This window comes from Spongiibacter thalassae (genome assembly GCF_012272835.1).
Classification (GTDB): Bacteria; Pseudomonadota; Gammaproteobacteria; order Pseudomonadales; family Spongiibacteraceae; genus Spongiibacter; species Spongiibacter thalassae.
Map to the genome: position 1 here is coordinate 1 of NZ_JAAWWK010000003.1, position 230,686 is coordinate 230,686.

Genomic DNA, 230,686 nt, shown 5'->3' on the forward strand with positions numbered 1-230,686 from the left:
CTTCGCCTTCCTTCAAAATGGTGACGATCTGCTCGTCGGTAAACCGCTTCTTCATGTCCGCATTCTCCATCGTTTGCGGACTTTACTAAGTTCAGGCTGGTACGGCTAGCGGGGAGCAGGTCAGGGTTAACAAGTTAATACCGAGCCAGCACGGTTTCTCAGTTCAGAGGTCATTCCTCTTACTTATTGCTTTTAAAATATACTCTCAAAGCGCCTCCTGAAAAAGCGAGACGGCTCGGTTTCTGGCACAGCGAGTCCCCTTATCAGCGCGCCACATCTTACTAACCTATTGATATTCACTTGATTCGTTGGTCTTATCACCTGCAATCTGTGCTGTCGTTGTCGGCAAACCGAGCCACAACTGCGGCACGGTAATGCTCACTCAGCAGCTGTTTGCCGAGCTCGTGAGAGCGCTGCAATCGGTCCTCCATGCTTTGTAAGTGCGAGAGCGGCAACTCGCCGATTGCGCTCGGCACCGTCCCCGAGAAAGACCCTGCTTGACATTGCCGCGTGCCTCATTACCACGAAAATGATAGTCGTCGGATCGCGTTCAGCGGTCAATCTCGCGCCCCGTGCCAAATGCCTCTAAAACCCTTGGGGGTATGTAATCCTATATATCTTTACAACAAATAAATTTTGTGGCTCAATTAATGAGACAAATAAATAAATCGTCTTATTTCGTTAGCTGAGGCCCACAATGAATACTTCCACTCTCAAGGTCGGTGACGTCGATCTGGCTGATACCAAGGTTTTTGAGCAAGCCGTTCCCCATGACTATTTTGCGCTGCTGCGCCGCGAAGCGCCGATAACCTGGCAGCCCCAGCCAGAAGAGGAGAACGGTGGTTTCTGGAATATCACCCGTTACGCCGATATTGAAGAAATCGAGAAAAATGTTGAGGTGTTTACCAGCCGCTGTGATATCAGCCCCATGCCGGTGCCCCAGTCCACTCTGGAAAACACCATTGATCACTCGATTATTATGAGTGATCCGCCGCGTCACGGTTTTTTGCGTCGGTCCATTATGAAGGCCTTTACTCCCAAGGCGATCAAGCAGCTGGAGCAGACAATTCAGACCTGCGCGGTAGATGCGGTTAACGCGATTATCGACAAGGGCGAGTGCGACTTGCACGATATGGCTGCGTACACGCCGATAGAAGTCGTGGCTGAAATTCTCGGTGTGCCCGCCCACGATCGTCAGAAGTTGTTTGATTGGGCCAATGCGATGTTTGGCAGCAGCGATCCCGAACTGTCGGACCCCCAGCGCAATATGATGGGCGCGTTTCAGATGTTTTCCTATGCCCGCCGTCTGGGCCTGGCGCGCCGGGAGAAGCCCGGTGAAGACGTATTCAGTATGCTGTCTGCCGCCGAGGAAGATGGCGAGCAGCTGAGCGATATCGATCTTGGCGCCACCTTTATTGTGCTGGCCACGGCGGGTAACGAAACCACTCGAACCCAGTTCCTACAGGGTGCACTGTTGCTGATGGAACACCCTGAGGTGGCTGCCCAGCTGCGGGAAGATCCCTCGTTGATCGACAATGCCGTTGAGGAAATGCTGCGCCTGACCACGCCGGCCATGTGTTTCGCCCGCCGGGCAACCCGCGACTACGAGATTAACGGTCAGTTGATTAAAAAGGGCCAGAAGGTTCTGATGTGGTATGTGTCCGGTAATCGGGACGAAAGCGTGTTTGAAAATCCGAATGTATTCGATATCCACCGCGCCAACGCGAACAAGCATTTGTCCTTTGGTTCCAGCGGTGCGGTGCATCGCTGTCTGGGGGCGAACCTGGCGAGAACGGAATTAAAGGCGATGTTGTTGCAACTGGTCACTCGCCTGCCAGACATCAAGCTCGCGGGCAAAGTGGATCGTTTGCGCAGCAACTTTACCAACGGTATTAAGCGTATGCCGGTAGCGTTCAGTAAAAGCGAGCCAACCGGTGACGCCTCCCATGTCACCATGTATGCCTCGGGCTATGAGGCGGCGCTGAAGCAGGCCGCAGAGCACAGTGAACCCGAGGTGATACTGGAAGCCAGCGCCAGTGGCCACGATATTCAGTTGGTGCATTTGGCCAGAGTGGAGTTGCAGCTCGGTGTGCCACAGATTATTGCTGAAGGCCCACGGGGTACCCGGCTGATGGTTGATATTACCAAGGCCTCCTGGGAAGGGCCGCGCTTGAAGGCGGTTCAGGCACCGTGTCCTTCTGGTGACTGGGCAACGGTGAGCCCTGATGGGGCGTTGATGATTGATGTTCGTGCTACGATTGAAACCCACGACGGGGCGACGATATTCGTCACCTACGAGGGGCGCTCTGACTATTCCAAGGGCGGCACCGCGCCGATTATTGTTACGCCGAAGTTTGAAACCGCTGATCCGCGTTATAGCTGGTTAAACAAGGTGCAGGCAGTAGGTCGGGGGCGCTCGGAAGGAATGAGCAAGCTGATTTATGAAGTGTACGAAGTGCGCTGACAGGGGGTGGGTATGATGGTGGACGCTGCTGCGCCGGCGCGACAGGAGAGTGTTTCCGGGGAGGTTTTGGCCGCTGCCGCACGGGTGGTAGCCCGCCTGGGAGTGCACAAGGTGTCGATGGAAGATATCGCCGCCGAGGCGAAAATGTCCCGGGCCACCCTGTATCGCCGTTTTGGCAACCGCGACATCATTATTGGTGCGCTGATTTCCCAACAGGCGCGCCCCTTTGTTGAAGATGCTATCCGCCTGTCCAGTGGTGCAAAGAGTTTTGCTGAGCAGATAGAGATCAACACCGTTCAGGCGGTGTTGAATATCGGCCAGTACAAGGCACTGGCGGCGATTTTCTCCCAGGGTAATGATCCGCGTAATCTGGTGTTGATTCGCCCGGTGTATCGCGAGGTGGTACTGGTCAACCTGATTCCCTCGCTGGAAGCGGCCAGGGAGTCCGGGGAGTTGCGCGATGGCCTCGACAACGAAGAAGTTGCCGAGTGGCTGATGCGGGAATTTTTAATGCTGGTGTCCGAGGGGCCGTGGACGGCAGAGCGGCTGCGTCGCCGAGTGCGCCAATTCCTGTTGCCGGTGTTGTTGAAGGACATGCCGGGGCAGGCGCAAGTTACCGAAAGCCCCAAGCCGACAGAGGCCCAGCGGCTCGATAATATGGAAAAGCGCCTGAGTGAAATTCAGCAGGCGGTCGCGCTGATCAGTCACAGTTTGCTGCACAAACCCTGAGGTTTTAATCCTGGGTAACGCGCCTTCCGGCGCGTATCACCTGCCACGTTTTTTTGTGTCCAGCCTGTTGGCACCGTAGAATCTCCCTCGTATTCACTCAGCAAACAGGCAGCACCGCTTATGGATCACTCCGTTGGCAACGATCCCAAACGCGCACACGCCCTCGCCAAGCAAATGATCCAGGATATTGTGGCGGGCAGCCTCGGTGCCGACGCTTTTCTCGGCCGTGAGCCGGTGTTGCTGGAGCGCTATGGTGTCAGCCGCGATACCTTTCGCGAGGCCCTGCGCCAGTTGGAGTGGCTGGGAATTGTGCGCACCCAGCGTGGCGCCAGAGGCGGAGTGTATGTGCAGCCCCCGAATCAGTCGGCAGTGGTGAATGTGCTGCGCGACTACATCGATTTTTCACAACCCGGCTTTGGCGATTTACTGGCGGTGAGACGGGTGCTTGAGCAGGAATTGCTGCACGCGGCAATTGCTCGCCTTGAAGACCGCGATATCGTCCGTCTGCGTATTTTGCAGGGGCAGTTCCAGCGGGATATGAGTCGCGAACATTTCGTGATGCTGTTGTTTCGTTTTTATCGGCAGTTGATGGATATCGCCGACAACGAAGTGATTACCCTCAGCTTGATGCCGCTGCTGTTTGTGACCGTCGATCTGGCCAATTTTGAAACCCTCAGCGACAGCGCCTTCGCCGACAACAGTGAGCGAGCCTGGCACACCCTCAGTGCGCTACTCGATGAATTGATTGGCGGCAATGTGGTGGCCGCTAGCGGCCTGTTGTTGAGATTCCTCGATTTTACCGGGGCCTCGGTGCCGGACCAGATCGCCGCGCTGCACAATGCAGAGAGTTATCCCGACTGGTTTGATGCCCGGCGAAATAAACTGGCCAGGGGGCTGATTTACCGGATTCATCAGGACATTCGCCGCAGTGGCTGCCAGCAGGGCGACCACCTGGGCACCGAAGCGGAACTGATGGCCCGCTATGATGTGAGTCGCAACACCTTTCGCGAGGCCTGCCGTGTGTTGGAGGTGGTGGGTCTGGTGGCGGTGCAAAAGGGTCGCGACGGCGGTTTGAAGGTGGCACAACCCCGCCCGGATAATGCGATATCGGCGGTGGTGTACTACCTGAACGCCGTCAAGGTGTCTTATCTGAGTCTGACCCGGGTGCGCAATGCGGTGGAGCTTGCTGCGGTGCCTGCTGCGGTGTCGTCACTGAGCGACCAAGCGGCTGAGCACTTGACCGAGCTGCTTGCTGTGCAGAAAGCGGTGGTGGGTGATAAGCGCTTTGCGGCGGCGGCCATAGCCACACAGAAAGCGATGATTCGTTACTGCGGTAATCCGATCATGATTTTCTACTATGACGCCCTGCTGGACAGTATCTATTACCGCGATCAGGGAGCGGTGGCGCTGACCAGGCTGATGGAGCACGCCGAGCCAATAACGGCCAGCCAGTCGGTGATTATCGACGCGATGCTGCACCGCGACCGGGCGCTGGCGCGCCGCCGGGTGCTGCAGCACCATGCTGCCATCGAAAAATACGTTGGCAGCATGTAGGGCGGTTATAGCATTTTATCGACGAAGCGCTGTTTCTTTTCGGTAGACGGCGGCGCCAGATATTTCCCCAGACTGAGCAGCCCCTGTTTATACACCGCCTTTTGGTGGCTGAACTGGAGGAAGCCATGGTGGCCGTGGTAGGCACCCATGCCGCTGTTGCCGACGCCGGCCAGAGGCAGGTCGGGGCAGGTAATATGTTGGGCAACATCGTTGAGGGTGACGCCCCCTGAGCAGGTTGTGGTGAGTACCTTGTCAATGTGCGGGCGGTTATGGCTGAAGCAATACAATGCCAGCGGTCGCGGTTTTTGATTGACGTAGGCAATGGCTTCGTCAAAGCGCTTGTAGGTCTTTACGCACAGAATCGGGCCGAACAATTCCTCGTTGATTATTTTCAGGCTGTCGTTGGGGTTGACCACAAAACGGAACGGCATTTTGCGCGGAGCCTGAGTGAAATCCTCGTTGGCGGGGTTCAGTGTGTCGATGCGACAACCCGCCTGTTCCGCCTCCTCGATATAACTGTTCAGTCGTTGCAGATGGCGGTCGTTAATGATGGAGGTGAAGTCGTCGTTGTCGGCGAAGCGCGGGAAGAAGCCGGTCATGACCCGCTTGGCGTGGTCGAGGAAGGCCTCTAGTTTGTCTTCAGGCAGCAGCACATAATCCGGCGACAGGCACAGCTGGCCGGAGTTCATCGCCTTCATGGTCATGGTGCGCTCGGCGGCCACCGCGATGTCGGCGTCGCTGTCGATCAGCACCGGGCATTTGCCCCCCAGCTCAAGGGTGACCGGCACCAGGTTGCGGGCGGCGGCGGCCATGACCGATTTGGCAATTTCCGGCCCTCCGGTATAAACAAGGTGGTCGAAGGGCAGCTGCGAGAAGGCGATGGCCGTATCCACGCCACCGGTGACCACCGCCATTTCGGTGGGGTCGAAGGCGTCGGCCACCATCGTGTGGATTACCTCCGAGGTTGCCGGGGTCAGGTCCGAGGGCTTCAGCATCACCCGGTTACCGGCGGCAATTGCACCAATGGCCGGTGAGAAAGCGAGGTAGGCGGGAAAATTCCACGGTGACATATTGCCGACCACACCCAGCGGTTGATAGTGAATGTGTGCTTTAGCCCCCAGCAGGTTCATCGGCGCGGGGACTTTGCGCTTTTGCGGGCGCATCCAGCGTTTGATCTCCTTTTGGGTTTCCTTGGCCTCGCGGGTAGCAGACAGCACATCGGTCACCGTGGACTGAAAGCGGCTGCGGTGGCCGAAGTCTGCCGACAGGGCCTCAATGAGCGCGTCTTTGTAGCGCAGGTGAATATCGGCAATGCGCTTGAGCCGGTCTATGCGAATATCGGCGCTGGGAAAGCCCTCTTGCATAAAGCTTTCGCGCTGCTTGGCCAGTAGTTGTTGCAACTTGTCGTTGTCCGATAGAGGTGTAGTCATAGTGTGATACCTGTCGAGTCAACCGAAATTAGAGATAGCGCAATTTGTCGAGAATCGCGTCGAGTTTGTGATGTACCGTGTCGTCCTGGGTGCTGTCGTCTTGTAACGGCCGCAGGGCATCGACGATAAATAGCTGAAGGTAGCGGCCCAGCGCGCCTGCGTCGGGCTTCGGGGTCAGGGGAATACTGACCAGCACCCACATCTGGCGGAGAATCCAGTCGGCAACCTCCTCGGCGGGAATATCCTGGCGCACCCCGCCATCCCGTTGGCAGGTGGCAATAAATGGCTGAGTAATATCGGTGAAAGCTGCCGGTGCGCGGCTGTCTTCCCGATATAACAGGTGAATGGCTTGCCCGATGCTGGCCTCATCGCGGGGAAGGTAATCCCGTGACTGAGCGGTGCTGGCCAGCTGTTTGGCAAAGTGGAACAGCCTTTTGCGCGGACAAGTGGCTTGTTCTGACTCGCTGATAATGGCGCGCAGGCGCTCTGTCCACAGCTGGGTGACCACACAGGTAAAAAGGTCGTCGAGGTTCTTGAATTCCCGATAGAAGGAGGTGCGTGATACCTCAGCGAGTTGGCACAGCTCGTTGATCTGTGCCTCGGCCAGTGTGTGCTCGCGCAGGTAGTCAGTCGCGGTGTCGAGGATTTTTTGGCGAATAGAACTCATGGATTCTCACTGATGTTGATTATGTACGGACCGCCAGTCGCAGCTGGCAGCGTCCGTTAACAGGGGTATCAATATGCGCCTTGCCATCGATGTCAGCGGTGGTGGCGGCAATCACGTTGTCGTGCTCGTCGAGCAACACATAGGGGGTTTCCCCTTGCAGTCGCGAGAAATGCAAGACGTGGGATTCCCCGGTATCGGCACTGCTGCAGAGCGTCATGCTCAGGGTGCTACCGTCGTTGTCGGCGGCGGCTACCATAACATCGGGGTAGGGTACTGACTCCAGACGCGGCCCCCGGCGAATGGACGCCGGCACCTCACCGTGGGCCATACGATACCAGCAACCGGGGGTGGCAAAGCGCGCAATATGGGAAAAGCACTGGGCCATTACCGAGCCTAGGTGGTGCAGAGCGCCGTCTTTCCAGTCGGTGCCCATTTCCTCGTACCGCTGGCGGGCAAATTCATAGATCGCCAGATCGCCCATTTCCTTGGCACTTTGCATCAGGGTTATCCAAAAGAAAACGCCGTTCTTGGTGTAGTTGCCTGCGTCCAGCATGCCGGGGCCACTGGGTGTCCACGCCGCCATATCGTCGCCGAATTCCTCGTTGAGCATGTATTTTGCGAGTGCCCAATACACCTGGGCGAGCCGCGGCGAGGTCATGTTCAACAACCAGATATTGCCCAGATACGCAAAGGGTCCGCCACCGGCAAGGATGATGCCGCTGCGGCTGGACATTATGGTCGCCGTGCGTCCCTCGGCCATAGTGAACTCGGTTTCGATAATATGGTTGAACTTCTCCAGGCGGTCGAGTCCGTGGCGGGTGCCGTGTACCTTGTCGAACACCAGCGCGCCGGTCATGCCGAACAGATTGCAAATCGCAAATACCCAATTGGGTTCGCAGGGAAACAGGCTCAAGCGACTGCGGTCAAATTGCTGGCTGACCACCTCAACAATGCGGGGGAAGTCGTAGCGAAAATAGCGTTTGGGACCTTCTTTCAGGGTCAGTGCATCGGGAGTTGAGTAGCGCAGATCGTCGGTGGCGCGTTCATAGGCGCCCAATGCCAGGGCCCACCAGCCCGAGTACATAATGTTGTCCTTTTTGACCGGGTCGGCGTTAAAGCGGAAATTGCCCAAGGCGTTCTCCACCCGCCAGTAGTGCCACACCCGTCGATCTTTCATCTTTTCAATCGCCCGGCGCTGAGCCTTGTGGAGGTAACCCGAAAATGCCGGGGTGCGGGAGATTTGCAGGGCGGCAAGGGCGTAGTTGATTGCTACCAGTTGGTAGCGCCAGGCGGCCTCACGGAACTGGTCTATTTTGACAAATCCGTTGAACTGGTCGATGGGCTGCATTGCCAGATTGAGTATATAGCGCAGCGAACCGAGTTCCTTGTCGTCGAGCTCCTCTCCCAGTTCATGGGATTTTTCGGGGGTAATAAAGGGCACTTCGCTCAGGTATTTATTCAGTGCCTGTGCGCGGACCTGCTTGGCTTTGCGTTGGTGGCGGCCGTGGTACAGATAGCCCGCGAGCATCGCCAGGCTGATGACCGGCACACTGATGCTGGCGGCCAGTGAAGGTGGGTTGTCGATACTCCATGCCGCGAGCAGGGCTGGCAGTAGCCAGGCCAGTACCGGAAAGATAAAGCCCCCGACCAGCAGCCACAGTACCAGCGAGAGGGCGAACAGCCCCATGCAGAGAACAAACCAACCCGGAGCACCTGCGGCGAGAAAACCGCCGCCCGGCAGCCATAGTCCCAGCCCGAAGGCCTGATAGCCTGAAGTGAAATCGAGCAGTGTGGGCAGCAGGCCTATTGCGGCGAGCACCGCCCAGATTGTCAGTGCCCGCTGGCGAATGCTGCGGAGTATGGGGCCACCGCCTACAGGGCTGTTTGCAAAGAGTGTGTCGGGTGCCATGGTGCTCACTTTTTTTACATTATGGTGTGTGAATGTTGATCGGCTTGGAGCTTAATAAAGATCATGTGTTAAATAGTGTTACATAAATGTGTTCAAATCAATAAATATGTTACAAATTCGCTGTCGGTTTACTTGGGTTGCGATACTTTTGTTTTAATAAAAAGTAATAAAAACAATAACATATAAAAATCATACATATCAATTATAGGATTTCTTTACAGGCGCCTAAAAAAAGCGATATATTGTGCCGAAGTTGTTTAGCGCCATTTTGATTTGTGGTTATGGCTAATTATTTAGAGCCGTTACGATAATGTTGCCCTGTTAAGACGGCCTGTGGCGCCTCATTCAAAAATAAATTTTAAAGCGTCTACTAATAATAGTGTGACGTGATAAGTGACATTAGCTGGAGCGACGATGAGCAGTAAAACGGTATTGGTGACAGGGGGCGGCAGCGGTATTGGTCGCCAGTTCGTGAGATTGTTCGCTGCGGACGGCTACCGACTGGTGGTGTTCAGTCTTGTACAGAGTGAGCTGGATGACCTGGCCGTAGAGCTGCAACGGGACTTTCCCACTGCTGAGTCAGTGCTGGTGCAGCAGGATGTTGCCGCCGAAGGCGCAGCCGAAGAAATGCTCGCCTACTGCCAGCAGCACCAACTCGTTATTGATGTGCTGGTAAACAATGCCGGTTTTTGCGTGTTTGGTGACCATGTGGCGGTAGACGGTCCGCGGGTTGAAAGCATGCTCAAACTTAACGTGATCGCGCTGACCCAGATGTGTCGGGTATTCGGTGACGATATGAAGCGTCGGGGCGAAGGCAAGATTCTCAATGTCGGCTCTATGGCGGGTTATATTCCTACAGTAGGTATGGCGGCTTACTGCGCCTCCAAAGCATATGTAAATAACTTCAGTGCGGGTATTGCCGCAGAGCTGGCGGATTACGGTGTGCAGGTGAGTGTGCTGTGCCCCCCTGCGACCCAGAGCAAGTTCATGGCCACTGCCAAGGGCAACGATGACACCGGCCAGGCCGTGGAAAAATTTGTTTCCGGCAAAATGTTTAGCGCTGAGGAAGTGGCCACGGCGGGCTACCGGGGGTTGTTGGCCGGGAAGCGTCGAATATCAGTCACACCCATGTTGCGTTTTTCCATGTTTATGATGCAGCTGTTGTCGCCGGATACTCTGGCCAATATCACGCTGAAGCAGGTGAAAAAACTCAAGTCGGCGTAAGGGCCGAGCTGTCCGCCGGCGGCTTTGTTTACCGGTGTCGGCGGAGCTTTCCAACGAGGTAGTGTGTATAACAATGTTTAAATCCAAAAATAAAGAACCGCGCATTCCCAGCCATGTTCCGGCGGCAATGGTCTATGACTTTGATATTTTTACAGACTCGGCCCGAGGCGGCGATGTTCACGCAAGCCATAAATCCCTGCACGAAGCCGCGCCGGACGTGTTCTATACCCCTCATAATGGCGGCCATTGGATAGCAACGCGCATGGAAGACGTGCGTTACATCATGCAAACCCCGGAGTTGTTCTCCAGCCGCAATGCACCGTTTTCCCCCGATGTCGGCAAGCTGGGTTTGTCGCTGCCGCCCCAGGATATGGATCGCCCGGATCACGCACTGTATCGCCAGTTGTTGATGAAATTCCTATCGCCGCAAAAGGTGGTAAAGCTGGAGGCCCAGATTCGTGAACTGGCCATCGGCCTTATCGAAGACGTTAAACCCGAGGGCGGTTGCGAATTTATGTCGTCGGTGTCGGTGCCTATTCCGGTCAAAACCTTTATGGGGCTGATGCATATGGATCAGTCTCGCTACGAGGAGTTTGTGCGCTGGGCGAACGGTATTCTGGCCTCTGACACCATGCTCAAACGCCTGCCGCCCTTTGTGCGTATGCACTTTTATTTAAAGTCGTTGATTCGTCAGCGCGTAAAGTCGCCCTCTGACGACCCCATTAGCATGTTGCTGGCTGCCGAGGTCAACGGTGAAAAACTGACCCACAAGCGCGTATTGGAAATGTGCAACTTACTGTTCCTCGCGGGGCTGGATACGGTGACCAACGCCATGACCTTTTCCATTAAACACCTGGCAGAAAATCCGAAATTTCAGCAACAGCTGCGGGACCATCCCGAAAAGATACCCGCCGCGGTGGAAGAGCTTTTACGTCGCTACGCTTTTCCGAATATTCCCCGGCGTGTCACTCAGGACACCGAACTTGGCGGCGCGAAAATGCGCGCGGGCGACCGCATTATCTGCAGCCTGGCGGCGGCGAACAACGACGACCGAGTGTTGGACAACCCCGGCGAGGTCGATCTGGAGCGCCCCAAATTCCGTCATATGGCCTTTAACGGTGGCCCCCATAACTGTGCCGGTGCAACCCTGGCGCGGCTGGAATTGCGAGTATTTCTTGAAGAGTGGCTGGCGCGGATGCCGCCATTCCAGCTCGAACCCGGCTTTAAACCTGAAATGCGCGGTGGCGCCGTAATGGCAATGGAAAGCCTAAAACTGCGCTGGTAAATCTCAGTGCGGTCTGTGCCGAAAGCCAATAATACGATTAATGACAGGCTGATACCGAGGGTCGTCAGCCTCACCCTGAACCAGGAGAAACATAATGAGTTTTGATAATAAAGTAGCCATTGTTACCGGTGCGGCCCAAGGTATGGGTGCCGCCTATGTTCGTTTGCTGAGTCAACGGGGTGTGGCGGTCGCTGTGGCCGATATCAATCTGGAATTGGCAGAAACGGTTGCGGCGGGGATTACCGCCGAAGGTGGCAAGGCGCTGGCGGTGAAGGTTGATGTTGGTTCGCCCGAGTCGTGCAAGGCCTGTGTCGAGGCTACCGTCGCGGCCTTTGGTAAATTGAATTATCTGGTCAACAACGCCGGTTTGCTCAGCGCGGCGACATTGCCGCCCTTGCAGGATATCAATATCGACGACTACCAGCGGGTGATGTCGGTGAATATGCACAGCGTGCTGTATATGACCCAGGCAGCGGCCCCGGAAATGAAAAAGCAGGGCGGCGGTGCCATTGTTAATACGTCTTCTATCGGTAGCTGGCAGGCGACTGGCATTTATTCGGTGTCGAAGGCGGGTGTGAATACCCTGTCGGTGAACCTTGCCCACTCACTGGCTGCGGACAATATTCGTGTTAATGCGATTGCCCCCGGCACTGTAGATACCGAAGGCATGAAGCCCATTATGTCGGTGGAGCAAATGGCCCAGTGGGCGAAAATGTCCGGTCAGGCTACCGGTGAAGTGGCAGGGCCAGAGAAAATTGCTGCGGTAGGGGTCTTCCTGTTAAGTGACGAAGCGGCCTTTGTGAATGGTCAGGTGTTCCCCGTAGACGGCGGCACAGTTATCCGCATTTGATGCCCCTAACCATAACGAGATAATCACGATGACTAACGAATTCGATTCAAGCTGCCCAGCGGGCTGTCTGCTCATTGGCGACGAAGTAATAGAACAGGCGTCCGGCGGCGTATATACCCATATCAACCCCGCCACAGGCAAAGCCCAGGCGGAGATTCCTCTGGCCGGTGTTGCCGAAACTGAAAAGGCCGTAGCAACGGCGAAAACCGCCTTTGAGATCTGGCGTGGCATGCCCGGTCGCGAACGCGCCGCACTGCTGAACCGCTTAGCTGATCTGATTAAACAAAACGCCAGTGAATTTCAGCGCCTCGCGGTGATGGAGGGTGGCACGCCCTTTAGTATGGCTGCCGGTGGTGCCGGATTGGCTGAGGAGTGGACTCGCTACTACGCCGGCTGGGCCGACAAGCTGGACGGCCAGGTGGTTAGCAGCTACCCCAGCGATGAGTTTATTTACACCCTGCCTGAACCCTATGGCGTGGTGGGTATTATTGTCACCTGGAACGGCCCGTTGATTAGCCTGGGTATGAAGGTGATTCCCGCATTGGCAGCCGGCAATACCGTGGTGGTCAAGCCTGCAGAGCAAACCCCCTTTGTGGCGGCAATGTTCGGAAAATTGGCACTGGAAGCCGGAATTCCCGCTGGTGTCATTAATATCTTGCCCGGTGCAGTAGAATCCGCCCAGGCATTGATCGGCCACCCCGACGTACAAAAAATCAGTTTCACTGGCGGACCTGTTACCGCCCGCAAAATCCTCCACCAATGCGCCGAGCTGCTTAAGCCCTCGGTAATGGAGCTGGGTGGCAAGTCAGCCAATATCGTATTTGAAGACGCCGACCTCGACAGCGCCGCGCAACACGCCGCCACCATGAGTGTAGGGTTGTTAAGCGGCCAGGGTTGCGAACTGCCTACGCGACTGCTCGTGCAGGAAAGCGTGTACGACGAAATGGTCGAGCGCGTGGTTGCCATTGCCAAGGCGCTGCCCATTGGCGACCCCCGAGATGTGAACACCTTTATTGGGCCAGTCATCAACGAAGAAGCCTGTGAGCGTATTCTGGGAATGGTTGAGCGCGCCAAGGAAAGCGGTGCCGGTCGACTGGTGCTTGGCGGCGAGCGTCTGGGTGGTGAGCTGGCCGACGGGTTCTTCCTGTCGCCCACCATTTTTGCGGATGTCGACCCCCACAGCGAAATCGCCCAGCAGGAAGTGTTTGGCCCGGTGCTGGTGATACAGAAATTCAGCACCGAAGAAGAAGTGATCGACATCGCCAACAGCACCCAATACGGATTGGGTGGCTATATCCAAACCAACGACCTCAAACAGGCGCACCGGGTTGCCGCTGCACTGCGCACCGGCTTTGTTCATATCAATGGCAGCCGTAACATTCCCGCCCACGCCCCCTTCGGTGGCCTTGGCCTTTCCGGCTTCGGCAAAGAGGGCGGTCGTCCGGGTCTGGATGAATTTGTGCGACTGAAAACTGTAAGCCTGGCGCAGTAAGTTGAAATGACCTTCTGCGGGTTGGCGAGCGCATCGTTTGGTGCGTGAGCCAGCCAGGCGAATTCGATTTGGCTTGTGGGTTCTATAGTCCTGGCTGTGCGTTGCTTTACCCCGTCGAGTACCGCGTTCGTAACTATACGTTGTGTATTAAAACGCCCCTCTATCTTTTTGCTTTAAATAAAGCAACGCTCAATTCTGCATGCTGAACTACCCAGTAGATTTTACCCTTGCCAAGGTTTATCCTCGGACTTTGATGCGTGCCTTCGCGCTTTGCGCGTAAAACAAAATATCGTCAGTACACACTTCAAGCACATAGGATGGTGGCGAGTGAGATACGGAGCACCTACCTTCCTTCAGACCCTGCGGGTTCGGTTTTTTCAGCAGCGTTTTGGCCGTTAATCGATCTACTTCCATGTAGAAACAAAGATTCGTGCGCTGTTGTGGGTAAAATGAGTGGGCGTGATTTATGGGTGCTAGCCTTAAATATGGAGATACACTTTGAAAAATATCGTAATAGTATTATCAATATTTTTTTCGCTTTCTGCTACGGCAGAGCCAATCAAAGATGTCGGGGGTACAAAGCAACTCTGCCAGCAAGCAGCTGATGCGTTTGGATCCGGAGATCCAAAGAAATCTATGGAAATTCTTAAGCCTCATTGGCCTTTACCCGTTGAAGAAATCAACAATCTTGCGTATCAAGCTGAGAGCCAGTTGAAAATGGTGTCATCCCGATTTGGCTCAATTTTAGGTGCTGATTTTGTAGGAACAAAAGTTGCTGGAAAAAGTTTTATTCAGCACACGTATATTGGAAAGTTTGAAAAGCATGCGGTTCGTTATATTTGCGTCTTCTACAAACCAAAGGAAAAATGGGTTGTTAATGCAGTATATTGGGACGATCAAACTCCAGCGTTATTTCAATAGACATAACATGTATAGAAAAGCGCATTTTACGTACGGCCTGCAGCTCTACAAAAATTAATTGCGTGTGGCGGCGTCGGTAATCAGGGTATGCACATGGAAGACAGTAACAACCCATTCAGAAAGGCGGGTTTTGGCCTCCTTGTAATTGGCATTATTGATCTCGGAATTATAGCCTATGCTATTGCCAACAAAATAAGTTACTCGTCGAGTTTTAATATATTCGCAGTTATCGCAGGGATACTTCTTATAAAAGGTGGGGTAAAAACAGCGAGGGCTGTGCGTTGGTTCAGTGCGTTTCTATTCGTGGCATTTATCGGGCTTCTAGCGGTTATGCCTATTATCACTCCAGTTGGCCTGCTCATAACTCAGATAAAACTTAACGCTTTATCCGTAGTGGGTTCTTTTGCCTATGGGTTAGTTTTTGTTGGGGTGCTTATTTGGGTTCACATACAGCTGTCAACTCCAGAATCCTTGCGTGTTTTGGAGAAAGCAGGATATAAAACTGCCAAGCCTAAATCAGCTTATATTGCCGGTGCTGGATTGTTGGCTCTTGCCGTTGGCCTGTCTACGGCCTTTCTAAACGGGGAGTCCGCACAAAAGGCTAAAGCCTTAGCTAAGGAACAGCTTGGGCCTGAATTTAACTATCACGTTACCAGTATGACGACCTTCGGTCGCTCTGGTCATGCTTCAGTAGCTGCATACACAGATAAGGAAATACACCGTGTTCAAGTGCAGTGGTAACTCACAACTACAAAGTTGCGGGAGCAGGTCAGTGAGAGTTACACGATCTAGCGCCGATAGGACGTGGTCTCGTTTGCGATAGGTCGCTGTGGTGAAGCTGTGTCGTCAATGACGGGGGCCGGCGAATATAGTCCGTTACGTCGCCGCCCGAGCGTTTAACTAACCAACGGAATTCAGCCGTGGACAATGACCCAAACCAACCCGCCGGTTTACGCCGAGAGCCCAAACAGGAACGCTCTCGACGTATGGTGGCGGCGATAGAACAGGCTGCCCGCAGGATTATGCTGGAGTCCGGTGGCGAGGCCCTGTCTACCACCTCGCTGGAGTTGGTGTCCGGTGTGCCGAAGGCGTCTATCTATCAGTATTTTCCCAGTCTTGAAGCGGTAAAGGCCGAGGTCTTTCGCCGGGAGATTCGTCAGCATTTTGAGGAGTGGTCCGAGCGACTTGCCACCCGCTGGGACACTATGGCTTTGGCGGAGGGATTGGCAATGATTGTGGATTCGTCCATTGAGCTACAGTCGTCGTTGATTGATCTCGACTCGGAGTTTTACCAGTCTCACAGTGGTTATTTTGGTATCTGGACGGCCTACGACAGCTATGCGGATCAGCGCGATGCGGGCGCGGAGCTGTTGAAGGAGTTTTTTGCCCGCCACTATCCCACGATGGATAGTGAGGCGCTGGATTTGCGAGCCCGGGCGATGGGCCGGGCTGTGGAGCAGTCGTCGTACCATATTCTGCGGGATAACCCGTCCTATCGACATCAGCCGCTGTTACGGGAGCTGTTGCTGTCTATGGCGTTGAGCTTTTTTGCGCCGTCGTTAATCTAGGTCTGTAATCACTAATTGGATTATCGCCTGCTGGAGGTGATCCTTGACTGCAACAGCAGCGAGCAATGAGTGTTAACAGGCCCTGGTTTTCGGGGCTTACTCGTCGTCGTAATGCCAGTTTACCCGAATGCCGTAGCTTTCCGGTTTGGCCAGTTTTCCAACGATGCCAAAGTCGGTTTGGAACTGGTAAATGTAATACCGAGACCCTTCCAGATTGCCACCGAATAGCGAGATGTCTACGTTGCTGTCGTCGTGGGTGTAGGTCAGTCTGGCGTTCAGTACGGTATAGGCATCCTGTTCAAGCTGGTTGGCCGCGTCGAAGTAGTAGCCGTCGTTGTAGTAATAGTCGAGGCCAATATTAAGTTCGCCGCCAGGTACGGCTTTAAACCAGTTGGCGCCAAAAGTAGCGGTTAGCTCGGGGTTGCGCACAATGGTGTTGCCACTGTAGTTTTCGTCGTCGCTGTAGCTACCGGAAAAGCCACCTTCCGCTTCGGTGTAGCCCACGGCGTCGTCAAAGCGTTCGTAGCGGCCGCGCAGATAGCTGGCTCCCAATGTGAATTTCCATGCGGGGCTGGCGGCCCATTGAATATCGAAATCGGCACCCTCTACAGTGGCCAGTTCGGCGTTCTGGAACTGCACAACACCTCCCGACATCAGCGATACGAACTGCGATTGCAGGTCGTCGATTTCAGTGCGGAACATGGCCGCGTTGATTTGTAGCCGCCGTTCAAACAGCGATGACTTCACCCCCAGCTCTGTCGTGGCGACGGTTTCCGGTCGAATAAAGGTGGGTGATTGGGTGAGGTTGACGATGTTGTAGCTGCCACTTTTGAAGGCCTGCTGGTAGGAGGCGTAAACAAGCTGGCCTTCTGCCGGGCTGGCCGATAGGGTGAGTTTGGGAGAAAAGTTGCTCTCTTCAAATTCTTCGTCGGGGTACTGGTTGGCATTGGTTTGCGGCTGTTGGCCTGCAACCTGGGTATTAATATAAAGATTGGCGTTGAATACCCGACGCTTTTCCCGCTGATAGCGGCCTCCGAGGGTGATATCCAGCCAGTGCAGGGGTGTCCAGGTTATCTGGCTAAAGGCCGAAGCGGCAACGGTGTCCAGCGAGCCGGTAACGGTTACCTTTGCCTGCACCAGCTCATCCAATGGCGACAAGGCGCCTCCGAAGGCATCTAGAATAGGTGAAAATGCGCTGAAATCCGCAGGCAGCGGTGGGCTTCCACCCAGCGCGCCGGAGAGGCCGTTGTTCAAACCGCCCAGGGCAAAGCCTACCGGGTCGTAGCCGACGGTGCTGTCGGTGTAGTACAGGCCAACAATCCATTCCAGTTGCTCGTTCCAGCGGGAGTCAGTGTTGGAGATCATCTGTAATTCCTGGCTGAATATTTCGCCAAATAGCTGCGGGAAGTTTTCCTTTTGAGTGCCGTCACCACCAAACTCGACCAGGTTGGCATTTGAACCGTCAAAGTCCACCAGCGATTGGCCATTGGTGTCCTGGTAGGCGGTAATCGACTTGATGTCGAATGGGCCGGGGTAAAACTGCAGGGTGAGGGCACCGGCCTTGAGCAGACTGAATGCGGTGTTATTGATATTGGTATTGGCTTTGTAGTCCGGCGCACAGGAGATGCCCAGCGATGCGCCCAATTGCGAGGGCTGCAAGCAGGCCAGTAATGACGTTCCCACACCCTGCGAGTCAAAGTAGTAGGCGCTCAACTGCGCTTCGGCCCATTCGGTAGGAATCCACCGGGCACTGAGATTCACCCCGCGTTCACGGTAAGGTTGAAGCTGGTCATAGCTCACCTCATCAACGGGGGTGTAGTAGTCTTCTCGGGTGTTGTAAATCAGTGCGCCGCTTACCGCGAGGCGCTCGGAGAGCGGGCCACTCATGTAAACACGATTGTTATTTTCCTCGAAGCGTTCGTAGCTGCTTGCCGCCTTAAGGGTATGGGTTTCGCTGGGCTGGCGGGTGGTAATACTGATCGCGCCGCCGGTGGAATTTCGACCGAACAGTGTGCCCTGGGGGCCTTTTAATACTTCAACCCGTTCAACTTCACCGAGGGAACGGGCCAGGCCAAATGAAATTGGGAAATACACGCCGTCTATATAGGGGGCAACACTGAGGTCCGCCGAGGGTATAAACGCGTCGGTGCCCACGCCACGAATAAAAATTACCGCATAGTTCACCAGGGTGTCGTAGACCAAGCCGGGGGTTTTCATGGCAAGGTCGGCCATGGATTTGACCCCGGCTTTTTCCAGACCGTCACCGCTGAAGGCGTTAATCGCGATGGGGACATCATTGACGTTTTCCGCCCGTTTCTCGGCGGTAACCACTATTTCCTCCAGGGCGTAACTGGAGTTCGCTGCCGCTTGCGCCATCACCACTGACGAGTTGGAGGTGAGAAGCGCAAGTGCGGCGGCCAGGGTGCTGAGGCGTCGTGGGTATGGAACCCGGGTTGTTGATGTGTCTGTCATGTCGCAAGTCCAGTAAGGTTCAACCTTGGTTGTTTATTGTTGTTAGAAAAGGAGCGCACAGGCTGGGTCACGGCAGGTATAAACTGTCCCATCCAGTTAAAAGCCGTAACCCAAGTAGCGGCACAATCAGGCACAGAATAAAGGTAGCATTAAATACAATAATCCAGCTTGCCAGGCGCAGAACGGGCGAAAGCCAGGCGTTGCGAGCGGTAAGGGTGCCATTGCTATTGGTATCGATGGTGAAACGTGTAAGCGGGAGCAGCGATTCCAGGCGATTGGGGCCGCGCTCGTCGGGCGCGCCCACCAGCCACGAAATCAGATTGGGCCAGATAAACATGGTTAGCATCGGCCACATCAGCGGGAAATTACCCCTGCCCATATCGAGGTAGGGGCCAATGGGTGGGTCATAGGTCCACCAACCCATATAGGCAGCGGTGCCCTCTACCACAATATTCCAGATGAAGGTAAGCGGCACGGTGAAAACGATAATAGCCTTGCCCAAGCTCGTGCCAGGGTGTCTGGATTGGTAGTAACGGGCCAGCTCGATAATCGCCCAGGTGTGCAGCACCCAGTACACCGCATACATAAATGGCATCCACGCCGGGTTGTGTGGGGCGGTGTAGGGCAGGTCGAGGCTGTAGTGCAGAAAGTCAGGGCTGTACAGCAGGTGTTGGCCCCAGTCGCCAAAGGTTTCCAGCCAAAACGTCGAGGCGCTGGCGAGGCACATTAATACCCACCAGGTCAGCTCGCCCTTGCGCAGACTGTCGCGAATCAGCACCACTAACACAAGTATCGCCAGGGCCGGGATAAGATAATTCAACACCCAGGGCATGGGTGGGTCGATAATCCCGCTGGGCAGGCATCTGCCATCCAGCCAGAACGTTCCTTCACCCGCCGCGCAGGCTTCCCCGGGGGGGCCGATTTGCGCCGCGCCGTTGTCGATCAGTGATTGGTGGGCATTGTTGTTCGACCAGTGAAACGTCGGCATAGCGGCCTCCTATATTTATTTTTCTTGACGGAAATTATCGCGTGGATGATCGGTAGAACGAAGGAAAGTCGGGTCGGATTTAAACGACGTTGATATATTTAGTAACTATTTGATATTTAAAATAATTGTGAGGTTATAAGGGGAGGGCTGATCGCGTGGGTTTATATTTTGGGGCGAAGGTGGGGTCTGTCCCCTGATAAGCGGGGACAGACCCCGAATGGCCACGAGCAACAGTTGTCTTTGGTTGATCTCGAAGCGAGTGTTATCACTGCGTTGCTGCCAGGGGTGTTTAATTGAATTGAGCGAGGCTGTTAGCTGAAGCAGTAGCGCTTCCGGCAGGGAGGCGAGAAGCTTTCCAGGCACCCTGCGAACGATTTCATTGGCTAGGAGTAGGCCCCTTCGCTGTATATCAACTCGTAGCTGTGGCTGTAAATTTCCAGAATGTTGCCAAATGGGTCTTCCATATAAATCATGCGGTAGGGCTTTTCGCCGGGAAAATAGTAACGCGGTTCTTCCATGCGCTTTTTACCCCCAGCAGCAACAATGCGCTCTGCAAGTTCCTCGACGTTTGGATCTTGCACGCAGAAGTGGAACACGCCGGTTTTCCAGTATTCAAAATTGTTATCCGGATTGGTCTGGTTGTTAAACTGAAAGAGTTCTACGCCAATTCGATCGCCCGTCGATAAATGGGCGATTCGAAAACTTCCCCAGCCCGCGCCAAATACATCGGTGCACATTTCGCCGATAGCGCTGCCGTCTTCTTCAATCTCAGTCGGTGCCATAATTAAATACCAACCCATGACTTCGGTGTAGAACGTTACAGCTTGCTCGAGGTCGGGCACAGATATGCCGATGTGTGAAAAATTTCTTGGGTAAACGTTGCTCATGGTGCGTCCTCTTTTAATGAATCTGAGAACAGATTACGCGGCACATATAATTACGTATAATTATTGTTATTAATTAAAATGATTATAATATGTAATGATAAACACACTGTGGTTACGTACTTTTTGCACCTTGGTCGAAGTGGGGCATTTCACGCGCACGGCTGAGCGCCTTCACATGACGCAATCGGGGGTTAGCCAGCACGTGCGAAAGCTGGAGGATCAGCTCGGTGCGGAGTTGCTGGTTCGCCAGGGAAAACACTTCTCGCTCTCAGGCGCTGGTGAGAGGCTCTACAACGAGGCGCAGGATATCCTGCGGGCGTTGTCGAATCTTTCACGGCAAGTCGGAGAAGACCCTCCGTATGAGGGGGAGGTGCGGATAATGTCACCGGGAAGTGTTGGGTTGAAGCTCTACCCACATTTGTTGGCCTTGCAGCGTGCACACCCGATGCTGGCAATCGATTATCGGTTTGCGCCAAATTCGGATGTTGAGAGTGGTATAGCGGATTCCAGGGTAGATATTGGATTTATGACGTCGAAATCAGCCCTGGCCGACGTTATTTGTAAGCCTGTCGCTCAAGAGTCGCTGTTGTTGGTCACGCCCGCTGTGGTCGAGGACCCGGACTGGGGTGCTCTGATGAAGTTGGGGTTTATCGACCACCCCGATGGAAGTCACCACGCAAATCTACTGCTTGGCGCGAATTACCCTGAGTTTCAGCACAGCAATTTGTTTCCCAAAAAGGGGTTTTCAAACCAGATTGGTCTGATTCTGGAGCCGATCAGTATGGGTCTGGGTTTTACCGTTTTACCTCAATATGCCGTCGAAGCCTATGGAAAGCAGAAGCAGATCAAAACGTATCGTCTGGAAAACCCGGTAAGCGAAACACTCTACCTTTGCGTGCAACGTGAAAGGCGGCTTCAAGCGAGAGTGGAAACCGTGATCGCGGAGGTGATGCGTTGGCTGTAAATGGAGTCAGTGGTCTTCTGTCGGGGCAGGCCATTCTGTGCGGGTAATAGAAGTTGCGAGGTGCGATATGCGCGTAAAATTTACACGGCCATTTGTAAAAATGGCCGTAAAGTTACTGTTTTTCAAACATTTCCGTCGGCTGAAAAATCCTTAACATACTGAAAAACATGGAAAATATGATTTTGGCAAGAAGGTTGCTGTCTACCCTTCAAAGGCTGGTAAAAGCCTGGTAGTAATTTTTCAACGCATTTTTTGGATGCGACATAACTACAGTACGGGAGTGATGTATGAAGCCAGTGACGCGTAAATCTGTAATGCCGCTTATTGCCGCAGGTAGCTTAACCTTTGCCAGTACGTTGGTGCTGGCCGCTCCGGGAGCAACTGTTGGCGCGGGTTCCTCGAGTTCCAGTACATCGCCAATAGGTGGCCACAATTCAAATAGCGGGATGATGGGGAGTACGTCGAACTCCGGGCTGAGTGCTAACGGAGAAATGGAGGCGGCGCTGGAGACCGACATGCTGCGAGAAGAGGAAGAGGCTCAGGTCTCTGCATCGCAGACATCTCAGGAGTCGGCCAATGCCAAGGTACTGCCCGGCCTCGAAGAGCCGAACACGAATACTGAGACCGATAGTCAGCCTGCTGGTGAAACAGCGGATAGACTCCCCAATAGTAGAGGGGACTCGGTGGCGGAAAGCAATTCATCTCCGACACCCTCAACCGGCGATACCGGAGAGGCTGACAATGCTGCCCCTTCGGCACCTTCTACTGATGATGCAGACCGGTCTCCCGGGTTTTTTGAGCGCCTCTTTGGTGGTGGAGAGTCTCGCCCTGACTCGGCTGAAGAAACCACAGATACCGCACAGAATAGTGTAGCCGGTGCGGATGCGCCGAATGCTCCCGACAGTGATAGAGAGATGCCATCCGGCTCGTCGGCGCCTGAAAGTGATCGTGCTGAAAAGGCCCGTGAGTCAGCGGAGGATCGAGTATCCAGTGCAGAGACTCCGGACAAGCCATCAGCGCCGTCCAGTGACGAGGTCGATCGCTCCCCTGGTATATTGGAGCGCTTGTTTGGAGGGGCGGAGTCAACAGCCGACTCGGCTGACGAAGCCAAAGATACCGCACAGAATCGTGTAGCCGGTGCAGATGCGCCGAATGCTCCGGACAGTGATCGAGAGATGCCATCCGGCTCGTCGGCGCCTGAAAGTGATCGTGCTGAAAAGGCCCGTGAGTCAGCGGAGGATCGAGTATCCAGTGCAGAGACTCCGGACAAGCCATCAGCGCCGTCCAGTGACGAGGTCGATCGCTCCCCTGGTATATTGGAGCGCTTGTTTGGAGGGGCGGAGTCAACAGCCGACTCGGCTGACGAAGCCAAAGATACCGCACAGAATCGTGTAGCCGGTGCAGATGCGCCGAATGCTCCGGACAGTGATCGAGAGATGCCATCCGGCTCGTCGGCGCCTGAAAGTGATCGTGCTGAAAAGGCCCGTGAGTCAGCGGAGGATCGAGTATCCAGTGCAGAGACTCCGGACAAGCCATCAGCTCAGTCGACCCCTTCCACTGCTGAGGTCGATCGCTCCCCCAGCTTGTTTGAGCGTCTGTTCGGCGGAGTGGATTCCAACAAAGATGCTGAACCGGTCCGTGAGGCTTTTGGTCGGCTCGATGTTGATGATGATGAGTTGATCTCTCGTCAGGAAGCTGACGGCAGCCGCCAAGTGAATGCCAATTTTGATGCTCTGGACGCTGACGGCAGCGGGCACCTCAATAGGGAGGAGTTCAGCAAGATCCAGAGTCTTGCCAGTAAGTAAGACAGCTTGATCGAAAAAACAGGGCGGCGAAAGCCGCCCTTTGTTGTGCGGGGTAGTGCACTGAATGAGCTGCTGCGTGGTAAGGACGGCTCGATTCTATGGCGAAAGAAAGTAGGCGGTTCGATTAGCGTGATTGCGCTGCCGAATTTTTTTACAGCCGAAATGCCATCGACGTATGCAGTCAAAGGGCGTAATGGAATCCCCCGGCCTATGTCAAAGATCTTTGCGATTACACGGTGGTGAAGGATGAAGTTGGACGAAGTGCCAAAACTATTGGCAGCGCACATTCGCGATCGCAGGAATAAACCCTTGGGGATCATTCGGGAGCTGCTGGTCAATACAGCAACCGGGCGAATCGAAGGCGTGGTGGTGCAGGCGCATAACCAGCATGTCACTATTCCCTGGTCAAACCTTGAATTCGACGAGGGCGAACAGGTTCTCAGGGTGGTGACACCTCAAGAGGACTTGATACCGAGGTTTCATTAATTTGTTTTACGCATTGGGCGTATCGTAATCGTTCAGGCGATTGTAAAGCGTTTTTAGGCTAATCCCCAACGCGGCGGCAGTCGCTTTTTTGTTGCCTTCGTTGGCTTCAAGAGTTGCGAAGATCAGCTTTTTTTCTGAGTCCTCAAGACTCTCACCCACGGATATGCGGAGGTATTCGCTGGACCCCTCGTTGCTGAGCACTTCTTCGGTAATAAGGTCGGCGGTTATATTGCCATTGGCGAGTAAGTAAGCTCTCTGTACAGCACTGCGCAGCTCACGTACATTGCCGGCCCACGACATTTGATCAATTTTGTCTAGCGCTTCTTCGGTAAAGGCGGCGCAATTGCCATCCTGCTCATTGAGTTGCGTTAAAAAATATTGTGCCAGTGCCGTTTTGTCGCCGGCGCGGTCTCGCAAGGGGGGCAGCCAAACCGGAACCTGGGCGATTCGGTAGTAGAGATCTTCCCTCAGCTTGCCGTCGGCGATCGCTTCCTCGGGCTGACGATTGGTTGCCGCAATAATGCGTACGTCTAAGTCGATGTCATTTTCTGAGCCCAAGCGCCTGATTACACCTAATTCCAGAGCCCGCAGCAGTTTTACCTGCAGCTCTATTGGCATTTCTGTAATTTCGTCGAGAAACAGGGTACCGCCATGGGCAGTTTCAAAGAAGCCTCTGTGAGTGCTGGTAGCACCGCTGAAACTGCCCTTTTCATGACCGAAGAGCTGGCTCTCGATCAGGCTGGGGCTGATGGCTCCGCAGTTCACTCCGACGAATGGCTGGTCACAGCGCGTTGAGCGCTGATGAATGGTTTGTGCGGCGAGTTCTTTTCCGGTACCACTTTCTCCAATCAGCAAGACACTGACGTCACCGGTCGCGACCTTGCGCAATGTGCGATACAGCCGAAACATTAACGGGCTGCTTCCCCTCAGCAGGCCGAACTGTCCCGGCGGAGGAGGGGGCGGCGGCACGTTTTCGCTCACCGGGGCTCGCTCCGCAATAACATCGGCGATCAGGTCGCTGACAAAGGTATCGGAGTCGTTTTTGGTAAAAAAGTAGCTGGCGCCGGCTCGAATAGCTCGATGGACGGTTTCCGGGCAGTCTTCATTGCCCATGATGAGTGTTTCACAATCTTCCAGTTGCGGTTGATGCAGTACGGAAAAATCCTGTTCAAGAATTCTTAAATCGATAAACGCGAGATGCGGTGCTGTCTCGCCCAGCGCAGCGTGGCACTCCTCGGCAGTATGGACAACAGTGACGTCGAAACGGTGATTGCTGAGGCCTTCCTGCAAGGCGACAGGGTATTCTCCGTCCGGATCGGCGATCAGACAGCGCAATGTACCGCTACCCATACAATTTAACCCCCCGCATATTCACGTAACAGCCATTAATTTTGGTTTTATATACCGGAAGCACTATGACACATTTTTGGGCTTGTTGCGCAGCTGAGGCTGGTGGTTTGGAACGCGTGGAGCCCAATCGAAGGGGTGGGGTCTGTCCCCAATTAAAAACGGGGACAGACCCCGAATGGGGAAATAGAAGGAATGTCCTGATTTACTTTATTCCAGACGAAAAAAAAGGCCTGCATTGCTGCAGGCCTTTTAAATATGGCGCGCTCGGGAGGATTCGAACCTCCGACCGCCTGGTTCGTAGCCAGGTACTCTATCCAGCTGAGCTACGAGCGCGTCGAGGTGGCGTATAGTATGCAAGCCCCCTCTTGCTGTCAACGATCTTTACCAAAAAAATTCAAAAAACTGTATATTGGGTAAAATTTGAGCAAATATAAGGGCTTACGGGCATTTTTTGATCAGTCAGCAAGCTGGCCCGGGGTTAGTAAATAGTGTCCGACAAACCATTCCTGTCCGCCACGGTAGGCGAAAAGCTCGGCACAGGCGAGTAGGAACATTCGCCAGCGGTTTAATTGAATTTTGGGGTTGGGAGCGTCTTTCAGCACCGATAGCGCCATGTCCCGATTCATATCCAGTTTTTCCAGCCAGGCTTCCAGGGTTTTGGCGTAGTGTTCGCCATTGACCCGCCAGCTATCGACGATTCGCATATGTTCCGAGAAGTGCATCAGGGTGTCGAAGGCGGGCATTTGGCCGCCGCTGAAAAAATTGTCTGTCATCCAGCCGCCATCAAAGGGGTAGTGAAGGTAGGCGTGACAAAAGATATGCACGAACATCAGGCCGTCTGGGTCGAGCCAGTTTGAGGTGTTCTTTAGCAATTCACGATAGTTGCGTACGTGTTCAAGCATTTCCACGGTAACAATGCGGTCGAAGCGCTGGTCGAGGCTAAGTTCCGCGACGTCGCAGGTGATAACGGTAAGATTGCGAAGGCCCCGATTGGCGGCGCATTCCTCGATGAATTCCCGTTGCCCGTGGGAGTTGGATACGGCGGTAATCGTGGAGTTTGGGTAGTGCTCCGCCGCCCATAGGCAAAAGCTGCCCCAGCCGCAGCCCAGTTCCAATATACGCTGACCATCTTCCAGCTGGGCGCGCTCGGCGTATATGCGCAGCATGCGTTCCTCTGCCTCGTCCAGGTCCTGGCAGTCTGCGTCCCACCAGCAGCTGCTGTATTTCAGTCGCTGCCCTAGCATCAACTCGAACAGCGCGGGTGGCACCTCGTAATGCTGCTCGTTGGCGTCCCGGGTGTTAATGGTGATGGCCGACTCTTTCAGTTGCTGGCGAAAGGCGCGTCTACGGTTCTCGTTTTGCTGAAGATTGTGACTGGCTTCCTCTGACAGGCGTTCAGAAAGCTGTTTACGAATGCCCCGGCGAACCAGGCTGTCGGGGATCAGGCCTTTTTCGGCCAGGGTAATGGGGTCTAGCATATGACGCTCCGTATCGGGTGTGTGGCTCGACATGGTTGCAGGGCCGAGCAGGCTTATTCGCTGTTACTACTTTGTTGTTACTATTTTTCTGTTAATACGCGGTGGCGCAAAACTCGGATTTTGGCGGCGGCGCGTTTCGGGGAGCACGGGAAAAGGTGTATGCTGTTGTAATCAGCGAATTTTTTGGCCTTCGGCAATGCTTGAAGGCCAGGTTTTTCCCTCAGCTGAATTTTCAGCGAATGTAAAAGGAGTGGCAGATGGCATCGGAGCTTATTGGACCGAGTTCCCATATCTATATTTCGCAGCGGTTGCGGATGCACTACGTTGACTGGGGCAACGCCGGAGCACCGCCGCTGGTGTTGATACACGGTGGTCAGGATCACTGCCGCAACTGGGACTGGATTGCCAACGAGTTGCGTCACGACTGGCATATTATCGCGCCGGACTTACGTGGCCACGGTGACAGTGCATGGTCGCCGGACGGGCACTATTCAATAGAGGCCTATGTGTGTGATATCGCCCAGCTTATCAATCAGAAAAACCTGGCTCCGGCGACGATAATCGGCCATTCCATGGGTGGTGCTATCTCCAGCCGTTACGCGTCAATTTTCCCTGAAAACGTGAAAAAGCTGGTCAGTATTGAGGGCATTATGCCGAATATCGACGATATCGCCGATATAGATCAAAGTTCATATCGACAAAAGATGCGCGAGTGGGTGGATGCTCGTCATGCGATGTCATCGCGGGTGCCACGCCGTTACGCCAAGCTGGAGGATGCCTTTCAGAGAATGCGCGATGAGAACCCCCATCTGACCATCGAGCAGGCCCGCCATTTAACCTGCCACGGTGCGAGTCAAAATGAAGATGGCACCTACAGCTGGAAGTTCGATAACTACACGCGCAAGCACAACCGCATTGAAATCAGCGAAAACGAGCTGCGGGAGGTGTTGTCGAATATCGAGTGTCCAACGATGCTGGCATGGGGCACAGAAACCTTTGTGGAAGACCCGGAAAAAAGTGGTCGCCTGGCCTATTTTCAGAATGCCATTCTCAAGCGCTATCCAGGAGCCAGTCACTGGTTGCATCACGACCAGTTGGATAATTTCCTCGCCGATGTGAAGGCGTTTATTAACGACTAGCGGTTGCTCGTGGCAAGGCAATTGCGATGGCTGCCTTGCCTGCTGTGTGAGATCTGATGTCCGAATCCCTGCCTATTTTTGCCCAGCTTCCCGCACTGCGGGAAGCCTTGCGGGCCCATCACTGTGTCGTGCTTGAGGCGCCTCCCGGCGCTGGTAAAACCACCCAGGTGCCCCTGGCGATGCTCGACGAGCCGTGGTTGGCTGGGCGCAAAATTCTGATGCTGGAGCCGAGGCGCCTCGCGGCCCGTGGCGCGGCAGAGCGCATGGCGAGTCAGCTTGGCGAGCGCGCCGGCGACACAGTGGGTTATCGTGTGCGTATGGAAAGTCGGGTGTCCTCCGCCACGCGCATAGAAGTTATCACCGAGGGTATTCTGGCGCGAATGCTCAATGATGATCCGGCCCTTTCTGAGGTCGGTTTGCTGATATTTGATGAATTTCACGAGCGTAATCTCGATGCTGACCTCGGTCTGGCCTTGACGCTCGAGGGGCAGCGTCTGTTCGGCGAATTACGCGAGGCACCGCTGAAGGTAGTGTTGATGTCGGCGACCCTCAATGGTGGGCAATTGTCGGCTTATTTAGGCGATGCTCCGCTGCTACGCAGTGAGGGGCGGCAATTCCCTGTGACCAAACACTATGTTCCGCCGCCCCGGGGCCGGGTAACGGGCCAGTCCGGCAGTCGTAGCCGCGAGGTGTTGTCGGCTATGCCCGCGCAGATCAGACGGGCGCTGGCGGATCACGAGGGTAATATTCTGGTGTTTTTACCTGGCCAGCGCGAAATCCAGCATATAGCTCGGGCCCTTCAAAGTGAGACGGCCTCGCAAAACATTGTAATAGCGCCGCTTTACGGCAGCCTTGGGCTGGACGCGCAGCGCAGGGCGATTGCTGCGCCGGAGCCGGGCTGGCGAAAAGTCGTGTTGGCAACTGATATCGCCGAGAGCAGTTTGACCATTGATGGTATCACTGTGGTAATCGACTCAGGCTTGCGCAGGCAGGCGCTGTTCGACCCCCGCAGCGGTATTGTCAGGTTGGCTGACACGGGTATTTCCACAGCTTCGGCGGAGCAGCGAGCTGGGCGGGCAGGGCGGGTCGCGCCGGGTGTGTGTTATCGCATGTGGCCCGAGGAGCAGTCGTTGGCGGATTTCGCCGAGCCGGAAATCCTCACCAGCGAGTTGTCGACAATGGTGTTGCAATGTCTTCGCTGGGGTATTGATCCTCGGGAATTGCCCTGGATAGATCCGCCACCCGCGGCCCATCTTGACCAGGCCAGGGATCTGCTGGTGTCGCTGGGGGCCCTCGTGGCCCCCGGCGATGACGGGCGCTCAGCGCCTGAATCGGGAACTGTCACCCTGACACCTCTGGGTGAAGCGATGAGTGATTTGCCGGTGGCCCCGCGACTGGCACGTTTGCTGCTCTCGGCAAAGGCCGTCGGCTGCGCCGGGCCGGCCTGTGATATTGCTGCATTGCTGTCGGAGCGGGATATTGCGTCATCTCAGACTGGGGTAGATGTGTCGGCTCGCTTACAGTTGCTGCGTGCTGGCAGTGAGCAGGACGGTCGCATCAGGCAGATACGCCGGCAGAGCCAGCAGTATGCTCGGCTATTGGATGTTGAGCGCGACGCCAAAGACAGTCGTCTGGCTATGGCGGCCGCGGCCGATCCGGCCCGGTTGGCGGTGTTGATCGCAGAGGCTTTTCCCGACCGTATTGCCCGTTGTCGGCAGACGAATGGTGTGGAATACCAGCTCAGTAATGGCCGTGCGGCGACGATAGGTGAAAATGATCCGCTGCGGGGCAATGAATTTTTGGCGGTGCTTGAATTAAGCGGTCGTGAGGGTGATAGCCGGGATGTTATACGGCTCGCCGCACCACTTGCACAGGAGGCTTTTGAGGGGCGTTTGGCACCCTTGGTGCGCCGGGAACTGAGTGCAGATTGGGACGACAGCAAAGGGCGCTTTGTCGCCCAGCAGCTGGAAAAAGTCGGCAAACTGTTGCTGAACAGCACGGCGGTGAAAAATATCGCCCCCGAGCAGCGTCAACAGGCCGTGTTCAGTCTTCTGCGCCGCCGTGGTTTGGGGGTGCTAAGCTGGCGGAATGACGACCGCCAGCTGCGCGCCCGTATTGCTCTGTTAGCGAGCTGCGCCTGTCGGCCCGGTGGTTGGCCTGATGTCGCTGACGAAGGCCTGCTAAGGGCCTGTGAGGCGCGGTTAAGCAGTTTTTTCGATGGTGTGGGTTCACTGCGTGACCTGCAAAAAGTTGAGGTGAAGCAATTGCTGCTGGGGCTGCTGAGCTGGGAGCAGCAACAGGCATTGGCCAGGGAGGCGCCGGAGGCGATTGCGGTGCCCTCGGGATCGAGAATTCGTGTTGATTACACTCAATCACCGCCGGTACTAGCGGTGAAACTCCAGGAAATGTTTGGCTGTGAAACTACGCCCTGTGTTGCCGAGGGACGCCAGCCGCTGCTGATACATCTGTTGTCGCCCGCCCGTCGCCCCTTGCAGGTGACCAGTGATCTGGCGGGGTTTTGGCGCAGTAGCTATCACGACGTTAAGAAAGATATGAAGGGGCGGTATCCCAGGCATCCCTGGCCCGATGATCCACTAGTGGCCAAGGCTACGGCCTACACTAAGCGGCGGGCGGCTGATACCTGAGCAACACAGTCTTTTTAGAGTATCCATGGACGCACTGCTACACTGATATATCAGATTTCATCTCAGGGGCGGCTGTGGTGGAGGTATGTCATAGGCTGTGCTAGTAAAAAGCAATACGTTGAGTCCTATGCAAGTAAAGTCGTGGCAGAAGGTGTTATTGTTATCATGTTTTCGCGCCGAGCAAGAATATATATTGCGTTATTTGCTGCCGCAATGACGGGGTTTGCTGCATTATTTTCATTAATTGGCTGGTATCTTTGGCATCAGTCGGTTGTTGCCGAAGAGGAGCGCTTGCAGCGTATGGCGGAGCGGCTCGGGCAGCAAGCGGAACATACCATTATTGATGCACGCGCCCTGCTTAATCAGCTAAATGAACTTTCGATCGAAGCGTGTTCGCAGCAGCATCTTGATGTCATGCAGGAGGTGGCAGTCGCGCGACCCTATGTTCGCGGGATCGGGTACTGGAGGGCCGCCGACCGGCAGTGTGGTATCGGGTTTGCTCAGAACTTTACGCCGGCTAAAGCGAGTCGTATTTACGCGTCCGGGATAGTAGCGTGGTGGCCGGGTAAAGATACCGAAATTAGTGGCGTGCCCTTGTTTTTAATGCGTTACGGCCGCCATGACGTGGTGATTGACCCGCGCCTGCTAATGGATCGCAGTTTACTGGAGAATCGCGAGGCAGGCCTTTGGGTCGAGCACTTGTTGATGGTGACTACCCCTCGCGATGCTGTGTTACCAGCCCCCTCAGGGTTGAAATCCGGTCTTACCATCGATAGTGCCGAGCAGCGAGTTATTGCAAGATTTTCCTTAGGCACGATTTTCCCCATAGATGTTGTGGTCGTTCAGCCGATGCGAGATTTTTGGCAAAACTATCTGCCGTCGATACTCACCGCGGGTGTGTTCGGTTTGTTGGTTATCGGTCTGTGTATGTTTGGCCTAATGCAGTTTTCCCGCCGTAAGCTCAGCCTCGCTTCTGAGTTGAAAGAGGCGATAGTGGGCGGTGAAATCAAAGCGAGTTATCAACCTATAGTGGATCTTCACACCGGTCGATGTGTGGGAGCTGAGTCGCTGGCTCGTTGGACGAGATACAATGGCGAGGTGGTTGGTCCCGACGTTTTCGTGCCGCTTGCGGAAGAGTCTGGTTTGCTTACGGGCTTGACCACGGCAATGTTGACGGAAATTGTCAGCGAGCTGGGCGGGCTGCTTCGTGAAAATCCTGACTTGAGTATTAACCTGAATATATCTGCCCAGGACATCGAGAGCGAAGAGTTTTCTGACGTCTTGTCTAAAACTCTACTGGACTCAGGTGTTCACCCAAAGTCGATTAAACTGGAAATTACGGAGCGAGCGCTGGTAGACAGTGATGAAGCACGGGGCCGTATAAGCCGATTTCGTCAAAGGGGGCATGCAATTGCGATAGACGATTTTGGTACCGGATATTCCAGCTTGTCTTATTTGGAAAGTTTTGAAATTGACGCATTAAAAATTGATAAGGTCTTTGTAGACGCAATTGAGACCCACGCTGTCACGAGTAACGTTATCCCACACGTGATAGATATGGCCAAATCGCTGGAACTCGACATTATTGCAGAAGGCATTGAATCACGGCACCAGGCTGATTGGTTGAGCGCTCAGGGGGTCAATTTGGGACAGGGCTACTTATTTGCAAAACCGCTGTATGCCGATGAATTTATTAAATTTTATCTTGTAGATGGGAAGCGGAAGGGGGGTTGATTGGACAAGGGGGGAGGAGTGCGTCGTATTTTCAGAAGGTCGCTGGTTGTGCGTGCGGGCACGCTGCTGGGGGTTGTCGCCATTGGCGGGTGTTCCGTGTTCGGTGGGAATGGCGATGAGGGTCGACTACTCGAGCCACAGTTAAAGGAGGTAGCTTCACAACCAGCAAGTGAACGCGCCATGGTGCCGTCTATTGCGGTGGTGTCCAATGAGGAACAGAGAGGTCGTTATTTAAGACAGTTGGCGCGGGGTTACGCAGCCCCATTGAATCGCGAAAATGTCGGATATTATATGGATGTGCAGTTCGCGATGCTTCAGCAGAAGCTGAGTGGACAGGATGTGCACATTAGTCGAGGCGCAAATGAAATACACATTGTTTTGCCTGGCACACCCACTTTTAGCACAGGTAGTGACCGTATAGATCCGCAGGCGATGTCAGTGTTGTCGGTTATCTCAGAAGTGCTCGCTGAATACAATAAAACGCTGGTGACTGTGCTCGGGCATACCGACGCCAGTGGTGATGAGTTATATAACAAGGTACTTGCCCATCGTCGAGCTGGCGCGGTAGGGCGCTATTTGACTGAGCATAATGTCGGGATTGAGCGGTTGTTGCTGATGAGTCTTGGTTCTGCACAGCCGATAGCAAGCAACGACAGTGCCGAGGGTCGGGCGAAAAATCGTCGGGTAGAGCTTGTTTTGCACCCTATTCTAGCCGACTCGGAGACAGTTAGTCGTGAGTAATCCAGTTGGCCCTTCTATGTGTCGCCGACGGTATTGCCGATCAAGGTGAATTTGATGTGGATTGGCGTTCCGTTGGAAACATCCAGAGAACCCTTAACGAAAAAAGCCCCGGCAGCTTGCGCTGGCGGGGCTTGATTAACACCGGGCCAATTACTTGGCGGCGGCTTTCTTTTCTTTCTCTTTGGCGATGACTGCCTCGGCAACGTTGGCAGGGCACGGTGCGTAGTGGGAGAACTCCATGGAGAACTGGCCACGACCAGAGGTCATTGTACGCAGGGTGCTGATGTAGCCGAACATTTCTGACAGCGGAACGTCTGCCTTGACGCGAACGCCGGTCGCATTGGGTTCCTGACCGGAGATCATGCCACGGCGGCGGTTCAGGTCGCCGATAACATCACCCACGTGATCTTCGGGGCTGTACACGTCTACCTTCATCATTGGCTCAAGCAGCTGTGGGCCAGCTTTCGGCATAGACTGACGGAATGCACCTTTGGCGGCGATTTCGAAGGCTACGGCCGAGGAGTCAACGGCGTGGAAGCCACCGTCGAACAGGTTGATAACAACGTCCAGTACCGGGAATCCAGCCAGCGGGCCAGTACCCATCATTGAGCGGAAGCCCTTCTCGATAGCCGGGAAGAATTCCTTGGGAACGTTACCGCCGACAACCGTTGAGGTGAAGGTGAAGCCTGAGTTAGGCTCGCCGGGCTCAATGGTGTAGTCGATCTTACCGAACTGACCGGAACCACCAGACTGCTTCTTGTGGGTGTAGCTGTCTTCGATTTTCTTGGTGATGGTTTCGCGATAGGCCACCTGAGGCTGGCCGACCACCAGGTCAACACCGTAGGTACGACGCAGAATGTCGACTTTGATGTCGAGGTGGAGTTCGCCCATGCCCTTGAGGATGGTTTCACCGGAATCTTCGTCGGTTTCGACGCGGAAGGTCGGGTCTTCGGCAACCATTTTGCCAATAGCGATACCCATTTTCTCGGTTGAACCCTTGTCTTTAGGGGTAACAGAGATAGAGATAACTGGCTCGGGGAAGACCATGGCTTCCAGCGTACAGGGGTGGTTCGGGTCACACAGGGTGTGGCCGGTCTGTACGTTCTTCATACCAACGATGGCGATAATGTCGCCGGCGTGGGCATTGCTCAGCTCGTTGCGCTCGTCAGCCTGCATTTCCACCATTCGGCCGACACGCTCTGTCTTGCCAGTGAAGGAGTTGTAAATCGTGTCGCCTTTCTTGATTTTGCCCGAGTAAACTCGAACGAAGGTCAGGGCGCCGAAACGGTCGTCCATGATTTTGAAGGCCAGTGCGCGGAAGGGCTCATCGGGAGAAACGATCGCGTATTCGCCGTTGGGGTTGCCCTCTTCGTCGGTCAGTGGTTGCGGGTTAACTTCGGTGGGCGACGGCAGATAGTCGACAACGGCGTCCAGCAACAACTGCATGCCTTTGTTTTTAAAGGCAGAACCACAGTAAGTCGGGAAGAAGGCCAGCTCCAGAGTACCTTTGCGGATGCAGCGTTTGATGTCGTCGATAGAGGGCTCTTCGCCTTCCATGTAGGCCATCATCAGGTCGTCGTCCATTTCTACCGCGGTTTCAATCAACTGCTCGCGGTACATGGCAACTTCGTCCGCCATGTCGGCGGGCACGTCGGTTACGCTGTAGTTTTCAGGTTGTCCGGTTTCATCCCAGATGTAAGCCTGATTGCTCAGCAGGTCGACAACGCCCTTGAACTCGTCTTCGCGGCCGATGGGCAGCGTCATGATGAGGGGGTTGGCGCCCAGTACTTTCTTGACCTGCTCGGTAACGCGCAGGAAGTCTGCGCCGACGCGGTCAAGTTTGTTAACAAAGATCAGACGAGATACTTTGGATTCGTTCGCGTAGCGCCAGTTGGTCTCTGACTGGGGCTCAACACCACCGGAGCCACAGAATACGCCGATACCGCCGTCAAGAACTTTCAATGAGCGGTAAACTTCTACTGTAAAGTCAACGTGTCCAGGGGTGTCGATAACGTTAAGGCGGTGACCTTTCCATTCACAGGTAACAGCAGCGGACTGGATGGTAATACCACGCTCAGCTTCCTGTTCCATGAAGTCTGTGGTTGATTCACCTTCGTGAACCTCACCAAGCTTGTGGATTTTACCCGTAAGCTTGAGTACGCGCTCAGTGGTGGTGGTTTTTCCGGCATCAACGTGGGCGAAAATACCGATGTTTCGGTAGAAGGATAGATCAGTCATAGCGCTCTCTAATAAACTGGGTAAAAAATAGGCCGCTACTATAAAGGAAGACGAGCAAATTTTCTCGTAGAAAAAGAAGTATCGGACAATTCTTGTTGGTTTTTTTCAGCAATTTGCCGAAAACCGGCCCATTCTATTTATCTTCGGTCGCTTATGCGACCCTCTGGACGGCCTTTATGCACAAAAAAGGGCCGCAATGGCGGCCCCGGGTGCTACAGAGGTTTGGGTTAGAAGCGCAATGAGGCGCCGATCAGTACCCCTTCCGTTTCTAAAACCGCGTCCTGGTCAAAGTAGGCCGCTACCAGTTGCAGATTGGGTTGCGGGAAGTAGCTGAGGTCGAGGGTGACGGTGTCCGAGTCGATATCGCCAACTTCTTCAAGCTCCGCTGACAGGCCGATACCAAATGCGGGGTTGAAATAGTAGGTGCCGCCCACGCCGATAGCGTGACCGTTGTCGCTGTCGCCGTCGATATAGGCCAGAGACAGGTCGTAGGCAAAGCTGGCGCCCTGCATCAGTGAATTGACCCCGTGGAAGTCTACGCCCAGACGATCTTCGTCAACACTGTCGTCATCGCTGGTTTGGTAGGACACAACCACATCGGCATTGGGGGTGAGATAAGTACCGGCGCCAATTCGCACGCTATCGGACTCTTCGTCGCCGTATTCCGTTGTGGAGTAGCCGGCTTCCAGAATGACGTTTTGCGCGGTGACAGCGCGGCCGCCAAAGCTGAAGGTGTCGAGGTCGTCGGCGTTGTCAAAATCCGGTTCAATGCTGGTAAAGCCAAAATTGATTGAGCTGCTGCGACTGAGGAAGGCTGCCTCGGCGAGTGGACCTTTGCTGGTATCCACCGGAGCGAAGTGAAGTGCGCCGAGTACTCCGAACGTGTCGAAATCAACCTCGTTATTACCCTGGCTGATATCCCCCTGACCGACAAAAGCGCCTGCCTCGAACTGGTAGTCAGCGTGAGCGAAGGCCGCGCCGAATAGAGCAATGGCAAGTACGGATTTTTTCATGGTATTCCCCAAAGAGTATTTACAGAACTGGGTTTATGGTGACGATGCGTCGTTACGCGATTGCGCTCTGTATTGGTGCGCTTTGTGTGCTGAAACGGTGCATCGAGTAGAGCGTAGCACTGGAGTATGACTACGCAGGTGGGGGTAAAAGTATTTTTTGGCGGAATGTGAGGTGGTTAAAGTCTTTGGCCATAGCCACGGAACTTTTCGAAAACCGCCATCATCTGTTCTCGATCCAGGAGTTCCGGTTCTCCGCCTTGCCGGGCCAGCAGGTACATTCGGGCGAGGGATTCGACTTCTGCCGCCAGTGCCAATGCGCGCTGTGGGGTGTCGCCCACACTGATCTGGCCGTGATTTGCCATTAGACAAGCCGTGCGATCAGTCAGCGCAAGCGCGACCTGTTCGGCGAGCTGTTCAGTGCCAAACAGCGCGTAGTCGCAGCAGGGGATGGAGTCGCCGCCGGCAATGCTCACCATATAATGAAAGGCGGGTATTGGTAGATGTTTGCAGGCCAGTGCCGTTGCAAAGGGAGAGTGGCAGTGGACAATGGCCTGGGTGGCGGGGCGGCACTGGTACAGCCGCAGGTGCATCAGCCATTCGCTGGACGGGCGCAAAGAGCCGGTATATAGAGGGGCGTCTGTGCTGTCGCCCTCGACAAAAACAAAGTCGTCGGCTGTGGCCGAGGCGGCCTTGAGGCCGCTGGCGCTGACTAGCATGCCATCGCACCAGCGCGCGGAGATGTTGCCGCTGGCGCCTGGGCTCAGGTCGCCAGCGGCCATTTCACGCAGACACTGCGCCAAGCTCTGGCGCAGTGGGCCCTCGTCGTTCATGCGCCTTTGCGCAGGGCCTGAATGCGATCTTCCAACGGCGGGTGGGAGCTGAATAGCGCGCCGAAGTCCCGTTTGCTGCCGGTGCGAATGCCGAAGGCGGTGAGCTCATCGGGCATGTCGGCAGGCAGCCCCTGCTGGCGTTGCAGGGCGCGCAGGGCCGAGATCATATCCTCGCGGTTGGCCAGGGTGGCGCCGGCCTCGTCGGCACGGAATTCCCGCCAGCGTGAGAACTTCATCACGATCATCGAGGCGAGCAGGCCCAGTACCATTTCGGCGACAAAGGTGACGATATAGAAGCCGATGCCGTGGCCGCGCTCGGTTTTGAATACGACCCGATCAACGGTGTGGCCAATAATCCGCGCAAAGAACATGACGAAGGTGTTCACTACGCCCTGAATCAAGCTGAGGGTAATCATATCGCCGTTAGCGACATGGCCGATCTCGTGGGCGAGAACTGCGCGGACTTCTTTTGGGTTCATCTGTTGCAGCAGCCCCTCCGACACAGCCACCAGTGCCGCGTTACGGTTCCAGCCGGTAGCGAAGGCGTTGGCGGCAGGCGAGGGGAAAATACCCACTTCCGGCATACTGATGCCGGCTTTCTGGGCTAGCTCCGCCACGGTTTCCATTAACCAACGTTCCTGCTGGTTGCGGGGTTGGGTGATGATCTCGGTGCGGGTGGAGCGTTTGGCCATCCATTTGGAGATAAACAGCGACACCAGCGAGCCGCTCATGCCAAATACGGCGCAGAAAATAAGCAGGGACCTCAGGTCGAGATCGACGCCATTGGCAGACATATAACTGCTTACGCCAAGCAGGCTGAGGGTGATACTGGCCACCGCGATTACAGCCAGGTTGGTGGCAAGAAACAGCAGAATGCGCATCATGGGTACAGGTTTCCTATTGGGTTGTAATAACGATTAAGTAATGGGGGCGTCGGCGGCGGTTTCAAGTGGGCTGCTGCACGCTCAGGCGCTTGGTTCATTCGTCTGTGGTTGGCTCTGTCAGGGTTTGCTCTGGCCCCTCGTGCTCTGCTGGCGTGGCGACCGCGTCGTTGTGGCGGCAGATTTCTACCTGTGGCTGATTCTGCTCATCGGTTTCGCAGGGGGTCGCCACGGCGCGGAGCATAATATCCTTGCTGCTTTGCTCAAAGATGACATTTACCGCTTCGTCGTAGTGGGCGGTGCGATACAGGGCGCGCCGGTCGCTGCCGTCTGTCCACTCGAACTGTTTGCTCAGATATTGTCCGTGTTGGTTTTGTACTACAAATACGTTTGGCATGGTTCTGTTGTGTAATGTTGTTGAAGTGAATGTTTCGATGGACGCGGTGGCCCGCCTAGCCGACCGACTTTAGCAGCAGCTCCTTTGCTGCATTGATCTGGCTGGCGAGATAGTCGTTCCCGCCTCGGTCGGGGTGAAGTTTTTGCATGAGAGAGCGGTGGGCCTGAATGATGTCGCTTTCGCTGGCATCGGCACTGACACCCAGTATGGAGCGGGCCTGGGCGAGATCCATGTCCATTGATGGCGGCGGGCGCTTGCCTTGCCCGGTGCTGCCGCTTTCCGAACGCTCGCCGGGGCTGAGCTTGTTGTAGATATGGTGCATGACAAATTGGCGAACAAAGGGCATGGCGCCACCGATGATGCCCGCCAGCCAGTGGACGCGGCCGGTGATGGAAAGCAGCACCAATGCCGCCGCTGCACTACTGATCACCAGGGTCAGGTAATAGGAGCGGCGCTGTTCCGGGGGCTGGGAGCGAACATATTTGATAAATCGGAACAGGGCATAAATAACGGCTCCGGCAATGGCCAGCTTAATAATCATCCGGTTTTCCAGTTTGTTGGCAAAGTATCAATGCTTCGAAGCGAGCCGCGAACCGGCTCTCAGCCCGAAGCATTTAAGCTGTGCTAGAGTATAGGGCATTGTCGGCTCTGGCCACACCGTTTGCTGTAGCCGAAGCAACCTCCACCTTCCGCTTGCGGCCACCTATACCCGTTTGGCGTGCAGATAGCCAGTTTGGATCGTTATGTCCCCCCTTAGTACAGTTCTTCCTTCTGATTCGCCGCATTCGGCCACGACGCCCGAGCAGCGCTTTGTGTTGTTTCAGTCGTTGTATGAAGCCAGTCAGTCTGACGATAACAATTGGCAGCAGTTGGTTGCCCTGTTAAGCAAAGGGGCGCAGGCCGCCCAGCGGGCTCAGTTGGAGGACGTGGCCGAGCAGTTCAGCAGCGGCCAGCAAATTGTGCTCGATGAGCTGCGTGACGGTGGTGTTTTTCGCGAATGGGAGCTGGGGTTTTTACAGCTGGGGCTGGCGGTGGGTAATCTGGCGAATGTGTATCAGCGGCTGGCCGAGCACTACCGTATGTTTGCGGAATTTCGTCGTCGCCTGCGCGACAATGCGGTATTTCCTTTTGCATTACTGCTGCTGTTTGCCCTGGGCACACCGCTGGCCTTGTGGGCGCTGGGTGAAATCAGTGTGTTGCAGGCAATGGCTGCAGCGGGGCTGGGCTTGCTGCCGTTGGGTGTGGCGGCGGCAGTGGCGTGTATATTGCCAAGAGCGCCGGGGCTGGCGCGACGTATCAGCCGGAGCTTGTACCGCCTGCCTGGTATCGGTGCGGCATTGGCGCAATACCAGAGTTATCATTTTGTGAATAATCTGGCGGCGTGTCTGGGGGCGGGTTTTCAGTTGCCGCAGGCATTGAAGCAGTCGGCGCGCCGGATGCCGGATACCCCGGTAAAGGGGCAGTTTAGCGGCCTGGCCAGGCAGGTCGAGCAAGGGCAGCGTTTTTCACAGGCCTTGTTGGACAGTGGTATTCTCAAGGGAGTGGAGTTGCCAATGATGGCGGCGGGAGCTGACGCCCGTCAGGTGCCAGGGCAGTTAAGTCTGGCGATCCATCGGGCGTGCGAACAGCAGCTTCAATTTTGGGCGGCATCGCTGCCGTACCTGCTGCTAGGGCTGTTGCCCTATGTGTTGGTGGTTAATGCCTGGTTTCTTTTACGGTGAGGCCTTCCAGCTCTTCGAGGTAGTGGCGGCGTCCCGATAGTTCCTGTTCGATGGCAAAACGTTGTGAGGAGTTCTGCCATTCGGCGTTTTTCAGGATTTCCCAAAGTTTACGGCTACACAGGTTTTTTACGTTTATTTCGGTCGTTTGTTTATTCATTTCTAACTCCTTGCGCTTTCTGCGCCTTACATCCTTTGTACATCTCTTAGTGGTCGGACTATCCTTGCCGACGATTATTGGCCAACGTTGATTGCAGGCTGATGACAGTGAGGCAAATTGTTGTGGTTTGCGCTAGACTGCCCGCTTTTTTGGCCTTGGCTCAAATGAGGCGACCAATTTATGCACCAGACACTGCTTACTGCTGACGCGTGGCAGCGAATATTGGCTTTTTCTGCCAATAAGCCCACGCCTTGTCTTATTCTGGACCTGGACTTACTGCGTGAAAAATACCGCGAGCTAACTACTGCCTTCCCATACGCTAGCGTGTATTACGCAGTAAAAGCAAATCCAGATGTCGCTGTTCTCCAATGCTTGAACCAACTTGGTGCCAATTTTGACATCGCGTCGGTGTTCGAATTGGACAAACTATTGGCGCTGAATATCCCCGCAGAGCGCATGAGCTATGGCAATACCATTAAAAAAGCCCGAGATATAGCCTACGCCTATGAACAGGGTATTCGCCTGTTTGCCAGCGACTGTGAATCAGACATAAGAAAATTAGCAAAGTTCGCGCCAGGTAGCCGGGTTTACGTGCGGGTGCTCACCGAAGGTTCTGATACCGCCGATTGGCCCTTGTCGCGGAAGTTCGGTTGCCAGCGGGACATGGCCATTGAGTTGATACTGCTGGCTCGGGATCTGGGTCTGAAGCCCTGGGGGATTTCCTTCCACGTGGGTTCACAGCAGCGCGACATCAGCAGCTGGGATGCGGCGTTGGCCAAGGTGCGATTTATCTTCGATCAGCTGGCGGGCGAAGGCGTGCAGCTGGAAATGGTCAACATGGGCGGTGGCATGCCGGCCACCTACAAAAGTCGTCGCCACGACATCGATGAGTATGGCGCTGCCATCAGCCGCTTTATCGAGGAGGATTTTGGCGGCTCTCCCCCGCACATCATTATTGAACCCGGTCGTTCGCTGGTGGCTGAGGCGGGGGTGCTGGTGTCTGAGGTGGTGCAGATTTCGACAAAATCACAGGATTCCCACGATCGCTGGGTTTATCTGGACGTCGGCCTGTTTGGCGGATTGATTGAAGCTGTGGGAGAGGCGATTCAATATCCCCTTGCGTGGGAGGGCTGTGGTGAAACCCTCGACGAGGTGATTCTGGCCGGGCCAACCTGCGACAGCATGGATATTCTCTATGAAGACCATCGCTACAGTTTGCCGGTAGACCTGGAGGAGGGCGATCGTCTGTACTGGCTCTCGACCGGAGCCTACACCACGAGTTACAGCTCGGTGGAATTTAACGGTATTCCCCCGCTGAAAAGCTATATTCTGGAGTAATCCCGGGCGCCGGGCTCGGGCGCCGGCCTGAGCGCCAGGGTTAAGGTCTGTACACGCCGTGAATCATTCCTTTTGCCACCAGCCACCGGATTGCCGCTGTACAGCGGCATTCGACGGCGCTGGCAGTCACTGGCGGTCAGTCACTAGAAGGTCAGGCGGACTCGCCAGTAAAATTTAACTTCAAGGTTTTCCAGTTGCTGGGGATCGGCAACATCGTCGTATACCGGTAGCGCCGTGGCGATTTCACTGAGGAAGTTTTTGCCGTGGGTGACGCTCAGTTTCAGTCCGGCGTCGGCCACGCTTTGGGCATCGCCGAGGTCGGAGCGGGTGTTATTGAACCAGGCACTGCCGTATTCCAAAAATGCCGTTGGGCTGAAGCGCAGACCTGCGCCGTCGAAGCCGGTTTCAATGCTCAAGGTCGCCAGGTAGCCCAGGTCGCCCAGTAGTGCGCCGGGGAGGTAGGCGCTGAGCCCATCCATGCCGCCGAGTACAAACTGTTGTTGCTGGGGAAGTTGCTCGTCGGCGAACTGGCCGCGCACCTTGGCGGTCGCCGTGAATTCCGGCGTGATGCGCTGTTGATAGGTTACGCTGGGTAACAGGGCAAAAAATTCCGCATTGCGGGCCTGGGCAACCACATCGGGGGCCAGGGCCGGGTCACTGAACTGGCTCAGATAATTGTCGTAGTCGTCGAGGGTGCCGCCATCGCCAAAGCCCGCTCGCAGTTTCAGCTCGGCGGTCAGGCGCGCCGCGTCGCGCTCCTCAGACTGATACCAGGTCTGGATATATTTGCCGCCGAGTTCACCCACATAGTAATTCTCGTCAAGAATGACTTCGCCGGTATCGTTGCGCTCCAGGGTAGAGTCAACGTATTCGATACGCTCATTGAGGGTGATGCGCTTCCACGGGCTGCTGTACAGCACTTGCTCACCACGGAGGCTGGCCTGAAGGATCTCGGCTTCCAGCTCTACGGTTTGTGAGGTGGTTTGTGCCGGGGTGCACAACGGGGGTAGTGGCAGGGGGAGCGGAAGGTCGATACAGGTAGCGGGTGTGGAGCTGTCTACCCGAGGTTCGCGCTGGTAATCCGTGTAAGTAATGTCAAAACCATACAGGCCGCTGGTAAAAGGGTGGTCGATGTTGAAGGTGTATTGGTTCAGCTCTGTGCCATCCCGGGACTCGCCCAGTTCAGTGAAGGCCGTTTGATAGGCAAGTTGTGCCTGGGTGCCGTTGTCGAACTGGTGCTTGACGCCCGCCAGACCGAAATAGCGGCCGAGAAAACGACTGCCCTTGTTGTTGGCCTCGAGAATCAGGTCTGTACCGTCGTGATCGGTGGCGTCACTGCGAGTGAAGATCATATTCACGGCGTCAGCGCCCTGATCTTCATAACTGATGGAGTAGGTGTCGCCTGCGCGCTCGGCACGTAGATCAGCGAGTACATGTGCGGTGTGGAATTCGTCGATTTTCAGGTCGCTGTCGTTTTCGATGCCGCTGAAGTAGGGGGTGATGTCCGGATCGCCGGCGACCTGCTTGAGGGTTTTCTGGCTGACCAGAATCGCAACGGCGTCGACCATGCGCGCGTAGTTCACCTGTACCAACAGGTGGCCGTCGGTGTAATAGCGTTTGGCGAGGTTGACCACCGCCTCTGCGGGTGTTTTCGAGGCGGTAAGTACCTCGCGCAATTCAGCGTCGCTGAGGTATTGATTGCCATAGACTTTAACGGCAACACCGTTAATTTGCGTTTCAATGGCGCGACTGGCGCGAATGGATTGGATCTCTGCGGCGCTGGCACTCTTTGGTGGCATTACCGGTGGCAGATCAATTGCCATATTTTTCCCCTGCTAATGTATAAAAATTTCTATGATCGATGTCTGTCGTTATTGGACAATATGAAGCTCTACACGCCGATTCATGGCACGACCTGCATCGGTGTCATTGGTGTCCACGGGCTGGCTTTCTCCGTAACCTCTGGCCCGCAAACGCTCCTCAGCAATGCCTCGAGTGATGAAATACCCTCGAACAGCTTCGGCACGGCGCTGTGATAGATTCATATTGTAATCGTCGGTGCCCATGCTATCGGTATGGCCGGCGATTTCAATAAGTTTGGCATAGGATTGCTGTAAAACCACCACTGCGGCGTCGAGGGTGTGGATCGACTCAGGGGTTAACGTTGCCTTGTCGAATTCAAACAAGACGCCGTCGAGGCGCAATGGGCTAATGTCGTCCAGGTGGCAGCCATTGTTCAAGACTGCCTTACCCTCGGGAGTGTTCGGGCACCGGTCATGGCGGTCGCACACGCCGTCGCCATCAGTGTCGGGGCACTGGTCGTCGCGTAAACCCTCATGGTCGAGAAGGGCGAGCAGGCCACTGTGATTACTGTCGTTGTCACTGTCGCCGCCGTCTCCATTATCGCCCCCCAATCCTCCCAGGGTGTCATTGACGATGCCGTTGCCGTCGGCGGTGTTGTCGTCAATGTTGGTCAGTGCATCTTCAATGCTGCCGCCGGTAATTTCGGCGAGCAGGCCGTCAACAGGGTCGGTGACCGGTTCTACTGCTGCGAGCAAGGGGGTTGTTACCGGGCTGATGGCGTCGAGAAGGGGTTCTCCGAGTTCGGCGTCGATAGCGTCGGTCAGCGGGTCGAGGGCGGTGTCGGCCATATCCACCAGCGGCGTCAGTGACTGGCCGGCGGGTTGGCTGACCACCGGCACCGGTGAAGCTTCACCGGCTTCGGTGCCGGCGCCGGGGGTGTTATTGCCACCCAGCAAGTCATTGACCAGGCCGTCGCCATCCGCGGTGTTGTCGTCGATATTGGTTAAGGCATCTTCCAGACTGCCACCGGTCAGCTCGCGGGTAATGCCATCAACGGGGTCGGTCACCGGCTCAATCGCGTCGAGCAGGGGCTCGCTTAACGGTGCGGCGGTATCCAGCACCGGCGCGACGAGTTGGTCGTCGATGGGGTCGGTAATGGGGTCGAGGGCAGCGTCGAGGGCCTCTGTCAGCGGTGCCAGTGAGGTGCCCAGCGGGGCGGTGATGGCGGACGCTGGTGACAGTTCGTGGGTCTCGCCGCCGCCACTGCTGAGTGAGTCAATGACCGGGCCGACAATGGCAGTGAGTGTTGTTGTCTGCGTTTGCGCCATACCGGCGCTGGCGACCGCCGTGATCGCAACAACTTGAATTAATTTGCCTATATTTGGGACGGAGAGTGACATGTCCATTGCCTCGAAAACAGATGAAAGCAGGTCGTAATACTCGACGAATTTCGGGGGCAGCGACGATAACAGGCTTACTGCACTTTCGACATGCGCTGAGATCTTGCTTCCCACGATGCCGTTATAATGAATTTGGATTTGATTTGTTATCGCATATTCTGCTTTTGCGGAGTCCGGTCACATAAAACCGTGACATAGTGAGATGACCTGGAGGGGCTACAAACAGTAAATACGTGTTTATACCTATGCGGTTTTAGCGGGAGGGAGGCCGGGCTGTCGCCGTATTCGCGACAGCCCGGTCAAGGGCGCTAGTCATCGATAACCGCGTCGACGAAATACTCGTCTACACCGTTGCTCTTCTCTCTGACCAGACCGTGGCAGTCGGTTTCAAAACCGGGGAAGCGCGAGTTAAAGTCCCGTACAAATTGCAGATAGCGCACGATGGTGCCATTGAATTTTTCCCCTGGGATCAATAGTGGAATACCGGGGGGGTAGGGGGTAACCAGCATCGCTGTGGTGCGCCCTTCAAGCTCGTCAATGGGCACCCTTTCGATCTTGCGATGGGCCATTTTTGACCAGGCATCGGCGGGGATCATCGCGGCTTCAATGTCAGACAGGTACATGGTCGTCGTGATACGCGCGAGATCGTATTCCTTGTATACGCTGTGAATATCATTACACAGGTCGCGCAGGCCGACTTTGTCGTATTTGGGGTGTTTTTTGGCGAACTCGGGCATCACCCGCCACAGGGGCAGATTGTTGTCGTAGTCGTCCTTGAACTGTTGCAGCTCGGTCACCATGGAGTTCCAGCGGCCCTTGGTGATACCGATGGTAAACATGATAAAGAACGAATAAAGGCCGGTTTTCTCAATAATGATGCCGTGTTCTGCCAGGTATTTGCTGACGATAGACGCGGGAATACCGAACTCGTCGAAATTGCCGTCGACATCCAGCCCCGGGGTGATGATGGTCGCTTTGATCGGGTCGAGCATGTTAAAGCCCGACTCGATCTTGCCAAAGCCGTGCCAGCTGTCTTCGGAGTGAATAACCCAGTCATCCCGGTCGCCCATGCCTTCTTCTGCGAGGGTTTCGGGGCCCCAGACCTTGAACCACCAGTCATCGCCGTGGTCGGCGTCGACCTTGCGCATGGCGCGGCGAAAGTCGATCGCTTCGGCCAGTGACTCTTCGACCAGCGCTTTGCCGCCGGGGGGCTCCATCATCGCTGCGGCGACGTCACAGGAGGCGATAATCGCATACTGGGGGCTGGTGGAGGAGTGCATCAGATAGGATTCGTTAAAGCGGTGGGTGTCCAGCTTGCGGTTTTTGCTGTCCTGCACCAGGATCTGTGACGCCTGAGACAGGCCGGCCAGCAGTTTGTGGGTAGATTGGGTGGCAAATACCAGGGTGTCGTCTGCCCGGGGCCGGTCGGCGCTGATGGCGTGCATATTCTCGTAGAACGGGTGAAAGGCGGCGTGGGGAAGCCAGGCTTCGTCGAAATGCAGGGTGTCAATGGTGGAGTTCAGAATCGATTTGATTTCTTCCACGTTGTACACAATGCCGTCGTAGGTGCTTTGGGTAATCGTCAGGATGCGGGGCTTCTTGTCTTCCGCATGACGGGCAAAGGGGTGATCCTCGATTTTCTTGCGAATCGCCTCAGGGGAAAACTCGCTTTTGGGAATCGGGCCGATGATGCCGTAGTGGTTGCGGGTTGGTGTCAGGAACACCGGAATCGCACCGGTCATGATAATGCTGTGCAGAATCGATTTGTGGCAGTTACGGTCTACCACCACGATGTCGCCGGGGGCGACGACCGAGTGCCAAACAACCTTGTTGGAGGTTGAGGTGCCGTTGGTGACGAAAAACAGGTGGTCGCAGCCAAAAATCCGCGCGGCATTGTGCTCGCTGGCGCTGACCGGTCCGGTGTGATCCAGCAGCTGACCCAGTTCTTCCACGGCGTTACACACATCCGCGCGCAGCAGGTTTTCACCAAAAAACTGATGGAACATCTGGCCTACGGGGTTTTTCAGAAAGGCTACACCGCCACTGTGACCGGGACAGTGCCAGCTGTAGGAGCTGTCGCTGGCGTAATTCATCAGCGCCTTGAAGAAGGGCGGAGCCAGTGAGTCGAGGTATTTGTTGGCCTCGCGAATAATGTGCCGGGCGACAAATTCAGGGGTGTCCTCAAACATGTGAATAAACCCGTGCAGCTCCCGCAGAATCTCATTGGGGATGTGGCGCGAAGTGCGGGTTTCACCGTACAGGAACACCGGAATATCGGTGTTGCGGTGGCGTACGGCCTCAAGGAATTCGCCGATGGACTCCAGTGCCTGATTGACCGCGTCGTCGCTGCCGTCGCCGAATTCTTCGTCGTCAATGGATAATATAAAGCAGGATGCACGGCTGGCTTGTTGCGCGAAGGCGGTCAGGTCGCCGTAGCTGGTAAAGCCGACGACCTCCATGCCTTCCTTGCCGATGGCGTCGGCGAGGTCGCGGATGCCTGAGCCGGAAATATTTTCCGAGCGGAAGTCTTCGTCAATGACGACAACGGGAAAACGAAATTTCATAGTAAGCCACTCGTGGTCTGTTCGCAGATGGTGAAATGTATTGTTCCTCTATTCCGTGACAACTTGCCGGGACGAGAGGGTGAATACGAAACGTGTCGTGCCTTATGCGACATTATTTATCGCCCATTGTGCCGCAATGGCCGTGTGAGCGATAGCAAGGCGGCGCAAAATGCCGCCAAGGAGGGTAACTCGGCCAGCCTCAGGCGAGGCTGTCGAGAATATACTGGGGAAGGGCAAAGGCGCCGGTATGCATGCCGGGGTTGTAATAGCGGGTGCTGATACCGCTGTCGGCATAGCGACGGGCAATGGTGTCAACGCTGTGCTGCGCCAGGTCTGGCTGGTTGCTGGCCCAGGCAAAGGTCATCACGCCACCGACGTAGGTGGGGACCGCGGCGTTGTAGAAGCGGCAGTCCTCGAACAAAGGTGACAGGCGCTTGTGGGTGGTGGTGACTTCGTCCGGTTGCATAAAGGCGACACCATTCTGGGCCGCAAACACGCCGCCGGGCTTCAGGCAGCGCTTGATGCCCTCGTAGAACGGAGAGGTAAACAGCACCTCGCCAGGGCCGATAGGGTCGGTGCTGTCTGACAAAATAACATCGAACTGGCGGTCGCAATTGCGAACGTAGTCGATGCCGTCACCAATCACAATTTCGGCACGTTCGTTATCGTAGGCACCAGCGGAGTGGTTCGGCAGGTACTTGACGCACATGTCGATCACCGCCTGGTCAATTTCAACCTGAACGGCGCGCTCGACCTCATTGTGACGCAGTACTTCCCGCAGCAAGCCGCCATCGCCGCCGCCGATGATCAGCACATCCTTGGCGTTGCCGTGGGCAAACAAAGGCACATGGGCGAGCATTTCGTGGTAAATGAATTCGTCGCGCTCGGTGGTCTGGATAACACCATCAAGGGCCATCACCCGACCAAAGTCTTGGGATTCGAAAATCACCAGGTGCTGATGGTCGGTTTTGCTCTCAAACAGGACTTCCTTAACGCGAAAGCCCTGGTGATAGCCGCTGTGGAGGGTTTCGTCGAACCACTCAGACATCGTCCATTCTCCCCCGCAGGTTTTCGCCGACTTCAACCCGCGAGGGGTTGAAGGCCTTCTTCAGTATGTCAACAGCCAGTTCGGGCTTGGCGTCGCCACACATGAAGACATCAAAGGCTGCGTAGTCGCGCTCGGGCCAGGTGTGCACACTGATGTGTGACTCGGCCAGCACGGCAACGCCGGAGATTCCACCGTTGGGGGTGAAATGATGCATGTGAATGTGGAGCAGGGTTGCACCGCACTCTTTCACGCAATCCAAAAAGGCTTTTTCCATTCGGGGGATTTCATCGAGATGGGACGCTCCCCACAGGTCGATGATCAGATGAGTGCCAGCGTATGCAACGCCATCACGCATGATGAAATGGTCGAGGTTCTCGTCAGACGAGGTGATCGGATTAGTGGTGGCAGCACCAGCCTCCAATGAAGGCATATGATCTAAGCTTTTCATCTAGCATAAATCCTCCGCAGGGGTGAAAGAAGCGGCGATTTAAACGTTTTTGTCGTCAAATAGCAATAAAAAAACCCACAAAATTTACCGTCCCTGTTTGCAGCGAAGCCCTTGGCTCTATTAGGGTTTTTTGACAAAAGCTGAAACGGCGACGGGGGCTGGCTTTGGACGGTGATCTCGGGGCATAGTAGGGTGTGTTTTGTACCCGCCCGGAGGCCCTGCCGTTATGAGTATTTTTAGCCGCTATAGCAAACCCGCTGTCATCCCTTCTGCCGAGGACGCATTGCCTGGCCGATCGGAAGCCATGGTGGTGCCGGAGCGTCACGAGGTGCTTGGTAGTCCACTGGTAGGACCCTTTCCCGAAGACACCGCGCAGATCGTTGTTGGCATGGGGTGTTTCTGGGGCGCCGAGCGCAAATTCTGGCAAATGGAAGGGGTTTATAGCACGGCGGTGGGGTACAGCGGGGGACATACCCCCAATCCTCTTTATGAGGAAGTGTGCTCGGGGATGACCGGTCACAATGAAGTGGTGCTGGTGGTGTATCGACCTGCGGAAGTGCAGCTTGAGTCAATTCTTCGGTGCTTCTGGGAAAGTCATGACCCGACCCAGGGGATGAGGCAGGGCAACGATGTAGGCACCCAGTATCGCTCGGGGGTTTACGTGAGTGACGAAGGCCAGTTGGCGCAGGTCAGTGCAAGCGCCGAGGCCTATCAGCAGGCGCTGGCGGTAGCGGGTAAGGGGCCGATCACTACCGAAATTGCGCTTGCAGGGGCGTTCTATTATGCCGAGCCCTATCATCAGCAGTACCTCGCCAAGAACCCCGGTGGTTACTGTGGTCTGGGGGGTACCGGGGTTAGCTGTCCTTAGCGCCTGTGATCGAGAGACCATAGCCCCTAAGTCAGCACTGAATAGTTTGGCTTTGAATGGAAAGATGCCGCCCAGGGTCCAGACCCTGGGCGGCATCGCTTATTTGCCCCGCCATTTCATCTGATAGAGGTCGTGGCGGCGGTCGCGCAGGTTCTGCACTGTGCCGCTGTTCCTGGCCATGTGCAGGGCCTCTGGTCTGAGGTCGGCGATCGCGACGGTTTCCACGTTGGGGGTCGTGTCAGCGGCGATGCCATCTCGGGCAAAGGGGAAGTCGCAGGGGGTCAGAATGCAGCTCTGTGCGTACTGGATATCCATATTCGCGACATTGGGCAGGTTGCCAACGTTGCCGGACATCACCACGTAAATCTGGTTTTCCACCGCCCGGGCCTGACAGCAATAGCGCACCCGCAGGTAGCTCTGTCGCTCGTCGGTACAGAAGGGGACAAACAGAATCTGCGCGCCCTGGTTGACGAGGTGTCTGGACAGCTCGGGGAATTCCGAGTCGTAGCACACCAGTACGCCAATGGGTCCGCAGTCGGTGTCGATGGCGTGGAGTTCGTTGCCGCCTTCTATATTCCACCAGTAGACTTCATTGGGTGTCGGATGAATTTTTGGCTGCTCGTCGATACGGCCGTCGCGGTGGAAAACGTAGGAAATATTTTCGACGCGGCCATTGGGCACCCGGGTCGGGTGGGAACCGCCAATAATATTGATGTTGTAGCGCACCGCCAGGTCTTGCATGGCTTCGCGGAAGCGCGGGGTGTATTTGGTCAGGGCCTCAATCGACTGGATCGGCGTGAGCTCCTGATCCTCGATCGACAGCAGCTGCAGCGTAATCAATTCGGGGAATACGACAAAGTCGGCTTTATAGTCGGCGACGACGTCGACAAAGTATTCGACAAAGGACATAAACTCATTAAATGAGCTGACCTTGCGCTGCATATATTGCACGGTGCCGACGCGGATGGAATCGGGCTGGCGACCGCCATAGCGTTTTACCTGGGCGCCGTCTTCATCCCGTTGTATTTTCGGGTTATGCCACACCAAATGGGCGCCGTAGCCCATGGAATCGCGGTCGGTGGACAGGTAGTTTTCAACCAGTCCCAGCGACTCAAAGCCATTGCGAATCTGAAAAGACAGCACCGGATCATTGGTCTGCTTGTTGATAACAGCGTCCAGGTAGGCCTGGGCGGTGCCGAATTTACGCATACGGCGGGCCAGACCGGGCAGTCGTCCGACAAAGACGATGCCCTTGAGTTTGAGATTTTCACAGAGTTTCTTCCGTGCGTTGTACAGTCGCTGGCCAATTCGATAGCCGCGCACCGTTTTATCAACACAGACCTCCATGCCGTACAGCCATTCGCCATTGGGGTCGTGGCGGCTGCCGTAGCCGTTGGCGGTTATCGACTCCCAGGTATGGGGTTTCAGGCAGACATTGCCGCTGATACGAAAGGTCGCGCAGTAGCCGACCACGTCGTCGTCGAGGGTGACGACGAATTTACCCTCGGGGAAATTATTCAGTTGGCCGCGTAATTCCGCCGCTGAATAGGGGTCGATGCCGGTGCCGTTGTACACCCGGCGGGACAGATTGGCGATGCCGGGAATGTCGGCAACCGTCGCGTTGCGAACTCGCAGCCGCTTGCCTGAGGCAGTGAGGTTTTCACCGCCCCGTGAAGAATTACTCATAGTGTCGTCTCAAAACCTGGGGTTTATAGGGGCTTACTCTTTGCTTTTGCTGGTACTGCTGCTACTGCGCCGTCGGGGGGCGGCTTTTTTGGGTTCCTTTTGGTCAGTGCTTTCGTTGCTATCTTCACGACGGCTGGCAATGCCGCTGAGGGTTTTCAGCAGGCGAGTGGTGATATCCACGGTTTTCATCCCTTCAGACATGGCGGTTTTCGCGATTTGCTGAACCATTTCAGTGTCGCCATCGCTGATGCGATCTTGCACTGCGCCCCATATCATTTGCATGTCTGGCAGGCCAATCAGGCGGCGCAGTTCTTCCGGCTCGATTTCCAGTTCTAAATGCACTTTCATAGGTTGTTATTTCCCCTGTGTGAAAAGGACGGACAGGTTTCCCTCAATGAGGTCTTGTCCTTGGCTGTCGCGCTGAATAGTCACTGCTGCAGTTGTGACAGAACATACTGCAGAATACCGCCGTAACGGAAGTATAATATTTCCTGCTGGGTATCGATTCGGCTGCGCCCGAGGACTTCGTGACGACTTCCGTCCGGGCGGGAAAATATCAGTCGCAGAAGTTGCCTGGGTGCCAGCCCGGGGTCGCAGGGAATTACATCGACTTGTTCGCTGCCGTCCAGGTCAAGCATATCGATATTGACCTCTTTGTCGAACTCGACGGGGAGTACGCCCATGCCGATCAGATTGGATCTGTGAATACGCTCGAAACTCTCGGCGATGACCGCTTTGACACCCAACAGCAGGGTGCCCTTGGCGGCCCAGTCGCGACTTGAACCTGTACCGTACTGCTTGCCGGCAATCACAACCAAAGGCGTTTCTGCCTCCTGATATTTCATGGCGGCGTGGTAGATGCTGAGGACATCCTTGCCGTTGGGGCCGCGGGTGTAGCCGCCTTCCTTGTCAACCAAACGGTTGTTCAGGCGGGTATTGGCGAAGGTGCCGCGAAGCATGACTTCGTGGTTGCCTCGCCGCGATCCGTAGGAGTTGAATTCTGCCGGTGCGACGCCAAGGCTTTGCAGGTAATGTCCGGCCGGGCTCTCGCTGGCGATTTTTCCCGCCGGGGAGATATGGTCGGTGGTAATACTGTCGCCAAACAGGCCGAGTATGCGGCCACCGCGTAACGGCGGCATCTCCTCACCCCGGTCGCCGGGTTGATCGAAAAATCCGGGGCAGCGTATGTAGGTGCTGTCTTCCTGCCAATTGTAGGTGTCGCCACTGACGGTTTCGAGCTTTTGCCATTCCTCCGTGCCATTGAGCAGGCCCTGATAGGCCTCACGATACATGGTGCCGCTGACAATTTTACGAATCTCGTGGATTTCACTATTACTGGGCCACAGATCCTTCAAGTAAACCTTGTTGCCCTTGTTATCCTCGGCGATGGGGTCGTTTTGCAGGTCGATAATGGTGGTGCCAGCCAAAGCATAGGCCACAACCAGCGGGGGAGATGCCAGCCAGCTGGTTTTGACCTGAGGGTGTATGCGTCCATCGAAATTACGATTGCCGGACAGCAGGGCGGATGCCACCATATCGTTGTCATCAATGGCCTTGGATACCGGTTCCGGCAATGGGCCGGAGTTGCCGATACAGGTGGTGCAGCCGAAGCCGACAATGTCAAAGCCGAGGGAGTCCAGGTCTTCCTGCAGGCCGCTGTCGCTCAAGTACTGGCTGACAACCTTGGAACCGGGGGCAAGGGAGGTTTTTACCCAGGGCTTAACCCGCAGCCCCCTGGCTCTCGCTTTCCGCGCCACCAGTCCGGCGGCGATCATTACATCGGGGTTGGAGGTGTTCGTGCAACTGGTGATGGCGGCGATGACCACATCGCCGTGGTGCAGGCGCTCGCCCATATCCGGAATGCCGGCGTAGTCATCGACGGTCTTACCCTTTTCCGCCAGGTACTCGCGCATGACCTTACCGAGGTCGCCCAGGGCAACCCGGTCTTGGGGGCGGCTGGGGCCTGCCAAGCTGGGCTCGACGGTGTCGAGGGCAAGGCTGACCTGATGGCTGAATACAGGTTGGTCACCGGGCTCTCGCCACAGTCCCTGTTGCTGGCAGTATGCCTTGGTCAGCGCAATGGTGTCGGCGTCCCGCCCCGACAGTTTCATATAGGCGAGGGTGGCATCATCAACCGGGAAGAAACCACAGGTTGCGCCGTACTCCGGGGCCATATTGGCGATGGTGGCGCGGTCGGCGACACTGAGTTCGGCGAGGCCGTCGCCAAAAAACTCGACAAATTTGCCGACTACACCCTCGCGACGAAGAATCTGCACGACCGTCAGCACCAGGTCGGTTGCGGTCACTCCCTCTTTCAAACCGCCCTTGAGTTCAAATCCGACCACGTCCGGCAGCATCATTGAGTAGGGTTGGCCAAGCAGGGCAGCCTCGGCTTCAATGCCACCTACGCCCCAGCCAAGCACGCCCAGGCCGTTAACCATAGGGGTGTGACTGTCGGTGCCCAGTACGGTGTCGGGGTAGGCGAGCAGGCCATCACCGTCTTCGCGGCACCAGACGACCTTGGCGAGGTATTCCAGGTTGACTTGATGGCATATGCCGGTGCCAGGTGGCACGACATTAAAATTGCTAAAGGCTGATTGTCCCCATTTTAAAAAGCGATAGCGCTCGACATTGCGCTCCATCTCCTTGGCGACGTTTTCCTTGAAGGCCAGTGCCGAGCCAAACTGATCAACGGTCACCGAATGGTCAATGACGAGGTCTACCGGGATTTGCGGGTTGATGAGCGATACATCGCCACCTTGCCTGGCAACGGCGTCGCGCATGGCCGCCAAATCAACAATTGCCGGGACGCCGGTAAAGTCCTGCATAAGTACTCGTGCGGGGGAGAAATTCAGGTCCTGGCCGCCGGTGGCGGTGTCGGTCCAGTCGAGCAGGGCCTGGATCACGCCGTCATCAACGTTTTGTCCGTCGTAGTGGCGTAGCTGATTTTCCAGCAGGATTTTGAGCGACTTGGGGAGACGCTTGACCCGCTCGTCTGCCAATTTGTCCAAAGCGTAATAGCGATAACGCTTGCCGTTGCTCTCCAGCTCGGATACCCACGACACCTGCGAATTCATGAAAGACTCCTTTTGGTAAACGCGAACGAACCTGATATCTACACTAGCACATGCGTGCCGACTTGAAAGTGCTGGCAGGTAATTCCTCTACCGCAATAGTTAAGAGGCAGCTCTGTACTCGCCTCTATGACCGCAACTTTTGTCTCAAGTGCGGGGAGGCGTGTTGCTCTTGCAGTCGAGGGAGCGAATAAACAGGGCTTCGACCTTTTGTCTCGCCCAGGGCGTTTTGCGCAGGAATTTCAGGCTGGAGGAAATGCTCGGGTCTGAGGTAAAACATTTGATGCGGATGCGGCGGCCCAACTCCTCCCAGCCATAGGTGTCGACGAGTTGTTTGAGAATGGCCTCCAGTGTTTGGCCGTGCAGTGGGTCGCGGTTGCCAGTTTGATGCATAGGTGTCCTGCTGTTGACAATAAGGGGGTAGCGGGACCAGATCGTAGCACCTGTTACCGCCCTTGTGTTTGGTGATTGTAGCGGTCGGGGGTACAATTCGCTAAACCCTCCGCCGTATAGTGACCACGACCTTGACCTTGTCTGCCCAGCCTTCCGACCCCCTGGTTGTCGTCAACGGACCGTTGTCTGAGGCCTTGGCCCAGCGTCTTGGTCTGCGAACAGTAGAGGATTTCACTGAGCAACCCGGTCAGCAATACGTGTTCTATCGTGATGGCACCCTTTATCTGGGCCTCGCGCCGAGTCAGCGAGAGCACCCGGTCTGTGTCGATTTTGCCGAGCAGCATCGTCGCCGTCATCGGGGCAAAGAGCTGTTGCTGAAGGCGGTTGGCGGTCGGCGTACCGGGCTGCGCATTGTGGATACCACCGCGGGTCTGGGGCGGGACAGCTTACTGTTGGCGAGCTACGGCGCCGAGGTGACCCTGTGTGAGCGCGAGCCGGTGGTGGCGGAAATGCTGGCGGACGGACTGCGGCGGGGCTTGCAGCAAGCCGAGGTCGCCGAGTTTGTGGCGCGGATGCGACTGGTGCCGGGGCCAGCCAGTGCCTACCTGCGGGCGATTCCTGAAGCCGACCGGCCTGATGTTATCTATCTGGACCCAATGTTCCCTGACTCGGGCAAATCCGCCCAGGTTAAAAAGGAAATGCGCTTGTTCCACAGTTTGGTGGGACGTGATGAAGACGATGGGGTGTTATTGCAGGAAGCGCTGGATTGTGCGAAGCACCGGGTAGTGGTGAAGCGCGCGCCCCGATCAGCCGCGCTCTCTGGTCCCCGACCGCAATTTGCGGTGCAGGGCAAGGCGGTGCGCTTCGATGTTTACCCGCTGAAGGCCTTTCCCAAGGGCTAGGCTCAGCTGAACAGTCGCTGTAACATTTTTTCGTAGATATCACTCAGCGTGTCCAGGTCCGCGGCGCGCACACACTCATCAACTTTATGTATCGTCGCGTTGACGGGCCCCAGCTCAACCACCTGTGCACCGGTTGGTGCGATAAATCGCCCATCGGAGGTGCCCCCTGCGGTGGATAGCTCTGTTTCCCGGCCGGTAACGGTGCGCACGGCATCCTGTACCGCTTCTACCAGCGGACCTTCGGCGGTGAGGAAGGGCTGGCCGCTAAGGTTCCAGTCGATGCTGTAGTCGAGCTTGTAAGTGTCGAGAATATCACGGGTGCGTTGCTGGAGAATGTCGGCGGTCAATTCGGTGGAAAAGCGAAAATTGAAGACAACGTCCAATTCTCCGGGAATAACGTTGGTGGCGCCGGTGCCGCCGTTGATATTGGAAATCTGAAATGAGGTGGCGGGGAAAAAATCGTTGCCGTTATCCCACTGTTCCGCCGCCAGGGCTGCCAGTGCCGGCGCCGCCAGATGGATCGGGTTTTTCGCCAGGTGGGGATAGGCCACGTGACCCTGTACACCGCGTACGGTGAGTACCGCGCCCAGCGATCCGCGGCGGCCGTTTTTGATAATGTCGCCCACCTGTTCGGTGGAAGAGGGTTCGCCGACAAGACACCAGTCTATTTTTTCGCCGCGCTCTTCGAGCCATTCCACCACTTTTACTGTGCCGTTTTTGGCCGGACCTTCTTCGTCGCTGGTAATCAAAAAAGCGATGCGACCATTGTGGCCGGGATTGTCGGCGACAAAGCGCTCACAGGCGGTGACCATCGCTGCGAGGCTGCCCTTCATATCTGCCGCGCCCCGGCCGCGAAGCATGCCATCTGAAATTTCCGGCGTGAAAGGTGGGGTCTGCCATTGGTCTTCCGGGCCGGTGGGGACCACATCGGTGTGGCCGGCGAAGCAGAGCAGGGGACCGCTGTCACCCCGTACGGCCCAGAAATTATCGACCTCACCAAAGCGCAGAGGTGTGCACTCGAAGCCGATGGCACTCAGCCGCGACATCATCAGCGCCTGGCAACCGTCGTCCTCCGGGGTAACCGAACGTCGCGCCATCAGGTCGATGGACAGTTGCAAGGTGGGGCTCAAGGTACTGCTGTGGTTCATGGTTGTCGGCTCTGTGCGATAAAAGCCGCCATTTTATCAGAGAATGCCCTGCAGTTTGTGTCCGGCTTGGATGAAGTCGAGTCAAGCGGTGGGGCGTTGACCTTTGCACTCATTGCCGGTGTCGGTGAGTGGAATTGTCAATGAGGTAGCGCGGGTGGCTGGGTAAGATCAGGGTCTGCACTTGGGTCGCCCTTAAACAGCAAATAAGGAGAAGGGAAAATGGCTGTGGATTTGGATATTGCCAGCGCTGCCGCGCAATTTGACTATGCCGATCAGGACATTCCGCAGCGCCTGCGTCACTGGGCGCGGGTCAGGCCAGACCATCCGTTTATGATCTGGGAACCCCACAATGGTGAAGACCTGCGCTGGACCTATGAGGAGTTTGACGAGCAGACCAGCCGTATTGCCGCCGGACTTTACGCCAAAGGTGTGCGCAAACACGACAAGGTGATGATCCATGCGGAGAATTGTCCGGAAATGGTGCTGGCCTGGTACGCCTGCGCCAAGCTGGGTGCGGTGGGCGTAACCACCAATACCCGCTGCGTTGGCGGCGAAATTGAATACTTTGCCAGCCACACTGAGGCGGTGGGGGTGATCACCCAGCCCAGGTTTGTCGACCAAATTCGTCAACATGCCAAGGGCGCTGGCTGGATTGTAGTGACCAAGGACAATTCCGGTGAATTGCCGGATACCCCGGTTGCCGGTGATGTTGATGACTTTGACAGTCTCTATGGCGATGCCAGCAGCGTTCCCGAGCGGCCCGCTGAGCCTATGTTGCCTGCGGGTATCATGTTTACCTCTGGCACGACGTCGCTGCCCAAGGCCGTGGTGCACACCCATGCCAATGCCCTTTGGTCGGGTACCTCCGGTGCCAGCAGCATGGGTATGGATGGCGACAGCGTATACCTCGGCTTTCTGCCCTTTTTCCATGTTAACTGCCAGAGTTGGGCGTTCTGGGGGGCGCTGGGTGTCGGGGGGACGGCTGTACTGCAGCCCAAATTCTCCGCCAGCCGCTTCTGGAAAGTAGTGGAAAAGCATCAGGTCACCCATAGCTCGATGATCCCCTTTGTATTCAAGGCCATTGCCATGGAGGCGGTGCCCGAGCAGCACAGTCTGAAAGTGATGCCTATGGGGATCATTTGGAAGGAAATTGCCGGTTGGTTGAAAGCGCAGCCCTTTGCCAGCTGGGGTATGACGGAAACGGTAACCCATGCCACGCGCAGCGATTTTATCCACGACTGGCCACAGGGCAGCATTGGCAAACCGACACCGGGCTACCATCTGGCGGTGGTCAACCCCGAAACCGGAGAACCTTGTCGGCAGGGGGAAATCGGTGAGCTGTGGGTACACGGTGTACGGGGCGTAAACCTGTTCCTGGAGTACTACAAAAATCCCGAGGCGATGGCGAAATCCTTTACCCCCAATGGCTGGTTTAAAACGGGTGATATGGTGCATGTGGGCGAGGAGGGGAACTTCTACTTCAGTGACCGTGATAAAGATGCGTTGAAGGTCGGTGGTGAAAATGTTTCGGCGCGACAGGTAGAGGAAGTGTGCATGCAGGTGCCCGGTGGTGGCATCGGTGAGGTGGCTGTTGTTGCCCGCTCCCACGATATGTTGGACATGGTGCCGGTGGCTTTTGTGATAAAAGGTTGGGGCGCTCCAGAGGACGATGCGGCTTTCGCCGACACGATCATCACTCATTGCAAGGCGAATCTGGCAGACTTCAAGGTGCCCCGGGCGGTGTATTTTGTCGACGACTTTCCCCGTGCGACGCTGGAGAAAGTGGCCAAAAACCACCTGCGGGAGATGGCAGAGGCCATGCCGCCTTTGGGCTGACACGAACAGGCGGTCAATGATTTGACCGCCTCAGCATTGTCATAAATCTATCCTTATTCTGTCATCAGTGCTGCGTAGCATTCCTGTTGCCGATGTGGCAGGAGGCCCTCGGCACCATTTTCCCATCCATTGTTTGCCGTGGTTGGGTCAAAAATATTGCTGATTTCAGAGTTAAGGAATTTCTGTATGAACCGCTATACGAGACAGGTCGCCTCACATTCGCAGTCATACCAACAGGGCCTTCGCGCGGAAATCTCGCGTCAGGTCGCCGAGTTTCTTTCCCGGGGTGGACAAATCGAGCAGCTGTCAGGCCCGAAGTTTACGCCGCCAAAATCGGTCAAAATAAACAGCTCGGTACTTGTAGACGTGCTGTGACAGAATAATATTCAGTTTAGTCCTGTTCGGCTTGCCACTCTGAAAAGGGGTGCTTGCTCAAATTGGAATTGTAATAGCGGGCATCGTTGCTGACCTCCGTGCCCAGCCATTCGGGGCGGAGGAATGATTGATGCTCGCTGCTGAGTTCAATTTCCGCCACCACCAGCCCCGCATTTGCACCGGTAAATTCATCGACCTCCCAGCATAGTTCTCCTGCGGGAATTCGGTAACGTTGCTTGTCGATAATGGGGCCGTCGCACAGAGTTAGCAGGTGTTCAGCGTCAGCAAGCGGAATACTGTATTCAAACTCGGCACGGCGAATGCCGATGGTTTTTCCCTTCACTGTGAGAAAGCCACTGTCATCGGCAATACGAACCCGCACGCACCGCTCCGGGTCTCGATTCAGATAGCCCTGCACAAGCCGCTGGGGCTGCCCCTGTCGCCAGCCGTCGCCCGTGACCAGAAATTTTCGCTCTATTTCATCAGCCATACTGTGACACCGTATTTCAATGTGCCCGAAAGCGGGCGCGATAGGCGTCTTCAGCCATGGCATAGACGCGGGAAAGGGGAAGATTTATCGACTGCGCCGACAAGGCATTTTGCACCTGCTGACGAAGGTCTGCAGACGCCATTGCCGCGCTCTGCTCGTCATCGAAAATTAAATACACTTCGAGACTGGCGGGAAAGTGGCGATAGTCAACGTGGTGGGTCAACCAACGAAATTGGGCATGGCTGTCCAAGGCATTTTCGCAGAGCGCGTGCAGCGTCGATACGATAAGCTGTTCTCGCTTTTTGTCGGATTTTTTCATTTGGTCATTTTCGCATAGCCGGGGCGTCGGCGACACTGCCCCAGTCAGGGCGGGTTAACTGAGGAGCATATTGTGCATAAACACGAAAAGCTGAATTACGTTGAGTTCCCCGCCAGGGATATCGCAGCGACCAAGGCGTTTTTTGAGGCAGTGTTTGGTTGGCATTTTGTTGACTATGGCCCGGATTATGCCGCCTTTGGCAATGAAGGGCTGGAAGGAGGCTTTTATCGTGCAGAGCTTGCTGGCAGCGTCGAAGAAGGTGGTGCATTACTGGTGTTTTACAGCAGTGATCTGAGCGCTACGCAGGCAAAGGTCGAGGCCGCAGGTGGGACGATTAAGCGTGAGGTCTATGAATTCCCCGGCGGTCGCCGCTTCCACTTTTGCGAACCCAGCGGCAATGAATTTGCCGTGTGGTCCGAGCGCTGAATTATCGCGCTGGCTCAAGTATTGGCGTGGCGGCGAAGCGGCGCAAATACGCCAGGCGGATATTTTCAATACGCTGACGATTGACCTGAAAGTCGTAATAGCCGATGCGTGCGGCGCTGCGTATATCCACCCGTTGCAGGCAGGGCTGATACAACAACTGAACATCGTCCCGGTAGCCCATTATTGCGCTGCGCTGTTCAACGTGAAGGTAGTGCTTCGCCTGAGCGATTACCTTGGTGCGGGGAAGGTCGATGAGCAGTTGCTGAAGATACTGCCATTGGAATTCATTGTGCACGGCGAAGGGGGCAATATGGCTGTCCGGCTCGGCGCTTTGACTGGAAACACAGCGGGGCGCTTCGGGGCAGGGCGGAAGTTCCCGGGTGATGTGGGTATCGAAGGTGGGCACCGCGCCGCAACCGGTAAGTATTGCCAAAGCGAGCAGTAATCCTGAACGTTGGCGCATAAGGCTCTCCACGAGTTTTGCCGAAGAGATAAACGGCGAATATATGCGCTTCTACGCTATGGCCTGTAGATAGGATTTTTCCCGGCGCAAGGACTTCGTCCAACTGTTATTCTATGTCGCTAAATTGTGCCGAACGAGGGGATATTGTGCCCTTTACCTTGCCTGGCGTCACCCTGCAACGGGTGCTGGTCTGTGTGGTGTTTTCCCTGGGTGTTGCAGCCTGTACTCCCTGGATAGGGGAGGGTGGGTCGAGCACTGCAGTGAGCAGGACAGATAAGATCGATGAAAATTCAGTCCTGCGCGAAAGTGTAGTTGATGAGCAACGCTGGTATGCCCTGTTCCTCGGGGAGCAAAAAATCGGCTATCGGTTTATCGAGGAGGCTCGCCTTGACCCCGCGCGGCGGATGCGGCGGGAAAGGCTGCATATCGTGCATCAACAGCCGGGCGAACTCGCCAGGGTCAGCGAGAGCGAGATATACGCCATCGAGTCGACTGAGGGAGAGCCTTTGGAAATTCGCAAGGTGCAGCGGTCCGACACGGCCAACCACGAATTTCTGGCAACGGTGGAAGGCAACAATCTTGTAGTGCGAGGGCAGCGCGGTGAGGCTATGTTTAAACCGCTGCCGCCGCGCTGGCGACTTCACCAGGGACGAAGAAGTGCGTGGCGGGCCGCGGCTGAGCGAGATGGTGCTGTGGTTCTCGACGAGTGGAGTTTCAGCCTGCAGCGTTTTCGTGTAGTCGAGTATCGCCTGACGCCGATAACCGCTGGCGAGTGGACAGAATCCTTGGTGTCGCGGTTGCCGGATCTACCCGTTGAAGCGAAATGGCTCCAGCGCATTGAATGGCAGGTAGAGCGCGTTGAGGATGACGGAGGCCGCAGTCAGCTTTATCTCGATGCCCGGTTTGACATTCTCGCCGAGCACAGCGAAACCGCGGGGCAGTCACTATGGCTTCTGGCCTGCGACGAGCACTGTGCGACCAGCAATATTGAGGCGGTAAATCATGTCTACCAGCGCTTGCTACGGTCGCCTTACAGGATCAGCGACAGTGCCTTGAATAGCCGAATCCGCTACGAGCTGGAATGGCCGGACAGCAGTGCACCACCCCCCGAAACCGCAGACCAACACGTGGTGCCAGCGAAGGGTGGGCGCAGTGGCTACCTGGTGACGGTTTGTGATCGCTGCGGTGAAGAGCCCATGCCTGCCGCAAAGGTATTGCAGCAGGCCCTCGAAAATAACTATTGGCTGACATTGCCCGACGCAGCCAGAGCGACGGCGAGGGAGTTGGTCAGCGGCCTTGCCGACGGTGACATCAGCCGTCGGGGGGCAATGAACCGCCTTACCCGCTATGTCACCGCGCATATGAATGAGGTCGCCTCCTACGCAGGCTATGCGACGGCCGATGAGGCCTACCGGAGTGGTGAAGGTGACTGTACCGAACATGCATTGCTGTTGGCAGCACTGGCGCGCTCGGTGGGCATTCCGACCCGCATAGCAATGGGGGTCGCCTACAACAACGAACGTTTTCTCGGCCGGCGTTTTGTCTTTGTGCCCCATATGTGGGTGCAGGCGTGGACGGGTGAGGTCTGGGAGAGCTACGACAGTGCTTTGGGGAGTTTTAATGCGGGCTATATTACCCTGGGGATCAGTCAGGGAGAGCAGGACGCCTATCTGGCAATAAATAACGCGCTGGTGAAGGCGGATGTCTTGTCGGCGGTACAGCTCAGGCGCCGACCTTCGCCCTGAGTGCAGAGCCGGAAGGTCTCCGGCTCCAACATATTACCCAGTGATTTTACCCGTCAGACTTTTGCGGGTGGGGCATCTGGTGTTATTCGTAGGCGACAGGCATTTCTGTCAGGCTGTCGTCGCCGGCTACGTCAATATCCGCGACATCGACGTTCGCGCTGCCCCGCACTGCACCGATAACCGTCACCTCTTCGAGCAACAGTTTGGGCTCGTCGGCCTGGGCAAACAATGCCGCGCTGGTCAGAGTGAGTAGAGCGCTGATTTTTAATGCCGATTGAAAAAGCGAAGCTGGTTTAAACACTATATTTCCCCTTGGCTGCCTATGCAGGCCACATTCCATATGTACGTGATAGGTGTACGCAACTGGTACGGTAAGCAAGTTCATCGAGCGCCGAGCGCCGATATTTGCGAGCGTGGGCAGTATCCCTGATTAATGTTACGAAGATATGAAGGAAATATTTCAAAGGGCGTTTTTGTATGAATTTGTCATGAAATTTTTAATTTCGTGACACGATAACGTCAATAATGTGTTGTTAAAGCCGGACATCCAGTCGGGTGCCGGGTTCGGCTGGCCCCTTGAGTTCAATGATATTGCCTTCAGGGTCGGTGATGTACAGGGACAATCCAAAACCCTCGGCACCGTAGCGGCGTTCTACAGAGCTGTGCTCGATGCCGTGCTCCGAACAATAGGCGAGCAGGGCGTCGCCCTCGAATCCGGCCACTTGCAGGCAAAAGTGATCGACGTTATGGCGCTGGTGGTCCGGTGGATCGCCGCCGGCGCGTCCCAGCGGGCTGTCGACCGGCACAATATCAATCAAGCTGGTGCCCGCCCGCAGCTGATATAAACCGGCGTCGGCTTCGCAGCGCTCCAGGCTGAGGTTGAGGTGCTGCTGGTAGAATTCCAGCATGGCGTCGAGTTTGCGGGTACGTAATACGATATGGTCGAGGCCGCGAATATGAATCATTGCTCAGCTCCTCCTGAACGCGCTACCGAGGTGGTGGAGTGATATCGCCGCACCATACCGTCGGTGTGATTTCAATATTGGCATCTGGGCTGGAGACCCAAATGCTGCTGTCTTCAAGGGTGAATTGCAGACGCATCCCCCGTTGAGCCATTGCCGCGAGGGCCTGGGACGCGGTGGGGTCAATATCGACCACGCTCAGTCGGGGATCGCGGCTCAGCTCCGACGATTTCTCCTGCCACCACTGCTGACTCGAGCGACCGCCGTAGCTGAAAACCACGATGCGGCGGCTGAGAGAGCGGGCACGGCGCAGACGCTTGTCACTGGGTTGACCCAGCTCCAGCCACAGTTCGATGTCGCCGTTTAAACCGTGTTGCCAAAGGTCTGGTTCGTCGTCGTTGCTCAGGCCGCGGGTGAAACTCAGTCCCTCATCCGCAAACATGGCAAAGGCCAGCAGGCGCAGCATCATCCTTTCGTCGGTTTCAGAGGGATGCCGGGCCAGAGTGAGTTTATGGGACTGATAGTAGTGACGGCGCAGGTCACTGATGTCGATTTCGGCTTTGAATATACTTGCGGTGAGTGCCATTACCGGGCCCTTTAAAATTATAGTGCATTATACCCGAGTATGAGCATGGCGTAGCGTACGCCCTTTCCGAGTGCGACGAGCACGAAAAAGGTCAGTAGAGGAATGCGCATAATGCCGCCGACCACCGTCAGTGCATCGCCACCGAGGGGTAGCCAAGACATCAACAGCGTCCACTTCCCATAGCGACCGAACCAGCCCTGCGCCCGCTCCAGATCCTTGGGCCGGGCGGGAAACCAGCGCCGGTCGGCATAGTGACTTAATTTCAGCCCAATTAGCCAGTTGACTCCGGCACCGAGGGTGTTCCCTGCACTGGCAAAGGCCCATAACCACAGCGGTGGCAGCCCCGCCTGTAATTGGCTCACCAGCAGAATTTCGGAGTAAAACGGCAGCAGTGTCGCCGCGCCGAAAGAGGCGAAAAACAGCAGTATGTAGTCGCCGAGTGGTGTCATGCGCTCGCCACCTTGACCAGCCGTCGGAACAGCGCGCCCTGTTGTGAAAGTTGTGGCAGGTATTCAGGGTGCCACTGTACACCCAGTCGAAAGGGGTGCTCGGGATTTTCTACCGCCTGTACGATACCATCGAGGTCGCGTCCGCTGATCGTCATGCCGTCGCCCAAACGATCGATTGCCTGGTGGTGCAGGCTGTTGATATGGCATTCATCGGTGCCGAGAATCTCCTGTAGCTGGCTGGCGGGCTCTACTTTAAGGACTTTACGTGGCAAGAGTACACGTTTATTGCTGGTTAATTTGCGCAGGCTGCTCAGTTCGGGGTGCAGCGAACCGCCTAGCACTACATTCAATAATTGTGCCCCTCGACAAATACCGAGCACCGGCAAGTTTCGCGGCAGCAATTTTTCCAGGGCCATCACTTCAAAGCGGTCTCTCGCTGGGTTGACGGGCGCTTTTTCGTCGTTAACCGGCAGGTAAAGGCTTTGGTCTATGTCGTCGCCACCACTGATTACAATGCCGTCGAGGTGGGTGGGGATGACCCCGCGCCCCGGGGTAAGGCGAATGGCATTGGCGCCTGCGCGACGCAAGGCCCAGCGAATAAACCACCAGGCCGTCGCGATGTGACCGTCTTCACCGGTAACCCCTATGGTTGGCCGCGAGTCCGACATTGTGGGCATGGCTGAATGTTGCCTCCTGTATTTGCGAGAGCGAATTAGATTCCTGTTTGGATTGTTACAGTAGCTCGGAGATCAGCCAGCGACTGACGCCCTCAGACCAGTCCTTGAAAAAGGCCGCGGCCGGACTGTCGAGATGCTTGCGGTAGGCCCGGCAAATCAACTCGAGCCGTCTTGGATCGTTGGCGAGGCCATCCACCTGTAACCAGTCCCGCCAGGGAATAATCAGCCCCCATTGGCTGTTGTCGATAAGACTGTTGGGCAGGCGATAGTGCAGGGTAGGCCGAGCTTTCACTCTGGGATCGTCGATGACTTCGCGTAGGCGGTCATTGTCGATATGGGCAAACAGTGGCAGCAAGTCCAGAGCGCGGTTGCGGGTCGGGTTGTAGTGGAGGTAGTCGTCCATCAGGGTGGCCATGTCCGGCTGATATTCAGCCTGTAATACATGGCGAACATAGTCCCGCTTGAAGGGGTCGATATAGGTGGTAAAGCGCCGGCTGATATCCAGTTTGCTGCGCCATTTCAGCCAATCGTAAAGACAGAGAAAGGCGCGCAAATAATTGAGCACGGTTTGCGCGCTGCAGTCCGGCATCTCCGGATTCAGCTGCAAACCAAAGGCGTTTTTCGCCGAGGCTTCGGTGCCCTTTGCGCCTTCCATGCGTAAACGAAGGAACATGTCTTCCAGTTGCCACAGCTCGGACATGGCGATAGGCGGGCAAACAATTTCAAAGGGCACCAGTTGTTTGGCCACCAGTCCGACGACAGATTCGGTAATATCGTCAAAGTCGTTACTGCCCTCGGCTTGCCGTCGCTCCCGGCCGAGTCGTTTGACATAGGCAGAGTCCAATTCGACGACAAAATCGCCGTGCCGGGTATCAGCGACCTTCAGTTCGTAGTCAGACAGCTGGTGCACTTCCCCGCCAAAACAATCCTTGACGATCTGTGCGATAGGCTCGATGTCGAGCCCGGTGAACTCTATCTCGACCCCCAGTCGTCGTTCGGTATTGGCGCTGGTTTTGAGTACCTGAGGCAGGGGCCACAGGTGTTTGCGATAGCCATCATCAAGATCGGGTTGCATAGTTGGGTTCTCCTAATATACGGGCAAGAGGGGTCAGGCGTTCGGTATGGCGACACAGCACTTGAAACAGGGTTAACAATGGCACGGCCAACAGCACTCCGGCGGCGCCCCACAGCCATCCCCAAAAGAAAATCCATAGAAAAACAATAATGGGGTTCAGGCTGAAGCGAAATCCGTGAACAAAGGGGTCGACGATCTGGCCGACAAGGGCGGTAAACAGCGCGTAGCCCATTGGCGCCGCTACAACCAGCGCCATAGTCTGATACGTTGTGGCACTGACAATGGTCAACAGCATGACCGTGATGCTGACGCCGAGATAGGGGATGTAGCGCAAAATGCCGGCGAGGGCACCCCACAGTGCGGGGTCGGGGAAGTCCAGTAGATATAGTGCCAGCGCAGTCACCAGACCGACCCCCGAGTTGACCATGGTGATGGTCATCAAATAGCGGGACATTTGCTGTTGAGCCTGCCGGGCGAGTTCTTTCACGGTGTTTTTATCTCGGGAGGTCGGCAGTCCGTCGATAAAACGCCTGAGCAATTCTTCTCCCGAGCTCAATAAAAAAAACAGTAAAATGACGCTCAAGGTACCGTAGCCACCGATATTGGTCGCGAGATTCCACATATCGTCGCGCCAGCCCGCGTCGGTAATAATCACCCGCTCGACACCGGGATTGGCCGGCGCACTGAGTTCTTTGGCCAGGGAATCGAGGCCGCGGGTGGCGGCGTCGACATTACTGCTCTCGGTATCGACGCTCCCAAGGTGGCTGCGAAGGTGGTCGACGGCCTCCGGTGTTTTGCTAAGCCACTCGGCCGCCGGGGAGGCCAGTGCATAGAAGCCTGCGGCCAATAGGGTTACCGCGCCGCTGAGAATCAGCATAGCTGCCATGCTGCGGGGGAGGTGCCAACGTTGCAGGCGAGCCACGGCGGGAGCCAGTAATAAACTGAAAATAAACGCCAGGGTGATGGGGAGCATCACATCCTTGGCGACTTTGAGGGTGTACAGTACCGCCAGTATCGCCAGCACTTTCAACGCCCAATCATCGTAATATTTACGGGTTTGTGGCGGCATTATTTTGCGACTCCGCGGGAGGCCCATTTTTTAACCGGCACCAGGGCGCGCAGCGTGATAAAGGTAATGAGCGAAACAACGATGGCGATTTCGTAACGCTGCCATGCCACTGCCGCACCGATGGTGCCCGTGGCCCAGATCGCTGCTGCGGTGGCCGTGCCGCTGACGGAATCGTTCTGCTTGATAATGGCGCCGCCACCGATAAAGCCTATGCCGCTCATTAATCCGTACAGCATCCGTGCATGGGCTTCATCGGTGCCCAGGACGTCGCGGCCTATCAGCAAAAATGCGCAGCAGCCAATTGCTACCAGTGGGAAGGTGCGCAGGCCTGCGCCCTGGGATTCGGTTTCGCGATTAAAACCGATCGGCAGAGCGAGGGCATAGGCAATGGCAAGCTGACTGAGGTGGTGTGCAATCAGCGGCCAGTTTAGATCTAGCACGGGCATAGTTAATGGGCTCGGTAGCTGATGGAGGTGTCGGGCGCCGCGAAGGGTTTCGTCGACGAGGGGTCAGCGACCCCGCGGCCCCATTACAAACCAGATAATCAGACCGATCACCGGCAAGAAGAGAATCAGAAGAATCCACAGGAGTTTGGTACCTGTAGAGGTAGGACTTTGCACGACGTTCAGTACTGCCCAGATGTCGGCGATTAATATGAGTAGGCCAAGCAGGCTGCTAACGGGTAATTCCATTTTCGCTCCCTCTTGTCGGACATATCGTTCATCGATACTGCCTAACATAGAGTGCGATTTAGCGGAGGAGTTCCACCGAGGGCGGCATTGGCCCGGGCGCAATGCCCGGGCCGAAGGGGATTAATTGTGCGCGTGAAGCATGTCGTTTAAGGCGATAGCGGACTTGTTCGTCAGTACCTCAATAGCGCCATTTGTTGAATTGCGGCGGAAGAGCAGGTCTGATTGACCAGCGAGGTCGCGGGCTTTTGCGGTGCCGGCCTGCTCGCCCTTGTCGTCGATCATGCTGACAACGGAACCGGCGGTAATATACAAACCGGCCTCGATAGTGCAACGGTCGCCCAGAGGAATGCCTACACCGGCGTTGGCGCCGATCAGACACTCCTTGCCGACAGAGATAATGATGTTATTGCCGCCGGAAAGGGTGCCCATGGTGGAACAGCCGCCGCCGAGGTCGGAGCCGGCGCCAATCATCACACCTGCTGAAATTCGGCCTTCGATCATGCCTGGGCCTTCAGTGCCCGCGTTAAAGTTGACAAAACCCTCGTGCATGATGGTTGTCCCTTCGCCGAGGTAGGCTCCCAGACGTACTCGAGCGGTGTGGGCGATACGTACGCCTGCCGGCACAACGTAGTTGGTCATTTTGGGGAATTTATCCACCGACATGACTTCCAGTAGCTGGCCTTCCATACGGGCCTTCAGTTGGCGCTGGGGAAGCTCGCGCAGGTCAATCGCACCCTGATTGGTCCAGGCGACATTGGGCAGCACACCGAACAGACCGTTAAGGTCGAGGCTATGGGGTTTGGCCAGGCGGTGGGACAGCAAATGCAGCTTCAGGTAGCCCTCGGGCACTGATTGTGGCGCGCTGTCTTCGGCAAGGATCGTAATCACCAGGGGCTGTGTGCTGGTGGTCAGTTGCGCGGCGATTTCCGCCTGGGCATTATTGCCAGCCGCTTTCAGTGCCTCGGCCACCCGTCCCATGGTTTCGCTGTTTACGGTAATTGCCGCGTTGCCACCGCTGTATTCAATAATCGGTGCCACAGCTGCCGCCAGCTTGGCATCGGCTTTCATCAGTGGTTGGGGGTAAAACACATCCAGCCATTCACCCTTGTTGTTGTGGGTGCCAAGGCCAATGCCGAAACTGAAAATAGTGTCACTCATGCTTGAATCTCTCTCGCGGGCTTTAAGTGTTATTGCTGATCCTTAAAGCGTGTGGTGGGAAAATAAACGGTCGTAGTCCTCGGCTTTGAAACCAAGGTGCAAGGCCTTGCCGGTGTCCAGCAATGGCCGCTTCATCAGGGTGGGGTGTTCCAGCAACAGTTGTACGGCACTGTTGTTGTCCAGGCTCGCACGTTGCTCGTCGCTCAGCTGTTTCCAGGTGGTGCTGCGCTTGTTCACCAGTTGGGCGACTCCCAGGGTGTCCAGCCAGCTACTGAGCTGCTCGGCGGTCAAGGCCTCGTCGCGGACGTCTTGAAAACGGTGCTCAATACCGTTGTTGTCCAACCAGCGGCGTGCGGAACGAACGGTATCGCAGTTTTTTATACCGTAGAGGGTGATGCTCATAGTCAGGTGCCTGCCTGCGAAAAGCTCGGCATGATAGCAAAAAACCTCGCCGGGATCACCGCAGCACCACCGTTGCCTTTGCTCAGGCTTTTTTTGTCTTCTTTGCGGCGCGACGATTGGGGTAACAGTGGCGGCAGATTTCGCACACGGTGCCGTCGCAGCCCCGTGCGCTGCAATACTCCCGCCCGTAGTAAATAATCTGCAAATGCAGCGCATTCCAGCTGTCCCGAGGAAAGAGCCGTTTCAGGTCTTTTTCCGTCTGAGTCACATTCTTGCCATTGGTGAGCCCCCAGCGCTGGGCGAGACGGTGGATATGGGTGTCTACCGGGAAGGCGGGTACACCGAAGGCCTGGGACATCACCACGCTGGCGGTTTTGTGGCCGACACCGGGTAGCTCCTCCAGTGCGTCCATGTCCTGGGGCACCACGCCGTTGTACCGCTCTACCAGAATCTCCGACAGCCGCTGAATGGCTTTGGATTTCTGTGGTGACAGGCCACAGGGGCGAATAATCGCGCGGATGTCATCGACACTTTGCCGGGCCATGTCGAAGGGGTTGTCGGCCAGGGCAAACAGTGCGGGTGTTACCTGGTTGACCCGCTCGTCGGTACACTGGGCTGAGAGCAGTACCGCCACCAGAAGGGTGTAAGGATCCTTGTGATCCAGTGGTATCGGTTGCTCCGGATACAATTCCTGCAAGCGGTTAAGGATATAGGCTACGCGCTCTTTTTTTGGCAATGGCTTGAGCGCGGGGCTGGCGGCAGTGGCAGATAGGGTCATGGTGTGAGTGAGGCTAGTGACGTGACATAGTTTTTGATACGACGAGCGGCTTCCAGACAATTGTCCAGTTCTGCTACCAATGCCATGCGCACGTAGCCATAGCCGGGGTTTTCACCGTCAACCTCACGGGAGAGGTAGGAACCGGGCAGCACGGTGACGTTGAACTGCTTAAACAGACCGCGGGCGAAGTCTTCGTCGGCGATGGGAGTTTTAGCCCATAAATAGAATGAGGCGTCAGGTTGGGAGACGTCGAGACAACCGTCGAGCTCGGCCAGCACCTGAGCGAATTTGAGACGGTACAGGTCGCGATTCGCCCGAACGTGGGTTTCATCGGCCCAGGCTGCCGCACTGGCCAGTTGGGTTTGTACCGGCATGGCACAGCCATGGTAGGTGCGATAGAGCAGGAAGTCGGCCAGTATTTCGGCGTCGCCGGCGACAAAACCCGAGCGCAACCCCGGCAGATTGGAGCGTTTGGACAGGCTGTGAAATACCACGCAGCGGCGGTAGTCGTCGCGGCCAAGTTCTGCGCAGGCCTGCAGCAGGCCTGGAGGTGGTGCCTCTTCGTCGAAGTACAATTCGGAATAGCATTCATCACTGGCAATGACAAAGTCATACTTATCCGCCAGAGCGATCAGCTTTTTCAACGTCTCCAGATCACACACTGCGCCACTGGGGTTGCCCGGTGTGCACAGATACAGGAGTTGGCAGCGCTGCCACAGTTCTGCGGGCACGGCGTCGTAGTCGGGAATAAATCCATTGTCGGCGCGACAGGGCAAAAAGCAGGGCTGGGCACCGGCGAGGAGGGCAGCGCCCTCGTAGATTTGATAAAAGGGATTTGGGCTAAATACCAGGGCATCGTCGCTCGGAGATACCACCGCCTGGGCGAAGGCGAACAGTGCCTCTCGGGTGCCGTTGACCGGCAGGACTTGATGCTCCGGGTCCAGGTTGTTGAGTGAAAAGCGGGTCGTCGCCCAGTTAGCGATGCTGGTGCGCAGGGCGGGAAGCCCCTTGGTGGTGGGGTAACTGCTCAGACCGCCAATTTCTGCGCAGAGCCGCTCCGCGACAAAGCTCGGGGCGGCGTGCCTGGGTTCGCCAATGGACAGCGGAATGTGGGGCAGAGAACTGTCGCTGCTGCCGAGCAGGGCACGCAACTTTTCAAAGGGGTAGGCTTGCAGGGCCTGAAGGCGTGGGTTCATATCGCTTGGTGACTCGCTTGTTCATCCAGTTCACGGCAGATCGCCTGTTGTATTTCCTCGCACAGAACCGCGTCTTTGATCGGTTGGTTTTCCTCGTCGGTGACAAAGAAAACGTCTTCGACCCGTTCGCCGAGGGTGGCGATTTTGGCGTTCTGTAACCGAATGCCGTATTTGTTGAAGATCAGCGCCAGGCGGGCAAGCAGGCCGGGGCGATCCGGTGTAATCACCTCCAGCACGGTGTGGCCCTTGTTCAAATCCGTGGCCATGCTGGTGCGCGTTGGCGTGGAGAACAAGCGCATTTGCCGGGGCATACGCCGTTGCACATCCTCGGGAGAGCCCTCGGCCAGCTTGAGCTGTTCCTTGAGGAATTTGATGATGTGGTCGATACGTGCCTGATCGTCGCCGATAGGTGTGTTGTCGCAGCCGAGTACGTAGAAAGTGTCCAGGGTATAGCCTGTGCCGGCGTTGTAAATTCGGGCGTCTTGTATACTCAGGTCCAGCTGCTCCAGTGCACCGGCCAGCAGGGCGAACAAACCCTTGCGTGCGCGAGTGTGCACGAAGATCTGGGTGGCGCCCTCATGGTCCAGCAGGCCACCCTCTTTAACCAGAACAATAGGTTCGTCGGCGGAGGTGCGCTGGGCAATGGCGCGGGCGTGCCAGACGATGTCGTCAATTTGCTCGCGGATAAAGTAATCTTCGCCGGTTTCGCCCCACAACTCGCGAATTTCAGCTTCGGTAAAGCCATAGTCCTCCAGCTTTTCAATCGCGCCCAGCTGGGTTTCGGCGATCCACTCCTGCTTGTCGATGGGGTTTTCCAGTCCGCGGCGCAGGGCGCGGCGGGTTTCCGCATAGAGCTGGCGCATCAGCGACGCCCGCCAGGAGGTCCACAGGTTGGGGTTGGTGGCGTTGATGTCGGCAATGGTCAGGCAGAACAGGTAGTCGAGGTGCTGCTGGTCACCCATGGTCAGCGCGAAATCGCGAATTACATCGGGGTCTTGTATATCCTTGCGCTGGGACACCGACGACATTTCCAGGTGTTTTTCAACCAGCCAGGCGACCAGGTTGCTGTCGCGTTTGTTCAGCCCCAGATACTGACAAAATTCCAGTGCATCAACAGCGCCCAGGCTGGAGTGGTCGCCCCCGCGGCCTTTGGCAATGTCGTGGAACAGTCCCGCCAGAAACAGCAATTCAGGCTTGGGCAGGCGCTGCATAATTCGGCAGGCCATCGGGAAGTGTTTCACCATATCCGGGTAGCGGAAGCGGCTCAGGTTTTTGATCAATTCCAGGGTATGGGCGTCAACCGAGTAGATGTGAAACAGGTCGTGTTGCATCTGGCCGACGATTTTGCCGAAAGCCGGAATAAACTTGGCCAGCACGCCAAAGCGCTTCATGCGCCGCAGGTTAAGTGCCACTCGGCTGGGCGCGCGCAGCAGGTCGAGAAAATAGCGCTTGTTGCGAGGGTCGGCGCGGAATTTGGCGTCGATTAAATGACGGGACTTCCGAATAAGGCGAATGGTACTGGCGCGAACCCCGTCGATTCCGTCGTGATGGGCCATCAGCACGAAAATTTCCAGTAGGGCTGACGGGGTCTTTTCAAAGACCTTGTCGTTGCAAACTTCAATATGCCCATTGCGAATACGGAAGCGCGGATTCAGCTCGAGTACGGTTTCGGCCTCGCAGGCGCGCAGAATTGTCTCGTCAAAATGCTGCATCAATACATCGTTCAGCTCGCCGAGTTGTTGCGCCCAGCGATAGTACTGTTGCATAAAGCGCTCTACCGCCAGTTTGCCGTCGTCGTCTTCATAGCCGAACTGCCGGGCCAGAGTGCGCTGGTGGTCGAACAACAGGCGATCTTCTTCCCGTCCGGCGATCAAGTGCAGGGCGAAGCGCAGTCTCCATAGAAAGTTTTGCCCGTCTTTCAGGGTATCCAGCTCCTCCTGGCTGAGGAACAGCCTTTCCTTTAGTTCGTCGATGGACTGGGCGCCGAAATGCCTTTTGACCACCCAGCCGATCATCTGGATATCGCGCAGGCCACCTGGTGAACTCTTGATGTTCGGCTCAAGGTTGTATTCGGTGTTGGCAAATTTTCGATGACGGTGGATTTGTTCGTCCCACTTGGCGCGGAAAAATTCCGCGCTCGGCCAGATCTGGTCTGGCCCGACGAGTCCCATCAGCTCGGCGTGCAGATCGCTGTTACCGACCAGTACCCGCGACTCCATCAGGTTGGTGGCAATGGTGATATCTTCGGCAGCCGCAGCGACGCACTCGCTGATCGAGCGCACACTGTGGCCTATGTCCAGACTGATGTCCCAGAGCAGGGTAATCAGCGATTCGATATTGGCGGCGTAGTCGTGGTCCTGGTCACGGCTCAGAATTAACAGGTCAATATCGGAGTAGGGGTGAAGTTCCCCGCGACCATAGCCGCCGACGGCGACAAGGGTAATGTCGTCGTTCCAGCTATAGTTCGACCAGATGCTTCGCATCAGGGTATCGAGGCGATCGGAGCGCAGACTGACGAGGTTTTGTATCGGCTCGTCGGCGTAAAAGCGCTCGTTGAGCTCTTCGCGAAGCTCGCTCAGATAGCTTTTGTAGGTTTTAATCAGGTTGCTGGAGTCGGCGACGGCGCTCTGCAGGCCCTCGCGACTCAATATGGCGCGGCTGTTCATACTTAGCCCTTGTAATACGGCTCATCGGGACGTGCGGTAAGGACTTCTACGCCGGTTGCGGTGACCGCCAGCGTGTGCTCCCACTGTGCGGACAGGCGGCGGTCTCGAGTGGTTACCGTCCAGCCATCTTTGGTGTTCAGCTTGGTTTGTTTTTTGCCTGCATTGACCATCGGCTCGATGGTAAAGGTCATACCTTCAGCAAGAACCAGGTCATTGGCGCGGTTGTAGCCCTCGCCGTAATGCAGCACCTGGGGATCTTCGTGAAAGCCGCGGCCAATACCGTGGCCGCAGTATTCCTCTACCACACTGTAGTGGTTGCCACGGGCGTGTTTGGCGATCACTGTGCCAATATCGCTGAGGCGGCAACCGGGTTTGACCAGGTCGATAGCTTTATAGAGGCATTCCTGGGTGACAACGCACAGACGCTTGGCATGTTCCGGCACATTGCCCACGTAAAACATGCGGTTGGTATCTCCGTGCCAGCCGTCTTTAATCACCGTAACGTCGATATTGAGCAGGTCGCCGTCCTTTAGCACCTTCTTGTCAGAGGGAATGCCGTGGCAGATAACCTCATTCACCGAGGTGCAGATAGATTTGGGAAAACCGTTGTAATTCAGTGGTGCGGGAATGGCGTCCTGCACATTGACAATATAGTCGTGGCAAATCTGGTCCAGCTCGGCGGTGGTGACGCCGGGTTTGACGTATTCGGCGATCATTTCCAGCACGTCGGCGGCCAATCTGCCGGCGACACGCATCGCCGCGATTTCTTCGGGGGTTTTGATGCTAACAGTCATAGTGCGAAGGTCTGCCCTGGGGGTCGGTAAATCAGCAAAGGGTCTGCATTGTAGACCATCGTCGCAGTATAGGCGAAGACTGCGTAGAAAACGCGTATCAGGCTTTATGTCATGTAGGGCTTGTGGTATAAATACGCGCCCCGAAAGTGCCGGCCCTGTCGCCGGTTCTCTCTGGGCACTAACGACGCGTACTCACCGACACGTAATCCCGGGTGCTGCAGCAAAGCTGTGGTTGGGTTGCGGGGTGTGTACAAGTTCATAACCCGATGAAAATCAAGGAAATTATTATGTCTCATGTAAGCATGCGTGAAATGCTGCAAGCCGGTGTTCATTTCGGTCACCAAACCCGTTACTGGAACCCCAAAATGGCACCGTATATCTTCGGTGCGCGTAACAAGATTCATATCATCAACCTCGAGCACACTGTTCCTGCAATGAACAGCGCCCTCGACGCCGTTGCCAAACTGGCCGCCAACAAGAACAAGGTTCTGTTTGTCGGTACCAAACGCGCTGCCGGTAAAATCATTGCCGAACAGGCAAATCGCGCGGGCATGCCCTTCGTGAGCCACCGCTGGTTGGGCGGAATGCTGACCAACTACAAAACCATTCGTCAGTCAGTACGTCGTCTGCGTGAGCTGGAAACCCAGGCTCAGGACGGTACTTTTGACAAGCTGACCAAGAAAGAGGCGCTGATGCGTCGCCGCGACATGGAAAAGCTCGAGCGTTCCATTGGTGGTATCAAGGAAATGTCTGGCCTGCCTGACGCGCTGTTCGTGATTGACGTTGACCACGAGCGTATCGCCATCCAGGAAGCCAACAAGCTGGGTATCCCGGTTATCGGTATCGTCGATACTAACAGCAACCCCGATGGTGTGGACCACATCATCCCCGGTAACGACGATGCGATCCGTGCGATCAAGCTCTATGTTACTGCGGTAGCTGACGTGATTATCAATGCCAGTGCCAATGCTGCGGTAGCTGCCGACGAGTTCGTCGAAGTCGCTCCCCAGGAAGGCGAGGCCGCTGCGGAATAATTTCCCGGCCCAACTGGTAGTAAAGGGGGCGAGGCCCCCTTTTTTTGGATATTTACTGCGCAGGCCGAGACATCTGGCCGAAGATGAGCCCAATACAAGAGGATTTTACGATGGCTGTATCAGCTTCAATGGTTAAAGAACTCCGCGACCGCACCGGTCTCGGTATGATGGAGTGTAAAAAAGCACTCAACGAAGCGAATGGCGATATCGAACTGGCAATTGAAGAGCTGCGTAAGTCAAGCGGCATGAAAGCGGCCAAAAAAGCCGGTCGTACCGCAGCAGACGGTGTGGTTGCGACTAAAGTTGCTGAAGATGGCAGCTACGGCATTCTGGTTGAAGTGAACAGCGAGACTGACTTCGTTGCCCGCGACGAAGGCTTCCTGGCCTTTGTTCAATTGGTTGCTGACAAGGCCTTTGCCGACAAGCAAACTGACGTGGCGGCGCTGATGTCCGGTGATCTGGAAACGGCCCGCGAAGCACTGGTGCAAAAAATCGGTGAAAATATTTCAGTGCGTCGCATTGAGGTTCTTGCGGCAGAGAGCGGTGTGGTAGACAGCTATGTGCACTCCAACAACCGCATTGCGGTATTGGTTGCGCTGAAGGGTGGCGACGCTGAACTGGCTCGCGATGTTGCCATGCACGTTGCTGCGGTTAACCCCCGCGTTGCCCGTGGCGAAGACATGCCAGCGGAAGTGATCGAGAAAGAGCGCGAGATCTTTACTGCCCAGGCAGCTGAAAGCGGCAAGCCAGCTGAGATCATTGAAAAAATGATCGAAGGTCGGATTCGCAAGTTCCTGTCTGAGAACGCGCTGGTTGATCAGGCCTTTGTTAAAGACCCTGAGCTGACTGTGGGCAAGCTGCTGAAAAATGGCGGAGCCGATATTCAGACATTTATCCGCTACGAAGTGGGTGAGGGTATCGAAAAAGAAGAGGTCGATTTTGCGGCCGAAGTGGCTGCACAGCTGAAGGGCTGAGTCACGCTGAGCGGGGCCTGCGGGCCCCGTTTTTCATTGGGTCATTCGCAGGCCTTGGCACAGTGGGATTTGATGGGGTGAAACATGTCCAGCCAGAGTCGGGACAAAAAGTACAAGCGTATTCTACTTAAGTTGAGCGGTGAGGCCCTGATGGGGCAGCTCGGTTTCGGTATCGACCCAAAGGTACTGGATCGCATGGCCCTGGAAGTGGGGCAACTGGTCGGTATCGGCGTACAGGTTGGTTTGGTTATTGGCGGCGGCAATTTGTTCCGCGGCGCGGCCTTGCAGACAGCGGGCCTGGACCGCGTGACCGGCGACCATATGGGTATGCTGGCGACGTTAATGAATGCGCTGGCCATGCGCGATGCGCTTGAACGCAGCAATATTAAATCCTCGGTGATGTCGGCGATTCCCATGAGTGGCGTTGTCGATCACTACGACCGGCGCAAGGCGATTCGCCTGCTGGGACGTGGCGAAGTGGTGATCTTCGCTGCCGGCACCGGTAATCCCTTTTTTACGACGGACTCGGCAGCGTGTTTGCGCGGCATAGAGGTTGACGCCGATCTGGTATTAAAAGCTACCAAAGTCGATGGCGTTTATAATGCCGACCCGATGCGTGATGCCGACGCGAAAAAATACGATCGACTCAGTTATGATGAGGTCCTGGACAAAAAGCTGGAAGTCATGGATCTGACAGCGATTTGCCTGTGTCGCGACCACAATATGCCGCTGCGGGTATTCGCGATGGAGCAGCAGGGCGCGTTGCTCAGCATCGTTGTGGGCGGTAATGAAGGAACCCTGGTTTCAGCAACACCGAGCTGCTGAGCCCTGTAAGGAGAAACATACATGATTGATGAATTAAAACAGGACGCCAAAGAGCGTATGGCCAAGGCGATTGAAGCGCTGGGGCACAACTTCAACAAAATTCGCACCGGTCGGGCGCACCCCAGTTTGCTGGAAGGCATACGCGTTTCCTATTACGGTTCCGAAACGCCGTTGAGCCAGGTCGCCAATATCGGTGTGGAAGATGCGCGTACCCTGACTGTGACGCCCTGGGAAAAGAACATAGTGCCGGATGTTGAAAAGGCGATCATGAAGTCTGATCTGGGTTTGAACCCCAGCACCGCAGGCAGCGTTATCCGCATTCCCATGCCGATGCTTACTGAAGAAACCCGTAAAGGCTACATCAAGCAAGCCCGCCAGGAAGCGGAAAGTGCGCGGGTGTCGATCCGCAGTGCTCGCCGTGAAGTGCTGGCAGATATCAAAGAGCTGCTGAAGGAAAAGGAGATCAGTGAAGACGAGGAGCGTCGTGCACAGGATGACGTGCAAAAAATCACCGATCACTATGTTGCCGAAGTGGACAAAGCCTTGGCGGTCAAAGAAAGCGATTTGATGGAAATCTGATCGGCAAAGAAGCGGTTGTCATGGCAGTTGAAAACGGGTCGCAGACCCAGGAACCCTCCGCGGTGCCCCGGCATGTTGCCATTATTATGGATGGCAACAGCCGCTGGGCGAAGAAGCACGGACTGAACACCGCAGGTGGGCACCGAGCGGGCGTCGAAGTGATTCGAGGTCTGCTGGAATACACTCGGGAACGCGGCATTGAGATCGTCACTTTGTTCGCGTTTTCCAGCGAGAACTGGCAGCGCCCGAGTCTAGAGGTTCAGGCGTTGATGAAGCTGTTCTCAACCTATCTCGATAAAGAAACCAAACAATTGAACGAGGACGGTGTGCGGCTGCGGTTTATCGGCCGCCGGGATCGTTTTTCCAGTAGTTTGCGCAAGCAAATGGACTACAGCGAACAGGCCACCCGGTTCAATCGCAAAAGTCAGCTGGTGCTGGCAGTCGATTACGGTGGGCAGTGGGATATCGCCAATGCCACTCGGCAACTGGCGGAAAAGGTGGCGCGGGGCGAAATGCGCAGCGACGAGATCGACGAAGCGGCGCTGGATAGCTTTATGTCGCTGGCAGATGTGCCCAAGCCGGATTTGTGTATTCGCACCGCCAACGAACAGCGCATCAGTAATTTTTTGCTGTGGCAGTTGGCCTACAGCGAGTTGTACTTTTGCGACTGCCTGTGGCCTGATTTTAATGAGGCGGAAATGGCGAAAGCCCTCGACGCTTACGCTCGTCGCGACCGGCGCTATGGCAGCCGGGATAATGATAATCACAGCGATAAGTGAATTCCGGAGAATAGCTTTTTATGCTTAAACAGCGAGTAATTACCGCCGTGGTTATTGTAGCAGCGCTGCTGGCCGCGCTGATGTATTTAACTGGACCGCAGCTATCCCTGGTATTTGCCGTACTGGTCTCGGTCGCCGCCTGGGAGTGGTCAGACTTGAGTGGCGTAAGCAGTGCCATTGGTCGCGCTGTCTTTGTCGGTGTCTGTGTTGGCCTGATGGGGTTGGTGGCCTGGCAGGGTGCAATCTACGCCGATACCAATGTCGCGCTGGTTCGTGAGTTACTGACAGCGGCCTGCGTGTGGTGGGCCATTGCCTTGTTGTGGGTGAAGTCCTATCCCGCCAGTGCTGCCCTTTGGGGTACGGTAGCAATGCGGGTGCTTATGGGCTTTTTGGTCCTGGTGCCGGCTTGGCTGGCGGTGACCTATTTGCGGCTTCTTGCTGACGGGGTTTACCTGATATTAATGCTTATTGCGCTGGTTGCGGCAGCTGACATCGGTGCCTATTTCTTTGGCCGGGCCTTTGGTAAAAGCAAGCTGGCGCCGGCGGTGAGTCCAGGCAAATCGTGGGCGGGCTTCTGGGGAGGGATGCTCTGTAGCACCAGCCTGATGGCGGCGTTGTGGTATTTGTGGCCCGGCGGCATGTCGGTGGCACTGCTGCCGATGATGGTGCTGGCGGCGATTACGGTGTTGGCCTCGGTGCTTGGGGACTTGCTTGAAAGCATGGTTAAGCGTCATCGCGGTATCAAGGACAGCGGCAATCTGTTGCCCGGACACGGTGGCTTTATGGATCGTCTGGATAGCCTCACGGCAGCCTCGCCAGTGTTTACCCTTGGTATGATGTCGGTGGGCTGGTAGTAAATGGAAAAGGTTACCGTACTCGGCTCAACGGGCTCCATAGGTGTTAGTACTCTGGATGTATTGAACCGGCACCCCGAACGCTTCGAAATCTACGCTCTCGCGGCGAATCGCAGTGTTGATATTATCTTTGACCAGATTCTGGCCTGTTCGCCTCGCTACGCCGTGTTGCGTGATGAGCAGCAGGCCGAAGTGCTGGCGGAGCGCCTGCGTGAAACCGACTCATCGACCCAGGTGCTTGCCGGAGAAGCGGAACTCTGTCGGGTAGCGGCAGAAGCGGACACGGTAATGGCCGCGATTGTTGGCGCAGCCGGGCTGCTGCCCACCATGGCGGCGGTAGAGGCGGGGGCCAAGGTACTGCTGGCCAATAAAGAGTCGCTGGTCATGGCTGGCGCCCTGTTTATGTCTGCGGTTGAACGTTCCGGAGCGCAGTTACTGCCTATCGACAGCGAGCACAACGCGATATTTCAATGCTTGCCCGAAAACCACCGTCAGGGTCTGGCGGCCCAGGGGGTTAAGCGAATTCTGCTAACCGGCTCCGGTGGGCCGTTCAGGCAAACCCCACTGTCGGAACTGGTGGGGGTTACCCCGGATCAGGCCTGTGCCCATCCGAATTGGTCAATGGGACGCAAAATCTCCGTTGACTCGGCGACAATGATGAACAAGGGGCTGGAGTTGATCGAAGCCTGCTGGTTGTTCCACTGTCAGCCTGAGCAGATCGAGGTTGTGGTGCACCCCCAGAGTGTGATCCACTCGATGGTTGAATATGTCGACGGGTCAGTATTGGCGCAAATGGGCCAGCCGGACATGCGTACTCCGATCGCTCACGCCCTCTCCTGGCCATCACGGATGGTCTCGGGGGTTGCGAGCCTCGATTTGATACTGCAAGCCAGACTGGACTTTGAAGCGCCTGATGTCGAACGTTTTCCCTGTCTGCGCCTGGCCCGGGAAGCGGCGGAGGCCGGGGGGATAGCCAGTGCAACCCTCAACGCCGCCAACGAAATCGCGGTGGAGGCCTTTTTGGGCGGAAAGCTGTCTTTCACAGATATTCCTGTAGTGCTTGAGCAGGTTATGGCGAGGCTGGATAATAGGGAACCCCTTGCGCTGGCAGATGTCCAAGACGCCGATGCACGTGCGCGCGTGGCAGCCTCTGCCTTACTAGCCAAACTCTAAGAGGAACGGGAAGTGTTAGACCTCTTGCAAACAATTATTGTCACCGTGCTTACCCTTGCTATTTTAGTGGCGGTGCATGAGTTTGGGCACTTCTGGGTGGCGCGGCGCTGCGGTGTTAAGGTCCTGCGTTTTTCTGTCGGATTCGGCAAGCCGCTGCTGTCCTGGTCTGACAAAAGTGGCACGGAATATGTTGTCGCCGGTATTCCTCTCGGCGGCTATGTCAAAATGCTTGATGAGCGTGAGGGCGAGGTGCCCGAGGAACTGCTCGATCAGGCCTTCAATCGAGCTTCCCCTCCCAGGCGCATTGCCATTGCCGCAGCGGGACCCTTTGCCAATTTTGCTTTGGCGATCGTGGTGTATTGGTGCATTTTTCTCAACGGCGTTAACGGCGTGGCGCCGGTGATTGGCAGCGTTGAGCTGGGCTCGCTGGCCGATCGTGCGGGGCTTCAGGCCGGTGCCGAGATCACCGCCGTAGATGGTGTTGAAACGCCGACCTGGGAAAGCCTGCAAATGCAGTTGCTGGAGCGAATCGGGGAGAGCGGTGACCTCACCATGACAGTCAAGCCCGCCGGTTCCAGCCTGGTAACCACCAAAACCCTGCGGCTTGATGGCTGGATGCAGGAAGTGGCTGATCCCAATCCCCTTAGGGAGCTGGGAATTCAATTGTACGTGCCCAAGGTTTTGCCGAAAATTCAAAACGTTATGCCTGATAGCGCTGCGCAGAAAGCAGGCCTTCAAGCCGGCGATCTGGTACTCTCTGTCGATGGCGTAGAAATGCCGGACTGGGATTCCTGGGTCAATATCGTTCGCGCCAGCCCTGAACAGCCGCTGAGCGTGGTAGTGGATCGTGATGGACGGCAGCTGCCGCTCACACTTACACCCGCGCGAACGCTCGACGACTCGGGTGTTGCGATCGGGTTTGTCGGTGTTGGTGTTGAGCCGCCGAGTTGGCCGGAGGAGATGGAGCGCAAGGTTGCCTACGGCCCCATCGCGGCATTGGTCGCAGCAGCAGACAAGACCTGGAAGATGAGCGCGTTCACACTGGAATCAATCAAAAAAATGATTACCGGTATGTTGTCGCCGAAAAACTTGAGCGGCCCGATAACGATTGCTAAAGTGGCGAGCTCTTCAGCGCAGTACGGTTTTTTTGCCTGGATGAGCTTTCTGGGGCTGTTAAGTATCAGTCTGGCGGTGCTTAATCTGCTGCCGATACCGATTCTCGACGGGGGACATATTATCTATGCCTCGATCGAGTGGGTGATTGGAAAACCAGTGACAGAGCAGATCCAATTATGGGCGAATCAGCTCGGTTTGGCGCTGGTGGTGTGTGTTATGGTTTTCGCTTTGTATAACGACGTATTGCGCCTCTGATTTTTTAGACTTCGCGATATTTATTTTATTCTGTGTGGCGCTGCCTGAGATTGTTGCGGGCAGGCCGCTAGCCTTGGTTGCTGGTTTTTGATGAAACGCTTTTTCCTTGTTGCACTAATTGTCTGTCTGTTCAGCCCATTTGCGTTGGCGCAATATCGTATCAGCGATATTCGGGTCGAAGGTCTGCAACGTATCGCCGCTGAAACCGTTTTTTCGGCGCTGCCTTTGAGTGTCGGCGACGAACTGACACCCGAGGCAACGGCCAAGGCCTCACGCGCACTTTTTGCTACGGGCAATTTCGACGATATCCAGATCGGTATTGACGGCGATGTGCTGGTGATCAAGTTGGTGGAACGTCCGGCAATCAGCGAAATCAATATCGAGGGTAACAAGGCGCTGGCAACCGACGCGCTGCTGGACGGTTTGAAGGGCGCAGGTCTTGCGGAAGGGCAGGTGTTCAAGCGTTCTACCCTCGAAGGTATGCGCATGGAATTGGTGCGCCAGTACGTGTCTCAAGGGCGCTATGATGCCAGTATCGAAACCGACGTGGTCGCCGAACCACGCAACCGGGTGTCGATATCTATCAATATCGACGAGGGCAGTACTGCCACCATCAAACATATCAATATTGTGGGTAACAAGGTTTTCGACGACGAAACCCTGCTTGACCAGTTCGAGCTCAAACCCAGCGGATTTTTCTCCTTTTTCAGCAGCAGCGACAAATACTCCCGTGAGAAACTCAAGGGCGACCTTGAAAAGCTGAATTCCTACTACCTGGATCGCGGTTACTTGCTGTCAAATGCCGAGTCTGTACAGGTGTCTATCGGGCCGGAGCGCAAGTCGGTCTACATCACTGTCAACGTCATTGAAGGTGAGAAATATACCGTCAGCAGTGCGGAGCTCTCCGGTGACCTGGTGTTGCCGGAGGATGACCTGAAACGCTTTGTTTTGGTGTCGGAAGGACAGGTTTTCTCGCAGGCTCTGGTCACCAGTACCGAAGAGTTTTTGGTCAAACGCCTGGGCAACGAAGGTTATAACTTCGCCAAGGTTCGCGGTATTCCGGAAATAAACGAAGACGATAAAACCGTCGCCATGAAGTTTTTTATCGACCCCGGTAAGCGCACCTATGTGCGTCGTATCAGCTTTGAAGGCAACTCCAGAACCTCCGACGAAGTGCTGCGCCGTGAAATGCGCCAGATGGAAAGTGCGCCGGCCTCGGCGGATAAAATCGAGCTGTCGCGGGTGCGCCTGGAGCGTTTGGGCTATTTCAAGGAAGCCAAGGTAGATACCCTTGAAGTACCTGGCACCGATGACCTGATCGACCTGACTTACAGTGTGGAAGAACAAAGTTCAGGTAGTTTGGGTGCTAGTCTGGGCTTCTCCCAGGACAGCGGCCTGTTGCTCAGCGCCAATATTCAACAGAACAACTTCCTGGGTACCGGTAAGCAGGTTGGTTTTGGAATATCGCGCAGCGACTTCCTGACCAGTGCTAGCTTTAATTACCTCGATCCGTACTTTACCGAAGATGGTGTCAGCCGCGGTTTCTCGGTGTTCTACCGGGCAACGGATTTCGAGGAAATCAACGTTGCGAGCTATACCACCGACACCTACGGTTCCAGTGTGAACTTTGGCTACCCCATTTCCGAAACCGAACGCCTCGGCTTTGAATTGGGCTACGCGGTGACCAGTATCGATGCCGGGGTGCGCGCGGTAAAAGAGATCAAAACCAGTCCGCGTATTTTCAGTGCGATCGACAGTTATTTTGAAAGTACCCGTGACCCGGAAACCGGGCGCTACACCACCGCTGAGGTGTTGCAGAGTATCGACAATCTGCCGGCTGATGCCTTGGCACAAAGTGACGAGCCGGGTTTTCTTGACCGCTATGGTGACGAGTTCGGCAACTTCACCGCCGGTATCTCCTGGCGTCAATCGACCTTGAACCGCGGTTTGTTGGCGACCCGTGGTGCATCGCAATCGGTGTCGCTGGAGGCGTCAGTGCCGGGCTCCGACCTGGAATATTACCGGGTGACCTACAACGGTCAGTTGTACGTGCCGCTGACCAATTCCTTTACGCTACGCTTTAAAACCGAGCTGGGCTACGGCGACGGCTATGGCAACCTTGATCAGCTGCCGTTCTTTGAGCATTTTTATGCCGGGGGCTTCAGCTCGGTGCGCGGCTTCCGCAGCAATACCTTGGGGCCACGCAGTTCACCAGCGGATATTTATCGCATCAGCCGAGCGGCCACCGCCGTAGATGAAAACGGTAACGCTACCGCACTGTCCGCCCAGGCCGGTTATGTACTGGACCCGGTGACCGGTGCCCTGATTATCGATACCGCGGCGTCAGTAGGTGATGAAGCTGACCCCTTCGGCGGCAACGTGTTAATGGAAGGCAGCATGGAGTTGTTGTTTCCGTTGCCCTTCGTAAAAGATCAACGTTCGGTGCGTAGCGGCCTGTTCTTCGATGCCGGTAATGTCTTCAGCACAAGCTGTAGTTCCACCCAGATCAACTGCTCGTCACCAGACCTTGGGCGTCTGCGTTACTCAGCGGGGGTAGGGGTGACCTGGATTACCGGGTTTGGTCCTCTGACCTTTAGTCTTGGGCGTGCGCTGAATGACGAGCAAATCGACGAGACCGAGATCTTCCAGTTCTCACTCGGTCGTACTTTTTAATCCATCCAGAATAAAATGTGGGAGTTGTACATGAAGGCTTTTAAGTTGTTGGTAATGGTAGTCGCGATGGTATGGGGCTCTACTGCTCTGGCAGAGGGGCGTATCGCGGTGTTTGATATCGAAGCAGCGGTTCTGAATACCGATCTCGCGAAATCGCGTCTGAACGCCCTGAAAAACCAGCGCGAATTCAAGGATAACCTCGCTGAACTTGAGCGGGTGCGTAAAGACTACGAGAAGTTGGTCGAGCAGTTCCAGAAAGATATTGAAATTCTGAGTGCTGAACAGCGTCAACTGGCGAAAAACAAAATTGACTCCAAGCGGGCAGACGGCGAGCACCTGGCGCGCAAGATAGAGGGTGCGCAGCAGCAGGAAGTGCAAAGCATCATGCAAGAGATTGGTCCCAAGTTGCAAAAATTGCTGCCGCAAATCGTGAAGGAAGAGAATATTGGTTTGCTGCTCCCCGCCAAGGCGGTAATGCACGCCGATGCCAGCTATAACATCACTGCGAAAGTCGCTGACAAACTCAACCAGGCAAAATAATATGGCGCGACAAAAGGCGCTGCGCCTGAAAACTGTGGCGTCAATGCTGGGCCTGCCCATGGAGGGGGATGGTGAGCTGCTGCTTAACGGTATCTCCACCCTGGACAGCGCAGGCCCTGACGAGCTCAGCTTTTTGTCCAACCCCAAGTACCGCAAACTGTTGAAAGATTCCAACGCGGGTGCGCTGATTGTGCACCCCAGCGTGGCTGAAGACGTGCGCGGGGCTTGCATTATTGCGGATGATCCCTATCTCGCCTTTGCCCGGGCCAGCGCATTGTTCGATCCCTTTGAGCGGCCCCGTGATGGAATACACCCCACGGCGGTGGTCGCCGCGGAAGCCGTGCATGCCACTGCCTCGATAGGGGCCAATGCGGTCATTGAGGTGGGCGCCGTTATCGAAGAAGGCTGTGTAATCGGGCCTGGTTGTGTGGTCGGCGCGGGAAGCACCATTGGTGCCCACTCGTTGTTGCACGCCAATGTCACGGTGTATCACGGGGTGAGTATCGGCAGGGCCTGCGTTATCCATTCAGGCACGGTTATTGGTGCAGATGGCTTTGGTTTCGCGCCTTCGGCCGAGGGATGGCAGAAAATTCATCAGTTGGGTGGGGTATCGATTGGCGACAATGTCGAAATCGGAGCCAATTCCTGTATTGATCGCGGCGCCTTGAAAGATACCCGTATCGGCAGCGGTGTAATACTTGACGATATGACTATGGTTGGTCACAACGTCGAAATTGGCGATGGCACGGCCATGGCGGCGGGCTGCCAGATAGCGGGTAGTGCGAAAATTGGTAAAAACTGTACTTTGGCCGGTAATGTAGGGGTAGTGGGACACATCACCATAGCTGACGGGGTGCACCTCACCGCCCGCAGTCTGGTGTCTAAATCCCTGGATGCCGCGGCGTCTTATTCCAGTGGTGGCACGCCCCTGATGGAGACCCGCCAGTGGCGCAAAACCACTGCGCGTTTGCCCAAGCTGGATGAATTGTATCGCCGGGTGCAGACCCTGGAAAAAATGATCAGAACAATACAAGAGGATTCAAACTGAGCCATGATAATGGACATAAACGAAGTACAGGAATATCTGCCTCACCGCTATCCCTTTTTGCTTGTTGACCGGGTGATTGAGCTAAATCTCGGCGAATCTATCGTTGCCATCAAGAATGTTACGGGTAACGAAAATCACTTCAACGGTCACTTTCCCGGTTTGCCTATTATGCCGGGGGTATTGATTATCGAAGCAATGGCCCAGGCTGCCGGTATTCTCGGGTTTAAAACCCTGGATAAGAAGCCCGCCGACGGCTCCATATACATGTTTGCCGGTGTGGATAATGCGCGTTTCAAGCGGCAAGTCGTGCCCGGCGACCAGTTGATCCTCAAGGCCCAGTATGTGTCTGACAAAAAAGGTCTGTGGAAATTTAACTGCCAGGCCTTTGTCGACGATGTGCTGGCCTGCAGTGCGACCATTCTTTGCATAGACCGGAAGAAATAACGTGCCCGGATTTATCGACCCCAGCGCTGTTATTGACCCCCGCGCCATCATCGACCCCACTGCGATCATCGGTGCCAATGTAAAAATTGGCCCGTGGACCCTTGTTGGCCCCGAGGTGGAGCTGGGTGAGGGCTGCGATATTCGCTCTCATGTGGTGTTGAAAGGGCCGACTAAAATCGGCGCACGCAATACCATTTATCAGTTTTCGACAGTGGGAGAAGACACTCCCGACCTGAAGTATCGCGGCGAGCCTACCCAGCTTATTATGGGCGATAACAATATCGTCCGCGAAGGGGTCACCATTCACCGGGGTACGGTACAGGACCAGGGTAAAACCGTTATCGGCAGCAACAATTTGCTGATGGCCTATGTGCATATAGGCCACGATTCCGTCGTGGGTGATAATTGTATCCTGGTGAATAATGCCTCATTGGCCGGCCACGTTGTGGTTGGTGATTGGGCGATACTCAGCGGCTATTCGCTGGTTCACCAATACTGTTTGATCGGTGCCCACAGCTTTGCCGGCTTCGGTTGCCATATTAGTAAGGATGTCCCAGCCTACGTCACCGTAAGTGGCAGCCCGGCAGAGGCCAAAACGATCAACGTCGAAGGCTTGAAGCGCCGGGGGTTCAGTGGCGATGCGATAGCGGCGATTCGACGTGCTTACAAAATCATCTATCGGCAGAACAACACTGTTGATGAAGCACTGGCGGCCCTCGCGCCCATCGTCGCCGATTTCCCTGAAGTACAGCTGCTGGTGGACTCCCTTAAGCAGTCTCAACGCGGCATTGTTCGTTAACCCTTGATACAGGGTCGGTTGTTGCCGACATAACGCCTACATGACTCCATTACGAATCGGATTGATTGTCGGGGAGGCGTCGGGGGATATTCTCGGCGCTGACCTGATTCGCGCAATAAAAGCCCGCCACCCCGATGCGCAATTTGAGGGGATCGGCGGCCCGCTAATGCTTGAGCAAGGCTTTCATTCGATTTGCGAGATGGATCGCCTGTCGGTAATGGGCCTGACCGAGCCACTTAAACGGCTGCCGGAATTGTTGCGCATACGCCGACATATAAAACGCCATTTGCTCGCCTGGCAGCCGAATGTCGTAGTGGGTATTGATTCGCCGGACTTCACTCTGAACGTCGAAGCCTATCTGCGCGCACAGGGTATAAAAACCGTGCACTACGTCAGCCCGTCGGTGTGGGCCTGGCGTCAGGGTCGTATCGCCAAAATTGCCAAAGCGGTGGACCATATGCTGACCCTGTTCCCCTTCGAAGAGGACTTTTATCGGGATCATGGTGTGCCGGTAGATTGTGTCGGCCACCCGCTTGCTGATCAAATCCCCCTTGAGGACGGTCGCGCCGAGGCGCGCCTGGCCCTCGATGTCGATGGCGACCATCCTGTTGTTGCGTTAATGCCGGGCAGTCGCAGTGGTGAGGTCGATCAGCTTATCGGCAGTTTTCTGGAAACCGCCCAGTGGCTTCGCCAGCGCGTACCCAACGTCGAATTTCTTATCGCCGCGGCCAACAAGGAACGCCGGGAGCAAATACTGCAAGCGATCGCCGCGTTGACCTCGGACTTGCCGGTGAGGGTGATACTCGGCGAGTCGCGCACCGTAATGGCGGCATCCGATTCAGTCATCATGGCATCGGGCACGACTAGCCTTGAGGCGCTGTTACTGCAGCGGCCGATGGTGGTGTGCTACCGCTTTGGTAAATTGTCCTTCGCGCTGCTGTCGCGGCTGGTTAAAGCACCGCATTTTTCCCTGCCGAACCTATTGGCCAAGCGAGCGCTGGTACCTGAGTTGTTGCAGGATGAGGTGTGTGCCGAGGTCATTGGACCGCTGGTGCTGGAACAACTCAGCAATGACAATCATCGCGAAACCCTTGTCGCGGAATTTCGCGAAATCCACCTTAGCCTGGCGCGTCAGGCCAGTGAGCGGGCTGCCGGCGTTGTTCTCGATCTGGTCGAGCCCGCTTCCCCGCCGCGAGCGAGCTGACACGATGTCCCAGACCCTGGATATGTTTGCTACGGACGACTACCCTGCGTTGACTGCCGGGGTTGATGAAGTAGGGCGCGGCCCGCTGTGTGGCGACGTCGTGGCAGCGGCGGTGATACTCGATCCCAATCGGCCGATAATGGGCTTGAATGACTCAAAAAAATTGACAGAGAAGCGACGAGAGCGACTTTTTGATGAAATTCAGCAAAACGCCCTGGCTTTTTGTATCGCGCGCGCCAGCGTTGCGGAAATCGACGAACTGAATATTCTCCACGCCAGTATGCTGGCGATGAGTCGCGCGGTCGACGGGTTGCAGCGGGCCGGCGAGTCCGTAAAGCCCGAGTTTGTGCTGGTCGATGGTAACCGTTTACCGAAGTGGCACTATCCCTCTGAAGCGGTGGTAAAGGGAGATAGCAAGGTGCCTGCCATTGCAGCGGCATCGATACTGGCCAAGGTGTGCCGGGATCGGGAAATGTGTGAACTGGACAAGAAGTATCCCGGTTATGGTCTGGCCGGACACAAGGGTTATCCCACCAAGGTGCATCTGGAAGCACTGAAAACACTCGGGGTAACCGATATTCACCGGCGCAGTTATGGGCCGGTCAAGGCATTGCTCTAACCTGGCAGTGTGGCAAAAGTCAGCAAAGAGGCGAGGCTATGTTGCAGGAAAAATTTGTTCATCTTCGCGTGCACTCCGAGTACTCGTTGGTCGATGGCCTGGTGCGGGTCAAGGCGCTGTGTAAAGAAGCAGCGGCAATGGGAATGCCCGCGGTAGCACTGACCGATCTGTGTAATTTCTACGCGCTTATCAAGTTTCAAAAAGCGGCCCAGGGCGCCGGGCTTAAGCCAATTTACGGCAGCGATCTGCTGGTGCGGGACGACGACGACCCCGATCACATCAGCACCCTTTGCCTGCTGGTACAAAATGAGCAGGGTTATCACAATCTTACTGAACTGATTTCCAAGGCCTATCTTGAAGGCCAGTGGCAGGGCAAGGCCTATGTTTACCGCAGCTGGGTTGAGCAGGCGAGTGAAGGCCTGATACTCCTTTCCGGTGGTCGTGAGGGGGATGTTGGTCAGTTGCTGGTGTCGAATAAAATCGATGCCGCACGGGCCAGCCTTGATCGCTGGATGTCGGTGTTTTCCGATAGGTTTTACCTGGAATTACAGCGAACTGGCCGTGAACACGAGGACGCCTATATCCATGCAGCGGTTGCCCTTGCCGCCGAATTCTCCTGTCCGGTAGTGGCGACCAACGATGTTCGCTTCATCAGCGCGAAAGAATTTGAAGCCCATGAGGCCAGGGTGTGTATCCGCGATAGCCGAGTGCTGGATGATCCGCGGCGGCCCAAAAACTACAGTGCCGAGCAGTATTTGCGCAGCCCGGAGGAAATGGCGGAACTGTTTTCCGATATTCCCGAGGCGCTGGAAAACAGTGTTGAAATCGCTCGGCGCTGCAATCTTACCGTTAAGCTGGGTACCTACTACCTGCCGGACTATCCGATTCCCGAGGGAATGACCCAGGAGCAATTTTTCCGGGAGATATGCCACAAGGGCCTCGATGATCGGCTGGATTTTCTGTTTGATCGCAGTGCCCCGGATTTTGCCGAGAAAGAAAGGGAATACCGCGAACGACTCGATTTTGAGTTAAACGTAATTCTGCAAATGGGTTTCCCCGGTTACTTTCTGATCGTTATGGACTTTATTCAATGGTCCAAGGATCACGATATTCCGGTTGGGCCGGGGCGGGGCTCCGGTGCAGGTTCTCTTGTTGCCTACGCCCTGAAGATCACCGACCTGGATCCACTGGAATACGATCTGCTCTTCGAACGTTTCCTCAACCCGGAGCGGGTGTCGATGCCCGACTTCGATGTCGACTTCTGTATGGAAGGTCGCGACCGGGTCATCAGTTATGTGGCCGATAACTATGGTCGCGACGCGGTCAGTCAGATTATCACCTTCGGCACCATGGCGGCGAAGGCGGTAGTGCGCGACGTTGCCCGGGTGCAGGGCAAGTCCTACGGTCTTGCCGATAAATTGTCCAAGCTGATTCCCTTTGAAGTGGGTATGACCCTGGAGAAGGCAATAGAGCAGGAGCCCGCCCTCAAGGAGTTTCTCGACAACGACGAGCAGGCCGGCGAAATCTGGGAAATGGCCCTCCAGTTGGAAGGCGTGGTGCGTGGCGTAGGAAAGCACGCCGGGGGGGTGGTTATCGCTCCCTCCAAGTTGACAGACTTTGCACCGCTGTACTGCGACGAAAGCGGCGGTGGACTGGTTACCCAGTTCGACAAGAACGATGTGGAAGATGCGGGGCTGGTCAAGTTCGACTTTCTTGGCCTGCGTACGCTGACGATAATCGACTGGGCTCTGAAAATCGTGAATGCCCAGCGGACCAAAAAAGACGAAGCGCCGTTGAATATAATGGCGATTCCGCTGGACGATACTCGCACCTTCAATTTGTTGAAGTCGGCGGAAACCACAGCGGTATTCCAGCTGGAATCCCGGGGCATGAAAGAGCTGATTAAAAAGCTGTTGCCCGACTGTTTTGAAGACATCATCGCATTGGTGGCGCTGTTCCGCCCCGGCCCCCTGCAGTCCGGTATGGTTGACGACTTTATCAACCGGAAGCACGGTCGCGCCGAGCTGGCCTATCCTCACCCGCAATATCAGCATGAATGCCTCAAGCCAGTGTTGGAGCCGACCTACGGCATCATCCTGTATCAGGAACAGGTTATGCAGATCGCCCAGGTGATGGGCGGTTACACCCTCGGTGGTGCCGATTTGCTGCGCCGGGCGATGGGTAAGAAAAAACCCGAAGAGATGGAAAAACAGCGGGTATTGTTTCTCGAGGGGGCGATCAAGCAGGGCTTCGACAAGGAGCTGGCGTCGAATATCTTTGACCTGATGGAAAAGTTCGCAGGTTACGGGTTTAACAAATCCCACTCCGCAGCCTACGCCCTGGTGTCCTACCAAACCGCTTGGTTAAAGACCCATTATCCCGCGCCCTTTATGGCAGCGGTAATGAGCTCGGAACTCGACAACACCGATAAAATCGTGGTGTTTATCGAAGAATGCCGGGAGATGAAGCTGGACTACAAATTGCCCTCGGTGAACGAGGGTGAGTATATGTTCACTGTCAACGACCAGGGGCAGATTGTCTACGGTCTTGGCGCGATAAAAGGCCTGGGTGAGGGCCCGGTAGAAAGTATTATTGCCGCGCGCAACAGTGGTGGCCCCTTTAAAAACCTGTTTGATTTTTGTGAGCGCACCGACCCCCGCAAAGTTAATAAGCGCGCTATAGAAGCGTTGATACGCAGTGGTGCCTTTGACGATCTGGGCGAAGACCGCGCGGTACTGATGGCGGCAATGCCCGAAGCGGTGCAGGCGGCGGAACAGTCGGCCCGCAATCAGGAAATCGGTATTAACGACCTGTTTGGCGGCGCCCTGGCTGCGGATGACAGCGATGTCTATGCCGCCTTCCGCAATGTACGGCGCTGGACCACCAAGGAGCGCTTGCAGGGGGAGAAGGATACCCTCGGCCTTTATGTAACCGGTCATCCAATCGATGATTACGAGGCTGAATTGCGCCGCTTTGTGCCCAAGCGCATAGTGGATCTCAACCCCGAAAAGCACAGTCAGACGATTGCGGGTCTGGTCATCAACTCGCGCACTATGAAGAACAAGCGCGGTGATACGATGGCCTTCCTGTTACTGGATGATCGCAGCGCGCGTATTGAAGTTGCCCTGTTCAGCGATGTCTACGAAGAGTGTCGCGACCGAATCGTCAAGGACGCGGTGCTGGTGGTTGAAGGGGTGTGCAGCTTTGATGAATACAGCGGTGGCAAGAAAATGCGCGTTAAGTCCCTGCGCAGTCTCGCCGAAGCGCGGGAGCACCACGCCAGGGAGCTGGAGCTTACCCTGCACAATGAGCGCAGTAGCGGTGAGCAGATTGCGCGCCTCAAATCGGCGCTGACCACGGTGAGGGGCGGAAACTGTCCGGTGGTCATTCGCTACCAGCGAGACGATGCCGAGGTCAGGTTGCGGCTCGCCAGCGATTGGAAAATTCTGCCACAGGAGGAAGTTTTAATCCGCTTGCGTGAAGACTGTGGCGCAAATAACGTGGTCATAAAATACGATTAACGTATAATTGCCCCCAAGCGATGGTTGCCCCGCCAGCGGCGGACAACCTGGGACCTGGCCAAAACTGAGCGAATAAAGCAGAGCAATGAATCCCAATTATCTCGATTTTGAACAACCTATAGCGGAACTTGAAGCGAAGATCGAAGAACTTCGTCTAGTTGGTAATGACAACGAGCTCAATATTAGCGACGAAATCGCTAAATTGAAGGAAAAAAGCAGCAAGCTGACCGAGAAAATTTTCTCGTCGCTGCGGCCCTGGGACGTGGTAAAAATTGCCCGTCACCCCATGCGGCCCTACACGCTGGACTACATCCGCCGCATTGTTACCGACTTTGATGAGCTCCATGGCGACCGTCATTTTGGCGACGATCCGGCCATTGTTGGCGGTATCGGTAAAATCGACGGTATGCCGGTGATGATTATCGGCCAGGAAAAGGGGCGCGGAGTCACCGAGAAGGTGAAACGCAACTTTGGTATGCCCAAACCGGAGGGTTACCGCAAGGCCCTGCGCCTGATGGAAATGGCCGAGCGCTTCAAGCTGCCTATCGTTACCCTTATCGACACACCTGGGGCCTACCCCGGTATCGATAGTGAAGAACGTGGTATCAGTGAGGCCATCGCCCAGAACCTGGCGGTGATGTCACGACTCAAAACGCCCATTGTGTGCATTGTTATCGGTGAAGGCAGTTCCGGTGGTGCACTGGGTATCGGTGTCGGCGATCACATTGCCATGCTGCAATACTCGACTTACTTCGTTATTTCGCCGGAAGGCTGTGCGAATATTATTTGGAAAAGCACCGAGTTCGCACCGGATGCGGCCGAGGCGATGGGTTTGACCTCAACGGTACTGGAAGAATTGGGCATCGTGGATGCCACTATCTCCGAACCGGCGGGCGGTGCCCATCGCGATATCGACGAATGTGCTGCACGGGTAAAAGAGCATATTGTTGATCAGCTCACCAGGTTGAAGGCCATGCCTGAAAATGAGCTGCTCGATACTCGCTACGAGCGCCTGATGTCCTACGGCACCGTATAAGTTCTGATGCCGTGGTAGAAACTGAGCCGCTGGTCAACACACTGCGCAGTGAGTTGGCAGCGGTCTCTGCAAGCCGCTACTGGCTGGCCTTTAGCGGCGGCCTCGACTCACGTGTTCTCCTCGATTTACTACTGCGTTGTCGCGAGTACGATGACAACTTTCCCCCTGTGCACGTGGTGCATGTCAATCATCAGCTCCAGAGTGAAGCCTTGCAGTGGGCGGCTCAGGCCGAGAGTCTGTGCGCCACGTTGAATATTCCCTGTGAAATAGCCACGGTCACCGTAGGGAGTGCGGGTGTGGGTATCGAGGCGGCGGCGCGGGCTGCGCGCTATCGCGTCTTTGAGTCGCTGTTGGTTGAGGGTGATGTTCTGCTAATGGGGCATCATGGCGACGACCAGGCGGAGACGGTTTTGATGCGCCTGCTGCGCGGAGCTGGTGTCGACGGGCTGGCTGCAATACCGCAGACTCGTCCGTTGGGGCGCGGATGCTTGTTGCGGCCGCTATTACATACGCCGCGGACCGAGTTGGCCCGTTATGCCCAGGCTCATCGGCTGGACCACGTTCACGATCCCAGTAACGACGACAATCACTACGACCGTAATTTCCTGCGCAATCGCATTGTGCCGGTATTGCGCGAGCGCTGGCCCGATGTGGGCGATCGGTTGGTGCGAACCGCCCGTCAACAGCGAGAGGCGGCCCTGCTACTGAACGAGTATCTTGACGCTGATCTTGCCCGAATCAGCGACGCTGACAGCCTCGATCTGACTGCGCTATGCGGCTTGCCAGAGGGGCGTCGAAGACCATTGCTGAAGCGTTATTTGCAAGGCGTGGGTCTCTCCCTCGAGGAGCGGCAGTTGGCCGATTTTTATCGCCAGTTTGTACTGTCTGCCGACGATGCTGAACCCCGTTGGCCCTTCGAAGAGCAAGAGTTTTATCGCTACAGGGGGCGCTTGCACCACGACCGCCTACGCGAGCCCATTGCCGGGAGGTGTGCCAAATCGAGCGACGGCGAATGCTGGGCCTGGATGCCGGGCGAGGTGCTGGAGCTTCCCGGTGGTCGTTTAACGGCCTCACCTGGTGGCCGGTTTGCGCCATCGGGGCGGTTGCAGATACGGCTGCGACAAGGGGGCGAGCGTTGCACCCTCGCCGGAGAGTCGCACAGTCGTTCCCTGAAAAAGCTGTTACAGGAGTGGGGCGTGCCACCTCATCGGCGTGGCGAATTGCCATTGATCTACAGCGGGGGCGTCCTCGCCGCTATTGCCGACCTGGCGATTTGCGAGGGTTACGTTGCGGTAGGGGGTGAGGAGGGGTGGCAATTGCGGTGGACGCCCAAACGCTGACCCCGCGCACAGGCTCTGTTAGAATGCGCCGCGTTATAACAAGGCGCTGACTATGACTACTTCCTCGAATCCCCTCAATAACATTCGCATTGTGCTGGTGAATACCTCTCATCCCGGCAATATCGGCGCGGTGGCGCGGGCTATGAAGAATATGTGCCTGTCCCAGCTATATCTGGTGGCCCCACAGAAATTTCCCCACGACGAGGCTGTGTGGCGCGCGGCCAGCGCGGCAGACGTGCTGGATTCGGCGGTGGTCTGCGAGACCCTGGACGAGGCGATTGCCGACTGCCAGTTGGTTATTGGCACCAGTGCTCGCGAGCGCACGGTACCTTGGCCGCTACTCGATCCGCGCAATTGTATGCAGGAAGCCTACAAGGAGGCCGCAGGGGGGCACAAAATCGCGGTGGTGTTCGGGCGTGAGGACCGCGGACTGACCAACGAAGAGCTGCAGCGCTGCAATCTCCACGTGCATATTCCGTCAAACCCCGAATACAGCTCATTGAATCTGGGAATGGCGGTGCAGGTGATGGCCTATGAGCTGCGTATGTTCCAGGTGTCGGGAGAACTGGACGGCAATGCCCTGGCTGACTGGGATCAGCCTCCCGCCAATGCCGAGGCGCTGGAGCGCTATCTGGTCCATCTGGAGGAAACCCTCGCCGAAATCCGCTTCTTGCGGCCGGAGGCGCCTAAAAAGTTGATGCTGCGTCTGCGCCGCCTTTATCAGCGCACCCGGCTGGATGAGATGGAGGTGAATCTGTTGCGCGGCATTCTGACCTCGACCCAGTACTGGGTGCGCAAGGCCAAGGCCGCCGAAGAGGGCGAGGAGCGTGGTCAGCAGGGGGATTAGTCTCTATAATGCGCAGCCCAGCATCGGTGGCGCTTGCCGCCACCGTGCCCCGCCTTGGATCGAATGCTTCCCTCGCGACAAAAGACCTACTGTTTTTATCGGGTATATAGTTGATAGAAACACTCGGTTATTGCATAATTAGCCCTACGGAGATTGGGTACGACTATGCGACTGACAACGAAAGGACGATATGCCGTGACGGCGATGTTGGACTTGGCGCTTTATGGCGACCGAGGCCCCATCAGTCTGTCTGATATTTCCAGTCGTCAGGATATTTCATTGTCCTACCTGGAGCAGCTGTTTGCCAAATTGCGCCGCCGTGAGCTGGTGCAGAGCATTCGCGGTCCGGGTGGCGGTTATCGCCTGAGTCGTCCCGGAGAAGATATTTTCGTCGCTGAAATCATAGACGCCGTTGATGAGCGCGTAGACGCCACAGGCTGCTCTGGTCACAGCGACTGCCAGGACGGTCACACCTGCCTGACCCACCATTTGTGGTCGGATCTGAGTGACCAGATACATCACTTTTTGAGCGATATCAGCCTGGCGAGCCTTGTGCAGCGGCGCGATGTGCAGGTTGTGTCTGCGCGGCAGCGTCAGCGCCGTTTTGACGATGGCGCTATAGTGCTGACCGCCGTCGATTAACCGGCTGTTTGAATGAGATTAAAAACCCGGCGGCAGCGTCGTCGGGTGCACGGTGGGGCAAGGGTTCCGCCGCAACGTAGGAGAGAGAAATGCAGTTGCCGATTTACCTGGATTACTCTGCGACCACGCCAGTAGACCCGCGTGTTGCCGAGAAGATGATGGCATGCCTGACCACCGATGGTGTGTTTGGTAATCCCGCGTCGCGCTCCCACCTGTTTGGTTGGAAGGCGGAAGAGGCGGTAGAGAATGCCCGTCGTCAGGTGGCAGACTTGCTCAACGCTGATCCACGGGAAATTGTCTGGACCAGCGGTGCTACCGAGTCCAACAACCTCGCGATCAAAGGTTCTGCCCACTTTAACAGCAAGAAGGGCAAACACATCATTACTTCAAAAATCGAGCACAAGGCCGTATTGGATACTTGCCGTCAGCTCGAGCGCGAAGGTTTTGAGGTGACCTATCTCGATCCCACTCCGGAGGGTTTTATTACTCCGGAAGCAGTGTCAGCTGCAATGCGTGATGACACAACCATCGTCAGCATCATGCACGCCAATAACGAAATCGGCACGATTAATGATGTAGCGGCGATTGGCGAACTGTGTCGCGAACGTAAAATCGTCTTCCACGTCGATGCCGCGCAAAGCGCGGGCAAGCTGCCGCTGGATATGGAAGCAATGAAAATCGACCTGCTGTCGATTTCTGCCCACAAGCTTTATGGCCCCAAGGGGATTGGCGCACTGTATGTACGCCGCAAGCCGCGGGTGCGCCTCGAAGCGCAAATGCACGGTGGTGGCCACGAGCGTGGTATGCGCTCTGGCACGCTGCCAACCCACCAGATTGTGGGTATGGGCGAAGCCTGTGAAATTTGCCGTCAGGAAATGGCCAAGGATGCCGAGCATTCCCTAGCCCTGCGCAAGCGCTTCTGGGATGGCTTGAAAGACATCGAAGAGGTTCACGTAAATGGCGATGCTGAGCGTCGCCTGCCCGGTAACCTCAATGTGAGCCTTGCCTTTGTTGAAGGGGAGTCGCTCATTATGTCGCTGAAAGATCTTGCGGTGTCTTCCGGCTCGGCCTGCACCTCGGCGAGTCTGGAGCCGTCCTACGTACTACGGGCTCTGGGCTTGAACGACGAGCTTGCCCACAGCTCACTGCGCTTTTCCTTCGGGCGCTTTACCACCGAGGAAGAGGTGGACTATGCGGTGGCTCAGGTGCGTAAGGCGGTAGAAAAACTGCGCGACTTATCGCCGCTTTGGGATATGTACAAAGATGGCGTCGATCTGGACAGTATTGAATGGGCGGCCCACTGAGGCGGCTCTGATCAGGAGAGTATGATATGGCTTACAGCGAAAAAGTACTGGATCACTACGAGAATCCCCGTAACGTCGGCAAATTTGATGATGCCGACAGCGAAATCGGTACGGGTATGGTGGGTGCGCCGGCCTGCGGCGACGTAATGCGCCTGCAAATCAAGGTCAACGATCAGGGCATTATCGAAGACGCCAAATTCAAAACCTACGGTTGCGGCTCGGCAATTGCCTCCAGCTCCCTGCTGACCGAGTGGGTAAAAGGTAAAACTCTGGAAGAGGCCGAGCATATCAAGAACACCGAAATTGCTCAGGAGCTCGCCCTGCCGCCGGTGAAGATTCACTGCTCGGTACTGGCCGAGGACGCCATCAAGGCCGCAGTATCGGATTACCGCAAGAAAAAAACCAGCGCATAACGCTGGCTACGGGAGTGGATATGAGGATAGCAATCACCGATTCGGCGGCTGAGCACATCAAGCGACAGATCGCGGGTCGCGGACGTGGCCTGGGTATCCGTCTGGGAGTGAGAACCTCCGGCTGCTCTGGCATGGCCTATGTGTTGGAGTTTGTCGATGAGCCCCAGCCCGAAGATCAGGTCTTCGAAAATGGCGGTGCGTCGGTTTATATCGACCCCAAAAGCCTGGTGTACCTCGACGGCACCGAGTTGGACTTTGTTAAAGAAGGCCTGAACGAAGGTCTTAAGTTCAATAACCCCAATGTGTCAGCCGAGTGTGGCTGTGGTGAAAGTTTTACCGTTTAGTACCAAGCGAATCTGTGTGGCGCGCCGCGGTAACAATTCCGAGCGCGCCTTTTGTTTTTTTAAGCAGGGGTTTTGGCAAACCCGAATGACAGCGGAGCACGGCGGCCAATGACCGAGATAGATCACCGCGACGACCACTTTGCCCTGCTGGGCTTGCCCCGTCAGTTTGACCTCGATCAGGGGGCATTGACCGCCGCCTACCGCGAATTACAGCGCAGCGTTCACCCGGATCGATACGCCGGTAAGTCAGAGCGCGAGCGCCGGATTGCCGTGCAAAAATCTTCTCAGATCAACGAAGCCTACGACACACTGAAATCTCTCACTCGCCGTGCCGCCTACCTGCTGAAACTCAGTGGTCACAGTGTCGATGGTAGCAATACCTCCTTTACCGACTCGAATTTTCTGATGCAACAGATTACCTTGCGCGAGGAGTTGGCGGAGCTGGAAGGCGCCAGCGACCCTGAGGCGGCTCTGGATGCCTTCTATCGTGATGTTGATGGCGCTATCGCTGAGCATACAGCGGCGTTTCAGCGGGGCTTTGAGGACGGTGACTACGCGGCAGCCAAAGATGAATACGCCAAGCTCCAGTTTCTCGAAAAGCTGCGTAGCGAGGCCGAACGCAAAGAAGGCGAGCTGCTCGACTACTGAGCGGCAGCGGCCGACAAATGCAAGCGGCGGCCTGTGCTGCCCAAAGATGGACAGAAGTTATGTTGATGCAAATAGCCGAGCCGGGGCAAAGCCCGGAACCCCATCAGCGCAAGCTGGCGGTGGGTATTGACCTCGGTACCACCAATTCACTGGTGGCCAGCTTTCGCAATGGCCGTCTGCAAACCCTGCGCGATGCGGCGGGGGAACAGCTGCTGCCCTCTGTGGTGTACTACGGTGAAAACGCCCGAGTGCTGGTGGGCAAAGAGGCGGAGGCGATGGCGGCGGCTGACCCTGCCAATACGCTGGCCTCAGTCAAGCGTCTGATGGGACGCAGCTATAACGATGTCACCCTGTCACCGGCGCTATCAACCTACGACCTGGTGGACTGCGGCGAAGATATGGTCAAGCTGCAAACCCGCGCGGGTGCCTTGTCACCGGTGCAGGTATCGGCGGAAATTCTCAAGGTGCTGGCGGCCCGAGCGCAAGAAAGCCTGGGCGGCGAACTTGTCGGGGCGGTGATTACCGTGCCGGCGTATTTCGACGACGCCCAGCGCCAGGCCACCAAAGACGCCGCAAGGTTGGCTGGCTTAAAGGTGCTGCGGTTGCTGAATGAACCTACCGCTGCGGCGGTGGCCTACGGCCTCGATGAAAAGGAAGAGGGCGCGATCGCGGTGTTTGACCTCGGTGGTGGCACCTTCGATATTTCGGTATTGCAGCTTAGCAAGGGCGTGTTCGAGGTGCTGTCCACCGGTGGCGATTCGGCGTTGGGTGGAGACGACTTCGATCAGGCAATAGCCGCCTGGTTTATGCAGAGCGTTGGCCTTGGGGAATTGTCGGCGGTAGAGCGGCGTCAGCTGCTCACAGCCTGTCGTGCCGCCAAAGAAGGGTTGAGCGACGCCGAGCAAGTAGATGTCGCACTGGGACAGCACTTGCTGAGTCTGACCCGCGAAGTATTTAACGACCTCGTTGATCCCTTGATTGACAAGGCGATTCGGGCCTGCAAGCGGGCACTGCGGGACGCGCGGCTAAGTCACGACGATATTCAGAATGTTGTTATGGTCGGCGGTTCTACCCGTGTTCCCAGGGTGCGGGAGCGCGTGGGTCAGTGGTTCGGTCGAGAACCCTTGGTGGATATCGATCCGGATACCGTGGTGGCCATCGGCGCGGCCTCCCAGGCTGAGCAATTGGCTGGTAATCGCAGCGGTGAGGACACCCTGCTGCTGGACGTGATCCCCCTTTCGCTTGGCGTTGAAACCATGGGCGGTCTTACTGAAAAGATTATTCATCGCAATACCACGATCCCGGTGGCGATGGCCCAGGAATTCACCACCTTCAAGGACGGGCAAACCGCGATGGCGATCCATGTGGTTCAGGGCGAGCGGGAGCTGGTGGATGACTGTCGCAGTCTGGCAAAGTTCGAACTGCGGGGTATCCCGCCGATGGTCGCCGGAGCCGCGCGGATCAAGGTGACCTTTCAGGTGGATGCCGACGGTCTGTTGCAGGTGTCGGCCCGGGAAGAAACCACCGGCACCGAGAGTCAGGTGCAAGTCAAGCCTGCCTATGGGCTCAGCGATACCGATATTGCCGATATGCTGACAAGTTCCTATGCGGCGGCGGGGGAAGACAAGGAAGCGCGCGCACTGCGCGAGCAGCAGGTGGAGGCAGAAGCTTTGCTGCAAGCCCTGTCAGCGGCCTTGCTAGCCGACGGCGAGGCGTTACTCAGTGAGGACGAGCAAAAGGATTTACTGTCAAAAATGGAAGTACTTCACCAGCAGAAGCAGGATGGTAGCGCTGCCGACATCGCAAGACATATCGAGATTGTCGGTGCGGCGAGCGAAGCCTTCGCCGAGCGGCGGATGGATGCCAGCATTAAAAAAGCCCTTGCCGGACGGCAAGTCGACGAGATTTAAGGAGCGTAGCAATGCCACGCCTTGTAATACTGCCAAATGAAAACCTGTGCCCCGAGGGCGATGTGCTGGAGGTGGCCAGTGGTGTCACAGTATGCGATGCCATGCTTGCCAATGGCATAGATATTGAACACGCCTGCGAAAAATCCTGTGCCTGTACGACCTGTCACGTCATTGTCCGCGAAGGCTTTGACTCCCTCGAGGAAGCCGATGAGCTGGAAGAGGATATGCTCGACAAGGCCTGGGGGCTTGAACCTGAGTCGCGGCTGAGCTGTCAGGCAGTGGTTCAGGATGAAGACCTGGTAGTGGAAATTCCACGCTATACCATCAATATGGTGTCTGAGCGCCACTAGGGGGAGTTATGGGATTGAAATGGACTGACGTGCTGGATATTGGCATCGAGCTTGCGGAGAAATTCCCGGACCGGGATCCGACCTATATTAATTTCGTTGATCTGCATCGCCTGGTCACTGAACTCGACGACTTCGACGACGACCCCAAGCGCAGTGGCGAGAAGATTCTGGAAGCCATTCAGGCAGCTTGGCTGGAAGAACGCGACTGAGTGAGGCGATTTTTGTTCGGTTTACGACGTACCCGGCAAAACCAAATCGCCTGACTGGAGTCTGACCGCAGCGCGCGTACCTATTTCGACTGAATGCGCGTATAATTCCACGATTTTTCGGGGCCTGTCCCCATTTTTGAACTGAAAGCCGGAGATAGACTAATGGGCGTTGAACGCACCCTTTCCATTGTTAAACCTGATGCCGTTGCCAAAAATGTTGTCGGTGAAATTTACAGCCGCTTTGAAAAAGCCGGTTTGCAGATTATCGCTGCCAAAATGCTGCGCCTGAGCCGCGAGCAGGCTGAGGGTTTCTACGCCGAGCACAAAGGCCGTCCTTTTTTCCCCGCTCTGGTTGACTTCATGACTTCCGGCCCGGTAACTGTGCAAGTTCTGGAAGGCGAGGGTGCCATCCTGAAAAACCGTGAGCTGATGGGCGCGACTAACCCCAAGGAAGCCGCTGCTGGCACGATTCGCGCTGATTTCGCCGAGTCTATCGACGCCAACGCAGTACACGGTTCCGACTCCGAGCAGTCAGCTGCCCGTGAAATCGCCTTCTTCTTCGCGACCAGCGAGCTCTGCGAGCGCGCCTAAGGGGCACCCGGGCATGGAATTTCAACCAGCAACGACGGCGCAAGAGCGGGTAAACCTGCTCGGCATGAGCCGGAAGAAAATGGAAGCCTATCTGGTATCCATTGGCGAAAAGCCATTTCGTGCCCAGCAGATCCTGAAGTGGATTCACCACTTCGGGGTCGATGATTTCGATCAAATGACTAACCTCGGCAAACCTCTGCGCGCCAAGCTCGCAGAGGTCGCCGAGGTGCGTCCACCCAATATTGTACGCCAGCTCGACTCCAAGGACGGCACCCGTAAATGGGCCGTAGAAGTCGGCGGCGGCAATCTGGTGGAAACTGTATTGATTCCCGATGGCCAGCGCGCCACTCTCTGCGTGTCCTCGCAGGTGGGGTGTAGCCTGGATTGCAGCTTTTGCTCCACGGGAAAACAGGGTTTTATGCGTGACCTTACCGCCGCTGAAATTATCGGCCAGGTGTGGTTGGCAATAAAATCCTACGATGCCTTCGGCCCGGGTAAAAACCGCGTAGTGACCAACGTGGTGATGATGGGTATGGGCGAACCCCTGCTTAATTTTGACAATGTGGTTGATGCCACCAGCCTGATGATGGACGACTTCGGTTATGGTCTGTCCAAACGACGGGTGACCTTGAGTACCTCCGGGGTCGTGCCCATGCTGGATAAGCTGGGTGACGTCTCCGAGGTGTCGCTGGCGGTATCCCTTCACGCGCCCAACGACGCACTGCGCGACGAACTGGTGCCGATTAATCGCAAATATCCCATCGCCGAATTGCTCGCGGCTTGCCGCCGCTATCTCGACAAGCAGCCGGACAAACATCGGGTGGCAACCATTGAATACACCCTGATTGCCGGGGTGAATGACAGTATGGATCAGGCGCGGGAGCTGGCGCAGGTATTGCGTGAATTGCCGTGCAAAATCAATCTTATACCGTTTAACCCCTTCCCGTTGTCAGATTACCAACGGCCATCAAAATCGGCGATTAACCGGTTTTGGCAGGTGCTTACTGACGCGGGCTATGTCACGACCGTGCGCACCACTCGGGGTGATGATATCGACGCCGCCTGCGGGCAGTTAGCCGGCCAGGTGCAGGATCGCACCCGCCGCGCCGAGCGTCACCGTCGCCGCGCCGAGGAGGTGCAAGCCGTGACCATAATTGGGGGGGCAGGATAACTCGCTATGGGCAATGGAATCGGGTTTTACCGCAACAGGCGCGCACTCTTTCTAACGATATGCAGCGCCTTTCTCTCTGCCTGCGTCACCACCCACAGTGGCGGTTTTGCCGAAAAAGCCGATGAAAAAAAGGCCTTTGAGACCTCTGTGCAACTGGCCAAGACCTATATCGCCCAGGGTAACTGGGAACAGGCAAAACGCCACCTGCAATATGTTGAATCGGTTGACCGTAGCAATGCGGAAACGCTGGAAGCACTGGCGCTGGTGCACCAGAATACCGGCGAGCTGGAACACGCCGAAGACTACTATCGCCGCGCTATTCGACAGGCGCCGAACACGGTGCGCATCCGCAATAATTACGCGGTGTTTCTCTATGCCCAGGAGCGCTTTGCCGAGGCGGCGGAGCAACTGGAAGTCGTCGTACAGGAATTGCTCTACGAGCGCCGGGTGGAAGCCTTTGTGAACCTGGGGCGCTGCTATTTAAAACTGGATGAACTCGATAAGGCGGAAAACGCTTTCAAGCGGGCCCTGTTAATGCAGAATGATAACCCTTTGGTATTGATCTCGATGGCCGAGGTCGCCTTTCGGCAGAAGCAGCACGCAGAATCCCAGCGCTTTTACGACGCCTATGTCGCCAAGACCAAGCGGCCGTCGGCGGCCTCGCTGTGGTTGGGTATTCGCCTAGCCGACGTCTTTGACGACGACAATGCCTTTGCGAGTTACGCGCTGGCCTTGAAAAATCTCTATCCCAAGTCTGAGGAATACCTGTTGTATAAAGCGTTTATCGCAGAACGGGCGAAGTGACAGAGAGTATGAAAGAGTCGCATAACGACATCTACAGTGGACCGCCGGGATCGGTGTTGCAGGAGGCGCGCCTGCAGGCAGGTAAGTCTGTTGCCGAAACCGCCGAGGCGCTCAACCTGTTGAAAACCTATGTAGAGGCTCTGGAGCGCAACGACTACACGCGTTTTAATTCGCCCCTGTTTGCCCGTGGCTATATTAAAAGTTACGCGCGTTACATGGGTCTTGAAGAAGCACCCTTACTGCGGGATTGCGACCGAATTTGTCGCCGCGACGATGAGGCTGCATCGAAACGCTCAGTGAAGCCGGGGTCGAGAGCGCCTGGTCATGCCAAGGCCTATTTATTGTGTGCCGCCGCACTGTTGCTGTGGGTCTGCAGCTATTTCTTCTTTGGTATGGGCAACCGTTCTGATGTCGACGTCACGGTGATGAGTGAACGTTACGCACCCCTGCCGGAGCTGCGTGCACAGCCCAGCCTGGGCGAAACTTTGTTGCAAATGCCGGCTCTTGAAGAGGGTGATACCTCAACCGAGGACGGCACTCCGGCGGTGATCGAATTTACGGTTGCTGAAGATGTCTGGATTGAGCTGCGAGACATACACGGCAAAGTGGTACTAAGCGGTATTCGCCCCGCGGGTGAGCAGCACAAAATGACGGTAGACGGCCCCGTGCAATTGACTATGAGCTACTGGCCGGCAGTATCGGTGCAGTATAACGAGCAGCCGGTGGATTTATCGGCGGTGGCGGAAAGCAACGCCGTACGTGTGCAGATAGGTGAATTATGAAGATGGAATCGCCGATCAAGCGGCGTAAGTCGCGGCAAATATACATTGGCAAGGTCGCTGTAGGCGGCGATGCGCCAATCTCAGTGCAAAGCATGACGAACACCAACACCTGTGATGTCGAGGCAACTGTCGCGCAAATTCGGCGGCTGGAAGCTGCCTGTGCAGATATAGTGCGGGTGTCGGTGCCGAGTATGGAGGCGGCGGAAGCCTTTCGTCAAATTCGCGCCCAGGTGAATGTGCCGCTGGTGGCAGACATCCATTTCGACCACAAAATCGCGTTGAAAGTGGCCGAATACGGTGTTGACTGCCTGCGGATCAATCCGGGCAACATTGGCCGGGAAGATCGCGTGCGTGCGGTAATCGACGCGGCCAAGGACAAAAATATTCCGATTCGTATCGGCGTCAATGCCGGTTCTCTTGAAAAGGATTTACAGCGCAAATACGGCGAGCCGACGCCGGAAGCGCTGGTCGAGTCCGCCATGCGCCATATTGATATTCTCGATCGACTGGACTTCCAGGACTATAAACTGAGCGTTAAGGCCTCCGACGTGTTTATGGCGGTGGCCGCCTATCGGCTGATTGCCAGTCAGATAGAGCAGCCTCTGCATCTGGGTATTACCGAGGCGGGTGGACTGCGCGGTGGCACCGTCAAATCATCGGTGGGGCTGGGTATGCTACTGATGGACGGTATTGGCGATACGATTCGTATCTCTCTTGCCGCCGATCCAGTGGAAGAAGTCAAAGTCGGCTACGAAATTCTGAAAAGCCTGAAACTGCGCAGCAAAGGAATCAACTTTATTGCCTGCCCGAGTTGTTCACGGCAGAACTTCGACGTGATCGGCACGATGAATGAGCTGGAGTCGCGTCTTGAGGATGTCACCACACCGCTTGATGTGGCGGTGATCGGTTGTATCGTCAACGGCCCCGGCGAAGCCAAGGAAGCCGATATCGGCTTGACCGGCGGCACGCCAAACAACCTGGTCTACGTGAATGGCCAGAAAGATCACAAGGTGCAGAACCCCGAGCTGGTGGACCACCTTGAAAACCTCATCCGCGAGAAAATCGCGCTCAAAGAACAGCAGGATAAGGACCTGATCGCGCGCGCCTGAGGGCGTCGCGAATGGGCAGTAACCAGGTATTAATGTGGGTCGAATTCAATCAATTCGTGGGATGAATGATCTTCTCCCCGAAGCATCACCGTTGTGGCAGTATCTCGAAGGGCGGGTCGCCGACCTGCTAAAACGCTATGGCTATCGGGAAATCCGTTTTCCTATTGTTGAGCAGACTGAGCTGTTCAAGCGCTCTATCGGTGAAGTCACCGATATCGTCGAGAAGGAAATGTACACCTTCGCCGACCGCAATGGCGACAGCCTGACGCTGCGCCCTGAGGGCACTGCGAGCTGCGTGCGCGCCTGTGACCAGAATGGTTTATTGCACAATCAAATTCAGCGCCTGTGGTATGCAGGGCCGATGTTCCGCCACGAGCGCCCGCAAAAAGGCCGGCTGCGCCAGTTTCATCAGATCGGTGTCGAAACCTTTGGTATGAACGGCCCGGATATCGATGCTGAATTGATCGCCATCAGCGCTCGACTTTGGCAAGACCTTGGTATTGACCATGCCCTGACACTGGAATTGAACAGCATCGGCAGCAGTGAATGCCGCGGCCGCTACCGTCAGGCCCTGATTGACTATCTGAGCCAGTTTGAAGCCCAGCTTGACGCCGACAGCCAGCGCCGTTTGCACACCAACCCAATGCGCATTCTCGACAGCAAGGTGCCCGAGACCCAGGCTCTGTTGGCCGATGCCCCGGTGCTCAGCGATTACCTTGACGAGGCTTCGCGCAGCCATTTCGACGGTTTATGCGCCCGTCTGGATGCGATTGGGGTCAGCTACACATTTAATCCCAAATTGGTGCGGGGACTGGATTATTACGGTCTCACAGTGTTTGAATGGACAACCACCGCTCTGGGGGCCCAGGGAACCGTTTGTGCCGGTGGCCGTTACGATGGTTTGGTGGAGCAACTTGGTGGCAAGCCGACCCCCGCGGTGGGCTTTGCTATGGGGCTTGAGCGACTGGTGCTATTACTGCAAGCATTGGAGGCCACGCCGGAATCCGAAGCCCTCGCCGATGTCTATATTATGGCCAGTGGTGAGGCGGCCGAGGTACAGGCGTTGGCGATCGCGGAAAAGCTGCGCGGGCAAAGCGACGACCTGAAGGTGCTGCTCCACTGCGGCGGTGGCAGCTATAAAAGTCAGTTCAAAAAAGCTGACAAAAGTGGCGCGAGTCTGGCTATCATCCTCGGTGAGGATGAGCTGGCCAATGGTGAGGTCAGTGTGAAAGACCTGCGTGGTCAAAGTGAACAACAGCGGGTTGCGATCGCCGAGCTCAGTCAATTTATCAGTCAATTTCGGGCCGGCCAGGCCTGAATCAGGGTTAGAGGAATAACGTGGAAACCTTCCGTACAGAAGAAGAACAGGTAGAGGCGATCAAACGCTGGTGGCAGGAAAATGGTAAGTCAACCGTGTTGGGCGTGGCCATTGCCATGGCTGCAGTATTTGGCTGGCGCGGCTGGAATGACTACCAGCGCGAGCAGGCGGCTGAGGCGTCGGTGATCTACGACAACCTGTTGCAAGCCGATGCCGCCCTGGCCAACGATGCCAGCAAGCGTTCTACCGCCGAGCACCTGGCGGAAACCTTGAAGTCGGCGTACAGCGGTTTGGACTACGCCCAATACGCGGCCTTGATGAAGGCGAAATACGCAGTTGCCGATGGCGATTACCCCACGGCGGAAATGGAGCTCGAATGGGTACTGGCGCAGAAACCCGAGATGGCTATCCGTATTCAGACAGAAATGCGCTTGGCCAAGGTCAAGGCCGCCAGCGGTGACAACGCCGCCGCATTGGCACTGATAGCTAAACTGGAAAACACCCCGGTAGCGCCCCTTGCGGCGGAACTGCGCGGCGATATTCTGCACGCCGAGGGCAAACCTGCAGAAGCGCTGGCGGCCTATGAGCAGGCCAGGGTGCTTGGGCGCCGTCAGGAAAGCCCAATGAACAACCCATTGCTGGACATGAAAATCAACAGTCTGGCGGCTTATAAAGTCGCCGCTGGCCAATAAGGGACTTCCCATGAATACACTCCGGCTTACGTCCCTCGTTCTGCTAACACTGTCGATGATTGCCTGTTCATCGACACCGAAAAGCAGTGATCCGGCACCGTTGACGGAAATCAGTGAAACCCGCTCCCTGAAAAAAGTGTGGTCGACTTCGGTCGGCGACGGCCAGGGTACAGCCTATTACCGCATTACGCCGGTGATCGATGGCGACGAGCTGTTTGTGGCCTCTGCCGATGGTGTGGTGGCCGCCTACAACAAGAAGACTGGCGAGCGGCTGTGGCGAAAAAACCACGAGCTGAATATTTCCGGTGGTGTGGGGCTTGATCGCAATCGCCTGTTTGTGGGTACCGCCGACGGAGAGCTGGTGGTGCTGGATCGCAATGGCGGCAAAATACTGTGGCGCGCACCGGTAAACGGCGAAGTGCTGGGTGCTCCGGCCAGTGATGGCAGCATTGTTGTGGTGCAAACCTACAGTGGCTTGATTCATGGTTTTAGCTTGGACGACCAGCAGCGCAAATGGACCTATTCCGCACAGGTGCCGCGCTTGAGTCTGCGCGGTACCAGCAGCCCGGTGATTACGCGGGGTGTGGTGCTTGCGGGTCTGGCCAATGGTCGACTGGTGGCGCTGGACGTAGACAGTGGTACTGCACGCTGGGAACAGCGGGTCGCCGTTCCCCAGGGAAGCACCGAGATCGAGCGTCTGGTGGATGTTGATGGCCGTTTGCTGCTGATTGAAAATGGTCAGCTGGTGGTCGCCAACGGTTATCAGGGCAAGGTATTGGCGGTAGATGTGCGCAGCGGTCGGCCTATCTGGTCGAAGGACAATTCAAGCTACGTCGGCGCAACGGAGTCGCTGGGCAACATCTACGTGGTCGATGCCGAAGGCGGTGTCAGCGCGATTGCCGACGGCGGACAGAATATCGCGTGGACGCAAACGGTTTTGGCGCGCCGTCGCCTCACTGAGCCAGCCGCTCTGTCAGGGGTAATCGTTGTGGGTGACTTCGAGGGTTATCTTCATCTGATCGGTCAGCTCGATGGCCAACTGCAAGGGCGTACCCGCCACGACAGCGATGGTCTGCGTGCGCCGATGCTGGTCGATGGTAAACTGCTTTATGTTTATGGCAACAGCGGTAAGCTGGCGGCCTATAAAGTTCAGGACAAGTAAGGCCTCAGGCCGACAATTGCGTTTTCAGGTGAGAGAAGTATGGTTCCGGTAATCGCCCTTGTTGGCCGACCGAACGTCGGTAAATCGACATTATTTAATCGTTTAACGAAAAGCCGCGATGCACTCGTGGCGAATTTCCCCGGGCTGACCCGCGACCGCCAATATGGGGAAGCGACCCTCGGCGACCGCCGCTTTATGCTGATTGATACCGGCGGTGTCAACGGCGACGAAGAGGGCATCGACGAAGCGATGGCCCAGCAGTCCATGCAGGCCATCGACGAGGCCGATGCTGTGGTGTTGATGCTCGACGCCCGTGCGGGTCTGATGCCCGCGGATCAGGGCCTGATTCATCATCTGCGCAGCTGCTCCAAACCCGTATTTATCGTTGCCAACAAAATCGACGGCGCGGATCCCAATGTCGCGATGGCGGAGTTCTATCAAACCGGTGCCGCGAATATTTACCCCCTCACCGCCAGCCACGGCAAGGGAGTGCGCAAGCTGGTAGAAGACGTGCTTGAGCTGTTCCCCGAAGCGGAGGAGGCCGACGGCCCCGGTGCCAAGGCAACGGGCAAAAAGATTGCGGTGGTCGGACGGCCCAATGTCGGAAAATCCACCTTGGTCAACCGAATGCTTGGCGAAGAACGAGTGGTGGTCTACGACCAACCGGGCACGACCCGCGACAGTATTTATATTAATTACGAGCGCGAAGGCGAACCCTATACCATCATCGACACTGCGGGGGTGCGCAAGCGCCGCTCAATAAGCGAAACCGTCGAAAAATTTTCCATTGTCAAAACCCTGAAAGCCATCGACGATGCCAATGTGGTTATTCTGGTGATGGATGGTCGGGAGAATGTTGTCGATCAGGATCTGCACCTGCTGGGACAAGTGATTGATTCCGGTCGCGCGGTGGTCGTTGCCATTAATAAGTGGGACGGCCTCAGTGCCGATCAGAAAAACCGGATTAAGACCGAATTGGATCGTCGTCTGCAGTTTATCGACTTCGCCGAAATACATTTTATCTCTGCTCTGCACGGTACTGGCGTGGGACATCTTTACGAGTCCATCGAGAAGGCCTATCGCTCGGCGACCATGGCGCTGCAAACCCGCCGCTTAACCATGATTCTCGAAGGCGCGGTGCACGACCACGCGCCGCCGATGATTAACGGGCGGCGCATCAAGCTGCGTCTGGCTCATCCCGGTGGCCACAATCCGCCGATTATCGTCATCCATGGCAATCAAACCAGCAAGGTGCCGGGCAGTTACACCCGCTATTTGGAAAAAGTGTTTCGCCGCGAACTGGATATGGTTGGCACGCCCCTGCGTATTGAATTCAAGACCTCTGAAAATCCCTATGAGGGCAAGAAAAATCCGCTGACCAAGCGCCAGCAGGAACGCAAGCAGCGACTGGTGACGTTTACCAAGAAGGCCGACAAGAAAAAGAAAAACGCGCCGCGTAAGGGGCGCTGAGGCGACACCGTTTTCGTCAGCGACCGGACAAGCCTGGACTATCGCTTATGACAGATGCTGCCCCTAAACCGGATATGGATAGCCCCGAGGCCATTGGCGAATTCGTCGAGGCCTTCTACGAGCTGCTGTTAAAAGATGAGCGCCTGGCGCCGATTTTTTTCGATGTGGCGGATATCGATATTCGCGAACACTTCCCCCGTATTCAGGCCTATTGGGAAAAGCTTCTGCTTGGCGGCAGCGATTATCAGCGCCACACCATGAATATTCACCGGGAAGTGCACGAAAAGCAGCCGCTGGAAGCCGCTGACTTCGAACGCTGGCTGGCCTATTTTGAACAGGCTGCCAACACCCATTTTGCCGGGCCGAAAACCGAGCGCGCCAAAGTGGTTGCTGCGCGCATCGCCGACAATATGGCAAAGGCCCTGGGTAGTCGCTGATCTAGCCTGTTGGCAGGTGTCGGTGTTTGCACGGGCGTTATTCCTCAGGCGTCGGCAGCCGTAAAATATACACGCTCACCAATCCAGCAATGGAGCACATCACCAGTGTCACCCAGGGAATTCGTACGATCACCAGGGCACTGCTCAAAATCATCACCCACAACATACCCAGTACCAAAAACTTGACCCGCCTGGGCATGCCTTTGCCTTCGAGATAATAGCGCACGTAAATCCCGAACCAGCGGTGGTTGACCAGCCAGTGATAAAAGCGCGGGGAGCTGCGTAAAAAGCAGGCGGCGCTGAGTATCAGAAAAGGGGAGGTGGGTACTACCGGTAACAGCAAACCAATCATACCCAATACAAAGGACAGCCAGCCCAGGGCGAGAAGGCTGTAGCGCACCAAGGGGTTGGCGTGTTCGTAGGGTTCCTTCATGGGCGCGATGTCATCCTTCTATGGGGGTGTTAAAGGGGTGATCGTTTTTGTCAGCACAGTGATCTGCGGCGACATTGTGCACTCTCGGTGCGGTGGCGATACTCGAAATCATACTCGATTCGCAGCGTATTCGACCCTGCCGTGTGCACTGCGACCGAACTTTGACCTTCATCAAGGAGATTCGGCATGTCCTCATCGGCTGAGATTTTAAGTCAGGCCTTTACCTTGGGGTATACCTATACCCGCACCACGGGCCCTGTTGTCGGGCAGTTTCTCACGGGGCTGCGTTCGCGCAAAGTCCTCGGCATCAAGGGTAGCGACGGCAAGGTGCTGATGCCGCCGGTGGAATACGACCCCCATACCGCAGAGGCCCTGTCTGAGTTTGTCGATGTTGCCGACTGCGGCACGGTCACCACCTGGGCCTGGGTTAGCCAGCCGCGCAAGGCCCACCCCAGTGACAAACCCTTTGCCTGGGCGTTGATTACTCTCGACGGTGCCGATACGCCAATGCTGCACTGGGTGGACGCGGGTGAGATCAGTGCAATGAAAACCGGTATGCGGGTAAAGGTGCGCTGGGCGGCCCAGACCAAGGGGCTTATCGGCGACATCAATGGATTTGTTCCCGAGGATATGGACTTGACCACGGAGCTGGAGGAGAACACCAGCACCGAGCCGGTTACCGGCATCGATGCACCGAGCTATCTGACTTATAACTTTACCGCCGGGGGCGCTACGGCGCGTTATCTGGCTAAGCTTAAGCAGGGCAAGCTCGTGGGTCAACGCTGCCCCTCGTGCAGCAATGTCTATATCCCGCCACGGGGTTCCTGTGCGGCCTGCGGTGTTGCCACCACTGACGAAGTGGAATTGACTGACAAGGCCACAGTGGAGTCTTTCACCATTGTCCACATTCCTATTCCCAATAATCCGATCAAGCCGCCGTACGTCATTGCCAACCTGGTGCTCGACGGCGCCAATATCAGTTTTCTGCACCTGCTGAGCGAATGTAATAACAGCGATGTGCGCATTGGCATGCGTGTACAGGCGGTGTGGAAGCCCGCGGAGGAGTGGGGCTACGCCATGGAAAATATTTTGTACTTCAAGCCATTGGACGAACCGGATGTGCCCGTGGACCAAATTGGCAAACTCGCCGAAGGAGGGCGTTAAGATGCGCGATATCGCCATAGTGGCCTTTGCCCAATCGAACTGCGTTCGCGATGCGGGTGCGAAAAATGAAGTTGAATTGATTATGCCGGTGCTCACAGAGGTGTTTGCCCAGGCCGGTATTAACAGTGCTCAGGATGTAGATTTCACCTGTTCCGGCAGCTGTGACTACCAGCAGGGCGCAGCCTTTGCCTTTGTCGCTGGTGTTGATGCCCTCGGCGCGGTACCGCCGATAAAAGAGTCTCATGTTGAAATGGACGCCGCCTGGGCACTCTACGAAGCCTGGCTGAAAATGCAGGCGGGGGACGCCGAGTCGGCACTGATTTATGGTTTTGGCAAATCTTCGCCTGGTGAACTACCCATCGTACTGTCGCAACAACTTGACCCCTATTACCTGGCGCCCCTGTGGGTAGACACCATTGCCTTTGCGGCGATGCAGGCCCGCTATATGCTCGATCAGGGTTTGATTACCGAACGGGATATGGCCGAGGTGGTTGCTCGCTCGCGGCGTAACGCCATGAATAACCCCCACGCCCAGTTAAAGGCTGAGGTCAGCGCCGACCAACTGCTGACAGAAGCCCACTATGAGGCGCCGCTGCGTCGCCACGATTGCTGTCCGGTTTCCGATGGCGCTTGCGCGATGATCGTATGCACAGTCGAGAAAGCCCGTGAATGGGGCAAGCCCTACGCGGTAATTAAAGGCATCGATCATCGTATCGAAACCCACCATATAGGTTCACGGGATCTCGCCCGTTCTGTGTCTGTTGAGCAGTCGGCGCAGGCGCTTGGAGTGAGCAATGGGCCGGTCGATATCGCCGAACTGTATGCGCCATTCAGCCATCAGGAAATTGTGCTCAGTCGCGCTTTGGGGCTGGACGAGCGTACGGTGGTTAACCCTTCCGGGGGCGTGCTCGCGGGCAATGTCATGATGGCCTCGGGTCTGTCTCGCATTGGTGAAGTGGCGATGCGCCTGATTCGCAAAGAGGGACGGCGGGGAGTCGCCCATGCGACCTCTGGGCCGTGCCTGCAACAAAACCTGCTTACCGTATTGGAGGCCGAATAATGGCTCAACTTGCTGCTGTGGTCGGTGTCGGCCAAACCAAATATAAAACCAAGCGCAAAGATGTTTCGATTGCCGGTCTGGTGCGAGAAGCTGCCCAAAACGCGCTGGATGACGCGGGCCTGTGCTGGAACGATATCGATGCCGTAATTCTCGGCAAAGCGCCGGATATGTTTGAGGGCGTGATTATGCCCGAGCTCTATTTGACCGACGCCCTTGGTTGCAATGGCAAGCCCATGCTGAGGGTGCACACCGCCGGTTCCGTGGGCGGCTCTACCGCTATAGTGGCCGCGTCCTATGTGCAGAGCGGCGTGTTCAAGCGTATTTTAACGGTGTCCTTCGAGAAGCAGTCGGAGTCCAATGCCATGTGGGCATTGTCGAATCCGCAACCGTTCTCACCTCACCTGAATGCCGGTGCCGGCGGGTATTTCGCGCCGATAATTCGCGAGTATGTGCGCCGCGCCAATGCGCCCACCGATGCGGGTATCAAAGTTGCGGTAAAAGACCGCTTACATGGCGCGCGCAATCCCCTGGCGCATTTGCAGCTTGGTGAAATTACCATGCAGGAAGTGGCGGACAGCCCGATGCTCTGGGAGCCACTGCGCTTCCTTGAAGCCTGCCCGTCATCTGACGGTGCCTGCGCGATGGTGATTGCCAACGAAGAACTCGCCGGGCAATCACCGGGCAAGCCTGCGTGGATTCGCGGCTGTGCAATGCGCTCGGAGCCGACCATGTACGCTGGACGGGAGCAGGTTAGTCCGCAAGCGGGTATCGATTGTGCGAAAGATGTATATCGTCAGGCAGGTATACACCACCCTCGCAAGGACTTTGACTGCGCCGAAATCTATGTGCCGTTTTCCTGGTACGAGCCCATGTGGCTGGAAAATCTCGGTTTCGCCGATGAAGGCAAGGGCTGGGAACTGACCATGAGCGGTGCGACGTCGCTGGACGAAGGCGGCGACATTCCGTGGAATTGCTCCGGCGGGGTGTTGTCGTCAAACCCTATCGGAGCCTCCGGAATGATTCGTTTTGCCGAAGCGGCCCAGCAGGTACGCGGGCTTGCTGGCGGGCATCAGGTCGATGGCGCAAAAACCGCCCTCGGCCACGCCTACGGTGGCGGTGCGCAGTTTTTCTCAATGTGGGTGGTGAGCGCCGACAAGCACTGAATCGGCGCGATCCTCTGTGGCTCGTCCCTTGGGAGGAGGCGCAGGGGCGGCGGACCTTGCTATGGTTACGGTGTCGTTACTCAATGCGCCGATGGATCGAGCTGCAGGGTAACTTTCCACAATAAGTCGGTGCCCGAGGGGCACCTGGTGCTACAGGAAGCCACTATGAGTATGCATTTCAACCTAGCCGATCTGTTTGAAGCCGTTGCCGACAAGGTGCCGGAGCGAGAGGCTCTGGTCTGTGGCGACAGCCGCTCAACCTTCAGCGAACTCGATCGCGGTGCAAATCGCATGGCGCACTATTTGCGCAGCCGGGGTGTTGCGGCGGGGGATCATGTTGGTCTGTATATGTATAACTGCAACGAATACCTTGAGGCGATGTTGGCCTGCTTCAAAATTCGCGCAGTGCCGATCAATGTTAACTACCGCTACGTCAACGACGAGCTGCTGTATATCTTTGACAATGCCGATATGGTGGCCTGTATTCACCATCGCGAGTTTGTACCCCATATTGCCAGAGTGCGTGACGGTGCGGAAAAATTGCGTTTGTTCGTCGCGGTTGATGACAACAGTGGCGAAGACCTTGCGGCCATTGGTGCGGTGGACTATGCCGAGGCGGCCGCGGGGCAGAGCGACGCCCGCGACTTTGGCGAGCGCGCCGACGATGACTATTTTGTGCTGTACACCGGCGGAACAACGGGCATGCCCAAGGGCGTAATGTGGCCGCACAAAAACGTCTTTTTTGCGGCGATGGGCGGTGGTGGTCACTTCTCGCCGCTGGGGCCCTGTACCACCCCTGAAGATATTCGTGAGCGGGTGGGCGAACATCCCCTGGTGGGTATTGCACTGGCACCCCTGATGCACGGCGCGTCCTGGTGGTATGCCTGTATTCAGCTGTTGGCCGGCAATAAATTGGTACTCAACCACAACCGCTCCTTTGACGGTGAGCAGGTCTGGCAGATTGTGGCCGACGAAAAGGTCAATGCGGTACAGATTGTTGGCGACGCGATGGCGATCCCCTTACTCGATGCGCTGGACGCCAACCCCGATCGCTGGGATCTCAGCGCGGTGTTCAATGTGGGTTCCGGCGGCGCGATTTTCTCCGACGCCAAGCAGGACGCTTTCAAACGCCATTTCCCCAATGTGTTTATCACCAATGCCTTTGGTTCCTCCGAGGGCGGACAAATGGGAATGGACAATGGCAGTCGCAAGAATACGACTGGCTTGGGTAATGTCAGCCGTACCGATTATATGGACGTGATAATCGACGAACCCGATCAGCCCCGTCGTCATGCCAAACCAGGGGAAACCGGTATCTTCGCGCGGTCGGGTTATATCCCGCTGGGTTATTACAACGACCCGGAAAAAACCGCTAAAACCTTTGTCGAGGTGGATGGTAAAACCTGGCTCCTCACCGGGGATGCCGCAACTTTGGAAGAGGATAACTCCATTACGGTATTCGGACGGGGTTCAAACTGCATCAACAGTGGCGGCGAGAAAATATTCCCGGAAGAAGTGGAGGACGCCCTTAAAGCCCATGAAGGGGTGTTCGACGCGCTGGTGGTGGGTGTGCCGGATGAACGTTGGGGCAGCCGGGTTTCGGCGGTTATTCAAGCCCGCGCCGGTGTCCAGCTCGACCTGGCCAGTGTTCAGGAGCATTGCCGCAAGCATATCGCCGGTTACAAGGTGCCCCGTGAAATTCACCTGATCGAAGTGGTACCGCGTGCGCCCAGTGGCAAGCCCGATTACAAAACGGCGAAGGCCTTTGCCCTCGCGGGCGACGGTCGCGTCGTCTGAGCCTGTGGTGGGCCGCCCGTCCCCACTACTAATAGATAATAAAACAGGAGCAAGTCATGCCCACTGAACTGCCCATTAGCACGGCAAACTGTATTGTCGAACAGGACGGCCACGTATTAATCGTTACCCTGAACCGCCCCGAGGCCAAAAACGCCTTTAGCCCGGAAATGCTGCTGGGCATGTACCGGGCGTGGCGTCTGCTCGACGAAGACGACAATCTTCGCTGCGCTATTCTCACCGCCAACGGCGATACGTTTTGTGCAGGAATGGACCTCAAGGCTGGGGAAAACCAGCGCAGCACAGAGGAATTTATGAATGTGATGGCCACCGTGCCCAATGTGCATTGGCAGGCATTGCTGCGGGAGAACCGCCCCTGTAAACCGCTCATCCTTGCCGTTGAGGGTTATGCCCTTGCGGGGGGGACTGAAATTCTACAAGGCACTGATATTCGGGTTGCCGCTGAAGATGCCGTTTTCGGTGTGACTGAGGTCAGTCGCGGCCTGTACCCAATGTCCGGGTCAACTATTCGTCTGCGCAAGCAGATTCCGTACTGTATCGCCGCCGAAATCCTGTTGCTGGGTGAGCACGTCAGTGCACAACAGGCTCTGCAAATCGGCCTGATAAACCGCGTTGTTCCCAAGGGAGATACCCTCGCGGAAGCGAAAAAAATCGCGGAAAAAATTTGTGCCAATGGCCCCCTTGCGGTGAAGGCGGTGACGCGCTCGCTGCGGGAACACACCGAACACCTTAACGAAGACGAAGCTATGCAGCGCTCCGATGAACTTGCCGGACCGGTGTTTGCGTCCAGGGATGCCAAGGAAGGAATGCGTGCATTCAAGGAAAAGCGCCCCGCCCAATTTGTCGGAGAATAAGACCATTTAGAGAAACTCCCGGTCGTCAAGCGATCGGGTACGGGCGAGAGTAGGGTAAGGAGAGGGCAATGGCGGGTCCACTGAGTGGTCTGCGGGTAGTTGAAGTGGCCGGTGTCGGCCCCGGGCCATACGCGTGTATGCTGTTGTCTGACCTCGGCGCGGAAGTTGTACGTATTGATCGCAGCAGCGGCGGCATGGGGAATATCAGCGGAGATGTGACCCATCGCGGGCGCCGCTCCATTGTCATCGACCTGAAGCGTGAGCAAGGGCTTGCTGCTGCCCGGCGCTTGATTGACAGTGCCGATGTACTGGTTGAGGGCTTTCGTCCGGGGGTGATGGAAAAGCTCGGTCTTGGCCCCGATACTTTCACCGAAAGTAATCCCGGTCTGATCTATGGACGAATGACCGGCTGGGGTCAATATGGGCCGCTGGCGCAGCGGGCCGGACACGACCTGAATTATATCGCCATAAGCGGTGTGTTAGGTGCGATGGGTGGGGCCGATCAACCACCGCCGGTACCGTTGAACGTGGTAGGTGATCTCGGTGGCGGGTCGATGTTTCTGATTATGGGCATACTCTCGGCACTGTATGAGCGGGGGCGCTCTGGCCTGGGACAGGTTGTGGACGCCGCGATCTGTGACGGTGCCTCGTCGCTGATGACCACGGTACACAGCTTGCAAAACGTTGGCTTTTGGGAGTCCGAGCGGGAGAGCAATATCCTCGACGGTGGTGCTCCGTTTTATCGAAACTATCCCTGTAAGGACGGCCGGTATTTGTCGCTGGGCGCGATAGAGCCGCCCTTTTATGCGGAACTGTTGCGCCTCCTCGAGCTCGACTTTGGCGGTACTGACTACAGCGTACAAATGAACAAGGCGCTGTGGCCCCGGCAACAGGCGGAGATCGCCGCACGAATCCGCGAGAAAACCCAGGCGGAGTGGTGTGATATTTTTGCCGACAGTGATGCCTGTGTTGCACCGGTGCTGGACAGTACGCAGGCCGTCAGGCACCCCCACAATCGTGCCCGCGGTAATCTCACTATGCACGACGGCGTTTTGCAAGCCGAGGTAGCACCGCGCTTGTCGCGAACACCCGGGGCAATCCAGTCGCCCCCGGTCACGGCAGGTTGTCACAGTAGCGAGGTGCTTGGCGAATTGGGTTATAGCGATAGCGATATTCAAGCGCTGCTGAGTAGTGGAGCCGTGCACGGGGTGAAGGAATCATGAGTTTTTCACGACCCTCGACCTTTGCTGACGTTGTTCGCCATCGGCGCTCGGTGCGTGGTTTTCTATCGCAACCAGTGCCCAAAGACATTCTTGAGCGGGTATTTGAACTGGCTCAAACCGCGCCGTCGAACTGTAATACCCAGCCCTGGTTTTGCGCGCTGGTGAGCGGTGACAAGCTGGAGACACTGCGGGAGAGGATTCCCGCAGCCTTCACTGCGGGGGAGTGGTCGATGGATTTCTCCTACGACGGGCAATACCAGGGGGTCTACCGCGAGCGTCAGACACAGGCCGCCGCTGAACTTTATCGCGCAGTGGGCGCTCGCCGAGAAGACAAGGCACTTCGGCATAAGCAATTTATGCGTAATTTCAGTTTTTTTGGTGCACCCCACGTTGCTTTCATCTTTTTGCCGGAACCCTTTGGTCTGCGCGAAGCCGCAGACTGCGGCATGTTTGCCCAGAACCTGATGCTCGCCCTGAGCGCAGAGGGTCTGGCCAGTTGTCCGCAGACGGCTTTGAGTTTTACCGCCGACCCGGTTCGCGAAGTACTGGGCTTGAGTGGGGAATACCGACTGCTATTTGGCCTTTCACTGGGTTATGAAGACCGCAGCGACCCCGCGAATCAATGCCGTACTGAGCGCGCGGGGGTTGGCGAGGCGGTGGTGTTCTACGACTAATGGCTGCCTGAATCCTTCACCGGGAATATTGAGCGAATGAGTGATACCGTACTGCAACAACTCGATCCACAGGGCGTGTTGACCCTGACCCTGAATCGTCCTGACAAGAAAAATGCGTTCAGCAACGAACAGTGGCGGACTTTTCGAGCAGCCTTGCTTTCAGCACAAGAGGACCCCGCCGTGGCCTGCGTGCTGGTTACCGGGGCGGGTAAGGATTTTTCCAGCGGCGTAGATTTAAATGATTTTAGTCAAGGCAATGAGGAACACCCCTTTGAAGCCGCAGCGCGGACATTGGTGGATTTCGACAAGCCAGTAGTCTCCGCTGCCAGGGGGATTGCGGTAGGCGGCGGCGCTACCCTGTTGCTGCACACAGACGTTGTCTACGTGGGTGACAGTTTGAGACTGCGTTTTCCGTTTACCGCTCTGGGGCTGGTGCCGGAGTGGGGAAGTAGCTATCAGCTACAGGCCATCATCGGCGCGCGCCGGGCGGCAGAGTTGATGTACAGTTCAGAGTGGCTGGGGTCGGAAAAAGCGGTGGACTACGGTATCGCCAGTGCCGCCTTTAGCGACGACGAAGTGTTGCCAGCGGCGCTGGCCAAAGCTCGGGAAATTGCTCAATGGCCGATCAGCTCACTGGTGGAAACCAAACGCCTGCTGCGGGATGTGCACCGTCAGCGTATCCATGCGGCGATAGATGCTGAGCAGGCCGGTATGGCTCGCCTCGCCGGGACCGCAGAAAATATCGAAGCGGTGATGGCCATAATGGAAAAACGCGCACCGGATTTTAGCCAGTTCCGGCGCTAGCGGCCGCTGAATAGGGGGTGATTCCAGACTGCCCCTTAATATAATCTCCGGTGATAATAAACTCCCGTCTCCCGTCTCCCGTCTCCCGTCTCCCGTTTAATCAACGCGCGAAGTGGGATTTCTGAACTTTCGGGGCCTTACTGAGGGGAGGAGTAAACGTGCTCGGATACGACAGCCTGGGCCTGGAAGGCGGGTTTAGCGAAGTAAAAGCCCTGTAACAATTCTATGCCGAGGTCGCGCAGTGTCGCCATTTCCTCGTAGGTTTCGACACCTTCGGCGATGACCTGGACACCGAGATCGGCGCAGAGCTGCAGAATTCCCTTGACGATGTGCTGGCGGGTAGGATGGCTATCGACATTTCTGATCAGAATCATGTCCAGTTTGACAAAATCCACGGGGATGTCGGCCAATAGATTCAGGCCGGAATAGCCCGCACCGAAGTCGTCAATGGCGGTTTTAAACCCTCGCTGTTTGTAGTCTGCGATTATGTCGCTTAGGTGAGAGGGGTCGTCAACCTTTTCGACTTCGTTGATCTCGAAAATAATATTGCTGATCGGGTATCCAAACTCTTCGGCGGCCGCGAGAGTTGTGCGAATGCACAGCTCCGGGCGATAGACCGCTCTGGGGAGGAAGTTAATGCTAAGGAATCCCTCGATGCCGATTTGCGCGGCGGTTTTAAGTGCGGTGACGCGGCAGGACTGGTCGAAGCGGTAGCGGTTGCCGTCGTTGACCTGGCGGAATATATGCGCAGCGCTTTGATTTTGTGGGCCGCGAACCAGCGCTTCCTGTGCGAACATCTGCTTTTTCTGCACATCGACAATGGGTTGGTAAGCCATTGATATTTCGAATCCCAGCCCAGCCCCCCCGGCGCATTCGGCACAGCTGAGTGTGGTGAAGTTCTCTACCTTTGTCATCCAATGACCCTGTCTCGTCCGTTTTATAAGCCCATAATACGAGGGTTTCAAAAAAAAGTAATGGGTTTGCTGCGACCCTTGGCAGATGCTGGCTGGTTTGTCCTGTTCAGGCCCGGTGTGCAGAGAGGAGCCAGACGTGCTCTAGCGCGGCACACGTCCCCTTTAAACCACCGGCAACCTCTTTGATCTGTAGTGAGGTAATATCGTAATCTTGGTGGTAGAGTCTGGCCAACTCGTCGTGGTTAATCGCGAAGGGAGGCCCGGCAAGTTGCTGCTGATCATATTCAAAGCAGATGACCAGTTGCGAAGCCCGGTCGGTAAGTTTTACCAGTTGACGGGCATATTGGTCGCGCATGGCCTCGGGCAGGGCCACCAGCGCCGCACGGTCGTAGAGGGCGTCGACTTCCCCCAATTGGGACGGCGACAGGTCAAGAATATCGCCAACAAAGATGTCGAGGTTTGTCGCAGAAAAACGGGTGAGCTTTCCCGCTGCTGTTACGGTGGGTGTTAGCGCGAGTTCGTCAAATAAGGCCTCGATCGCCAGTGGGCTTAATTCGGCGCCTGCTACCCGATACCCCTTACTCAGGAGCCAGGCGATGTCACGGGACTTACCGCACAGAGGAACAAAAATGCGGTCACCGGGCTGCACCGGCAGTGTTTCGAGCCAGCGGACGAGAAGGGGGTTGGGTTGCAATTCATGAAAGGCGATATCTTTCTGCGCCCATTTGTTATGCCAGAATGCTGCATCCATAAGCCGCTTGCCGTCCTTGTCCATTAACTAAAGAAGTGCGCGCCACGTAGTTGCCACTGTATTTTATCGACAAAAAAAGCACCCCGCTCGTTGAAAACGGAGTGCTCTCGAAGAGGTTGCGGGATCAGCCGGCTTGGCTTTCCAGCACTTCTTCTTGTTCTTGTCGTTGGTGTAACGACTGCGCCGCCGCGTTGATAACCGCCTGGAGCGAGGCGCTTACGACATCGCGGTGGCGGGCAATGCCGATGTAACGCTGACCGTTAATGGACAGCAGTATATAGGCAATGGCCAGTGACTCGGTGCCGGAGTTCATCGCGTGTTCACTGTAGTCGATAATTTCTACGGTGTCGCCAAAACGTTGCCGCCAGCCATTCACCAAGGCACTGATTGCACCTTCGCCGGTGCCGGTCACGGCAATCTCACTGCCAAATTGATTGAAGTGCAGGGTAAGCTGGTCGCGCCCGCCATGCTTGTCGTTGTTCTGTCTAAGGCTGTAGTCGTGCAGCGCGCAATGTTCACTGACAGCCAGATAGTTGTCTTCAAACACTGACCAGATCTGCTTGGGGCTGAGCTCACCGGAGCGGGCCTCGGCCTCGGCCTGAACTTTGCGGCTGGCGTCGATTTGCAGCCAGCGGGGCATTTGCAGACCAAAGTCGTTTTCCAGTACCCAGGCGACGCCGCCCTTGCCTGACTGACTGTTGATACGGATCACTGCCTCGTAGCTGCGGTTAAGGTCGGCAGGGTCGATGGGAAGATAGGCGACCTGCCAATGCTCATCGTCGCGCTGTCTGGCCATACATTTTTTGATCGCATCCTGATGACTGCCGGAAAAGGCGGTAAAGACCAGGTCTCCCGCATAGGGATGCCGTGGATGCAGGGGGATTGTAGTGCAGTGTTCCACAACGGCGATAATTTCATCCATATTGGAGAAATCCAGCTTGGGATCGACCCCCTGGCTGTACAGGTTCATCGCCATGGTAACGATGTCCATATTGCCGGTGCGTTCACCGTTGCCGAGCAGCGTGCCCTCTATGCGATCGGCGCCCGCCATCACTGCCAGTTCAGCGGCAGCAACGCCGCAGCCGCGGTCGTTGTGGGTATGTATCGATACCCGGTAGTCGCTGCGGTAGCGACTGTTGCGGCAAAAGTATTCCACCTGGTCGGCAAAAATATTGGGTGTGGCGCATTCTACCGTGGCCGGCAGGTTAATAATCAGCGGGCGGCCGCTGTCGCGCCACTGTTCGATAACGGCATCGCAAATTTCTACAGCGTAGTCCACTTCGGTGCTGCTGAAGCTTTCCGGTGAGTATTGGAAAGACCACTCGGTGTCGGGATTCTGCGCTGCATAGTCACGCACCCATTTGGCTCCTTGCACGGCAATGGCGGTGATGCCCGCCTTGTCCATGCCGAATACCCGTTCGCGCTGAACCGGGCTGGTCGAGTTGTAGACGTGCACGATGGCTTTTTTAGCCCCGCGCAGGGCCTCGAAACTGCGCACGATCAGTTCTTCCCGAGCCTGCACCAGTACCTGAATCGTCACATCGTCAGGAATCCGGTCGCCGTCTATCAATGCTCGAACAAAGTCGAAGTCCGGTTGTGAGGCAGAGGGAAAGCCGACTTCGATTTCTTTAAAGCCGAGCTTGACCAGCAAATCCCACATCCGCAGCTTTTGCTGAACGGTCATGGGTTCCACCAGTGCCTGATTACCATCGCGCAGGTCTACCGAGCACCAGTCAGGGGCGCTGGTAATAACGCGGGACGGCCATTGGCGGTCGGGAATGGCGATTTGTGCGGCGGGGCGGTATTTGCGGTGGTCAAAGCTCATGGTATTTCCTGTCAGTGGGCTTGGCCCATCATTGTGTTGGGGATGGCGCTCGCCGGGGTGTGGCGTCTGTCAATTCGGCGGCAGGCGGGGTGGTCTGCCGCAGTGGGCGCGGTGGGCTGGCGGGGTAATGCCGGCTTTCGGCCCGGTCGCAGAAGTGGGTAGGCTTCTGAAACCTTGGAGCTAGTCTATCGAAGGCACTGGAGCAGGGGATTGCTAAGTGTTGGGTTAAAAAGTTTTATTTTCTAGAATATTGCTAAAAAATGAGAAATATTGAAATAATATGGCGCTAGTAATATTAATGGTGGATTTTATGAAGATCGATCGCTACGATCGCGCTATTCTGAGTGCTCTGCAAACGGATGCGCGCCTCACCAACCAGGAATTGGCAGATCGGATTGGGTTATCGCCTTCGCCCTGTCTGCGACGGGTCAGGCGGTTGGAGGAGTCGGGTCTGGTTGCGGGGTATCGCGCCATACTGGACGCGCGGGCGCTGGGTTTAAGTCTGATGGCGTTTATACAGATTCGCATGGACCGCCACACCCCGGAGCGCTTTGAAAATTTTGAGCGCCATGTGTCTGCTTGCCCCGAGGTGCTGGAATGCCATTTGATTACCGGCCAGGACGCCGACTATCTGCTCAAGGTGATTGTGCAAGACATGGACGGCTTTCAGGCATTGCTGTTGGAGCGCATCACTCGAATTGAAGGGGTGAGCGGAGTACACTCTAGCTTCGTCATGAAATCGCCCTTGGCGAAAACGGCTTTACCCCTGTGACAGGAGAGTCTTATGGCTGGTCAGATCATTGCAAGTGTAGAAGAAGTAAAAGAAAACGAGTTTCTGGTGCGCGAAGCCAACGGTAAGAAGATTTTGCTCAGCCGTGTTGATGGCCAGATTGCTGCCATCGAAAACCGCTGTCCTCATCTGGGCTTGCCCCTGGCCAAGGGCAAGATTTGCGATGGTGTGGTGGTTTGCCCTTTTCACGGTTCCAGTTTTGATCTGTTGACCGGCGATAATATCGACTGGACCAATGCCTTTTTTGGCAAGGCGCTGCCGGGCTGGAGCCATAAGTTGGTGGCGCTGGGGAAAAAGCCGACACCGGTGGCCACAGTGGCTATCGAGTGTGTTGATGGCAATGTCGTGTTGCGCCAGGACTAAAGATAAAAACCTGCGGATGGCGTTCAGGTTAACGTCGATTCAACTTAGTAAGTAAGGACCTTCATGGCAGCGGACATTGCTGTAGTGACCATCACCCATGCCATTCAGCAGGCGGTGGCTCCGGTATTCCTACTGGCGGGTATCGGCGCGATACTCAATGTGCTGGCCGGGCGCCTGGCGCGAATTATCGACCGCTCCCGAGCGCTGCACAGTCGTCTGGAGTCGGCAACGGGTGACAGAGCCGCGGGAATGCGCGACGAGCTGGTGATTTTGACTCGCCGGGCCAGAGTCGTAAATCGTGCCATTGCCTTTGGTACGATCAGTTCGTTGCTGGTATGTGTGGTAATTGCCCTGTTATTTATCAGTGCTCTGGGCGAATGGCAGGTCGGGATGACCGTCGTCGGCCTGTTTGTGGCGGCAATGGCGTGTTTGATTATTTCGCTGATCAGTTTCTTGCGGGAAATACAGCTGGCCATGCGGGTGATTCTGAACGGCCCATAAGCTGGGCTAGCCCATTCGGGACTTATCCATCAAAAACATCGGGAATTTCTTGCGGATAAAGGTCTGTTCACGTAGCAGATTGCCGACATTGAGGCTATTTGCCAGCTCGATCGCGGCGCCGTCCCGATCGATGCGCAATACATTGCCTGCGACCCTTACCGAGGTGTTGTCGTGGAAAATTACTGTACCGGTAACATGCATGCCAATGTCCAGTTCCGCGTCACCAGCGGTGTCTATTTTCATTCCGCGTTCGGAAATGTCCACCACTTTGTAGGTTTTGCCGGTGTCGTGCTCAAAGGGCGGCTTCGCCGCTTCTGGGTACGGTACACGGAAATAACGTCGTTTTTGGTCTTGCTTGTTCACATTCAAGTCACTGAGCTGGGTGTAATGGAGTCGCCGTCTACTGGTCCAAAGCATACCACAGTTCTTTCTGGCCGCAGCGAGGTGGCCAAAGTCCATGTCGAAAATCACCCTTGCTGAAATTGGCGTTGGCAGCGGTGCCGTTGAAGTGTTGTTTTTGGTTGCCGAATACAGCTAGCAGTTTACTCTCCGGCCACCTCCAGTCGAACCCTGTGTCGTGAACGTTGTCCTCCTATTTTTCAGGGTGATAGGGGCTATTTTCCAGTGTCAATTGTCGGCGGTTTTACCCTGCCGTAGACTTGGCGGACACATATTCTGGAGCAGTGAAATGACTGTAAAAATAGTAATTGTTGGCGGCGGTGCCGGTGGCCTGCCACTGGCGACATCGCTGGGTAAACGACTGGGGCGCAAGGGGCGCGCATCGATTACCCTGGTCGATGCCAATGCAACACATATCTGGAAACCGCGCTTTCACGAAGTAGCAACCGGGGCGATAGACGCCGATTTGGATGCGGTGGACTACCGCGCCCATGCCCAGCGTAATCATTATCGCTTTGCCCTCGGTACGATGTCCGGTATTCGGCGGGACACCAGGCAGCTTGTGCTGGCGCCCCTGTGTCGCGACGACGGAGAAGAAATACTTCCCGAGCGTACCCTCGACTACGACTATCTGGTGCTTGCAGTGGGCAGTGTCGGCAATGACTTTAATACGCCGGGCGTGCGCGAGCACTGTCTGTTCCTTGACAGCCGCCATCAGGCCGACCGCTTCCATGAGTTGTTCCTCGACCTGTGTCTGCGGGTGGACTATTCCGCATCGCCGTTTTCGTTGGCCATTGTTGGCGGCGGCGCGACCGGTGTGGAACTGGCAGCCGAATTACATCATGCCGTGGCCCTGTTGAAATCCTATGGTCATGAGCAGCTGGACCGAGCGCGAATGACCGTTCATGTCATTGAGGCCGGCCCCCGTCTGTTACCCGCTCTGAAAGAGGAGCTGGCAGCGACTGTGCGCAGCGAGCTTGAGCAGATGGGGGTAGCGGTACATGTTGATACCAAGGTGCAATCTGCCGATGAACGGGGATTTGTGCTCGCCGATGGCGGACGTATCGATGCTGACCTTTTGGTGTGGGCGGCGGGGATAAAAGCCCCCGAGATACTGCCAACCCTCGGTTTGGGGGCCAATCGCCTGAATCAAATCCCGGTAAACAAAGCACTGCAAAGCGAAGACCCCAGAGTGTTTGTGATGGGGGATTGTTGTGCCTGTGAGCTGGAAGACGGCAAGAATGTGCCGCCGAGGGCGCAGTCTGCACAACAAATGGCAAAACATCTCAGCCGAAACCTGCAGCGTTTGATAGATGGGCAGCCGCTGGCCGACTTTGCCTACCGGGATCACGGCTCGTTGGTGTCGCTGTCGAATTATGCGGCGGTGGGCAATTTAATGGGCAGTCTTCGCGGTGGGTCAATTTTTGTGGAAGGCTGGATGGCGAGAATGATGTATATCAGCCTGTATCGCCTGCATCAGGCTGCGCTCTATGGTTGGTTGCGCACATTGATGTTGCTGCTGGCCGGGCGTTTTAACCGCCTGTGGCGTCCGCGTTTGAAGCTCCACTAAACTCGGTAAAGGCCTCAGCCGGGCTGCGTTGGGTAGCTCGGCGATTCGGCTTTTAGCCCGGTCCGTGGGGCCTGGAGGCTAGGGTACGGATTTGGATCACCGTAAAGTGAGTGTTCCATCACACTCTGACCAAGAATGATGACCCTGTAACCGCTTATTCTCACCTGAAGCGCCTACTGCACAGTCTTTTCCCCTAGAATGGCCCTGTCCTGTGTAAGGGCATCTCCTGCTGGATGCAAGCGCTTCATTCAATCAGGACATAACTTAATAATTAAGGCGCAAATTTTATCTAAAAGACGAGGTTTTCGTTATCGCGACGCGTCTATTTTCCAGGTCAGGTGAATTATGAAATATATGATGTTTTCTACCCTGTTAGTCGGTGCCTTTGGTATTCATTCTGCACATGCCGCCGAACCGATCAATTGTCTGGATTTAAAGGTTGAGGTACACGAGTCAGCGTCTGATTCATCCAGCTGCCCTTATTACAATCGCGGGAAGGTTTCCACCCGCTTCCTGGTAAAAAACAGCTGTAACACCCCGGTGAGCGGTGTGTTGAGTTATACCCGCGAAGATACTGCCAATGCTGCAGCGTTGAATGTCAAAACCTTTGCAGTAGAGGCCGGTGCAGTGGCTGAGGTTGCCAACCCCTGTGACGAGCAAGGTTCATGGAACTATCAGGTTTCTCAAGTAAGTTACTGATACTCGGTTAATGATTGTCGTCTCGCCGCCAGCGGTGAGACCAATACCCCGCCAAATATAGCGCTGTGGCGCACTTCAATAATTTTTTCTGATTTCGCCAGGATGTGCGGAGACCGCGACACGGTTTCCTGTGCGTCGCTCGCCCGTGGATACTGGCGGAAACAAAAAAGGCCGCCTCAAGGGCGGCCAAACTGACAGGAAAGGGTCAGCAGTTCGCCTTAGCGAACGGCAAAATGTTCCGGTGACATATCCATAACGCTACCCGTGCTGCTGTCCATCGCTGCCCCGTGGGCTTTTGCTCTGGGCAGGAGTCGCGCGAAGTAAAACTCGGCGGTTTCCAGTTTGGCGCGATAGAACGCACTGTCGCCCTCGCCCTTGTCCAGCTTGTCGGCGGCGACCTCTGCCATCATTGCCCAGTAGTAGGCCATCGACAGATAACCGGCGTACATCAGGAAGTCGTAGGACGCGGCGGCCACAGCGTCGCGATTGCGCGAGGCGCGGGCAACCATTTTCAGTGTTTTCCAGTTGAGCTTGGCGGTATAGCCAATCAGCTTGGCGCTGTAGCAGCGGCGTTTGCCGCTGATCAGGTTTTTAAAGCCGAAACTGTAGAGCTTCTTGCTGAAACCCGCGTAGAGCTTGAAGCCATCCAACACCACTTTACGGCCGATCAAATCCATTGCCTGGATACCGGTAGTACCCTCGTACATGGTTGCAATCCGCGCGTCGCGGTAGATCTGCTCCATGCCGTGTTCCTTGATAAAACCGTGGCCGCCATATACCTGCATGGCATTGCTGGCCGATTCCAGTCCGGTTTCAGTCAGGAAGGCTTTTAAAATAGGGGTAAGGAAACCCAGTTCGTTCTCTGCGGCGTCCCGTTCTTCTTCTGTTTTGCCATGTACCATATGGTCGGAGTACTTGGCGGCGTCGTAGATCATCGCCCGACCACCTTCAGCAAAGGCGCGGGCAGTTAACAGCATGCGGCGCACATCGGCGTGGTGGATGATGGCATCACCGGCCTTGTCGGGGTTCTTGGTGCCGGACAGGGCGCGCATGGAATGACGCTCCATCGCATAGGGCCAAGCGTTCTGATAGGCCAACTCGGAGGCTGCCAGGCCTTGAATCGCTGTGCCGATACGGGCGGTGTTCATGAAGGTAAACATCGCTGCCAGCCCTTCGTTTTCCTTGCCCAGCATAAAGCCGCGAGCGTCGTCGAAGTTGATGACGCAGGTCGCGTTGCCGTGGATACCCATTTTTTCTTCAATGCTGCCGCACTTCACGCCGTTGCGCTCGGTGATGCTGCCATCGGCTTCGCAGTTGAATTTAGGAACGATGAACAGCGAGATACCCTTGGTGCCTTCGGGGGCGCCGGGAGTACGGGCAAGCACAATGTGCACGATGTTCTCGGCCAGATCGTGTTCGCCGGCAGAGATAAATATTTTTGAGCCGTTTAGTGTGTAGCTGCCATCGGCTTGCGGGTCAGCCTTGGTTTTCATCTGGCCAAGGTCAGAGCCACAGTGGGCTTCGGTCAGACACATGGTGCCGGTCCAGGTACCTTCGCAGAGTTTGCTGAGGTAGAGATTTTTCTGTTCGTCAGTGCCGTGAACATAGAGGGTGTTCATCGCCCCCAGGCTCAGGCCGGGATACATGCCCCAGCTCCAGTTAGCGGTGCCGACCAGCTCGGACTTGATCAGTCCCAGCGACATGGGCAGCCCCTGTCCTCCGTACTCCGTGGGGTGCGACAGGCCCTGCCAGCCGCCCTGAACCCACAGGTCGTAGGCTTCCTTGAAGCCGGGTGGAGTTGTAACTTCGCCGTCGTTCAATACGCAGCCGTGCTCGTCGCCGACCTTGTTCAGCGGAGACAGTACTTCCTCGGCAAATTTTGCCGCTTCGCCGGTGATGGCATCGATCATGTCGGGGGTGGCTTCTTCGCCGCCGGGTATGCTTTGGTAATGGGTCTGGTAATCCAGCACTTCGTTGAGCACGAAGTTGATATCGCGTGTCGGGGCCTTGTACGTTGTCATGGCTGCCTCGTAAGTCAGTGTTCCCTTGCTGAATGCAAGTATTCTCGATTGGGGAGGGAGCATAGCGAAAGGCGTAGAGGGTAAAATTGGCCGTAGTGGTTATAAAACGATGACGCTAGGGCCAACGTTACCGACTATCTGTGCAGTAATTAGCCATTCTGACTTGAGTCGGGCTGGCGGCGGCGCGATACTCTGGCGTGGTATCCGCGACTCCCGCAAGGGCAGAGAGGTGTTATGCAGGTCGATTTCTCCGTGTGTTTGGAACGCCATCCTTTACCCGCCGGTGGCTATCTGGCGCAATTAACCCTGAATGCGCCTGCTCGTCTTAATGCCCTTACGCCGGAAATGGCCGAGTTGCTGTATCGCTTTCTGTCGGATTTGCGTGACGACAGCGAGGCGGTAGCTGTGTTGCTGGACAGCGCCGGGGGCCGCAGTTTCTGTGCGGGTGCCGATGCTCGCAGGATGATGCAGTCGGCCCTGTCGAACCCCGGAGGTGCAGCGGTTGAGGCTGAAGCATTCCTCGCCTGTGAGTATCGAACCGCATATATGATTCACACTTTCGCCAAACCGGTTATTTGCTGGGCGGATGGACTGGTACTGGGCGCTGGCCTTGGCTTGATGGCGGGCGCTTCACATCGCATTGTCACCGAGAACAGTCAGCTGTCTGCACCAGAGGCGACCATCGGTCTGTTGCCCAATGCGGGAGCGGGCTGGTTTTTAGGGAAGATGCCGGGCAAAACCGGGCTATTTGCTGCGCTGACCGGAGCCAGGATGAGTGCGGCCGATGCGCTCTATGGCGGGCTCGCCGACTATTGCTATGCGTCAACCTTCAGACAGCAATTATTGCGCAGCCTGCTGCACCTTCCATGGTGCGACGATCATCGAGCGAATCACGAAATGCTCACCGACGCCCTGACCGACTGGGAAGCGGAGCAGGGCATGAGTCTGGCGAATGCGCGGCTCAAGGAGCATCGCCGTTGGATAGACCAACATTGCGAGGCCGAGTGTGCAGTACAACTGCGCCGGGCCCTGCAGCGCGGTGCAGAGTCGGATCCCTGGCTACAGAGCGCTGCCGAGGGCGCTGATAAAGGGGCTGCAAGCTCTCTGGCCCTTATCGTCGCGCAGTTTGCCGCCAGTACCAACAAAAGCCTGGCAGAGGTGTTTAAGCTTGAAATGATCCTGGTGGCCAATCGCTTGCGCGACCCGGAGTTTGCCGAGGGTGTGCGCGCCCGGCTGATAGACCGCGACCGCGATCCCCATTGGTGCTATCAGTGTCCCTCCGAAGTGCCACAGCAGGAAATCGATGCCCTGTTCGCGAGTCCCTGGCCGAATCATCCCCTGGCCGATATGGGCTAGAGCCGGTCGGTTAGCGGCCGGGAATTAGTCTGCCATGGCCTCGGCGTTCGCATGTTGGTTCGCGAAAACGCCGGAAATAAATCGGTTTATAGCCGCCAATACTTCACTGTTATCGCGCTTAAATCCGCTGAAGGCGAGTAAGGGCGTGGCGTGGTTGCCGGGTAACAACACGAGTTCGACCGGGTTGTGATGCTCGCGGAGCTCTCTGGCTAGCCGTTCGCTGTTGAACGCGCCGACAGTGCGGTCATTACTGCTGTGGATCAATAAGGCGGGCGGGGCGCTGCTCGTTGCAAAATTTATGGGGTTGCCGTCGTGATAATTCTCCGGTGAGGCGAATATCGCCGCAACCTTTGCCGCCTTGGGCGGCAGAAAGTCGTAGGGGCCAGAGAGGCCGATAACACCTTTTATCCAGTTATTCGGCGTGCCGTTATAGGGTGCCAGATAGCGTGGGTCGAGGCTGAGGCTGAGCGCCGAATGGGCACCGGCGGAATGGCCGGCGAGATACAGCTGTTGCGGGTCGCCGCCGTGGTGGCTGGCGATCTGCCTCAAATGGGCCGTTGCCGCTGCGGCATCTTCGATAAAGGCGGGAAAGACAACCTCGGGATAGAGTCGATAGCTGATGATAGCCGCGAGATAGCCTTGCTGGGCCAGCGTTTCCCCGACAAAGCGGTATTCCTCACGCTCACCTGACGACCAATAGCCGCCGTGAATAAACAGCACAACCGGGAGGTTTTCGCCTTGTGTTGGCCGGTAGAGATCCATTTTCTGCCGGGCGTGGGGGCCATAGCTCAAGTTGTGTACAGCGCGGGTGTCGCCAGCGTGACTGAGCCAGTTAACCGCGCGAAGGGCGCAGCCGGTAATCGAAAACATAACAAACAGCAATCCGAGTAATTTAAGTGTCCCCCAAAGGTGGGAGATTAACCTGTTAAGCATGACATAACACTTGTTTAACGGTGAATGGCCTTTACGTGTCATCGCGGTGATTAGAGCAGGAGTTATATTGTGATTGTTAATAGCTATTGATGTTATAGAATAGATTGTCTTTAATGATAAATGAGAATCGTTATCATATATGTGTTCGAGTAATTCTTACACAGGTAATGACCATGAAAAAAACAATCAGCTTTGCCGTTATGCACTTTTCAGTGGCTTTTGGTGTGGCCTACGCCCTGACCGGCAGCTTTGTGATAGGTGGCTTGCTGGCGGTGGTTGAGCCTGCGGTTAATACCGTGGCCTTTTATTTTCACGAACGGTTTTGGGAGCGTGCATCTGCGCCTCGGTTTACCCTGAGAGTGGACGCTGGCAGTGCGACTGTGGCGGTGTAACAGTTAACCCATCCAGTGCTTGAACAGGGCGATGACGATGGATACGCCCACCAGCGGGAGTATCCATCGGCTTATCGATTGCTGCTTTTCCGCACTCATCTGCGGTGAAAAACGCTCGATTAGCGGAATAAGCACAATCAGTGAGAGCGCCAGAAAGCCGAGTATGGTGATTAAAGCCAAAGTGTCATTCTCCCTGCGGTGGTCTGAAAACATCCTATTTGCGCAGGGATCGAATCAATGCGCAAGACCAATGTCGCGACAGCGTCACCACTTTGGCGGGTAGCGGCTATTTTTTGACGATAACCGACGAACCGTGACCAAACAGGCCCTGGTTGGCAGTGATACCCACTTTAGCGCCGCTGACTTGACGGTCGCCGGCTTCGCCGCGCAACTGCCAGGTGAGTTCACAAACCTGGGCTAGAGCCTGAGCGGGAACCGCCTCGCCAAAGCAGGCCAGACCGCCGGAGGGGTTCACCGGCAGGCGACCACCCAGACGGGTAACACCTTCCCGCACCAGACTGGCGGCTTCACCTCGTGGACAAAATTGCAAATCTTCGTACCAGTCCAGTTCCAGCGCCGACGATAAGTCATAGACCTCTGCGACGTCGACATCCTCTGGGCCGATGCCCGCTTGCTCATAAGCCTTGACCGGCAACGCCGCGCGAAAGCTATGGGCTTCAACCCCCGCTGCTGCGGCGGAATCCGTCGCGATATCCGGCATTTCGACAACAGCGCTGGCAAAGGTCGGGGTGACGGTGGATACCGCAGCGACTTTCACCGGGTTGGTCTTTCCAAGCCGTTTGGCGTAATCCATGCTGGATACGATCATCGCCGCGCCGCCGTCGGAGGTCGCACATATCTGTAACAAGCGCAGAGGATCGGCCACCATCGCTGAATTCAGTACTTCGTCCAGGGTGAATTTCTTTTTGTAGCGGGCATTGGGGTTGGTAAACCCGTGCTCGCTGTTTTTGATTTTTACCCTTGCGAAGTCTGCTTCGCTGTCGCCGTAGAGGTCAATGCGGCGGCGAGCATACAGGGCAAAGTAGGTCGGGTTGGTAATGCCCAGGTAGAAGCGCAGCCAGTCCGGATCCTCGGGACGATAGCCCTTGGCGGGGGCGAGAAAACCCTTGGGAGTGGTGTCGGCACCCACCACAAGGGCCACTTCGCACTCACCGGAGAGAATCTTTGCCTGCGCGGCGGCGAGGGCCTGGGAGCCTGAGGCACAGGCGGCGTAGGAGGTATTTACCTGGGCACCTTGCCAGCCCAGCGCCTGGGCGAAGGTGGCGCCGGCGACATAGCCGGGATAGCCGCAGCGCATGGTCGCGGCGCCACTGACAAAGCCAACGTCCTGCCAGGGAATGCCGGCATCAGCAAGTGCCGCACGGGCTGCATGTACGCCATATTCGGTAAAGTTTTTGCCCCATTTTCCCCAGGGGTGCATGCCAACGCCCAGAATCGCGATGTCGTTACTCATAGTGTTCTCCTAAATCAGTCGCGTTCAGGCCTGTGGCCGCCATTTCCAGGTAACTTTGATCGTGTCGTCGTCTTCGTGCAGAGCTTCCAATGCCAGTTCTACCGGCTGGCCTACCTTTAGTTCGTCCACCCCTACACCCTTGATAACCTGCCCAAGCACAATCATTTTTTCGCGCTCCAGTTCCACCGCAGCAATGGCGTAGGGCACAAAGGGGTCGTCGGCAACAAAGGGCTCGGGGGGTTGGTAGCAGGCATTGGTGTAGGACCAGATTTTTCCTTCACGGCTCAAGGGCAGTTCATTGAAGCTGCTGCTGTCACAGCCTGGATTGCGGCAGTAGCTAATGGTTTTCGGGAAATAGTAGGTGCCGCAGACGGTGCACTGGGCGCCGATCAGGTGTGGCTGTTCGTGGTCGAGGCTGTACCAGCCGTCGATGGCCGCGCTTACCGGCTTGTCGCTCATGGTGAATCTCCGCTGTGCTGTCGCTGGATATGGTGCACATCATGGCAAGTCACCGTGGCAAGTGTTATCGCCCAAACGGTTGAGGTGATGAGTGTATTTGTCAGCGGGGTGACAGCTTTTGCAATTGTTCGTTGTCGATGCAGGACTAAGATATTCCTGTGCCAGATGTCGCAATCAATTGGCGGCGCAACAGTGGAGACAGCAATGAAACTGGAATTTAATCCCCGGCAGGACGCCCTGCGGCGGGAACTGCGGGAATACTTTGCCGCCCTGATGACGCCGGAACTGGCGGCGGAATGCGATGAAAGCATGGGTGAGGGTGGTGGTCCCCTGTGGCGGGAAGCATTGCGGAAAATGGGACGCGACGGCTGGATTGGGGTGGGCTGGGCCAAAGAGCTGGGCGGTCGCGGCATGAGCCCCATCGAGCAGTTTATCTTCGTTGAGGAGATTATGCGGGCGGGTTACCCCTTTCCCTTCCTGACCACCGAGTCGGTGGGCCCGCAGTTGGCGGAACATGGAAACCCGTGGCAGAAGCAGGAGATCGTGCCCAAAATCCTCACGGGAGAGTGCTTGATTGCTATCGGCTACTCCGAGCCTGGTGCCGGTACCGACCTTGCTTCACTCAAAACCACCGCCGTGCGCGATGGGGATGACTGGGTGATTAACGGCCAGAAAATGTGGACGAGTCTGGCTCACTTTTCCGACTATGTCTGGCTGGCCTGCCGTACAGATCCCGAGGCAGCCAAACCCCACAAGGGCATTAGCATGTTTCTTGTGCCGACCAGCGATCCCGGCTGGTCCTGCACGCCGGTGGTGACTCTGGGCGGGGTGCGCACCAACGCGACCTTTTACGACAATATTCGCGTGCCGGATACCGCCCGGGTCGGCGAGGTGAACGCCGGATGGAAATTGATTACCAGCCAGCTGAATCGAGAGCGGCTGAGTTTGGTGAATTTTGGCCCCACCGCTGAACTGTTTAACCAGACGGTGCGCTGGGCCCAGAACACCCTGTCGGCTGAGGGGGCGCGGGTGATCGATCAGCCCTGGGTGCAAATAAATCTGGCCAAGGTGCGCGCCGGTGTCGAGGCGCTGAAACTGCTGTGCTACAAGCAGGCCTGGGCGATGACTGAAGGGCAATTGCAAATGGCAGATGCCTCGGCAGCCAAGGTTTATGGCTCGGAATTTTTTATCGAGGTGTATCGACTGTTGGGTGAAGTCATTGGACAAGCCTCATTGGTTCATCGTCACTCCGAAGGGGCTGAGCCAACCGCGTCGCGGCTGGAGCGTCTCTATCGCACTGCATCGATAATCACCTTTGGCGGCGGCACCAATGAAATACAGCGGGACATTATCTCCGCCGCCGGATTGTGGATGCCCCGGGCTTCACGTTAATCGCGACATATCATCAAGAGAATACGACGATGGATTTTGGACTTTCGGAACAACAGCGCGATGTGCGGGAACTCGCCGCCAGTATTCTGGGTGAGCAGGTCACGGCGGAAAAACTGGCGCGCTACGATCACTATCAGCAACCCCGCTTTGACCGTGAATTATGGGCCCAGCTCGCCGAGGCGGGTCTGCTGGGGGTGGCGGTTGACGAACAGTATGGCGGCATGGGTTTTGGCTTTTTTGAAGCGGCCCTGTTGGTGGAGGAGGCCGGTCGCACGATTGCACCGTTGCCGGTTATCAGTCATATGGTGTCGGCAATGCTGCCGCTGAGTAAATTTGGTAGCCCCGGGTTAAAGCAAGCATGGCTGCCCCAGGCAGTAAGAGGTGAGGTGCTGCTAAGTGCTGCACTGACCGAACCCGGCAATGAAAACCCATTGTCGCCAACCCGTTGCAAGGCGTCGATAGACGGGGAAAACCTCCTGCTGAACGGCGAAAAGCACGGTGTTCCCTTTGCCCAACAGTCAGACCGCATTCTGCTCGCAGCAGATTGTGAGGGTGAAAACGTCGTTGTGTTGCTCGATCCCAGGGCCTCAGGTGTAAGCTTGCACGCGATACAGGTGACCCATTACGAGCCCCAGTATCGCGTGGTGCTGGATGCCGTGCTTATTCCGCCCACAGATATTGTGGCCCGGGGAGCCGACGCTATTGAGTTGCTGCGCTACAGTAGCGAGTTGACCACCGTGGCCACGTGCGCCCACCAATTAGGGGCGGCGGATAAGGCGATGAGGATGACCGCGTCGTATACCGCTGAGCGCAAGCAGTTCGGGGTGCCAATCGCCACCTTTCAGGCGGTGGGGCACCGCGCGGCGAACTGCTTTATCGACGTTGAATGCCTGCGGTTAAATTGCTATCAAGCAATCAGCCTGCTCGACGCGGGCAAGGGAGCGTCGCTGGAAGTGGCGATAGCGAAAATCTGGGCGGGAGACGTTGGCCACCGGGTGAGCTACGCGGCCCAGCATCTCCATGGGGGCGCAGGTATCGATAGGGATTACCCACTGTGGCGCTATTGCACCTGGTTGCGTCATAACGAGCTTTTCCTCGGCGGCTCCGCCCGCCATTTAGCCGCTTTGGGCGAGAAAATCGCCGCGGGAGAGGGCTTTTGCGCGTGAATTGCTAATCCGAAGGGCAGTCTGGCGCAGGTGTGCTACGTTTATGGTGAGGCCCCTTCGAGGATATCGCTATGAACCGCCTGGTCGCCAACGCATCCGCTGTTGCCCTTGCAATGTCGTCATTCTCGCTATGTGTTGCTGCAGAGGATGGCGCTCAGCGCCGTTCCTGGCAAAGTGGCGTGATTCGCTCGGAAGCCGGCTACGTCGACAGCGAATCCGGCGCTCGGGTTGAGTCCATTGAAGCGACCGAAGCGGGTGACTACCGTGTGCTGGTGTCGCTGCCCCGCAGCGCCCGCCTTACTGAAATTGAGGAAGTCCGCGTCACCGCGCCGCGAATTCGTGATCAAAAACCCCTGCCCGCAGCCCGCTTTGAGTTCGTTAAAGACTATCACCATGACCGCCACGGCCTGTATATTTATGTGGGTCAGTACAAGGATCTTCCCTTTAGACTGTATTTCAAAGACCACAGTGCAGCGGAGATTCAAAATACTTCCCATTAATGGACAGCCGTATCGATGACAGATCTCACCACGGAGCAGTGCGCGACACCATCCAGCGATTCAACGACTGAAACCGGTAAGGAATCTTCACGCCAAAGTGGCACGGTGGTGGCCAATGGCATTGAGCTGTTTTACGAATCCTGGGGTAGGCCCGAGGATCCGGCCTTACTCCTGATTATGGGTCTTGGTACGCAAATGACCGGTTGGCCGGAAAATTTTTGCGCACAGTTGTGTGGTCATGGGTTTAGAGCTATTCGTTTTGATAATCGCGATATCGGCCTGTCGCAAAAAATGGACGGGCAGAAGGCGCCCAGCCCGGTGACCCAGGTGTTGGCGAAGTGCCGGCCCGGCAAGGCGCCGTTTGGCAGAGGCGTGCCCTACACCTTGTTTGATATGGCCAACGACACCCTGGGACTGCTGGATCAGTTGGGTATTCAAAAGGTACACGTAGTGGGTGCGTCAATGGGGGGGATGATCGCCCAGATCCTCAGCGCCCGTCATCCCGAGCGGGTCGCGAGTCTCACTTCAATTATGTCTGGCCCCAGTTGGTGGGGCACCCGTCCCCATGTGACGCGCCACCTGTTGCAACGGCCAGGGAGTAGCCATGAGGCACGCATCGCGCACTCAATTAAAACCTGGCAACTGATCGGCAGCCCTGGCTGGCCACAAAGTGAGGCCGAAATTCGGCGCAAGGTCGAGGCAAGTATGGCCCGCAGCGATTACCCGGCAGGTTACAGCCGACAATTGGCGGCAGTTATCGCGACCGGCGACCGACGTAAATTGCTACGTAGCATTGCTGTGCCAACACTGGTGATACACGGCGACAGCGATGTGATGATGCCGCTCTCCCGCGGACGGGCCACAGCTAAGCATATTCCCGGTGCGAAGTTGGAGGTAATTGCGGGTATGGGGCATAACTTTCCCGAGGCATTACACGGCATGATCGCGCAGTTGATTGCCGATCATGCGAGTGCAGCTATTCCTGTGCCGGAGCAATTCTAACGAAGTCGGGCCAGGGTGGAGTGCGGAGAGCGGATAAGCCCTCATACACCTTATTTTTCAAACACCGTCGCTACCTGACGACTGAATAGAGCGGGTCGGCCATCCGGCGTCCATACGGTGGCGTAGTTGTTGTAGTAACCGTCGCTGGCGGCCTGACAGCGGTAGTCCAGATACCACCAGCCTGCGGGGTCAACGTCGCCCATATCATCCACGGTGAGTGGAAATTCCAGATACCAGCTTAAAGAGCTGCCGACCCCGGGTGGCTTAATCATGTTGAGACCGGGCATTGGTGGTGCGTCTGCCAGGGCGATCAAGCCACATTCATCGATGGGTGTGGGTTCTTTAAAGCGAAGCCACATGGCAAAGTCACCGGACTCCGCGCCAGAAAAGGGTAGGCCTCCAGCGACCAACTGCATATCAAAGTGCTGGGTGAAGGCCGGTGTCACCCCTTCAATAAACGGCATTCGCATCCCTTTGTCGGCACCCTGTGCGGGCTGTAAGGACGGCCCCTTTACCGCAATGCGGGAGGTCCGTGCTTTGCCAAATGCGGCGCTGACGCTGGTCGCCACTTCGCCGTTGCACACCAGCTCACCCTGCATATGGGTCACTGACCCGCCGCTGCGGAGCTGGCGCAAAGCAATGTTGTGCTCGCCCTCCGGCGAGGGTCCGACAAAGCTGACTGACAGCGCGCGCAGCGCCCGTTCATCGGCCACTTGCTGGCGCATTGCGGCAACAACCAAGGCGGTACTCACGCCGCCAAAGGCGGTTCTACCCTGTAGCCAGCTGGAATCTATGCGGGCGTGGTAGCTGGTGTCCGTTTGGGCAATGACACTGCTGATGAGTTGTTGAAAGGCGCTCATGGCGTGGCTCCATCGAGTAGGGTTTAAATTCCGTCTCGCACTATAGCTCTATGTGTTCACTGATAACAATAAAGGCGTGCCGGATTTATTCATCGCTTGTTGAAATAATTGTCAGAATCTGTGATCTTAGCGTAAATAACTCAATAATAGTGACTTTCCATGACTGACTCCTTCATAGCGCCCACGGCGAGCTTTACGCTGCTTGTACTGATTTTTTCACTGGTGGCCTTTGGTCTGTGGCTGGAGCGTCGTCCACGGGTGGGACAGTTTGCAGTCTTGCTGATTATTCTGTTGCCGGCATTGCTGAGTTCGCTGGGGGTGTTGCCCCGCAGTGCGCCGGTATATGGCCTGGTGGCAATGGATTTTGTGCCGCTGGCGTTACCAATGCTGTTGTTTCAAGCGGATATGCGCAAAATCTGGCGAGAGTCGGGGAGGGTGTTGATCGCCTTTCTTGGTGCCGCGGGTGCGACCCTGCTCGGTTGTCTTATCGCCTTGCCCTGGGTGGAATTGGGTAGTCAGGAGGGGGTTTGGGCGGGGATACTAACCGCTGGGTTTATCGGTGGTAGTGTTAATGCCGGGGCTGTAGCTGTGGCGATGGATAAGGCGACTGATCCGATGATGGGCGTTGCCGTAGCAGCGGTATTCGCAGTAGCGGTGCCATTTTTGGCGCTGTTGCTGGCCTTGCCGGAGATGCCCCGCGCGTGGCGCTTGTTCAGTAACAGAGGCGAAGAGTGCAGTGGCAGCGTGCCGGTTGCGGTTGCTACACCGGTCCAAGCTCATCCTGAACAGGCTCAAATCAGTGCGCAAAGTCTCTGTGCGGCATTGGCGCTGAGCGGGGTGATTTGCGTTGTGAGTGGCGCGTTGGCGGAGTGGCTCAATTATCCGCCGCTGAAGTATTTGGCGATTACCCTGTTGAGTGTCGGCGTTGCCAGCCTGTTCCCTCGGCAGCTGCACCACCTGAACGGGCATTATGAACTGGGGCAGATTTTAATTTACTGCTTTTTTGCTGTGGTCGGCGTGCAGATCAACTTTGTTCTGGCGTACACCGCAGGGGCCCATATTATGGCCTTTACTGCGATACTGCTGAGCGTACATTTATTGGTGTTATCAATATTCGGCCGATTGCTAAAACTCTCGGGGCCGGAGCTACTGGTGGCCTCTAACGCCTGCATTCTCAGTGCGCCGACAGCCGCCGCGATGGCTGTTGCCAAAGGGTGGCGTTCGTTGATAACGCCAGCCTTGTTGTGTGGTGTTTTGGGCTATGCAATCGCGAATTTGGTCGGTATCGGTTTAGCAGAGCTGCTTTAGCAGCGGTTTTTAGCCGTTTTTCTTGGTATCACTTTGAGAAAACCTTCGCAAATTTGTAAAAAATATTTCGAATTATTAACGTGATAAAGTGCTTAGACAGCGTGTTTTAACTCAACACCGCGAATATACGACCGCCTTCTTTGCGACATTCCGTAATTATCTTCAGCGAACTCGCCGCTTGCTGTGGGGCTTTCGGCCAATTAGATAGCGTGTTTATCCTGAATCGACTTAAATCCGCTCGTCAATACCCCTTCTGCACTACCGCAGTGCGTGTTTTCCCGTATCTATTAAACTGTGTATTAAGGTCATTATAGGTCATTAACTTAGCGCTTCCGCGGCCAGGGCTTTCGGAAGCGTTAGCGTTTGCGGTGGGATCTAGGAAAGTGCTTGGTATGGAACGGAAAAAGGTTGTTCGAGAGCGAGTCACCACAGTGGTTATCTCGCTTTCTCTGATGGTGAGTGGGGGAGTTGGTTCAGAGCCGATCAGTGTTAACTTGAACCTGGGTGGCGGGGCCTTGGGCGTCGTGCCGATATTGCCCGGGGAAGACGTGACCGTGCAATTGTCGTCACCGCTTGAACTGGGTCTGATGCCCGAACAACTTAACCTGTCAATCGACCTGGATAGCCTTCCGGCGGATGGCGACTTGCTGCCTCTGGGCAACGGGTCTGCAGGTACGTCGCCCCTGGCGCCTCTGACCGCCCCGCTCGGGGAAGTTCTGGAACCCTGGGTAGATAGCATTGATCTGGGGCTGGATCCGCTTACCGACCCGGTAGACGATGTCGCGCTGGAACCATTGCTTGAGCTTGTTGCGCCAATTTCTGATCCCTTGCTTGACCTTGCTCAGCCGCTGCTGGATCCGGTCGATGGTGTGACTGCCGATCTCACCGGAGGCCGAATCAGTGACAGCCCGCGTAATACCGACCGCAATAAGCGGGACGGGAATGGCGTGGTGAATGACGCACTGGGCGGCAAAAATGAAAACCGCAACAGTGGCAAGGAGTCAGGAGAGCACTCGCCGCTGAAGCCGATAACGAAACCTCTCGGGAACGGCATTGCGCCATTGGTAGACGCGGTTGATACCCAGTTGGATCCACTGACCGACCCTGTTGATGACCAGCTCGTCGCACCGGTGCTGGATCTAGTGGCGCCGCTGACTGAGCCGGTACTGGCCGCGGCAGAACCCCTTACTGATCCTGTTGATGGCGTGGTAGCAGACCTTACCGGAGGAAGCCTCGAAGACGCACTTACCAATAGCGATGACAATACTGGCGACGGGAATGGTCTGGTTAATGACCTGTTGGGTGGAAAGCTCAACGACAATGGTAGAAACGGCAATAACGGCAAAAAACCTGAGCAGGGCGACCGCAGTAACAATGGCCGGCGCAATAACGACAAGGACAAAAACAAGAAGCGCGGCAAGGGTGATGATGGCGTTGAAGTATCCCCAATCGGGGTTGTCAGTCGGCCACTGGGCGCGTCCCTCGAGCCAATAGTCTCGGATTTGGACCGCGGACTTGATCCGCTCACCGACCCAATTGATGACAACTTGTTGGAGCCGGTGCTGGAAACGGCAGCGCCCGTGACGGAACCTGTGCTTGAGGTCATCGAACCGGTAACAGACCCGGTTGACGGACTGGTCGCCGACCTTACAGGCGGCAGCGTGGAAGATGCCTTAACCAATAGCGATGATGACACCGAAGATGGCAACGGCGTGGTCAACGACTTGCTCGGTGGCAAACTAAATGACAATGGTCGCAACGGTAATAACGGTAAAAAGCCCGAGAAGCAGGACAAACGTCCCGGAAACGAAGGCGACGGTGACGATTACTCCCCGATACACTCGGTAAGTCAGCCAATCGGCGACGGCATTGCACCGTTGGTTGATGGCCTGGATAGTGCGCTGGACCCCGTGACCGATCCGGTTGATGACCTGGTACTGGCGCAAATACTCGGACTCGCCGCGCCGGTAAGCGATCCGTTGCTCGCCGTTGCGCAACCGCTGACCAACCCGGTTGACGGGCTTACCCAAGACCTCACCGGTGGCAGCGTCGAAGACGCATTAACCAATGCAGATGACGATACTGAAGACGGTGACGGGGTTGTCAATGACTTGATCGGCGGCAAGCGCAATGACAATGGCCGTAACGGTAACAATGGCCGTCGGCCTGACCGGGGAGAAGATCAGGTTGAAGTCTCGCCGCTGTCGCCTGTTACCGGGCCGCTTGGGCAAACCCTTGCGCCTGTTGTCGCCGATCTTAACGAAGGGCTTGATCCAGTAACCGACCCGGTAGATGACCTGTTGTTGGCGGAAATTCTCGGCCTGACCAGCGTGGTGAGCGACCCGGCTCTGGCAGTGCTTGAACCGGTTACCAGTCCAATAGATGGTGTGACCGCCGATTTGACCGGCGGCAGTATTGAGGATGCACTGAGCAATGACGACGACAACACCGAGGACGGTGATGGTGTTATCAATGATCTGCTCGGTCGACAAGTAGAGGATCGTGACGGAAATGGCACAGACACTGCGCCCGATGATACGGAACAAGGCAATGAACATTCGCCAATAGCGTTTGTCAGCGAGCCTGTCGGAGAGGCGATATCGCCGTTAGTCTCCGCAGTGGATGCTACTGCAGACCCCGTTACCGATCTGATAGACGACGCATTGTTGGCGCCGGTATTGGACGCCGTGGCGCCGGTGACTGAGCCTGTATTGGCGGGCGCCGAACCGGTTACCAGCCCGGTTGATGGTCTGACAAACGACTTGACCGGGGGCAGTGTAGAGGATGCGCTGACCAATAGTGATGACGATATGGCAGATGGCGATGGCCTGATTAACGACTTGCTCGGAGGCAACGGCACAGATGCCAGCGACACAGATGCCAGCGACACACCTCAGCAATCTGTGGACGATGCAGACGGCGTCGAACAATCTCCCATAGCGGTCGTTAGCGAACCGCTGGGCGATACTCTTGCGCCGGTTATTGACGACCTTGATCGCGGTCTGGATCCGATCACCGATCCCGTTGACGACCTGCTGCTCGCCGAGCTGCTGGGTTTGACTGCGGTGGTTTCTGACCCGGTTTTGGCCGTTGTAGAACCGCTTACCAACCCGGTTGATGGACTTACAGCTGACTTGACCGCTGGTAGTGTTGAAGATGCCTTGACCAACGTTGATGACGACGAGCAAAACGGTGATGGCGTTATAAACGATCTGCTGGGTGGCGAGAATGAAAATACCGCCAGTGGTAGCGAGGCGGGTGAGCACTCGCCAGTGGAGTTTATCAGTGCGCCGGTGGGCGAGTCTTTGGCACCATTGGTGACAGCCGTAGATCAAGCTCTGGACCCTGTTACTGACCCGGTGGATGATCTTTTATTAGCGTCGATACTGGGCTTGACTGACCCGGTAGTGAGTCCGGTACTCGATCTGGCAGAGCCGCTCACCGACCCGGTAGATGGGCTGGTCGAAGACCTGACCGGTGGCAGCGTAGAAGATGCACTCAGTAATCACGACGATAACACCTCGAATGGCGACGGCGTGGTCAATGACCTGCTCGGCGGTAATGGTAGTGGCAACGACTCTGGAAACAGCCCTGGCAATGACAACGGCACAGGAAACGGCAGTGGCGGTAATGGTAGCCCGATAGGCCCTGTTACCGATGTGCTGGCTCCAGTCATAGAAGTTGTCGATACGACGTTGGATCCTGCGACAGACGTGGTTGACGATCAGGTGATTGCGCCGGTGCTGGATGTGTTGTCACCAGTAACAGAGCCCGTGCTGGATACCCTGGAGCCGGTGATTACGCCAGTAGATGAAGTGCTTGGCGATCTCGGTGCTGGCAGTGTCGGTGACGCCCTGAGCAACCTCGACGAAAATCCCACCGACGGCAACGGTCTGATCAATGACTTGTTGGGTGGACACGACAGCGATGCAGGTAATGGCTCTGGTGGTTCCGGTGAGGGCGGTGGTGATAACGCTAGCCCCCTGGATCAGATCACGGACGTGCTTGGTCCGGTTATCGAAGTTGTTGATGCCGCACTTGACGCGGTAACGGATGTGGTGGCTGACCTGTTTGGTGGTAATGACGACGGTAGTGGCAATGAAAATAACAGCGGCGATGGGTCCGGTGAAACCGGCGGTGATAACGCCAATCCCTTAAGCCCGATCTCAGACGGACTTGCTCCAGTCATCGAAGTTGTCGATACGACGCTTGACCCTGTGACTGATGTGGTCGACGACCAGGTAATTGCTCCAGTACTGGATGTGTTGTCACCTGTTACAGAGCCTGTGCTGGACGCCTTGGAACCGGTGATTACGCCAGTAGATGAAGTGCTTGGTGATCTCGGTGCTGGCAGTGTCGGTGATGCGCTGAGCAACCTCGACGAAAATCCCACCGACGGCAATGGTCTGGTTAATGACCTGCTGGGCGGTAACGATGGCGATGCTGGTAATGGCTCTGGTGGTTCCGGTGAGGGCGGAGGTGATAACGCTAGCCCCCTGGATCAGATCACGGACGTGCTTGGTCCGGTTATCGAAGTTGTTGATGCCGCACTTGACGCGGTAACGGATGTGGTGGCTGACCTGTTTGGTGGTAATGACGACGGCAGCGGAAATGGAACTGGCAATAGCAGCGGTGATGGGTCTGGTGAAACAGGCGGTGATAACGCGAGCCCCTTAAGCCCGATTACAGATGTCCTGACGCCAGTGATTGAGGCTGTAGATACGACGCTTGATCCTGTGACGGATGTGGTTGATGACCAGGTAGTTGCGCCGGTGCTGGATGTTGTTTCGCCAGTAACCGAACCAGTATTGGACGCCTTGGAACCGGTGATTACGCCAGTAGATGAGGTACTGGGTGATCTCGGTGCTGGCAGCGTTGGTGATGCGCTGAGCAACCTCGACGAAAACCCCACCGATGGCAATGGTCTGGTTAATGACCTGCTGGGCGGAAGCGGCAGTGATACTGGTAATAGCTCCGGTGGCTCGGGTGATACCGGTGGCGACAACGGTAGCCCATTAGGCCCGATTACTGATGGACTTGCTCCAGTCATCGAAGTTGTCGATACCACACTGGATCCGGTGACGGATGTGGTTGACGACCAGGTAATCGCTCCAGTGCTGGATGTTGTTTCGCCCGTAACTGAACCAGTATTGGACGCTCTTGAACCGGTGATTACACCAGTAGATAACGTGCTTGGCGATCTCGGTGCTGGCAGTGTCGGTGATGCGCTGAGCAACCTCGACGAAAACCCCACCGACGGCAACGGTCTGATCAATGACTTGTTGGGTGGCAACGGCAGCGATGCTGGTAATGGCTCTGGTGGTTCCGGTGATACCGGTGGTGATAACGCTAGCCCCCTGGATCAGATCACGGACGTGCTTGGTCCGGTTATCGAAGTTGTTGATGCCGCACTTGACGCGGTAACGGATGTGGTGGCTGACCTGTTTGGTGGTAATGACGACGGCAGTGGCAATGAAAATGACAATAACAGCGGCGATGGGTCCGGTGAAACCGGCGGTGATAACGCCAATCCCTTAAGCCCGATCTCAGACGGACTTGCTCCAGTCATCGAAGTTGTCGATACCACGCTGGATCCGGTGACGGATGTGGTTGATGACCAGGTAATTGCGCCGGTGCTGGATGTTTTGTCACCAGTAACGGAGCCGGTGCTGGACGCCTTGGAGCCGGTGATTACGCCAGTAGATGAGGTGCTGGGCGATCTCGGTGCTGGCAGCGTTGGTGATGCGCTGAGCAACCTCGACGAAAATCCCACCGACGGCAATGGTCTGGTTAATGACCTGCTGGGCGGCAACGGCAGCGATGCTGGTAATGGATCTGGTGGCTCGGGTGATACCGGTGGCGACAACGGTAGCCCATTAGGCCCAGTTACCGATGTGCTGGCTCCAGTCATAGAAGTTGTCGATACGACGTTGGATCCGGTGACGGATGTGGTTGATGACCAGGTGATTGCGCCAGTGCTGGATGTAGTTTCACCTGTTACAGAACCCGTGCTGGATGCTCTTGAACCGGTGATTACACCAGTAGATGAGGTGCTTGGCGATCTCGGTGCTGGCAGTGTCGGTGATGCGCTGAGCAACCTCGACGAAAATCCCACCGACGGCAATGGTCTGGTTAATGACCTGCTGGGCGGTAACGATGGCGATGCTGGTAATGGCTCTGGTGGTTCCGGTGAGGGCGGTGGTGATAACGCTAGCCCCCTGGATCAGATCACGGACGTGCTTAGTCCGGTTATCGAAATTGTTGATACCACACTGGATCCGGTGACTGACGTGGTTGACGACCAGTTGATTGCACCAGTGCTGGATGTTGTTTCGCCAGTAACCGAACCAGTATTGGACGCCTTGGAACCGGTGATTACACCAGTAGATGAGGTACTGGGCGATCTCGGTGCGGGCAGTGTCGGTGATGCGCTGAGCAACCTCGACGAAAACCCCACCGATGGCAATGGTCTTGTCAATGATCTGCTGGGCGGCAACGGTAATGATAGTGGAGATGGCTCAGGAAATGGCAATAGCTCCGGCGGGGGTAGCGAGAACCCCGGTGCAGGGGATGATGCACTGGCCATCGTTACTGATCCATTGGAAAGTCCCGATCAACTAGCCGAAGGGGGAACGTTCCAGGATGCCGTTGATAGTATTGTGGATGCGATCACTGACGCGGTTGCCGATCTGCTGGAGGCTGTGGACGCGGTTGTCGAAAATATCACCAATGTGCTGTCTCCAACGGACAGTGGTGATGGTTCCGGTGAGGAAGAGAATCTGGATGGCGGCACTGTGGGAGACGACAACCCGAGCGACGACGCTACGCCAGCCCTGATCGAAGGTGATACTCCAGTAGTCTCTGATAGTGGGTCTGGCGCAGTGAGCGATGGTGCGGACGGAAATGCCGATTCGCCAATCGGTGGGGGCGGCGACGGTGACACAGTTTCCGAGGGAAGCGGTTCGTCTGAACCACAGACTTCAGGTAGTGTTGCCGGCGGCAGCGCAGATCAAAGTGCTTCTCTGCCAGTCAACGACCAATCCCCGGCTGACTTCGGTGGTATGGACGCTGGCTCCGGCTTTAACAGTGGGAGTAATACTGGTGGCGAGAATGAGCTTGCTGTGCGGCCGGAGTATGAGGCTACAACACGGATGGGAGCTGGCAGTTGCGTAGATAGCGACGGGGACGGAGTTTGCGATAGTCGTGACGCCTGTCCAGATACGCCGCGTAATGTGGTGGTCTTCGAGCATGGCTGCCACCTTGAGAAGGGTATGACACTGAACCTCGAAGGGGTACATTTTGAAAACAACAGCGCTACACTGTTGGCTGGGTCGGAGATTACACTGGATATGGCGGTGTATGCCCTTAACAATACCCGGGTTCAAAAAGTAGAGGTTGCAGGGCATACCAGTTCGGTCGGTCGCGCGGACCACAATCTGCGCTTGTCACAGCAACGCGCCGAAACAGTGCTGTCGTACCTTGTTGCCAGGGGCGTTGCCCCCGAACGTTTGGAGGCACGGGGGTATGGCGAAGAATCGCCTATTGCCGACAATGCCACTCCAGAGGGCCAGTACTTGAATCGCCGTGTAGAGCTAAGGGTCTTGCAGGGCGACTTGCGGGTCGTTGAATAAAGGCTGCCAGGGAAGGAGAGGCCTCATTACAGTAATTGGAAGGATGGGATCGTATGAGTGATGAGTCCTTCGAAGAATTCAGCGCCGCATTGACGTCGGCAACGGAAGATCTCGGTGATGGTGAGGCGGTGCTTGGTGTATTTAAAATGTTAGCTGAGCGCCTTCCCGGTCGTTTGAATGAACTTCAGAACGCGAGCGACGCTGGAAATTTTAATTTAATGGCCGAAATAGCGCATAAAGAAAAGGGAGCGTGCCAATGCCTGAAGCTCGACGATATGGCGGCTGATTTTGCTGTTGTCGAGGATAGCGGAAAACAGCAGCAGTGCGCAGAGCGAGGCTTGCTTGAAAGGTTGCACCGAAAGGGCGAGCGTCTATTGGTTTACTTGGCATCTGTAATGCCTGGCTAATCGACCGCTTTGGCGAATGACCTTTCGATAGAGTATTTTTTAAAAGTGTCGTTCCAACAACATTTTAATGCTGAAAAATAACCAGAGCGGTGAGGCGTGGCTCTTCTGTTCTCTGTGCATTATTACTAATTCGGCGGGCGATTGACGCGCACTTTAACTTCCGTGGTGGTGAGTTGTTCTTTCATTTGCGCCAGGCGATTAATGAAACGTTGATTCAGAGTGGTGTCTCGAGAGAGCAGAATTGCGCCACGACTTGTCAGCACATCAGATAGCAGTATCATGCCCGGACGCAGTTCACTCAGCGCAAGGCTCATTATTACCCCCGTATTGCTTGGGACAGGGCGCTTGGTTTCCTCACTACTGATGCGCGCCATTTCGTCCAAACACGTCGGCACAGCGCGATAGCTGTCTACGCTGTCCAGCTCAATATCCATCTCGGCGAGTGCTTGCATAATAGTTCGCAGCGTAATTTCAGGATTCAAGGGTTTTACTATGAATCCATTTACGTCCAGCTGCAGTGCCGCTTTCAGTTCGTAGCCGTTTGATGCGGCGGTGACGAGTATTACGGGCAATAATCTGGTTGCACGGCTATCGCCCACGCGGATTTTTTTTAGTACTTCGAGGCCGCTTTCACCGGATATATTGTGGTCGGTTATCAGCAAATCGATGGCCTCCGACGCTAATAATTTCAGCGCCGAAGCACTGTCAACACCACGATGAATATTGTCAAAGCCGAGATTATTCAGCATGCGCTGCATCGTCATCAAAGACGATTTGTCGCTATCGACAATTAGAATATTCTTTCCAGCTATAGAAGCGGGCAATTCCGCTATGGCTTCGGCAGCTTCAATTTGTTTGCGCTTCGTTGCCGAATCGATTGTCCTCCGATAGTCCTCATTCCATTGCTTTAGCCATGTCAAAGTTTCGTTCATCGGCATCGGCTTGGCAAAATAGTAGCCTTGGGCAAGCTCGCAACCGATAGATTTTACATAATTGAAATCCTGTAGTGTCTCTACGCCGCCAGCGACTGAGGTAACACCCAGGCCCCTGGTGATTTCAACTGTTGGCTTGAGAATGGCCTGCAACCTGGGTTGGTGGGCCGCGCCATTGATGAGGCTTCTATCAATCTTGATTTCGCTGTAGGGCACCCGCGAAAGCTCTTGCAGGGAAGAATTGGCGGCGCCGAAATCGTCGATAGACAGGCCGACTCCATTAACACGCAGTCGGTTCAGTGATTCCAGACAGCGACTGGTGTCTGTCATAGCAAGGTTTTCAGTGACTTCTATGGTCAAGCGGTTAAGTGGAAAATTATATTTCGCCGCCAGGGCGAAAAGTTCGGCGCAATAGTGTGTGTCGGCCAGTGACGAATGGCTGGCATTAAAGCTCAAGGACAGATGCTGGCCGACCTCGCCCCAGGACAGCAAGCGCTGCATAGCCTGGGATAAAATTGACCAGGTCATTTTGGTCATTAGCTTCAGTGACTCCGTCGCCTCGATAAAAATAGCGGGAGGGCGAATGCCGTGCTGGGGATGGGCGTAGCGGGCAAGAATCTCAAAGCCGTTGACCTGCATGGTGCCAAGATCAATTTTTGGCTGAAAAAAGGGTATAAAATAATGATGTTCTAATCCGAACTCGATTTCTTCTCGAGTGATCGAAGTAAGATCAGAAGGTGAAGCAGAAGGTTCGCCCCGCTGATATTTCTTTAACATTGCGCGCAGCTGAATCGCCGTCGCCGGCTTTTGCACCGCGCCGAGAAATTCCAGCCCATGGCTCCTTACCAACTCCCCGACCCCTAGCAGGATGGGATAGGCCTGTGCGCTGACGATAATAATGGCGGGAGAGGCGTGGGCTTCTGCGATGAGCCGGACCAATTCCATACCGTCAACGCCTGGCATACTCAGGTCGAGCACAAGCACATCAATGACGGAGTCGGATTTGTTCAGTACAGAAATTGCTTCTGGCCCGGAGTTAGCCAGTAAAACGTTTGATACTCCTATGACCTCGAGCATCTGTTTGAGAACTTGATGTTGTACCTCGTCGTCGTCGACGACTAATACCGTAATATTATAGTCGTTCATCCTTGCTCTCTGAATGGTGATCCCGAGCCTTCCCGAACTTCTGTGGTAACGACTTCCCTCTGACCAGTTAATTTTGGTGGCTGCGTCAAGCGAGCCGTTTTCGCGCTGTCACAGGGATACATTGCGCCATCAGCCTAGTGAAGAAAGCGTAGTTGGGTAGTAGCGGAGGGTTGGCGCCGCGTCCATCACTCATATCTGTGCGCTCGAGCCATATGTTGGATGTTCTTTGAATCTAGTCTCGGCGCTAAGGGTTGTCAAATTGGTGGCGTTTTGCGTTGCATATTTAAATCAATAAGATAGCGCAATCTTTTACGATGCCACTCAATCATTTATGTCACAAACTGCCCTGTGACGAAGTGTAGGTAAATTCGTCTATGGCGATTGTAGTGGACTACCGCTAAGGTAGGCATAATGCGGGGTAGTAATGCCTCTAAAATAATTTAGAAACAAATGGAAACCCCTTGTCATGCTGACAGCTCACCCCCGAATATTCCGGTCTTCTGGTCGTACAGCGGCTCTTGTGCTCACACTCTGTGTGCCATCGAGTTTTGCCTTCGGCACTTCGCTTGGTCAAATCGCGGCCCTTGATTCCCTCACCGAAATGAACCTTGAAGACCTGATGAATATCAAGGTTGTATCGGTGTCGCGCAGGTCAGAGTCGCTTCAGGACACCGCTGCGGCGGTGTATGTGCTCGACGGCGACGCAATTAGGCGGAGCGGGGTAAGAAGTATTCCGGAAGCCCTGCGTTTGATCCCCGGGCTGCAGGTCGCGAGAATCGACTCCAATAGCTGGGCGGTCAGTGCTCGGGGGTTTAACGGAACCGTTGCCGATAAACTGGAAGTGCTAATGGATGGCCGAAGCCTGTATACGCCGCTTTATTCCGGAGTTGTATGGGGAGTGCAGGATACTTTGCTCCATGATATTGAGCGGATAGAAGTGATTCGTGGCCCCGGTGCTGCCTTGTGGGGGGCTAATGCGGTGAATGGTGTGGTGAATATTGTTACCCGCTCTTCCGCTGATACCCAGGGCGGTGTGCAAACCGTGGGAGCGGGGGGGGAGCATAATGCTTATGCATCCTGGCGGTATGGTTCAACCTTGAGTGACAAGGGCTATTACCGCGTATATGGCCAAACTCAAAGCCGACGCGAGCAGGGCCGTGTGAGTGGTGGCGCTAACGACGACCCATGGGAACGCAGTCAAATTGGTGGTCGGGTTGATCTAACCGCTGATGATCGCAATCGTATTACCGTACAGGGCGATGCCTATCGCGGTGCAGTTTATTCGCCTGCAGTCGGGGAGAATGAGACCTTCAGTGGCGAGAACATGATCCTTCGCTGGACGCGGCAGCATGGGGGTGAGTCCGATACTTCGGTGCATTTGATCTACGACCACAGCAAGTTTGATGACAAGGCCACATATTACGAAAACCGGAAAAGCGTCGATTTTGAACTTAAACACAGTTTCAGTGTGTTTGAACATCATCACATGGTCGCGGGGGGCGGCTATAAATATTCCTCCGACTCCCTGGGAAGTTACGATATCTCGGTATTGGGGTTTGTGCCGCAAAATCGCGACGACGAAGCCTTTGACCTTTTTGCTCAGGATCAAATCGATTTTTTCGACGATAAGCTAAGGTTAACGGTCGGTGCCAAATGGGAGCGGAATGGCTATAGCGGGGACGAGTTTCAGCCTAGCTTGAGGCTGCGCTACCGCCTGCGCGACGACCAAAGCGTGTGGGCGGCAGCATCGCGGGCGGTGCGGATTCCCAATCGTCTGGATCAGGATGTCACCGCGGCGGGTGGGGCTTTTCAGGGTAACAAAACCTTCAGACCTGAAATTGTCCGAGCGATGGAGCTTGGTTACCGGGGGCGCCTTGCCGCTACATGGTCGGTCGACCTGGCGACTTTTTACAATGAGTACGAACAACTGCGGGGATTGAGTGATGATTTCTCCGCACCTCAAAGTTTGCCAGTATTCATCAGCAATGAGGGTGAAGGGAATAGCCACGGTGCGGAGCTGACGGTGCGGTGGACGCCGGTGCCCACGCTGAATATTCAAGCCGGGTATCAGTATCTGGATCTGGATATTGCCGCCGTCAAGGGCAGCCGCGATCAGAGTATCGCCGACAACGATGCCAACGATGCGCAGAACCAGTTTCAGATACAGGCCGACTGGGATGTCAATGACCGCGTGAGCGTGTTTATGAGCACTCGCTGGGTGGATGATTTGCCGGATCAGCAAGTCGATGACTACTATGTCGTCGATATCAATCTGCGCTGGCTGTATAGTCACCACATTGAGTTATCTGTGCGGGGCAGCAGTATCAACGACAGTAGTCACAGTGAGTTTGGCGGCGGGGCGGAAATTCAGCGCAGTATCCACGGCCAGATCGAGTGGACATTTTAACGATGCCTGATAAAAAACGCACCAGACTGTCGTTGCTGGCTGGAGTGTTGCTGCTGTGCTGCGCTCCGGCGCTCTATGCGCAGAATTTGCAAGATCGAGTCAAGGCGGCTTTCGTCTTTAACTTTGCCAAGTTTGTGGCGTGGCCTAAAACCAGTTTTGTCGATGAGCGGAGCAAGCTTCAGTTTTGTCTTCTGGCCAACCAGGAGTTCTCGCGTGCCGTTGCACTGGCGATAGAGGATGCCTCGATAGATGGCCGAAAACTGGAAAGTCGCACAATGCGGCGCAGCGAAGACCTGGAGGGTTGCCATGTCGCTTTTATCGATGATGAGCGGGCAAATGCGACGGAGTGGCTGATAGCCATCAAAGGGCGATCCATTCTCAGCGTCTCCGACGCTGAAGACTTTATCCAAAACGGCGGTATTATTCAGTTCGTACTGGTCGACGATAAACTCCGGTTTGAAATTCATCAAGGGCGTGCGTTGGATTCCGGTCTTGTGGTCAGCTCCAGGTTGTTGCAGCTGGCAAAAACTGTCCATAGGGACTAACAGCAAAGGCACTTTAAGGCTCTCAATGGCAATTCGCGATTTACCGATCAAAACCAAGCTGTTTGTGTCGATTACCGGCACGGTTGCGGTGTTGCTGCTGGTGACGGAAGTATTTTTTGCCGTGTACAACTGGTTTAACTATCGCGATACCCTGGCCAAAAACCTGGTTGCGGTAAACGAGGTGTTTGGCTTGAATACGGCGGCGGCGCTCAGTTTTAACGATGCCGATGCCGCCTCCGAAGCGCTGTCGTCACTGCGGGCGATGCAGGAGGTGTTAAAAGCCTGTGTATACACCCGCAATGGCGATAGCCACGTGCTTTTCGCGCATTACTATCGCGATAGCAATGTCACTCCGTGTCCTCCCCGGCCACAGGAAGGGCGGCATATGGGGACGGACAGGATTGCCCAGTGGCGGGATATCTCGCTGGACGACGAGCGGCTGGGAGGCTTGTACCTCGAACGGGAACTGACTGACCTGTGGGCGACAACGCGCTTTGATGCCCTGGTGATGCTGATCGCCACGGTGATCAGTCTGGTCTTGGCGGTGATGATCTCGACGTGGATTCTTGCGATTATCGGCGCGCCGATTGTCGCGCTGTTGAACACCGTGAGAAATGTGTCATCTACCGGTGATTACTCCCACCGTGCGGAGCGTCATGGCGACGATGAAATTGGCGAACTTATCACCAATTTTAATGAAATGTTGCGGCAGATTGAACTGCGAGACGACAGCCTGGCGAGTGCTCAGGAAGAGTTGAATATGCGGGTTCAGCAGGCGGACCTGGCAAATATCGAGTTGCGGAAAGTGGTGGAAAACCTCAACGCCACCCGTAAGCAGTTGGTCGATACCGAAAAAATGGCGTCTCTGGGTGGTCTGGTGGCGGGGGTAGCTCATGAGATCAATACGCCCGTTGGGGTCAGTGTCACCGCTGCGTCTACCCTGCATTCGGTCACCAGGACCACCGATCAGCGCTACGCGGAAGGCAAGCTGACGAACAGCGATTTGCAGAACTATTTTACGCACTGCAAGGAAAGCTCTGACATTATTCTGGCAAACCTCCAGCGGGCGGCAGATTTGATTCAAAGTTTTAAGCAAGTTGCGGTGGATCAAACAAATTTCGAGCGTCGGCAATTCAATGTCAAAAAATATCTCGAAGATACCTTGCTAAGCCTTAACCCAAACATACGCCAGACCAAGGTCAGTGTGAACGTCAGCTGCGATGAGGACATCGAGATTAACTCGGTGCCCGGGGCGATTTCGCAGATCTTCACCAACCTGTTAATGAACTCCATGATCCACGGCTACAACAAGGACGAGAAGGGGACGATTTCGATCGCGGTCAGTCGTGTCGACGCAGAGGGCATGGTAAAAATCAGCTACCGGGACGACGGCTGCGGTATGAGCGAAGATATTCGCGATCGCATATTTGAACCGTTTTTTACCACCAAGCGCGGCAGTGGCGGCAGCGGCCTGGGGATGCATATTGTGTTCAATCTCGTGACCCAGCGTTTGAAGGGTACTGTCGAGGTAAACAGCGCGCCCGGGCAGGGCACAGAGGTATTGCTGACCCTGCCAGCTCAGCTGCCGTAGCGGCGATGCTACCAGTATCTAAAACTGGTAGTTGAGAGAAATCAGCGCCAAGGGTAGAAAGCGATAGTCCTCCAGCTCGTTCTTGACTTCTTTTTGCTCGTCCTTGATGCCCTGACGACATTGCTCATTGTCGTTGCAGGTTCCCGTAGAGCGCATCTTAACGTCGGCGTCGCCCACGTAAGCGATACCCAGGTCGGCACTGAAATTAAACCCCCCGCGATTGTTATAACCCCAACCAAGGCCTATGTAAGGGCTGAGCGGATCGAAGCTGATGTTCGTGATAACGTCGCCGAGCACCGCTGAGGAGAAACGGCTGTTACCGAATTCGCAATTTGTGGTGTTGGGGATCGGCGAGTTCTCCTCACAGCGGGTCACAATACGAGCCTTGGTATTGTTGATGACGGTGCCGGCGGTAAGGCGAAAGACTTTGCCGCGGGGGTGCCAATCGGCAAAGAGATAGGCGTTGCGGAACTCAATATTGGCATCGTAGGTGAGCTCGTCGCCCTCAATGCCATTGTTGTCCTCGCCGCTGAAGTCGATATCAATGTCGCCGACCAAGCCCCCAAGACGGGCGCTCCAATAGTCAGAGAACCCGTAAGACACCTCCAGACCTGCACCGACGGTCGACGCAGTGACACCGATGCCAACATCAGCGTAGCTATTGTGGCTTATCAATAATGCCGCGGTGAGCAGGCTGAGGTGTTTTTTCATTCTGTGTTCCTTATTTGACGTCGCTGGGTGAATCATCGGGTATGCGAATGCTACAGAAGTATAACCCATAGCTTTAGTCACTGTTACGAAGCCCCCGTCCGATTGGATGGTGTTGGCTGCTTTAAAGCTGGGATAGGCTGTCGTCATCAGAATAATAGAGGTGTGTCATGCTGCTGAAAAACAAGGTTGTGATTGTGTCGGGAATCGGGCCGGGGCTGGGTGAAAAGCTGGCACTGGAGGCCGCCAAACAAGGCGCTTCGCTGGTTATTTGCGCCCGTACCGCGAGCAAACTGGATGACGCCGAATTACGTATCCGTGAAGCCGGACTCAACAATGAAGTGTTGAAGCGGGTGTGCGATATCAGTGATGCAGAGCAGTGTGGGGAGCTTGCATCGGCGGCGGTAGCGCATTACGGTCGAATCGACGTCCTGTTTAACAGTGCCTACATTCCCGGCGAATTCGCGCCGATCGCGCAGGCCAGGCTGGATGGTTGGCGTGATACGATGAATGTTAATTTTTTTGGCACCATGGCGCTGACGCTGGCGGTTGTCCCGCAAATGAAAGTTCAGGGCGGCGGTGCGATTGTGATGATAAATTCAATGGTCACCCGTCGTCCGATGCCGACGCAGGGAGGCTATGCAGCGTCCAAAGCCGCGTTAACCGGCGCCACCGCCCATCTTGCGTTAGAGCTGGGGCCAGATAATATCCGCGTGAATACCGCGTATATGGGCTGGATGTGGGGACCCTCGGTCGCAGGATATTTTGAGGCGACGGCGGCGGCCGGTGGCCCAACCGTCGAGCAACAGAAGGCCGCGGTGGCGTCGACGATACCGCTGCGCCGAATTCCTGAGGATGGCGACTGCGCCAAAGCCGCCATTTTCCTCGGCTCCGATTACGCCTGCGCCATTACCGGTGCGGCCTTGGATGTGAATGGCGGGGATTACTTGCCGCACTGAGGACGGCATTCCCCGCGGTGTGTTCAGCCAGCTGGCGGTGGTGTGAGGGCTTGGGCGACTTTGGACTGATTTCGCCGGCCGAGTGCCGCCGAGATGCGGTTGCCGGCGGCAATCAATTTGTCGAGATTAACGCCGTGCTCAATATCCATGCCGTTGAGCATATACACCAGATCTTCAGTAGCCAAATTACCCGAGGCGCCCCGAGCATAGGGGCAGCCTCCCAGGCCGGCAACAGAGCTGTCGATGGTGGCAATGCCGTAGTCAAGCGCCACCAGGGTATTGGCGAGGGCCTGTCCGTAGGTGTCGTGGAAATGAGCGGCGAGCTGCCCCACCGGGACTGCAGACAGAAGTGTGTCCAGCAGCCGTCGTGTATCGGCCGGGGTAGCCTGGCCAACAGTGTCGCCGAGTGACACCTCGTAGCAGCCGAGGTCAAGCAGGGCGCGGGTGACGTTCAGTACATTGCTGGCGTCGATGCGGCCATCGTAGGGGCAGGCAATAACGCATGACACATAGGCACGTACCGGAACCCCGGCGGCGCTGGCGGCAACCATGACGGGCTCAAAGCGCTGCAAGCTTTCCGCCACACTGCAATTGATATTCTTTCGTGAAAACCCCTCCGAGGCCGCGGCGAAAACCGCAACTTCATCGACACCTGCGGCCAAAGCCTGCTCGAAACCGCGCAGATTCGGGGTAAGGGCGCTGTACACCACGCCCGGGCGGCGTTGCAAGGCAGCAAAAACGTCGCCGCTGCCGGCCATTTGCGGCACCCACTTCGGGTTGACAAAACTACCTGCTTCGATGGCGCGAAGGCCAGCGTCGGCCAGGCCGTCAATCAGTGCCAGTTTGTCGTCGTGATGAATTGGCGTGGCTTCGTTTTGCAGCCCGTCACGGGGGCCGACTTCGACGATTTTAACCTGCTTCGGAATCACGGCCCCTTACTCCCCGCTGGCGTCGCTGAAGTCCAGCAAGCTGGCACCACCCTCAACCAGCTCGCCCTCGGCATAGTGAAAGCTGTCTACGGTGCCGTCGGCAGGTGCAGTCACGCTGTGCTCCATCTTCATCGCTTCCATAATCATCAGCACTTCACCTTTTTTAACTGCCTGGCCAGGGGAGACCAGCAAACTGACTACGCGGCCGTTCATTGGCGCGAGCAGTCCGCCGTGTTGTTCGGCTGCTTCCATGCTGTAGGCGTAGCGGGAGAAAGACAGCGGCCCTTCGGGCAGGAACAGACAATAGCTGTCGCCGTCGGCGCACCAGCTGTAGTACTGCTGGTAGCCGTTAACGGTCGCTTTCAGGCGGTCGTTGTCCAGTGTGCCGGACACTGAAAATAGCTGTTCACCGTCGTTGAGCTGCCAGTTGCCGGCGCTGAGGGTTTCCACTTCCAGTGATTGGCGTTCACCGCCGATGGTCAAGTCAAGCTGGCGACGCGCGGGCAGAGCAGAGCGCCAGTTGTGGACAGCCCAGGGCCCCTCAGGTTGCTGTGATTGTTCGTTCAGCAACAACAGCAGGGCGGCGAGTGCTTTGGATTCGGCGAAGCGGGCCTCACGGCGGGCCATCTTGCTGTCATGCATTTCCGTGTAGTGCTTGTCGATAAAGCCGGTGTCGAAGTTGGCGGCAGCAAACTCCGGGTGACCCGCTAGCTCACGCAGGTAGTGGGTGTTGGTGGCCAGACCGGCAATGGCGGTGTCTTCAAGAGCCTTGCACAATTGACGCAGGGCACTGGCACGGTCCTCACCCCAGACAATCAGTTTGGCGATCATCGGATCGTAATACATGCTGATCGCGTCGCCCTGTCGTACGCCGGAGTCGATACGCACGTGGTCGCTGGCGGCGGGAAAACGCAGGTATTTCAGTTGCCCGGTTTGCGGCAGAAACTGATTGTCCGGGTCTTCGGCGTAAATCCGTGCCTCAAAGGCATGGCCATTGATTTGCAGTTCGTCCTGATTACAGGGCAGGGTTTCGCCGTAGGCAACGCGCAGCTGCCACTCGACCAGATCCTGGCCGCTGATCATTTCGGTGACCGGGTGTTCGACCTGGAGACGGGTGTTCATCTCCATAAAGTAGAACTCTTCGTTGTCGCCCAACAAAAATTCCACTGTGCCTGCGCCGACATAACCGATAGCCTGGGCAGCTTGAATGGCAGCTGAGCCCATGGCGTTGCGCAGATCGACTGTCATACCCGGCGCCGGGGCTTCTTCGATTACTTTCTGGTGTCGGCGCTGCAGGGAGCAGTCACGCTCGAATAAATGCACGCCATTGCCGTGGCCATCGCAAAACACCTGAATCTCTACATGGCGTGGCCCGGTCAAAAATTTCTCGACCAGAATTTTATCGTCGCCAAAGGCGTTCAGGGCTTCGCGTCGGGTGGCCGCCAGTGCTGAGTCAAAGTCGTCGGCGCTCCAGACAATCCGCATACCCTTACCGCCGCCACCGGCGCTGGCCTTGAGTAATACGGGGTAGCCAATGTCTTTGGCCGAGGTTTTGAGCAGTTCGGGGTTTTGGTCGTCACCGTGATAGCCGGGGAGGAGGGGCACAGCGGCTTCGCTCATAATGGCTTTGGCGGCGGATTTGGAACCCATTGCCTCGATTGCACCGACCGGGGGGCCGATAAAGACGATGCCCTGTTCATCACAAGCGCGGCAAAAGGCCGCGTTCTCGGAGAGGAAGCCGTAGCCCGGATGAATGGCCTGGGCGCCGGTACGTGCTGCCACGGCGAGAATTTTTTCCGGAATGAGGTATGACTCATTGGCGGGTGCGGGGCCGATGCAGACTGCCTCGTCGGCCATGGCGACGTGCAGGGCGTCGCGGTCGGCGTCGCTGTATACCGCAACGGTGGCGATACCCATGCGGCGGGCGGTTTTGATAACGCGGCAAGCTATTTCGCCACGGTTTGCGATCAGTATTTTATTAAACATTGTTATGCTTCCGTATCCATGAGGCCTGACGTTTTTCGAGGAAGGCACTGAGGCCTTCCTGACCTTCGGGCGAAACCCGTATATCGGCAATGCGAGTGCAGCTGTCCTGAATCAGCGCGTTGTCTATGTCCCGCGCCTGGTAGTCCTGTATCAACGTTTTTGCCGCGCGCATTGCTGCAGGGCTGTTATTCAGCAGGCCGCTGCAAAAGGCGGCAACGGTGTCATCGAGCTGATCGTCGTCAACGCACTGACTGACCAGCCCCAGTTGCTTGGCCTGCTCGGCACCAAAGCGTTCTGCACTGATGGCGTAGCGCCGCGCGGCCCGCGAACCTATCGCCGCGATGACATAGGGGCTGATGGTGGCGGGAATCAGTCCGATTTTGACTTCACTGAGGCAAAAACTGGCGCGCCGGTTGGCGATGGCAAAATCGCAGCAGGCCACCAGACCGACGCCACCACCAAAGGCCGCACCCTGCACCCTGGCCACGGTCGGGCTGGGGAAACGGTCGAGTTGTTGCATCAACCCCGCCAATTCCTGAGCGTCGCGGCGGTTTTCAGCGTGGCTGTAGCCGGCCATTCGCCGCATCCAGCTGGCATCGGCACCGGCGGAAAAACTCTTGCCCTCGGCCGCCAACACCAACACCCGGACACTAGCCTGAGTGGCCAGATCGCCGAGAATATGGCGCAGCTCGGCGATAACCTTATCGTCGAAAGCGTTATGGATCTCCGGACGGCTCATCGTAAGGGTGGCGATGCCATTGTCGTCGATCGCGACTTTGCAAGCGGTATAACTCATGCCGGGTCTCCCTACATTCTGAACACGCCAAAGGTGGTGTCTTCGATCGGAGCGTTGAGGCTGGCAGACAGACTCATGCCCAGCACCCGGCGGGTATCGGCGGGGTCTATTACGCCGTCGTCCCACAGGCGTGCGGAGGCGTAGAAGGGATGACTCTGCTCTTCAAACTTGTCCAGAATCGGCTGTTTGAAGGCTTTTTCCTTATCGTCGCTCCAGGTCTCGCCCTTGCGCTCGTGCTGGGCGCGCTTGATGTCGGCGAGTACCCCGGCGGCTTGCTCGCCCCCCATAACCGCAATACGGGCGTTGGGCCACATATACATAAAGCGGGGCTCGTAGGCGCGGCCACACATGCCGTAGTTGCCGGCGCCGTACGAGCCACCAATTACCACGGTAAATTTGGGCACCTTGGCACAGGCAACTGCCATGACCATCTTGGCGCCGTGGCGGGCAATACCACCGGCCTCGTACTGTTTACCCACCATAAAGCCGGTGATGTTTTGCAGAAAGACCAGCGGTATTTTGCGCTTGGCACAGAGCTCGATGAAGTGGGCGCCTTTTTGTGCAGATTCACTGAAGAGAATGCCGTTGTTGGCGACGATGCCTATAGGGTGGCCATAGAGACGGGCGAAGCCACACACCAGGCTGCTGCCGTAGAGAGCCTTGAATTCGTCGAAGTCAGAGCCATCGACGATGCGGGCAATAACCTCGCGCACATCGTAGGGCTTGCGGCTGTCAGCGGGAATGACGCCGTAGAGCTCCTTCGGATCGTACAGGGGCTCTACACTCTCGGTGACATCAAGTTGGCGGGGTTTGCGGCGGTTCAGTTTGGACACCGCCTGACGCGCCAATTGCAAAGCGTGTTCGTCGTTTTCTGCGTAGTGGTCGGCGACACCGGATTCGCGACAGTGTACATCGGCACCGCCGAGTTCTTCGGCAGTAACCACTTCACCGGTCGCTGCTTTTACCAGTGGTGGGCCGGCAAGAAAGATGGTGCCCTGTTGACGAACAATAATGGTTTCGTCAGCCATGGCGGGAACATAGGCGCCACCGGCGGTGCACGAGCCCATCACTACGGCAATTTGGGGAATGTTTTTCGCCGACATATTGGCCTGGTTGTAGAAGATACGGCCGAAATGGTCGCGGTCGGGGAATACCTCGTCCTGGCGGGGCAGGTTGGCGCCGCCGGAGTCCACCAGGTAGATGCAGGGCAGGTGATTTTGCTCGGCGATGGCCTGGGCGCGCAGATGCTTTTTTATCGTGAGGGGGTAGTAGGAGCCGCCCTTTACGGTGGCATCGTTGGCGATAATCATGCACTCAATGCCGCATACCAAGCCGATACCTGCAACGACGCCGGCAGCGGGAATATCTTCGCCGTAGACCCCTTCGGCGGCGAGCTGGGAAAGCTCGAGAAAGGCCGCGCCGGGGTCGAGCAAGCCGTCGATACGTTCCCGGGGCAGAAGCTTTCCGCGACTGTGGTGGCGCTCGCGGGCAACGGCACCGCCGCCCTCGCTGATCCGCGCTGTAGCTTTTTTAAGTGCGGTGACCTGTTCTTCAATAGCGGCGCTGTTGGCCTGAAAGTCACTGCTGTGTCGGTCGAGTTTACTGTGCAGAACACTCATGGAAGTTCCTTTTTATTTATCCGTTGGCCGAATCAGTCTGTGGGTCAGGCAGTTTCTTTAAACAGTTCCCGGCCGATCAGCATGCGGCGTACCTCGGAGGTGCCCGCACCGATTTCATAGAGCTTGGCATCGCGCAGCAGGCGACCGGTAGCGTAGTCGTTGATGTAACCGTTGCCGCCGAGGGTTTGAATTGCCTGCAAGGCCATCTGAGTGGCTTTTTCAGCGGTGTACAGAATCACCGCTGCGGCGTCCTTGCGGGTTTCTTCACCGCGGTCACAGCTCTTGGCGACCGCATAGAGGTAGGCGCGGGAGGCGTTGAGGTCGCAATACATGTCGGCCAGCTTGCCCTGCATCAACTGGAATTCGCCAATCGCCTGGCCGAACTGTTTACGCTCGTGAAGGTAGGGCACCACGATGTCCATGCAAGCCTGCATAATGCCGGTGGGGCCACCTGACAACACAGTACGTTCGTAGTCCAGACCGCTCATCAGGATCTTTGCACCGTCGCCTTCCTTGCCGATAAGATTTTCTGCGGGTACCGCACAATCCTGGAATACCAACTCACAGGTGTTGGAGCCGCGCATGCCGAGCTTGTCGAGCTTCGGGCTGCGGGAAAAACCAGGGTAGTCACGCTCAACAATAAAGGCGCTCATGCCCTTGGAGCCGCCCTGGGGATCGGTTTTGGCGTAGATCACATAGGTGTGGGCGTCGGGGCCGTTGGTGATCCACATTTTTGCGCCGTTAAGAATATAGTGATCGCCCTTCTTGTCGGCGCGCAGCTTCATGCTGACCACATCGGAGCCGGCGTTGGGCTCAGACATGGCCAATGCGCCAATATGTTCGCCACTGCATAGCTTGGGCAGGTACTTTTCCTTTTGCGCCTGGTTGCCGTTCTTGAAGATCTGGTTAACACACAGGTTGGAGTGAGCGCCGTAGGACAAACCCACAGAGGCCGACGCACGGCTGATTTCTTCCATAGCCACAACGTGGGCCAGGTAGCCCATATCGCTGCCGCCAAATTCTTCACTGACGGTCATGCCGAGCAGACCCAGATCACCGAATTTACGCCACAGGTCCAGAGGGAACTGGTTTTCCTTGTCGATCTGCTCGGCTCGGGGGGCTATTTCATCCCGCGCGAAACGCTGCACTGTTTCCCGCAGCATGTCGATGTCTTCACCAAGGTCGAAATTCAAGCTGGGGTAGCTGTTACTCATGTTATTAGTCCTCTGTGCTGGAAGTCGTCGTGGAGTTACCGTGAATTTGTGTCAGCGCTTCGGCGCAGCGGGCTTCGGCGTCATCCAGGTCGGCAAGCAGGGTGTGGATGTCGTTGAGCTGGCGCTGCAGCATTTCTCGCTTTTCGCGAATCTTGTTGATTAAAGAGTGTAGCTGGGGACTGTTGTCTCGCTCGGGGTCGTACATATGAATAATGTCGAGACTCTCATCCAGCGACAGCCCAAGGCGCTTTCCCCGTAGAATCAGCCGCAACTTGGTGCGGTCGGCGGCACTGAATATACGGGTCTGCCCCCGGCGCTCGGGATGTAGCAGACCCTTTTCTTCATAAAAACGTATGCTGCGGGTGGTCAGATCAAACTCTGCAGCGAGCTCGGAAATTGAGTAGGTCTTCATGGCATTGGCGTCGATTTTTATGTGTGGGGAAATATTAACCTTACGTTGACGTTAACGTCAACTTTCGTGCCGGCAAAAGAAAGCGATTTTTTTCAGAATGATGGCAGGTTCAGGGGGCGGGAATAAATTCGCCGGAGTGCTTGCCTGGGTTAAAGACCGCGGTTTCGGCCTGTTCCGCAGTGTCGATGATGTGTTCAACGAACTGTTTGGTGGTGAAATGCCGCCTTGATGAGATCCAGCGGCGGGAGGTCAAACGGTTGCTTTGCAGGGCGCTCAATGCCGCTAGGCGCGCCAGTCGCAACAATTCCGCCGACTCCGGCACCTCCTGTTCACATTCCCATTGGGCCAGTCTGAGTGCGGCATCAGCGCAGAGAAAACGCGCGCGACGGAAGATTTGCTCGGGGTCCTTCCACAGCGGAGACAGTGGGACGGGGTGTTGTTCACGTTGATAGCCGTTGGCATTGACCAGCCAAGGCCCCAGGGCCAGGCCGATTTCGCTACGTGAACGGGTGATAATCGGCGGCACATAACCGATGACTTCAAAATAGTCCGCGATGCGACGCAGCATAATCAGTGCGGCACGTCGTTGGGTGGGCAGGCAGGTGTGTTCTGCCAGGCTTAGCTGGCTGCGGACATGGGCTCCGTTAAGGGGAGTAAGACGGGGATTCAGACCCAGCGCCGGTATGTCGCCGCCGGGGGGCGGAGTTTGTCGGAATTGATCGACGTTCAGCATGGTGCCTGCGCAGTGTTAACCATAGTGTTTGTAACCCTTGGTTTGAGGCTCTGAGGTATGAGGTTTTTGTGTTGGTGGTAGGTGTTTAAAAAGAAGTTGTTCCATAAAGCCGTTATCTTAGCTGAAAAGCACTGCAAAAGGGGGTATTGCGGGCTGAGTACAGCTTTTTGTGTTGAAGCCCGAATAATTTATTCCGAATTTAGCTTTTTGGGGTATTAATCCGTCCACAATTAGACGCGCAATGGTGTAAATCGCATAACTCTTGCCGGCGCCAGTGCCTATTATATGTACAGGTGCTGGATCGTAGTGAGGTGTGTCATGCAGGGAAAACCGATCAGTCTTGACGACAAGTATGCGCTGGATACTACCCGCGCCTACCTCACCGGTATTGAAGCATTGGTGCGCTTGCCGATTTTACAGCATCAGCGAGATCTGGAGCGGGGCCTCAATACCGCAGGCTTTATTTCCGGCTACCGGGGTTCGCCACTGGGCAGTCTCGATCAGACCCTGTGGAAGGCGCAGAAATACCTTGATAAACACCAAATCACCTTTGTTCCCGGTGTCAATGAGGATCTGGCCGCGACCGCGGTGTGGGGTAGCCAACAGGTTGGTCTGCACCCCAGCGCCAAATTCGATGGCGTGTTCGGCATGTGGTACGGCAAGGGGCCGGGTGTCGATCGCAGCATGGATGTCATTAAACATGCCAATGCGGCGGGTACGTCGAAATACGGCGGTGTACTCGCGGTAGCGGGGGACGATCACGCCGCGAAGTCGTCCAGCTTGCCCCACCAGTCGGAGCACAATTTTATGGGGGCGTCGATTCCGGTACTGGCACCGGCCAATGTGCAAGAGGTGCTGGACCTCGGTATTTTCGGTTGGGAGATGTCGCGCTATTGTGGTGCCTGGGTTGCCCTCAAGGCCATCACCGAAAATATGGACTCAGCGATTTCTGCGGAAATCGACCCCCATCGTATTAGCATTGTTATTCCTGAAAATTTCTCCTTGCCTGAAGACGGCGTGCATCTGCGCTGGCCCGATGCCCCGCTGGATCAGGAGCGCCGTCTGAACCGCTATAAAATCTATGCTGCACGGGAGTTTGCCCGAGTCAACAAGCTCAATTACACCGCGGTGGATAGCGACCGGGCACGGCTGGGCATTATCACCAGCGGCAAGGCCTTTCTCGATGTGTTGCAGGCATTGGAAGATCTGGGGATTGATCGCGCCAAGGCGGGTGAAATTGGCATTCGAGTACATAAGGTCGGTATGCCCTGGCCATTGGAACCGGTAACGACCCACGCCTTTGCCAGCGGTCTGGAGGAGATTCTTGTGGTGGAGGAAAAGCGCTCCATTATCGAGGATCAGCTCACCGGCCAATTATATAACTGGCCGGTGGATAAGCGGCCCCGGGTGATAGGTGAATTTGACGAGCATGGCCGAGAGCTGCTGCCAAATTTGAGCGAACTCACTCCGGCGATGGTGGCTCGGGCTATCGCGGCGAGAATACGCCGTTTCTATCAAAGTGAGGACATCGAAAAGCGTCTCAGCTTTTACCAGCAGAAGGAGCAGTCGCTGGCCAGTCATCGGCAAAAAATCGCGCGCCTGCCACACTATTGTTCTGGGTGTCCTCACAACACCTCAACCCAATTGCCCGCCGGCAGTATCGCCCTTGGCGGTATAGGTTGCCATTACATGGGCACCTTTATGGCCAGCCGTCCCGCGCAGACTTTTACCCAGATGGGCGGTGAAGGGGTCACCTGGGTGGGGCAGGCGCCTTTTGTCGAAACTCCCCATGTGTTCCAGAACCTGGGCGACGGCACCTACTTCCACTCGGGGATTCTGGCCATTCGCCAGTCCATCGCTGCCGGAACCAATATTACCTACAAATTGCTCTACAACGACGCCGTAGCGATGACCGGCGGTCAGCCTGTTGATGGCAGTCTCAGTGTCAGCCAGATTGTGCAGCAACTGAGAGGCGAGGGGGTCAAGCGCATCGCTGTTGTGTCTGAGGACACTCGGCGCAGTGATTTGGTCGAGGGCGATGGCCTGACCCTTCACCACCGGGACGAAATCATGCAGGTGCAGGAAATGTTGCGGCAGGTGGAAGGTACCACTTTGCTGATTTATGAACAGACCTGTGCTGCGGAGAAACGGCGTCGGCGCAAGCGCGGCTTAATGGACGACCCCGATCGCCGAGTGCTGATCAACGCGGCGGTGTGCGAGGGTTGTGGTGATTGCGGCAAGAAATCCAATTGCCTGTCGGTGCAACCCCTCGCGACGGAACTGGGGCGTAAGCGCACAATAGATCAAAGTGCCTGTAACAAGGACTATTCCTGTGTGAAGGGGTTTTGCCCCAGCTTTGTATCGGTTATCGGCGGTCGGCTGAAAAAGAATCGTGCGGCGGAGTCGGTGACCGAGTTCGCGCCGCTGCCGGAGCCTAGTCAGCCCCCCTTGGCCCAACCCTGGAATATCGTGGTGACCGGTGTCGGTGGCACCGGAGTGTTGACGATTACCGCGGTACTGGCCATGGCGGCCCATATTGAGGGCAAGGGTTGTGCAACCATGAATCAGACCGGGCTCGCGCAAAAGTTTGGCCCGGTGGTAAGCCACCTTCGAATAGCCCGGCAACAGTCGGATATCTGTGCTGTGCGTATCCCTGCGGGTGACGCTGACCTGTTGATTGGTTGCGATCTTGTGGTCAGCGTGACCGATGAGGCTATCGCCAAGGTGAATGTCGAGCGCAGCTATGCGGTGATAAACAGCAACGAAGCGCCGACCTCGGAATTTGTTTACGACCCCGATGCGCAATTTCCGGCGGAGTCGATGAAACGCTTGATTGAGGAAGAGGTAGGCAAGGAAAAGGTGGCATTTATCGAGGCCAGCGACATTGCCCGCCATCTGCTGGGCGACGGTATTGCCAGTAATTTCTTTATGCTCGGTTACGCCTTTCAGATGGGGTATATACCGGTGTCGGCAGAGGCTATTCACGATGCCATCGCCCTCAATGGCGTGTCGGTGGAATTTAATCAGCAGGCGTTTTTGTGGGGGCGACGCTGTGTCGTCGATGAGTCCGCGGTGCGCCGTATTTCCGGCGTATCCGGTGTCCCCTGGCAGCCTTTGACAGAGCTGAACGACATCATTGCGTATCGGGCGGAGCACCTGCGCAAATATCAGGACAAGGACTACGCCGATCGCTATACCGAACTGCTGAAACAGGTTCGCGTCGCCGAGATGAATCTGCCCAATCACGCCGTTGAATTGCCGTTGACCACAGCGGCGGCGCGCAGCTTGCACAAATTGATGGCGTACAAGGATGAATACGAGGTCGCCCGCTTGTTTACTGACGGCGATTTTCAGGCGCAGCTGGCGGAGCAATTCGAGGGTGATTACCGCCTGCGCTTTCATCTGTCTCCGCCCTTGTTAAGTCGCACCGACCCCTACAGCGGTGAACCGCTTAAACGGGACTTTGGCCCCTGGTTATTGCCGGTCTTCCGCGTGCTGGCGAAGTTGAAAGGGCTGCGTGGCAGCCGTTGGGACATCTTTGGTTACAGCGATGAGCGCCGCATGGAACGGCATCTTCTTCAGGAGTATATCGATGACATCGAACAGGTTGTCGCGGCGCTTACAGAGCACAATTACCGTGATGGGATTGCATTACTGGGTCTGGCGGAGAACATACGCGGCTTTGGTCCGGTGAAGCGGCGCAGTATCGAGGATTACCAGGGGCGGCGTCGCCAGTTACTTGAGAGGTTCTCTGGTCAGGTGGTGCAGTATGTCGAAATCAAGGGCGCGGCGTGAGGTCGGTGATGGGCGTATTCTCAACAGATAGCTTTGACAACCACGAAAGCGTGTCATTTTTCAGTGACGCCGACACCGGGCTGCGGGCGATCATCGCCGTGCACAGTAGTCGTCTGGGCGCTGCGGTAGGAGGGTGCAGAATGTACCCCTATAGCAGCGAGGGCGCAGCGATTGACGACGCCTTGCGCTTGTCCAGGGGGATGACCTATAAATCAGCGCTGGCCGGGCTCCCTATGGGCGGAGGCAAGGCCGTGATAATCGGCGATCCCTCTGCCGATAAAACTCCGGCGCTGCTGCGCGCCTTTGGCGATTGTGTTGAGCGCCTTGGTGGTCGCTATGTCACCGCCGAGGATTCCGGCACCACCGTAGCCGATATGGCCTGTATCGCTGAGCGAACCCGTTTTGTCTCGGGCCTGAATGCCGGGCCATCGCGCCACGGAGGAGACCCATCGCCCTACACCGCATACGGTGTCTTTCGCGGTATTCAGCAGGCATGGCGGGTAAAAAAAGGCGAGACTGCCACTCTGGCCGGGTGTCGAGTGCTTGTGCAGGGCGCGGGGGCGGTTGGCCGCCATCTGATCGCTCTGTTGATAGCGGAAGGGGCGCAGGTGATGGCCGCAGATATCAATGCCGATAATTTGCAAAAGTCGGTGGCAATGGGCGCATCGGCAATTGCTCAAGACGAGGTCTTTTCTGTCGCGACAGATATCTTTGCACCCTGCGCGATGGGGAGCGTGTTTACCACCGCCAACGTCATGTCGATTCAGGCGGAAGTCATCGCCGGAGCCGCCAATAACCAATTGGAAGGGCCTGAAGTCGCAAAAATATTGGCGCGGCGGGGAATATTGTATGCCCCCGACTTCGCGATCAATGCGGGCGGGATTATTGATGTCTATTACCAGCGCAGCGGTGGTGAGCACCGTCAGGTCATCAGCCATATCGAGCGGACGGTTTCAGTGCTGGAGCAGATTCTCAGGCGGGCACAGTGCGAACAGCGCGATACCCATAGTGTCGCTGAAGAAATGGCCGAACAGCGTTTGCTGCAGGGGGGCGAAGGCCCGCTCAAAACCGCAGCCAGCGGTTCTCTTCACCAGGTAGGCATGTAGTGGAATTAGTGCTGCGTGGGCAACTGGCTGCTACAGCTGAGTATCCAGCGGCAGCTCGGTGGTGTTTTTAATTTCGGTGACGGCGATGTGAGAGTGGGTTTCGCCTACCATCGGCAGTGACAGAAGTTTCTCCCGAACAAAGCTCTCATAGTGGCGAATATCACGGGTAATAATTTTAAGCATATAGTCCCACACGCCGGTCATGGTGTAGCACTCGACGATCTCCGGAAACGCACTGACCCGATGCTCAAATTCTTCCAGGTGGCGCCTGCCCACCGCAGTTAAGTTGACCGTGGTGAAGCACACCAACTCCATTCCCAGTTTTTCCCGGTCGAGTACCGCCACCTTCCGTTGTATATACCCGGCCTGTTCAATACGGTTGATACGTCGCCAGCATGGCGATTGGGAGATGTTTATCATCTCGGCGATTTCCGTTGAACTCTTGCTCGCGTCCCGCTGGAGGATGCTGAGAATAGTGACATCCTGGTGATTGAGGTCGTTGCTCATTGGGTTCACCTCCGCTGGTAAAAGCCTGTGTGCGCCGATTCGGTGCGCCTTGGGGCAGTGTTCGATTGAACGGCGGGAAAAATCGATAGCTTCCTCATTATAGACTTGTTTTGTGCATAGTCTATGCGGAAGTGTTCGGTAAAAAGACTAGTGGAAGCTACACGTTCGAAATAAATTGCCGCTTTGTAACGGCTGGCGATTGTGGCGTTGCAGCATAATTACAAGGCTATCTTTGGGTGGCATGATTCTTGAATTAATCTGCATGAAAACACGCTAATCAGGTGTTTAATCACCATAGTGGTGCGCATTTTGATCAAGGGTGATTGCGACAGAGCACAACATTGGTGCAAGTTCCCAGGAGACGCTTTAATGATATTTGGCAGGAAAAACCGTAAACCGATCACCATCGCCGACAAGAAGGTCGTCGATTGGAAGTACGCGGTTTGCGGCTACTGTTCAACAGGTTGTTCCATTGAGGTGGGATTGAATGCAGAGGGCAAGCCGGTGGCCAGTCGCGGCAAGGGCAATGCGCCGGTCAATCAGGGCAAGCTATGTATCAAGGGGATTTTTGAGCACGAGCTGAGCACTACCTCTGGTCGCGGAACAGAACCGCTGATGCGCGACAAGATTTACAATGGCTTTACGCCGGTCAGCTGGGATGCCGCTCTTGACCGCACTGCAGCGGAATTCAAGCGTATCCAGGAAAAGTACGGCCGCGACAGTGTGGCGGTGGTGTCGACAGGGCAGTTGCTGACGGAAGAGTTTTATACCCTCGGCAAGCTGGTTCGCGGTGTTATCGGCACCAATAATTACGACGGTAATACCACCCTGTGTATGGCCTCGGCGGTATCGGGCTACAAGCGCTCATTTGGCGCCGACGGCCCGCCCGGCTGCTACGATGACTTTGAAAACACCCACTGCCTGATGGCCTTTGGGTCGAATTTGCCGGAACAACATCCGATCATCTATTGGCGCTTGAAAGAAGCCCTGGAAAAGCGCAAGTTCCCGCTGATCGTGGTGGATCCCCGTGTCACCATGTTCGCCCAATTCGCTGACATCCATTTGCCGATTACTCCGGGCACGGACCTGGTGCTGTTGAATGCACTGGCCCATGTGATTCTCAAGGAAGGCCTGCAGAAACAGGAATATATCGATGCCCACTGCAACGGCTTTGAGGAGCTAAAGGCCACCTGCGAAAAATATGACCCCGTTACCGCCTCGCGCATCTGTGGTATCGACCCCGACACCATCAAGCACGTCGCTCGAATCTACGCCAAGGCGCCCTCGGCGATGAGCATCTGGACCATGGGGATTAACCAGAGCACCCACGGCACAGATGGCGTTTGCGGCATCAACAACCTCAACCTGATTACTGGCAACATCGGTATTCCCGGCGGCACCAGTCTGTCGATCACAGGGCAGTGCAACGCTATGGGCACCCGCGAGTGGTCGTCCTGCTCGGGCCTGCCCGGCTACCGCATGCTGGAAAAGCCGGAACACCGCAAGGAGGTTGCGGAGTTCTGGGGAGTGGATGAGTCCTTCTTTCCGGCGAAACGCGGTCTGCAGCAAACTGATATTTTCCCGGCCATTGAGTCCGGTGAAATCAAGGCACTGTGGATTGTGGCCACTAACCCGCTCACTTCCATGCCCAACCAGCCGCGCATCAAAAAGGCCCTGGAGAAGCTGGAGTTTATGGTGGTGCAGGACGGTTATCAGGATTGTGAAACCGTGAACTACGCCCACGTATACCTGCCTGCGGCGGTGTGGGGCGAAAAAGAGGGCGTTCAAACCAATACCGAGCGTCGGGTGAACCTGGTGCGCAAGTTCACCGAAGCGCCGGGCAACTCAAAGCCGGATCACTGGATATTCAGTGAGTTAGCCAAGCGTTTTGAGGCGGGGCAGAAAATCCGTTTCCCGGAAACGACCTCTGATATTTTTGATGAAATGAAGCAGCTGTCGAAGGGGCAGGGGCGCAACCTGGATATTTCCGGAATGAGCCACGACCTGATCGAAGCCCAGCGGGGCATTCAATGGCCCATGCGAGAAGGGGAAGATACCGGTAACCCACGCCTGTATAGCGACGGCGTTTTCCCAACGCCAAACGGCAAGGCCAATCTGCTGGCGATGGACTACATCGAAGACAACGAAGTGCCCGACGCCAGCTATCCGTTCTGGATGAATAGCGGGCGTGTTGTCGAGCATTTCCACACTCGTACCAAGACCGGCAAAATCGGCAACCTGAACAAGTTCAGCCCGACCCCTTATATGGAAATGAACCCCGACTCCGCCAAGGAGTTTGGGGTAGAACACCAGAAGTATGTGCGTCTGGTGTCGCGCCGGGGCGATGCGGTGGTCATGGTGCAGCTGACCCAGCGGGTGCCCCGCAACATGCTGTTTATTCCCATGCATTACCACGACTGTGTTAACCGCCTGTCGTTGGGCTTGCTCGATCCTTATTCTCGACAACCCGCATTCAAACAGTGCGCGGTACGCATCGAGCACATCGACCAGAAAGAAGCCGCACGGCTAAACGTTGAGCGCCGAGCCTTCTAAAGGTACGGCGAGAGTTTACAAGATTGAAATGTTGCGGCCTGAGTGCCGCCCACAGCAAAGGTTGTAGCTATGTGGAAAGTAAGAGACGACGAACCGCAATATGCATTTTTGAAGGAACCCAATGTTCCTGAGGTGAATTACTACGAGGCGCCGATCGACCTGATCGCCCGTAGCGGCGGCGCCATTCCCGCGGGCCGGGAAATGTTTATCAATGAAGAGCCCGGGGTGGGCACTAACCCTAACCGCAACAAGCAACATGCCTTTCACTTCACTGCGGATAACTGCATCGGTTGTCATGCCTGTGAGGCGGCCTGTAGCGAGAAGAACGATAACCCGGCCCACATCAGCTTCCGCTCGGTGGGTTATGTCGAAGGCGGTACGTATCCCGACTTCAAGCGAATGAATATTTCGATGGCCTGTAACCACTGTGATGATCCGGTGTGCTTGAAGGGCTGTCCGACACGGGCTTACACCAAACATGTGGAGTATGGCGCGGTATTACAAGACCCGGAAACCTGTTTCGGCTGCGGCTATTGCACCTGGGTGTGTCCTTACAATGCTCCTCAGCTCGACCCCATCAAGGGACAGGTGAGCAAGTGCAATATGTGCGTAGACCGCCTGGAAGTGAACCTTAAGCCCGCCTGTGTCTCGGCCTGTTTGGGCAATGCGCTGAACTTTGGCGTGGTTGAAGACCTGCCGGAAAACCGCGAGCAGGGCAAGCTGAGCATTCCCGGTTTTCCTGATCCGGAAATCACCCACCCGAATATTCGTTTCCAGCAAACCAAACAAATGCCGGATGAGGTTACCCGCACAGATGGTATGCCGGTGAAATACCATAAAGGCGACGATGGGCAATATCGCCCGGTAGTCGATCAGAAAAAGGGTGTCGATAAGCGCTGGAGCTTGGGTAAACTCAGCTCTCGGGAAAACCCGCTGGTGATCTTTACCTTGGTTAGCCAGACCTCTATTGGGGCCTTCTTCCTGGCGACGCTGGGTATACTGTTTGGTTTTGAGCCGCTGGTTGCCTTCCGCGAGTCGGTAATGTACGTGCCCTTTGTCGCGGTAACCGTCGCGCTGGCGGGCCTCGGTATGCTGATGTCAGCGACCCACCTTGGCAAGCCCATGCGTTTTTATCGCGGCTTCAACAACCTGCGCCACTCACCGGTGTGTCGCGAAGGTCTTGGCATCTGTTTATATATGGCTTTTGTCGGCTTCCATCTGTTGGCGGTACTGCCGGAAAATGCGGTATTTATCGACTTGATGGGTGATTGGGGGCGGTTCTCCGGGCTGGCCACCGGGCTTGCGATCACTGCGATGATTCCCGGAAGTATCGGCTTGTACTATATGTACCGCTGCTACCGCATTCCTGCACGTCCGTTCTGGAACCATTGGCAAACCGCGACCAGCTTTGTCGGTACGGCGATGGTGCTCGGCGGCCTACTGGCCGGGGTGATGGTGATGGCGACGCTGCTGTGGACCGGCGGCGATGCCAGCGCTGTGGTCGCGTTGACCGGCGCTATGGTGCTGCTGGGCTGTTTGCTGGAAGGGGTTGGCCTGGTGGGTCACGCACGGGATATGAATGTGGGTAACAACGAAGGCAGCGTGTCTCACTACATTCAATGCACCCTGTTTGGCAAAAGCTACCTGTTGCGTAACGCCATACTGGTGGCGAATGCGGCGCTGGCCATTGTGCTAATGACAATCGCCAGCGATGTGGCACTCAGCCTGACAGTGATAGCTCTGCTTCTGGCGACCTCAATGGCGGCAGCGTTGATTGGACGCACACTATTCTATGTATTGGTAATACCTACCACGATGCCGGGTGCATTCTTCTGGAAGAACAAGGATTTCGAAGAACACGCCCGTGAGATCGGGCTGGCGAATATGCCCCAGGTGGGTGTTGTTGCCGACCTGCACTGAGCGGCGAGGGGTAAGCACAACCGTTAGCAGGGTGTTTGTTGCTGAATAGTTCAGGATTATAGGCCAGCCATTCTTTGATGGCTGGCCTATGTTTTTTTCCGGGGGAGAGTCCAGCAGCTGTTGACAGCCACAAGAGGCCGCTTGCTATCGGCTCAGCAGGCAGAATGGTTCATTTGTTTTTCTCTATCGCCACCCGCTGCGATATGAACACCGCCACCACTCAGTCGCTTGGCCTGCTTTTTGGCGTCACTGGCAATGCGACTCACGTCGTCGGCGTTGCGCATTTGTTCACGGTCTGAGTAACAAAGTCCAATAGACAAGGTCATGGTGCGGTAAAACACCGGCCGCCCGCTGCGATCCTTTGACCAGATACCGCCGTGTTGCTGGTCGTCGAGGGCATAGAGGTCTTTGGCGTTCTCGGCAAACCCACAACATATTGCGGAACAGGCGTCTACACAGTCGGTGTTGCGGAAAATCACGATAAAATCGTCGCCGCCAACATGGCCGATAAAATTTTCCGGGGTGGGGGCGTGCTGCTGTAACAGTTTGGCCAGCATTTTTATGGCGCTATCACCTGCACTGTAGCCATAGGCATCGTTAAACGCCTTGAAGTGGTTGATATCGCAGTAGGCGACGGCAAAGTCGCAACCCTGCTCCAGTAACTTGCTGATATGCTCACTGATAGGGACATTGCCGGGAAGCAAGGTCAGTGGGTTGGCATAGCGAGCATTGCGAATTTTCCGGTCGGTAATGCAGCGCAGCAAATCAGTTGTACGTACAACGCCGATGTAGCGACCGTTATTGACAACGATACATTCCTGCACGATATGACTGCTGTGATTTTCGGTGAGCAAGTAGCTGACGTCCTCTATACCCATGGATTGTTCGACTATGGGTATATCTTCATCCATAAACACAGAAACTGTTTTGCGACCGTAGAGCTCTCTGCCGAAGTCACTGCTGTACAACTCGAGCGCCTTACTTCGGCTGATACTCCCCACCGCATTTTGTCCGTCCAGCAGGGTGATGCTGTGAATATCCGGGGATTGCTTGAAATGGCGGATAACGTCGCGGAGTGGGCTGTGCATGCTTACGGCAGGGCAGGGCGTGATTAACGCCGCAATAGATTGCTGGCTTTGGAGGTTTGAGGGTATTTCATCCATTGGGTCAGCATCCTTGCTGCGGGAGCCGCGATTGACGGGTGTGGGTGACTCCCCTGAATTGTCAGACGGCGACGATTGATGATGAAGACGATCAGCGTGATCGTTTTGCCATTGCACACCGGGGTGGTGGAATAAATAGCCCTGCATATAGCGAATGCCAAGTTGTTGCAGGCAGAGCGCTTCGTAAACGGTTTCGATACCCTCCGCAATCAGCGTCGAGTTCATTTCCGTGGCGATGCCAATCAGTCCGGTAAGCATGGCTTGTTTGCCGGGGTTATTATGCACGTCCCGGCATAATTCTCGATCCAGTTTGACGTAGTCAGGACGGAGTTCCAGCCAGCGGAGCAAACTGGAATGGGCCGCGCCAAGGTCGTCGAGGGCAAGGCGTATACCGGCGTTCCGAAGGCGCTGGATAACCGGCGTCAGCTGGTCAGCAGGACAGGCCAGCTCGGTCAATTCTATGACAATATTGTGGCAGTTCAGGGCAGGGAGAGCAGTACACAGCGTGGTTATCCAGTCTGCAAAGCCTGGCTCCAGCAAAACATGGCATTGAAAATTTAAAAACAGCAGACCGTCATCGGCACAAAAGCGTTCGCAGGCCAGCTCAGCGCACACCCTTTCCATTTCGCGATCAACACCGCTCTCAGCGGCGGCGGAAAACAGCTTGTCGGCCCGGTGATAAGGGCCATTCGGGCCGCGGGACAAGGCTTCGTGACCCAGAACACAATGCTGCCGAGTGTCGAAAATAGCCTGGAAGCAAGTGGTGATTTGCCGTTGTGCGACAATAGTGTGTATTGAGTCAGCGGCCTGAGATACAGCTGAAGGCATGGGCGGCTCCCGGACCGAGTGCAAGGATGAAGGTCGGGTATTGTCGCCAAGCAATGTTAAAGAAATGTGACATTGCGCTGGCGATCAACCCTAGCGGGGCCCGGTTGATAACGCCAGAATCATACTCAGCTCGCCCAGACTCCTGCCGCTCTCATCGGCCATGGCATTAAAGGCTTGCTGGATCTTGAGGAGATCGCGCTTGGCCGTGGGTTGGTCACGATCCACAATGCCTTCGGCTTTCAGTGCGACGCAGACATCCCGGCTGAGAATAAAGGTGTCTTTGCCGACAAAACGCAGGAAATACTGACCGCTGGCACCGCCCAGCCGTGATCCTCTTTTCTTTAACATCAGCCAGAGATCGACGATGTCCTGTGCTGGCCACTGGGCCAGAAACTTTCCGAAGCTGCCGTATTCCCGTTGGATATCGAGCACAAACAGCGCATTGTCCTGCACCGCCCGTACCTTGCTCAGATTTCGAATGATCCGCGTATCGGTGGCCATTTGCTCGATATCTTCCGGCGAGCGCGAGGCGACCCAAATCGGCAGAAAATTGTTGAATACCGTTTCAAAGCCGTCCCATTTATTTTCCACTACCCGCCAAACAAAGCCGGCGCGAAAAATACAGGCTGCCATTTCTGCTAAATAGCGGTCGTCTCCCAGAGCCTGTAATTGCCTTGCCGTTTTTGCTTTGGGGAGTTTGTCCTCGACGGCCTCCAGACTGCCGTGCTGGGCAATGGCGCGTTCCAGGTAGCGTGTATATAAGCTGATCATCGTTCACCTGTGATGGATTCATTATCGTTCAGTGGCAGTATACCCTCATGCAGACGGATGATTGGGGCGAGCCAGCGCGCCGTCTAAGATGGTGAACGTATACTGGTTTATTAAATCGCTTCAGTGCTCGGATAATAACGATGACAGACAGAAAATGGGATCACCAGGTTGAGGTTTTAGTCGTAGGCAGCGGCAATGGCGCGATGACAGCCGCGCTGAGCTGTTACGAAATGGGCCTGAAAAACGTACTGCTGGTGGAAAAATCCCATTGGGTGGGGGGCACCAGTGCAACCTCTGGCGGCGGAGTGTGGATTCCCAATAACCGTTATGCCAGGGCCGCCGGTGCCCGGGACAGTTTCGATGAGGCAAAAAAGTACCTGTTGAGCACTACACCTGAAGGAAGTGTGCCGGAGGAATTGGTTGATGCCTATTTGGTCAATGGCCCGAAAATGGTCGATTTTCTCCATGAGCGCAGTGATGTGCGCTACGAAACCCTGGAGCACTACCCGGATTACTACACCAACGTAGAGGGTTCCCGTGCAGGCCATCGCTCTATGGAGCCGGAGCGATTCGATGCGTCACTGCTGGGGGAGGATGTTCGGCGCTTGCGTCCCTCCCACCATATGATGCGTTTGTTTAACAAAATCTATTTCACCCAGGTGGAAGCGGCGCTGTTGGCGGTGCAAGGGCCGGGGTGGATAAAACTCACCCTGAAACTCATGCTGGATTACTACCGGGATATCGGTTGGCTGTTGCGGGGCCATCGCACAAGCCGAAAAGTCTGCACCGGTGCCGCCGGCGTTGCCCGACTGTGGTATTCATTGAAAAAACGCGATATTCCGCTGTGGACGGAGTCTCCCATGCAGCGCCTGATTGAAGAAGACGGCAAGGTGCTGGGGGTGGAAATTCTGAAGGATGGACAGCCCTGTCGTATTCGCGCGGAAAAAGGCGTGGTGCTGGCGGCGGGGGGCTTTGAGCGCAATCAGGCCATGCGCGAGAAATACCTGCCTGCGCCCACGAGCACGGCGTGGAGTGGGGGAGTGGAGTCCAATACCGGCGACGCCATCAACGAGGGTTTACGGCTTGGTGCAGCAACCCGCCTAATGGACGGTGCATGGTGGTGTACCACCATATCGGTGCCGGGTGAGCCTGCGCCGCGTTTGAGTATTATGGAAAAGTCCTTTCCCGGTTCCTGTGTGGTCAATTTGAATGGCGAGCGCTTTGCCAATGAATCACAGAACTATATGGCCTTTCAAAAGGATTTGTACAAGGCCCACAGTGAAGAAACCCCCTGCTCCCCGATGTATCAGGTCTTCGATGCGCGCTTTCGCCGCGACTATATCGTTGGCCCGATGATGACCGCCCAACTGAAGCCGGACTGGACGATTCCCAAGGAGTGGTTCGACACCGGACTAGTGGGTAAGGCCAGTACGATCAGGGAGCTGGCGCAACAACTGGGCATCAATGCTGAAAATCTGGAGCAGACCATAGCGAAAATGAATCGCTATGCTGAAACCGGCAAAGACGAGGATTTTCAACGGGGTGATTCCGCCTATGACCGCTACTACGGCGACCCCCGGTTTAGTCCAAACCCATGCCTGGGCGCTATCAAGGAAGCGCCCTACTATGCGATTCGCGTCGACGCAGGCGATTTTGGCACCCAGGGAGGCTTGGCGACAAACCCCCATGCCCAAGTGCTGAAAGAGAGCGGTGGAGTAATTGAAGGACTGTATGCCGTGGGTAACTGCTCGGCAGCGGTATTGCCGACCTATCCCGGGCCTGGCTCGACCCTCGGACCCGCGATGACCTTTGCTTATCAGGCAGCCAAGCATATGAGCGGCTATCGCGACTGAGGTGGCTCTGCGCCAACGGACCGCGTCGCCGCGGGGATTTACGTGCCACTCCGCCCAGCTTATGCCGCAGAAGTAATCATTCTGTAACCTGAAACGCTCAACTTGGTATACTCTACACTTTTACCGGTGTTCGCCTGTATTCGCGGATTTTTAACGGTGTTTGTTGGGTAAGTAATCTGGGAGTGGGTTCATGTTGTCTTTTTTGCCGCCAGTACTGCGCGGATTGATTGCGGGATTATTGCTGGCTGCAAATACCGTGCTGCTGGCCCCGTTGCTTCTGGCGGTGTCGTTAATGCGTTTCCTGATCCCCCTTGGCGGATGGCAGCGGCTTTGTACCGGCATGGCCATCGGTATCGCTGAGTTCTGGATTTCCGTAAATGCCTTCTGGATGCGCTTGACGCAGAAGATGGAATGGGATGTAGAGGGCGTCGAGCACCTCGATAAAGAGCACTGGTATCTGGTGTTGTCGAATCATCAATCCTGGGCAGATATTTTCATATTACAGTATCTGTTCAATCGCAAGATCCCCATGTTGAAGTTCTTTTTGAAACAGGAACTCATTTGGGTGCCGGTGATTGGTCTGTGCTGGTGGGCGCTGGACTTCCCCTTTATGAAACGCTACAGCAAGGAGTATCTGGCCAAGCACCCGGAAAAGCGCGGGCAGGATTTCGAGAGCACACGACGGGCCTGCGAAAAATTCAAACATACCCCGGTGGCGGTATTTAATTTTCTGGAGGGTACACGCTTTACTGCTGCGAAGCAGGAAGCCCAGCAATCTCCCTATACCTATCTGTTAAAACCCAAGGCCGGGGGAATCGCCTTTGTTCTGGGGGCGATGGGAGAAAGCATGAAAGAGCTGCTGGATGTGACCATCGCCTATCCCGGGCATGTGCAACCCTCCTTTGGCGACTTTTTGTGCGGCCGAGTCTCGTCGGTGACGGTACGTGTACAAACCAAGCCGATACCGACGGAATTTCTCAATCGCGATTACGACCAGGACGAAGCCTTTCGCTACGAGTTCCAACAGTGGGTGAGTGAATTGTGGCGGGAAAAAGACGCCCTGTTGAAAGCCTTGCATCAGTGACAGCTGATTGCCATAACCTGATCCCGTGTTGCGGGTGTGGCACAAGGGTCGCCGCCTTTGCGCGGCTGTCACGCAATTGAAATCCCGATGACATAAATTCGTCCTTAAACTGTCGCATTGCGGCCCTAAGCTCTTGGTCTTCGCCATAGACTAGAGTTGGAGGGTTCAATGAATTTCAGGAAAAAGGCGCTTGCCTGCGGCATCTTGCTGGCATCGACAATGGCAGTGACGGGATGCGGTGGAGACGATGGCCGTAATGGAGTAAATGGCAGTGACGGTGCGGCGGGTGTCGATGGCGCCGCAGGCGCGCAAGGCCCCTCCGGTCTTAACAGTTTGGTCAAGCAAACGTCATTGTTAGCGGGCAACGAGCACTGCTTTGACGGCGGTGTGCGAATAGACTCGGGTATAGACGATAATAATAACGATGCCCTCGACGCTGCTGAAATTGATAACACCACCTATCTGTGTTCGCCAACCAGCCTAAACGACAGCAAACACTTTAACCGTATCGCTAGCTTCCCCGTGTGCCAACAGCTTGATGCCACCTGCGACGTGGATACCGAAACCGCCGCAGAGATTGTCGCCGCCAGTGAAGATGGCCAGACACTGATTTATACCGACAGCCCCGAGAAAACCCTGGGCTTTGTCGATATTACTGACCCCACCAAACCCTCTGCTCTGGGATTGTTGCCCCTGAATGGCGAACCGACATCTGTCGCCGTGAAGGGCGGTTACGCGCTGGTGGGGGTGAACACCTCCGCTGACTTTATCAATGTGTCCGGTGAACTGGCCGTCGTGGATATTGCGACCCGGAGCATTGTGCACACCTTGACCCTTGCGGGTCAGCCCGACTCAGTCGCAGTAAGCCCCGACGGCCAGTACGCGGCAGTCGCTATTGAAAACGAGCGGGATGAGGATCTCGGTGACGGTGCTCCACCACAGCTGCCCGCGGGTAGTCTGGATGTAGTGGCTATTGGCGATGCCGACCCGGCAAATTGGGCGGTGAGCAATGTTGGCATGACGGGATTGGCGGACTTGTATCCCGACGATCCCGAGCCCGAGTATGTCGACATCAATAGCGACAATATTGCGGTGGTAACCCTGCAAGAGAACAACCATATTGTGCTGGTGGACTTGACCAGTGGCGCGGTGGTGACCCACTTCAGCGCCGGCAGTGTGGACCTGGCGCAGATAGACGCTACGGAAGAAGATGCAGCGTTGATTATGCAAACCGAGAGCCAGACCGCTGTGCTGCGAGAGCCCGATGGCGTTAGCTGGCTGTCGGCCGACTATTTTGTCACCGCCAACGAAGGTGACCTCGATGGCGGGAGTCGTGGATTCAGCGTCTTCAGCAAAACCGGTGAAGTGGTTTATGAGGCCGGCCAGTCCCTGGATCATCTGACCGCACGCTTTGGCCATTACCCCGACGCTCGCTCCGGCAACAAGGGCAACGAACCCGAAAATGCTGAATTCGCCGTGTTTGGCAGTGAGCGTTATCTGTTTGTGAATTCCGAGCGTTCGAGCATGGTATTTGTCTACGATGTAGCGGATATGACCAGGCCGGTGTTCAAACAGGCGCTACCCGCCGCATTGGGGCCTGAGGGGGCGCTGGCGATTCCTTCGCGGAATCTGTTGGTGGTGGCGAGTGAGGAAGACAGCCGAGATGACAAATTCCGCTCAGCGTTGAATATCTACCAGTATGAAACGGCTCCGGCCCAGTACCCCACAATCGTGTCTGCCGACCGGGTGGATGGCACGCCGATTTCATGGAGCGCGGTGAGTGGCCTGGCCGCCGACCCTTCGGCCAGCACGCGGGTTTGGGCAGTAGAAGACAGCTTTTACCAGCAAAGCCGTATCTTTGGTCTGGATGTCTCGGCAATGCCAGCTAGTTTACACACGGAAATTCGAGTGAAGGACAGCAATGGCGTGTTGGCGGCAACCCCGGCGGCTCCGCTAGCGGATTCCAGTGTCGACGATGATCATGCCAGCCGGGTGGGCGTGTTTGATGTGGCAGATCGGGCCGCCATGATCAACGACGACAACACCGTAAACCTCGACCTTGAAGGCATCGCGGTTGCCAGCGATGGTGGATTCTGGCTGGTGTCAGAGGGTGCGGGGACCATCGGCGATGCGGGTCGTCCCATCAACAGTCTGAATTTCCTGCTGAAAACCGATGCCGGCGGCGTGATTGAGCAGGTTATCCGCCTGGATGATGCCGTTAATGACATGCAGCTACGCTTCGGCTTCGAGGGCGTGGCCGAGCAGGATGGCAATGTGTATGTCGCATTTCAACGAGCGTGGGGGACAGACCCCAATCCACGGCTGGGTATTTATAATCTGGCGACTTCCACCTGGAGCTATGTGTTTTATCCCCTTGATGCGGTCGCGTCCCAGAATGGCGGCTGGGTTGGGCTTTCTGACCTTACCGCCGTGGGTAATGGCCGCTTGCTGGTGGTTGAGCGGGACAACCAAAGCGGCCCTGACGCGGCTATCAAACGCTTGTATCAGGTGGACGTGAGTGCAGCTGCGCCGAATACCACTATCAGCAAAACGCTGGTGCGCGACCTGATGCCGGATTTAATGGCCAGCGGGGGGCTTGTGCCTGAGAAGATCGAGGGCTCCGCAGTGCTCAAGAACGGCAATGTACTGGTGGTCAACGACAACGATGGCGTAGACGACAACAGTGGCGAAACCCAGCTGCTGAACCTAGGTGATATCCTGCCTAACTGAGCGCGAGCTAAACGCGCAGAGTAAACGGTGGTCCGCGCCGCCGTTTGAATAAGTCTGAAGCGCGACAGTGCAATGCTGTTGCGCTTTTTTATTTTCGATAATTGGTCTTCAGCGAAATCCAGTCCATTTCGAATCTTCGTGGCATTTTTAACAACACATGTATTTAACGCAAAATTACCGAGTTTTCGTTCAGAAAACGTAAGAAAACGCAAATAGAAAAATGCCGCCTACAATAAAGCGGCATTCTGAATAAATTTTTCCGTGGTGAGCGGCTTGCTGATATAGCCGCTTATCAGCGGGTGGGTTTCGGCTCTAGCCCTATCCTGGGGGTTGACCGAGGTGGATAGCATAAAGATTTTCGATTTCCGTTGCTCAACACTGATGCAACGCTTGTAGTGTTCCAGAAATTCCCAACCATCGACCGATGGAATATTAATATCGAGGAAAATAATATCCGGCATCGCCGCACGACCTTCGGTCGCGTCAATGAGCCTGTCGAGGGCGGAGAGGGATGAAGTACAGGATTCGACGGTGCCGCAAAGCTCGGATTTTTCGATACTGTAGGTATGGAAATAGTTGTCCGCGTCGCTGTCGTCGATGAGGAGTACAGATAACACACTAAGCTCCCTTGTTGATTGCCTTGGGGATGGTGAAATAAAAACAGCTGCCTTCCCCTACGGTGGAGTCCAGCCAGATATCACCGCCAAACAGGGTGGTGATTTTTCTGCAGCTGGACAACCCGATGCCGCTGCCGGGAATCTCTTCGTTGCGGTGCAACCTGCGGAAAATGAAAAATATACGTTCGAAGTTTTCCGGCGAGATGCCTATGCCATTGTCGCGAATGGAAAAGGTCCAGTTACTGCTGGACTGTTTCGCCGCAATTTCGATTTTACAGGTGGAATCTTCCCGTGAAAACTTCAATGCGTTGGCTATCAGGTTTTGAAACAACTGCCGAAGCTGCGAGCGGCCAGCAACAATAACAGGAAGAGGGCTAACGACAACCTTGGCATTTTTTTCGCGGATCAGCTCGGATAAATCTGCCAGAACACCGTCTACTACGTCATCGCAGTCAATGCTTTCCCATTCAATTTCCTGAGAAATACGGCTGTAGTCCATCAAACCTGTAAGCAGGTTTTGCATGCGATTGGTGGCTTCGCTGATAAAAAATACCGCCGACCGGACATGTTCTTTCTCATTATCCGCCAGTGATTCCTTGAGCATACCGCTGAAATTGCTGACCGAGCGCAGGGGCTCCTGCAAATCGTGCGATGCGATAAAGGCAAACTGTTCCAGCTCCTGATTGCTTCGCTCAAGCAGCTTCACAGTATCCCGCAGCTCGTCAGTGCGTTTTGTGGCCCGAGCAACCATGCGTTTGGCGAAAGATAGGCTCCGCCGCTGAGCGCGGCTAAGTAACAGGAACAGGGAAAGCAGCATAATGTCGAGTACTATGCCGCATATCAGGATCAGTTGCGGTTGCGATTCGGAAAAATCTGCCCAGAAAGCCTTGCTCTCCCAGGTTTCCAGCACCCAGTCGCGGCCATAAAGTGACAGGGTATGGCGTCCACTCAGCCTGGGCTGATAGCTTTTGTTCTCGCTGTCGGCGCTTTCGTCATACAGTGTTTGCTGCTGGTCGAGTATTCGAAAATGAATATTCCTGCGGGACTTTTGCAGTGTACCTCGCATCAGCTTTTCAACGACAAACGGGGCGTAAACCAGTCCGCTAAAGGCTTCGCGGCGTTCCTCGACGGAAGTCGCTGGCCCCGAGTAATAGGGCGCGTAGAACAGGAAGCCCGGCTTTTTTTGCGAGTCCTGAACGAGAATGATGGGGCCGGTGATCTGGGCGGTAGCGCTGTCACGGGATTTCAGTGCGGCGGTCAGGCGATTGTTTTCGTGGGCAACATCCAGTCCGACCGCCGCTGCATTGCCTTTAACAGGAATGATGTAGCTGATGGGAAGCAGCACATTCTGGTCGTGGCTGGGATGAATCTGAAAGTCAGGTCGCTCGGTTCTTTGCAGCGCTAAATATTGCTGGCGTTGTTGTGGCGCGACTTGGTGGATGACGCCTATGCCGTTAATGCCGGGGTATTTTTCGCCAATATGCAGGGCTTCTGCAAAGGTTTGCCAGTCGGCAAAGCTGATATCGCCGCCGTGGGAGTGGATGGCGGCGACACCAGACCACAGTGCGTCTTCGTATTTCTGCAGACGCTCCTTTACCAGGGCCGCGATCTGCTCGCCCTGCTGGGTAAAGCGGTTGTCCATTTTTTCCTGAAGCTGTCGGCTGGAATACTGCCAAACCGAAAGGGTGAGCACGAGGGAAAATGCGAGTACCAGCCAATGGAACCAGTGCAGCCGACCCGCACGTTCAAGGGCTTTTTCCTCCGCTAGAAGGTCGGGATCGGCATTGTTATTGTCGTCAACGGGCATCGTTGTCCAGTTTCGGCCGGTAAAGTAATCAGAATACTGCACTAGTTCGTGCTTGAGTGTAAGCGATTTTACCTAGCCCTGCCTGATCAACGTCGCACCGCAGCACTGCGCCCTGCTACACGTCCGAAATAGGTTGCGTCACCCACCGACATACCGCTGGCGTAACCTGATGCGGTGCGGGGGATACCTGCCGTCGTCCGGCCAGCGGCGTACAGCCCCGGTATGGGCTGTCGATTGAAATCCAGTACTTCGCCGGTTGGTTTGCTGTCCAGACCGCCGAGGGTAAAGAAGGGGTAGAAGGGGCCGCGCCCGACGGTGCAATCCAGAGCGACATAGGGTGCCTTTATCGGTCGTAGCCACGCAGCAGATTTATGGTAGTAAGGATCCTCGCCGTTCTTCGCATGCTTGTTGTAGGTGCTCAGTGACCATTGCAGGCTGCCTGCCGGCAGGGCCAGCTCCTTTTCCAGTTCTTCAATGGTATCGCCGGTTCCCGCCACCTGGGCGCCGAGATAGCTGAGTTTTTCGTAGTCACCGTAGCCGTCGACGTCGGTAATCAGATAGATCCGCTGAGAGGTTTTTTGCGCCATTAAGGCGTTGTAGCCAACGCGCCCGTGGTAGCAGTCTTCGTTGATAAAACGCTGACCCTTGTCATTCACCAAAATCCCGTAGGTAAGGGAGGAAGGGGGGTAATAGGGCAGACTGACAAAACAGGAATCCATATTGATGGCCGCGCCGCCAACGCTCATACCCATCTGAATTCCGGCGCCGGTATCACCGGGATTACCAATGGGCACAAGTCCTTCGGCAAAATCCGGGGCGTAGGTGCGCAGCATGTCCTCGTTCATGCAGAATCCGCCGGCGCACAGCACCACCCCTTTGGCGGCGCGCACGGTGTGCTCGCGTTGGTCGATACGCACCACCACCCCTTCAACAGCGCCGTCGTCGTTGATAATCAAACGCAGGGCGCGACTGTCGTAATGCACGTTGATGTCACGCTGTTCCACTGCGGCGGTGAGTAGCTTCATCAGCAAGGGACCGCCATTGTCACCTTCGATTTGCAGATTGTGCCCCCGTGGCACCGGTGTGGCCGCGTCGGGAAAGGGGTGAGCCTTTTCGTTACCGGTATACAACAGGCAGTCGTCGGTCAACGCCATGATTGCGCGTTCCTTCAGCTCCGACATTTTGAAGGGCACCCCGTGCCGTTGTAGCCATTGGTAGTGATCGGTACTGTTTTCGCAGTAGTGACGCATCTTGTCTTCATCGGCCCGGTTACCAAAGCAGGCACGAAGGTAGTTGAGCATATTTTCGGTGCTGTCCTGGTAGCCGCAGGCCTGCTGTACCGGTGTGCCGCCATTGCCGCCCATATAAATCTCGGCGCTGGACAGTGCGGTTGAGCCGCCGCTGGCGCTGGCGAGTTCAAATATAGCAACCCTTGCTCCGGCGTCGGCGGCTTCGATCGCCGCGCAGGCTCCCGCGCCACCGAAGCCGACAATGGCGACATCGGTGTCGATGTCCCAATGTTCAATATCCCGGCTGAGTATTGGCTTGAAGGCGCTGCTGTGACTGGGGTTAGACATGGTTAAAGCCCATTGTTGGTGGCGATATTATGAATTGTTTGGAGAATTTTAAGGTCTGACCAGGGAGCCGGCTATGATAGGAACGGATTAGATTCGTCAGTACAGCCCAGAAAGGGCAAGGCAAAAAAAGGGCCACCGAAGTGACCCAAGCCAAGCTACCGTTATATGTGCTTAATACTCGTAAAATACATCGATGCCATATGTGCGTGGTTCACCCCAGATCACTGAGCGGTCGGCTTGGGGGAGGTTGTCCACAGCGGTGAGTTCGTATTCCTCGTCGAGCAGGTTCTTGGCCCAGAAGCCAGCGCCAAGTCGACCGCTGCCAACGGCAACATCACTGATACTCAGGCGTGCATTGACCAGTTCATACTGGCGCAGGTGGGTGTTTTTGACGTTCTCTGCCCGCGAACCGCCGTTGCGTTCGCCCATGTAGTTAACGCTGACGTTGAGACTGGTGCGGCCCCAGTCAGCCTGATGCACGGTGTAGTCGCCAGACAGCGTGAAGCTGTGTTCCGGGGCCGAGAAAAACACAAACTGGTCGGTAACATCGTTGCCGTTGACGTCGCTGGCCTTGGTCACCTCGGTGTGCAGATAGGCGTAGTTCATCATCAACAGCAGCTGCTCTGTCGCGATAAAGGTCACGTCGGCTTCAAGGCCATACATTTCGGCTTCACCGGCGTTGGTCACCTTGGTGTCGGCAACCGTGCCAGCAAGGATGAAGTTGAGTTGCATGTCTTCATACTGGCTAAAGAAAATATCGCCGTTGACCCGCAGTCTACGGTCGAGCAGTTCACTTTTTACGCCCAGTTCATAGGAGGTAACATACTCGGCGTCAAAGCCGTCGGCATAGCCGAAGCCGTAATCATTGCCGTCGGTGGCGGGGCCTTGATTGCCGTCGCGCTGGGGGTCACGGGTGTTGAAACCACCGGATTTATAAGCCTCAACCCGCTTACCGTAGATATTAATGTCGTCAGTAATATCAAATTCGGCAACAACACTGAACGAGTCGTTGGAGAAATCCTGGGACGCGGGAATGCTGTCAAAGTTGCGGCAGTCGGCGTTGGAAGGGTCGTTGCCACAGAGTACAAATGACACGTCCATCGCTCCGGCCGACGACTCCGCAATGGTCATATCCTGCTGGAATTTTACCGTCTTGCGCTCATCTTCCGAATGACGGGCACCAAAGGTAAGGTGCAGGCGATCCTCGAACAGGTTCGGAGTCCAGGTAAACTGACCAAATACAGCGGCGGCGCTGTTATCAATGTCGTAGATCTGGCTGAGCATATTTACCGCGCGGAAGGTGGTTGCGCCCGCGAGTGCGCCACCGAGACCGGGAATTCCGCTCAGCGAGGGAATCCCCAGATTGGCAGGCCCACTGAGCTGATGATGAAGGGGGCCGTTGTTTTCCTGGGCTTCTTCTTCGAAGTAATAGGCGCCGACAATGTAGTTCACGCGGCTGTCAAACAAGTCGCCGCTGATCTGCAATTCGTGGGAAAACTGCTCCTGATTTACCACCGGGTAAACCAGCGGCAAACACTCGCCGTCACCCAATACAAACTCGGCGGCCTGTCCACAGTATTGGTTGGAATCCAGACGGAAAACGTCCTTGCTTTCATTGTTGATGCCGTGGGGGTCTTCGCCGGGCTCAAGAGGAACCCCGCCGCCCAGATCCGCGTAGGATTTATCGAACAGTTCACGGTAGGCAAAGATGTACTTAATCTGGGTGTTGTCAAAGTCCTTGGTAAAGGTAAAGGCGTGACCTTCGATATCGGTGGAGGATGGCTCGAAGCTCGTTACGGTGCCAACACTGCGCTGACGAGTCGTGCCGAAGCTGGTTTTGCCTTCGGTGCCTACCAGATCTGCCTGACTTCCGGCGATTGGTGTGCGTGGGCGTACATGTTGGTACTGGGTGTTGTAGTAGTCAAAATCCGAGTTGTCGTAGGCGTAGTCCAGCGCCATTGTGTCGTCGATATCCCAGCGCAGGTCAAAGCGGAAGCCGGTAACATCGCGGTCGCCGAAATCGCCACCGGGGCCGCTGTTGTCAACGTGCCCGTCCTGCATAGTGCGCATTGCAGCAACCTTGACGGCAACCGTATCGGTAACCGGTACATTCAAGGTGGACTTTGAGGTAAACAGATTGCGGTTACCCACGGTAAATTTCTGCTTGAACTCAATACCTTCGGTGGTGGGCTTTTTGGTAATCAGGTTAATCGCGCCCCCGGTCGTGTTGCGGCCGTAGAGCGTGCCCTGCGGGCCGCGCAGTATTTCAATTCGCTGCAGGTCGGCGACGTCCAGTGCTGTACCGGTGGAGCGGGCGATATACACACCATCGACATAAATGCCTACCGGAGGATCCTGGGTGATCTGTGCGTCGGAAATACCGATACCGCGAATAAATATCCGCAGGGTGGCATTGTTTATCGGAAAAGGTTCTATTGTCAGGCTAGGCACTTTGGAGCCGATATCGCCGAGGCTGCTGATGCCTTCTGTCTCCAGGCGCTCACTGCCGAACGCGGTAAGGGAAATCGGGGTGTCCTGAAGGGATTCCGCCTTTTTTTGCGCCGTCACGATCACCTCTTCGAGCGCCATGCCGGCGGCGAGTGCCGGTGCGGCCGACCCCGCAAATCCCATGCCGCCGATAACGACCAAAGTACCGAGTTTACTGACTTTCATAAATTGCCCTTTCGCTGCGACGCCGCTGGGAGTAAGCCTGCGTCTGTCCTTTTATTCGCTGAAATTACGTTATTATAAGTCGCGACCTGTACAGAAAGTTACAGTGCCGTTACTTTTTTATAATCCTAGCACAGCACCCGTGGCCATCCGGCTAGTCTGAAACGATTATGGGGCGAGGTCATTGGCCCAGTTGCCCATACAGAATAGCTGCTTGGGTCAGTTTCTGCCCGCCGAGCCGGTATAAGTTGACGGTGAGTATTAGTGCTGGGGCAGCTCAGCCTTTATAATGCGCGAATCTCAGAGACTTCTACCAACGGAGTAAGAAAAACAATGGTCATTAAGCCCCGTGTGCGCGGATTTATGTGTGTAACGACCCATCCAGTGGGTTGCGAAGCCAATGTTAAACAGCAAATCGACTACGTTAAAGCGCAGGGGGAGATCGCTGACGGCCCTAAAAAAGTACTGGTTATCGGCGCATCCACAGGCTATGGCTTGGCCTCGCGGATCTCCGCCGCCTTTGGCTCCGGTGCGGCGACCCTGGGTATCTTTTTTGAAAAAGAGGGCACTGAGCGTAAGCCCGGTACAGCGGGATGGTACAACTCCGCGGCGTTCCATAAATTTGCCGAAGCCGAGGGCCTCTACGCCAAAAGCATCAATGGCGATGCCTTTTCCGACGAGTTGAAGGAAAAAACCATTGCCCAGATCAAAGCCGACCTCGGTCAGGTTGATCTGGTGGTCTACAGCCTTGCTGCCCCGCGCCGCCAACACCCGAAAACCGGCGAAGTCTTTAACTCCACGCTGAAGCCCATCGGTAAAGATGTCACCCAACGGGGCGTCAATACCGACAAGGAAACCATTGAGTCGGTCACGCTGACCGCCGCAAGCGACGAAGATATCAGCAACACCGTTGCGGTAATGGGTGGTGAAGACTGGCAAATGTGGATAGACGCCCTGGATGAGGCGGGCGTTTTGGCCGATGGCGCGAAAACCACCGCCTATACCTATCTCGGTGACCGCATTACCTGGGATATCTATTGGCACGGCACTATTGGCCAGGCGAAGAAGGATCTGGACAAGCGCGTGATCAATATTCGTGAGCGCCTGGCAGCCAAGGGCGGCGATGCAAGGGTTTCGGTACTGAAAGCGGTGGTGACTCAGGCCAGCTCTGCCATTCCCATTATGCCGCTGTATCTTTCATTGCTGTTCAAGGTGATGAAGGCCGACGGTAGCCACGAGGGCTGTATCGAGCAGGTGTACAAGCTGTTCAAGCAGAGTCTGTATGGCAGCGAGCCGGTTGTTGACGAGGAAGGGCGACTGCGTGCGGATTCACTGGAGCTGCGCCCCGAAATTCAGGATGCGGTAGCCTCAGCCTGGGATACCGTGACCACGGAAAACCTCCATGAAGTCACTGATTTCGTCGGCTATAAGTCTGAATTCCTGCGGTTGTTTGGTTTTGAAATCGACGGTGTCGATTACGACGCCGATGTCGATCCAGTGGTGCCCATCAACAATATGGTCTAAAACCCTCGCCGGCCCCCGTATCGTCCTGCTACGGGGGCCTCATAGGCTGACTCTTCAGGGTTTACGATAGCGTGGTTCCTGCGCTAGAGTGCACGCAATTTTTACCCCGGTACTTTCATGTCTTTTTCCTCTCGCGATGAGCTGAGCCGTCAGCTGCGTATTGCCTTGCCGATTTTCGGCGGCCAATTGGCGCAATCTGCCAATGGTTTTGTCGATACAGTGATGGCGGGGCGGGTGTCAGCGCTCGACCTTGCTGCGGTTGCGGTGGGTGCCAGTATCTGGGTGCCGATTTTCCTGTTTATGACCGGTTTGCTGATGACAACCACGTCGGTACTGTCCCGTCATCTGGGGGCAGGAGAGTCACACCGGCTCAGCCCCGTGATGCAGCAGGCGATCACACTGGGAATCGCTTGCGGCGTATTGGCGTTCATTGTGCTGCGCAACACCGGCCCGGTGTTGGCGTGGATGGATGTTGACCCCGCCATGCGGCCCATCGTCAAAGATTACCTGATCGGTTTGAGCTGGGGCATGCCGCCCATTGCTATCGTACTGGCACTGCGCAGCTATACCGAGGCCCAAAACGACACTCGGCCCGTGCTGTGGATCAGTGTCATTGGTCTGCTGGCCAATATTCCGATTAACTATGTACTGATCTACGGCAAGCTGGGTTTCCCCGCGATGGGCGGTGTCGGCTGTGGCTGGGCGACAGCGCTGGTGATGTGGCTGATGGCGGTGTTAATGCTGTGCTATGTCGCCTGGCACCGCAGCTACGCCAATGCGCGACTCTCCCTGTTTCCCTGGGTGCTGGAGCGTGGCACCCTTTGGTACCTGTTCAGTATCGGGCTGCCGGTCGGGTTGGCAATATTTTTTGAGGTCAGCGTATTTGCGGTGATTGCCCTGCTCATAAGCCAATCCGGCGCGATCGTGGTGGCGGGTCACCAGTTGGCGCTGAACTTCACCTCCCTCGTGTTTATGTTGCCGCTGAGTTTTGCCCTGGCCGCAACCGCCAGAATAGGGCGGGCCCGTGGGCAGCGTGACGAAGTGGCATTGCGCGGGGCGATTCGCGTCGCCTTTCGCATAACCCTGTGTATCGGTGTTGTCGCGGCCCTGTTTCTGGTCGCCTTGCGGGACGTGATTCCGCTGATTTACACCGATAACGCCGAGGTCATCGGCCTGGCCAGCTATCTCTTGCTGTTCGCTGCCTTATACCAGATTTCAGATGCGCTGCAGGTCAGTGCCAACGGCTGTCTGCGGGGCTATGAAGACACCCGCATACCTATGTTGTTGACCCTTTTCGCCTATTGGGGAATGGGCTTGCCGGTGGGCTATGTGCTGGCCACCGGCAGTTCCGTGCTGGCACCCATGGGGCCAAGTGGCTACTGGTTGGGCTTATTTGTCGGTTTGAGCTGCTCGGCGTTACTATTGGGTGCAAGACTGCGCTGGCGTTTACGTCAGCCCCTATAACGAGGATCGACCTATGCAAGCAGGTGAGTTAAGCCTTTTACGCCCCGGAATTCATCGCCTGGTCGCGCCGAACCCCGGAATAATGACTGGCCCGGGAACAAATACCTATCTGCTAGGCCGTCGCAGAATCACAGTGCTCGACCCCGGCCCAGCGATGCCCGAACACATCGCGGCAATCAACGAGGCAATTGCCGCCCTGGGCGGCGAGTTGGAGCAAGTCCTTGTGACCCACACCCACCCGGACCACTCCCCGGCAGCCAGGGTGCTGGCAGAGCAACATGGTGTACCGTTGCTGGGGGCGACCATTGCCGACGACGGTCATCAGGACACCAGTTTCAAGGCTGATGTCGAGTTAAGTGACGGCCTTGAGATTGATATCGACGGTGACATCCTGCGCGCGGTGTATACCCCAGGGCACGTAGGCAATCATTACTGCTTTTTTCACGATGCCACCGGCCTGCTGTTTACCGGTGACCATATTATGCAGGGCTCTACTGTGGTGATTATTCCCCCGGCGGGGGATATGGCCGACTATATGGCCTCGCTGCGGAAGATGCTCGCCTATCCGCTGGCGCATCTGGCCCCGGGGCATGGGGATTTGATCGATGCGCCGCAACAGGAAATCGAAGGGCTAATCGTCCATCGCCAAAAGCGGGAGGACAAAATCTCAAGCTGCTTGTCGGCACTGGGAGAGGCCGATCTAGACGCTCTGGTCGTGCCCGCCTATGACGACGTCAGTGCCGAGATTCATCCTATTGCGAAGCTCTCTCTGCTCGCCCATTTGCTCAAGCTGCAAAAGGAAGGCAAAGCCTCGGTCGACGGCGAGCAATGGCAGATCATTCGCTGAATTGGTTTTGCCACGCTTTGTTCTGCTAATTCAGTTGACCACTAGTGCAGTGTTCCACTGATTCGGGGTCCCGTTGATTCTGTGCGTCGCTGAGCGTCGATTCACCCATAATATGGCCTGGCATCACCCAGGCAATCAGGTCGAGCGGCAAATAAGAGCACCCACTATATCGGATAAGCGTTGCTGCACTGAGAGGCTCCCCGAGAAAAGCTGTCGCTGTGCTTGGCCTTGTCAAATACTTTACTATGCGCATAATCGGCGATAGCCGCGCCGCTTTTCGGCGTTGGCCTGCCTTGCCTTGTTAAATGCCTCGCTGCTACCATGCGCATCTACTATACGCATTATGCATGCGGGAGGTTCTGTAATGCGCGAGATATATGATAAAAAGGCCCCCAAAAAGGCTACAAACCTTAGCATAAACAGTAGCTTACTTGCCGAAGCAAGGAGCTTAAAGGTAAACCTTTCTGCTACCCTTGAGCGTGCGCTGGAAGAGGAAATCAGGGTAAGCAAGCGCAGGCAGTGGCGCGAAGACAATAAGCAGGCCATCGAGAACTGCAACCGCCTTGCAGACAGCGGGCTATTTGCTGACAAACATCGGGGCTTCTGATGAAGCAATTTGACCTGTACGAGAATCCAGATTCCGATAGCCGCTCAACATACCCTTTCTTCGTAGATGTGCAAACCGACCTACTTGATGATCTCAACAGTCGTGTCGTTATACCGATTTCTCCGGTACAGGATGCAAAAACATTTCCCAAAAACCTGTGCCCAATTGTAGAGATTGGAAACGAAAAATACGCCCTTCTTACCCATCAAATTACGACAGTGTCTGCCTCATTTCTCACTCGAAAAGAGGGCTCATTGCTACTTAATCGAACAGACATTATTTCAGCGCTCGATTTTCTTCTGACGGGCATTTAACGCCGCCAACACGCGAAGCTTTGCAGTGGAGCCGAAGGCGCAACGAAACAGCTGTCGCAGTGCTTGGCCTCGTTAGGGCATTTGGTATATAGTTGTACGGCATTTCCGTACACAAAGGTGGCCGTATGGACACAATCAGCGTAAACAAATTTAGAGACAACCTTAAAAGCGTTGTAGAACAAGTAGTTAGCAGGCATGAACCGCTCAAAGTGACTCGGCGAGCCGGTGAGGCTTTTGTTGTAATGAGCGCCGACGACTGGGAGCGAGAGCAGGAAACCCTGCACGTACTCCAAAGTAAGAGCCTCATGCAACAAATTGCCGATTCCCTTGAAACCCATACCCGTGGGCAAGGCTACAAACCGACTGAAGAGCAGATGAATGAGATCACTGGTATTTGAGGGCAATACCTGGGAAGCGTATGAAAGCATGCGCGACAAGGACAAGAGGCTGCACAAGGCGTTCTGTAAATTACTCAAGGAAATGCTCAGATCTGATGATCCTTCATCCGGCCTCGGCAAGCCTGAACCACTCAAGCACAATCTCTCGGGCCTTTGGTCAAAACGAATCTCGCAGAAAGACCGTTTGATATATCGTTTCGATGATAAGTCCATTTATATCTTCGCTATTGGTGGGCACTACGATCAGCCCTAACGCCCGCTTAAAAGGCGCGCGTTTTTTGCGCGTCCGGTGGAGCGAAGCAGATCGCGCTGCCTGGTCTTGTTATCCGCAGTTGCTCGAACTTCGGTAGCCACAAATTGAGCCGGTGATCAGACTTGTATTCGGATTGATCGTGGCCTCAGAAAAGAATTGTTCAAAAGTAGCCTGAATTTCAATCAGACGTTTCAAATCTTTCGCTTCGAAACCAGTTAGCCATGCAATGACTTGATGTAGTTCTTCTACGGTTCGCCCCTTCTTCTCAACCTTCGCAACATAGCGTGGATAGACAGAGGAAAACGTCATCTTCGCGATTCGCTCGTCGTGTTCTTTGGTTGTCTTCATAGGAGGGATCCTGCTCGTTTAGAAATGAGTAAGTTCCATGGTTTAGAATTCAATATGGATAACGCCTGAGCTCAGCGGCGTTTGAGGCGACGCCCGTTTTTGCGGTAGCAAAATTGGGTGGCGGGTCAAACGTCCGCTGCAGCGATTTGTTGGGCGGCAACACGCCAACACTTACGCCGATTTTCCGGTTATTAAAAAACCAAGCTTCAAGTGTCCACCCCGCCCATAGCCAGTTTTCGAAGACGTTCTGGAAAGCATTCCTGCATGTCTTCAACATGCTCAACAGAGTACATATTTTCGAGCGTGGCGGTCGAAACAGCAAAATAATTGATTGCTCCCAACACTTGATAGACATGAGTAAAAATTGACGCCTCATCCTCTTCTTGCCAGTTTGGATCGCGACGCAACAGGTCGGCCAATCCATCCAAGAACGGTTTGAGATACCAGGTTCCTGCTTGGGCCGCACGACGGCGGTTGTCCAGGAGTTCACGCATGAGAAGGAGCGTGTCTTCCCGATGTTGCAGTGTTCGCAGATAAATGCGGGAAACCGCATCGGCAAATGCACTTGCTGATTCAACCTCAGTCGGCTGTATAGCCTCCGTCATTAATCGCTCGGAGATCGCAACAAGCACGGCGCCATAGAGCTTCTCTTTAGTCCCGAAGTGATGAATCAGCGCCTGCTTGGTGAGGTCCAACTCCCGTGCGATCTGATCCATGCTCGCACCATAAAACCCTCTCTCGGCAAAGAGCCTCAAGGCGGCGGCGAGAATCCTCTGACGCGTTTCCATAGCTTGTCCTGTTCTGGTTCGCAACCAGTATAACTTGACACTTACCATAAGGTAAGCCAAAATCGTTCCCTACCACTTGGTAAGGAGAGAGCCATGCGCCGTGATGAAGAAGTGATCCTGCTCGAGGAGCTCGTAGGATTAAAGAAGGAAAAGCAGCTTTTCCTGGACGATGCACCGACCAGTAATCCAGTCGACGACTACACAGATGCGACACGCTTCACCACCGAAATGAGGCAGATTTTTGATCGCATGCCTTTGATCATCGCCCATGCCAGTGAACTCGATGGCCCCAACAGCTTTCTTCGGCGCACGGTAAATCAGCGACCACTGTTACTACTTCGAGGGGATGACAATGAGGTTCGGGGATTTATCAATGTTTGTCGCCACCGGGGAACGCGCCTTGTGAATGATGAAAGTGGCTGCAAGCGGCGACATTCTTGCCCTTACCACGCCTGGACCTGGGATAGCCGCGGACAGTTTGTGAATGGCCCACATTTTGACGCAGGGTTTCCGGGCGTGAACAAGGAAGATCTCAACTTGAAACCCGTTCCAATAGTCGTGCGACATGGTTTCATCTGGCTGTTGCCAGAGCATGGTCGGCAGAACATTGAAGAGTACTTGGGTGAATTCGACTCGGCCTTGGCCTGGGCCGGAACCGAGCGACTCGTGGCGCATCAGTCAGACGTGCAATTGCGACACTGTAACTGGAAAATATTGGTAGAAGGCGGCATCGAGGCTTATCACTTTCGCGTCGCACACCGAAACACTATCGCGCCGCTGTTCAACGACAATCTTTCCAGTTATCAGTGCCTCGGGCCACATATGCGATCCGTGTTACCACGAGCATCAATCTCAGAGCTGCAAGAACAGCCTCGTGAGCAATGGAATATTCGGGAGCGTGCCAATATCTTGTTGAATGTGTTCCCTAGCAGTTCACTGTTGGTACAGTCTGATCACGTGATCTGGATCGGGATTAGCGCGCTAGCCGCCGATCGCAGCGAAGTACGAATGATGACGCTTAAACCGGCTGATTCGAAGCAGACTCAAGACTATTGGGACAAAAACCATCAGCTGACTGTGGCCACGCTCAACGAGGACTTCGATATCGGTGAAAGCATCCAGTCAGGGCTACTCAGCGGCGCCAACGACGCCCTGAGATTCGGTCGCTTTGAAGGCGCCCTGAATCGCTTCAATGAGACCGTTCGTTCTCACTTGCACCCGCCAGAAGCCTAGCGACAAATAGCTTTTCGGTTTGCAGGTAATCTCACTTGCCGCCCAACGCCATGCGGCAGGGGCAGGCAAAAAAGCGCAGCGTTTTGACTGTCCCGCCGCGCTTTTCAGCGGCAACTGCCCGCCATTGTTAGTGATTGATAACCGCATATGCGATTACTCCTATCGCACATAGAACAATAAGTATTCCTGATGCCGCCGCCCATGATCTTGCAAATGTCTCTGGCTCTCCAGCTTCGATTGTCGCAAGACCGAATTGAAATCGTCGCCCCGAAAGAAACCCAAAGATCACAGACAATCCGAAAGCTAGAAACGCTACCCCCAACTCAAGTGGCGTATTCGACCAAAATGACCAGTTTGTAACACCCGATGACCGTAAAAATGACAGGCCCATTATCAGGAAAAAAGCTGCTAAAAATGCACCGTAGAGCTTATGGAATGCGCCCTTCATGGAGATCACTAACGCCTCAAACACCGGCTTGGTGAAGTTGGCGGCTTTTTTGGAACAAAAAAGGTGACAGCTTTACCAAGTCCGAGTGCTTTGATTTGTTATAGCTTTTACTCATAGTGAGTCCACAGCCGAACAATTTTGACCGCTTTATCCTCTTCTAACACTTGGTAAACCAATCGATGTTGGATATTTATTCTTCGGGAGTATGCACCCGCCAAGTCACCAATTAGCTTTTCATAGGGCGGCGGCTTTTGATAAGGATCTTGCTCGATAAGTTGCAGCAATTCTTGAGCTTTATTTTTAAGCCCTGATGAGGCGAGTTTGCGAGCATCTTTTTGAGCCTGCTTGGTGTAGTAGAGCTTCCAGGTCACCAATCAAGCTCCTGATTGCACTCGTCGAGCCCAGCGTCCATTCCTTCACGGATGGACTCCCGCATACCAGGCACAGCCAGCAAGTTCAGAGTTTCGCTTATGGCGTTCCAGTCCTCTTCTGCCAGAAGGACTGCATTCCCCCTTTTCCCTGTAATAACAATAGGTTGATGGCTGGAAGATGCCTCGTCAATCAAGGCATAGAGCTTAGTGCGGGCTTCTGTAGCGTTAAGTGTGGTCATAAGTCACCTCCAAATAACAAAGCGTACGCCTAAGCGTACGTCATGTCAACCAGCAGGCTATAACGCCCGCAACACTGGACAATTTGGAGCGTAGCGGAAAATTGTTCCGCGTGCTTGCGTTTGTTAAGCATGGATTGCCAGCCTTTCTTGAAGAGCTTGATCATCAATACTCATAAGCTCCTGTTTCGTAATAATGCAAACTAAATCTTTTCCTTTTCGGCCTTCAGTTTCTCCAGACAGCCGATTTATTAACTGATTGTACTTTTCTTCATTGTAAGCCTCCGAATCAATAACTATGAGGAGAAGTGTATTAGGCAGTCTGTTTGTCACCTGAGAATATACGCTCTTTGCATATATATTTTTCAAATATACTTCGCGAAGCCAGCCGAAGTTAAACCCCTTCCTTATATATTTAACTTCAACAATATAGTCCTTGGTTAACATGGCCTTACCACGAAGCAATATATCCAATTCAACGTTCGCCACCATTTTGTTGTGACTAACGTCAAACTTATTCCCATACACCTTTGATAACTTGCCGTAGACAAGCTCTTCCACTTTTGAGTATTGCGATCTAAACGAAGTAACAATGTAGGAATCAGAATTTCCGGACTCTGCGACCTGAAGACTCTCGTATTCTGATGTTTCTTTCTCTTCTATTTCATCTTTGGTTGCATCGCGAAGTGATTGCTTCTTTATTTGGACATCGAGCCTTGTTTGCTCGTCAAGATGAAGCTGGTTTTTCCTCCAGTTTTTCAGGCCAAGGAAGATGAATATCATTCCTACAGTAGAACCGATAGAGGAGAACCATGGAATAAAGCTAACGATAAACGAAACTGCGTACTGCCGTTTAATTACCACCGCCTTAGCCACATCTGACAGTGCGTTTATCTCTGACTCTGGTCGAAATAGATCGAAAGGCTCCCTAAGAAACATCCAAGGAGCCAAAATAGATAGGGTTATCAATACTACACCCAGAGATACTATGAATTTATATAGATCTCCAAATTCAAACTTCATCCTCGCTCCTTCTGATGCCTAACGCCCACAGCTGCGGCAAGTTGCGAGCGCAGCGAGTAATTTGTCCGACAGCCTGCGATTGTTAGATTTATTTCTCCGTCTTCATTGCATTGATCGCCTCTAGTAGCTTAATCGTTGCTTCACCATCCATAGACTCGCCTGTGTATCGTACTTCATATAAGCCCTGAAGATTACTTGGAAGCTTCACCCCTTCTTTTACTAACAAGATAAATCTCTTCTTGTATAGCGCCATCGCCGCACCAATTTCTATAAGTACATTGGGATTAAGCATCACATGCTCTTTCGCTTCTTTATCTAATAACGTCAACTCATCTTCCACATGAATTATTGCCGCGCCACATTCCCTCATGTCGTTCATGACCTTGTCGGGCACAGGTTGGGATACAGATTGCTTTTCTACCGAAACTACTGCCTCCATCTCACCGAAACTCAGCAGTTTTTTTATAGGCTCAATAAACGACTTATTCTTACCGTGTGTAACGAATACTTTCTTGCTCAAACCCTTATGTTCAGTATTGGCGTCTAGTTTTGCGGGGCTAGGAGCTGGTTCTTCGTCGCGGCTTTCAGCTATATCTTGAACTTCTTCCTCCTCTTCGTAATCGGAGTTATCCACCTCCGGTAAAACACTCGCAACAGGACTCTTTGGCGAAGTTAAATTTACATACTTTCGACCTTTAATCTCGGTAATTAGCCCCAAACTCTCTGCACCCTCCAGAATCATAGCTAGGACGTCGGAAGCTCGTTCGTTGGGTACTCCCATGCTTATCAATACGTTCTGAGCAATTTGATCCTTTGGAATTGGCGAGCCATCATACTTGGAAATGAACTCGCCTATGACTCGCGGTTTTAAAAGAGATTCTCTCTTCGCCTGAATATCTACACCTTCGTCTAAAGGCTGAAGAATTTTCCTCGCTAGATCAGTAAGCCCAATTTCAGATGAGTTTGGCCCTCCGTCGGTCAAGCCGTATGCAATGGCAGAACCGGTAATCATGCGGAACTGAGAAGAATTGGGAAGCAATTCCATCGCGGCAGCAACATCGATAGGTTTTGTAGGCTCGCCTGCGTAATTCTCAAAGATCGCAATTGGAACTCTAAGCGCATGTTCTAATGAATAGGCAGGAACGTCTGTTTGGCTTAGACGTTTCTTGTTCTTTCTTTTTGGAGAGTTCGCTTTATCTTCTGACATCTGAAATTCCTTTTATGATTTTCAATACGCGAAAAATCTAACAGTTTTTCTATGGACTCTCTCCGGTTTGCAACGATAATTTGGCTTTCAAGCAAGCATTAGACTGCGTTTATCTATTCGGTCTCTATGAGTCGAGCTCATCGACCAGGATGACATCTGCACGCAAGCGCCTCATTATTATGGCGGTTCTCTCAACCAAAACTGTTATCAGGTTCCACTCACGTACGGTCGTAGCCGCTTTCCATCCAATTTATCATGCAATCTTTGACGAGTCGTTTCTTTATACCGCTAAAGGCGAGGGCTTCTCTGCCATTATCGCCCATAGCATCCTTGCTTGTTTGGCAGCATAAGCTACTGCCACCACATTGTCGGGCTTTCGCGATCTGAGAGATTCAATCCACTCTCGATGATCCCCTCGACCTCTACTCGACATCAACAAAACCGTTCTTGCTCCGTGTATCAACAATGTTCGCAGATACCGGTCGCCCTGCTTCGTTATTCGTCCGAGCTTGTTCTTCCCTCCAGACGAGTACTGCCGAGGCACAAGCCCCAACCATGCCGCAAACTGTCTACCATTCTTAAACGAAGACGCATGTCCCGTTGTGGCAACTACTGCAGATGCAGTGATCGGGCCAATTCCATCTAGTTTCGTGAGTCGGGAGGCGGTTTCATTTCCTTCGACCCAGCTACCGATGCGCTTGTCGAGAGTCTCAATGCGCTCCTCCTCTCTTAACAGAGCAGCCAATAAATCATGTAGCATTTCATGAAGCAAAGTAGGTAAGGATTCATCACTGAAAATTTCAACAAGATCCCGCTTTAACTTGTGTCTACCCTTACTGACAACGATCCCAAATTCCTGAAGATGACCATGAATTTGATTTATTAACGCCGTCCTGGTCGCAATACTTTGAGTACGTATTCGGTGGGCCATCAAAATCGATTGCTGATCCTCAGTCTTTACCGACAAAAATCTCATCCCAGGTCGACTGATTGCCTCGCATATCGCTTCCGCATCGTTTGCATCATTTTTTCCTTTTCGCCTATATGGGATAACAAATTTCACGGAAATCAACCGGGGCGTATGGCCAAGCTTTATCAACTCTCTTGCCCAGTAGTGGCTACCTCCGCAAGACTCTATACCTACACAACAAGGAGGTATCTGAGCAAAGTATTCTAGAACCTTTTTCCGGGATAGATTCTTCCTGACAACAACATTTCCATTACTGTCAACCCCATGAACAGCCATTACGTGTTTGGCAATATCGAGACCGCATCGAACAATATCTGACATTTTCTTGCTCCCCATTTGTACCCACACTCGGAGGTTAGGCTAAGGGAGGAGAGAGTCCATGTCATTATTATGAAGACCGGGGCCTTATATCACTTTGGCTCCCTATCTCCAGAATTGGATTCGGAAAGGCGTCAGAAACCCCATTTATATCAAGGGTTTGATAGAATTTTGCGGAATTGGTCGCTGATGATAGCAAGACTTGCTCCCTCTATTTTTCTGAAATTCCTTTCGCTCGATCATAAACCCATATTTCGAGAAATCAACCGCTTAGACTAGGGTTTCCAGAATTAGTGAGCCCGCTTCTACTGAACAAGCTTTTGACTGCATAATGTGAGCGCAATACTGTATGTATAACCAGCTAGAAAGGGGTGTATTTATGGACGATATCCGCCCACCAGTTGCGCAAGGATCAACGCGGTTTCTTGACGAACTTCGGTTACATATCAGGCAAAACGGTCTCGCGTACAGAACCGAGCAGACCTATTTGTTCTGGATAAAAAACTTTATCCGTTTCCATTCTCGCCAGCACCCCAAGCATATGGGCTCGCATGAAATTGAGGCATTTCTGTCTCACCTGGCAGAACAGCGGAATTGTTCAGTCAGTACGCAGCGCATTGCGCTAAATGCCCTTGTGTATATGTACAAGCGGTTCATGGGGGTGCATGTTGGAGATCTGAGGTTTAGTCCAGCACCCGCCCCAAAACGGTTACCGGTGGTTTACAGCAGGGAAGAGATCGCGGCGATACTTTCTCATCTTAGGGGGGTTCATCGTCTTCAGGTTGAACTCATGTATGGAACGGGGCTGCGCAAGGCCGAGTTATTATCCCTTCGGGTAAAGGATATCGACTTTGGCAGTAATAATATTTTTGTCCGTGGTGGCAAGGGCGATAAAGATCGCACCACAATGTTACCTCAACGACTCAAGTCGCGATTGATACAGCAAATAGGCCATGTAAAGCGACTACATGCTCAGGATCTTCTTGACGGCTATGGCGAGGTATATCTGCCGAACGCGTTGAGCAAAAAATACCCGAGTGCAGCCACGGATATCGCTTGGCAGTTTTTGTTTCCGTCAACCAAAATCGGCAAAGACCCAAGGTCGGGTACGTTGCGTCGTCACCACTTACACCCGTCAGCTTTATCCAAACAAATACGCAAAGCCGTTCAAGCCGCTGGTATCAATAAGCCCGCGAAGTCACACAGTCTGAGACATTCATTTGCCACACATTTGCTCGAAGCGGGTTATGACCTCCGGACGATCCAGGAGCTTCTCGGGCATTCCGATATTTCAACAACAGAAATTTATACTCACGTGGTCAATCGCGGCGGAAAGGGCGTTTTAAGCCCTGCCGATAGCCTCGGGGCTTGAGAGCTTTAGGATTGTAGGCTGTCCGCTTATGACCAGCAGCCGAACTTTCCTTGCGCCACTTGGACGTGATTTACCCTATGCTGGCCGTTGCAGATTTTTACCCGAAAATGTCGAGGTGGGCAACTTACGGGTGAATGGACATAAGGGTGGCTCGCAGGGAAGTTACCCTCAGAATTGGAATTTGTATTTCTGCAAAGCTCAGCCATAGTGAATATCAGGCGGTGCTGTTGTCAAAGTAAGACAACAGCAAAGGAGGATTGCTATGCAGATTGGCGTTCCGATGGAAATCAAGGCCCAGGAATATCGGGTCGGCTTAACACCTGCGGCGGTGGGTGCGTTGGTCGATGCGGGGCATGGCTGTCTGGTGCAGGCCGGTGCGGGTATCGGCTCCGGTTTCAGCGACGCAGATTATCTGGCTCAGGGGGCAACACTTGTCGAGGCGCTGGACGAGCTATACGACCGCGCCGAGCTGGTGGTCAAGGTCAAGGAGCCCCAGCCTGAAGAGTGGCCGCTGTTGCGGGCCGGGCAGAGGCTATTTTGCTACCTGCATCTGGCGCCGGATATTGCCCTCACCGATGCACTGCTGGCCAGCGGCGCTCACTGTTTTGCCTATGAGACGATTGCCGACGCTGAAGGACGCTTGCCGTTACTAAAACCGATGAGTGAAATTGCCGGGCGTCTGTCGGTGCAAGCCGGCGCACATTGTCTGGAAAAAGCCCAGGGTGGTCGCGGAGTGCTGCTTGGCAGCGTGGCCGGCTTGGCACCTGCCCATGTACTGATCTTTGGCGGCGGTGTGGTCGGCAGTCACGCCGCCGATGTCGCCCTCGGCATGGGCGCGCAGGTCACGTTGGTGGAGCCTTTCGCGGCGCGGCGGGAGCAGTTGGCGCAGCGGTGGACCACGCGGTTCAGCGTGGTGGAGAGTTTTGACGACGACGCTTTGTCCAGCGTTGAACTGGTGATTGGGGCTGCGTTGAAGCCCGGTGCGCGGGCGCCGCTGGTGTTGCGCCGCTCGCAGCTCAAATATCTGCCGGAGGGTGCGGTGCTGGTCGATGTGGCGGTAGACCAGGGCGGCTGCTTTGAAACCAGTCACGCGACTACGCACCAGGCGCCGACGTTTGTTGAAGAGGGTATTGTGCACTACTGTGTAGCCAATATTCCCAGTGCAGTATCGCGCACGGCGACCCTCGCGCTGAGCGCCGCGACCTTGCCCTACGTCAAACACCTGGCGGAGATTACTCCGAATGATATTGCCACGGCGGCCACTGAACTTCGCCGTGGCGAAATGGCGGCGATGAAGGGGCTGTACAGTGGGCTGAATGTTTCTGCAGGCAGTGTCTGTTGCCGAGCAGTCGCCGAGGCGCAGAATCGCGTAATTTAGTGGCCGGAGAGTCATCCAAAGGGAGTATAGGCGGCGACATTGGCCGGTTTTCGCACCCCTGTGGCGCAGCACGTTATTGTTGTTGCTCAGGGGAATCCCTATTCTTCCGGGAAAACGTTAATCCGGGAGCCTTCCATGTCCAGCCAAAGTCCCACCGCCGATGACCTGGCCACTGCAACTCTGCCACCATTAACCATGCCGCGCTTGATGGGCTGGGCAGCACAGCAATATGGCGACAAGCTCGCGGTAAGCGACGGCGGTCGCGAGGTGACTTACCGCGCGCTCAACGATCTGCGCCGCCGTGCAGGCAAGGCGTGTATGGCCTGCGGTATCGGCAAGGGCGATAAAGTTGCAATCTGGGCGCCTAATTCGCTGGAGTGGATGGTGGCGGCAATGGGGGCGCAGTCCGTCGGTGCGGTGCTGGTGCCCCTGAATACCCGTCTGCAGGGAGCGGAGGCGGCAGATATATTACGCCGTGCCGGAGTCGTAACCCTGTTTACCGTGGGCCGGTTGGAGCAGGGGGCTCCTACAGACCTATTGGCCGCCGAATCCTTGCCCGACTTGCGCCGAACAATCCTGCTCGATGCCGGTCAGGGCGAACATGATTTGCTGTTGTGGGATGCATTTCTGGAGATGGCGGAGGCCGCTGACCCGGCCGCTTACACCGCAGCAGAGCGCTCGGTAAACCCGGATGATATTGCCGATATGCTGTTTACCTCCGGCACCACTGGCAAGGCCAAGGGAGTGCTGTGCAGCCACCAGCAAAACATCAGGGTCTTCGCCAACTGGAGTCACACCGTCGGCCTGCACTGCGACGACAATTACCTGATTATTAATCCCTTCTTTCACTCCTTCGGCTACAAGGCAGGTTGGCTCGCGGCCTTGATCTGCGGCAGCGCAATATTTCCCCTGGCCCAGTTTGAGCGGGTGCGCTTGTTACAGGCAATCGCCGAGCACCGAATTACCATGTTGCCCGGCGCGCCGTCACTGTATGAAATGATCCTTGCGGCGCCGGAACGCGACGATTACGACCTCAGCAGTCTGCGGTTGGGGGTGACAGGGGCTGCGTCGGTGCCGGTGCAGTTGGTCAGGGATATGCGTGAGCAGTTGGGTTTCGACGTCGTCGTAACCGCCTATGGTTTGACCGAATCCACCGGGGTGGTGAGTATCTGTCGCCCGGAGGACGACCCGGAAACCATCGCGTCGACCTGTGGTCGGGCAATGCCCGGCGTAGAGCTGTGCTGTGTTGACCCTGAGAGTGGCGCGGTGCAGCCCGCCGGGGAGGCTGGAGAGGTGTGGGTTAGAGGGTACAACGTAATGCAGGGCTACCACGATATGCCCGAGGCAACCGCTGCGACCATTACCGCCGAGGGATGGCTGCGCACCGGTGATATCGGTGTGCTCGATGAGCGCGGCTATCTGAGGATTACTGACCGCCTCAAAGACATGTACATCATGAACGGCGAAAACGTGTATCCGGCAGAAATTGAAAAGCTGTTGTACAACCTGCCCGGTGTGCAGCAGGCAGCGGTGATCGGCGTGCCCAAAGCGCCCCAGGGCGAGGTCGGTATGGCGTTTGTCGTGCGCAAGCCAGGGGCGGCATTGAGTGAGAGTGACGTAAGGTCGTACTGCGCAGACCAGCTTGCCCGCTATAAACAACCCGCTTACGTGCTCTTTGTCGATAGCCTGCCGATGAACGCCTCGGGCAAGGTGTTGAAGACCGAGTTAGCCCTGCAGGCCAAAGAGTACCTGGCCGCTGCCAAGGAGCCCAAAGCCTGATCGGCAATGCGTAATCTGTTTGGTGGATAACTCCCGCCAGGCCCCTGCGATATGCTCTCTCACATTGTTTTTAAACCGTTTTTTGTGATTTGCAGATGAACTGATGCAAGGACAAAAAACGCTCTGAATGTGAGGGTAGCGCGTGAACAAAGAAATGGCACTGAGCAGCTTTGCCAGTGAACTGCGCGACGGCATGACCATCGGTGTTGGTGGTTGGGGGCCTCGTCGCAAGCCGATGGCGCTGATTCGCGAAATTCTCAAATCCGATGTCAAGGATCTCACCATCGTCGCCTACGGCGGTGCCGATGTGGGCATGTTGTGTGCGGCAGGCAAGGTTAAAAAAGTGGTGTTTGCCTTTGTCTCGCTGGATTTCATTCCACTTGAACCCTTTTTTCGCGCCGCCCGTCAGAACGGCGACGTTGAGGTGATGGAAATCGATGAGGGCATGATGTTACTGGGCCTGCGCGCCGCAGCCTGGGGCAGCCCTTTTATTCCTACCCGTATCGGTTTGGGCACCGATGTGATTCGGCATAATCCCGAACTGAAGGTTATAGACAGTCCCTACGACGACAAGGAATGGCTTGCGATGCCTGCCTTGAAGCTGGATGCAGCGCTGATCCACGTCGATCGCGCTGACCGGCGTGGCGTCTGCCAGATCAAGGGGCCAGACATTTATATGGATGACTGGATGGCGCGCGCGGCGGCGAAAACCTATGTCAGCTGTGAAGAAATTGTCGAGTCCGATTATTTTGCCGACGAGGATGAGGCGCGTTTTGTATTTTGGGAGCGCACCATGACCTCGGCGGTTATCCCCGTTGCGGGTGGTGCTCATCCGACCTCCTGTAGTCCGCTTTATGGCTTTGATGTGCCCCATTTCAAGGAATACAACGCTTTTGCCAAAGAGGGTGGGTTTGCCGCCTACTTCGACAAATATATCAACGGGCGCAGTGAAGAAGACTACCAGCAAGCTGTTGGTGGGCTGGACGCCATTCGCAAGCTGGCCTTGCCGGTTTACTGACAGGCAAGGGGAAGAAATCGATGACTAACGCAATTGAGTACAGCCTGGCCGAGTTGATGATCTGCGCGAATGCCAGTGCCTATGATAACGATGGCGAAGTGCTGGTTACCGGGATTGGTGTATTGCCCCGTATTGCCGCGAGCCTGGCAATGCTGAGCAACAATACCGACATTATGATGACTGACTCCGAGGCCTGGTTGCTGTCGGAGCCGAATCCGATCGGGCCGCGCCCCGCGGATTTTCGTCAGAAAAATGAAACCTGGATGGGCTTCAGTCGCATTTTTGACAACGTCTGGAGTGGCAAGCGCCACCTGACCGGCGGTCCCACACAGATTGACCGTTTTGCCCAGGCCAATATCTCCGCGCTGGGTAGCGATTATCGCCAGCCAAAGGTACAGATGTTGGGTGTACGGGGTTTCCCCGGTAACTCAATCTGCCACGCCAATAGCTATCTTGTGCCACAGCACAGCACTCGAGTGTTTGTCGAAGGTGAGTGCGATGTGGTTTGTACCATCGGTTTCAATCCGGAGCGCCTGCCCAAGGGCTACAGCTTTGACGAGATCGATGTCCGTCAGGTCTACACGAATCTGGGCGTGTTTGATTTCCGCGGCCCTGACCGCCAGATGCAAATTGTCAGTTTGCACCCCGGCGTGACTGTTGAAGAAGTACAGGCGAATACTGGATTCCCGGTACATGTGCCAGACACCATTGTTGAAACAGCGCCGCCCACCGAGGCCCAGTTGGAAATTATTCGGCGTATCGACCCCCACAACCTGCGGTCGAAACAGCTAAAGGATAATCCGCCCGGTGTTCGGGCGTGAGCACGGGAATGAGTGCCTTGCTGGACACCCGTATCACGCGCCTGCTCGGCTGTCGCTATCCCATCATCCAAACGGCCATGGGGTGGGTGGCCGACCCGATACTGGTCGCCGCCACCGGGAATGCCGGTGGCTTTGGCTTTCTTGCCGGGGCGACCATTCCCCCGGAGCGAATGGAAGCTGACATTCTGGCGGTCAAGTCGATGACCGACGAGAATTTTGGCGTGAACTTTCATATGTATCAGCCCAATGCGGCGGAGATCGTCGAGCTGGTCATCAAGCACGGTGTGCGGGCGGTGAGCTATTCCCGCTCTCCCGGCGCAGAGATGGTCGCACGGTTGAAGGACGCCGGTGTGGTGTGTATGCCTACGGTGGGTTTGCCCAAACATGCGCTGAAGGCGGTGGAAATGGGCGCCGATGCGGTGACGGTACAGGGCGGTGAAGGCGGCGGCCATACCGGGGCGGTGCCCACTACACTGCTGCTGCCCCAGGTGGTCGATGCTGTAGGTGACAAGGTGCCGGTGCTGGGTGCGGGGGGCTTTAAGGATGGTCGTGGCCTGCTGGCTGCACTGGCCTTCGGTGCAGATGGCATCGCAATGGGAACCCGTTTCCTGTTGACGAAGGAAAGCCCTGTGCCGGAACCGACCAAACAGCGTTATTTAAGCTGCAAGGACCCTGCCGCGATTATTCGTAGCAGTGCCCTGGACGGCCTGCCGCAACGGATGATTCTCAACCCCTTCCTGAGTGAGTTGGAGCAGGCGGGTGGGCTGAAAAAACTATGGATCGCCCTGCAAAGCGCGCTGGCCTTCCGCCGCTTCACCGGTGCCAGTGTAGGGTCTTTGTTGCGCTCGGCGCTGGCCATGACCAGCGGCGGAGATATCAGCAAAGCGCAGGCGATTATGGCGGCCAATGCGCCAATGATTATTCAAAAAGCGATGGTTGACGGTCTTCCCGACGACGGTGTGCTGCCCTCGGGGCAGGTGGCCGGGGTGATCGACGAACTCCTTAGCTGCGAGGAATTGATTCGCAGCATTGTGGCAGAAGCCGAGATGCGCTTTGGCACCCTGGCGGCACACAGCCATGCCTCGGCCAGTCCGGGTTCAGAGGGATAACGTGATGAGCAAACCTTTTTACACATCTATCAGCGATGATGGCATCGCCGAACTGGTGTTCAACCACCCGCCAGTCAATGCCTTCAACAGCGATGGTTGGCTCTCGATTGCCGCCGAGCTGATTCAACTTGGCGACAACGACGCGGTCAAGGTCATAATTATTGCCGCTGAAGGCAAGGGCTTTTGCGCCGGTGTCGACATCAAGGAACTGGCCGCCAATCCGGCGATGATTACTCGGGTCAACAAGGGTAATTACGACACCTTTAAAGCCATTCACCGCAACCCAAAGCCAGTTATCGTAGCGGTACACGGCTTTGTACTGGGCGGCGGAATCGGCATTAGCGGTGCGGCGGATATTCTGGTGGCTTCGGAATGCGCCACCTTCGCTGTGCCCGAAGTCGACCGGGGTGCAATGGGCGGTGGTGCCCACTTGCAGCGTTTGTTCCCGGTGCAGAAGGTTCGCCATATGTACTTCACCGGCGACGCCATCGACGCTCAGGAAGCCTACCGGCTGGGTGCCGTGGAACAGGTTGTGCCCCGCAGTGAACTGATGAACGCTGCCCGGGCTATCGCCGGCAAAATCGCCGCGAAGTCCTCACGCATGGTGCAGCTCGCCAAGGAATCCCTGAACGGTATTGAAGACGGCAACCTGGAAGATAAATACCGCTGGGAGCAGGGCTTTACTCAGGAAGCCTACGCCGATCCCGACTCCCAGGAAGCCAAGGATGCCTTCGTGCAGAAACGCGATGCAGAGTTTGATCGTTAGGAACGGCGTCGAACGCTATTAGCGTCTAGCGTCTAGCGTCTAGCGTCTAGCGTCTCGCGTTCTGCACATCGCGCCTGCAAACCAAAGAGTTGATGATGAATCTGAATTACACACCAAAACAACAGGCTTTTCGTGAGGAAGTGCGCAGCTGGCTAGCGGCGAATGTTCCCGTGCAAGCCCTGCAATCCTTCGACACCGAGGAGGGCTTTCAACAGCACCGGGAATGGGAGGCCAAACTCTACGAAGGTCGCTGGGGTATGATTACCTGGCCCGAAGCCATGGGTGGTCGTGGCGCGGATCTGCTGGAGTGGCTGATCTTTGAAGAAGAATACTACGCCGCCGGTGCACCGCTGCGGGTAAATCAAAACGGTATTTTTCTGCTCGGTCCCACGCTGATGGAATACGGTACTGAGGAGCAGAAACAGCGCTTTCTCACCGGCATGGCAACGGGCACCGACATCTGGTGTCAGGGTTGGTCGGAACCCAATGCGGGGTCTGATATGGCCGCAATCCGTTCCAGCGCAACACTGTCTGAGGACGGTTCCCACTATGTGATTAACGGCCAGAAAACCTGGTCTACTCGAGCGGTGTGGGCCGATTGGTGCTTTGGTATGTTTCGCACCGACCCGGCGTCCGAGCGCCATCGTGGTTTGACCTTTATTCTGGTGCCGCTGAATAGCGAGGGGATTACGGTGCGCCCGATTCCCCAGCTGGATGGTTTACCCGGCTTTGCTGAGATTTTTTTCGACAATGTAAAAGTGCCGGTGGACTGTCGTCTGGGTGGTGAAGGAGAGGGCTGGAGCGTTGCCATGGCGACCGCCGGTTTCGAGCGGGGCCTGATGCTGCGTTCACCTGCACGTTTTCAGGAAACCGCACGGCGATTGGTTGAGTTGTACCGGGCCAATCAGCAGCACGTCGATGACGACCCCAGTATTCGCGACGCGGTAATGCGAGCCTACCTCGATGCAGAAGCCTATTGTTTGACGACCTATCAAACCGCCTGTCGGTTAATGCAGGGAGGCAAGATTGGCGCAGAGGCATCTACCAATAAAATTTTCTGGTCGGAGCTGGATCTGCAAATGCACGCCACCGCACTGAAAATTCTTCAATGCCGGGGGGAATTGTTGCCAGAAGGGCCGGATGCGGGAGACGTGGGCCGCTGGCTGGACGGTTGGTTGTTTGCCCAGTCGGGGCCGATCTACGCGGGCACCAATGAAATACAACGCAATATTATCGCCGAGCGCTTGCTTGGCATGCCGAGGAAATAGCGATGGACTTTACCTTTTCCGAGGATCAACTGTTGTTCCGGGATTCCGTCCGGGATTTTTTGCGGGCGGAAATCACCCCACAGCGCAATCGCGAATTATGGCTTACCGACACCGGTCGCTGTTCGGCCCTGTGGCAGCAAATGGCTGATATGGGACTGTGCGCATTGACCGTGCCCGAGCAATACGGCGGCATGGGTATGAGCGAACTGGACTTTGTACTGCTGGCGGAGGAGACGGGATACGTCGCCCTGTCAGAACCTTTGCTGAATACCGCGCTACTCGCCACACCACTGCTACGGGACTGTGGTCACGCAGCGTTGGCGGCGCAATGGCTGCCACGTATCGCCAGCGGTGATGCCCGGGTGATTGTCGGGCTGGAAATCAACACGTTGGTAGAAGACGCCCATTGCGCCGACTTGCTCATACTGGAGCGTAACGGTGCCTTGTATGCGCTGACACCGGATCAGGTGCAGCTGCGGGAAAACCCGTCGGTCGATCCCGGGCGCAAACTTTTTGCGGTTGAGTTTGATGGTGCAAAGGCTGAAAAAATCGCCGAGGGCGAGGGGGCATTGGCCCTGATTGAGGCCGCTTGCAATCGCGGTGCTTTGGCTGTGGCGGCCCAGGCCCTCGGTCTGGCCCAGCGCATGATTGATATATCGGTGCAGTACACCAGTGAGCGCAAACAGTTTGGCGCACCTATCGGCAGTTTTCAGGCGGTGAAACACCATATGGCGAATGTGGCCTACAAACTTGAATACGCTAAAACTCCGCTGTATCGCGCGGCCTATTCGCTGGCCAATAGCCGGCCCCAGGCGGGCGTACACGTCAGTCACGCCAAGCTCGTTGCCTGTGAGGTTGCCGATCTGGCGGCGAAAAACAGTATTCAGGTGCACGGCGCGATGGGCTACACCTGGGAGGTGGATCTGCATATGTTTATGAAGCGCGCTTGGGCATTTAACAGTAGTTACGGCGCGGCGGGATTTCACAAGGCCCGGGTGGCGCAAAGGATATTTTCTGACGGCGCGCTGCTCGGCGCGGGAAATACATTTTGATGAGCCGTGCGCCCAAAACCTTCGTGTTCGCGCCCGCGGATAATAAAAGCGATTAGCAAAAGGATTAACAGATGGCACAGGCCTATATTGTCGATGCACTACGCAGCCCCACCGGGCGTCGCAAGGGTGGTTTATCCCATATTCACGGTGCGGATCTCGGTGCCCATGTACTGAAGGCTTTGGTAGAGCGCAATGGTATACCCGACAATGAATATGAAGACGTGATCTTTGGTTGCGTGGATGCCATTGGCCCCTTGGCCGGTGACATTGCCCGCAGTTGCTGGCTGGCTGCAGGGTTGTCCCAGGAAGTCCCCGGGGTAACCATCGACCGTCAGTGCGGTTCGTCCCAGCAATCGGTGCATTTCGCTGCCCAGGCGGTGATGTCCGGGACGATGGACGTTGTAGTGGCGGGGGGCGTGCAGACCATGACCCAGATTCCGATTTCGTCGGCAATGACGGCGGCGGAGCCACTGGGTTTCAGCGACCCCTTTTCCGGCTCTGAAGGTTGGGTTGCCCGCTACGGCAGTGAGCCGCCGACGCAGTTCAAATCGGCGCAAATGATCGCGGATAAATGGGGTCTGTCCCGCCGCGACCTGGAAGAATATTCCTTTGAGTCCCACCGCCGTGCCTTACAGGCGATTGAGGAGGGCCGTTTTGATCGCGAGATAGTGCCACTCGCCGGAGTCACCACCGACGAAACGCCGCGCCGATCCACCCTGGAAAAAATGGCTGAACTGGATTACCTGTTTGGCTGTGACAAAGTCACCGCCGCGGTATCCAGCCAAACCTGTGACGGCGCCAGCGCGATGCTGATCGTCAGCGAAGCGGCACTCAAACGATATAACCTCACTCCCCGCGCTCGTATCCACCACATCAGCGTGCGCGCCGAAGACCCGATCTGGATGCTGACCGCGCCGATACCTGCAACAGAATATGCACTGAAAAAAGCCGGTATGAGCCTGGCGGATATCGACCTGGTGGAAATAAACGAAGCCTTCGCCTCGGTGGTGATGGCCTGGTTAAAGGAAACCGGCTACGACCACGCCAAAACCAACGTCAACGGCGGCGCGATCGCCCTCGGCCATCCACTGGGTGCCACCGGTACCAAATTAATGACCACACTATTGCATGAACTGGAACGCACCGGAGGCCGCTACGGCCTGCAAACCATGTGTGAAGGCGGCGGTCAGGCGAATGTAACGATATTGGAAAGGCTATAGGGGGGAGATGCTGTACGGGAGACGGAAAACGCCAGTGCGATAGCGTGGCTAGCCTGCGGTGTCGTTGCTTCTCCCGTCTCCCGTAAAGCATTCCGCGGTAACTCAAAATCAGGACTGAAACCATGACAATCTGCAACAACAGGGTGGTGATTATCACCGGCGCGGGGGGCGGCCTTGGTGCGGCCCACGCTAAAGTCTTTGCCGCTGAGGGGGCGAAGGTGGTGGTTAACGATATCAATCGTGAGGCGGCCCAGCGGGTGGTGGATGAGATTGTCGGCGCCGGTGGCAGCGCGGTGGTGAATACCTCTGATATTACCCACTACGATGATAGTTTGAACGCGGTGAAGCAGGCGATTGAGACCTTCGGCGATTTGCATATTGTATTGAATAACGCGGGCATTAACCGCGACCGCATGTTCGCGTCGATGACCGAGCAGGATTGGGATGCCATTATGTCGGTGCACCTGAAGGGGCATTTCTGCATCACCTCCCACGCGGTGCATTACTGGCGTGGTCGTAGTAAGGAAGGGCACAAGGTCGATGCACGGATTATCAACACCACTTCCGGTGCGGGTTTACAGGGATCTGTCGGCCAGTCCAATTACGCTGCGGCCAAGGCAGGTATCGCCGCGTTAACGTTGAATCAGGCGGCGGAGCTGGCGCGCTACGGCATTACCGCCAACGCCGTGGCCCCCGCGGCACGTACCAATATGACCAATTCCGTAGAAGCGATGGCGCAGCGCATGGCCAAGCCCGAAGACGGCAGCTTTGATTATTTTGCCCCGGAAAATGTGTCGTCCCTGCTGGTGTGGCTGGGCAGTGAGGCGTCGGCCCATGTCAGCGGACGCATCTTCGAGGCAGAGGGTGGCAAGATCTCCATTGCCGACGGCTGGCGCACCGGGCCATTGGTCGACAAAGGCGATCGCTGGCAGCCGGCCGAGGTGGGTGAAGCTGTGGAAAAATTACTTTCGCAGGAGATTCCCGCCCAGAAAGTGTATGGTAGCTGATTTTCAACATCCGTAATTCGGGGAGAAATCAGCACCATGAAATCACGTCTTGTTGCAGCGTTGCTTATTGCCTCTGGCGCAAATGCCGCTTTGGCCGGGGGGGTTGCCTTCCGCTTTGGTGACGACAGTTTCGGCGTTTCGCTCGCGGGGGATATGAGCGCCGAAAGCAGTGCCCAGTTTGACTGGATGCACCACGAAGACGATGCCGATTTAGTGGCTCTCGGCCTGTATGCCAACGGTCGTCGCGGCGCGCTGACCGGCCGTGTCGGAGCAAAGGGAATCGCCCTGAATGCCGACGACAGCGGTTTCGACGGTGGCGTATTGGCTTTTGGCGGCGACCTCAGTCTGCCCTTTAATGATTTAGTGCGTGCTCGCGCCGGTTATTACTATGGCCCGGATGCCACCAGCTACAGCGACGTAATTGGCTATAACGAGTGGTCGGCGAGCATGGAATTTACCCTTTTCCAGAATTCGGCTCTACAGCTGGGTTATGGAGATATTGAATTCGACGCCGAAAAGGGCGGTGAGTTTGATTTTGAAGACGGCCCCTTTATCCGCCTGCAATTGCGTTTGTAACGCCTTTCGTATGCAGATCGAGGTCTCCGTCGTGAACTGGAGTCTGTATGGATTTTGCGTTTACCGACGAGCAACAGATGATCCGCGATTCGGCGGAGACCTTTCTTAAAGCGACTTCGACCAGTGCCGCGGTTCGCGCGGCTATGAGTACAGAGCTCGGCTACGATGCCGAGCTGTGGCAGCGCCTCTGCGGCGAACTTTACTGGCAGGCGATTCATATCCCCGAGACCTACGGTGGACTGGGGCTTTCCTACGTTGAGGTGGTGGCCCTGTTCGAGCAGATGGGTCGCTTCCTGTTGTGCGCACCCTATTTTTCAACTGTGGCCTTGGCCACCAACGCGCTGTTATGCGCAGGTTCCGAGGCGCAAAAAGCCGACTACCTTGGCCGCATTTGTGCGGGCAGCACCGCTACACTGGCCTTTACCCGCAGTCGCGATTGGTCGGTAGAGGGTGTTTCCGCAGACTTTCAGCGCCGTGGCGACGAGGTGGTGCTCAACGGTGAGTATCGTTACGTCATCGACGGGCACAGCGCTGAATTCCTGATACTGGCCGCCCGGGAACAGGGTTGTGACCAACCCTCGGGTATACGTCTGTTCGTCGTAACGGCCGAACAGGCAGGACTGGAGCGCCAAGTGTTGCCCACCATGGATCAGACTCGCCGCCAGGCGAACATAAGTCTGAATAATCTTTGCGTGCCCGCCAGTGCCGAACTTGAGCACGGAGACTGGCAGGCGCTGGAAAAAACGCTGCAACTGGCCACCATTGCTCTCGCTGCCGAGCAGGCCGGCGCGATGCAACAGCTGCTGGATATGACAGTGGCCTATACCCAGGAGCGCCATCAGTTCAATCGCCCTATAGCCAGCTTTCAGGCCATCAAACACAAGGCGGCGGATATGATGCTGCGCAGTGAGGTGGCACGCTCAGCGATTTACTACGCCGCCTGCACCGCCGATACGGCGCTCGGTGACGGTAATGCCTTCGGCGCGGATCTGGCCGAAGCCGCCAGTATCGCCAAATCGTGGTGCTCCGAATCCTGTTTCAGCAACGCCGCAGAGGCCTTGCAGATGCACGGCGGTGTGGGGTTCACCTGGGAATACGATGTCCACCTCTACTTCAAAAGGGCGAAAGCCAGTGAACATCTTTTAGGGGATAGTAGCTGGCACAGAGAAAACATCGCCGCAATGTTGCTGGATTAACCTGCACTGTTGCGCGTCGCGTTTCCACTGAAGGAATAGAGAGTGAAATTACAATTCAATCAAGACGACGAAATCTTTCGCCGTGAAATCGCCAGTTGGCTGGAGGAAAACCTCAGTGGTGAGTTTGCCCCGCTGAAATTCCGCGGTGGTCCGGGCGATGAACATATGTTTCCCGAGGAGCGCAAGCGCTGGGAGCAGCGTCTGGCAGAGGGCGGTTGGACCTGTGTCGGTTGGCCAAAGCAATACGGTGGCCGAGGTTTGACCATTGAGCAGCAGGTGATTTTTTACGAGGAATACGCCCGCGCCGGCGCACCTGGGCGGATGGGGCACATTGGTGATGGTCTGGCAGGGCCAACCATTATTGCCTTTGGTAGCGACGAGCAAAAAGCCCGCTATTTGCCAGGCATACTGTCCGGGCGGGAATTCTGGTGCCAGGGCTATTCCGAGCCGGGCGCCGGCTCCGATCTCGCCAATGTCAAAACCAAAGCCCGCTTTGACGAAGCGGCGGGGAAATGGCTGATCAGTGGTCAAAAGGTGTGGACCTCCCTGGCCCATGAGTCGGACTACTGCTTTGTCATTGCACGTACCGATCCTGATTCTCAAGCGCACAAGGGCCTGGGCTTCTTTCTGGTGAAAATGGACCAGCCGGGTATCACTGTGCGGCCGATTGAACAGATCACCGGCACCTCTGAATTTAACGAAGTGTTTTTTGACGATGCAGAATGTGGTGCCGAGGATATCGTTGGCGCACCCGGTGACGGCTGGAAGGTCGCGATGGGACTGCTGGGCTATGAGCGAGGCGTGTCTACCCTGGGGCAGCAAATGGCCTTTCAGAACGAGTTTGACGAAGTAGTGGCATTGGCCCGTGACAATGGCGCCGCAAAACAGCCTGCAATTCGTCAGCGCATTGCTCAGGCCCATATCGGCTTGAAACTCATGCGCTACAACAGCATGCGCATGTTATCCGGCGACAAGGGTGACGGCAGCCTGCAACGGGAAGCGCTTATATACAAGCTGTACTGGGCGACCTGGCACCGCGAGCTGGGTGAGTTGGCGATGGATATTCTCGGGCCGGAGGCGGATATTCTTGCCGCGCCACCCTATGAACTGAATCGTCTGCAATCGCTGTTTCTGTTTACCCGCTCCGACACCATCTACGGCGGGACCAACGAAATACAGCGCAATATTATTGCTGAACGCGGCCTGGGTATGCCCCGGGAAAAACGCTGGTAACGGCAACGCTTTTCGGGAGCCATTATGAATATCCATCAACCACAGTATGTCAACGGCCACGGTCTGCTCAAGGGGCGCTCGGTGCTAATCACCGCAGCAGCGGGGGCGGGTATCGGCTTTTCTGCGGCCAAGCGTGCGGTCGAGGAGGGCTGTCGCAGCATCGTTATCAGCGATGTTCACGAGGGCCGCTTGCAGGCGGCGGTCGAGCAATTGCGCGCTGATACCGGGCTGGAACAGGTGGCGGGTAAGCTATGTAACGTCGCCGACGAAGAACAGGTTCAGGCGCTGATCGCCTTTGCCGAAGACTTCTGTGGCGGCGTCGATGTGTTGATTAATAATGCCGGGCTGGGTACGACAAAGGCCCTGATCGATATGGAAGACGCAGAATGGGATCGGGTGATAGACGTCACCCTTGGCGGCACCATGCGTATGACCCGGCAAATGATGCGTACCATGAAGACCCGGGGCGAAGGGGTTATTGTCAATAACGCCTCGGTACTGGGCTGGCGAGCGCAGAAGGAACAGTCTCATTACGCCGCCGCCAAGGCCGGAGTGATGGCGCTAACCCGCTGTGCCGCGCTGGAAGCGGCAGAGTTTGGTGTGCGCATTAACGCGGTTTCGCCGTCACTGGCGGTACACCCGATGTTAAAAAAGTCGGCACCGGAAGATTTGCTGGCAGAACTTGAGGGACGCGAGGCCTACGGCCGTGGGGCAGAGGTCTGGGAAGTGGCGAACGTGATGATTTTCCTGGCCTCGGATTATTCCAGCTACCTCACCGGGGAGACCATCAGCTGCTCCTCTCAGCGGGCCTAGTTCGATTAAAACACACGGGATAAACAGATCATAACAACACGCCGGATCATCGGCGACGATGCGGGTACGGCTTACCGTCGATACCTGACAAGGGTTTAAGACTACATTGGAGTTCAGTATGAGACAGGCAGTGATTGTGTCAACGGCACGTACCGGTATGGGCAAGTCCTTTCGCGGTGCATTGAATGACACTGAAGCCCCGGCAATGGGCGGCCACGCGGTGCGTGCTGCGGTACAAAAGGCCGGCATCGATCCCGCGTTAGTCGAAGATGTGATTATGGGCGCCGCCGCTCAACAGGGTACCCAATCCTACAACCTCGGTCGGCTGTGCAGCGTTGCCGCGGGCTTGCCCGACACTGCCGCAGGCATGACGATGGACCGCCAGTGTAGCTCGGGGCTGATGTCCATTGCCTGGGCGGCAAAGTCGATTATGTGTAACGAAATGGATGTCGCCGTTGCCGGTGGCGTCGAATCGATTTCACTGGTTCAAACCAAGCACAAAAACACCTATCGCAGTGTGTCGAAAACCGTTACCGATATCGATGTCACTGCCTATATTCCGATGATCGAAACCGCAGAGCTGGTTGCCGAGCGCTACGGTATCAGTCGCGACGCTCAGGACGAATATGCCCTGCAAAGCCAGCAGCGGGTGGCGGCGGCGCAAGAAGCGGGATTGTTTGCCGATGAAATCGTGCCATTTTCGACCCGTATGGCGGTAGTGGATAGGGAGACCAAGGAAGTCAGCTACAAAAACGTGGTGCTGGATCGCGACGAGTGCAATCGCCCCTCCACCACACTGGAGAGCCTGCAAAGTCTGTCGCCGGTGTGGAAGGACGGGCAGTGGGTGAAGGAAGGGCGCTTTATTACCGCAGGTAATGCCTCTCAGCTTTCCGACGGCGCATCGGCCTGTGTACTGATGGACAGCGTTCAGGCTGAGCATTTGGGCCTCGCACCGCTCGGCGCCTATCGTGGTTTGGCGGTGTCGGGCTGCAAGGCCGATGAAATGGGGATAGGGCCAGTCTACGCAATTCCCAAGCTGCTCAAGCGCCACGGCCTCAAGGTGGATGACATCGGTCTGTGGGAGTTGAACGAAGCCTTTGCCAGCCAGGTGATCTACTGCCGCGACCACCTTGGCATCGACAATAACAAGTTAAACGTCAACGGTGGCGGCATCGCGATTGGTCACCCCTTTGGCATGAGCGGGGCACGATTGGTGGGCCACGCTTTACTGGAAGGGCGTCGTCGCGGAGTGAAATATGTGGTGGTCACCATGTGTATCGGTGGCGGTATGGGCGCGGCGGGCTTGTTTGAAGTCTTCTGATCATGGCTTGCTGACGCGCTAAGCATCGTGTCAATCACGCTTTCAGAGCCAGAATACCAGTAGAGGTATTCTGGCTTTTTTGTTTGCGGCGCGTTACAACTAGCGGAATAGCAGAGGAGATAATAACAAATGCCTTTTAAATCCCGGGAGCTTGCCCGCGCCTATTGGAAGGAAAACCTGCGATTGATGTTCTGGCTGTCGCTGGTTTGGTTTGTCGTGTCCTACGGCTGCGGTATTTTATTTGTCGATGAACTCAACACCGTCCGGCTGGGTGGTTTCAAACTGGGCTTTTGGTTTGCCCAGCAGGGTTCTATCTATGTGTTTGTCGCTCTGGTGTTTATCTATGCGCGGATGATGGACAAGCTCGATCGCAAGTATGGCGTTAACGACGAGGACTGATCGCCCATGGATTTAAAAACACTGACCTATCTCGTGGTGGGCGCAACCTTTTTGCTGTACATCGGTATCGCGATCTGGTCCCGGGCGGGATCAACCAAAGACTTTTATATCGCCGGCGGTGGCGTCCACCCCATTGCCAATGGTATGGCCACCGCAGCGGACTGGATGAGCGCGGCGTCGTTTATTTCGATGGCGGGGTTAATCGCCTACATGGGTTACGGTGGCTCGGTATTCCTGATGGGCTGGACCGGGGGCTTTGTCTTGCTGGCGATGTTTCTGGCGCCCTATCTGCGCAAGTATGGCAAATTCACTGTGCCCGAGTTTATCGGTGATCGGTTTTACTCGCGAACCGCCCGTATTGTGGCGGTGGTTTGCCTGATTATCTGTTCGGTTACCTATGTTATCGGGCAGATGAAGGGCGTTGGCGTGGCGTTTTCCCGCTTTCTTGAGGTCAGCTATGACACGGGCCTGTTGATCGGCATGGCCATTGTGTTTTTTTATGCCGTTGTTGGTGGCATGAAGGGAATTACCTACACCCAGATTGCCCAGTACTGTGTGCTGATAATGGCCTACACCATTCCGGCAATATTTATTTCCATCAACCTGACCGGTAATTGGTTACCCCAATTGGGCCTGGGCAGCACCATTAGTGGCGGTGATGTCTATCTGTTGGACAAGCTGGATCAGGTGGTCACCGACCTCGGCTTTGATCAATACACCACCAGCGAACGATTAAGTACCCTCAATATGTTTGCCTACACCCTGTCATTGATGATTGGTACGGCAGGGCTCCCCCATGTGATTATTCGCTTTTTTACCGTGCCAAAAGTGAGGGATGCACGCAGTTCGGCGGGCTGGGCCCTGCTGTTTATTGCGATTCTCTACACCACGGCACCGGCGGTGTCGGCCATGGCCAGACTCAACCTCCACAACACTATTGCTCCACCTGGTGCCGACAGCAATCTCGCCTATGAGGAGCGTCCGCAGTGGTTTCAAAACTGGGAAAAAACCGGCCTGCTTGCCTACGAAGACAAAAACGGCGATGGGCGGATTCAGTACACCGCCGATGCAGAGAGCAATGAAATGGTCACTGTCGATCGTGACATTATTGTGCTGGCCAACCCGGAAATTGCCGGATTGCCCCACTGGGTCATTGCGCTGGTGGCCGCCGGTGGCCTGGCGGCGGCGCTCTCTACGGCGGCAGGTTTGCTGCTGGCGATCGCCTCGGCGATTTCCCATGATTTGCTGAAAGGGGTGGTTATGCCCAATATCTCGGAAAAAGCGGAGTTGCGGGCGAGTCGCTTGTCCATGGCCGCTGCCATTGGCTTTGCCGGTTACCTCGGTTTAAATCCGCCGGACTTTGCCGCAGGCACGGTCGCGCTGGCCTTTGGCCTGGCGGCGGCATCGATTTTTCCGGCATTGATGATGGGGATTTTCAGTCAGCGGATTAATCGGGAAGGCGCCATCGCTGGGATGATCGCCGGTATCAGTGTGACCTTGCTTTATGTGTTTCAGCACAAGGGCATCATGTTTGTGCAGAGTACTGCATTTCTCGGCGATATGCCGGAGAACTGGTTTTTCGGCATTGAGCCAAATGCCTTTGGGGTTGTGGGTGCGGTCGTTAACTTTACCGTGGCCTATGGTGTGTCTGCGGTCACTCAAGCGCCACCTGCAGAAATACAGGAACTGGTCGAAGATATTCGCACCCCCAGCGGTGTTGGCGCAGCCCAGGAGCATTAGTGTTAACAGGCCCTTGTATTCAAGGGGAAATGTCATCCAGGTGATAGTCTTTGGCTGCGCAGTGGGCTAGGGTGACCGCTCAATAATAATCTACAGGAGTGTGCACCGTGGGCGCGAGTACCCTGACCGATATAGGTCTCCCGTTGTCGTTGTTTCTGATTATGGTCGGCATGGGCATGACCCTGACCCCGAAAGATTTTCGCGAGGTTCTGGTCGCTCCACGGGGAACCCTGTTTGGCCTGTTTGCGCAGATTATTCTGTTGCCAGCGGTGGCCTGGGGTGTCGCTATTGCGCTGGATCTCAATCCGGCGTTGGCGGTGGGGCTGGTGATTATCGCCGCCTGTCCCGGTGGCACAACCTCGAATTTGTTTGTATTTCTTGGCAAGGGCGATGTTGCTCTGTCGATATTACTTACTGTGCTCGCCAGTTTAATCACCATTGTCACTCTGCCAGCCTATACCGGCATGGCACTGCAATATTTTAACGATAGCGACCAAGTGTTGGCGCTGCCGGTGATGCGTACGATTCTGACCTTGTTTGTGATTGTGTTGCTGCCAGTGATGATCGGTATGCTTATACGACGCTATCAACCCGGTCTCGCCGCCCGTTGTGAGCGCGTGCTTGGGCTGTTGGGCATGGTGGTATTGCTGGCGGTCATAGCACTGGTGCTGGTTGAGCTAGGCAGCGAGGCGGTCGAGTTATTCAAATCTGCCGGGCTGGCGGTGATCGCACTCAATATTGTAGGCCTGCTACTGGGCCACGTTGGCGCACGGGTGATTGGCTTGCCGCCGGAACAGGCCTTCGCGGTAGCGATCGAACTGGGGATTAAAAACGGCACGCTGGGCTTGATGGTTACCCTGACACTGCTGCAGTCCGAGGCCATGTCGGTGCCGTCGGCGGTTTACGGCGTACTCATGTTTGTCTTTGGTTTTATTATGATCGGCATCGCTCGGGCCAGTGGTCTTGGGCAGGTCAAGGCGGCCTGATCGACCTCGGCCACCGCGGTTAAAGGTAGTGGCTGAGGTCGCCTTTCTCCAGCCGTTCGGCCAGGAACTCGGCAAGTTCTTCGCTGCGTCTGGCGACTGACTGCCAGTCGCGAATCCGTGCAGCATCGTTACCCTGGTAGCGTTTGAAGTCGGTGCGGTCGGGGATCTTGCCATTAGGCAGGCTGGCCACCCACTCCGCAGAGGGGTGCATGATGAGGTAGTTGTCCAGATTTTCGGCACGTCGCCAGGGCACATATTTGTCGAGCCAGCCGGGAATGACCTGGTCAGAAAAATGGGGCATCAGCACCAGCCCGTTGTCCCGGTCCCCCTGCAGCGGCAGATCAATGTGGTAGTCCACCATGCCTCCGTCACGGTAGCGTCCACCTTGACCATGGATATTGACACTCTCCATTACGAAGGGGATGGACCCACTGGCAAGCAGGGCGTCTGCCAGATTCTGTTGGGTCAGGGCAGGGAGCTCGGTATTGAATCCCGGAAAGGCGAAGCTTGGCAGTTTGCCGGGGCGGGGGTCACCGAACACTCTGCGCTGTAAAAAACGGCTGAGTAGTGGCCGGTGCAGGGTATTCAGCGCAATGGCTGCGGCGAATCCGGCGCTCATACGCAGGGGCGAGTCGTAGGCAGTCCACCCCAGCGCTCGGGCGGTAATGATATGCAGGCGCGCCCAGGGGTGGCTGAGAATTTCGCTGCCGCCGCGGTCGCCCAGGAGGTCAATGATAATATCCCGCGCTGTCGTGGTGACTTGTCGGGGGCTGGGTTGGCCGTCGTAACACTGATGAATATAGCCGTGTTCCAGACGGTCAATGGCCGCCAGTGGGTCTGCCTGGGCGACGGCGGCGAACCGCCAACTGCCGATGGACGCGCCTACCAGCGGCAGGGGAGCACTGCGCCCTTGCAACCATTGGCCAAATAACAGGCGGTCAAGACCGGCCAGTACCAGCCATTTAGGGCCGCCAGCTGCGCCTGCAATTGCGGCCAGCTGCTGAAGGTGCAGGCCGTCCTGCTCAATCACTTTTCGGGCGGTAGCGCCGGCTTTGAAAATCAGGGGGGCTTTCAATGGGATATCCGTCTGCTTCGTCGTCGTGTTTGCGGGCGACCCGGTTTCGTGCTTTGCTGTCACACCGTCGCAGTCATGCCATTACTAAAAAATATTGCGGCAATGGTGTTGTACCGAGGGGAAATCGCAATCGCAGATTTCCTCCGCCAATAATAGCGGATTAATCCCGTCGGCAGACCATGCCGAGGTCGAAATACGCCAGATTTACATTTTATTCTCAGGAGAAAACTATGTTCAGCCATATTATGGTCGGTGCCAATGATATTGAAGCATCGCGCAAGTTCTACGATGCCATACTCGGTGCCTTGGGCTATGGCCCCGGGGTGTTTGACCCCAAAGGGCGTTGCTTCTGGTTTACCGACACCGGTGTCTTTGCCATTACCACCCCGATTAACGGCGAGCCCGCCACACATGGCAATGGCAGCACCATAGGATTCGCCGCAGCCAATCCTGAGCAAGCGGATGCCTGGCACGCTGCGGGTCTGGCAAATGGTGGGGTGGCCTGTGAAGAGCCGCCAGGGCCCCGGGAAGGCCCCTCAGGCAAAATATACCTGGCGTATTTGCGCGACCCCTCAGGTAATAAGGTTTGCGCGCTGCACCGCATGGGCTAGTGCTGTTAATCCCCATTGAATAGCCGTCAGGCGAAGTGGACCACGGCCGGTGTTTGACGCTGGCGGTGGTTCGCCGGTTTCTTATTCGTCAGGACTTCCAACTGAGCGATAATTCGCAGCCGGTTGCGCAAGGCGACATATCGGTCTCCAAAGCCGAATACCCATTCCTTAACGTAAATCCCCTGGCGCTAACCGATGCCGTTTCCTGCAGAAGCACAGCGAAGGGCAGACGATGCGTGTTTGTACTGTTTCGCCTCTGTAATAACGCGTAGACAATGCGGTCCAAAGTGCCCTATGACACGTAAAAATGCGCGTTATGTCTCGGTTTAACACGATTGATGTCGATGCATAAGAACAGCGACACTGGAAATCGAAAATGAGCTTTAAATTGAACCGAAGAGAGTGTCCATATGAATAACGATGATGCATTGATGCTGTCACCCGACAACGAGGATGTTGATGGGGGGGATTCTACGGCGTCGATAGAGCCGTGGAAAATTCTGATCGTCGATGACGAGGAAGCCATACATGCGGTCACCAAGCTCAGCTTGCGCAATATGCAGGTTCTGGGTCGCTCTATTCAGTTATTTCATGCCCGCTCCGGCAAAGAGTCGATTGAAATCATGCGCCGTGAAAAGGATATTGCGCTGGTGTTGATGGATGTTGTAATGGAAACCGACCACGCCGGGCTCGATGCGGTGCGAACGATACGTGAGGAATTGAACAACCAGGAAGTCAGGTTGGTACTGCGAACCGGTCAACCGGGGCAGGCTCCAGAGTTCGAGGTCGTCACCCATTACGATATTAATGACTACAAGGAAAAAACCGAGCTGACCTCGCAAAAACTGCATACATTGGTGTACACCAGCATCGGCCATTACCGGCAATTGGTCGCGCTGAATCAAAGTCGCTCGGGGCTGGAAAGTGTTATAGATGCCTCTGCCAGTATTTTTGAGAGTCACTCCCTTGTGCAGTTTACCCGCGGTGTACTCACGCAGCTTTCAGCCTTGCTATACAGCAAGGAAGATGGATTGATTGTCGATGCCATTGCGGTATCCCGCGAGGCGGAGGATCAACGTCATCGACTGGTTGTCAGCGCGTGCAGTGATCCGAATGCTCAACTGGAAGGCATGGAGGTGGATGCCTGCCTACCACCGACGGTCGCCAGGCGCATTCGCGAAGCGGCATTCCGACAAGAACCGCTATTCGGCGAGGGCTTTTTCACGGCAAATTTCCGCTCCAGACGGGGCGATGTCCATATCGTTTATTTGAGCTGCGACCAGGATTTTTCGGTGGCGGACCGCAGATTAGTCAACCTGTTTTGCCACAACGTCGCAATAGCCTTCGACAACCAGACCATGTACCAGGAGGTTCTCGAAAGCCAGCGAAAACTGGTGCTGTTGTTGAGTCAGGCTGTGGAAGAGCGGTCAGAGGAATTAACCAATCATGTCAAAAGGGTGGCTGAGTACACGGCGATTATTGGCACCTGTCTGGGTATTTCCGACGAGGATGTTGAGGTATTGAAATTATCGGCGGCTCTGCACGATGTGGGTAAGATAGGTATACCCGACGATATTTTGAATAAGCCGGGCAGGTTGACTGACGAAGAGCGCGAGGTGATGGAAAGTCACGTAGAGCGCGGTGTGTCGATATTGGGCGAACAGAAGGGCAATCTGCTTACACGGGCTGGTCAGGTGGTTGCCGCCCACCACGAGCGGTGGGACGGAAACGGCTACCCGAACCAACTTCAGGGGGAGGAGATCGATCTGTTCGGGCGTATTACCTCGATAGCGGATGTGTTTGATGCCTTGAGCACACGGCGAGTGTATAAGGAACCCTGGCCCATGGAAGAAGTTATCGCCTACTTTAAGGAGCAGCGCGGTAAGCAGTTTGACCCGGTATTGGTCGATATCTTTCTGGATAATATGGACAAGGTGCTGGAAATACATACCCGTCTTCACTGCGAGGCGGCGTAACCCGCCTGCAGTGCGTTGCCGGATTCCTTTCAGTTGGAGTCCGATTTGGGAGTGTCGCCGGTAATGTGCGGAAGCTCCTCGCTTCCCTCACCGTTTGCCGCCGCAACACGCACCTGTGCGGGGGGCGCAACGCCATCCTTGTCTTCACCGAAGTACAGCGTCGTGTGGGGGAAGGGGATCTCTATACCCGCGGCGTCAAAGTGCATTTTCACCAGGCGATTATAGGCGCGTCCCACAGCCCACTGCATACCCGGTGAAGTCTTTATCAACACTCGAATATTAACCGAACTGTCGGCCAGTGCTGATACACCAGCCACCTGCAGGTCGTCGAGGATGTCGTTGCTGAATTCTCCTTCGCGCAACTCAGCGAAGGCGGCCTGCAGATGTTCAATCGCGTGATCGATATTTTCACGGTAGGCAATACCGTATTCGCCAAGGTGGTAGGCGAAGTCCTTGGTGTAGTTCGACACCGCGTCAACAGCAGAAAACGGCACAATATGGTAGGTGCCGGATAAATCCCGCAGGGCGACAGAGCGTATACCAACGCGCTCGACGGTACCTTCATAACTGCCTACGTTGACATAGTCGCCGGTGTTAATCGCGTTTTCCAGCTGGATAAAGACACCGTTAATCACATCCTGTACCAGCTTTTGTGCGCCGAAACCCACGGCGAGACCCATTACACCGGCACCGGCGATCAGAGGACCAATTTCGACGCCAATCTCCGACAGCACAATCATTACCGTCATAACGACAACAACAATGGCGAGGGAGCTGAGAAACAGTCCCTGAAGGGTTTCAGCCCTCGCGGCAGCGGCAGGTGTGGGCTTGGTGTCCGGTGACAGGCGGTGCTCGATATAGCTTGCCGCAGCTATCCACACCGCCGTTGCGAGAATCATAATCAGCACGATGTCGAACAGGGATGCGACGGTGCTGCGTCCCGCGTCGGTGCTGTACCAGCTATGCAGATCGAACACTGCCCAGGCATCCAGCGCCAATGTGGTGACGATTGCGCCGACCAGTATGCGCAGCACTTTCAAACCGGTTGGCACATAGGTGTTCAGACGGATTTGAAGTTGCGGCAGAGGTTCATAAAGAGATGGCGGCAATTTTATTTCCCGGCCGATAAATTGCCGAATCACTACCAGCAGCAGCGCCCCTGCGCCAATATATACACCGGTCAATGCCGTTGCTTTGGCGATAAAAGGCAGGGCCGTAGTGGGATAAAGCAGGCTGGCGAAGACCACCGCGGCGGCATAAAAAATCGCCAATACATGCCACAGTCGCGCTAGCAGTCGCAATGCAAAACCACGACTGCCGGGGCATTGGGCTGCTCTATTCGCCAGCAGTTGGGCAACAGTGCTTTTATTGCGGAAGACCACGCTGACGAAGTACAGCGCGGCAAACAGCACGATAAGTGTCGCGATTGCTGCGCCAAGCTCCGGAGAGGCATTTTTATTGATAATGGGGACAACAGCCAAAATGCCGTAACCGGTAAAGCCCGCCAGCACTGCGAACACCCGGTTGCAATATTTGGCCGAAGCCTCTTTTAATGGCAGCAAACGCAGTGCCGGAAAGCGCCCGGCGAACAGCATGCGCAGCAGCAGTTTAAGCGTCTCGACAATCAGAAAGGCGTTGAGTAGCAGTGCCAGACGAGTGCCGTTGTCAGGAGTATTTTCCGACAGGCCCGAGGTAATAAAATTACCTGTGATATAGGCACCGGCAATCGCCAGCGCATCGATTGCCGCCGCTGCAACGACGGCGCCGACGGTACGGAGCATGGCATAGCGGCCAGAGCCGGTTGTGGCCCAGCGGTTCAATCCGGCAAAGCCTGGCCGTGCGAGACGGCGCAACAATAGAAACATAGCAAAGGTCGCCAATATCACGATTGCGATGTCCTTCGTGGCCGCCAACAGCGCCGCGGTGTTGGCCATGGGGTTGACGTTGTCACCGGACAGCAGACTTTCCACAGCGCTGCCCATTACCGCAAATTGCTCTTTGACGTTACCGCCGGCATTGGCGGTGACGGTGGCAATTTGTCGCGCCAGCGACGGCCCCTGGTGCACCTGTGGCGATTCAGCAGGTTCTGGTGTTTCGGCTGCTGCATCGTCGTCGGCAGCACGCAGGCGATCGATCAGTTGCTGTCTTGTAGTGTCGTCTTCGAGTAAGTCAGCGAGGAGTTGCTCGCTGCTGGGCTCGTTGGGGGAAGGGTGGTTGCCCGGTGTTTGGGCGAGGCCTGGTTGACTGATTGTCGCCAGGGTAATGAGGAGCAGTGCCAGTAGGCGGGCAAGTGTCAATCGCAGTGGATACACGCTTTTTCTCCTTGTTTGCCGTGATGCGAAGTGGATAGCTTTCCTCCCTAAAGCTCCGACGTGAATCGCCGGAGAAATTTCTATATGACTATTGTGAGTCTGTCAGCAAATTGCGTTCAGAGTTCACTACAGAGAAAAATTTATTAGCGGAAGGGCGTAAGGCTGTGGCGCACTGAGGATAAAAAACTCGGGAAGGAATGTCCCCGGAGCCACTGTATGGGCTCCGGGGACAAGGCTTATCGCAGGGGGATTGCGATGGGCGTTAACCGGGCTCTTACCGTATTGGCGTAGGGCTCGGCGATATTTTGCGGTGTTGATGTCGGCACCATAAACTGCCATTGCTGACCGTCGATTTCGGTCAGGGGAGCGGGGGTGAAGGCATTGTCACTGTCGTGGGTAAAGAAATAGTGAATGCCGTGGGCACCAAAGGCCCCCTGCCGTTGGTCGCAGCGCAGGCTGGCGTAGTCGGTGCCGCCATTGGCCGCTTCGTAGCCGCTGATGACCCGCTGGTCGCTGGAGACTTCTCCCGGCCAGGGTCGCGCTATGGGGTCGTCGCCTGTACCGTCGTCAAGACAGGCGTCGT

At 55.8% G+C, this 230,686-nt stretch carries 204 protein-coding genes and 1 tRNA gene (1 of these 205 cut by a window edge); 124 read left to right on the forward strand and 81 right to left on the reverse strand.

All coding sequences use genetic code 11. The annotated features are described in order from the left end of the window. The first annotated feature begins 697 nt into the window (after positions 1 to 697). From HCU74_RS08845 to HCU74_RS08855, 3 genes are all read left to right on the forward strand, one after another. On the forward strand, positions 698 to 2,464 hold the full coding sequence (locus HCU74_RS08845) for a cytochrome P450 (protein WP_168450082.1): 1,767 nt from the start codon (positions 698 to 700) through the stop codon (positions 2,462 to 2,464). Between the two features lie 12 nt (positions 2,465 to 2,476). After that, complete coding sequence (locus HCU74_RS08850) at positions 2,477 to 3,193, forward strand: TetR/AcrR family transcriptional regulator (protein WP_168450083.1); 717 nt, start codon at positions 2,477 to 2,479, stop codon at positions 3,191 to 3,193. A gap of 120 nt (positions 3,194 to 3,313) precedes the next feature. Continuing rightward, the gene (locus HCU74_RS08855; protein ID WP_168450084.1) at positions 3,314 to 4,747 is read left to right on the forward strand and encodes a FadR/GntR family transcriptional regulator; all 1,434 of its coding nucleotides are present in this window, start codon (positions 3,314 to 3,316) and stop codon (positions 4,745 to 4,747) included. 5 nt (positions 4,748 to 4,752) lie between these two features. Here the strand turns inward: HCU74_RS08855 and HCU74_RS08860 are convergent, their stop codons facing one another. Genes HCU74_RS08860 through HCU74_RS08870 form a run of 3 tightly spaced genes read right to left on the reverse strand, consistent with a single transcriptional unit; the run spans position 4,753 to position 8,753 of the window. Continuing rightward, the gene (locus HCU74_RS08860; protein WP_168450085.1) at positions 4,753 to 6,177 is read right to left on the reverse strand and encodes a coniferyl aldehyde dehydrogenase; all 1,425 of its coding nucleotides are present in this window, start codon (positions 6,175 to 6,177) and stop codon (positions 4,753 to 4,755) included. Between the two features lie 28 nt (positions 6,178 to 6,205). After that, positions 6,206 to 6,844, reverse strand: coding sequence for a TetR/AcrR family transcriptional regulator (locus HCU74_RS08865; RefSeq protein ID WP_168450086.1), 639 nt, complete (start codon positions 6,842 to 6,844; stop codon positions 6,206 to 6,208). Positions 6,845 to 6,863: 19 nt separating this feature from the next. Further along, positions 6,864 to 8,753: a linalool dehydratase/isomerase domain-containing protein gene (locus HCU74_RS08870; RefSeq protein ID WP_168450087.1), complete on the reverse strand. Its 1,890-nt coding sequence runs from the start codon at positions 8,751 to 8,753 to the stop codon at positions 6,864 to 6,866. A 414-nt stretch (positions 8,754 to 9,167) separates the two neighbouring features. Between HCU74_RS08870 and HCU74_RS08875 the strand changes: the two genes are divergently transcribed. The 7 genes from HCU74_RS08875 (at position 9,168) to HCU74_RS08905 (ending at position 16,093) form a co-directional block, all read left to right on the forward strand. Continuing rightward, positions 9,168 to 9,977: an SDR family NAD(P)-dependent oxidoreductase gene (locus HCU74_RS08875; RefSeq protein ID WP_168450088.1), complete on the forward strand. Its 810-nt coding sequence runs from the start codon at positions 9,168 to 9,170 to the stop codon at positions 9,975 to 9,977. Positions 9,978 to 10,050: 73 nt separating this feature from the next. Further along, positions 10,051 to 11,262 (forward strand): cytochrome P450, encoded by a 1,212-nt coding sequence (locus tag HCU74_RS08880; protein WP_168450089.1) that lies wholly within the window; start codon positions 10,051 to 10,053, stop codon positions 11,260 to 11,262. A gap of 94 nt (positions 11,263 to 11,356) precedes the next feature. Further along, a complete protein-coding gene (locus HCU74_RS08885; RefSeq protein WP_168450090.1) occupies positions 11,357 to 12,112 on the forward strand; it encodes a glucose 1-dehydrogenase in 756 nt (251 codons plus the stop codon). Between the two features lie 28 nt (positions 12,113 to 12,140). Further along, positions 12,141 to 13,604 carry an aldehyde dehydrogenase family protein gene (locus HCU74_RS08890; protein ID WP_168450091.1) on the forward strand — a complete coding sequence of 488 codons (1,464 nt, stop codon included), beginning with the start codon at positions 12,141 to 12,143 and terminating at the stop codon, positions 13,602 to 13,604. Positions 13,605 to 14,102: 498 nt separating this feature from the next. Beyond that, positions 14,103 to 14,525, forward strand: coding sequence for a hypothetical protein (locus HCU74_RS08895; RefSeq protein ID WP_168450092.1), 423 nt, complete (start codon positions 14,103 to 14,105; stop codon positions 14,523 to 14,525). A 93-nt stretch (positions 14,526 to 14,618) separates the two neighbouring features. Then, positions 14,619 to 15,266, forward strand: a complete 648-nt coding sequence (locus tag HCU74_RS08900) for a hypothetical protein (RefSeq protein ID WP_168450093.1) — start codon at positions 14,619 to 14,621, stop codon at positions 15,264 to 15,266. 179 nt (positions 15,267 to 15,445) lie between these two features. Beyond that, positions 15,446 to 16,093 (forward strand): TetR/AcrR family transcriptional regulator, encoded by a 648-nt coding sequence (locus tag HCU74_RS08905; protein WP_168450094.1) that lies wholly within the window; start codon positions 15,446 to 15,448, stop codon positions 16,091 to 16,093. A gap of 96 nt (positions 16,094 to 16,189) precedes the next feature. On the opposite strand, the gene HCU74_RS08910 is transcribed toward HCU74_RS08905, so the two are convergent. The 3 genes from HCU74_RS08910 to HCU74_RS08920 form a co-directional block, all read right to left on the reverse strand. Beyond that, entirely contained in the window at positions 16,190 to 18,565 is a 2,376-nt protein-coding gene (locus HCU74_RS08910; protein WP_168450095.1) for a TonB-dependent receptor, read from the reverse strand. Between the two features lie 67 nt (positions 18,566 to 18,632). Beyond that, positions 18,633 to 19,553 carry a hypothetical protein gene (locus HCU74_RS08915; RefSeq protein ID WP_168450096.1) on the reverse strand — a complete coding sequence of 307 codons (921 nt, stop codon included), beginning with the start codon at positions 19,551 to 19,553 and terminating at the stop codon, positions 18,633 to 18,635. Between the two features lie 383 nt (positions 19,554 to 19,936). Continuing rightward, positions 19,937 to 20,440 carry a lactoylglutathione lyase family protein gene (locus tag HCU74_RS08920; RefSeq protein ID WP_168450097.1) on the reverse strand — a complete coding sequence of 168 codons (504 nt, stop codon included), beginning with the start codon at positions 20,438 to 20,440 and terminating at the stop codon, positions 19,937 to 19,939. A gap of 94 nt (positions 20,441 to 20,534) precedes the next feature. Here HCU74_RS08920 and HCU74_RS08925 point away from each other — a divergent pair, with 94 nt between their 5' ends. From HCU74_RS08925 to HCU74_RS08935, 3 genes are all read left to right on the forward strand, one after another. Beyond that, a complete protein-coding gene (locus tag HCU74_RS08925; RefSeq protein WP_168450098.1) occupies positions 20,535 to 21,404 on the forward strand; it encodes a LysR family transcriptional regulator in 870 nt (289 codons plus the stop codon). Between the two features lie 287 nt (positions 21,405 to 21,691). Further along, complete coding sequence (locus HCU74_RS08930; protein ID WP_168450099.1) at positions 21,692 to 23,209, forward strand: hypothetical protein; 1,518 nt, start codon at positions 21,692 to 21,694, stop codon at positions 23,207 to 23,209. Positions 23,210 to 23,455: 246 nt separating this feature from the next. Then, positions 23,456 to 23,695 carry a PRC-barrel domain-containing protein gene (locus HCU74_RS08935; protein WP_168450100.1) on the forward strand — a complete coding sequence of 80 codons (240 nt, stop codon included), beginning with the start codon at positions 23,456 to 23,458 and terminating at the stop codon, positions 23,693 to 23,695. Positions 23,696 to 23,701: 6 nt separating this feature from the next. Here HCU74_RS08935 and HCU74_RS08940 read toward each other — a convergent pair whose 3' ends face one another. The 3 genes from HCU74_RS08940 to HCU74_RS08950 form a co-directional block, all read right to left on the reverse strand. Further along, positions 23,702 to 25,045: a sigma-54-dependent transcriptional regulator gene (locus HCU74_RS08940; RefSeq protein WP_168450101.1), complete on the reverse strand. Its 1,344-nt coding sequence runs from the start codon at positions 25,043 to 25,045 to the stop codon at positions 23,702 to 23,704. A 256-nt stretch (positions 25,046 to 25,301) separates the two neighbouring features. Next, a tRNA-Arg gene (locus HCU74_RS08945) sits at positions 25,302 to 25,378 on the reverse strand. 122 nt (positions 25,379 to 25,500) lie between these two features. Beyond that, positions 25,501 to 26,523, reverse strand: coding sequence for an SAM-dependent methyltransferase (locus tag HCU74_RS08950; RefSeq protein WP_168450102.1), 1,023 nt, complete (start codon positions 26,521 to 26,523; stop codon positions 25,501 to 25,503). A 257-nt stretch (positions 26,524 to 26,780) separates the two neighbouring features. Between HCU74_RS08950 and HCU74_RS08955 the strand changes: the two genes are divergently transcribed. From HCU74_RS08955 to HCU74_RS20320, 4 genes are all read left to right on the forward strand, one after another. After that, positions 26,781 to 27,662, forward strand: coding sequence for an alpha/beta fold hydrolase (locus tag HCU74_RS08955; RefSeq protein WP_168450103.1), 882 nt, complete (start codon positions 26,781 to 26,783; stop codon positions 27,660 to 27,662). A gap of 56 nt (positions 27,663 to 27,718) precedes the next feature. Beyond that, complete coding sequence (gene hrpB, locus HCU74_RS08960; protein ID WP_168450104.1) at positions 27,719 to 30,307, forward strand: ATP-dependent helicase HrpB; 2,589 nt, start codon at positions 27,719 to 27,721, stop codon at positions 30,305 to 30,307. 141 nt (positions 30,308 to 30,448) lie between these two features. Continuing rightward, on the forward strand, positions 30,449 to 32,041 hold the full coding sequence (locus HCU74_RS08965; protein ID WP_210425216.1) for an EAL domain-containing protein: 1,593 nt from the start codon (positions 30,449 to 30,451) through the stop codon (positions 32,039 to 32,041). Between the two features lie 18 nt (positions 32,042 to 32,059). Further along, complete coding sequence (locus HCU74_RS20320) at positions 32,060 to 32,782, forward strand: OmpA family protein (RefSeq protein ID WP_168450105.1); 723 nt, start codon at positions 32,060 to 32,062, stop codon at positions 32,780 to 32,782. 150 nt (positions 32,783 to 32,932) lie between these two features. Here the strand turns inward: HCU74_RS20320 and fusA are convergent, their stop codons facing one another. The 6 genes from fusA to HCU74_RS09000 all read right to left on the reverse strand — a co-directional run bounded on the left by fusA (position 32,933) and on the right by HCU74_RS09000 (position 38,682). Beyond that, positions 32,933 to 35,020 (reverse strand): elongation factor G, encoded by a 2,088-nt coding sequence (fusA, locus tag HCU74_RS08975; protein WP_168450106.1) that lies wholly within the window; start codon positions 35,018 to 35,020, stop codon positions 32,933 to 32,935. Positions 35,021 to 35,247: 227 nt separating this feature from the next. Further along, positions 35,248 to 36,033, reverse strand: a complete 786-nt coding sequence (locus HCU74_RS08980) for a putative porin (RefSeq protein WP_168450107.1) — start codon at positions 36,031 to 36,033, stop codon at positions 35,248 to 35,250. A 176-nt stretch (positions 36,034 to 36,209) separates the two neighbouring features. After that, entirely contained in the window at positions 36,210 to 36,863 is a 654-nt protein-coding gene (locus HCU74_RS08985; protein WP_168450108.1) for a class II aldolase/adducin family protein, read from the reverse strand. Beyond that, a complete protein-coding gene (gene htpX / locus HCU74_RS08990; protein ID WP_168450109.1) occupies positions 36,860 to 37,747 on the reverse strand; it encodes a protease HtpX in 888 nt (295 codons plus the stop codon). The genes HCU74_RS08985 and htpX overlap by 4 nt, the downstream gene beginning before the upstream one ends. Before the next feature lie 94 nt (positions 37,748 to 37,841). After that, a complete protein-coding gene (locus HCU74_RS08995; protein WP_168450110.1) occupies positions 37,842 to 38,141 on the reverse strand; it encodes a hypothetical protein in 300 nt (99 codons plus the stop codon). A gap of 55 nt (positions 38,142 to 38,196) precedes the next feature. Further along, entirely contained in the window at positions 38,197 to 38,682 is a 486-nt protein-coding gene (locus HCU74_RS09000) for a DnaJ domain-containing protein (RefSeq protein WP_168450111.1), read from the reverse strand. A 202-nt stretch (positions 38,683 to 38,884) separates the two neighbouring features. Here HCU74_RS09000 and HCU74_RS09005 point away from each other — a divergent pair, with 202 nt between their 5' ends. Beyond that, on the forward strand, positions 38,885 to 39,862 hold the full coding sequence (locus tag HCU74_RS09005; protein WP_210425217.1) for a type II secretion system F family protein: 978 nt from the start codon (positions 38,885 to 38,887) through the stop codon (positions 39,860 to 39,862). On the opposite strand, the gene HCU74_RS09010 is transcribed toward HCU74_RS09005, so the two are convergent. Then, positions 39,837 to 40,019 (reverse strand): hypothetical protein, encoded by a 183-nt coding sequence (locus tag HCU74_RS09010; RefSeq protein WP_168450113.1) that lies wholly within the window; start codon positions 40,017 to 40,019, stop codon positions 39,837 to 39,839. The two genes, HCU74_RS09005 and HCU74_RS09010, sit on opposite strands and share 26 nt — an antisense overlap. A gap of 180 nt (positions 40,020 to 40,199) precedes the next feature. On the opposite strand from HCU74_RS09010, the gene HCU74_RS09015 reads away from it, so the two are divergent. Continuing rightward, a complete protein-coding gene (locus tag HCU74_RS09015; RefSeq protein WP_168450114.1) occupies positions 40,200 to 41,357 on the forward strand; it encodes a type III PLP-dependent enzyme in 1,158 nt (385 codons plus the stop codon). A 143-nt stretch (positions 41,358 to 41,500) separates the two neighbouring features. On the opposite strand, the gene HCU74_RS09020 is transcribed toward HCU74_RS09015, so the two are convergent. The 5 genes from HCU74_RS09020 to speD all read right to left on the reverse strand — a co-directional run bounded on the left by HCU74_RS09020 (position 41,501) and on the right by speD (position 48,620). Next, positions 41,501 to 43,180, reverse strand: a complete 1,680-nt coding sequence (locus tag HCU74_RS09020; RefSeq protein ID WP_168450115.1) for a ShlB/FhaC/HecB family protein — start codon at positions 43,178 to 43,180, stop codon at positions 41,501 to 41,503. A gap of 48 nt (positions 43,181 to 43,228) precedes the next feature. After that, complete coding sequence (locus HCU74_RS09025; protein WP_168450116.1) at positions 43,229 to 44,560, reverse strand: OmpA family protein; 1,332 nt, start codon at positions 44,558 to 44,560, stop codon at positions 43,229 to 43,231. Positions 44,561 to 44,868: 308 nt separating this feature from the next. After that, on the reverse strand, positions 44,869 to 47,124 hold the full coding sequence (locus HCU74_RS09030) for an arginine/lysine/ornithine decarboxylase (protein ID WP_168450117.1): 2,256 nt from the start codon (positions 47,122 to 47,124) through the stop codon (positions 44,869 to 44,871). A 199-nt stretch (positions 47,125 to 47,323) separates the two neighbouring features. Next, the gene (gene speE / locus HCU74_RS09035; RefSeq protein WP_168450118.1) at positions 47,324 to 48,172 is read right to left on the reverse strand and encodes a polyamine aminopropyltransferase; all 849 of its coding nucleotides are present in this window, start codon (positions 48,170 to 48,172) and stop codon (positions 47,324 to 47,326) included. Further along, complete coding sequence (gene speD / locus HCU74_RS09040) at positions 48,165 to 48,620, reverse strand: adenosylmethionine decarboxylase (protein ID WP_168450119.1); 456 nt, start codon at positions 48,618 to 48,620, stop codon at positions 48,165 to 48,167. Before speD ends, speE begins: the two co-directional genes overlap by 8 nt. A 226-nt stretch (positions 48,621 to 48,846) precedes the next feature. On the opposite strand from speD, the gene msrA reads away from it, so the two are divergent. Beyond that, positions 48,847 to 49,488: a peptide-methionine (S)-S-oxide reductase MsrA gene (msrA, locus tag HCU74_RS09045; protein ID WP_168450120.1), complete on the forward strand. Its 642-nt coding sequence runs from the start codon at positions 48,847 to 48,849 to the stop codon at positions 49,486 to 49,488. Between the two features lie 99 nt (positions 49,489 to 49,587). On the opposite strand, the gene HCU74_RS09050 is transcribed toward msrA, so the two are convergent. The 4 genes from HCU74_RS09050 to HCU74_RS09065 all read right to left on the reverse strand — a co-directional run bounded on the left by HCU74_RS09050 (position 49,588) and on the right by HCU74_RS09065 (position 54,641). Beyond that, positions 49,588 to 51,174 carry a bifunctional GNAT family N-acetyltransferase/carbon-nitrogen hydrolase family protein gene (locus HCU74_RS09050; RefSeq protein ID WP_168450121.1) on the reverse strand — a complete coding sequence of 529 codons (1,587 nt, stop codon included), beginning with the start codon at positions 51,172 to 51,174 and terminating at the stop codon, positions 49,588 to 49,590. Between the two features lie 33 nt (positions 51,175 to 51,207). Further along, a complete protein-coding gene (locus HCU74_RS09055; protein ID WP_168450122.1) occupies positions 51,208 to 51,522 on the reverse strand; it encodes a hypothetical protein in 315 nt (104 codons plus the stop codon). A gap of 80 nt (positions 51,523 to 51,602) precedes the next feature. Beyond that, positions 51,603 to 54,251 carry an aconitate hydratase AcnA gene (gene acnA, locus HCU74_RS09060; protein WP_168450123.1) on the reverse strand — a complete coding sequence of 883 codons (2,649 nt, stop codon included), beginning with the start codon at positions 54,249 to 54,251 and terminating at the stop codon, positions 51,603 to 51,605. A 144-nt stretch (positions 54,252 to 54,395) separates the two neighbouring features. Continuing rightward, positions 54,396 to 54,641 (reverse strand): VF530 family protein, encoded by a 246-nt coding sequence (locus tag HCU74_RS09065; protein WP_168450124.1) that lies wholly within the window; start codon positions 54,639 to 54,641, stop codon positions 54,396 to 54,398. Positions 54,642 to 54,760: 119 nt separating this feature from the next. On the opposite strand from HCU74_RS09065, the gene HCU74_RS09070 reads away from it, so the two are divergent. Beyond that, on the forward strand, positions 54,761 to 55,543 hold the full coding sequence (locus tag HCU74_RS09070) for a class I SAM-dependent methyltransferase (RefSeq protein WP_168450125.1): 783 nt from the start codon (positions 54,761 to 54,763) through the stop codon (positions 55,541 to 55,543). Between the two features lie 2 nt (positions 55,544 to 55,545). Here the strand turns inward: HCU74_RS09070 and dapE are convergent, their stop codons facing one another. Beyond that, positions 55,546 to 56,673, reverse strand: a complete 1,128-nt coding sequence (gene dapE / locus HCU74_RS09075) for a succinyl-diaminopimelate desuccinylase (protein WP_168450500.1) — start codon at positions 56,671 to 56,673, stop codon at positions 55,546 to 55,548. A 237-nt stretch (positions 56,674 to 56,910) separates the two neighbouring features. Between dapE and HCU74_RS09080 the strand changes: the two genes are divergently transcribed. Then, complete coding sequence (locus HCU74_RS09080; protein WP_168450126.1) at positions 56,911 to 58,527, forward strand: class I adenylate-forming enzyme family protein; 1,617 nt, start codon at positions 56,911 to 56,913, stop codon at positions 58,525 to 58,527. A gap of 186 nt (positions 58,528 to 58,713) precedes the next feature. Next, positions 58,714 to 58,902, forward strand: a complete 189-nt coding sequence (locus HCU74_RS20425) for a hypothetical protein (RefSeq protein WP_428480339.1) — start codon at positions 58,714 to 58,716, stop codon at positions 58,900 to 58,902. Positions 58,903 to 58,918: 16 nt separating this feature from the next. On the opposite strand, the gene HCU74_RS09085 is transcribed toward HCU74_RS20425, so the two are convergent. Together HCU74_RS09085 and HCU74_RS09090 are read right to left on the reverse strand one after the other, a co-directional pair. Further along, complete coding sequence (locus HCU74_RS09085; protein ID WP_168450127.1) at positions 58,919 to 59,392, reverse strand: CYTH domain-containing protein; 474 nt, start codon at positions 59,390 to 59,392, stop codon at positions 58,919 to 58,921. Between the two features lie 16 nt (positions 59,393 to 59,408). Next, on the reverse strand, positions 59,409 to 59,711 hold the full coding sequence (locus tag HCU74_RS09090) for a hypothetical protein (RefSeq protein WP_168450128.1): 303 nt from the start codon (positions 59,709 to 59,711) through the stop codon (positions 59,409 to 59,411). A gap of 72 nt (positions 59,712 to 59,783) precedes the next feature. Here HCU74_RS09090 and HCU74_RS09095 point away from each other — a divergent pair, with 72 nt between their 5' ends. Beyond that, positions 59,784 to 60,137 (forward strand): VOC family protein, encoded by a 354-nt coding sequence (locus tag HCU74_RS09095; protein ID WP_168450129.1) that lies wholly within the window; start codon positions 59,784 to 59,786, stop codon positions 60,135 to 60,137. A gap of 1 nt (position 60,138) precedes the next feature. On the opposite strand, the gene HCU74_RS09100 is transcribed toward HCU74_RS09095, so the two are convergent. Beyond that, positions 60,139 to 60,600, reverse strand: a complete 462-nt coding sequence (locus tag HCU74_RS09100) for a DUF1499 domain-containing protein (protein ID WP_168450130.1) — start codon at positions 60,598 to 60,600, stop codon at positions 60,139 to 60,141. Between the two features lie 146 nt (positions 60,601 to 60,746). On the opposite strand from HCU74_RS09100, the gene HCU74_RS20325 reads away from it, so the two are divergent. Next, entirely contained in the window at positions 60,747 to 62,345 is a 1,599-nt protein-coding gene (locus HCU74_RS20325) for a transglutaminase-like domain-containing protein (protein WP_210425218.1), read from the forward strand. A gap of 82 nt (positions 62,346 to 62,427) precedes the next feature. On the opposite strand, the gene HCU74_RS09110 is transcribed toward HCU74_RS20325, so the two are convergent. The 15 genes from HCU74_RS09110 to map all read right to left on the reverse strand — a co-directional run bounded on the left by HCU74_RS09110 (position 62,428) and on the right by map (position 74,849). After that, a complete protein-coding gene (locus HCU74_RS09110; protein ID WP_168450131.1) occupies positions 62,428 to 62,646 on the reverse strand; it encodes a hypothetical protein in 219 nt (72 codons plus the stop codon). Between the two features lie 232 nt (positions 62,647 to 62,878). Continuing rightward, complete coding sequence (locus HCU74_RS09115) at positions 62,879 to 63,310, reverse strand: VOC family protein (RefSeq protein ID WP_168450132.1); 432 nt, start codon at positions 63,308 to 63,310, stop codon at positions 62,879 to 62,881. Between the two features lie 22 nt (positions 63,311 to 63,332). Next, positions 63,333 to 63,893, reverse strand: a complete 561-nt coding sequence (locus HCU74_RS09120) for a YaeQ family protein (protein WP_168450133.1) — start codon at positions 63,891 to 63,893, stop codon at positions 63,333 to 63,335. Between the two features lie 17 nt (positions 63,894 to 63,910). Next, positions 63,911 to 64,342 (reverse strand): YqaA family protein, encoded by a 432-nt coding sequence (locus HCU74_RS09125; protein ID WP_168450134.1) that lies wholly within the window; start codon positions 64,340 to 64,342, stop codon positions 63,911 to 63,913. After that, on the reverse strand, positions 64,339 to 65,019 hold the full coding sequence (locus HCU74_RS09130; RefSeq protein ID WP_210425219.1) for a gamma-glutamyl-gamma-aminobutyrate hydrolase family protein: 681 nt from the start codon (positions 65,017 to 65,019) through the stop codon (positions 64,339 to 64,341). The genes HCU74_RS09125 and HCU74_RS09130 overlap by 4 nt, the downstream gene beginning before the upstream one ends. Before the next feature lie 55 nt (positions 65,020 to 65,074). Next, on the reverse strand, positions 65,075 to 66,094 hold the full coding sequence (locus HCU74_RS09135; RefSeq protein ID WP_168450135.1) for an amidoligase family protein: 1,020 nt from the start codon (positions 66,092 to 66,094) through the stop codon (positions 65,075 to 65,077). Further along, positions 66,078 to 67,163 (reverse strand): AI-2E family transporter, encoded by a 1,086-nt coding sequence (locus tag HCU74_RS09140; protein WP_168450136.1) that lies wholly within the window; start codon positions 67,161 to 67,163, stop codon positions 66,078 to 66,080. Before HCU74_RS09140 ends, HCU74_RS09135 begins: the two co-directional genes overlap by 17 nt. After that, complete coding sequence (locus tag HCU74_RS09145) at positions 67,163 to 67,609, reverse strand: MgtC/SapB family protein (RefSeq protein WP_168450137.1); 447 nt, start codon at positions 67,607 to 67,609, stop codon at positions 67,163 to 67,165. The genes HCU74_RS09140 and HCU74_RS09145 overlap by 1 nt, the downstream gene beginning before the upstream one ends. A 63-nt stretch (positions 67,610 to 67,672) precedes the next feature. Next, positions 67,673 to 67,855 (reverse strand): PLDc N-terminal domain-containing protein, encoded by a 183-nt coding sequence (locus tag HCU74_RS09150; protein WP_168450138.1) that lies wholly within the window; start codon positions 67,853 to 67,855, stop codon positions 67,673 to 67,675. Positions 67,856 to 67,975: 120 nt separating this feature from the next. After that, a complete protein-coding gene (gene dapD / locus HCU74_RS09155) occupies positions 67,976 to 69,013 on the reverse strand; it encodes a 2,3,4,5-tetrahydropyridine-2,6-dicarboxylate N-succinyltransferase (RefSeq protein ID WP_168450139.1) in 1,038 nt (345 codons plus the stop codon). Positions 69,014 to 69,055: 42 nt separating this feature from the next. Next, positions 69,056 to 69,415: an ArsC family reductase gene (locus HCU74_RS09160; RefSeq protein ID WP_168450140.1), complete on the reverse strand. Its 360-nt coding sequence runs from the start codon at positions 69,413 to 69,415 to the stop codon at positions 69,056 to 69,058. Between the two features lie 82 nt (positions 69,416 to 69,497). Beyond that, a complete protein-coding gene (nth, locus tag HCU74_RS09165; protein ID WP_428480340.1) occupies positions 69,498 to 70,193 on the reverse strand; it encodes an endonuclease III in 696 nt (231 codons plus the stop codon). Further along, positions 70,190 to 71,389, reverse strand: a complete 1,200-nt coding sequence (gene dapC / locus HCU74_RS09170) for a succinyldiaminopimelate transaminase (RefSeq protein WP_168450141.1) — start codon at positions 71,387 to 71,389, stop codon at positions 70,190 to 70,192. Before dapC ends, nth begins: the two co-directional genes overlap by 4 nt. After that, on the reverse strand, positions 71,386 to 74,055 hold the full coding sequence (gene glnD / locus HCU74_RS09175; protein ID WP_168450142.1) for a [protein-PII] uridylyltransferase: 2,670 nt from the start codon (positions 74,053 to 74,055) through the stop codon (positions 71,386 to 71,388). Before glnD ends, dapC begins: the two co-directional genes overlap by 4 nt. Positions 74,056 to 74,057: 2 nt before the next feature. Continuing rightward, positions 74,058 to 74,849, reverse strand: coding sequence for a type I methionyl aminopeptidase (map, locus tag HCU74_RS09180; protein ID WP_168450143.1), 792 nt, complete (start codon positions 74,847 to 74,849; stop codon positions 74,058 to 74,060). 287 nt (positions 74,850 to 75,136) lie between these two features. Between map and rpsB the strand changes: the two genes are divergently transcribed. The 37 genes from rpsB to HCU74_RS09365 all read left to right on the forward strand — a co-directional run bounded on the left by rpsB (position 75,137) and on the right by HCU74_RS09365 (position 111,865). Beyond that, entirely contained in the window at positions 75,137 to 75,883 is a 747-nt protein-coding gene (gene rpsB / locus HCU74_RS09185; protein ID WP_168450144.1) for a 30S ribosomal protein S2, read from the forward strand. 110 nt (positions 75,884 to 75,993) lie between these two features. Then, positions 75,994 to 76,857, forward strand: a complete 864-nt coding sequence (gene tsf, locus HCU74_RS09190; RefSeq protein WP_168450145.1) for a translation elongation factor Ts — start codon at positions 75,994 to 75,996, stop codon at positions 76,855 to 76,857. A gap of 84 nt (positions 76,858 to 76,941) precedes the next feature. After that, on the forward strand, positions 76,942 to 77,682 hold the full coding sequence (gene pyrH / locus HCU74_RS09195; RefSeq protein WP_168450146.1) for a UMP kinase: 741 nt from the start codon (positions 76,942 to 76,944) through the stop codon (positions 77,680 to 77,682). Between the two features lie 21 nt (positions 77,683 to 77,703). Then, the gene (frr, locus tag HCU74_RS09200) at positions 77,704 to 78,261 is read left to right on the forward strand and encodes a ribosome recycling factor (protein ID WP_168450147.1); all 558 of its coding nucleotides are present in this window, start codon (positions 77,704 to 77,706) and stop codon (positions 78,259 to 78,261) included. Between the two features lie 20 nt (positions 78,262 to 78,281). Further along, positions 78,282 to 79,040 carry a polyprenyl diphosphate synthase gene (uppS, locus tag HCU74_RS09205; RefSeq protein WP_168450148.1) on the forward strand — a complete coding sequence of 253 codons (759 nt, stop codon included), beginning with the start codon at positions 78,282 to 78,284 and terminating at the stop codon, positions 79,038 to 79,040. 20 nt (positions 79,041 to 79,060) lie between these two features. Next, positions 79,061 to 79,894, forward strand: coding sequence for a phosphatidate cytidylyltransferase (locus HCU74_RS09210; RefSeq protein ID WP_168450149.1), 834 nt, complete (start codon positions 79,061 to 79,063; stop codon positions 79,892 to 79,894). Between the two features lie 3 nt (positions 79,895 to 79,897). Continuing rightward, positions 79,898 to 81,067, forward strand: coding sequence for a 1-deoxy-D-xylulose-5-phosphate reductoisomerase (ispC, locus tag HCU74_RS09215; RefSeq protein ID WP_168450150.1), 1,170 nt, complete (start codon positions 79,898 to 79,900; stop codon positions 81,065 to 81,067). Between the two features lie 12 nt (positions 81,068 to 81,079). Then, positions 81,080 to 82,438, forward strand: a complete 1,359-nt coding sequence (gene rseP / locus HCU74_RS09220) for an RIP metalloprotease RseP (protein WP_168450151.1) — start codon at positions 81,080 to 81,082, stop codon at positions 82,436 to 82,438. Between the two features lie 90 nt (positions 82,439 to 82,528). Next, positions 82,529 to 85,111, forward strand: a complete 2,583-nt coding sequence (gene bamA, locus HCU74_RS09225) for an outer membrane protein assembly factor BamA (RefSeq protein WP_168450152.1) — start codon at positions 82,529 to 82,531, stop codon at positions 85,109 to 85,111. Positions 85,112 to 85,141: 30 nt separating this feature from the next. Further along, positions 85,142 to 85,651, forward strand: coding sequence for an OmpH/Skp family outer membrane protein (locus HCU74_RS09230; protein ID WP_168450153.1), 510 nt, complete (start codon positions 85,142 to 85,144; stop codon positions 85,649 to 85,651). Between the two features lies 1 nt (position 85,652). Next, positions 85,653 to 86,699, forward strand: a complete 1,047-nt coding sequence (lpxD, locus tag HCU74_RS09235) for a UDP-3-O-(3-hydroxymyristoyl)glucosamine N-acyltransferase (RefSeq protein WP_168450154.1) — start codon at positions 85,653 to 85,655, stop codon at positions 86,697 to 86,699. A gap of 3 nt (positions 86,700 to 86,702) precedes the next feature. Continuing rightward, positions 86,703 to 87,143 carry a 3-hydroxyacyl-ACP dehydratase FabZ gene (gene fabZ, locus HCU74_RS09240; protein ID WP_210425220.1) on the forward strand — a complete coding sequence of 147 codons (441 nt, stop codon included), beginning with the start codon at positions 86,703 to 86,705 and terminating at the stop codon, positions 87,141 to 87,143. A 1-nt stretch (position 87,144) separates the two neighbouring features. After that, complete coding sequence (gene lpxA / locus HCU74_RS09245; RefSeq protein ID WP_345889672.1) at positions 87,145 to 87,942, forward strand: acyl-ACP--UDP-N-acetylglucosamine O-acyltransferase; 798 nt, start codon at positions 87,145 to 87,147, stop codon at positions 87,940 to 87,942. Positions 87,943 to 87,982: 40 nt separating this feature from the next. Then, on the forward strand, positions 87,983 to 89,146 hold the full coding sequence (gene lpxB, locus HCU74_RS09250; protein ID WP_168450155.1) for a lipid-A-disaccharide synthase: 1,164 nt from the start codon (positions 87,983 to 87,985) through the stop codon (positions 89,144 to 89,146). Between the two features lie 4 nt (positions 89,147 to 89,150). Beyond that, entirely contained in the window at positions 89,151 to 89,765 is a 615-nt protein-coding gene (gene rnhB / locus HCU74_RS09255; RefSeq protein WP_168450156.1) for a ribonuclease HII, read from the forward strand. A 38-nt stretch (positions 89,766 to 89,803) separates the two neighbouring features. Next, positions 89,804 to 93,286: a DNA polymerase III subunit alpha gene (gene dnaE, locus HCU74_RS09260; RefSeq protein WP_246864562.1), complete on the forward strand. Its 3,483-nt coding sequence runs from the start codon at positions 89,804 to 89,806 to the stop codon at positions 93,284 to 93,286. A gap of 85 nt (positions 93,287 to 93,371) precedes the next feature. Continuing rightward, positions 93,372 to 94,322: an acetyl-CoA carboxylase carboxyltransferase subunit alpha gene (locus HCU74_RS09265; protein ID WP_168450157.1), complete on the forward strand. Its 951-nt coding sequence runs from the start codon at positions 93,372 to 93,374 to the stop codon at positions 94,320 to 94,322. An 11-nt stretch (positions 94,323 to 94,333) separates the two neighbouring features. Then, positions 94,334 to 95,662, forward strand: coding sequence for a tRNA lysidine(34) synthetase TilS (gene tilS / locus HCU74_RS09270; RefSeq protein ID WP_168450158.1), 1,329 nt, complete (start codon positions 94,334 to 94,336; stop codon positions 95,660 to 95,662). A gap of 52 nt (positions 95,663 to 95,714) precedes the next feature. Then, on the forward strand, positions 95,715 to 96,509 hold the full coding sequence (trmJ, locus tag HCU74_RS09275) for a tRNA (cytosine(32)/uridine(32)-2'-O)-methyltransferase TrmJ (RefSeq protein WP_168450159.1): 795 nt from the start codon (positions 95,715 to 95,717) through the stop codon (positions 96,507 to 96,509). A 165-nt stretch (positions 96,510 to 96,674) separates the two neighbouring features. After that, positions 96,675 to 97,151: a Fe-S cluster assembly transcriptional regulator IscR gene (iscR, locus tag HCU74_RS09280; protein ID WP_168450160.1), complete on the forward strand. Its 477-nt coding sequence runs from the start codon at positions 96,675 to 96,677 to the stop codon at positions 97,149 to 97,151. 89 nt (positions 97,152 to 97,240) lie between these two features. Then, complete coding sequence (locus HCU74_RS09285) at positions 97,241 to 98,455, forward strand: IscS subfamily cysteine desulfurase (protein ID WP_168450161.1); 1,215 nt, start codon at positions 97,241 to 97,243, stop codon at positions 98,453 to 98,455. Between the two features lie 26 nt (positions 98,456 to 98,481). Continuing rightward, positions 98,482 to 98,868: a Fe-S cluster assembly scaffold IscU gene (gene iscU, locus HCU74_RS09290; RefSeq protein ID WP_168450162.1), complete on the forward strand. Its 387-nt coding sequence runs from the start codon at positions 98,482 to 98,484 to the stop codon at positions 98,866 to 98,868. 20 nt (positions 98,869 to 98,888) lie between these two features. Then, the gene (gene iscA, locus HCU74_RS09295) at positions 98,889 to 99,212 is read left to right on the forward strand and encodes an iron-sulfur cluster assembly protein IscA (protein WP_168450163.1); all 324 of its coding nucleotides are present in this window, start codon (positions 98,889 to 98,891) and stop codon (positions 99,210 to 99,212) included. 108 nt (positions 99,213 to 99,320) lie between these two features. Further along, entirely contained in the window at positions 99,321 to 99,860 is a 540-nt protein-coding gene (gene hscB, locus HCU74_RS09300) for a Fe-S protein assembly co-chaperone HscB (RefSeq protein WP_168450164.1), read from the forward strand. Between the two features lie 59 nt (positions 99,861 to 99,919). After that, complete coding sequence (gene hscA / locus HCU74_RS09305) at positions 99,920 to 101,770, forward strand: Fe-S protein assembly chaperone HscA (protein WP_210425221.1); 1,851 nt, start codon at positions 99,920 to 99,922, stop codon at positions 101,768 to 101,770. An 11-nt stretch (positions 101,771 to 101,781) separates the two neighbouring features. After that, positions 101,782 to 102,120: an ISC system 2Fe-2S type ferredoxin gene (gene fdx / locus HCU74_RS09310; RefSeq protein WP_168450166.1), complete on the forward strand. Its 339-nt coding sequence runs from the start codon at positions 101,782 to 101,784 to the stop codon at positions 102,118 to 102,120. 8 nt (positions 102,121 to 102,128) lie between these two features. Continuing rightward, the gene (gene iscX / locus HCU74_RS09315; protein WP_168450167.1) at positions 102,129 to 102,329 is read left to right on the forward strand and encodes a Fe-S cluster assembly protein IscX; all 201 of its coding nucleotides are present in this window, start codon (positions 102,129 to 102,131) and stop codon (positions 102,327 to 102,329) included. A 162-nt stretch (positions 102,330 to 102,491) separates the two neighbouring features. Beyond that, positions 102,492 to 102,920, forward strand: coding sequence for a nucleoside-diphosphate kinase (gene ndk, locus HCU74_RS09320; protein WP_168450168.1), 429 nt, complete (start codon positions 102,492 to 102,494; stop codon positions 102,918 to 102,920). 13 nt (positions 102,921 to 102,933) lie between these two features. Further along, positions 102,934 to 104,091 (forward strand): dual-specificity RNA methyltransferase RlmN, encoded by a 1,158-nt coding sequence (gene rlmN / locus HCU74_RS09325; RefSeq protein WP_210425222.1) that lies wholly within the window; start codon positions 102,934 to 102,936, stop codon positions 104,089 to 104,091. 6 nt (positions 104,092 to 104,097) lie between these two features. Then, on the forward strand, positions 104,098 to 104,895 hold the full coding sequence (gene pilW / locus HCU74_RS09330; protein ID WP_168450169.1) for a type IV pilus biogenesis/stability protein PilW: 798 nt from the start codon (positions 104,098 to 104,100) through the stop codon (positions 104,893 to 104,895). A gap of 8 nt (positions 104,896 to 104,903) precedes the next feature. Continuing rightward, complete coding sequence (locus tag HCU74_RS09335; protein ID WP_168450170.1) at positions 104,904 to 105,677, forward strand: helix-turn-helix domain-containing protein; 774 nt, start codon at positions 104,904 to 104,906, stop codon at positions 105,675 to 105,677. Beyond that, on the forward strand, positions 105,674 to 106,786 hold the full coding sequence (ispG, locus tag HCU74_RS09340) for a flavodoxin-dependent (E)-4-hydroxy-3-methylbut-2-enyl-diphosphate synthase (RefSeq protein ID WP_168450171.1): 1,113 nt from the start codon (positions 105,674 to 105,676) through the stop codon (positions 106,784 to 106,786). Before HCU74_RS09335 ends, ispG begins: the two co-directional genes overlap by 4 nt. A 34-nt stretch (positions 106,787 to 106,820) precedes the next feature. Further along, positions 106,821 to 108,104 (forward strand): histidine--tRNA ligase, encoded by a 1,284-nt coding sequence (gene hisS, locus HCU74_RS09345; RefSeq protein WP_168450172.1) that lies wholly within the window; start codon positions 106,821 to 106,823, stop codon positions 108,102 to 108,104. Between the two features lie 20 nt (positions 108,105 to 108,124). After that, entirely contained in the window at positions 108,125 to 108,796 is a 672-nt protein-coding gene (locus HCU74_RS09350; protein WP_168450173.1) for a tetratricopeptide repeat protein, read from the forward strand. Positions 108,797 to 108,806: 10 nt separating this feature from the next. Continuing rightward, the gene (bamB, locus tag HCU74_RS09355; protein ID WP_168450174.1) at positions 108,807 to 109,958 is read left to right on the forward strand and encodes an outer membrane protein assembly factor BamB; all 1,152 of its coding nucleotides are present in this window, start codon (positions 108,807 to 108,809) and stop codon (positions 109,956 to 109,958) included. Between the two features lie 39 nt (positions 109,959 to 109,997). After that, a complete protein-coding gene (gene der, locus HCU74_RS09360; RefSeq protein ID WP_168450175.1) occupies positions 109,998 to 111,428 on the forward strand; it encodes a ribosome biogenesis GTPase Der in 1,431 nt (476 codons plus the stop codon). Positions 111,429 to 111,475: 47 nt separating this feature from the next. Then, complete coding sequence (locus tag HCU74_RS09365) at positions 111,476 to 111,865, forward strand: group III truncated hemoglobin (protein ID WP_168450176.1); 390 nt, start codon at positions 111,476 to 111,478, stop codon at positions 111,863 to 111,865. A gap of 37 nt (positions 111,866 to 111,902) precedes the next feature. On the opposite strand, the gene HCU74_RS09370 is transcribed toward HCU74_RS09365, so the two are convergent. After that, complete coding sequence (locus HCU74_RS09370) at positions 111,903 to 112,298, reverse strand: YbaN family protein (protein ID WP_168450177.1); 396 nt, start codon at positions 112,296 to 112,298, stop codon at positions 111,903 to 111,905. Between the two features lie 186 nt (positions 112,299 to 112,484). On the opposite strand from HCU74_RS09370, the gene HCU74_RS19995 reads away from it, so the two are divergent. The 8 genes from HCU74_RS19995 (at position 112,485) to HCU74_RS09410 (ending at position 121,055) form a co-directional block, all read left to right on the forward strand. Then, on the forward strand, positions 112,485 to 113,462 hold the full coding sequence (locus tag HCU74_RS19995) for a Zn-ribbon domain-containing OB-fold protein (RefSeq protein WP_168450178.1): 978 nt from the start codon (positions 112,485 to 112,487) through the stop codon (positions 113,460 to 113,462). Position 113,463: 1 nt separating this feature from the next. After that, a complete protein-coding gene (locus HCU74_RS09380) occupies positions 113,464 to 114,522 on the forward strand; it encodes a thiolase domain-containing protein (RefSeq protein ID WP_168450179.1) in 1,059 nt (352 codons plus the stop codon). Then, entirely contained in the window at positions 114,522 to 115,685 is a 1,164-nt protein-coding gene (locus HCU74_RS09385; RefSeq protein ID WP_168450180.1) for a thiolase domain-containing protein, read from the forward strand. Before HCU74_RS09380 ends, HCU74_RS09385 begins: the two co-directional genes overlap by 1 nt. A gap of 165 nt (positions 115,686 to 115,850) precedes the next feature. Then, positions 115,851 to 117,482, forward strand: a complete 1,632-nt coding sequence (locus HCU74_RS09390) for an acyl-CoA synthetase (RefSeq protein ID WP_246864563.1) — start codon at positions 115,851 to 115,853, stop codon at positions 117,480 to 117,482. A gap of 56 nt (positions 117,483 to 117,538) precedes the next feature. Continuing rightward, complete coding sequence (locus HCU74_RS09395; protein WP_168450181.1) at positions 117,539 to 118,354, forward strand: crotonase/enoyl-CoA hydratase family protein; 816 nt, start codon at positions 117,539 to 117,541, stop codon at positions 118,352 to 118,354. 68 nt (positions 118,355 to 118,422) lie between these two features. Next, positions 118,423 to 119,577: a CaiB/BaiF CoA transferase family protein gene (locus HCU74_RS09400; protein WP_168450182.1), complete on the forward strand. Its 1,155-nt coding sequence runs from the start codon at positions 118,423 to 118,425 to the stop codon at positions 119,575 to 119,577. Beyond that, positions 119,574 to 120,251: a nitroreductase gene (locus HCU74_RS09405; protein WP_168450183.1), complete on the forward strand. Its 678-nt coding sequence runs from the start codon at positions 119,574 to 119,576 to the stop codon at positions 120,249 to 120,251. Before HCU74_RS09400 ends, HCU74_RS09405 begins: the two co-directional genes overlap by 4 nt. A 36-nt stretch (positions 120,252 to 120,287) precedes the next feature. Beyond that, the gene (locus HCU74_RS09410; RefSeq protein WP_168450184.1) at positions 120,288 to 121,055 is read left to right on the forward strand and encodes an enoyl-CoA hydratase-related protein; all 768 of its coding nucleotides are present in this window, start codon (positions 120,288 to 120,290) and stop codon (positions 121,053 to 121,055) included. Between the two features lie 137 nt (positions 121,056 to 121,192). On the opposite strand, the gene HCU74_RS09415 is transcribed toward HCU74_RS09410, so the two are convergent. From HCU74_RS09415 to leuA, 3 genes are all read right to left on the reverse strand, one after another. Beyond that, entirely contained in the window at positions 121,193 to 121,969 is a 777-nt protein-coding gene (locus tag HCU74_RS09415) for an EAL domain-containing protein (RefSeq protein WP_168450185.1), read from the reverse strand. A gap of 106 nt (positions 121,970 to 122,075) precedes the next feature. Next, positions 122,076 to 122,744 carry a thiopurine S-methyltransferase gene (gene tmpT, locus HCU74_RS09420; RefSeq protein ID WP_246864564.1) on the reverse strand — a complete coding sequence of 223 codons (669 nt, stop codon included), beginning with the start codon at positions 122,742 to 122,744 and terminating at the stop codon, positions 122,076 to 122,078. A gap of 100 nt (positions 122,745 to 122,844) precedes the next feature. Continuing rightward, positions 122,845 to 124,545: a 2-isopropylmalate synthase gene (gene leuA / locus HCU74_RS09425; RefSeq protein WP_168450186.1), complete on the reverse strand. Its 1,701-nt coding sequence runs from the start codon at positions 124,543 to 124,545 to the stop codon at positions 122,845 to 122,847. A gap of 310 nt (positions 124,546 to 124,855) precedes the next feature. Here leuA and HCU74_RS09430 point away from each other — a divergent pair, with 310 nt between their 5' ends. The 3 genes from HCU74_RS09430 to HCU74_RS09440 all read left to right on the forward strand — a co-directional run bounded on the left by HCU74_RS09430 (position 124,856) and on the right by HCU74_RS09440 (position 126,199). Next, complete coding sequence (locus HCU74_RS09430; protein ID WP_168450187.1) at positions 124,856 to 125,317, forward strand: Lrp/AsnC family transcriptional regulator; 462 nt, start codon at positions 124,856 to 124,858, stop codon at positions 125,315 to 125,317. Between the two features lie 12 nt (positions 125,318 to 125,329). Further along, on the forward strand, positions 125,330 to 125,698 hold the full coding sequence (locus tag HCU74_RS09435) for a Rieske (2Fe-2S) protein (RefSeq protein WP_168450188.1): 369 nt from the start codon (positions 125,330 to 125,332) through the stop codon (positions 125,696 to 125,698). Between the two features lie 63 nt (positions 125,699 to 125,761). Then, positions 125,762 to 126,199: a DUF2721 domain-containing protein gene (locus HCU74_RS09440; protein ID WP_168450189.1), complete on the forward strand. Its 438-nt coding sequence runs from the start codon at positions 125,762 to 125,764 to the stop codon at positions 126,197 to 126,199. 6 nt (positions 126,200 to 126,205) lie between these two features. Here the strand turns inward: HCU74_RS09440 and HCU74_RS09445 are convergent, their stop codons facing one another. Then, positions 126,206 to 126,658, reverse strand: a complete 453-nt coding sequence (locus HCU74_RS09445; RefSeq protein ID WP_168450190.1) for a PilZ domain-containing protein — start codon at positions 126,656 to 126,658, stop codon at positions 126,206 to 126,208. 229 nt (positions 126,659 to 126,887) lie between these two features. Here HCU74_RS09445 and HCU74_RS09450 point away from each other — a divergent pair, with 229 nt between their 5' ends. Both HCU74_RS09450 and HCU74_RS09455 read left to right on the forward strand, forming a co-directional pair. Then, positions 126,888 to 128,168 (forward strand): NAD(P)/FAD-dependent oxidoreductase, encoded by a 1,281-nt coding sequence (locus tag HCU74_RS09450; protein WP_168450191.1) that lies wholly within the window; start codon positions 126,888 to 126,890, stop codon positions 128,166 to 128,168. Between the two features lie 345 nt (positions 128,169 to 128,513). After that, complete coding sequence (locus HCU74_RS09455) at positions 128,514 to 128,867, forward strand: hypothetical protein (protein WP_168450192.1); 354 nt, start codon at positions 128,514 to 128,516, stop codon at positions 128,865 to 128,867. A gap of 218 nt (positions 128,868 to 129,085) precedes the next feature. Here HCU74_RS09455 and HCU74_RS09460 read toward each other — a convergent pair whose 3' ends face one another. After that, a complete protein-coding gene (locus HCU74_RS09460) occupies positions 129,086 to 130,888 on the reverse strand; it encodes an acyl-CoA dehydrogenase C-terminal domain-containing protein (protein ID WP_168450193.1) in 1,803 nt (600 codons plus the stop codon). Positions 130,889 to 131,122: 234 nt separating this feature from the next. Between HCU74_RS09460 and HCU74_RS09465 the strand changes: the two genes are divergently transcribed. After that, positions 131,123 to 132,244, forward strand: a complete 1,122-nt coding sequence (locus tag HCU74_RS09465; RefSeq protein WP_168450194.1) for an enoyl-CoA hydratase/isomerase family protein — start codon at positions 131,123 to 131,125, stop codon at positions 132,242 to 132,244. Positions 132,245 to 132,268: 24 nt separating this feature from the next. On the opposite strand, the gene HCU74_RS09470 is transcribed toward HCU74_RS09465, so the two are convergent. Then, positions 132,269 to 133,177: an alpha/beta hydrolase gene (locus HCU74_RS09470; RefSeq protein WP_168450195.1), complete on the reverse strand. Its 909-nt coding sequence runs from the start codon at positions 133,175 to 133,177 to the stop codon at positions 132,269 to 132,271. 173 nt (positions 133,178 to 133,350) lie between these two features. On the opposite strand from HCU74_RS09470, the gene HCU74_RS09475 reads away from it, so the two are divergent. Next, positions 133,351 to 133,569, forward strand: coding sequence for a DUF2061 domain-containing protein (locus HCU74_RS09475; RefSeq protein WP_168450196.1), 219 nt, complete (start codon positions 133,351 to 133,353; stop codon positions 133,567 to 133,569). 3 nt (positions 133,570 to 133,572) lie between these two features. On the opposite strand, the gene HCU74_RS09480 is transcribed toward HCU74_RS09475, so the two are convergent. The 3 genes from HCU74_RS09480 to HCU74_RS09490 form a co-directional block, all read right to left on the reverse strand. After that, the gene (locus tag HCU74_RS09480) at positions 133,573 to 133,749 is read right to left on the reverse strand and encodes a hypothetical protein (protein WP_168450197.1); all 177 of its coding nucleotides are present in this window, start codon (positions 133,747 to 133,749) and stop codon (positions 133,573 to 133,575) included. 106 nt (positions 133,750 to 133,855) lie between these two features. Further along, entirely contained in the window at positions 133,856 to 135,043 is a 1,188-nt protein-coding gene (locus HCU74_RS09485) for a lipid-transfer protein (protein ID WP_168450198.1), read from the reverse strand. Positions 135,044 to 135,067: 24 nt separating this feature from the next. Further along, positions 135,068 to 135,502, reverse strand: coding sequence for a Zn-ribbon domain-containing OB-fold protein (locus tag HCU74_RS09490; protein WP_168450199.1), 435 nt, complete (start codon positions 135,500 to 135,502; stop codon positions 135,068 to 135,070). Positions 135,503 to 135,706: 204 nt separating this feature from the next. On the opposite strand from HCU74_RS09490, the gene HCU74_RS09495 reads away from it, so the two are divergent. The 4 genes from HCU74_RS09495 (at position 135,707) to HCU74_RS09510 (ending at position 139,562) form a co-directional block, all read left to right on the forward strand. Further along, positions 135,707 to 136,894: an acyl-CoA dehydrogenase family protein gene (locus tag HCU74_RS09495; RefSeq protein ID WP_168450200.1), complete on the forward strand. Its 1,188-nt coding sequence runs from the start codon at positions 135,707 to 135,709 to the stop codon at positions 136,892 to 136,894. Positions 136,895 to 136,923: 29 nt separating this feature from the next. Further along, positions 136,924 to 138,060 carry an acyl-CoA dehydrogenase family protein gene (locus HCU74_RS09500; protein ID WP_168450201.1) on the forward strand — a complete coding sequence of 379 codons (1,137 nt, stop codon included), beginning with the start codon at positions 136,924 to 136,926 and terminating at the stop codon, positions 138,058 to 138,060. Between the two features lie 71 nt (positions 138,061 to 138,131). Beyond that, entirely contained in the window at positions 138,132 to 138,560 is a 429-nt protein-coding gene (locus HCU74_RS09505; protein ID WP_168450202.1) for a hypothetical protein, read from the forward strand. Between the two features lie 15 nt (positions 138,561 to 138,575). Then, positions 138,576 to 139,562: an alpha/beta fold hydrolase gene (locus HCU74_RS09510; RefSeq protein ID WP_168450203.1), complete on the forward strand. Its 987-nt coding sequence runs from the start codon at positions 138,576 to 138,578 to the stop codon at positions 139,560 to 139,562. Positions 139,563 to 139,612: 50 nt separating this feature from the next. On the opposite strand, the gene HCU74_RS09515 is transcribed toward HCU74_RS09510, so the two are convergent. After that, positions 139,613 to 140,422 (reverse strand): acyl-CoA thioesterase, encoded by an 810-nt coding sequence (locus tag HCU74_RS09515; protein ID WP_168450204.1) that lies wholly within the window; start codon positions 140,420 to 140,422, stop codon positions 139,613 to 139,615. Positions 140,423 to 140,581: 159 nt separating this feature from the next. On the opposite strand from HCU74_RS09515, the gene HCU74_RS09520 reads away from it, so the two are divergent. The 3 genes from HCU74_RS09520 (at position 140,582) to HCU74_RS09530 (ending at position 149,768) form a co-directional block, all read left to right on the forward strand. Next, positions 140,582 to 141,730, forward strand: coding sequence for a DUF819 family protein (locus HCU74_RS09520; protein WP_168450205.1), 1,149 nt, complete (start codon positions 140,582 to 140,584; stop codon positions 141,728 to 141,730). Between the two features lie 392 nt (positions 141,731 to 142,122). Next, on the forward strand, positions 142,123 to 149,361 hold the full coding sequence (locus HCU74_RS09525) for an OmpA family protein (protein ID WP_168450206.1): 7,239 nt from the start codon (positions 142,123 to 142,125) through the stop codon (positions 149,359 to 149,361). Between the two features lie 53 nt (positions 149,362 to 149,414). After that, a complete protein-coding gene (locus tag HCU74_RS09530; RefSeq protein ID WP_168450207.1) occupies positions 149,415 to 149,768 on the forward strand; it encodes an Hpt domain-containing protein in 354 nt (117 codons plus the stop codon). A 125-nt stretch (positions 149,769 to 149,893) separates the two neighbouring features. Here the strand turns inward: HCU74_RS09530 and HCU74_RS09535 are convergent, their stop codons facing one another. Further along, complete coding sequence (locus tag HCU74_RS09535; RefSeq protein WP_168450208.1) at positions 149,894 to 151,846, reverse strand: EAL domain-containing protein; 1,953 nt, start codon at positions 151,844 to 151,846, stop codon at positions 149,894 to 149,896. Between the two features lie 466 nt (positions 151,847 to 152,312). Here HCU74_RS09535 and HCU74_RS09540 point away from each other — a divergent pair, with 466 nt between their 5' ends. From HCU74_RS09540 to HCU74_RS09550, 3 genes are read left to right on the forward strand one after another with little or no spacing between them, the layout of a single operon-like run. Next, complete coding sequence (locus HCU74_RS09540; RefSeq protein ID WP_168450209.1) at positions 152,313 to 154,253, forward strand: TonB-dependent receptor plug domain-containing protein; 1,941 nt, start codon at positions 152,313 to 152,315, stop codon at positions 154,251 to 154,253. A gap of 2 nt (positions 154,254 to 154,255) precedes the next feature. Further along, positions 154,256 to 154,798, forward strand: a complete 543-nt coding sequence (locus tag HCU74_RS09545; protein WP_168450210.1) for a TOL_0243 family YfiR-like periplasmic protein — start codon at positions 154,256 to 154,258, stop codon at positions 154,796 to 154,798. A 25-nt stretch (positions 154,799 to 154,823) separates the two neighbouring features. Next, complete coding sequence (locus HCU74_RS09550; protein ID WP_168450211.1) at positions 154,824 to 156,389, forward strand: ATP-binding protein; 1,566 nt, start codon at positions 154,824 to 154,826, stop codon at positions 156,387 to 156,389. A gap of 18 nt (positions 156,390 to 156,407) precedes the next feature. Here HCU74_RS09550 and HCU74_RS09555 read toward each other — a convergent pair whose 3' ends face one another. Beyond that, positions 156,408 to 157,100, reverse strand: a complete 693-nt coding sequence (locus HCU74_RS09555; protein ID WP_168450212.1) for a hypothetical protein — start codon at positions 157,098 to 157,100, stop codon at positions 156,408 to 156,410. 167 nt (positions 157,101 to 157,267) lie between these two features. On the opposite strand from HCU74_RS09555, the gene HCU74_RS09560 reads away from it, so the two are divergent. Continuing rightward, positions 157,268 to 158,056 carry an SDR family oxidoreductase gene (locus HCU74_RS09560; protein WP_168450213.1) on the forward strand — a complete coding sequence of 263 codons (789 nt, stop codon included), beginning with the start codon at positions 157,268 to 157,270 and terminating at the stop codon, positions 158,054 to 158,056. A 23-nt stretch (positions 158,057 to 158,079) separates the two neighbouring features. On the opposite strand, the gene HCU74_RS09565 is transcribed toward HCU74_RS09560, so the two are convergent. The 7 genes from HCU74_RS09565 to HCU74_RS09595 all read right to left on the reverse strand — a co-directional run bounded on the left by HCU74_RS09565 (position 158,080) and on the right by HCU74_RS09595 (position 165,745). After that, a complete protein-coding gene (locus HCU74_RS09565) occupies positions 158,080 to 158,985 on the reverse strand; it encodes a hydroxymethylglutaryl-CoA lyase (protein WP_168450214.1) in 906 nt (301 codons plus the stop codon). A gap of 6 nt (positions 158,986 to 158,991) precedes the next feature. After that, entirely contained in the window at positions 158,992 to 160,971 is a 1,980-nt protein-coding gene (locus HCU74_RS09570; protein ID WP_168450215.1) for an acetyl/propionyl/methylcrotonyl-CoA carboxylase subunit alpha, read from the reverse strand. Further along, a complete protein-coding gene (locus HCU74_RS09575; protein ID WP_168450216.1) occupies positions 160,964 to 161,767 on the reverse strand; it encodes an enoyl-CoA hydratase/isomerase family protein in 804 nt (267 codons plus the stop codon). Before HCU74_RS09575 ends, HCU74_RS09570 begins: the two co-directional genes overlap by 8 nt. Before the next feature lie 11 nt (positions 161,768 to 161,778). After that, entirely contained in the window at positions 161,779 to 163,386 is a 1,608-nt protein-coding gene (locus HCU74_RS09580) for a carboxyl transferase domain-containing protein (RefSeq protein ID WP_168450217.1), read from the reverse strand. 44 nt (positions 163,387 to 163,430) lie between these two features. Next, positions 163,431 to 164,600 carry an isovaleryl-CoA dehydrogenase gene (locus HCU74_RS09585; RefSeq protein ID WP_168450218.1) on the reverse strand — a complete coding sequence of 390 codons (1,170 nt, stop codon included), beginning with the start codon at positions 164,598 to 164,600 and terminating at the stop codon, positions 163,431 to 163,433. Positions 164,601 to 164,604: 4 nt separating this feature from the next. Further along, positions 164,605 to 165,012 (reverse strand): MerR family transcriptional regulator, encoded by a 408-nt coding sequence (locus tag HCU74_RS09590; protein ID WP_168450219.1) that lies wholly within the window; start codon positions 165,010 to 165,012, stop codon positions 164,605 to 164,607. Between the two features lie 109 nt (positions 165,013 to 165,121). Then, positions 165,122 to 165,745, reverse strand: a complete 624-nt coding sequence (locus HCU74_RS09595; RefSeq protein WP_168450220.1) for a hypothetical protein — start codon at positions 165,743 to 165,745, stop codon at positions 165,122 to 165,124. A 318-nt stretch (positions 165,746 to 166,063) separates the two neighbouring features. On the opposite strand from HCU74_RS09595, the gene HCU74_RS09600 reads away from it, so the two are divergent. Beyond that, entirely contained in the window at positions 166,064 to 169,540 is a 3,477-nt protein-coding gene (locus HCU74_RS09600) for an indolepyruvate ferredoxin oxidoreductase family protein (protein WP_168450221.1), read from the forward strand. An 8-nt stretch (positions 169,541 to 169,548) separates the two neighbouring features. Next, positions 169,549 to 170,646, forward strand: coding sequence for a Glu/Leu/Phe/Val family dehydrogenase (locus HCU74_RS09605; protein WP_168450222.1), 1,098 nt, complete (start codon positions 169,549 to 169,551; stop codon positions 170,644 to 170,646). Between the two features lie 30 nt (positions 170,647 to 170,676). Here the strand turns inward: HCU74_RS09605 and HCU74_RS09610 are convergent, their stop codons facing one another. Further along, complete coding sequence (locus tag HCU74_RS09610) at positions 170,677 to 171,153, reverse strand: Lrp/AsnC family transcriptional regulator (protein ID WP_168450223.1); 477 nt, start codon at positions 171,151 to 171,153, stop codon at positions 170,677 to 170,679. A gap of 369 nt (positions 171,154 to 171,522) precedes the next feature. Between HCU74_RS09610 and HCU74_RS09615 the strand changes: the two genes are divergently transcribed. After that, entirely contained in the window at positions 171,523 to 173,706 is a 2,184-nt protein-coding gene (locus HCU74_RS09615) for a molybdopterin oxidoreductase family protein (protein ID WP_168450224.1), read from the forward strand. Positions 173,707 to 173,775: 69 nt separating this feature from the next. Beyond that, the gene (locus HCU74_RS09620; protein WP_168450225.1) at positions 173,776 to 175,626 is read left to right on the forward strand and encodes a DmsC/YnfH family molybdoenzyme membrane anchor subunit; all 1,851 of its coding nucleotides are present in this window, start codon (positions 173,776 to 173,778) and stop codon (positions 175,624 to 175,626) included. 152 nt (positions 175,627 to 175,778) lie between these two features. Here HCU74_RS09620 and HCU74_RS09625 read toward each other — a convergent pair whose 3' ends face one another. Next, positions 175,779 to 177,617, reverse strand: a complete 1,839-nt coding sequence (locus HCU74_RS09625) for a bifunctional diguanylate cyclase/phosphodiesterase (RefSeq protein ID WP_168450226.1) — start codon at positions 177,615 to 177,617, stop codon at positions 175,779 to 175,781. A 90-nt stretch (positions 177,618 to 177,707) separates the two neighbouring features. Further along, a complete protein-coding gene (locus tag HCU74_RS09630; protein WP_168450227.1) occupies positions 177,708 to 178,388 on the reverse strand; it encodes a DNA-3-methyladenine glycosylase I in 681 nt (226 codons plus the stop codon). Positions 178,389 to 178,528: 140 nt separating this feature from the next. Between HCU74_RS09630 and HCU74_RS09635 the strand changes: the two genes are divergently transcribed. The 3 genes from HCU74_RS09635 to HCU74_RS09645 all read left to right on the forward strand — a co-directional run bounded on the left by HCU74_RS09635 (position 178,529) and on the right by HCU74_RS09645 (position 184,055). Then, positions 178,529 to 180,241 carry an FAD-binding protein gene (locus tag HCU74_RS09635; protein ID WP_168450228.1) on the forward strand — a complete coding sequence of 571 codons (1,713 nt, stop codon included), beginning with the start codon at positions 178,529 to 178,531 and terminating at the stop codon, positions 180,239 to 180,241. A gap of 190 nt (positions 180,242 to 180,431) precedes the next feature. Next, a complete protein-coding gene (locus HCU74_RS09640) occupies positions 180,432 to 181,325 on the forward strand; it encodes a 1-acylglycerol-3-phosphate O-acyltransferase, YihG family (RefSeq protein ID WP_168450229.1) in 894 nt (297 codons plus the stop codon). Positions 181,326 to 181,493: 168 nt separating this feature from the next. After that, positions 181,494 to 184,055 carry an esterase-like activity of phytase family protein gene (locus tag HCU74_RS09645; protein WP_168450230.1) on the forward strand — a complete coding sequence of 854 codons (2,562 nt, stop codon included), beginning with the start codon at positions 181,494 to 181,496 and terminating at the stop codon, positions 184,053 to 184,055. A 227-nt stretch (positions 184,056 to 184,282) separates the two neighbouring features. Here HCU74_RS09645 and HCU74_RS09650 read toward each other — a convergent pair whose 3' ends face one another. The 4 genes from HCU74_RS09650 to HCU74_RS09665 all read right to left on the reverse strand — a co-directional run bounded on the left by HCU74_RS09650 (position 184,283) and on the right by HCU74_RS09665 (position 190,729). Further along, positions 184,283 to 184,672, reverse strand: coding sequence for a response regulator (locus HCU74_RS09650; protein WP_168450231.1), 390 nt, complete (start codon positions 184,670 to 184,672; stop codon positions 184,283 to 184,285). Position 184,673: 1 nt separating this feature from the next. After that, positions 184,674 to 186,521 carry a CHASE domain-containing protein gene (locus HCU74_RS09655; protein ID WP_168450232.1) on the reverse strand — a complete coding sequence of 616 codons (1,848 nt, stop codon included), beginning with the start codon at positions 186,519 to 186,521 and terminating at the stop codon, positions 184,674 to 184,676. A 44-nt stretch (positions 186,522 to 186,565) separates the two neighbouring features. Then, positions 186,566 to 188,056 carry an FAD-dependent oxidoreductase gene (locus tag HCU74_RS09660; protein WP_168450233.1) on the reverse strand — a complete coding sequence of 497 codons (1,491 nt, stop codon included), beginning with the start codon at positions 188,054 to 188,056 and terminating at the stop codon, positions 186,566 to 186,568. A 171-nt stretch (positions 188,057 to 188,227) separates the two neighbouring features. Further along, a complete protein-coding gene (locus HCU74_RS09665) occupies positions 188,228 to 190,729 on the reverse strand; it encodes a TonB-dependent receptor (RefSeq protein ID WP_168450234.1) in 2,502 nt (833 codons plus the stop codon). A 330-nt stretch (positions 190,730 to 191,059) separates the two neighbouring features. On the opposite strand from HCU74_RS09665, the gene fabV reads away from it, so the two are divergent. From fabV to HCU74_RS09700, 7 genes are all read left to right on the forward strand, one after another. Next, positions 191,060 to 192,250, forward strand: coding sequence for an enoyl-ACP reductase FabV (fabV, locus tag HCU74_RS09670; protein ID WP_168450235.1), 1,191 nt, complete (start codon positions 191,060 to 191,062; stop codon positions 192,248 to 192,250). Positions 192,251 to 192,367: 117 nt separating this feature from the next. After that, positions 192,368 to 193,714 (forward strand): MATE family efflux transporter, encoded by a 1,347-nt coding sequence (locus tag HCU74_RS09675; RefSeq protein WP_168450236.1) that lies wholly within the window; start codon positions 192,368 to 192,370, stop codon positions 193,712 to 193,714. A 13-nt stretch (positions 193,715 to 193,727) separates the two neighbouring features. Then, the gene (locus HCU74_RS09680; protein WP_168450237.1) at positions 193,728 to 194,561 is read left to right on the forward strand and encodes an MBL fold metallo-hydrolase; all 834 of its coding nucleotides are present in this window, start codon (positions 193,728 to 193,730) and stop codon (positions 194,559 to 194,561) included. A 364-nt stretch (positions 194,562 to 194,925) separates the two neighbouring features. Continuing rightward, entirely contained in the window at positions 194,926 to 195,168 is a 243-nt protein-coding gene (locus HCU74_RS09685) for a type II toxin-antitoxin system CcdA family antitoxin (protein ID WP_168450238.1), read from the forward strand. Further along, complete coding sequence (locus HCU74_RS09690; RefSeq protein WP_168450239.1) at positions 195,168 to 195,482, forward strand: CcdB family protein; 315 nt, start codon at positions 195,168 to 195,170, stop codon at positions 195,480 to 195,482. Before HCU74_RS09685 ends, HCU74_RS09690 begins: the two co-directional genes overlap by 1 nt. Positions 195,483 to 195,607: 125 nt before the next feature. Further along, positions 195,608 to 195,880, forward strand: a complete 273-nt coding sequence (locus tag HCU74_RS09695; RefSeq protein ID WP_168450240.1) for a type II toxin-antitoxin system Phd/YefM family antitoxin — start codon at positions 195,608 to 195,610, stop codon at positions 195,878 to 195,880. After that, positions 195,861 to 196,133 carry a Txe/YoeB family addiction module toxin gene (locus HCU74_RS09700; RefSeq protein WP_168450241.1) on the forward strand — a complete coding sequence of 91 codons (273 nt, stop codon included), beginning with the start codon at positions 195,861 to 195,863 and terminating at the stop codon, positions 196,131 to 196,133. Before HCU74_RS09695 ends, HCU74_RS09700 begins: the two co-directional genes overlap by 20 nt. A 69-nt stretch (positions 196,134 to 196,202) precedes the next feature. Here HCU74_RS09700 and HCU74_RS09705 read toward each other — a convergent pair whose 3' ends face one another. Both HCU74_RS09705 and HCU74_RS09710 read right to left on the reverse strand, forming a co-directional pair. Then, positions 196,203 to 196,481, reverse strand: a complete 279-nt coding sequence (locus HCU74_RS09705) for a DUF2200 family protein (protein ID WP_168450242.1) — start codon at positions 196,479 to 196,481, stop codon at positions 196,203 to 196,205. A 206-nt stretch (positions 196,482 to 196,687) separates the two neighbouring features. Further along, positions 196,688 to 197,269, reverse strand: a complete 582-nt coding sequence (locus tag HCU74_RS09710) for a TetR/AcrR family transcriptional regulator (protein ID WP_168450243.1) — start codon at positions 197,267 to 197,269, stop codon at positions 196,688 to 196,690. A gap of 93 nt (positions 197,270 to 197,362) precedes the next feature. On the opposite strand from HCU74_RS09710, the gene HCU74_RS09715 reads away from it, so the two are divergent. Continuing rightward, entirely contained in the window at positions 197,363 to 198,502 is a 1,140-nt protein-coding gene (locus tag HCU74_RS09715; RefSeq protein ID WP_168450244.1) for an aromatic ring-hydroxylating oxygenase subunit alpha, read from the forward strand. Positions 198,503 to 199,057: 555 nt separating this feature from the next. Here the strand turns inward: HCU74_RS09715 and HCU74_RS09720 are convergent. The 5 genes from HCU74_RS09720 to HCU74_RS09740 form a co-directional block, all read right to left on the reverse strand. Further along, on the reverse strand, positions 199,058 to 199,321 hold the full coding sequence (locus HCU74_RS09720; RefSeq protein WP_008252701.1) for a Txe/YoeB family addiction module toxin: 264 nt from the start codon (positions 199,319 to 199,321) through the stop codon (positions 199,058 to 199,060). Next, entirely contained in the window at positions 199,318 to 199,560 is a 243-nt protein-coding gene (locus HCU74_RS09725; RefSeq protein ID WP_168450245.1) for a type II toxin-antitoxin system Phd/YefM family antitoxin, read from the reverse strand. The genes HCU74_RS09720 and HCU74_RS09725 overlap by 4 nt, the downstream gene beginning before the upstream one ends. A 123-nt stretch (positions 199,561 to 199,683) precedes the next feature. After that, positions 199,684 to 200,580, reverse strand: coding sequence for a hypothetical protein (locus HCU74_RS09730; protein WP_168450246.1), 897 nt, complete (start codon positions 200,578 to 200,580; stop codon positions 199,684 to 199,686). An 88-nt stretch (positions 200,581 to 200,668) separates the two neighbouring features. After that, positions 200,669 to 201,787, reverse strand: a complete 1,119-nt coding sequence (locus HCU74_RS09735; RefSeq protein WP_168450247.1) for a TIR domain-containing protein — start codon at positions 201,785 to 201,787, stop codon at positions 200,669 to 200,671. 280 nt (positions 201,788 to 202,067) lie between these two features. Further along, positions 202,068 to 203,078 (reverse strand): IS110 family RNA-guided transposase, encoded by a 1,011-nt coding sequence (locus HCU74_RS09740; RefSeq protein WP_168450248.1) that lies wholly within the window; start codon positions 203,076 to 203,078, stop codon positions 202,068 to 202,070. A 376-nt stretch (positions 203,079 to 203,454) separates the two neighbouring features. Here HCU74_RS09740 and HCU74_RS09745 point away from each other — a divergent pair, with 376 nt between their 5' ends. The 19 genes from HCU74_RS09745 (at position 203,455) to HCU74_RS09835 (ending at position 224,129) form a co-directional block, all read left to right on the forward strand. Beyond that, entirely contained in the window at positions 203,455 to 204,447 is a 993-nt protein-coding gene (locus HCU74_RS09745; RefSeq protein WP_168450249.1) for an integron integrase, read from the forward strand. Positions 204,448 to 204,709: 262 nt separating this feature from the next. Further along, a complete protein-coding gene (gene ald, locus HCU74_RS09750) occupies positions 204,710 to 205,825 on the forward strand; it encodes an alanine dehydrogenase (RefSeq protein WP_168450250.1) in 1,116 nt (371 codons plus the stop codon). Between the two features lie 135 nt (positions 205,826 to 205,960). Beyond that, the gene (locus tag HCU74_RS09755) at positions 205,961 to 207,604 is read left to right on the forward strand and encodes a FadD3 family acyl-CoA ligase (protein WP_168450251.1); all 1,644 of its coding nucleotides are present in this window, start codon (positions 205,961 to 205,963) and stop codon (positions 207,602 to 207,604) included. A gap of 142 nt (positions 207,605 to 207,746) precedes the next feature. Then, positions 207,747 to 208,622: a CoA transferase subunit A gene (locus tag HCU74_RS09760; RefSeq protein WP_345889673.1), complete on the forward strand. Its 876-nt coding sequence runs from the start codon at positions 207,747 to 207,749 to the stop codon at positions 208,620 to 208,622. Positions 208,623 to 208,642: 20 nt separating this feature from the next. Further along, on the forward strand, positions 208,643 to 209,443 hold the full coding sequence (locus tag HCU74_RS09765) for a CoA-transferase subunit beta (protein ID WP_168450252.1): 801 nt from the start codon (positions 208,643 to 208,645) through the stop codon (positions 209,441 to 209,443). Then, positions 209,440 to 210,552, forward strand: a complete 1,113-nt coding sequence (locus HCU74_RS09770; protein ID WP_345889674.1) for an NAD(P)H-dependent flavin oxidoreductase — start codon at positions 209,440 to 209,442, stop codon at positions 210,550 to 210,552. The genes HCU74_RS09765 and HCU74_RS09770 overlap by 4 nt, the downstream gene beginning before the upstream one ends. Before the next feature lie 4 nt (positions 210,553 to 210,556). After that, complete coding sequence (locus tag HCU74_RS09775; protein ID WP_168450253.1) at positions 210,557 to 211,318, forward strand: enoyl-CoA hydratase family protein; 762 nt, start codon at positions 210,557 to 210,559, stop codon at positions 211,316 to 211,318. 95 nt (positions 211,319 to 211,413) lie between these two features. Continuing rightward, on the forward strand, positions 211,414 to 212,586 hold the full coding sequence (locus HCU74_RS09780; RefSeq protein ID WP_168450512.1) for an acyl-CoA dehydrogenase family protein: 1,173 nt from the start codon (positions 211,414 to 211,416) through the stop codon (positions 212,584 to 212,586). A gap of 2 nt (positions 212,587 to 212,588) precedes the next feature. Further along, positions 212,589 to 213,638, forward strand: a complete 1,050-nt coding sequence (locus HCU74_RS09785) for an acyl-CoA dehydrogenase family protein (RefSeq protein ID WP_168450254.1) — start codon at positions 212,589 to 212,591, stop codon at positions 213,636 to 213,638. A 71-nt stretch (positions 213,639 to 213,709) separates the two neighbouring features. Further along, entirely contained in the window at positions 213,710 to 214,858 is a 1,149-nt protein-coding gene (locus tag HCU74_RS09790; RefSeq protein WP_168450255.1) for an acetyl-CoA C-acetyltransferase, read from the forward strand. Positions 214,859 to 214,980: 122 nt separating this feature from the next. After that, positions 214,981 to 215,865 carry an SDR family oxidoreductase gene (locus HCU74_RS09795; RefSeq protein WP_168450256.1) on the forward strand — a complete coding sequence of 295 codons (885 nt, stop codon included), beginning with the start codon at positions 214,981 to 214,983 and terminating at the stop codon, positions 215,863 to 215,865. Positions 215,866 to 215,901: 36 nt separating this feature from the next. Then, complete coding sequence (locus HCU74_RS09800; protein WP_168450257.1) at positions 215,902 to 216,441, forward strand: YfaZ family outer membrane protein; 540 nt, start codon at positions 215,902 to 215,904, stop codon at positions 216,439 to 216,441. Positions 216,442 to 216,488: 47 nt separating this feature from the next. Next, positions 216,489 to 217,637 (forward strand): acyl-CoA dehydrogenase family protein, encoded by a 1,149-nt coding sequence (locus HCU74_RS09805; RefSeq protein ID WP_168450258.1) that lies wholly within the window; start codon positions 216,489 to 216,491, stop codon positions 217,635 to 217,637. A 42-nt stretch (positions 217,638 to 217,679) separates the two neighbouring features. Next, positions 217,680 to 218,870: an acyl-CoA dehydrogenase family protein gene (locus tag HCU74_RS09810; protein WP_168450259.1), complete on the forward strand. Its 1,191-nt coding sequence runs from the start codon at positions 217,680 to 217,682 to the stop codon at positions 218,868 to 218,870. A gap of 24 nt (positions 218,871 to 218,894) precedes the next feature. Continuing rightward, positions 218,895 to 219,683: an SDR family oxidoreductase gene (locus tag HCU74_RS09815; protein ID WP_168450260.1), complete on the forward strand. Its 789-nt coding sequence runs from the start codon at positions 218,895 to 218,897 to the stop codon at positions 219,681 to 219,683. Positions 219,684 to 219,801: 118 nt separating this feature from the next. Further along, the gene (locus tag HCU74_RS09820; RefSeq protein WP_168450261.1) at positions 219,802 to 221,004 is read left to right on the forward strand and encodes an acetyl-CoA C-acyltransferase; all 1,203 of its coding nucleotides are present in this window, start codon (positions 219,802 to 219,804) and stop codon (positions 221,002 to 221,004) included. A gap of 129 nt (positions 221,005 to 221,133) precedes the next feature. Next, entirely contained in the window at positions 221,134 to 221,403 is a 270-nt protein-coding gene (locus tag HCU74_RS09825) for a DUF4212 domain-containing protein (protein ID WP_168450262.1), read from the forward strand. 6 nt (positions 221,404 to 221,409) lie between these two features. Further along, positions 221,410 to 223,143 carry a sodium:solute symporter family protein gene (locus HCU74_RS09830; RefSeq protein WP_168450263.1) on the forward strand — a complete coding sequence of 578 codons (1,734 nt, stop codon included), beginning with the start codon at positions 221,410 to 221,412 and terminating at the stop codon, positions 223,141 to 223,143. Positions 223,144 to 223,250: 107 nt separating this feature from the next. Next, positions 223,251 to 224,129, forward strand: a complete 879-nt coding sequence (locus HCU74_RS09835) for a bile acid:sodium symporter (protein ID WP_168450264.1) — start codon at positions 223,251 to 223,253, stop codon at positions 224,127 to 224,129. A gap of 19 nt (positions 224,130 to 224,148) precedes the next feature. On the opposite strand, the gene HCU74_RS09840 is transcribed toward HCU74_RS09835, so the two are convergent. Further along, on the reverse strand, positions 224,149 to 225,204 hold the full coding sequence (locus tag HCU74_RS09840) for a patatin-like phospholipase domain-containing protein (RefSeq protein ID WP_168450265.1): 1,056 nt from the start codon (positions 225,202 to 225,204) through the stop codon (positions 224,149 to 224,151). Between the two features lie 230 nt (positions 225,205 to 225,434). Here HCU74_RS09840 and HCU74_RS09845 point away from each other — a divergent pair, with 230 nt between their 5' ends. Next, positions 225,435 to 225,815, forward strand: coding sequence for a VOC family protein (locus tag HCU74_RS09845; protein WP_168450266.1), 381 nt, complete (start codon positions 225,435 to 225,437; stop codon positions 225,813 to 225,815). A 410-nt stretch (positions 225,816 to 226,225) separates the two neighbouring features. After that, a complete protein-coding gene (locus HCU74_RS09850) occupies positions 226,226 to 227,791 on the forward strand; it encodes a DUF3369 domain-containing protein (protein ID WP_168450267.1) in 1,566 nt (521 codons plus the stop codon). Positions 227,792 to 227,820: 29 nt separating this feature from the next. Here the strand turns inward: HCU74_RS09850 and HCU74_RS09855 are convergent, their stop codons facing one another. Together HCU74_RS09855 and HCU74_RS20000 are read right to left on the reverse strand one after the other, a co-directional pair. Continuing rightward, entirely contained in the window at positions 227,821 to 230,103 is a 2,283-nt protein-coding gene (locus HCU74_RS09855) for a mechanosensitive ion channel domain-containing protein (protein ID WP_345889675.1), read from the reverse strand. Between the two features lie 236 nt (positions 230,104 to 230,339). Next, positions 230,340 to 230,686 carry the final stretch of a neutral/alkaline non-lysosomal ceramidase N-terminal domain-containing protein gene (locus tag HCU74_RS20000; RefSeq protein WP_246864565.1) on the reverse strand. It continues 10,723 nt past the right edge of the window, so only the last 347 of its 11,070 coding nucleotides appear in the window; its start codon lies off the right edge, out of view — the gene reads right to left on this strand; the stop codon is at positions 230,340 to 230,342.

What these genes read in the sequence shown, in the direction of transcription:
- acnA (WP_168450123.1), bottom strand. Translation starts at nt 54,251, where the DNA reads ATGAATTCGCAGGTGTCGTGGGTATCCGAGCTGGAGAGCAACGGCAAG.
- pyrH (WP_168450146.1), top strand. Translation starts at nt 76,942, where the DNA reads ATGTCCAGCCAGAGTCGGGACAAAAAGTACAAGCGTATTCTACTTAAG.
- HCU74_RS09550 (WP_168450211.1), top strand. Translation starts at nt 154,824, where the DNA reads ATGGCAATTCGCGATTTACCGATCAAAACCAAGCTGTTTGTGTCGATT.
- HCU74_RS09005 (WP_210425217.1), top strand. Translation starts at nt 38,885, where the DNA reads ATGTCCCCCCTTAGTACAGTTCTTCCTTCTGATTCGCCGCATTCGGCC.
- HCU74_RS09540 (WP_168450209.1), top strand. Translation starts at nt 152,313, where the DNA reads ATGCTGACAGCTCACCCCCGAATATTCCGGTCTTCTGGTCGTACAGCG.
- lpxD (WP_168450154.1), top strand. Translation starts at nt 85,653, where the DNA reads ATGGCGCGACAAAAGGCGCTGCGCCTGAAAACTGTGGCGTCAATGCTG.
- HCU74_RS09700 (WP_168450241.1), top strand. Translation starts at nt 195,861, where the DNA reads ATGAGATCACTGGTATTTGAGGGCAATACCTGGGAAGCGTATGAAAGC.
- HCU74_RS09495 (WP_168450200.1), top strand. Translation starts at nt 135,707, where the DNA reads ATGAAACTGGAATTTAATCCCCGGCAGGACGCCCTGCGGCGGGAACTG.
- leuA (WP_168450186.1), bottom strand. Translation starts at nt 124,545, where the DNA reads ATGAGCTTTGACCACCGCAAATACCGCCCCGCCGCACAAATCGCCATT.
- HCU74_RS09570 (WP_168450215.1), bottom strand. Translation starts at nt 160,971, where the DNA reads ATGTTTAATAAAATACTGATCGCAAACCGTGGCGAAATAGCTTGCCGC.
- map (WP_168450143.1), bottom strand. Translation starts at nt 74,849, where the DNA reads ATGACTGTTAGCATCAAAACCCCCGAAGAAATCGCGGCGATGCGTGTC.
- HCU74_RS09000 (WP_168450111.1), bottom strand. Translation starts at nt 38,682, where the DNA reads ATGATTATTAAGCTGGCCATTGCCGGAGCCGTTATTTATGCCCTGTTC.
- HCU74_RS09820 (WP_168450261.1), top strand. Translation starts at nt 219,802, where the DNA reads ATGAGACAGGCAGTGATTGTGTCAACGGCACGTACCGGTATGGGCAAG.
- HCU74_RS09505 (WP_168450202.1), top strand. Translation starts at nt 138,132, where the DNA reads ATGAACCGCCTGGTCGCCAACGCATCCGCTGTTGCCCTTGCAATGTCG.
- HCU74_RS09705 (WP_168450242.1), bottom strand. Translation starts at nt 196,481, where the DNA reads ATGAAGACAACCAAAGAACACGACGAGCGAATCGCGAAGATGACGTTT.
- HCU74_RS08900 (WP_168450093.1), top strand. Translation starts at nt 14,619, where the DNA reads ATGGAAGACAGTAACAACCCATTCAGAAAGGCGGGTTTTGGCCTCCTT.
- iscU (WP_168450162.1), top strand. Translation starts at nt 98,482, where the DNA reads ATGGCTTACAGCGAAAAAGTACTGGATCACTACGAGAATCCCCGTAAC.
- HCU74_RS09285 (WP_168450161.1), top strand. Translation starts at nt 97,241, where the DNA reads ATGCAGTTGCCGATTTACCTGGATTACTCTGCGACCACGCCAGTAGAC.
- HCU74_RS09400 (WP_168450182.1), top strand. Translation starts at nt 118,423, where the DNA reads ATGGCGGGTCCACTGAGTGGTCTGCGGGTAGTTGAAGTGGCCGGTGTC.
- ald (WP_168450250.1), top strand. Translation starts at nt 204,710, where the DNA reads ATGCAGATTGGCGTTCCGATGGAAATCAAGGCCCAGGAATATCGGGTC.
- der (WP_168450175.1), top strand. Translation starts at nt 109,998, where the DNA reads ATGGTTCCGGTAATCGCCCTTGTTGGCCGACCGAACGTCGGTAAATCG.
- HCU74_RS08935 (WP_168450100.1), top strand. Translation starts at nt 23,456, where the DNA reads ATGAAGTTGGACGAAGTGCCAAAACTATTGGCAGCGCACATTCGCGAT.
- HCU74_RS09790 (WP_168450255.1), top strand. Translation starts at nt 213,710, where the DNA reads ATGGCACAGGCCTATATTGTCGATGCACTACGCAGCCCCACCGGGCGT.
- bamA (WP_168450152.1), top strand. Translation starts at nt 82,529, where the DNA reads ATGAAACGCTTTTTCCTTGTTGCACTAATTGTCTGTCTGTTCAGCCCA.
- HCU74_RS09600 (WP_168450221.1), top strand. Translation starts at nt 166,064, where the DNA reads ATGCAGGGAAAACCGATCAGTCTTGACGACAAGTATGCGCTGGATACT.
- HCU74_RS09100 (WP_168450130.1), bottom strand. Translation starts at nt 60,600, where the DNA reads ATGCGCCAACGTTCAGGATTACTGCTCGCTTTGGCAATACTTACCGGT.
- HCU74_RS09845 (WP_168450266.1), top strand. Translation starts at nt 225,435, where the DNA reads ATGTTCAGCCATATTATGGTCGGTGCCAATGATATTGAAGCATCGCGC.
- HCU74_RS09555 (WP_168450212.1), bottom strand. Translation starts at nt 157,100, where the DNA reads ATGAAAAAACACCTCAGCCTGCTCACCGCGGCATTATTGATAAGCCAC.
- HCU74_RS09740 (WP_168450248.1), bottom strand. Translation starts at nt 203,078, where the DNA reads ATGTCAGATATTGTTCGATGCGGTCTCGATATTGCCAAACACGTAATG.
- HCU74_RS09765 (WP_168450252.1), top strand. Translation starts at nt 208,643, where the DNA reads ATGACTAACGCAATTGAGTACAGCCTGGCCGAGTTGATGATCTGCGCG.
- htpX (WP_168450109.1), bottom strand. Translation starts at nt 37,747, where the DNA reads ATGATGCGCATTCTGCTGTTTCTTGCCACCAACCTGGCTGTAATCGCG.
- HCU74_RS09130 (WP_210425219.1), bottom strand. Translation starts at nt 65,019, where the DNA reads ATGCCCACAATGTCGGACTCGCGGCCAACCATAGGGGTTACCGGTGAA.
- HCU74_RS09640 (WP_168450229.1), top strand. Translation starts at nt 180,432, where the DNA reads ATGTTGTCTTTTTTGCCGCCAGTACTGCGCGGATTGATTGCGGGATTA.
- HCU74_RS09030 (WP_168450117.1), bottom strand. Translation starts at nt 47,124, where the DNA reads ATGAAATTTCGTTTTCCCGTTGTCGTCATTGACGAAGACTTCCGCTCG.
- HCU74_RS09525 (WP_168450206.1), top strand. Translation starts at nt 142,123, where the DNA reads ATGGAACGGAAAAAGGTTGTTCGAGAGCGAGTCACCACAGTGGTTATC.
- HCU74_RS20425 (WP_428480339.1), top strand. Translation starts at nt 58,714, where the DNA reads ATGAACCGCTATACGAGACAGGTCGCCTCACATTCGCAGTCATACCAA.
- msrA (WP_168450120.1), top strand. Translation starts at nt 48,847, where the DNA reads ATGAGTATTTTTAGCCGCTATAGCAAACCCGCTGTCATCCCTTCTGCC.
- HCU74_RS09575 (WP_168450216.1), bottom strand. Translation starts at nt 161,767, where the DNA reads ATGAGTTATACCGCTTGCAAAGTCGCGATCGACGACAATGGCATCGCC.
- iscX (WP_168450167.1), top strand. Translation starts at nt 102,129, where the DNA reads ATGGGATTGAAATGGACTGACGTGCTGGATATTGGCATCGAGCTTGCG.
- HCU74_RS09430 (WP_168450187.1), top strand. Translation starts at nt 124,856, where the DNA reads ATGAAGATCGATCGCTACGATCGCGCTATTCTGAGTGCTCTGCAAACG.
- HCU74_RS09515 (WP_168450204.1), bottom strand. Translation starts at nt 140,422, where the DNA reads ATGAGCGCCTTTCAACAACTCATCAGCAGTGTCATTGCCCAAACGGAC.
- HCU74_RS09730 (WP_168450246.1), bottom strand. Translation starts at nt 200,580, where the DNA reads ATGAAGTTTGAATTTGGAGATCTATATAAATTCATAGTATCTCTGGGT.
- HCU74_RS09115 (WP_168450132.1), bottom strand. Translation starts at nt 63,310, where the DNA reads ATGATTCATATTCGCGGCCTCGACCATATCGTATTACGTACCCGCAAA.
- HCU74_RS09475 (WP_168450196.1), top strand. Translation starts at nt 133,351, where the DNA reads ATGAAAAAAACAATCAGCTTTGCCGTTATGCACTTTTCAGTGGCTTTT.
- HCU74_RS09535 (WP_168450208.1), bottom strand. Translation starts at nt 151,846, where the DNA reads ATGAACGACTATAATATTACGGTATTAGTCGTCGACGACGACGAGGTA.
- glnD (WP_168450142.1), bottom strand. Translation starts at nt 74,055, where the DNA reads ATGAACAGCCGCGCCATATTGAGTCGCGAGGGCCTGCAGAGCGCCGTC.
- HCU74_RS09160 (WP_168450140.1), bottom strand. Translation starts at nt 69,415, where the DNA reads ATGAGCATCACCCTCTACGGTATAAAAAACTGCGATACCGTTCGTTCC.
- HCU74_RS09630 (WP_168450227.1), bottom strand. Translation starts at nt 178,388, where the DNA reads ATGATCAGCTTATATACACGCTACCTGGAACGCGCCATTGCCCAGCAC.
- HCU74_RS09780 (WP_168450512.1), top strand. Translation starts at nt 211,414, where the DNA reads ATGAATCTGAATTACACACCAAAACAACAGGCTTTTCGTGAGGAAGTG.
- HCU74_RS09365 (WP_168450176.1), top strand. Translation starts at nt 111,476, where the DNA reads ATGACAGATGCTGCCCCTAAACCGGATATGGATAGCCCCGAGGCCATT.
- HCU74_RS09735 (WP_168450247.1), bottom strand. Translation starts at nt 201,787, where the DNA reads ATGTCAGAAGATAAAGCGAACTCTCCAAAAAGAAAGAACAAGAAACGT.
- HCU74_RS08890 (WP_168450091.1), top strand. Translation starts at nt 12,141, where the DNA reads ATGACTAACGAATTCGATTCAAGCTGCCCAGCGGGCTGTCTGCTCATT.
- HCU74_RS09120 (WP_168450133.1), bottom strand. Translation starts at nt 63,893, where the DNA reads ATGGCACTCACCGCAAGTATATTCAAAGCCGAAATCGACATCAGTGAC.
- HCU74_RS08995 (WP_168450110.1), bottom strand. Translation starts at nt 38,141, where the DNA reads ATGCCAAACGTATTTGTAGTACAAAACCAACACGGACAATATCTGAGC.
- HCU74_RS09460 (WP_168450193.1), bottom strand. Translation starts at nt 130,888, where the DNA reads ATGACAACGTACAAGGCCCCGACACGCGATATCAACTTCGTGCTCAAC.
- HCU74_RS09610 (WP_168450223.1), bottom strand. Translation starts at nt 171,153, where the DNA reads ATGAGCAACGACCTCAATCACCAGGATGTCACTATTCTCAGCATCCTC.
- HCU74_RS08930 (WP_168450099.1), top strand. Translation starts at nt 21,692, where the DNA reads ATGAAGCCAGTGACGCGTAAATCTGTAATGCCGCTTATTGCCGCAGGT.
- fusA (WP_168450106.1), bottom strand. Translation starts at nt 35,020, where the DNA reads ATGACTGATCTATCCTTCTACCGAAACATCGGTATTTTCGCCCACGTT.
- HCU74_RS09025 (WP_168450116.1), bottom strand. Translation starts at nt 44,560, where the DNA reads ATGTCACTCTCCGTCCCAAATATAGGCAAATTAATTCAAGTTGTTGCG.
- dapD (WP_168450139.1), bottom strand. Translation starts at nt 69,013, where the DNA reads ATGAGTGACACTATTTTCAGTTTCGGCATTGGCCTTGGCACCCACAAC.
- HCU74_RS09335 (WP_168450170.1), top strand. Translation starts at nt 104,904, where the DNA reads ATGAAAGAGTCGCATAACGACATCTACAGTGGACCGCCGGGATCGGTG.
- HCU74_RS09675 (WP_168450236.1), top strand. Translation starts at nt 192,368, where the DNA reads ATGTCTTTTTCCTCTCGCGATGAGCTGAGCCGTCAGCTGCGTATTGCC.
- HCU74_RS09665 (WP_168450234.1), bottom strand. Translation starts at nt 190,729, where the DNA reads ATGAAAGTCAGTAAACTCGGTACTTTGGTCGTTATCGGCGGCATGGGA.
- HCU74_RS09405 (WP_168450183.1), top strand. Translation starts at nt 119,574, where the DNA reads ATGAGTTTTTCACGACCCTCGACCTTTGCTGACGTTGTTCGCCATCGG.
- pilW (WP_168450169.1), top strand. Translation starts at nt 104,098, where the DNA reads ATGGGCAATGGAATCGGGTTTTACCGCAACAGGCGCGCACTCTTTCTA.
- HCU74_RS09210 (WP_168450149.1), top strand. Translation starts at nt 79,061, where the DNA reads ATGCTTAAACAGCGAGTAATTACCGCCGTGGTTATTGTAGCAGCGCTG.
- HCU74_RS09635 (WP_168450228.1), top strand. Translation starts at nt 178,529, where the DNA reads ATGACAGACAGAAAATGGGATCACCAGGTTGAGGTTTTAGTCGTAGGC.
- dnaE (WP_246864562.1), top strand. Translation starts at nt 89,804, where the DNA reads ATGTTGCAGGAAAAATTTGTTCATCTTCGCGTGCACTCCGAGTACTCG.
- HCU74_RS09580 (WP_168450217.1), bottom strand. Translation starts at nt 163,386, where the DNA reads ATGAGTGTTCTGCACAGTAAACTCGACCGACACAGCAGTGACTTTCAG.
- HCU74_RS09450 (WP_168450191.1), top strand. Translation starts at nt 126,888, where the DNA reads ATGACTGTAAAAATAGTAATTGTTGGCGGCGGTGCCGGTGGCCTGCCA.
- HCU74_RS08925 (WP_168450098.1), top strand. Translation starts at nt 20,535, where the DNA reads ATGATAAACACACTGTGGTTACGTACTTTTTGCACCTTGGTCGAAGTG.
- HCU74_RS08880 (WP_168450089.1), top strand. Translation starts at nt 10,051, where the DNA reads ATGTTTAAATCCAAAAATAAAGAACCGCGCATTCCCAGCCATGTTCCG.
- rpsB (WP_168450144.1), top strand. Translation starts at nt 75,137, where the DNA reads ATGTCTCATGTAAGCATGCGTGAAATGCTGCAAGCCGGTGTTCATTTC.
- HCU74_RS09545 (WP_168450210.1), top strand. Translation starts at nt 154,256, where the DNA reads ATGCCTGATAAAAAACGCACCAGACTGTCGTTGCTGGCTGGAGTGTTG.
- iscA (WP_168450163.1), top strand. Translation starts at nt 98,889, where the DNA reads ATGAGGATAGCAATCACCGATTCGGCGGCTGAGCACATCAAGCGACAG.
- hscA (WP_210425221.1), top strand. Translation starts at nt 99,920, where the DNA reads ATGTTGATGCAAATAGCCGAGCCGGGGCAAAGCCCGGAACCCCATCAG.
- rnhB (WP_168450156.1), top strand. Translation starts at nt 89,151, where the DNA reads ATGTCCCAGACCCTGGATATGTTTGCTACGGACGACTACCCTGCGTTG.
- fabZ (WP_210425220.1), top strand. Translation starts at nt 86,703, where the DNA reads ATGATAATGGACATAAACGAAGTACAGGAATATCTGCCTCACCGCTAT.
- speE (WP_168450118.1), bottom strand. Translation starts at nt 48,172, where the DNA reads ATGTCTGAGTGGTTCGACGAAACCCTCCACAGCGGCTATCACCAGGGC.
- rlmN (WP_210425222.1), top strand. Translation starts at nt 102,934, where the DNA reads ATGGAATTTCAACCAGCAACGACGGCGCAAGAGCGGGTAAACCTGCTC.
- HCU74_RS09230 (WP_168450153.1), top strand. Translation starts at nt 85,142, where the DNA reads ATGAAGGCTTTTAAGTTGTTGGTAATGGTAGTCGCGATGGTATGGGGC.
- HCU74_RS09490 (WP_168450199.1), bottom strand. Translation starts at nt 135,502, where the DNA reads ATGAGCGACAAGCCGGTAAGCGCGGCCATCGACGGCTGGTACAGCCTC.
- HCU74_RS09755 (WP_168450251.1), top strand. Translation starts at nt 205,961, where the DNA reads ATGTCCAGCCAAAGTCCCACCGCCGATGACCTGGCCACTGCAACTCTG.
- HCU74_RS09825 (WP_168450262.1), top strand. Translation starts at nt 221,134, where the DNA reads ATGCCTTTTAAATCCCGGGAGCTTGCCCGCGCCTATTGGAAGGAAAAC.
- ndk (WP_168450168.1), top strand. Translation starts at nt 102,492, where the DNA reads ATGGGCGTTGAACGCACCCTTTCCATTGTTAAACCTGATGCCGTTGCC.
- hscB (WP_168450164.1), top strand. Translation starts at nt 99,321, where the DNA reads ATGACCGAGATAGATCACCGCGACGACCACTTTGCCCTGCTGGGCTTG.
- HCU74_RS09645 (WP_168450230.1), top strand. Translation starts at nt 181,494, where the DNA reads ATGAATTTCAGGAAAAAGGCGCTTGCCTGCGGCATCTTGCTGGCATCG.
- tsf (WP_168450145.1), top strand. Translation starts at nt 75,994, where the DNA reads ATGGCTGTATCAGCTTCAATGGTTAAAGAACTCCGCGACCGCACCGGT.
- HCU74_RS09020 (WP_168450115.1), bottom strand. Translation starts at nt 43,180, where the DNA reads ATGGCAATTGATCTGCCACCGGTAATGCCACCAAAGAGTGCCAGCGCC.
- HCU74_RS09150 (WP_168450138.1), bottom strand. Translation starts at nt 67,855, where the DNA reads ATGGAATTACCCGTTAGCAGCCTGCTTGGCCTACTCATATTAATCGCC.
- HCU74_RS09690 (WP_168450239.1), top strand. Translation starts at nt 195,168, where the DNA reads ATGAAGCAATTTGACCTGTACGAGAATCCAGATTCCGATAGCCGCTCA.
- HCU74_RS19995 (WP_168450178.1), top strand. Translation starts at nt 112,485, where the DNA reads ATGTCCTCATCGGCTGAGATTTTAAGTCAGGCCTTTACCTTGGGGTAT.
- HCU74_RS09485 (WP_168450198.1), bottom strand. Translation starts at nt 135,043, where the DNA reads ATGAGTAACGACATCGCGATTCTGGGCGTTGGCATGCACCCCTGGGGA.
- HCU74_RS08860 (WP_168450085.1), bottom strand. Translation starts at nt 6,177, where the DNA reads ATGACTACACCTCTATCGGACAACGACAAGTTGCAACAACTACTGGCC.
- HCU74_RS08940 (WP_168450101.1), bottom strand. Translation starts at nt 25,045, where the DNA reads ATGGGTAGCGGTACATTGCGCTGTCTGATCGCCGATCCGGACGGAGAA.
- HCU74_RS09470 (WP_168450195.1), bottom strand. Translation starts at nt 133,177, where the DNA reads ATGCTTAACAGGTTAATCTCCCACCTTTGGGGGACACTTAAATTACTC.
- HCU74_RS08855 (WP_168450084.1), top strand. Translation starts at nt 3,314, where the DNA reads ATGGATCACTCCGTTGGCAACGATCCCAAACGCGCACACGCCCTCGCC.
- speD (WP_168450119.1), bottom strand. Translation starts at nt 48,620, where the DNA reads ATGAAAAGCTTAGATCATATGCCTTCATTGGAGGCTGGTGCTGCCACC.
- HCU74_RS09830 (WP_168450263.1), top strand. Translation starts at nt 221,410, where the DNA reads ATGGATTTAAAAACACTGACCTATCTCGTGGTGGGCGCAACCTTTTTG.
- HCU74_RS09800 (WP_168450257.1), top strand. Translation starts at nt 215,902, where the DNA reads ATGAAATCACGTCTTGTTGCAGCGTTGCTTATTGCCTCTGGCGCAAAT.
- HCU74_RS09775 (WP_168450253.1), top strand. Translation starts at nt 210,557, where the DNA reads ATGAGCAAACCTTTTTACACATCTATCAGCGATGATGGCATCGCCGAA.
- HCU74_RS09785 (WP_168450254.1), top strand. Translation starts at nt 212,589, where the DNA reads ATGGACTTTACCTTTTCCGAGGATCAACTGTTGTTCCGGGATTCCGTC.
- HCU74_RS09660 (WP_168450233.1), bottom strand. Translation starts at nt 188,056, where the DNA reads ATGTCTAACCCCAGTCACAGCAGCGCCTTCAAGCCAATACTCAGCCGG.
- HCU74_RS09440 (WP_168450189.1), top strand. Translation starts at nt 125,762, where the DNA reads ATGGCAGCGGACATTGCTGTAGTGACCATCACCCATGCCATTCAGCAG.
- HCU74_RS08885 (WP_168450090.1), top strand. Translation starts at nt 11,357, where the DNA reads ATGAGTTTTGATAATAAAGTAGCCATTGTTACCGGTGCGGCCCAAGGT.
- HCU74_RS09590 (WP_168450219.1), bottom strand. Translation starts at nt 165,012, where the DNA reads ATGAAGACCTACTCAATTTCCGAGCTCGCTGCAGAGTTTGATCTGACC.
- HCU74_RS09795 (WP_168450256.1), top strand. Translation starts at nt 214,981, where the DNA reads ATGACAATCTGCAACAACAGGGTGGTGATTATCACCGGCGCGGGGGGC.
- HCU74_RS09615 (WP_168450224.1), top strand. Translation starts at nt 171,523, where the DNA reads ATGATATTTGGCAGGAAAAACCGTAAACCGATCACCATCGCCGACAAG.
- HCU74_RS09065 (WP_168450124.1), bottom strand. Translation starts at nt 54,641, where the DNA reads ATGCATCAAACTGGCAACCGCGACCCACTGCACGGCCAAACACTGGAG.
- uppS (WP_168450148.1), top strand. Translation starts at nt 78,282, where the DNA reads ATGGCAGTTGAAAACGGGTCGCAGACCCAGGAACCCTCCGCGGTGCCC.
- HCU74_RS08915 (WP_168450096.1), bottom strand. Translation starts at nt 19,553, where the DNA reads ATGCCGACGTTTCACTGGTCGAACAACAATGCCCACCAATCACTGATC.
- ispG (WP_168450171.1), top strand. Translation starts at nt 105,674, where the DNA reads ATGAAGATGGAATCGCCGATCAAGCGGCGTAAGTCGCGGCAAATATAC.
- frr (WP_168450147.1), top strand. Translation starts at nt 77,704, where the DNA reads ATGATTGATGAATTAAAACAGGACGCCAAAGAGCGTATGGCCAAGGCG.
- HCU74_RS08875 (WP_168450088.1), top strand. Translation starts at nt 9,168, where the DNA reads ATGAGCAGTAAAACGGTATTGGTGACAGGGGGCGGCAGCGGTATTGGT.
- bamB (WP_168450174.1), top strand. Translation starts at nt 108,807, where the DNA reads ATGAATACACTCCGGCTTACGTCCCTCGTTCTGCTAACACTGTCGATG.
- HCU74_RS09125 (WP_168450134.1), bottom strand. Translation starts at nt 64,342, where the DNA reads ATGACACCACTCGGCGACTACATACTGCTGTTTTTCGCCTCTTTCGGC.
- HCU74_RS09380 (WP_168450179.1), top strand. Translation starts at nt 113,464, where the DNA reads ATGCGCGATATCGCCATAGTGGCCTTTGCCCAATCGAACTGCGTTCGC.
- HCU74_RS09625 (WP_168450226.1), bottom strand. Translation starts at nt 177,617, where the DNA reads ATGCCTTCAGCTGTATCTCAGGCCGCTGACTCAATACACACTATTGTC.
- HCU74_RS09850 (WP_168450267.1), top strand. Translation starts at nt 226,226, where the DNA reads ATGAATAACGATGATGCATTGATGCTGTCACCCGACAACGAGGATGTT.
- HCU74_RS09135 (WP_168450135.1), bottom strand. Translation starts at nt 66,094, where the DNA reads ATGCAACCCGATCTTGATGATGGCTATCGCAAACACCTGTGGCCCCTG.
- HCU74_RS08850 (WP_168450083.1), top strand. Translation starts at nt 2,477, where the DNA reads ATGATGGTGGACGCTGCTGCGCCGGCGCGACAGGAGAGTGTTTCCGGG.
- hrpB (WP_168450104.1), top strand. Translation starts at nt 27,719, where the DNA reads ATGTCCGAATCCCTGCCTATTTTTGCCCAGCTTCCCGCACTGCGGGAA.
- HCU74_RS08870 (WP_168450087.1), bottom strand. Translation starts at nt 8,753, where the DNA reads ATGGCACCCGACACACTCTTTGCAAACAGCCCTGTAGGCGGTGGCCCC.
- HCU74_RS09145 (WP_168450137.1), bottom strand. Translation starts at nt 67,609, where the DNA reads ATGCCCGTGCTAGATCTAAACTGGCCGCTGATTGCACACCACCTCAGT.
- HCU74_RS09530 (WP_168450207.1), top strand. Translation starts at nt 149,415, where the DNA reads ATGAGTGATGAGTCCTTCGAAGAATTCAGCGCCGCATTGACGTCGGCA.
- HCU74_RS09605 (WP_168450222.1), top strand. Translation starts at nt 169,549, where the DNA reads ATGGGCGTATTCTCAACAGATAGCTTTGACAACCACGAAAGCGTGTCA.
- HCU74_RS08980 (WP_168450107.1), bottom strand. Translation starts at nt 36,033, where the DNA reads ATGAAAAAATCCGTACTTGCCATTGCTCTATTCGGCGCGGCCTTCGCT.
- HCU74_RS08985 (WP_168450108.1), bottom strand. Translation starts at nt 36,863, where the DNA reads ATGAACGACGAGGGCCCACTGCGCCAGAGCTTGGCGCAGTGTCTGCGT.
- fdx (WP_168450166.1), top strand. Translation starts at nt 101,782, where the DNA reads ATGCCACGCCTTGTAATACTGCCAAATGAAAACCTGTGCCCCGAGGGC.
- HCU74_RS09140 (WP_168450136.1), bottom strand. Translation starts at nt 67,163, where the DNA reads ATGCCGCCACAAACCCGTAAATATTACGATGATTGGGCGTTGAAAGTG.
- fabV (WP_168450235.1), top strand. Translation starts at nt 191,060, where the DNA reads ATGGTCATTAAGCCCCGTGTGCGCGGATTTATGTGTGTAACGACCCAT.
- HCU74_RS08920 (WP_168450097.1), bottom strand. Translation starts at nt 20,440, where the DNA reads ATGAGCAACGTTTACCCAAGAAATTTTTCACACATCGGCATATCTGTG.
- HCU74_RS09445 (WP_168450190.1), bottom strand. Translation starts at nt 126,658, where the DNA reads ATGGACTTTGGCCACCTCGCTGCGGCCAGAAAGAACTGTGGTATGCTT.
- HCU74_RS08910 (WP_168450095.1), bottom strand. Translation starts at nt 18,565, where the DNA reads ATGACAGACACATCAACAACCCGGGTTCCATACCCACGACGCCTCAGC.
- HCU74_RS09090 (WP_168450128.1), bottom strand. Translation starts at nt 59,711, where the DNA reads ATGAAAAAATCCGACAAAAAGCGAGAACAGCTTATCGTATCGACGCTG.
- HCU74_RS09710 (WP_168450243.1), bottom strand. Translation starts at nt 197,269, where the DNA reads ATGGAAACGCGTCAGAGGATTCTCGCCGCCGCCTTGAGGCTCTTTGCC.
- HCU74_RS09500 (WP_168450201.1), top strand. Translation starts at nt 136,924, where the DNA reads ATGGATTTTGGACTTTCGGAACAACAGCGCGATGTGCGGGAACTCGCC.
- HCU74_RS09680 (WP_168450237.1), top strand. Translation starts at nt 193,728, where the DNA reads ATGCAAGCAGGTGAGTTAAGCCTTTTACGCCCCGGAATTCATCGCCTG.
- HCU74_RS09520 (WP_168450205.1), top strand. Translation starts at nt 140,582, where the DNA reads ATGACTGACTCCTTCATAGCGCCCACGGCGAGCTTTACGCTGCTTGTA.
- HCU74_RS09370 (WP_168450177.1), bottom strand. Translation starts at nt 112,298, where the DNA reads ATGAAGGAACCCTACGAACACGCCAACCCCTTGGTGCGCTACAGCCTT.
- dapC (WP_168450141.1), bottom strand. Translation starts at nt 71,389, where the DNA reads ATGAACCCACGCCTTCAGGCCCTGCAAGCCTACCCCTTTGAAAAGTTG.
- HCU74_RS09010 (WP_168450113.1), bottom strand. Translation starts at nt 40,019, where the DNA reads ATGAATAAACAAACGACCGAAATAAACGTAAAAAACCTGTGTAGCCGT.
- HCU74_RS09510 (WP_168450203.1), top strand. Translation starts at nt 138,576, where the DNA reads ATGACAGATCTCACCACGGAGCAGTGCGCGACACCATCCAGCGATTCA.
- lpxB (WP_168450155.1), top strand. Translation starts at nt 87,983, where the DNA reads ATGACTCCATTACGAATCGGATTGATTGTCGGGGAGGCGTCGGGGGAT.
- HCU74_RS09385 (WP_168450180.1), top strand. Translation starts at nt 114,522, where the DNA reads ATGGCTCAACTTGCTGCTGTGGTCGGTGTCGGCCAAACCAAATATAAA.
- HCU74_RS08950 (WP_168450102.1), bottom strand. Translation starts at nt 26,523, where the DNA reads ATGCTAGACCCCATTACCCTGGCCGAAAAAGGCCTGATCCCCGACAGC.
- HCU74_RS09585 (WP_168450218.1), bottom strand. Translation starts at nt 164,600, where the DNA reads ATGAGTAACAGCTACCCCAGCTTGAATTTCGACCTTGGTGAAGACATC.
- HCU74_RS09745 (WP_168450249.1), top strand. Translation starts at nt 203,455, where the DNA reads ATGGACGATATCCGCCCACCAGTTGCGCAAGGATCAACGCGGTTTCTT.
- trmJ (WP_168450159.1), top strand. Translation starts at nt 95,715, where the DNA reads ATGACTACTTCCTCGAATCCCCTCAATAACATTCGCATTGTGCTGGTG.
- HCU74_RS09560 (WP_168450213.1), top strand. Translation starts at nt 157,268, where the DNA reads ATGCTGCTGAAAAACAAGGTTGTGATTGTGTCGGGAATCGGGCCGGGG.
- HCU74_RS09395 (WP_168450181.1), top strand. Translation starts at nt 117,539, where the DNA reads ATGCCCACTGAACTGCCCATTAGCACGGCAAACTGTATTGTCGAACAG.
- iscR (WP_168450160.1), top strand. Translation starts at nt 96,675, where the DNA reads ATGCGACTGACAACGAAAGGACGATATGCCGTGACGGCGATGTTGGAC.
- HCU74_RS09595 (WP_168450220.1), bottom strand. Translation starts at nt 165,745, where the DNA reads ATGCTGAACGTCGATCAATTCCGACAAACTCCGCCCCCCGGCGGCGAC.
- HCU74_RS09715 (WP_168450244.1), top strand. Translation starts at nt 197,363, where the DNA reads ATGCGCCGTGATGAAGAAGTGATCCTGCTCGAGGAGCTCGTAGGATTA.
- HCU74_RS09080 (WP_168450126.1), top strand. Translation starts at nt 56,911, where the DNA reads ATGGCTGTGGATTTGGATATTGCCAGCGCTGCCGCGCAATTTGACTAT.
- tmpT (WP_246864564.1), bottom strand. Translation starts at nt 122,744, where the DNA reads ATGGACAAGGACGGCAAGCGGCTTATGGATGCAGCATTCTGGCATAAC.
- HCU74_RS09685 (WP_168450238.1), top strand. Translation starts at nt 194,926, where the DNA reads ATGCGCGAGATATATGATAAAAAGGCCCCCAAAAAGGCTACAAACCTT.
- nth (WP_428480340.1), bottom strand. Translation starts at nt 70,193, where the DNA reads ATGACCCTATCTGCCACTGCCGCCAGCCCCGCGCTCAAGCCATTGCCA.
- HCU74_RS09015 (WP_168450114.1), top strand. Translation starts at nt 40,200, where the DNA reads ATGCACCAGACACTGCTTACTGCTGACGCGTGGCAGCGAATATTGGCT.
- HCU74_RS09415 (WP_168450185.1), bottom strand. Translation starts at nt 121,969, where the DNA reads ATGACAAAGGTAGAGAACTTCACCACACTCAGCTGTGCCGAATGCGCC.
- HCU74_RS09050 (WP_168450121.1), bottom strand. Translation starts at nt 51,174, where the DNA reads ATGAGTAATTCTTCACGGGGCGGTGAAAACCTCACTGCCTCAGGCAAG.
- HCU74_RS09410 (WP_168450184.1), top strand. Translation starts at nt 120,288, where the DNA reads ATGAGTGATACCGTACTGCAACAACTCGATCCACAGGGCGTGTTGACC.
- HCU74_RS09695 (WP_168450240.1), top strand. Translation starts at nt 195,608, where the DNA reads ATGGACACAATCAGCGTAAACAAATTTAGAGACAACCTTAAAAGCGTT.
- ispC (WP_168450150.1), top strand. Translation starts at nt 79,898, where the DNA reads ATGGAAAAGGTTACCGTACTCGGCTCAACGGGCTCCATAGGTGTTAGT.
- HCU74_RS09085 (WP_168450127.1), bottom strand. Translation starts at nt 59,392, where the DNA reads ATGGCTGATGAAATAGAGCGAAAATTTCTGGTCACGGGCGACGGCTGG.
- HCU74_RS09805 (WP_168450258.1), top strand. Translation starts at nt 216,489, where the DNA reads ATGGATTTTGCGTTTACCGACGAGCAACAGATGATCCGCGATTCGGCG.
- HCU74_RS08845 (WP_168450082.1), top strand. Translation starts at nt 698, where the DNA reads ATGAATACTTCCACTCTCAAGGTCGGTGACGTCGATCTGGCTGATACC.
- HCU74_RS09055 (WP_168450122.1), bottom strand. Translation starts at nt 51,522, where the DNA reads ATGAAAGTGCATTTAGAACTGGAAATCGAGCCGGAAGAACTGCGCCGC.
- HCU74_RS08955 (WP_168450103.1), top strand. Translation starts at nt 26,781, where the DNA reads ATGGCATCGGAGCTTATTGGACCGAGTTCCCATATCTATATTTCGCAG.
- HCU74_RS08865 (WP_168450086.1), bottom strand. Translation starts at nt 6,844, where the DNA reads ATGAGTTCTATTCGCCAAAAAATCCTCGACACCGCGACTGACTACCTG.
- HCU74_RS09725 (WP_168450245.1), bottom strand. Translation starts at nt 199,560, where the DNA reads ATGACCACACTTAACGCTACAGAAGCCCGCACTAAGCTCTATGCCTTG.
- HCU74_RS09465 (WP_168450194.1), top strand. Translation starts at nt 131,123, where the DNA reads ATGCAGGTCGATTTCTCCGTGTGTTTGGAACGCCATCCTTTACCCGCC.
- HCU74_RS09815 (WP_168450260.1), top strand. Translation starts at nt 218,895, where the DNA reads ATGAATATCCATCAACCACAGTATGTCAACGGCCACGGTCTGCTCAAG.
- HCU74_RS09435 (WP_168450188.1), top strand. Translation starts at nt 125,330, where the DNA reads ATGGCTGGTCAGATCATTGCAAGTGTAGAAGAAGTAAAAGAAAACGAG.
- HCU74_RS09455 (WP_168450192.1), top strand. Translation starts at nt 128,514, where the DNA reads ATGAAATATATGATGTTTTCTACCCTGTTAGTCGGTGCCTTTGGTATT.
- HCU74_RS09390 (WP_246864563.1), top strand. Translation starts at nt 115,851, where the DNA reads ATGAGTATGCATTTCAACCTAGCCGATCTGTTTGAAGCCGTTGCCGAC.
- HCU74_RS09265 (WP_168450157.1), top strand. Translation starts at nt 93,372, where the DNA reads ATGAATCCCAATTATCTCGATTTTGAACAACCTATAGCGGAACTTGAA.
- HCU74_RS09620 (WP_168450225.1), top strand. Translation starts at nt 173,776, where the DNA reads ATGTGGAAAGTAAGAGACGACGAACCGCAATATGCATTTTTGAAGGAA.